The organism is Bradyrhizobium sp. CCBAU 21365 (assembly GCF_015291305.1).
GTDB classification, from domain to species: domain Bacteria; phylum Pseudomonadota; class Alphaproteobacteria; order Rhizobiales; family Xanthobacteraceae; genus Bradyrhizobium; species Bradyrhizobium elkanii.
This window is the reverse complement of sequence record NZ_CP030036.1, coordinates 3,306,938-3,537,623: the sequence shown is the minus strand read 5'-3', so window position 1 is coordinate 3,537,623 and position 230,686 is coordinate 3,306,938. Positions and strand designations below refer to the sequence as shown.

Here is a 230,686-nt window from a genome sequence, read left to right as displayed (position 1 = left end):
CCAAGCCCGAGGACATCATCCCCGCGATCAAGCGCGGCATCCAGAAGACCAGGGAAGGTGTGCCGGTGCTGCTGGAATTCATCACCAGCAAGGAGACCGAGGTCTCGCGGCCGGGGACGTGAGGACACCTCGCACGCCGATCTCCGTCATGGCCGGGCTTGTCCCGGCCATCCACGTCTGCTTCCTGCCCAAGCAAGGAAGACGTGGATGCCCGGCCCAAGGCCGGGCATGACGAACTCGCGGAAAGCGCGAGTTCATTGGGCCAGGCTCCGGCGCGCAGCGACACGGCCTTGGCTCCCCACTTGATTTGACATCGCCAGCGCAGGCAAGCTCCATCCAATGCAACTTCGGAGGGAGAGATGGCGCGCATCCTGGTGCTGGGGGCCGGCTTCGCCGGACTGTGGGCCGCGCTCGGCGCAGCCCGCAAGCGCGACGAGATCGGCGCGCGGGCGGCGGACACCGAAATCCTCGTCGTCGATCGCAACGCCTATCACAACATCCGGGTGCGCAATTACGAGGTCGATCTCGGCGACGTCGCGTTGCTGCTCAAGGACCTGCTCGATCCGGTCGGCGTCAGGCATCGGCTGGCCGAGGTCGCGGTAATCGATCCCGCGACGCGCGAAGTCACGGTCAAGACCAGCGCGGGTGCGGCGATTCTGAGCTACGATCGGCTGGTGCTGACGACCGGCAGCGAACTGGTCCGCCCCGCCATCTCAGGCTTGGCCGCCCACGGCTTCGATGTCGACACCTATGAAGCGGCGATGCGGCTCGACACGCATCTGGCGGCGCTCGGCAAAGAGCCGCCGTCAGAGGCACGCGCGACGGTCGCGGTCGTCGGCGCAGGGTTCACGGGGATCGAGGTCGCGGCCGAGATGCCGGCCAAGCTGGCGCACGCCGGCATCTCCGGCGATCATCGGGTTATCCTGATCGATCCCAATCCCGTGGTCGGCGCGACCTTCGGCGCGCATGGCCGCCCGGTCATCAACGAGGCGCTGGCCACGCTCGGCGTCGAGACGCGGCTGAATGTCCGGGTCAGTGCCGTCGGCGCCGACAGCATCACGCTCAACTCCGGCGAGATCATTCCGACCAAAACCGTGGTGTGGTGCGCCGGCATGCGCGCCAGCCCCCTCGCCGCCTCGCTGCCGGCCAGGCGCGACGCGCTCGGCCGCATCAAAGTCGACCACACCATGCGCGCCGAAGGCCTGCCAGATGTCTTCGCCGCCGGCGACGTCGCCGCCTGCCTGATCGACGGCGAGCACCCGACCGTGATGTCGTGCCAGTTCGCGCGGCCGATGGGCCGCTTCGCCGGCCACAATGTGGTCGCGGACCTGTTTGGTGAACCGCTGCTGCCGCTCAATATCGATTGGTATGTGACGGTGCTCGATCTCGGCGCCTGGGGCGCGCTCTACACCACCGGCTGGGACCGCGAGGTGCACACGTCAGGCGCCGCCGCCAAGCTCACCAAGCAGACCATCAACCGGCAGCGCATCTATCCGCCGCGCGATGGCGACCGCGCCGCGCTGCTCGCGGCGGCCGCGCCGACGATCCAGACGGCGCCGCCGACGCGGAAATAACAAAAGGGGCGGCCACCGCATGACCGCCCCTGATCGCCCTTAACGCCCGCGCCGCGATTACTGCGACAGCTTCACGAAGTTCGGAAACTTCATCTGGCCCTCGGCGATCGCCTTCGGCCAGACCGTGATCTGCTTGCCGCCCTGCCACTGGAACACGAGGCCGGTCACGGCGCCCGGACCGGACTTGATGCCGTGGGTGAACTCGTCGTTCTTGCCGTAGAACTGGATCTTGCCGATCGTGCCCTCGAAGTCGGTCTTCTCGAGCTCGGTCACCATCTTGTCCGGATCGGTCGAGCCGGCGCGCTGGATTGCCTCGGCGATGATGTAGACCTCGTCATAGGCGGTGTAGCCGGTATAGGCCGGCGGCGTGCCGAACTTGGCCTTGAACGCCGCCGCGAACGGCTTGGTCTTCGGCGTGACGGCAACATCGGGCGTCGCCACCGCGAGCGAGGGCACGCCCTCGGCCGCGCCGTTGGTGTCGCCCCAGAAGGTCGGGCTCAGCGCCTGCGCGCTGATGCCGAACATCGGGATCGGCACCTGCTGGTTCTTCCACTGCACGGTCGGCTGCACGCCGACATGGGAGATGCCGGTGACGATCACGTCTGGCTTGGCGGCTTCCATCTTGTTGAAGATCGGCGTGAAGTCGGTGGTGTCGGGTGAGAAGCGGATGTGCTCGACCACCTTCAGGCCAGCTTTCGGCAGGCAGGCCTCGTAGCCGACGTCGAGCGGCTTGGTCCAGGCCGCGTCCTCGCTCATGATCGCGACCGACTTGAACTTGAGCTGGTCGACCAGCAGCTCCTTGGCCGCATCGCAGACCAGCTGCGCCTGCGCGGCCGAGGTCAGGTAGCCGTGGAAGGTGTACTTGTTCTTCTCATAGTCGTTGTGAACCGCCTTGGTGATCTCGTTCGAGGCGGCGCCGGGCGTGATCAGCGGCATCTTCAGCCGCGAGGCCCACGGCTCGAGCGCCAGCACGACCTCGCTGATGTAGCTCGCGATCACCGCGGAGACCTTGTCCTCACTCACCGCGCGCTGGAAGGCGCGCACCGAGTCCGCCGACGAGCTCTTGTTGTCGTAGGTGACGATCTCGATCTTGCGGCCCATCACGCCACCCTTGGCGTTGATCTCGTCGGCTGCGATCTGCGCGCCGCCCGGCGTCGCCGCACCCGCGATCGACTGCACTTCGGCAATGATGCCGATCTTGATCGGGTCCTTGGACTGCGCATAGGCCGGCGCCGCGAGGCAGAGCGCGAGCGCCGAGGCCAACAGGCTCACGCGGGTCGCGGTTGAATATGCTGTCATCATGATCTCCCTTGTTTTGCTTTCTTCTTTTCAAACTTCGAACGTCACAGGAAGTCCTTGCCGGCCTCCGCGGCGAACCGGCCCGGATCGCCCTCCCAGACGATCCGCGCGTGCTCCAGCACATAGACGCGGTCGGCATGCGGAAGCGCGAACGTCACGTTCTGCTCGCCCAGCAGCACCGTGATCTTGGTGGTCTGACGCAGCTTCTCCAGCGCCTTCGACAGCAGCTCGAGGATAACAGGCGCAAGCCCCAGCGTCGGCTCGTCGAGGATCAGGATCTGCGGCTGCATCATCAGCGCGCGGCCGATCGCCAGCATCTGCTGCTCGCCACCGGACAGCGTCTGCGCCATCTGGCCCTGGCGCTCCTTCAGGATCGGGAAGAGCTCGAACAGCCATGCGAGCTGCCTGGCCCTCGCCGCGTCGTCGAGATGCTGGCCGCCGAGATCGAGATTTTCCCGCACCGTCATCTCGCCGAACAATTCGCGCGATTCCGGACATTGCACGAGGCCCGAGCGGGCGATCTTCGCAGGCCCCGTGCCGCGCAGTGGCTGTCCGCCGCGCAGGATCTCGCCGGTATAGGGCAGGAAACCCGAGATGGTGTTGAACAGCGTGGTCTTGCCGGCGCCGTTGAGGCCGACGACGGAGACGAACTCGCCCTCATGGACGTGGATCGAAACGTTCTCCAGCGCCTGCGCCTTGCCGTAGTGCACGCTGACATTCTCGACCTGCAGCAGCGGCACCTTGTCCTTGAACGAGGTCTCGGGCCGCGCATGGGTCTCGATCGCGCCGCCGAGATAAACCCGCCGCACGGTCTCGTTCTTCATCACGTCCTCGGCGCGGCCGGTCGTGATCTCCTCTCCGAGATACATCGCGAGCACGCGGTCGACCAGCGCCGCGACGCTCTTGACGTTGTGGTCGACCAGCATCACCGCACGGCCCTCGTCGCGGAAGCTGCGGATCAATGCGGAGAAGGTGCCGACCTCGGCGCTGGTGAGACCGGCGAAGGGCTCGTCGACCAGCACGACCTTGGGGTCGCGCGCGATCGCCTTGGCCAATTCCAGCCGGCGCAGGTCAGCGAACGGCAGCGTCGGCGGGCGGCGGTCCATCACCGCCCCCAGCCCGACGCGCTCGGCGATCCACTTGGCGCGCTCGGTCAACGCCTTGTCGGGAAACAGCATGAACAGGCTGTCGGGCAACAGTGCGACCATGATGTTTTCCAGCACGGTCTGCCGGTTCAGCGGCCGCGAGTGCTGAAACACCATGCCGAAGCCCTTGCGCGCGATCTTGTGCGCAGGCAGTCCGGCGACGTTCTCGCCCTCGAACAGCACCTCGCCCGCGGTCGGGCGCTCGATGCCCATCACGCTCTTCATCGCGGTCGACTTGCCCGAGCCGTTCGGCCCGATCAGGCCGAGGATCTCGCCGGGATGCAGGTCGAACGAGAGGTTCTTCACGGCGGTGAGGCCGCCGAATCGCTTGGTCAACCCGCGGACGGTGAGCGTTGCTGTGGTCACGGTCTGATCCATTTAAGAGCGCGCCTCGCGTGACAGGGCCGCTCCGAGGAAACCGCCGGGGAAGAACAGGACGACGAGCAGCGCCACCGCCGAGACGATGAAGGTCGCAAGCTCGCCGGTCGGGCGCAGGAATTCGCCGGCCACGATCAGGAAGATCGCGCCTAACGCGGCCCCCAGCACCGTGCGCCGGCCGCCGAGCACCGCGGAGACGATCACGTTCACGCCGACGGCGACGTCGACCACGGTGCCGACCGAGGCGGTGCCGAAGTAGAACACCAGCAGCGCGCCCGACAGTCCCGAGAAGAAGGCGCTGACGATGAAGGCCGCGAGCTTGTGCTTGACGATGTTGAAGCCGAGCGCGCCGGCCTGCACCGGGTCCTGCCCGCTCGCCTGCAGCACGAGGCCGACCGGCGATTGCGACAGGCCGTACAGGATGGCCGCGCTCACGGTCATGAAGCCGAGCGCGATCCAGTAATTGGCGCCGGCATTGATGGTGATGACGTCGGGAATGGTGAGCCCGATCTCGCCGCCGGTGAGATCGGCGAACACCACGACGAAGTTCTGCAGCATCAAGACCGCGACCAGCGTGGTCAGGCCGAAATACGGTCCCCTCACTCGCAGCGCCGGCAGCGCCAGCACGAAGCCCGCGACGACCGACGCCAGCGCGCCGAGCAGGATGCAGACATAGACCGACCAGCCGAACTGGTTGTTGAGGATCCCGGCGGTGTAGGCGCCGGTGCCGATGAGGAAGGTCGGCCCGAAATTCACCTCGCCGGCGAAGCCGAACAAGAGGTCCCAGGCCATCGCGAACACGCCGAAATAGAATGCGACGGTCAGCAGCCCGAGGATGTAGCCCGAGACGTAGAACGGCAGCGTCGCGGCGACCGCCACGCAGACCAGCGAAATGAAGAACAGGCGCGAGGAAAAGAAGCTGGCCATCTCAGCGCCTCCCGAGCAGGCCCTGAGGCCGGATATACATCACGAACACCAGAAGCAGCAGCGCCGGAATGGTGCGATAGGCCGGCGAGATCATGTAGGCCGTGATGGTCTCGAGATAGCCGACGACGAAGGCCGCGATCAGCGAGCCCGACACGCTGCCGAGGCCGCCGAGCACGACGATCGAGAACGCGCTCGCGGTCAGCGGCCCGACGCTGTAGGAGCTGACGCCGAGGAACATGCCGAGCAGGACGCCGGCGATGCCGGCGAGAATGCCGTAGATGCCCCACACCACGATGTAGATCTGGGTGAGCTCGAGCCCGAGCAGCGTGACGCCGCGCGGGTTCATCGAGGCCGCCAGAACCGCCTTGCCGGTCCTGGTGCGGTTCACCAGCAGCCACAGCAGACCGATCACGAGGCAGCAGACCAGCGCGGTGAAGATATTGTTGCGCGGCGTGCGGTTGCCGAAGATATCGACGACACCCTCGACGATCGGCAGCACCGTCTTGGCGTTGTTGGTGAAGAAATAGGCGATCAGCTCCTGGATCATGATGCCCCACAGCAGGGTGCCGGTGAGGACGAAGATTTCCTTCTCCTCGTTGGGGATCCGCCTCGAATTCTGGATCGGCTTGACGACCGCGAAATAGGTCGCGAACGACACGATCAGCGCGACGCCGACACCGAACAGCGCGCCGGTGTAGATGTCGAGGTGCAGCACGCTGGCCGCGGCCCAGGCCGCAACCGCTGCGGCCACCATGATGGCACCGTGGGAGAGGTTGAGAACGCCGGAGACACCGAAGATCAGGGTGAAGCCGGTCGCGCCGAGCGCATAGAGCGCACTGATGGCAAAGCCATCGATCAGGATTTGTAGGGCAAGCATCTCAGATTGGCCGGGGCAGCAGGGCTGCCTGTTGTGGAGGACACGGAACCGAACGGGGATGCTCCGGGGTGGGGCCCGGGAGCATGATCATCAGTCGTCAGTTCGTGGTGACCTTGATGAAGCTCGGGAACTTGAGGTCGCTCTTGGCGACCTCCTTCGGCCAGACCGCGACCTGCTTGCCGCCCTGCCACTGCAGCATCAGTCCGGTGATCAGGCCCTTGCCGTACTTGATCGAATGGGTGAACGGATCGTCCTTGCCGTAGAACTGGACGCGTCCGATGGTGCCTTCCCAGTCGGTCTTCTCCAGCGCATCGACCATCTTGTCGGCCTCGACCGAGCCGGCGCGCTTCACCGCATCGGCGATGTAGTAGACCTCGTCATAGGCGGTGTAGCCCGCGTAGGATGGATAGTTGCCGTAGCGCTTCTTGAAGCCCTCCGCGAACGGCACCGACTTCGGCGTCACCGCGACGTTCGGGCCGGACACGCCCTGATACAGCACGCCTTCCGCCGCGTCGTTGGTGTCCTTGCCGAAGGTCTCGTTGGTCGCCTGCGAGGAAATGCCGAACATCGGAATCGGCACCTGCTGGTTCTTCCACTGCACTGTCGGCTGCACGCCGACATGCGAGATGCCGGTGATGATCACGTCGGGCTTGGAGCCTTCGACCTTGTTGAAGATCGGCGTGAAGTCCGTGGTGTCGGGCGAGAAACGGATATGGTCGACGACCTTGAGCCCGATCTTGGGCAGGCACTCCTCGTAGCCGACGTCGAGCGGCTTGGTCCACGCCGCATCCTCGCTCATGATGACCGCGGTCTTCATGTGCTTCTGATCGACCAGGAGCTCCTTGGCGGCATCGCAGACCGACAGCGCCAGCGCGGCCGAGGTCAGGTAGCCGTGGAAGGTGTACTTGTTCTTCTCGTAATCGGCGTGGACGCTCTTGCTGATCTCATTGGAGGCGGCGCCGGGCGTGACGAACGGCGTCTTCAGGCGCGAAGCCCAGGGCTCGAGCGCCAGCACCACTTCGCTGATGTAGCTCGAAATGACGACGTTGACCTTGTCTTCGTTGACCGCGCGCTGGAACGCGCGCACCGAATCCGCCGAGGACGAGTGGTTGTCGTAGCTGACGATCTCGATCTTGCGGCCGTCGATGCCGCCCTTGGCGTTGATCTCGTCGGCGGCCAGCTGCGCCGCCTGCGGGATCGATGCACCGGCAATCGCCTGCGCTTCGGCGATCACGCCGATCTTGAGGGTGTCGGCAGCCAGCGCTCCGCTGGGCGCCGCAGCCAACAGGCCCAACACGGCCGCTCCTGCAAGTTTCGCATGCACGGGGAGTCGCGATGTTCTTGTCACCCTGTTTCTCTCCTCTTTTTCTTCGGCTGCTTCGAGCTCTTGGGGCGCGACTATAGCCGCGGCAAAATGCGCAGCAAGTGAAACTGCGCGCGGATCGCCATGCATGGACGGCGACTAAAGTAGTGGGTCGGCGCGGTGCGGCTGAATAAATTTGAGGCAGAGGGGGAATAAAAGGTCGTGGGGCGCCGATCTCTCGGATCGTCATTCCCCGCTGCGCAAATTACGCAGGGCGAGCGAAGCGGAGAGAGCGGAACGAAAAGCAACGCTCGGGCAATTCATGTCGCGAGTGGGTCCGCCGGGACGACAGCGGTGTACGAGGCCACCCCCCCCTACTCAGCCATCTCCGCCGGCGGGTGGGCGGCGGGACCGGCGAGCGGGCGCTCTTCCATCGTGATCATGCAGATCGAGGCGGTGGTCAGCAGCACGGCGGCGGCGCCGAACACGTAGCGGAACGCATGGATCATGTCGGCCATCGGGATCGCGCTGACGGTGCTGGCCGCGGCATGATGCTCGCCGGCGAGCGAGATGTCGGTCCCCAGCGTCATCAGCAGGATGGTGGTGAAGGCGGCGACCGTGAAGGAGGCCATCATCGCGCGGAAGAAGTTCATCGCGCCGGTCACGGTGCCGACCTGCGGCCGTGCCACCGCGTTTTGCAGCGACACCACGCTGATCGGGAAAGTGGTGCCGAGGCCGAGCGCGAACACGCTCATCAAAAGCAGCAATCCCCACAGCGGCAGCGTCGTCACCGCCATGCCGACAGCACAGATCGCGGCCACCGAGGTGCCGACGATCGCGACACGCTTGTAGTGCTTGGCCTTCGCCATGGTCCGGCCGGCGATCGCCGCACCGAAGGTCGAGATCGCCGCGAGCGGGATCAGCGCGAGGCCGGCCTCGCTGGCGGTGAGGTGATAGACCACCTCGTAATAGAGCGGCAGGTGCACAGTGAGGCCGACCATGGCGCCGAGCGCACAGCCGCCCGCCCCCATCGCGAACGGCACCACCGAGCCGCCGAGCAGCGACAGCGGCAGGAACGGCTCGTCGGCGCGGCGCGCGTGCCAGACAAAGGCGCCGGCGAGCGCGATCGACGCGCCCACCATCGCGGTGATGGTCGGCGACAGCCAGGACAGACGGGTGCCGCCCCAGGTCAGCACCAGCATCAGCACGACGGCCGAGGCCATCAGCAGGATGCCGCCGAGCCAGTCGACCTTGCGCTTGCGGTGGAACACCGGGATCTTGCCCATCTTCGGCAGCAGCAGCGCCAGCGCCGCCGCCGCGAGCGGCAGGTTGATCCAGAAGATCATCGACCAGTGCAGATGCTCGGCGAACACGCCGCCGACGACCGGGCCGAGGATGCCGCCGGCCATCCAGACGCTGGAGAAATAGGCCTGGTAGCGGCCGCGCTCGCGCGGGCTCACCACGTCGGAGATCACGGTCTGGACCACCGGCATGATGCCGCCGCCACCGAGCCCCTGCAGGCCGCGGGCAACGATCAGCATGGTCATGCTGGGCGCGATCGCGCACAGCACCGAGCCGACCACGAACAGGCTGAGCGAGGTGATGATCATGACGCGGCGGCCATAGATGTCGCTCAGCGTGCCGAACACCGGCGCCACCGCCGTCGAGGCCAGGAGATAGGCCGTGATCACCCAGGACAGATTGGTGACGTCGTGAAACTGGCGCCCGATCGTCGGCAGCGCGGTCGCGACGATGGTCTGGTCGAGCGCGGCCAGGAACATCGTCAGCATCAGGCTGATGACGATGGTGCGGACTTCGTCCGGATTGAGCGGTGCCGGCGGCGCCAGCGGCGGCGCGTCACTGAGTTCGATCACCTCGCTCGGGAGATGAGACAGCTCTTCGGCAATGTCGTCAGGCAATGTCTCTTGGTCGGCAGGAATCCGGCTCTGCCGTTCATACTTGTTCATTTGGGGCGTAATGCTGCTGCGCGGGCGCGTCCCGCGATGGAATCATTCTCTGCTTTGCAATTTATGCAGCAATTGAATGCTGAGGCAGGCACCCCAGCGCATGGGTGCATCCCGCCGCGATGTTCTCGCGGTGACGTGATCGCGGACGCGGCGACGGCGTCACGCTTTGGTCGTCTTGCCCAGCATTTTCGGCCGCTTCTTCAATTGTGCCCGTTTCGGCAGCAGCGCCGGCCATCGCACGATATGATCCTCGAGATCGGCGTCGTTGACGTCGAGTTCGGTGCCCTCCACCCGACCGCGCACCGAGACGCCGGCCTCATGGACGGTGTTGGGATCGCCCGAGATCAGGGGATGCCACCAATAGAGGTCCCGCCCCTCGGCCACCAGCCGGTAGCCGCAGCTCGGCGGCAGCCAGTTCAGCGTCCGGACGTTTTCGGGGGTCAGGCGGACGCAATCCGGAACCTGGTCGGAACGGTTCGGGTAGTCCTTGCAGGTGCAGAGGCCGGAATCGAGCAGCTTGCAGGAGATATGGGTGAAATAGATCTTGCCGGTGTCCTCGTCCTCGAGCTTCTCTAGGCAGCAGCGTGCGCAGCCGTCACACAGGCTCTCCCATTCGGCGTTGGACATTTCTTCCAACGTCTTGGTTTTCCAGAAGAATCCCTCCTGGTCCGACGGGCGCTTGGGCGGTGCGGTCATGATATCCTTGAAATGGCGGTGCAACTCTTCTTGGGATGCCGACGCTCCCTCCGCAAGGGGGTGGTTATTGCGGGGTCGAAAAAGCCGGTGGGCAGCGTTACGGCTTTCATTAAATTCACAAGCCGCACCATTGGTTTATGGCAGCCGCTCGGATAGAAGAATGAACGAGTCCCCAACGACGCAAAAGCGCCTTGGGATTGCCGCAACATCGAAGCAAGACGCTGGCCCGTGTCCGTTTTGGGCACCCGTAGCGCTGTCGAACTGATCAAGGGTCCGGTCCTTTCAGATCATGCCGTCGCATTGGAAACAGAAGGTCCGGAACTTCTTCCTGGACCTCGATGCGCGTATCGACTCGACGCTGTTCTCGTCGGGCAAGGGCCTGCGCGAGCTCTACGAGCGCTATTCCACCTTCATGGACCGCTTCTATGTCGGCCGCTGGAAGCGCTGGGTGTTCATCGAGCCGCTGTCGGAAGCCGCGACGCTCGGGCTCGGCGGCATGATCCTGATGCTGACGCTCGCGATCCCGGCCTTCCGCGAGACCGCCGACGAGGATTGGCTGAAGAAGTCCGACCTCGCGGTGACCTTCCTCGACCGCTACGGCAACCCGATCGGCAGCCGCGGCATCAAGCATAATGACTCGATCCCGCTGGAAGATTTTCCGGACAATCTGATCAAGGCAACGCTCGCGACCGAAGACCGCCGCTTCTACGACCATTTCGGCATCGACGTGCCGGGCCTCGCCCGCGCGCTCGTCACCAACGCGCAGGCCGGCGGCGTCCGCCAGGGCGGCTCGTCGATCACCCAGCAGCTCGCCAAGAACCTGTTCCTGAACAACGAGCGCACCATCGAGCGCAAGGTGAAGGAAGCCTTCCTCGCGATCTGGCTGGAGACGCGGCTCACCAAGAACGAGATCCTGAAGCTCTATCTCGACCGTGCCTATATGGGCGGCGGCACCTTCGGCGTCGACGGCGCGGCACATTTCTACTTCAACAAGTCGGTGCGCGACGTGAACCTCGCGGAGGCCGCGATGCTCGCCGGCCTGTTCAAAGCGCCGACCAAATACGCCCCGCACATCAACCTGCCCGCGGCGCGCGCCCGCGCCAATGTCGTGCTCGACAACCTGGTCGATGCCGGCTTCATGACCGAGGGCCAGGTGTTCGGCGCCCGCCGCAATCCCGCGGTCGCGGTCGACCGGCGCGACGAGAACTCGCCGAACTACTATCTCGACTACGCCTTCGACGAGATGCGCAGGCTGGTCGACACCTTCCCGAAATCCTACACCGAGCGCGTCTTCGTGGTCCGCACTGCGATCGACATGAACGTGCAGAAGGCGGCCGAGGAAGCGATCGAGAACCAGCTGCGCCAGTTCGGGCGCGACTATCACGCGACGCAGGCCGCGACCGTGGTGTCCGATCTCGACGGCGGCATCCGCGCCATGGTCGGCGGACGCGACTATGGTGCAAGCCAGTTCAACCGCGCCACCGACGCCTATCGCCAGCCCGGCTCGTCGTTCAAACCCTATGTCTACACCACGGCGCTGCTGAACGGCTTCACGCCGAATTCGAAGATCGTCGACGGCCCGGTCTGCATCGGCAACTGGTGCCCGCAGAACTATGGCCATTCCTATTCGGGTCAGGTCACGCTGACGCAAGCGATCACCCGCTCGATCAACGTGGTGCCGGTCAAGCTCTCGATCATGATGGGCGGCAAGGAAGGGCCGAAGGCGGGCCGCGCCAAGATCGTCGAGGTCGCGCGCCGCTTCGGCCTCAAGGCGCCGCTGCCCGATACGCCGTCGCTGCCGATCGGCTCCGACGAAGTCACGGTGCTGGAGCACGCGGTCGCCTATGCCACCTTCCCGAACCGCGGCAAGGCGGTGACGCCGCATTCCGTGCTCGAGGTGCGCACCGGCGCCGGCGACCTGGTCTGGCGCTGGGACCGCGACGGCCCGAAGCCGCGGCAGGCCATTCCGCCGAACATCGCCGCCGACATGGCCGGCATGATGAGCCACGTGGTCAGCGAAGGCACCGCGCGCCGCGCCGCGCTCGACGGCATTCCGACCGCGGGCAAGACCGGCACCACCAACGCCTATCGCGACGCCTGGTTCGTCGGCTACACCGGCAACTTCACCTGCGCAGTCTGGTACGGCAATGACGACTATTCGCCGACCAACCGCATGACCGGCGGTTCGCTGCCGGCGCAGACCTGGCACGACATCATGGTCGCCGCGCATCAGGGCGTGGAAGTGAAAGAACTGGTCGGCGTCGGCATGGGCCAGAAGCTGCCGCCGCAGCCGGCGCAGGCCAATGCCCAGACCAGCGCGGCGCCGCGCGTATTGGAAACCAAGCCCGGCCCGCCGCCGGTCTTGACCAAGCGCGGCGCGGATATCCTGGTGCGGGTCGAGAAGCTGCTCGACGACGCTGCCAGGACCGCCGGCAAGACCACGCTGAACGAGCCCTCGAAGACCGGCAAGGCCGAGTCCTCGAGCGCGCTGGCGTTCCCCGAAAACTACGTTGCCGCGGCCGGGCCGGACGGCGCGACACCGGCCGTGCCACGCAAGAACTGACGTGCGGCTCCTCCTCACCACCTTGCTGGCACTCGTGATCGCCACGGCCGTTGGCCTCGGCCTGACCTATGCGACGGCGACCCGCGGCACCGATCTCGGCACGCTGAAGATCGGCGCCTGGACCGCGCGTCCGAAGAGCGGCACCTCCGACGTCGATCCCTATTCGCGCGCCACCATCGCGCGCAGCGGCGAGCTGCCGATCGGCACCGGCGACGGCATCGCGTTCTCGGCGACCACAGACGACAAGAACAAGCCGCTCGACGGCCGCTGCGACATCGTGGTCAGCGGCGTGACGCCGGCTGCGCGGTTCTGGACGCTGACGCTGTTTGACCGCAAGGGGCACCTGGTCGCCAACACGCTGCAGCGCTACGGCTTCACCAGCCAGGAGATCATGCGCGCCTCCGACGGCACGTTCGAGATCCACATCGCCTCGCGCTCGCGCGCCGGCAACTGGCTGCCGACCGGCGGCATCGAGCGCTACGCGCTGATGCTGCGGCTCTACGACACGCCGGTCGGGGTCGCGACCCGCACGCAGCGCGACGCGCCGATGCCGTCGATCGCAACGACGGGTTGCCCATGATCCGCCTGCTGCTCACCATCCTCGCAGGCGTGCTGCTCGGCGGCGTGGTGCATCTCGTCAGCGTGCTGGCGCTGCCGCGCATCGCCTCGCAGGACGCCTATTCGCGGCTGACGCCGATGACCAAGCTCAACGAGGTGACCCAGCTGCCGCTCGCCGACCCGAGCCATTCGCCGATGCCGCTGATGGATCCGGCCTTCGCGGTGGCGATCTGCCGCTACGATCTCTCGACCGGACCGCTCAAGCTCACCGTGCCGGTCAGCCAGGCCTATACGTCGGTGTCGTTCTATACCCGCAACGAGGTCGCCTACTACGCGATCAACGACCGCTCCGCCGGCAAGAAGGTGATCGAGCTCGACCTGATGACGGAGGCGCAGCACAACGAGCTGCCGGAGGACGAGGAAATCACCGCCGCCGACCGGCTGATCATCGACTCGCCGACGTCAACCGGCCTGATCCTGCTGAAGGCGCTGGCGCCGGAGCCCGGCCTGATGCCGCAGGCGCAGGCCTCGCTCGCCGCCTCCTCGTGCAAGGTGCAGACCGAGCCGGTCGCGGCCAAGCAGGAGGCGCCGCCGCCGCTGCCCGCGCCGGCTCCGCCGCCTGCCGCTCGCAAGCGCTAGCTCACGGCGAGTGCGTGCCGGCCGCAGCGGCAGGTCTCGTAGTCGACGGGATCGTGGCTGTTGACGATCGTCACATCAGCGCCATGCGCCGCCTTCAATTGGCGCAGCCGCTCCTGGTTCTGGATGCGCGTCGCGCGATCCATGTCCGCGCGGCGCTGGAACATGCCGAGCACCAGCGGGATCCGCGGCCTGGCATCGAGCTGTGCGTGGTGGAAATAGGCGTCGCCGGCGTGCAGCAGCCATTTGTCGTTGTCGCGCACCGCGATCCCGCAATGGCCGAGCGTGTGGCCCGGCAACGGGATCATCAGGATGTCCGGCTCGCGGTCGCCGAGCGCACGCGCGCCCTTGAAGCCGAACCAGTCCTCGCCGCCGGCACCATAGAACGCCCAGTCCGGCCCATGCCGCCACTGCGCCGTGATATAGCGCCCCTGCGGCGGCGCGACCTGATGCGTCACCGCCATCTCGTACTCCTTGCGATGGACGTGCACCTTGGCCTTCGGAAAGTCCGGCACGCCGCCGGCGTGATCGCGATCGAGATGCGTCAGCAGCACATGGCGCACATCATCAGCTGAAAAGCCGAGCGCCTTGACCTGCCGCACCGCCGTCTCGGCCGGATCGAGCCGCGGCGTCGTCTGCCGCACCCATTTGCGTCCGAGCCGCGGCGGATCGCCGATGTCGTCGAGCCCGATCCCGGTGTCGACCAGCACAAGGCCGTCATTGCTCTCGACCAGCAGGCAATGACAGACCATCCGCGCCCGCTGGAAGATGCTGCCGCTGCCGTTCACGAGCCGCTTTCCGATCGGGCACATCGTGCCGGTGTTGAGATGGTGGATGCGCATGACAGGTCCTCCGCTGTAACAGCGCGCAGACTTGCCACCGGCGTTTCCATAGGTAAAATATTGTCTTTCTATCTATGTGATAGGATATGCCTATGGATATCCGCGAACTCCGCTACTTCGCCGCGGTCTACCGCGAGCGCAATCTGACCGCCGCGGCGAAACGCTGCTTCATCTCGCAGCCGTCGATCTCGGCGGCGATCACCAATCTCGAGGCCGAGCTCGGCACCACGCTGTTCATCCGGCACAAGAAGGGCATGGCCCCGACGGCCTCAGCCGTGCAGTTTCACGGCATCGCCCGCCGGATCATCGACGAGGCGGATGCGGCGCGAAATCTCTTCCGCAACCCCGCGACGCGGCAGGCGCTGACGCTCGGCCTGTTGCGGACGCTCGATCAGGCCCGGACTATCGCGCTGCTCAAGCCGCTGACCGGCAATACCGACCTTGCGCTCCGGCTGGTCGGCGCCAGCGAGAAGGCCGACGCGCGGATCGTCGCCAAGACCATGGTCGGCGCCGGCGAGCACTTCATCCCGCTGTGGAGCGAGCGCTATGTCGCGGCACTGCCGCCCTCGCATCCCCTGACGCTGAAGGAGACGCTCCGCACCACCGATTTCGCCGGCGTTCCGATGATCGATCGTTGCCATTGCGAGCAGCAGGAATTCTTCAAGCGTGCCTCACCGCCGCGCAAGCCGGTGGCGATCGCGGAATCCGAGGAGTGGGCGATGGCGCTGGTGGCGGCCGGGGTCGGCGTCGCGATCGTCCCCGAGGGCGTGGCGCGCGGCAATCCTGACGTCACGATGCGCGCGATCGATATCGACGTGACGCGCCAGGTCGGCCTCGCCTACCCCTCCGCCCAGCCGCCCTCCGACGCGCTGAAAGCATTCATTGCGAGCCTGCCACGGCAAGCCAACAGTCGCCGGATCAAATCGACAGCGAAGAAGCCGAAGCGCGCCTAGTGTGCTGAATGCGAAGTTCGTGCGATTTCGCGGCAGCCACTTTCACGAACTTCGCATTCATAAAGCACACTAGAATCATAAGTTTGCTAGTGTCCTTATCGAATCCGAAGTTCGCCCCGAAGGTGCGGCAAATGATGCGAACTTCGGATTCGGGACACTAGCCCTTGGTCACCACGGCCTGGCCCGTGACCGGCGCGGAGATGAGCGGTGCGTTGGCGGTAAGCCGGGCGAGTTCGTTGATCTGGCGTTCGGCGTCGGCCGCCATGCCGTCGGGCGCCTGGATCACCAGCCGCTCCAGCGCCCAGCGATAGGATGAGATCCGCCGCTCCAGGGCCTGCTGGACCCATTGCACGATCAGCGTGTTCTCTTCCATCCGCGCCACCGCGTCAGCCCGCTCGCGCGGCGACACATCGGCGATCATGTGGAGGCTGGCATTGCGCTTGCGATCGAGCTCGATCACCTGGATCGCGGTGGCGAAGAACGGCTCGAAGCGGGTGATGTCGTCGCGCACCTCATCGATCAGCAGCGAATAGCGTGAGGCGAACGAGCGATGCGGCTCGTCGATCAGATTGCGGCCATAAGCGGTGCGATCGAACACGACCCTCTGCCGCCACGGCGAAGGCAGCGGCTGGTAGTCGCCGAACACGCTCTTCCACGCCGGACGCGACAGCGGCGGCTCGATGAACTGATAGGCGAGGTCGCGCAGCTGACGTTCGTGTTCGGTGAGCTGGAATTGCGAGGCGTTCTTGCCGATGCTGCCGGTCGCCTCGGCGCCGATCCAGCGATGCATGTCGTCGTTGCGGAAATCGGCGCGGGTGCGGCCGAAATCGCCGCCGCTGCAGCCGGCGAGCGCCGAGCCCGCCAGCAGCAGGATCAGCGCCGGGAGTGACCGCCGCGCGACGGTCCACTGCACAAGCTGCGGCATCGCCCGATGTCCGCGATCAGGAGCGGCGTCGGCGACGGCGGCCCTGCGCAGTGCCCTGCTCCGGTCCGCGACCACCACCGGTCTCCTCTGTCGTTCGCTCGATCCGGACGACGGGAAGGATCAGTACGGTCCCCATGCCTTCGCCGGCAGCACCGGCCATGCCCGGCCGCCGTGCAGCCGCATCCGCCGGAAACTCAACGATGGTGCCCATGTTCCGTTCTCTCTGGCCCCGCACGGACATGATTTGCCCCGCGCACGCCGAGTTAAGAACGCGCATGGTTAATGACATCTTAAGCCGCCGGTACGGACGGTTACGGATATGGCGCTGTGCCTTAATAGACACGCGCAAATTCGACCATTCACCTTCACGGCTTGTTTTCCTTAACTGCCTCTTAAAACAGCCTGCGTAGGCTCGCTGCCACAAGGTTTTCAAACCGAAGTTTGGCAAGTCGCGTACGCCCGAGATGAGCGCAGCTCCGCTATTTCCTGGTTTCGATGGGCTGATGACGCTCTCCCGTCGCGAGGGCGTCGACATCCGCCCGACGCTGCTGCGCGTCCTGACCGACCTCTATGTGCAGGCGAGCGCACATTCCGCCGATGAAGAGCGCCAGTTCGTCGAACTGACGACGCGCCTGATCGACGAGGTCGACGACGCGACACGGGCCGCGGTCCGCGCGCGACTTGCGATCTATCCGGCGACGCCAGCCCGGATCATGGACAAGCTCGGGCTGCGCCGCGTCGGTCCCGACCAGCCGATGCCGGCGGCCGCGCCAATTCCAGCGCCCGCCCCCTCCGCGCTGCCGGCCAAGATCCCGACCGAAGCCGAGCTGCGGATGGCGGCGAGCCTCGCCATGCGGCCGAACGATGCCGCCGAAATCTCCGACATGTTCTTTGCCGCCAACACGACGGAGCGCGCGCAGATCCTGCACAATCTGCAGGAGACGCCGCTGAAGGCCGCGGCGCGGATCCCGGCCGCGCGTGCCGCGCGTGCGATCCATATCCTGGAGATGGCGGCGTTTGCCGAGGACCTCGATAACTTCACGCTCGAACTCGGCGAGGCGCTGATTTTGCCGTCGCGGATCGCCGCCGACGTGGTCAACGATCCCGGCGGCGAGCCGCTCGCCTGCGCGATGCGAGCGCTCGACGTGTCGAGCGCCGCGTTCCAGCGGATCCTGATGTTCCTCAATCCCGAAGCCGGCTCCTCGGTCAATTATGTCTATCGGCTGTCGCGGCTCTATGATCGCCTCAGCGAGCGCTCGGCGCTGGTGATGCTGGCGGCGTGGCGCGGCTCGACCATGGCGGTGGCCCGCGCCAGATATCGCTCGTCGCTCTATGACGATGAGCGCCATCGCGTGCGCGCGGCATCCTCGCAGACGCGGCCCGCGTTGCAGCCCGGCAGCGCACCCGCTGTCCGAAATCAGAAGTCTGGAGGTTAACCCTTCGCCAGATCGAGGAAGTGTCGCCCGGCGCGGTCCTCGGTCTCGACGATCCAGGCATCGGGATCGAAGCGGAGCTCCTTGGTCAAGCGCTCCTCGACAGACGGCTCGGACACCGGCTGTGGCGCGGTCGGCACGAACAGCCGCTCGACTGGACGGCTGTCGTCATAGACCGTCTGCGGCGCCGGCGCATACAGCATCGCGTTGCCGTCCATCAGCGCCACCTTGACGAACACGGCACCGGCTTCCTCAGCGCCCTTCTTGCGGACTGCACCGAACACGCCCTCGGTCTGGCAGCGGCGCAGATACGCCGCGACCCATATGCTGGTTTTCAATCGCATGCGCCGAGCTATAGGCCAGCGGCGCGGCCACGTCCAATTGTCACGGATGTCGTCACGCAGCGGCGGGTCACGCAGCGGCGGGTTGACCGAACCAACCGCCACCCATATCCTTGAGTCTGCGGTGCAAGCCGCACCCGGGTCCACGGGAAGGGTTGAACCCACTTGCACCAATTGAGCGGCCAACCAAGCCTTTGTGCAGCCGGTTTTCTGGACCATCGGCGATTGATGCACGGAGGTTTCCATGGACCGATCGCCCGCGCGATTGAATCTCGAACATCTGAAGAAGCAGGCCAAGGAGCTCATTCGCCTTTACCGGCGGCAGGCGCCGGAGGCTTACGCGCGTTTCCGGCATGCACTTCCGGCTGCGGCCGGGCGCAGCGATACTGAGATCGCCGCGCTTGATCTGCGGCTGCACGATGCGCAGTCCTGCGTGGCGCGCGATCTCGGCTTCGCCTCCTGGCCGGACCTGCGGCGCTATGTCGACGCACAATTGCCGCCCGGCAAGAGCAAGGCCGATCGCGTGCGGCGATGGCTGCAGCTGGTCTATGCCGCAGACGTCGCCGGCACCACCGACCGCGCCAACCCGCGCGTTGCGGCGCGGATGCTCACCGAGGATCCCGGCCTTGTCGCCGACGATCCCTATCTCGCCTGCGCCATCGGCGACGAGGAGACGGTGCAACGCACCGCCAACGGCGATCCAGCATGGCTCAACCGTCCCGGCGGTCCCTTGAAACTGCCGCCGCTGGTCGCGGTCACGCATTCCAGCCTGTTGCAGATTCCTGAATTTCAGGCACGGCTGCATCGCTGCGCACGCCTGCTGCTGCAAGCCGGCGCCGATCCCGACCAGCACATCAGCAGCCGCTGGCCGCCGGGGTCGCTCGACGCGCCCGATGACAGCAATCCGCTGTCAGCGCTGTACGGCGCCGCCGGCCGCAACCACGATCTCGAGCTGACAAAACTGTTGCTCGAAGCGGGCGCCAATCCGAACGACAATGAATCGCTGTACCACTCGCTCGAAGGCTCGGTGACGACGGGCCTGCTGCTCGAGCATGGCGCGCGGATCGCCGGCACCAACGCGATGTACAAGGTGCTCGACGACGAGAACGTGGCGGCGCTCGACTTGCTGCTGCGGCACGGCGGCAATCCGAACGAACCCGCCGGCAACGCGCCGCTGACCGATTGCGGCTCGCCGCTGCTGTGGGCGATTCGCCGGCGGCGGTCGCGGACCTGCATCGCGACACTGCTCGACGCCGGCGCGGATCCGCGCATCACGACACCAGGCGGGCTCAGCGCCTACAGATACGCGCTGCAATTCGGACTGACCGAGGTCGCCGAGTTGCTGCGCGAGCGCACGGGCGATGAGACGCTTGCCGATGACGAGCGGTTCGTCGCGGCATGCAGCAGCGGTGACGAGAGCGAGGCGCGGCGAATCCAGGCCGGCCGGCCCGATCTTCCAGGTTCACTTTCACCGCAGCAATTGCGGTTGCTTCCGGAGCTCGCCGCGGCAGGCGGCGACGATGCTGTGCGGCTGATGGTCGAGCTCGGCTGGCCGATCACGGTACGCGGCGGCGATTGGGATGCGTCGGCGCTCAATCACGCGGTTTTCCGCGGCAACGCTGCCCTGACGCGATTCCTGCTCGAGCACGGCGCGGAGTGGACCGAACAGCACGGCTTCGGCGACAACGCGTCCGGCTCCTTGTCGTGGGCCTCCTGCAACGAGCCGGTCAGCGGCGGCGACTGGGTGGGCTGCGCGCAGGCCCTGCTCGATCACGGGATGCCGCGCGCCATTCCGGATCGCGACGATCCGGAATGGGTGCTGGTGGCCGGCCGCAGGAAGCTGTTCTCCGACGACGTCAGGGACGTTCTGCTGGGCGAGACGCCCTAACGCGTCATGGCCGGGCTTGTCCCGGCCATCCACGTCTTAGCTTCCACAGGTGTCAAAGACGTGGATGCCCGGGACAAGCCCAGGCATGACGAATACGCATTCGATGCCTTCGCAGAGAGGCTACTCGATCGAATGCCCGATCATCGCGCTGAGCTCGCGCACCAGGCGATCGGACATCTGGCCGGTCACCGGCAGCTTGCGGGCGCGCTCGAACTTTGCGATGGCGTGCTGGGTATCCGCGCCGATCGTGCCGGTCGGCTTGAGCTGGCCGTAGCCATACTCCGTCAGCGTACGCTGGACCGCGGCGATGCGTTTTCCGGCCGGGCTCAGATGCTGTGTCGGGATCGACGCGGGTGGACGAATGACGCTGGACGGCGCGGCAGCCGGGGACGGTGCGGCGGCCGGCGGCGCGGCGGTCGATTTCAGCACCAGATTGGCCATCGGATCGACCGGCTTGGCCTCGGCTTTGGGTTCTGCCGGCTTGGCTTCGACGGACCTGGTCTCGGCCGGCTTGGTCTCCACCGGCTTCACGTCGACGGGCTCGGCCGATCGGGCAGCCGCCTCGGCCGGACGCGGGCGCGGTATCGGGCTGGCGGCCGCGGCAACCGGGGCCGGCGGCGGCAGCGTCACAACCGAACCGCCGAACATCGGCGACGGATGACGGCCGGCCTGCAGGAACAGCGCATTGATCAGGATCGCAACAATGGCAGACGTTGCCAGCACGCCGGCAACCAGATCCTTCGGACTGTGCAGCAGCAGGCGCAGGACGAGGCCACGTTCCTCCTCGGCCGCGATGGCCACCGCCTTGGCGCCGCGGCGACGGCGCGGCGTTTCATCGTCATCCAAAGTCTGTCTAGGCACTCTTCTTCACCTGATGGGTTTGCTCTTGTAGTCCGGAACGCAGCGCGGGCTTCAGGGTCGAGACGTTGCTGGACGGCTCGACGGCGGCGGGCGGGTTGAACGCCAGCGGCAGCGCGACCGACACCGTGGTGCCCTCGCCCACCTTGCTCTCCACATTGATTTCGCCGTGGTGCAGGCCGACCAGCCCCTTCACGATCGAAAGACCAAGACCGGTGCCTTCGTGGCGGCGCTGATAGGTCTTGCCGGCCTGGAAGAACGGATCGCCGATTCGCTTGAGATCATCGGCGGCGATGCCGACGCCGGTGTCCGAGACACGCAGCACCAGCCGCGATCCCTCGACGCCGGCCGACACCGTCACCTTGCCGCCGCGCTCGGTGAACTTGATGGCATTGGAGACCAAATTGAGCACGATCTGCTTGAACGCGCGCGGATCGCCGTTCACGATCGGCAGATCGTCCGGCACGCGGGTGACGAGGTCGACGCCGCTCTCGCGCGCCTTCAACGCCACCAGATTGCAGCAATTGAGCAGCGCCGGCCGCGGCGCAAACGGCTCCGGCGAAATCTCGAAATTGCCCGACTCCATCTTCGACATGTCAAGGATGCCGTTGACGACCGACAACAAGTGCTGGCCGGAATCGTTGATCAGCTGCGCGTATTCCTTGCGGCGGGCCACGTCGAGGCCGAGCACGTCTTCCTGCGCGATCATCTCGGAGAAGCCGATGATGGCGTTGAGCGGGGTGCGCAGTTCGTGGCTCATGGTGGCCAGGAAGCGCGTCTTCGACGCATCGGCTTGCTCGGCCACATTGCGCGCCTGTTCGAGCGCCTGCTCCTGCACCTTGCGATCGGTCACGTCGCGGATCACGGCGACGACTTCGGCATCGGCGGCGGCCTGATCGAGCGGGCGGCAGCGCATCTCGGCCCAGATGAATTCGGCGGCGACCTCGCCCCGCGCACCGTCACGGCGCACGCGGAACTCGACGCTGCGCGAGTCACCGCGCGCGGCGTCCGACAGCGCCGTGAGATAGGCCGGGCGATCGGCGACATGAACGCGGTCGAACAGGCCGTGGCCCAACAGCCGCGATGCCGGCACGCCGAGCATGTTCTCGGCCGCGGGCGAAATGAAGCGCACCGCGCCGTTGCGGCTGTGCCGCGACAGCACGTCGCTCATGTTATGGGCGAGCAGGCGGTAACGCTCTTCCTCGACATAGAGCAGCGCCACGCTGGTGCGCGCCAGCGACTCCGCACCGAAGGCGAGCCCGGCGGCGTAGAAGATCGCCGACACGACTCCGAAGCCGACCAGCGTGCTGTTCGACGCAACCGCGGGATCGACGACCGGCAGCACGTGATAATGGCCGAGCACGCTCAGCAGCGCCGCGCAGATCATCGCCAGCGCGAACGCAAACGCCACCACGCGCCGCGACGCCGACAGCGCCGCCTCGATCGGAATGACGACGAGCCACACGGCGGCGAACGAGGCGATGCCGCCGGTCGTCGCCGCGATCATCATCACGAGACCGGCGAGCGCCAGCGACGAGAGCACATGCGCGCCTTCATAGCGGCCGGTGCGCGACAGGAACCATGACAGCAGGATCGGCGCGATCAGCCAGGCGAATGCCGCGACTTCGATCGCCGTCGGCGCACCGCGCATCGCAAGAAAGGCAGGGAACGAGGCAAGCGCCGCCAGGCTGCCGAGCAGCCGCGGCGCCATGAAGGCACGATGGCGCGCACGCGTCAGCGCATCATATTGCGCCGACGGATGCAGCAGCGCATCCAGGCAATCGCGGATCAGACTCAAACTACTCACAGCACTCGCGCTTCGGCTCAATCGTCAACACAGACGCGCCGGAACGCCTCCTTCGTGATTGCAGGTCAACGTGTCAGAGCGAACTTAAGCGAACGCTAAGGCTGGGCGGCCTGCCGCCAAACACCGCGCATTGGAGTGGGTTTGACCCGCTATTCACCGGCCATTTGTCGGGGGATGGTGAACGGCTGGTTTCCGGATGCGACATTCTATGGTTTCGAAATGGTGGACACGGCGGATCCTGCGCAGCCGACGCGCGTCGGCCGCCATCAATCGAAAATTTACGGCGAATCAATTCAGGCGAATTTTCCGCGATTTTTCGGCGGATTTACTTCAATGCAGATACTTCCGATTTATCGACCGATGCTAACCCTCAAGGCCAATAGCGGCATCGACCGCGCAAGAAGCAAGACAAGACAGACGACCGGGATCGCGCCATGTTCTTCCTGCTGCGTTTGGCATTCTGGCTCGGGCTTGTGCTCGTGCTGCTGCCGAGAGACAAGACACCCGAAGCGGACAAGACGCCGCAGATCAGCGCGTCGGATGCGGTGTCGGCCGCGACCGCGACGATCAACGACATGGGTCAGTTCTGCAAGCGCCAGCCGTCCGCCTGCGAGGTCGGCGGCCAGGCCGCGACCGCGATCGGCCAGCGCGCGACCGACGGGGCGCGCAAGCTCTACCAGATCATCACCGACAAGAAGCCGCCCGACCACACCGGCTCGATCGGCCAGGACGATACCGATTCAGCCACCGCGTCCCGCGACACGCTGACCACGGACGATCAGTCCATCGAATTCCGCCTGCCGCCGACGCCGTAAGGGGAAACCAAAGTGCTGGCGCGCGAAGCGGATCCCGGTTCGCGTGAAGAAAACGCGTCAAAACAACCGGGAACCGGTTCCATTTTCATCGCTTTCGCGGCCCGTCTTCCTATATAAGCCGTCAAGGACAGGACGCGGGCCACGATGACGACGATCGACGAAATCAGGGACAATTTTGCGCTGCTGGACGAGTGGGACGACCGTTACCGCTATGTCATCGAGCTCGGCCGCACGCTCGAACCGTTGTCGGAGGCGGAGCACTCGGCCGAGAACAAGGTGCAGGGCTGCGTCAGCCAGGTCTGGCTGTCGAAGCGGGTCGAGCGCGATGCCAACGGCGAACCGCGCCTGATCTATATCGGCGACAGCGACGCCCACATCGTGCGCGGCCTGGTCGCGATCGTGCTGACGTTGTTTTCCGGGCAGACGCCCAAGGAAATCCTCGGCACCGACGCGCTTGCGCTGTTCGACGAATTCGGCTTCCGCGACCATCTGACGCCGCAACGCTCCAACGGCTTGCGCTCGATGGTCGACCGCATCCGCAACGATGCGCGCGAGGCGCTGGCGTCCGCCGCGTAGATCTTTACTTCCGCTTCCGCGCCTGCTGACCGAGGCCCATCTTCTTGGCGAGTTGGGAGCGCGCCACCGCATAGTTCGGCGCCACCATCGGATAGTCGGCCGGCAGGCCCCATTTGTCGCGATACTGCTCCGGGGTCATGTTGTACTGGGTGCGCAGATGGCGCTTCAGCGACTTGAAGCGCTTGCCGTCCTCGAGGCACACTAGATATTCCGGCGTGATCGACTTCTTCATCGACACCGCGGGCTTGGCCGGCTCGCTCGGCGTGTCGCTGCGTCCGCTCGACACCCGCAGCAAGGCGGAGTGGACCTGACTGATCAGGTTCGGAATGTCCGAGGCCGGCGTCGGATTGTTGCTGAGATAGGCCGAAACGATGTTGGCGGTCAGCTCGACCGGCGTTTTGCCTGACGTATCGGACATGGCTCAATCTTCCCCGTGCTATCGACAGCCCGGCGCGCACCGGACAGTATCCATGCGCAGCAATACATTAATGGAATCGCGTACTACTTTGCGAATATGCACAAATTACAGCAAATCTGACAACAACGGCCGCGTTTCCGGCTTCGGGCCGGCCGCGCGCAAGTATTGGCCCGGATCTTAAGGCCGCTGCTCCAGATGCGACCTGAGCTCGTCGATCGAGGCAAATCGCATCATGCCCTCGGGCATCTGCGCCTCGATCGATCCGTCCGAATAGAGCGAATAGGCCATGCCGTCGACGACGCCCGATTTGAGCACGGTCACCGGCGGCTGCTCCTGGGGCGGCGGCGGATGGCCCGATGACGGCGAGGCGGCGGCGGCCGACTGGGCCTCGCCGAAGGTCGATGGCGTCCGGGGGCCGCGCCGGGCGGCGACGTCGACCGACCGCGGTCGGTCGGCCTTCGGCCAGGCATCGTCGAAGGTTGCCGGCGCCGGTTCGGCCGAACCGCCCGGATTCGAGCGCAGTTCCGGCGACAACAGATCCGGCGTGAGCGGCTCGGCGGCACGCCCCTGGCTCCGTTCGCGGTCCTTGCGCGAGGAGGAGAACAGCAGATTGCGCCGCTTGGGCGGTGCAGAACCATCCGCGGGCGCGGGCGGCACCTCGCCTGATGCGCCGCGCGAGGCGATCTCGTCGTGCCAGGGCGGCGGCGCCGCCGGCGCGGATGGCGGGGACGCGGGAGCCAGCGGCGGAGGCGCCGAGACCTTCGGCTCAGGCGGCGGGAACACCGGATCGTCGGGAGTGCCGCGCGGGGAAGTTGCAGACGGCGACCCGGACCGCAGACCCACGGCAACGACGGCATCGAGCCGGTCGCCCATGGCCTGGAGTTCGCGAAGGATGGCGGCAAGGGCCACAACAATCACGCCGGTACATGCGCCGGTCACGCCTGTCGCGATCAACGTGCCGCCAACGCTGAATTCCTTGTTTGGAATTCCGAGGCCGACCGCCGCCAAGCCCGCCACGACCAGGCCCGCGCCGACGACCAACAGACCAACCTTCATCGAACTAACCCCCGGGAGACCCGACCGAAAATCGGCGCGGGCCACCAACGCCACGATACCGTCATATTGCCCACACCGCCAACCGCCAATTGTAGACAGAGTTCCCTAAAATCCCGCTTAACCAAGCCGCGATGCGTTGCTTCACCGCGGCCGCAGTGACTGTCGGGCAGCCAGCTCCCGTAGATTTACTGGCTACGAATTGCTGCCAATTTATTGCAACGCATCTGGGAAATTACGCCACAATTACCAATTACTCGGAAACGGAACTGCGCTATGGATGCCGGGGAATGAGGCCCTAAAGCGCCAATCTGGGCCACAGGCACGCCGGTATCACTAGCTATGTCATCGATTACGACGTCTGCCCTCGAGGCGCCTGCGCGGCGCTCGGTGGAGAAGACCTGCGACGATCTCGCTGTCCTCGTCCTCGGCGTGGTCGCCGTGGTCGCCGGCTTGACGTTCCGCGATTACGGTCTGGGCTGGGACGATTACACCCACGCTGAATATGCCGACCTCCTGCTGCGCATGTACGAGTCCGGGTTCAAGGACACCGGCGCACTGTCGTTTGCCAATCTGTATATGTACGGCGGCGGCTTCGACATGGCCGCGGCCCTGCTGCACAAGATCATTCCGCTCGAACTGTTCGAGACGCGCCGCCTGCTCGGTGCGATCGTCGGCGTTATCGGCCTTGCGGTGACTTGGCGCCTGGCGCGCCGCGTCGGCGGCCCGCTGGCGGGACTGGCGGCGCTGCTGCTGCTGGCGCTGTGCCCGACCTTCTACGGCCACATGTTCATGAATCCCAAGGATGCGCCGTTCGCCGTGGCGATGGTGGTCCTGATCATGGGCCTGGTGCGCCTGATCGAGGAATATCCGGCGCCCTCGCCGCGCACCATCCTGATCGTCGGCCTGGGGGCCGGCCTGTCGATCGGCTGCCGCGTGCTCGGCGGGCTCGCATTGATCTACGCCGTGGTCGGCTTCGTCCCGCTTCTGATCGAGGAGTTCCGCAAGCAGGGCCCGCGCGAGGCGACCCACCGCTTTGCCCATGTCGTCTATGTGCTGCTGCCGGGGCTTGTGCTGGGCTATCTCGTGATGGGCCTGATCTGGCCGTGGTCGATCATGGAGCCCGGACATCCGCTCGAAGCGGTGACCTATTTCTCGCACTTCTTCGAGAAACCGTGGAAGGAGATGTTCGACGGCGCGCTGGTGTCGGTGCCGGACATGCCGTGGTCCTATCTGCCCACCTTGTTCGCGCTGCAGCTTCCCGAAGTGCTGCTGGTGCTGCTGGCCGCCGCCGTCGTCATCACCTTGATGTCGCTGTCGCGCTACGACGTCACCGCAAAGCGCAAGTCGATCATGCTGATGCTGACGCTGGCGGCGACGCTGCCGCTGGTGATCGCGATGGTGAAGCGGCCGGCGCTCTATAACGGCATCCGCCACTTCATCTTCGTGATTCCGCCGATGACGGTGCTGGCCGGCGTCGCATTCGCGCGCGGCATGGACTGGCTCGGCGAGAACCGCCGCGCCTGGCAGCCCGCGGCGCTCGCCGTGTTCGCGTTCGGCCTCCTGTTGCCGCTCAGCGAAATGATCCGCCTGCATCCGTATCAGTACACGCACTTCAACCACATCGCCGGCACGGTGCGGACCGCGGACAACTTCTTCATGCTGGACTATTGGGGCCTGGCGCTGAAGCAGGCATCCGACGGGCTGCGCGAGCAACTGGCGGAGCGGCAGGAAGTGCCGCCGCAGAACCGCAAGTGGAAGGTCGCAGTGTGCGGACCGCAGCGCCCCGCGCAGGTCGCGCTCGGCCCCGATTTCACGATCGGCTGGGACAGCAACGCCGCCGATTTCGCGATGACGCTCGGCGAATTCTACTGCAAGGGCCTGGCCGCGCCGGTCATGGTCGAGATCAAGCGCGACGACGTCGTGTTCGCCCGCGTCTACGATATCCGCGGCCGCAGCATCTCGAGCCTGCTGGCGATCCCGGCGCCGTAACGCATCACGCTGCCCACTGACGATCGCCGTTCGGATCGTGGGCCGCATGCCGACATGACTGTCACGCCGTTACCCTGCCTTGCTGCGGTCCGCCGGCGGCGCTACGCTTGGATCAAGCAATAACGCCATCAATGGAGCAATCGGCCATGTCGCCAGCGGAAGCGCGCCTGAAGGAAGTGCCGTCGGATATGAGTGCGGCGGAATGGGAGCAGCGGATCAATCTCGCTGCCTGCTACCGGCTGGTCGCGCTCTATGGCTGGGACGATCTGGTCGATACCCACATCTCCGCGCGCGTGCCGGGGCCCGAGCACCACTTCCTGATCAACCCCTACGGGCTGATGTTCGACGAGATCACCGCCTCCAGCCTCGTCAAGGTCGACCTCGACGGCAACCAGCTCTCGAAGAGCGACTACAGCATCAACCCGGCTGGCTTCACCATCCATTCGGCGATCCACGAGGTGCGCGAGGACGCCGGCTGCGTGCTCCATCTGCACACCGTCGACGGCACCGCGGTGTCGAGCGGCCCCGAGGGCCTGCTGCCGCTGAACCAGACCGCGCAGCTCGTCACCCACGACCTCGCCTATCACGACTATGAAGGCATCGCGCTCGATCATGACGAGCGCCCGCGCCTGCAGCGCGATCTCGGCAGTAAGAACCACATGCTGCTGCGCAATCACGGCACCCTGACGGTCGGCCGCTCGGTCGCGTCCGCGTTCGAGCGGATGTACCATCTGGAGCGCGCCTGCTCGATGCAGGTGGCGACCCGCGCGCTCGGACCGATCGCCTATCCGGTCGACCAGCACGCGATCGACAAGAACACCGAGCTGCTGTCGAACCCCGATCGCGCCGAGCTGCGCTCGACCCAGCTGGTCTGGCCGCCGCTGCTGCGCAAGCTCGACCGGGTCAATCCCGGTTATCGTGATTGAAATTTCACAATCTTCGGGTAGGCTAAAGTCAACACCCTCTGCACTATTGGAATCAAAACGCCGCCCAATCCCGGGCGGCGTTTTTACGTGCAGTGCGCCTTGCGCTATTTGGCCTCGGCGAACGCCGCCAGGATCCGCGCCCAGGAGCGGATGCCCTTGTGGTAGCTCTTGAGGTCGTACTTCTCGTTCGGCGAATGGATGTTGTCGTCGTCGAGCCCGAAGCCGATCAGCACGCTGTCGAGGCCGAGCGTGTGCTTGAAATCGGCAACGATCGGGATCGAGGCGCCAGAGCCGATCAAGAGCGCCTCCTTGCCCCATTCGTCGGTCAGCGCGCGGCGCGCCGCTGCCAGCGGCTTCATGTTCCAGTCGAGCGCGATCGCCGGCGCGCTGGAATGGTCGGTGAACTCGGCCTTGCAGTCGGCCGGCAGGCGGGCCTTCACATAGTCGCGGAACGCCTTTCGGATCTTCTCGGGATCCTGCCCCTCGACCAGGCGGAACGAGACCTTCGCTGACGCCTCTGCCGCGATCACCGTCTTGGAGCCCTCGCCGGTATAGCCGCCGACGATACCGTTGATGTCGCAGGTCGGGCGCGAGGAGACCTGCTCGATCAAGAGCCGGTCCTTTTCGCCGGCGGGCACCGAGAGGCCGATCGGCTTGAGGAAGCTCTCCGGCGTCAGATTGAGCTGCTTCCACTGGGCCAGAATATCCGGCGGCAAATCCTTCACGCCGTCATAGAAGCCGGGGATGGTGATGTGGCCGTTCTCGTCATGCAGCCCGCCGAGGATCCGTGTCAGCACGCGGATCGGGTTCTGCGCGCCGCCGCCGAACACGCCGGAATGCAGGTCGCGATTGGCGGCCTTGATCTTGACCTCGTCATAGACCAGGCCGCGCAGCGAGGTGGTGATCGCCGGCGTATTCGGGTCCCACATGCCGGTGTCGCAGACCAGCGCGAAGTCGGCCTTGAGATCGTCCTTGTTCGCCTCCAGGAACGGCACGAAATTCTTCGAGCCGATCTCCTCTTCTCCCTCGATGACGATGGTGATGTCGACCGGCAGCGATCCCGTCACCGTCTTCCAGGCACGGCACGCCTCGACGAAGGTCATCAACTGTCCCTTGTCGTCCTCGGCGCCGCGCGCGACGATGATCTTGCGTCCGTCGGCGTGGTCGGTCACCACGGGCTCGAACGGCGGACGGTGCCAGAGATTCAAGGGATCGACCGGCTGCACGTCGTAGTGGCCGTAGAACAGCACATGCGGGCGTCCGTCGGTCGAGCCGTTCAGCTTGCCGACAACGGCCGGATGGCCGGCGGTCGGCCGCACTTCGGTCTTGAAGCCGAGGGTTGCGATATCCTTGGCGAGATGATCGGCAGCCGCCTTGCAGTCATCGGCGAAGGCCGGATCGGCCGAGATCGATTTGATCCGCAAGAGCGTGAACAGCCGCTCGAGACTGTTGTCGAAATCGGCGTCGATGCGGTCGAGGACGGGCTGCAGCTTGGCGTTGGACATCGCGGATATCCTTTTTGTTGGACGTTGCGCCAAGTTGTAGCGCGCCGGCCGCGCGAGGCAAAGCCGGTCTCCCGCTTCGGCCGGCCGGCGCGATGCTATCTGCGCAGCAATCCACCGAGGGCGCCGCGCACCAGCGCCCGGCCGATCGAGCCGCCAACCGAACCGCCGAGCGATTTGCCGAGATCGGCGGCCACGCCACCGATCACCTTGTCGGTCACCGAGCGCGTGACGCTGCGCGCGATCACCTGCCCGGTCGACATGCGGCCGCGCTTGACGTTGGTGCCAAAGATCGTGGACGCGATCGAACCGAGCTGGCCGAGGATGCCGCCACCTTCGCCGCCAGCGCTGCCGTCCGCCGGCGCCGCCGTCCCGGCGAGCCGCTTCTGGATGATCTCGTAGGCGGATTCGGCGTCGACCGCGGTGTCGTATTTGCCCTTCACCGGGCTCGCATCCATGATCGCCTTGCGCTCCTCCGGCGTGATCGGCCCGATCCGCGCCGACGGCGGGCGCACCATGACGCGCTCGACCATCGATGGCGTGCCGCCGCCCTCGAGGAACGACACCAGCGCCTCGCCCTTGCCGAGCTCCATGATCACCCGCGCGGTGTCGAGCTTCGGATTGGGCCGGAAGGTCTGCGCGGCCGCGGCAACCGCCTTCTGGTCGCGCGGTGTGAACGCGCGCAGCGCGTGCTGCACGCGGTTGCCGAGCTGCGCCAGCACCTTGTCCGGCACGTCGATCGGATTCTGCGTGACGAAATAGACACCGACGCCCTTGGAGCGGATCAGGCGCACCACCTGCTCGATCTTGTCCATCAGCGCCTTCGGCGCGTCGTTGAACAAGAGATGCGCCTCGTCGAAGAAGAACACCAGCTTCGGCTTCGGCAGGTCGCCGGCTTCCGGCAATTCCTCGAACAATTCCGAAAGCATCCAGAGCAGGAACGTGGCGTAAAGCCGCGGGCTCTGCATCAGCTTGTCGGCGACCAGGATATTGACCATGCCGCGGCCGTCGCGGTCGGTCCGCATGAAATCCTTCAGCGTCAGCGCCGGCTCGCCGAAGAACTTCGCGCCGCCCTGGTTCTCGAGCACCAGGAGCTGACGCTGGATCGTTCCGATCGTCGCCTTGGACACATTGCCGTAGCTCTGTGCCGCCTTGCGGATCGGTGTCAGCGGATCCTCCTCGTCGTCGGCAGCTTTCTTGCTACCGTCCGGGGCGATCGCATCCAGCAACGCCCGCAGGTCCTTCATGTCGATCAACGTGAGGCCGTTCTCGTCGGCGACGCGGAAGGCAACATTGAGCACACCCTCCTGCACGTCGTTCAGATCGAGCATCCGCGACAGCAACAGCGGTCCCATCTCGGTGACCGTGGCGCGCACCGGATGGCCCTGCTCGCCGAACACGTCCCAGAAGACGGTCGAGAACTGATCGGGCTGGAAGGTCAGGCCCATCTCCTTGGCGCGCTTCAGGATGAAGTCCTTGGCCTCGCCGACTTCGGAGATACCGGAAAGATCGCCCTTGATGTCGGCTGCGAAAACCGGAACGCCGGCGCGCGCAAATCCTTCGGCCATGACCTGTAGGGTGACGGTCTTGCCGGTTCCCGTCGCACCGGTCACAAGGCCGTGGCGGTTGGCCAGCGCAAGCGTCAGCCACGCTGCTTCCTCGCCCTTGCCGATAAAGATTTTCTCATCGGTGTCGGCCAACTTGGTGTCGGACGTCGCCATCGCTTCGCCTCTTAACGCGATTTTAAATCGGCTCGATCCATTCGAACCGATGACATCATATTGCATCTTGCAGGTCGATTGAAACCATCGGCGCGCACTGATGTATATTGTCGCTCTACCAGTTCCTCATACTTTATTCCCGGCCAAGTGACGAAAGGCATTGCGCATTGCGCCAAGATGGTGTGAATCCGCCGCTCACTCTTGCAGAGGTGCAACACTTCCGACGCGATCGAAAAAGAAAACGAACTGAAATGCGCGGATCGCTTGTATTTCGTGACACAGGCGCTCAAGATAAATCTTCAAGAATGATCCGGCAAAAACCGGTTGAGGCGGGGCAATATGGACGAATTGGTTGGGCAGCTGGCCGCGAAGGCCGGCATCGACGGTGCTGTCGCTGAAAAAACCATCGGCATCGTTCTGGGTTTCCTCCGTAACGAGGGACCTTCCGACAAGGTCCAGGCTCTGATCGACCAAATCCCCGGCGCCGAAGCGGCAATCGCCGCCTCCAACAACAGCGGTGGTCTATCGCGGTTGATGGGTGGCGGTCTGATGGCTGTCGGCACCCGGCTGATGGCGCTTGGATTGAGCATGAGTGAGATTCAGAACGTCGCGCGTGAACTTTTCAGGTTCGGCCGCGACAAAATCGGAGCGGATCAAATGGGCGAGATCATCTCGGGGACGCCGGGCCTCAGCCAGTTTGCCTGAAGCATTTTCCCAAACGCCTTTGCACGTGCGCTCCCTTCTACCTGCATACGAGTATCATGACATACCCCCTCTCCGAGATCGAAGGCCTGTCCGCCTATTGCGCCACCAAACTGAAATCGCAGGGTATCCGCACGACCGACGCACTGCTAGAAGCCGCCCGCACCGTCAAGGGACGCAAGGCGCTCGCCGCCAAGACCGGGATCAGCGAACAACAATTGCTCGAATGGGCCAACATCTCCGACTACATGCGGATTCCCGGCATGGGCAAGGCGAAGGTCGGCCTGGTCCGCGCCGCCGGCGTCACCACCGTGCGCGAGCTCGCACACCGCAACCCGTCGCGGCTCGCGCAGAGCATGAAGGACGCCAATGTGCGCCGTAAGCTCGTCCGCGTGATGCCGTCGGAGAAATCGGTCGAGCTGCTAATCGAAGAGGCACGCAAGCTGCCTCCCAAAATCACATATTAGCCTGTCTTACCGGCATCCGGCCGCCGGCCGCGTCACCCGTCATCGCCACACCTTGACTTGCCGCTGCGGTCAGCGCAAAGCCACCGCATGATGGCGAGCAAGCCCATAGCATCGGCGGTGACCGGCCCGGCCGTATCGGCGGTGCTGCCGGCGCTGTTGTCGCGGCCCTATCCGGCGGTGATGGGCATCCTGAACGTGACGCCGGACTCGTTCTCCGACGGCGGCCAGTTCGCCGCACCCGAAGAGGCGCTGGCACAGGCCCGCAAGCTGGTCGCCGAGGGCGCCGATATCATCGACATCGGCGCGGAATCCACCCGCCCCTATGGCTCGCAGCCGGTCACCGCCGAGGCCGAGATGGCGCGGCTGAAGCCGGTGCTGGCCGACGTGATCGCGCTTGGCGTGCCGGTCTCGATCGACAGCATGAAATCGGAGGTCGTGGCCTGGGCGCTCGACCAGGGCGCTGTCATCGCCAATGACGTCTGGGGCCTGCAGCGCGATGCCGGCATGGCGCCGCTCGTCGCCGCACGCGGCGTGCCCGTGATGATCATGCACAATCGCGAGCAGGCCGATCCGGCGATCGACATCATGCAGGACATCGCCGCCTTCTTCGAGCGCTCGCTCGCAATCGCCGCGCGCGCCGGCATTTCGCCCGACCGGATCGTGCTCGATCCCGGCATCGGCTTTGGCAAGACCCCGGAGCAGAGCATGATCGCGCTGGCGAGGCTCTCCGAGCTCGGCTCGTTCCGCCTGCCGCTGCTGGTCGGCGCCTCGCGCAAGCGCTTCATCAGCACGGTCGTACCGTCGGAACCGCAACAGCGGATCGGCGGCTCGATCGCGGCGCATCTGATCGCCGCGCAGAACGGCGCCCGCATCATCCGCGCGCATGACGTCGCCGAAACCGTTCAGGCGCTGCGCGTGGCCGCAGCAATCGAGGGACAGCAATGACCGATACGATCTTCATCACCGGGATCGTCATCCATGCCCGTCATGGCGTGATGGAGCATGAGACCGAAGTCGGGCAGCGCTTCGTCATCGATCTCGAGCTCTATACCGACCTCTCGGAATCCTCGCGCACCGACCGCCTCTCCGACACCGTCTCCTATTCCAACGTGGTGGCGACCGCGACATCGGCATTCAAGAACACCAACTACAAGCTGCTGGAGCGCGCCGCCGGCGCAGTGGCCGAGGACATCCTGGCGAGCTTCCCGCGCATCCGGGCGGTCAAGGTCACGGTGCACAAGCCGCATGCGCCGATCGCCGCGATCTTCGACGATGTCGGCGTGGTGCTGACCCGCTCGCGCCATCAACCGCCCCAGGGTTGAACGCAGATGGCCGACGTCCTGATCGCCCTCGGCGGCAATGTCGGCGATGTCCGCGCCACGTTTCGCAAGGCGATCGCCAATATCTGCGGCATGGCCCAGGCCGCACTTATCGCACGCTCGTCGGATTATTCGACGCCGCCCTGGGGCGAGCAGCAGCAGGACAGCTTCATCAACGCCTGCATCGAGATCGAGACCAGTCTCGATCCGCATGCGCTGCTGTTCACGCTGCACAAGATCGAAGCCAAGTTCGGCCGCGACCGCGCCCATGAGCAGCGCTGGGGACCGCGCACGCTCGACCTTGACCTGATCGCCTATGACGACGTCACGCTGAACAAGCCGGAACTGACGCTGCCGCACCCGCGTTTGTTCGAACGCGCCTTCGTGCTGGTGCCGCTCGCCGAGATCGTTCCCGACCGCGTCATCGCCGGGCGCCGCGTCGCCGATGCGCTGGCCGAGGTCTCCGCCGACGGTATTTTCCGTCTAGCGGACCTCGATTAAAGCCAAACCACCGCAAACAACCGTTTGGCTTGGCCGCCCGCCCGTGGCAATTTCCGGCCAAATCAAGGGGCTCCTCGCGGGGCCGGTGAAGGACGATTTGGGCGGATGACGACCTCGACTGACGATTTGGCTCTGGCTTCGGATTTTCGGCCTGCGACCTATGACGACTGGCGCAAGCTGGTCGACGGCGTGCTGAAGGGCGCTCCGTTCGAGAAGCTGGTCGGCAAGACCTATGACGGCCTGAAGATCGATCCGATCTACCGCCGCGCCACCAACGCAAGCCCGCTTGCCGGCCGCGCCGCCGCAGCGCCCTGGCAGATCCTGCAGCGGGTCGATCATCCCGATGCCGCACAGGCCAATGCACAAGCGCTGCAGGATCTCGAGAACGGCGCGACCGGCCTCGAATTCGAGTTCGCCGGCGGTCCCGGCGCGCGCGGCTTCGGCCTCGCCGATGCCAGCAAGAAGACGCTGGCGCGCGCCTGCGGCGGCATCCATCTCGATGCCGGCATCATGATCGCGCTCAACCCGGTGATCGGCCGCGAGAACGCCGGCGAGACCTTTGCCGACATGGTCGAGGCCCGCAAGCTCGACCCGGCCAAGCTCGACCTGCATTTCAATTACCAGGCGCTCAGCACCATGGCCGTGCGCGGAGCTGCGGCCATCGCCTGGCCCAACTACGAAAAGTCGTTCGGCCAGGTCGTCAATGGCCTGATCAAGCGCGGCTTCAAGGGGCCGTTCGTGCTGGCCGACGGCCGGCCGGTCCATGATGCCGGCGGCTCCGAGGTGCAGGAACTCGCTTTCACGCTCGCACTGGGCCTCGCCTATCTGCGCATGCTGGAAGGCGCCGGCATCGATCTGGATGCGGCGCGCCCGGGCATCTCGTTCCGCCTCAGCGCCGATGCCGACCAGTTCCTGACCATGGCGAAATTCCGCGCGCTGCGGCTGCTCTGGGCACGGGTCGAGCAGGCCTGCGGCCTCACGCCGAAGCCGATCTTCGTCAACGCGCAGACCGCCTGGCGCATGCTGACCCAGCGCGACCCCAATGTGAACATGCTGCGCGCGACGATCGCAACCTTTGCGGCCGGGCTCGGCGGCGCCAATGCGATCACGGTGCTGCCGCACACGCTGGCGCTCGGCCTGCCTGACGACTTCGCCCGGCGCATCGCGCGCAACACCCAACTCGTGCTGCTCGATGAGTCCAACCTCGCCAAGGTCTCCGATCCCGCGGCCGGCGCCGGCGGCATCGAGACGCTGACCTCGCAGCTCTGCGAGGCGGCGTGGACGCTGTTCCAGGAGATCGAGAAGGCCGGCGGCATCTTCGCCGCACTCGAGCAGGGGCTGCTGCAAAACAAGGTCGCGGCGACGCGATCGCTGCGCGAAACCAACGTGGCGAAGCGCCGCGACGTGCTGACCGGCGCCAGCGAATTCCCGGATCTGCGCGAGGCCGTCCCGGCGGTGCTGGATGTGAAACCATCGGCGCCGGCGTCGGTGGCCGATGCCAAGGTGAAGTTCGACGCCCTCGCACCGATACGGCTCGCCGAGCCGTTCGAGGCGCTGCGCGACAAGTCGGATGCCGCGCTCAAGGCGCATGGCGCACGGCCGAAGATCTTCCTGGCCAATCTCGGCACCGCCGCGGACTTCACGGCTCGCGCGACCTTTGCCAAAAGTTTCTTCGAAACCGGCGGGATCGAGGCCATCGACAGCGAGGGCTTTGCCGACGCGGCTGTGCTGGCGGCGGCCTTCAAGGCCTCGGGCGCCACGATGGCGTGCATTTGTTCCTCGGATAAGGTCTATGCCGTCAGCGCCGCCGAGGCTGCCAAGGCCCTTCACGGCGCCGGAGCAAGGCATATCTATCTGGCAGGGCGGCCCGGCGACCAGGAAGCGGCGCTGCGGGCGGCCGGCATCGGTGAGTTCGTCTTCGCCGGCGGTGATGCGCTGGCGACATTGCGCGAGGCCTATCGGCGGATGGAGCAGACATGAGCGCAGAGACACCAGCGACACCCGTTCTGACCGGCGGCTGCCAGTGCGGCGCCGTCCGATTTGCCGTCTCGGCGGCACCGACCCGGATCAGCATCTGCCACTGCCGGATGTGCCAGAAGGCGTCCGGCGCGCCATTTGCCTCCTTCGCCGACATCGATCGCAACGACTTCAAATGGACCCGCGGCAAGCCCGCCGCGTTCAGATCCTCCTCGATCGCCGAGCGCGACTTCTGCGCGGCCTGCGGAACACCGCTCAGCTTCCGCCGCATCGACGGGCCGCGGATCGAGATCATGACGGGCGCCTTCGACCGGCCCGACCGGGTGATACCGACGCAGCAATTCGGAACCGAGTCCCGCCACGGCTGGGTGGTCGGCATTGCCAACCTGCCGAGCCAGACCACGATGCAGAATTACGGACCGGAGAAGATGGCGACGATCGTCAGCCATCAGCATCCGGACCATGATTGAGTTAGAAGCTACAGCGATTGATCGAATGCAATCGCCAGTTTGAGGAAGCCCAGGAATGACCCGCATTCCCGATTTCGCCGATGTCGCCTTCCAGCCCGTTGCCACCACGGCCCCGGCTGCGAGCGCCGAGCCGTGGCTGACGCCCGAGGGCATCCCGGTCAAATCCGTCTACGGCGAGGCCGATCTCGAAGGCATCGACTTCCTCGAGACCTGGCCGGGCATCGCGCCCTATCTGCGCGGCCCCTACCCGACCATGTATGTCAACCAGCCCTGGACCATCCGGCAATATGCCGGCTTCTCCACGGCGGAGGATTCCAACGCGTTCTACCGCCGTAACCTCGCCGCGGGGCAGAAGGGCCTCTCGGTCGCGTTCGACCTCGCCACCCACCGCGGCTATGACTCGGATCATCCGCGCGTCTCCGGCGACGTCGGCATGGCCGGCGTCGCGATCGATTCCATCTACGACATGCGCACGCTGTTCGCCGGCATCCCGCTCGACCAGATGAGCGTGTCGATGACCATGAACGGCGCGGTGCTGCCGATCCTCGCGCTGTTCGTCGCCGCCGCCGAGGAACAGGGCGTGCCGCCGGAGAAACTGTCGGGCACCATTCAGAACGATATTCTGAAAGAGTTCATGGTGCGCAACACCTATATCTATCCGCCCGCGCCCTCGATGCGGATCATCTCCGACATCTTCGCCTACACCTCGCAGCGGATGCCGAAATACAACTCCATTTCCATTTCCGGCTACCACATGCAGGAGGCCGGCGCGACGCAGGACCTCGAGCTCGCCTATACGCTGGCCGACGGCGTCGAATATCTGCGCGCCGGGCTTGCCGCGGGCCTCGACGTCGATCGCTTTGCGCCGCGGCTGTCGTTCTTCTGGGCGATCGGCATGAACTTCTTCATGGAAGTCGCCAAGATGCGCGCCGCGCGGCTGCTCTGGGCCAAGCTGCTGAGGCAGTTCAACCCGAAGGACCCGCGCTCGCTGTCGCTGCGCACGCATTGCCAGACCTCGGGCTGGTCGCTGACCGCGCAGGATGTGTTCAACAACGTGATGCGCACCACGATCGAGGCGATGGCGGCAACGCAAGGCCACACCCAGTCGCTGCACACCAACGCGCTCGACGAGGCGCTGGCGCTGCCGACCGACTTCTCGGCGCGCATCGCCCGCAACACCCAATTGTTCCTGCAGCAGGAGAGCGGCACCAACCGCATCATCGATCCCTGGGGCGGCTCCTATTATGTCGAGCGGCTGACCCGCGATCTCGCGCAGAAGGCCTGGGGGCACATCCAGGAGGTCGAGGCGCTCGGCGGCATGGCCAAGGCGATCGAGGCTGGCGTGCCGAAGCTCAGGATCGAGGAAGCTTCCGCCAAGACCCAGGCGCGGATCGATGCCGGCCGGCAGGCGGTGATCGGCGTCAACAAGTTCAAGCCGGAGAACGAGAAGGCGATCGACGTGCTCAAGGTGGAGAACTCCACCGTGCGGCGGCTGCAAATCGACAAGCTGGCGCGGCTCAAGAAGGAGCGCAACCAGAAGGACGTCGATGCGGCGCTCGCCGCGCTCACGCGCTCGGCGGGCGAAGGCAACGGCAATCTGCTAGCGCTCGCCATCGACGCCGCGCGCGCCAAAGCCACCGTCGGCGAGATTTCGGACGCCATGGAAAAGGTGTTCGGCCGCCACCGCGCCGAGATCAAGTCCATCACCGGCGTCTACAAGCGAGAGGCAGCGGCGATGTCCAATAAGGTCGAAAAGGTGCAGGCGCTGATCGATGCATTCGAGGAGGCCGAAGGCCGCCGCCCGCGCATCCTGGTAGCAAAAATCGGCCAGGACGGCCATGACCGCGGCCAGAAGGTGATCGCATCGGCGTTCGCCGATGTCGGCTTCGACGTCGATATCGGACCGCTGTTCGCGACCGCCGACGAAGCCGCGCGGCAAGCGGTTGAGAACGACGTCCACATCCTCGGCGTCTCCTCGCTTGCCGCGGCGCATCTCACCGCGGTGCCGGAATTGAAGGCGGCGCTGAAGAAGCACGGCCGCGAGGACATCATGATCATCATCGGCGGCGTGGTGCCGCCGCAGGATTACGACGCGCTGTATGCCGCCGGTGCCGAGGCGATCTTCCCGCCGGGCACGGTGATCTCGGATGCCGCCGAGGAGCTGATCCACAAGCTCAACGCCCGGCTCGGCCATAGCGCAGCGGCGGAGTAGCACTGCCGCATCCCCTCTCCTTTCAGGAGCTTTCCATGCGCGCCGCTCGCTCGATGACGCCTGTCCGCATCATGGGTCTTGCCGGCGTGCTGGCCTTCCTCTGGCTTCCGGCACGCGCCGCCGATCCAAAGCCTGACGCCACGATCAAGAACGCGAGCATCGAGGCGAGTGTCTATCTCGACGACAAGATCAAGGCAGATAACGCGCTGGCGGCCGATTGCCTCGCCGAAGGCAGGAAGTGGATCGACAAGAATGCCGCCGAGGCTGCGGCCGATCGCAAGCAGGAGCCTGACCTCTTCAAGGATCGTGGCGTCTACTCTTTCGAACGCAAATACTCCGAGCGCTCCGTCGTCGACGGCCGCTATGTGAGCGTGCTGCGCGACGATTACATGGACACCCACGGCGCGCATCCGAACTCCGACGTCAACACCATCCTGTGGGACACGACGGCGAAGAAGCGCATCAGCATCCGTCCCTTCTTCACCGAGACAGCGGACAACGGCCCGACCCTGACAGCGATGCGCAAGGCCGTCATCGCCGCGCTGAACACCGAGAAGAAGCGGCGCGGCGCCGGCGAGACGGCGACCACCGAATGGTACAAGGAGTTGAAGCCGACCCTGCTCAAGATCGGCGCCGTGACGCTGGCGCCGTCGACCGTATCAGGCAAGAGTTCCGGCCTCACCTTCCACTACCCGCCCTATGCCGTCGGCCCCTACGCCGAAGGCCAGTATGTCGTCTTCGTGCCCTGGGAGACGCTGAAGCCGTATCTGACGGCGGAAGGCGCGAATATCTTCGGCGGCGCGCGGCCGAAGGCCGACACCGACGATCGGCAATAGTGCTTCATCAACAGGCCGCGCCGGCACTGATCCGCGTTCCTCTCGCCTGCCATGGCCCAGCCGTTGTAAACCAAGACCATGACCGCCTCGAAGCCCACCTCTCCCGACATAAGCGCCCTCGCCAAGGAGCTCCGCGCCGGCCACCGCGCCGCGCTGGCGCGGGCGATCACGCTGGTCGAGAGCCGGCGCGGCGATCACCAGGCGGCAGCGCGCGAGCTGGTGCAGACGCTATTGCCCGACACCGGCAAGGCGGTGCGGGTCGGCATCACCGGCTCGCCCGGCGTCGGCAAGTCGACCACGATCGATGCGCTCGGCATGTTCCTGATCGAGCGCGGCCACAAGGTCGCAGTGCTGGCGGTCGATCCGTCCTCGGCGCGCACCGGCGGCTCGATCCTCGGCGACAAGACCCGGATGGCGCGGCTCGCCGTCTCCGACCAGGCCTTCATCCGCCCCTCGCCCTCCTCGGGCACGCTCGGCGGCGTCGCGGCAAAGACCCGCGAGGCGATGCTGCTCTGCGAGGCCGCCGGCTTCGACGTCGTGCTGGTCGAGACCGTCGGCATCGGCCAATCCGAGACCGCGGTCTGCGATATGACGGACTTCTTCCTGGCGCTGATGCTGCCGGGTGCCGGCGACGAGCTGCAGGGCATCAAGAAGGGCCTCGTCGAGCTCGCCGACATGATCGCGATCAACAAGGCCGACGGCGACAACCTCAAGCGCGCCAACCTCGCCGCCGCCGACTATCGCAGCGCGCTGCACATCCTCGCGCCGCGCTCCGAGCACTGGCATCCGCCGGTGGAGACCTATTCGGCCCTGACCGGCGCGGGGCTCGACCGGCTCTGGCAGAAGATCCTCGACCACCGCACCGCGATGAATGCCTCGGGCGAGTTCGCCGGCCGCCGCAGGGAACAGCAGGTGAAGTGGATGTGGTCGATGCTGGAGAGCCGGATGATGGCGCGGCTGCGGTCGGATGCCGCGATCCGCGCCAGGGTGAAGAAGATGGAGGCCGAGGTCGCGGCCGGCCGCATCTCGCCCGCGGTCGCCGCCGAACAGATCGCGGAGATGCTGCATTGAGCGGCAGGCTGCGCATCCTCGTCACCGGCTTCGGGCCGTTTCCGGGTGCGCCGTTCAACCCGACCATGCCATTGGTGAAGCGGCTGACCGCCCTGCGCCGCCCGGCCTTCGATGACATCGCGCTGTCGAGCCACATCTTCGACGTCACCTACGCCGCCGTCGATCGGGAATTGCCGGAGCTGATCGCAAAACACCGCCCGCAGGCGCTCTTGATGTTCGGCCTCGCCGGCCGCACCGACTATCTGCGGATCGAAAGCCGCGCCCGCAATGCGGTGACCACGCGCTTCCCCGACGCCGGCCGCCAGCATGCCCGGAAAGGATCGATCGAGGGCGGCGCCGATGCGCAGGTGTTCGGGCCTCATACTGAAAAATTACTGCGCGCCGCACTGGCGACCGGGATCGACGCGCGAGCCTCGCGCGACGCCGGCAGCTATCTCTGCAACTATCTGAGCTGGCGGGCGATCGAGGCCGTGAACCGCGACAATGATCTGCGCCTCGCGCAGTTCATTCACGTTCCGCCGCTCGCCCATGACGGAACGGCCGCGCCTGGCAAATCATCGATCACGCTGGAAGCGCTCGTCGATGCCGGCGAGGCCATGCTGATGGAGCTGGTGAAACTGACCCGGCAGGCCGCGCGCGCGTGAGCCTGCGGATTGGGCGGTGCCAAGTACACGCCCCTAGTTGGCATCCTCCAACTCACGCGTCACCCGTAGACTCCAGCAAATGCTAAAATTGGATCGAATGACGAGGTCTGCAACGGCCATTTGGTGTCGTCCCGGCGAAGGCCGGGATCCATAACCACGAAAGATCATTGTTGCGCGCGTGATGACACCGAGGAACGACTGTTTGACAACGTGAATCGGTTGCACCCGCGATTAACCCTACCGCCAACAATCGCCCCGCTGCGTCGGCGTGTTCACCATGCCGCGCCGCATTTCGCGCTACCACTCGACCCGCGAACGTCACCGCTCGCGAATGTTGCGAGGGCCTTGCCCATGGACGTCAACCGCCGCCATCTGATCGGAGCAACCGCCGCCGGCGCAGCCGGCGCGCTTGCGATGTCGCCTGACGCTGCGCGTGCCGCCGCGCCATCGGCCGGCACGCTCGGCCGCGACGTCACGCAATATGGCGTGCGCCCCGGCAGCCCCGACGACCAGACCCGCAATCTGCAGCGCGCGATCGACGACGCCGCGCGGGCGCAGGTGCCGCTCGCCTTCCCGCCCGGCGTCTACCGCACCGGCCTGTTGCGGCTTGCCCCCGGCAGCCAGCTGATCGGCGTGCGCGGCGCCAGCCGTCTGGTGTTCAACGGCGGCGCTTCGCTGCTGGAAGGCGAAGGTGCCGGCGGCATCGTCCTGATGGGCCTCACCTTCGACGGCGGCAACATTCCGCTGCCGAACCGGCGCGGCCTCGTGCATTGCCTGTCCGGCCGCGACATCCGCATCACCGATTGCCGCTTCACCGGCAGCGGCGGCAACGGCATCTGGTTCGAGCAGATGTCGGGCGACGTCAGCAACAACGTGTTCACCGAGATCGCGACCACGGCGCTGGTGTCGTTCGACGCGCTCGGCCTGATGGTGTCGCGCAACACCATCAAGGGCACCAACGACAACGGCATCGAGATCCTGCGCACCGCGATCGGCGACGACGGCTCGATCGTCGCCGACAACCGCATCGAGGACATCAAGGCCGGCCCCGGCGGCTCCGGGCAGTACGGCAACGCCATCAACGCCTTCCGCGCCGGCAACGTGATTGTGCGCGGCAACCGCATCAAGAACTGCGACTTCTCGGCGGTGCGCGGCAACTCGGCCTCGAACATCCACATCACCGACAACAGCGTCAGCAATGTCCGCGAGGTGGCGCTGTATTCGGAGTTCTCGTTCGAGGCCGCGGTGATCGCCAACAACACGGTTGACGGCGCCGCGATCGGCGTCTCCGTGTGCAATTTCAACGAGGGCGGCCGCATCGCGGTGGTCCAGGGCAACATCATCCGCAACCTGTTGCCGAAGCGCCCTGCAGGCACCGATCCGAACGACGGCGCCGGCATTGGCATCTATGTCGAGGCCGACAGCACCGTGACCGGCAATGTGATCGAGAACGCGCCGACCTTCGGCATTGTCGCCGGCTGGGGCAAGTACCTGCGCGACGTCGCGATATCGGGCAACGTGGTCCGCAATGCCTTCGTCGGCATCGGCGTCTCGGTGGTGCCAGGCGCCGGCACCGCGCTGATCAACAACAACATGATCTCGGAAACCCCGCGCGGCGCGGTGGTCGGGCTCGACCACGCCCGCCCGGTCACGCCGGACCTGTCGGCCGGCGGCGCCCAGCAATATGCGCAGCTCGTGGTCGGCGCGAACGCGGTGCGGCGCTAGCGCATGATCCGGACAAGCGCGAAGCGGTTTTCCCTCGCGACCAACGCGGAACGCGTTTGCGCGGGGATCATGCTCAAAAAATAAGCGAGAGCGGTCGCCTACAGCGCGTTGCGCAGCAGCGGATAGCGCCGCTGGATGGTGTCGAGATCGAGCACCGGCGGCCGCACCGCCGGAGGGGGCATCTCCAGCGGCGGCGCGTCGGCCACGGTGAGCGGCTGCTCCAGCACTTCCGTCGCCGTCTCCAGCGCGGCCGCGACCGCGGTCATGGCGGCCTCCGCCAATGTCGCGGCCTCCGACCGCCGCTCCGGCACTGGCGAGATATCGCGCGGCGGCAGTTTCGACCTGCCGCGGCCGAGCCAGGACAGATCGATCGGCGAATTGTCGAGCGAGGCTTCGCGCGACAGCAATTCGCGCCAGATGTCGACCGCGGCGCGGGCTTCCCTGATGTTCTCGAGAAAAGCCTGCTCGCTGTGATAGCGGCGCCAGCGCCCGGTCTCGAACAGTTCGGTAAGGTGCTCCAGCCTTTGCTCGGCGAGGTTGCACCAGCGTGCAACGATCTCCTGGCCTCTGGCCACGTCGGTCCGATGTGTCATTCAAGTTGCCCGCAGGAAAAGAAACGGACGCAGACGCAACCGAACCGAATCAACTGGACGTGACGCCGATATTCTGTGGAAAAGGTAAATAAAGTCTAACTAAATTCTTAATCGCGAACGGGCGATCGAAGAAGTCCGCTCGACTACGGAGTTTCTCGCTCGAACTGCCGTCAAGTCATGGACTGCCATGGTGGCGATGCGCACCGCTCGCAGGCAACGCACAGCGGAATGATCCACAGCAAACCGTCGCAGCCTTCGCGCATATGTCCATCCCGCGCGATCGGTCGGCGCCATCGCGCCGCGCACGGTCAAGCCCGTCATGCAAGGGGGCCCCAAAAATGAAAGACCCGTCCGGGGGGACAACCGGACGGGTCAAAGCCATATGGGCGCTTGGGGTGGATGGGCGCTCGCGCCTGATATAGCCGGGGAGGGATAAACCGCTCCCACACACATAAGTCGTGAGAGGAAGGCGGACGTTCAAATCGCCGGCAATTTTTTTAACCTTCTCGCGCCGCGGTTCCATCGCACCGTTGCAGGCGTTCAGCGTCGAAAATCACTGCGCAGCACGGCGATTTGCAGCGGAATCCTCCGATGCGATCGATGGCGCGGGTTCATTCGACGTGCGGCTCACGGAAGTGTTATTGCCGTCGGCCTGCTGTGCAGGCTGCGACGGTTTGTCCGCGGCAGAGGCGACGGGAGCACCGGTCGCCGCCATCACCGCGGCAAGCGCATCCGCTGCCCCCGCACCGAACAGATCGTCACGTCCCGGCGTCCCGAGATCGCGCGCCGTGCTGGTCAGGATCCGTCGCACCTCGACGGGCTTCAATGCCGGATTGCGTTCCAGCACCAAGGCCGCGATGCCGCTGACGAACGCGGCCGAAAACGAGGTGCCCGACATCAGCTGGTACTTGCCGTCTGGCACCGGCACGAGGAGGTCGGCGCCCGGGGCCGCCAACGCGATATGGCTGCCGCGGTTCGAGGCCGCCATCAGCCGGTCGCCGGCATCGGTGCCGCTCACTGCGATCACAGCGGGATTGGCGGCCGGATACAGCGGCGGCGATGTCGCGCCGGCATTGCCGGCGGCGGCGACCAGCACGACGTCCCTCGCCGCGGCGGCGGCCACCGCGCGCCCGACCAGTGCGTCCCGCGGTCCGGCGAAGCTCATGTTCACGATCTGCGCGCCGTGCGCCACTGCGTAGTCGAGGCTTCTGAGGATCACATAGGAGGTGCTCCCGGCGCCGCCTGCGACCGCACCGAAGGCGCGGATCGCCAGGATCCGCACTTCCGGCGCGCTCCCCGTCAGCCTGACGCGCGCCGCAATCGCGCCGGCAATGGCGGTGCCGTGGGCTTGCGGGCCATCCTTGCTGCCAAGCGCATCGAACGTATCCGCGACCGTGTTCGCCAGCTCCGGATGAGCGGCATCGACACCGGAGTCGATCACGGCAAGGGTGACATTCATTCCGCGCGCCAGCTTGTGGGCCGCGGGCAGATGCAGCTGTGTCTGGGCATATTGCGCCGGATCGCTGCCGCCCGACGCCTTCTGGTCCTGCAGCGCGTAACGGTAGTTCGGCTGCACGGAGCGGACGCCGGCATCGCTTGCGAGCTCGCGGCTCACGACCTCGACCGAACGATTGCCCGAGATGCGGAACAGGCCGACCGTCGCACCCAGCAGCGCGACATTCTGCGAGGCGATCCGCCTCAGCCCATGACGGCGCGCGAGTGCATCGGCCTCCGCCTCCGTCAAGGCGCCATCGATTTCGGCCACGAGCTCATTCGGCACGTTTCGCACGCTCGACGCATCCTGCGCACGCAAACTGCCGCCACCGCCGGCCCTGCCCTTCCGCGCTGCGCCTTTGCCACCACCGTGGACGGCGACCGGCCGGTCGAAACATTGGCCGCGATCGCCGTCGTCGCAGCTGGCGGAGATACGGGGCGCAGGGCGCACAGGGGGCGGCGGCAGGCGCGATCGCGGCGCATCGCCGGTCCACGACGCGGCCGGGCCGCGGTCCGCCGACGGCGGCACGCGGCCAACCGTGCCGCCGAACTCGCCGACGGGATTGCCGCCAACACGGCCCATACCGGGATTGGCCCGCTGCCCAAGCGAGACCTGTGGCGCGCCACCGGTCGGCGATCGCATGAAATTCTGGGCGGAGGCGGAGCCGGCAACACAGACCAGCAACAAGGCTGCGGCCGCGGCGATCGCGTGGTTCGTCAATCTGGTCCGGCCGTTGGCGGCCATGGTGACCTCAATTCGGCGCAGAACCGTCAGCCGCCGATTACGGCGTTTCGACCGCGAGGCTGACGATCTTCTCCTTCTGCAAGCGCGCAATCAGCGCAGCGACGCTGCCCTTGTCCATTGCGCGGAACTGCAACCGGAACATCCCGCCCTTCCCGTCGAGGATCGAGGCCTGGTAATTGTCGAGCAGCGACGTGATGTCGGCGATCCTGGCATCGGGTGTGAAGCGCACCAGCAGCCGGGTCGGCGTCGCCGCCACGCTGGCGCCGAGGTCGCGGGTGATCGGCGCGCTGGGCGCGACCGGCGCACTGCGCTCGGCGACATCGAGCGAGGCGGTCTCGAACAAAGCCGGCTGGCTGCGCATCAGCACCGTGCCGATCACGCCTGCCTGCAACAACACCACGACCGCGCCGAGGCCGGACGACCAGGCCAGCGTCCGCGGCGACAATTTCGAAAAGAACTCCGAGACGGAGGCCGACATGCGCGCACCCATCGACGGCTTGTGCTCCGGCTCGGCATCGATCGCGGCGAACAGCTTCTGCATCGCGCGCGCCGAGGGCGCACCGAGGCTCTCGTTGAGGCCGATGGTCTCGGCATATTCCTCGCGAATGACGGCATATTGCCGGGCAAGCTCCGGATCGCGCGCAAGCGCGTCCTCGACGCGGCGCGTGTCACGCGCGTTCAACGTGCCGGCCGCGTGCCAGGGCAGCAACATCTCGATATCGTCGGGCTCTTGCACCTTTTTTCTCGCAGCCATCATGGCCAACCTCGCTCGACACCGGCTGCCTTCAGCAACTCGGCAAGTTTCTTGCGCGCATAGAACAGGCGCGTCTTCACGGTATTCTCCGGAATCCCCACGATCTCAGCGACATCTTCCACGGATTTCTCGTGATAGTAGACAAGATCGACAATTTCCCGATGTTCCGCCGATAGTCCCGTCAGGCACCTACGCAGCGTGTCACCGGTGTCCTTCTTCTGCACTACCGTTTCCGGATCGTCGGACGTGTCCTCGATCGCGTTAGCGGCCTCATCGTCCAATTCAGCGTCCTTCCTCCGCCGCAGCGAAGACAACGCCTTGAACCGGGTAATCGCCAGAAGCCAGGTCGAAACGGCGGATCGTCCCTCAAACTTGCCCGCCTGACGCCACACGTCCAGGAAGACCTCGCTGATAAGATCTTCCGCCACCTGTTCGTCCCGCACGAGCCGAAGCCCGAAGCGGTACACCCTGACATGGTGCCGCCCGTACAGCACCTGCATGGCAAGCCGGTCGCCTTGAGCGATCCGAGCGATCAGAACGTCGTCTGAAGCCGCCTGTGTCGCGCTCAATGGCCGTCTCGCAAAGTTGGTCTGAAGGGGGCGGTGCGTGGTTCGACGCGAGAGCCAAGATTCTTCACATTACGGCAATGTCCGCACTGCATGTGTGATCTATGCCACAGTCGGCGATTCAAATGAGGAAAAATCGGCCGAGACTCGATAACCGGTATCATAATAGTGAGAGCTCTCGCGGACAGGCGCCATCCGGCGCGACCATACCAAGGCTTTATCGGCACGCCAGCACCGTCACGAAGTCCGCCACGGCGCAGGCTTGCGGACCATCGCTCCCCGTCCCGCCTCGGCGAACGGATTCCCCTTACGAAACAAGGGCGATGACAGGGTTACACCGGGTAGATTCGGTTCCAAAAGATACCAAACCTAAAGGCTTTCCCACGTAGATTTTCGCCGGATTTCACCAATGGCGGGACCATGGGCAGCGCTGCGTCGTCACTTCCCGGCCCGATCGCGGGCGCATCGGAAAGCGGCCGTTCCAGGCTGACGGCCGAGCGTCTGGCGCGACGGGCCAAGCAGCGCCGCCAGATCCAGTCGATGATCGCGGCCTGCTTCGTGCTCGATGCCGTTGTGCTGCTGATCTACACGCATGCCGGCACTACGTCCGTCTGGGTGGCGGCGGGCTACGCGCTGACCGGCCTCTGTTTGGTCGCCGTCTATGTGGTGCTCTCCGAGCGCGGCTTTCACGAGCGCTTCCGCGACCACTATCTGGTCGCGCCGCAATCGGCGATCAACATGGTGAACCTGCTGGTGTTCACCTACATCGCGCCGGAAGTCGGCGTGCTGTTCCTCTGCAATCTGTTCGTGGTGTTCGGCTTCGGTGCGCTGCGCACCTCGGCGCGGCAGACCGCGATCGTCTGGACCGTCATGGTGCTGGGCCTCGCCGTGCTGTTCCTCGGCACCGACAAGGCGATCGGGATGCCGACCGCGACCCGGATCGATCGCCTCGCCACCATGCTGGTGTTCGCGCTGACGATCGGGCGCTGCATGTATCTCGGCATCTTCTCGAGCTCGATGCAGCAATCGCTGTATCAGAGCGGCGTGAAGCTGAAGGAGGCCTACCGGCGCATCGAGGAGCTCGCCGAGCTCGACGAGCTGACCGGCACCTCCAATCGCCGCAGCATCATGCGCACGCTCGAGGAGGAGATCGCGCGCTGCGCCCGCAACGGCAGCTCCTGCGCGGTCGCGCTGATCGACCTCGATCATTTCAAGCGCATCAACGACGTCTACGGCCATCCGATCGGCGACGAGGCGCTGCGCACCTTCGCGATCGGCATGTTCGCCAATCTCCGCAGCGTCGATCGGTTCGGCCGTTACGGCGGCGAGGAATTCCTGCTGGTGCTGCCCGACCTGTCGCAAGATCAGGCGATGCGCGCGCTCGAGCGGCTGCGCGCGATCATTGCCGGTCTCGACTGGAGCGCCTTCTCGCCCGGCATGCAGGTGACGATCTCCGCAGGCGTCACGACGCTCAAGCCGCACGAAAACTCCGACACGTTACTCGCCCGCGCCGACGGCGCGCTTTACGCAGCCAAGGCGAGAGGACGCAACCGCATCGCCAGCGCCTAACCCTTTCGCTTCCCTATCCGGCGCCGGAGAAGCCGTCGCCACCGCTCCAGGACAGAGTCATGAGTTCGAAGCCCGAGACCGCCCCCGAAAGTCTGCTCGACGAGTTGCAGACGACCCTCGCGCACGGCACCGTCGCGCGCCGTGTCGAGACGCTGCGCCGCGTGACCGACCTCTTCATCAACGGCTCGGTCAACTATTCGGACCAGCAGATCGTGCTGTTCGACGACGTTTTCCAATGCCTGCTCGAGCACATCGAGAGCTCGGCCAAGGCACTGCTCGCCAACCGCCTCGCCCCGATCGACACCGCGCCGCCGCAGACCATCCGCACCCTTGCCTTCGACGACCTGATCGAGGTCGCGGGCCCCGTGCTGACGCTGTCGCCGCGGCTCGACGACGATACCCTGATCGAAACGGCGCGCAGCAAGAGTCAGGCGCATCTGCTCGCGATCTCGAACCGCAAGACGCTGAGCGGCGCCGTCACCGACGTGCTGGTGCTGCGCGGCAATGACGAGGTGATCCAGAGCGCGGTCAACAATCCCGGCGCGGAGTTCACCGAGCGCGGCTTCACCCGCCTGGTCAGCCGCGCCGAGGGCGACGACAATCTGTCGACCTGCGTCGGCCTGCGCCCGAACATCCCGCGGCATCTCTATCTCAAGCTGGTCGCCAAGGCCTCGGACGCGGTCAGGCAGCGGCTCGAGGCTGCCAATCCGCAGCAGGCCAAGGAGATTCCGATCGCGGTGAAGGAAGCGACGCGACGCGCGCGCTCGGCGCCGGCCGCCGTGACGCCGGACACCACGATCGCGCATGCCCTCGTCAAGTCGCTCTATCAGGACGGCCGGCTCGACGAATTCCAGCTCGCAGCCTTCGCCGAGGCCGGCAAGTTCGACGAGACCAATGCCTCGCTGGCCGCGCTCGCCAACGTCTCGGTCAGCGTCGCCGAGAACATGATGATCGAAACCCGCGCCGAGGGCGTCATGATCCTCGCCAAGGTCTCGGGCCTGTCATGGTCGACGGTGCGGGCGATCATCAACCTGCGCGACGACATCTCGGGCGGCGAGCCGACCGATCTGCAGGCCTGCAAGGACACCTATGAACGGCTGCGGCCGTCGACCGCGCAGCAGGTGCTGCGCTTCCATCGCATGCAGCAGTCCGCGCCCGCGGCCTAATAGCGTAGCGCCCGGTTTCCCATCAGCGCGCCGACGCTCGCGACGATCGCGGTCGCCAGCGTGTACCAGGTGGCAACGAACAGCGGCGAGTCATCGGTGCAGTGCGACGCGTAGACGGTCGCAGCGAGCCCTGCCGAGAGCAAGCCGGCTATCGCGCCGGCGACCGCCGGCCGCGCCGGCGCGCCCTGCCGCAGCCCGTATAGCGCGCCGACCAGCAGCGGCAGCGACATCGCGGGGATTGCGGTCATGCAGGCCATCGAATTCTTGCCGATCAGCCGCGTCATCATCGGCGTACGCTGCGGCATCATCATCTCGCCACTGATGGCGGCGACGAGGATGCCGGCGGGAATCAGCAGCCACCAGCCGAAGCCGCGCAGCGAGGCCTCCGGGCGCGACAGATGCAGGCTGACCGCGATCGCCGAGGCGGCGAGCGCCAGCGTCACGGCGAATTTCAGGTCGAAGAACGGATTGCGCATCGCGCTCATCACGTCGGGCCGCACGCCGAGTTCGGCGAAGAAGATCAGGAGCGAGACTGGCGCCGCCGCCAGCAGTGCCAGCATCAGCGCAAGACCGACCGGACGCGCGCGATAGGCATTGTCGGCGGCCAGGGTTCGAATGAGTTGATCGGTGTCCATGCTCATTGATCCCGTAATTTCGCAGTAAGGCTGGCAAGCCCGCGATGGAGCGCGACCCGCACCGCGCCCTCGGTCATCGAGAATTTCGCCGCGGTGTCCTTGATCGAGGCGCTTTCGACCGCGATCGATTGCAGCACCTCGCGTTGCCGCGCGGGCAACGCCTGCAGCTGGGCGCTCACCTCGCTCGGCAAGGCCGTCGGTTCCGGTGTTTCCCCAGGCAGCGTCTCGGCGAAATCATCGATGTTGACGAAGATCCGCTTGCCGCGGCGGCGCAGCGCGTCGATCAGCTTGTTGCGTGCGATCGCGAACAGCCACGGCGCGAACGCCGCGCTCGTGTCCCAGGTCTGTCGCTTCAAATGCACCGCCAACAAGATGTCCTGCACGATGTCCTCGGACTGATCGACCGGCTGTCCCGCGCGCGCCAGGCCGCGGCGCGCCGCGGCACGGAGTACCGGCGTGATGGCCTTGAGCAGGCGATGATACGCCGCGTCATCGCCTGAAATGGCCGACCGCATCAGGCCGGTCCATTCATCCTCACGTTCGCGCACGCAGGCTCCTGAATTGCAATTCGGCCGATCTTTCAGTTCGTTACGCGGCACGCCAGACGATCACGAATTCGTGACATCTATTCTCCGGCATGACCGCGCCGAGGATCGGCCTCAAAGAATCGCTCCGGCGGGTTTCCAGACGTCACGGCTCATAACACCGATCGGTCCGACAAGCATCGGTGCTGCTGCTCGCCCGATCGACCACTAGGACGAAATTGCCCAGCTTTTGCCCCCGGATGCCCGAAGATTCCCTTTTTCTGCCCCGGTGTGGACACGCAGCGGGGTCTCTTTTCGCCCTTGGGCGGGCGACATGGGGAGATCATCAAAATGAAGATCAAAGCCAGCGGGCGCTTGGCATTGATGGTTGCGACAGGACTGACAGGGCTTTTCGTAGGTCTCGCCGGTCCGCTGCCGGCACATGCTGCCGGTTCGGACACATCAGCATCGAAATCCGACAGCGCAACGACCGACAAGTCCGCGCAACAGAGCCCCCGGCATGGCCGGCGCCATGCGCGTCGCCAGTCCTCCAAAACGGCCGATAAATCCGAGAGCAAGAAGGCCACCAGTAGCGACGCCGGCAGCGTCACCTCGGCAGGCATTCCCGCCACGGTCGCCAACGCCAATGCAGAGCTGACCTCCGGCGACGACAATGCGGCGGCGACGCCGGTGAAAGCCAATGCGTTGATCGCAGCGGCCGACAAGCCCGCGGATCAGTCCGACGGTAATGTGGTCGCATCCGACCAGCTCAACGACGTCGACCGCGCCCTGCAGCAGGAGCAGCCGGCGGAACAGCCGCAGCCGGCTCAGCCGCAGACCGCCCAGCAGGAGGCGCCGCCTGCGCAGCCGCCGGTCGCCGTGGCGGCACCCAAGCCCGCCCCGGTTCTGGCGAGCAGCGACAGCGCGAGCTGGGACCAGACCTCGCTGATCGGGAAGATCTTCATCGGCTTCGGCGCCCTGCTCACGGTGGCCTCCGCCGCGCGCATGTTCATGGCCTAGCGGAGGCGCTCGCGGTGCGGCGCGGGGGGCGCCGCACCGCGGCCCAAAGCTCGTTTCAGCCACTTGAAGCGCATCCCGTCAGCGGGCACATTGCCCGGCAAATCAGGCACGGGGTTTGCGTCCATGGCTACGTTCGAATTCATCATCGTCGAAAGCAAGGGACCGGTCGGCGTCATCACGCTGAACCGGCCGAAAATGCTGAATGCGCTCTCGTTCGGCGTGTTCCGCGAGATCGCCGCGGCGGTCGACGATCTCGAGGCCGACGACAAGATCGGCTGTATCCTGATCACCGGCAGCGAGAAGGCCTTCGCGGCCGGCGCAGACATCAAGGAGATGCAGCCGAAGGGCTTCATCGACATGTTCAACAGCGACTTCACCGCCATCGGCGGCGACCGCGTCGCCCGTTGCCGCAAGCCGACCATTGCCGCGGTCGCGGGCTATGCGCTCGGCGGCGGCTGCGAGCTCGCGATGATGTGCGACATCATCATCGCCGCCGACACCGCCAAGTTCGGCCAGCCGGAAATCACCCTCGGCACCATTCCCGGCATCGGCGGCACGCAGCGCCTGACCCGCGCGATCGGCAAGTCGAAGGCGATGGACCTCTGCCTGACCGGGCGGATGATGGATGCGGCGGAAGCCGAGCGCTCGGGCCTCGTGTCGCGGATCGTGCCGGCCGACAAGCTGCTCGAGGAGGCGCTCGCGGCGGCCGAGAAGATCGCCTCGATGTCGCGTCCGGCGGTGGCGATGGCCAAGGAAGCCGTCAACCGAGCGTTCGAAACGCCGCTCGCGGAAGGCATGAATGTCGAGCGCAACCTGTTCCACTCGACCTTCGCGCTCGAGGATCGCTCCGAGGGCATGGCGGCGTTCATCGAGAAGCGCAAGCCGGTCAACAAGAACCGCTAAAGCATGATCCGGAAAAGTGCGAAGCGGTTTTCCGGACAAGATCATGCGCAGACAACAGGCTAAAGCGTGATGATCTCATCGCGCTTTAGCCCTTCGGGCTCCGTTGCAAGGCCGCGGTGACGAGCGCGCGATAGGCGCGCTCGGCGAAATGCGTCGGCTTGTCGAGACCGAGCCGCGCCAGGCATTCGCGGTCGGCGGCATCGGGCGGATGCCGCATGCCTTGCCACAGCAGGCCGGCGAGTTGCAGCGGCGTATGCTGCGCCTGCTGCAACAGCTGCAGCGCCGGAATCAGCTGCTGCTCGACATCGGTGAAGTCGCTGCCGAACGGGAATGACGGCGGCAGCCCGGCGTCGCGCGCGGGCCTCAGCGCAGCGCCGATGCGCTCGGGATAATTTTCGCGATGCGCCGCGAGAATCTCGTGGCTGCGCGGCAGCTTGCCGGCGTCCTTGGCTTGCCGCATCAATTCGCTCTGGAAGCGGGAGTCCGAGACCTGCAGCATCGCGGCGATCACGTCGGCATCGGATTTCCCCCTGACGTCGGCGACGCCATATTCCGTGACAAAGACATCGCGCAGATGCCGCGGGATGGTCTCATGTCCATAGGACCAGCGGATGTTCGACTGCGCCTGCTTGCCGGACTGACGGGTCGCCTCCAACGCCAGCACAGAACGTGCGCCCTCGAGCGCGAATGCCTGCGCTACAAAATTATACTGGCCGCCGACCCCGCTCACGACCTGGCCATTCTCCAGACCATCCGAGATCGCAGCGCCGAGCAGCGTCGCCATCATCGCGTTGTTGACGAAGCGCGCATCGACCCGGGCGCGACGCTTGCCGTCCTCGTCGCCGAAGATCTCGTTGGTGAAGGAAACCGGCATCATCTGGATTCGCGCCAGCTGCTGCTGCATGATGCCGTGGAGTTGGACGTTGTCGCGATGGCGGACCACGAGCCCCTGCGCCAGCGCGTCGCCGACCTGCCCGATGCCGATCTGCAACGTGCCGCCGTCACGGACCAGACCAGCGGCGTGCAAGCCGATCGCATATTTGGTGTCGCTGATCGGCTCGGACGGCGGCGCGAACAGCGGGAAATCGGTCTCGGGACTGTCGAGCACCGCGGCGAATTCATCCGCCGGCAGGTCGCCGGCGCCGGGCATGAACGGCAGCTCGGAATTGACCTGGCCGATCAGCCTGAACGACGCCCGCCCCTGCGCACGAGCGCGCAGCACGTCGAGCGTGGTGTCGGTGTTGCAGCTCAGGCTGTAGCGCGGCGCGCCGTCTACCACGCGCTTGGCAACGAGCTGAGGCACGACATTCAGTCCGCGCGACAACAAGTATGACGCCGCACGGGTGTAGTTGGCGGAAATGTAGTACTGTTGCGCGAATGGCTGGTGCAGCCACTGCCCGGCGAGGAAGAAGAACTCGATCACCTTGATGTTGGGCGGGAACGCGCCGCGATGCAGTGCATCGGCATAGGCGAGATCCGGATAGCCGCCGAACAGGCGATCGATCATCGGTCCGATGAAGCGCCGTTCGAGCAGGCTCTTCGGCTTCGGCTTTTCCAGCGTCAGTGCGGAGAACAGCGTCAGATTGATGGAGCGGTCGGCCACTGCTCGCGCATACAGCGCGTTGACGATGTGGTTGGCCTTGCCGAGGCCGAGGGCAGCCCGACCACCAGTTCGGTTCCGACGTCACGAATGATGTGCTCCGCGATCGCCTCGGGGTCGGAGAAGATGGGCATCAGCAATGGACCCGGAGGAGACGGTGGATAACCGGCATCGTTGAATCGACGGCCGGCGGTTCAAACTTATACTTCATATGACCGGTACGTGCGCCTGTGACGAACCGGCAACAGACAAGAACTGAAATGATGTGCAGATGTCGCGCGGCGGTTTGTCTGTGGCGGCACCGCCCCGTAAACAGGTAGATGTGTCGGCGGCGGCGGGGGCGCACTGCCGGGGTTTTTGGTTTGCGGGATCACATGGTTGAGCGTGCCGCGAGGGTCGGCGATGTTACGAGGCGCGTGCTTTTGTCGGGCATCGGCCTTGGCGTGCTGGCATGCGCGCTGCTGACGGAGACTAAAGCCCGCGCCGAGAGCCTGCCGGAAGCCCTGGTCAAGGCGTATCAGACCAATCCGCAACTCAATGCCGAGCGGGCGCGCCAGCGGGCGACCGACGAGAACGTGCCGCAGGCGCTGGCCGGCTACCGTCCCCAGATCATCGCCGGCCTGTCGGTCGGCCTGCAGGCGGTGCGCGACCAGCTGCCCGGCAATGTGATCCAGACCGCAACGCTGAAGCCGTGGCAGATCGGCGTCACGGTGACGCAGACCCTGTTCAACGGCTTCAAGACCACCAACAGCGTCCGCGTCGCCGAGTTGCAGGTGCAGTCCGGCCGCGAGGCCCTGCGCAATGTCGGCCAGGGCGTGCTGCTCGACGCCGTCACCGCCTACACCAATGTGCTGGCCAACCAGACCCTGGTCGAGGCGCAGCGCGCCAACGTCGCCTTCCTGAAGGAGACCCGGGCAATCACCGAACGGCGCCTCAATGCCGGCGACGTGACGCCGACCGATACCGCCCAGGCCGAGGCGCGGCTCAACCGCGGCCTCGCCGACCTCAACGCCGCCGAGGTCAATTACGCGGTCAGCCAGGCTACCTATGCGCAGGTGGTCGGCACTGCGCCATCCCAGTTGCGTCCGGCCGAGACCATCGACCGGCTGTTGCCGCGCAGCCGCGAGGATGCGATCGCGCTCTCGCTCCGCGAGCATCCCGCCGTCACCGCGGCAGGCTTCGACGTCGACGTCGCCTCGACCTCGATCCGCGTCGCCGAGAGCAGCCTGATGCCGAATGTCTCGGTGCAGGGCAGCGTCAGCCGCAGCCGCGACACCGACACCACGCTCGGCAGCTTCGGCACCGATCAAGCCTCGGTGATCGGTCAGGTCACGCAGCCGATCTATGACGGCGGCACCGCCGCATCGCAGACCCGGCAGGCCAAGGAAGTCGCGGCGCAGAGCCGGCTGGTGCTGGATCGGGTCCGCAATCAGGCCAAGACCGCCGTGGTCAGCGCGTGGGTCGCCAATGAGGGCGCCAAGATCGCGGTGTCGGCCTCGGAGTCCGAGATGAAGGCCGCGGAGGTTGCGCTCGCCGGCGTGCAGAAGGAAGCCGCGGGCGGCCAGCGCACCACGGTCGACGTGCTCAACGCGCAGCAGGATCTGATCACCGCGCGGGCGCGGCTGATCGGTGCGCAGCGCGACCGCGTGATCGCCTCCTACACGCTGCTCAGCGCGACCGGGCGGCTCGACGTCAAGACGCTGAACCTGAAGACGCCGGACTATCTGCCCGAGGTGCACTACCATCAGGTGCGCGACGCCTGGCACGGCCTGCGCACGCCGTCGGGGCAATAGGTGTTGTGGAACCGTTCGCTCCGCGAACTGGCCCTTCCCGCCCGCTCCCACCGCCGATAACCTCCGCCTCCGCCGGCAAGCCATAATGCCGGCGCGCGTATGACGCGCATAACAGCCGAGCACGCAGGGAGACGTCCAATGCTGACGCGACGCGATATGATGCTGGCTTCCATCGCAGCCGGAGTGACCATGACCAGCAGCAACGCATTTTCCAAGGCAGCGCAACCATCGACCGCGGTGAACTTCGACGTGCCTGCCGGGGCGTGCGACTGCCACACCCACATCCATGGCGACCCCGAGAAATTCCCGTTCTTCGCCGGCCGCGTCTACACGCCGGAACCGGCCTCGCCGGAGGAGATGAGCGCGCTGCACAAGGCGCTCCATGTCGAACGCGTGGTGATCGTGACGCCGAGCGTCTACGGCCCCGACAATTCGTCGACCCTGTTCGGCATCACGGCCCGCGGGCCGACCGCGCGCGGCGTCGCCGTGATCGACGACAAGACCAGCGAGAGCGATCTCGATGCCATGAACAAGGCCGGCTTCCGCGGCATCCGCCTCAACCTCGCGACCGGCGGCGTCAACGATCCCAATGTCGGCCGGCAGCGCTTCTCGGCCGCGATCGAGCGGATGAAGGCGCGCGGCTGGCATGTGCAGCTGTTCACCAGCCTCGCCATGATCTCCGCGATCAAGGACCTCGTCGCCACAGCGCCGGTGCCGGTCGTGTTCGATCATTTCGGCGGCGCCGAGGCCGCGCTCGGCACCGGCCAGCCGGGATTTGCCGACCTGCTCGCGCTGGTCAAGTCCGGCAAGGCCTATGTCAAGATTTCCGGCGCCTACCGCGCCTCCAAGCTCGCGCCCGATTATGCCGACGCCACGCCGCTGGCGCAGGCGCTGATCGCGGCCAATGCCGAGCGCATCGTCTGGGGCACCGACTGGCCGCATCCGGATTCGGTGACGCCGCAAGGCAAGAAGGTCACCGACGTGACACCGTTGTTTCAGATCGACGACGGCCGCCTCCTCAACCAGCTTCCGGTCTGGGCGCCGGATGCCGCGATCCGCAAGGCGATCCTGGTCGACAACCCGGCACGGCTCTACGGCTTCACCTGATCCCTTCTGAGCTAGCTAGCGCTCGCGCGGCCGGCGCGAGAAATAGAAGATCAGCACCGGCAGCGTGATCAGGATCACCAGTGGCGCCAGCATCATGCCGGTGACGACGACGATGGCGAGCGGCTTCTGCACCTGCGAGCCGATGCCTTCCGAAATCGCCGCCGGCAACAGGCCGACGCCCGCCACCACGCAGGTCATCAGCACCGGACGCAACTGCAGCTCGCCGGTGCGGATCACCGCGCGCATCCGGTCATAGCCTTCATCGATCAACTGGTTGAACTGCGACAGGATGATGATGCCGTCCATCACGGCGATGCCGAACAGCGCGATGAAGCCGATCGCCGCCGAGACGCTGAACGGAATCCCCGAGATCAGAAGCCCGAGCACGCCGCCGAAGATCGCCATCGGGATCACGCTCATCGCGAGCATGGTGTCGACCATCGAGCCGAAATTGAAGAACAGCAGCACCGCGATCAGCGCGAGGCTGATCGGCACCACGATCGACAGCCGCCTGATCGCATCCTGCAGATTGCCGAATTCGCCGACCCACTCGACACGCGATCCCGGCGGCAGCTGGACCTGCTCGTCGATCTTCTGCTGCGCCTCCCGGATCGCGCTGCCGAGGTCGCGCTCGCGCACCGAGAACTTGATCGGCAGGTAACGTTCCTGCTGTTCGCGGTAGATATAGGCCGCGCCGGAGATCAGGTTGATCGAGGCTACTTCAGAGAGCGGGATCTGCGTGATGCCGCCATTGGCGTTGGCCACCCCGATCCGCAAGTTCTGGATCGCCTCCGCGCTCTTGCGGTATTCCGGCGCAAGGCGGACGATGATCGGGAAGTGCCGGTCGCTGCCGGGCTCATAAAGGTCGCCGGCGCTGTCGCCGCCGACCGCAACCCGGATCGTGGCGTTGATGTCGCCCGGCGACAGGCCATAGCGCGCGGCACGGGCGCGATCGACGTCGATCTGGATGGTCGGCTGGCCGAGCGAGGTGAACACCGCGAGGTCGGTGACACCCTGCACGGTCGACAACACCGACTTGATCTTGTTGGCGGTGTCGGTCAGCGCCTGCAGATCATTGCCGTAGAGCTTGATCGAGTTCTCGCCCTTCACGCCGGACACCGCTTCCGACACGTTGTCCTGCAGATATTGCGAGAAATTGAATTCGACGCCCGGGAATCTCTCCTGCAGCTGCGCCAGCAATTGCGCGGTAAGCACTTCCTTGTCGTGGGTGGTAGGCCATTCGCTGGCCGGCTTCAGCGGCGCGAAGAACTCGGCGTTGAACAGGCCTGCCGCGTCGGTGCCGTCGTCGGGACGGCCATGCTGCGACACCACCGACAGCACCTCGGGACGGCTGCGGATCAGCTTGCGCATCTCGTTGACATAGGCATTGCCTTCCTGCAGCGAGATCGTCGGCGGCAGCGTGGCGCGGATCCACAGATTGCCCTCTTCCAGCTTCGGCAGGAATTCGAGGCCGAGGAAGCGCGCGAAGATGATGGTCATGACCACGAGGCCGGCCGCACCGGTCATCACCATCTTGCGGTTGGCGATCGCCCAGTTCAGCACCGGCACGTAGATCCCGTCGAGCTTCTTGACGATCCAGGTCTCGGTCTCGTGGATGTGCGCCGGCAGGATGATCGCGCTCAGCGCCGGCGTCACCGTGAAGGTCGCAAGCAGGCCGCCGGCAAGCGCATAGGCATAGGTGCGCGCCATCGGGCCGAAGATGTTGCCCTCGACACCGGATAGCGTGAACAGCGGCAGGAACGCCGCGATGATGATCGCCGCGGCAAAGAAGATCGAACGCGACACATCGGCCCCCGCCGACAGGATCGCATGACTCTTCATCCCCATCACCGTGTCCTCGGAGATGTGGCTTCGCTCGTCTTCCGACAGCGCGGTGGTCTGCGACAGCCGGCGGAAGATCGCCTCCACCATGATCACGGTGGCATCGACGATCAGGCCGAAATCGATCGCGCCGACCGACAGCAGATTGGCGGATTCGCCCCGCAGCACCAGGATGATCACGGCGAAGAACAGCGCGAACGGGATCGTCGCGCCGACGATCAGCGCACTGCGGAGGTCGCCGAGGAAGATCCACTGCAACAGCACGATCAGGAGGATGCCGACCACCATGTTGTGCAGCACGGTGTGGGTGGTGAGCTCGATCAGGTCCTTGCGGTCGTAGATCCGCTCGATCTTCACGCCGGGCGGCAGGATCGAGGAATGGTTGATGTCGTGGACCAGCTGCTCGACGCGGGAGATCGTCGGCGAGCTCTGCTCGCCGCGGCGCATCAGCACGATGCCCTGCACGATGTCGTCGTCATTGTCGAGGCCGGCGATGCCGAGCCGCGGCTTCTCGCCGATCGTGACATGGGCAATGTCGCGCACCAGCACCGGATTGCCGCCGGACTGCGAGACCATGGTGTTGGCGAGGTCGTCGATCGAGCGGATCAGGCCGACGCCGCGCACCACGGCCGATTGCGAGCCGATGTTCACGGTGTTGCCGCCGACATTGATGTTGGCGTTGGAAACCGCCTGCAGCACCTGCGGCAGCGTCAGGCCGTTGGCGACCAGCTTGTTGAAGTCGACCTGGATCTCATAGGTCTTGGTCTTGCCGCCCCAGCCGGTCACGTCGATCACGCCGGGCACCGCGCGGAAGCGGCGCTGCAGCACCCAGTCCTGCAGCGTCTTGAGGTCGAGCACGCTGTAGTTCGGCGGTCCCTTCAGGCGGTAGCGGAAGATTTCGCCGATCGGGCTGAGCGGCGAGATGCCGGGCAGCACGTTGCCCGGAAGCGGCGCGAGCTGCGACAGGCGGTTGAGCACCTGTTGCAGCGCCTCGTCATAGGTGTAGTCGAAGGAGAACTGCAGCTTGACGTCGGAAAGGCCGTACAGCGAGATGGTACGGATGGTCTTGAGGTTCTTGATGCCGGCGACCTGGGTCTCGATCGGGATCGTGATGTAGCGCTCGATCTCCTCGGCCGAGAGACCCGGGCTCTGCGTCACGATGTCGACCATCGGCGGGGTCGGATCGGGATAGGCCTCGATGTTGAGCTGCTTGAACGCGAGCAGGCCGCCGATGAAGACGGCCACGAACATGGCCACCATCAAGTAGCGGCGATTGACGGCAAGGGCGACGAGGCGATCCATTCAGATCGGCGCTTTCAACTGGAAGGGACTTTTCTTATTGAGCGTGATCTCCGCGCAAACGCGTTGCGCGTTTGTCGCGAGGGAAAACCGCTTCCCACGTTTCCGGATCATGCGCTTAGGTGCCTGATGCGGCGCGGTCGATGAAGAGGCTTCCCTTCGTCACGATCTGCTCGCCCGGCTTGAGGTTGCCGGCGACCTCGACGAGGTCGCCATTGATGAGGCCGGGCTTGATCTGGCGCAGTTCGATGGTCTTGTCGTCGGGCCTCGCGACCCAGACCCGAACCTGATCACCCTCGTAGATCAGCGCCTGCTTCGGCACGCCGACCGCCGGATGATCGCCCTTCGAATACAGCGTCACATTGGCGAACATCTCGGGCTTCAGCCGCTTGTCGGCGTTGTCGATGGTGGCGCGGACCAGGAGGCGGCGCGAGGTCGCGTCGATCGCCGCGGCGACATAGTTGACCCGGGCGTTCAGCACCTTGCCCGGCAGCGCCATCACGCTGAAGGTGAGGTCCTGCCCGACCGCGACGCTGTCGGCGTCGGATTCGCGGACAAAGGCGATCAGCCAGACGGTCGACAGATCGCCGATCACGTAGACCGGGTCGCTGGCGCCGGTCGAGACATACTGGCCCGGACCGGCCTTGCGCTGAACCACGGTGCCGCCGATCGGCGCGAACACCGTCGTCTCCGGATTGAGGCGGCCCTTCTGCCGCAGCGTCGTGATGTCGTCGTCGCTGAAGCCGAGGATGCGCAGCTTGTTCTGCGCCGCTTCCAAAAGCGTCTGCGCCGAGCGCGCATCATTCTGCGCCTGCACCAGCGCCGCCTGCGCCTGCTGATAATCCTTCAGCGGGATCGCCTTGCCCTCGGACAGATCCTTGGCGCGCTTCTCCTGAATCTGCGCCAGGTCGAGCGCCGACTGCGCCTTGTTGAGGCCGGTCATCGCCGCGACGTAATCGTTCTGCGCCTGCACGGTGTCGGCCGCCTCGATCACGAACAGCGGCTGGCCCTTCACCACGGCATCGCCCGGCCGCACCATGAGGCGGGTGACGCGCCCGGTGTAGGGCGAGTAGACCGGGGTGGAGCGGTCCTCATCGATGCCGATCTTGCCCTCGGTCACCAGCTCGGAGCGGAAGGTGCGCTCGCTCACGGTCTGGAAGGTCAGGCTGGCCCACTCGGCCGCCGACGGCGCATAGCGCGCGCCGCCCTTGCGGGACTGGCTGGAGACTTCCGAAGATGTCTGCTTTTCCGTGCCGAAACGCGTGTAGCCATAGGCACCCGCGCAGGCAACCGCCAGCAGCGCCGCGGCCACGACCAAGCGCGGGCGGCTAAAGCTCTGCATTCTCTTGGTAAACTCTTTCACCATGCGGTCCGCGGGGTCGATCGTTGCAGCGTCCGGCGGGACAGCCCCAGCGGTGCGCTAATAGTGCTGAATTGGCGTATCAAACAACCTAAAAATCGCCCTTCGGCGATGCCAGTCGTTAAAGTTTGGATAGCCTGAACGGCAGCTGAATGTCTCATCCGGGAAACTCCGGGGGAGGAAACTCCGGAGGATGGCTGCCGAGCGGCATGGCCGGACGGGACCAATGGGCCGGGGTCCGCGACAGAACCGCCGCGTGGCGGACCGAGCTCAGCGCGCCGAAACCGGACGGCAGCCGTTCGATGAAGGGCTGCACCGCATCCGCCTTCAGGTCCTCGGTCGCAAGGCCTCCTTCGAGGCGGCCGAGATTCCACAGCCAGCGCCCGGTCTGCGCCAGCGATACCCGGACGTGCCAGCTGCCGCCTTCGCGGGCCTGGCGGGCCTTCGCCATCATAGCACCGAACGCCATGAAATATCCGGTGGCGTGGTCGAGCATCTGGGCCGGCAATTCCTTCGGCCCATCGGTGCCGGCCGCCCGTCCTTCGGCGTGATTGAAGCCGGTCGTGGTCTGCACCAGCGAGTCGAAGCCGCGGCGCTCGGCCCACGGTCCGGCATGACCATAGGCCGACAGCGTCACATAGACGATCCCGGGATTGATCCGCGCCGCTTCGTCCGGCGAGAAGCCGAGCCGCGCAATCGCCTGCGGACGATAGCCCTGCGAGAGAATATCGGCCTGCGCCACGAGACCGCGCATCACGCCCCGCCCCTGCTCGCTCCGCAGCTCGAGGAAGCTCGTGAGCTTGCCGCGGCCGGTGTCGATGGTGAGCCAGGGGATCGCCGGCAGATCGGGACCGGAGATCAGCAGCACGTCGGCACCATGCGCCGCGAGCGTGCGGCCGGCGACGGGACCGGCGATCACGCGCGACAGATCGAGCACACGGATGCCGGCCAGCGGCCGGTTGCCGGCGGGCCACGGCTTCGGCGCGGCCTCGCCGATCTTCTCGATCGAGACCAGCGGCAGCTTTGCCAGTTCTTTGGCATGCGGCGTCGCCGACCATTCGTCGTGCGAGCGCATCAAGGCGACGACGCCGCCGGCGGCGTAGGCCGCGGTCTCAAACGCCTCGCCGTCCCATCGCAGCAGCGCGGCCTGGACCTCGTCACGTTCGGCGTTGCAACCCAGCACCTTGCAGACAGCGTCGCGATGATGCGGGAAATTGGTGTGCAGGCGGACGAAGCGATTGTCTTTGGCACGATAGACGCCGGCGATCTTGTCCCAGGCCGGCGGCGGCGGCTTGTCGTCGACGCGCAAATAGCGCTCGCTGCGGCATTCGACGACGGCATGGCGGATGTCGACCGCGACCTCTTGCTGCTCGCCGCCGCGGGCCTTCCAGATCTCGGCCGCCGCGAGGCCGGCCGCTGCGATCGGCGCCTGCGCTGCGGCTGCGACCCGAAACGACGACGGCAGCTGCGGCTCGCTGCCGGTCAGCGCGACCGCATCGAGCGCGGCCGGCGCGCCGCCGGCGCCGGTCCAGACATCGGAAAGGATTTCACGAATGTCCTGCATGCGCATACCCGTTTGCGATTATTCTATGCCCGAGCATGATGACAAAAAGGCGGTGCCCGATCCCAACTGTCATTTCCAGCCCTGCCTATATCTAGCTCTGCCTGACCCACACAGGAGTTGCAATGGCTGCCATCGATCCCCTCACCGCCGGCGCTGTCTTCCTCGCGACCGCAGCGACCGACGCGGTCTATGTCATGTTCACCTCGGCGGTCGTGGCACGCAAGCGCGTGCCGGCGGCGACCTGGAGCAGCGTCTGGTATGTGCTCTCCTCCTATGCGGTGATCAGCTACACCGAAAACTGGCTCTACGTCGCCTTCGCCGCCCTCGGCTCGTGGGTCGGCGCTTACGCATCGATCACCTTCCTGCACCGCCCACCCGGCGGACCGCCGGTCGGCGCCGCGGTGGAGTAGCATGCAGCGGCTGAGGAAGTCATCCGTCGTCGATGCGACATGGGGCCCGTCCGATAGCGGCCAATTGTAAGCTGCGTGTCAGCATTCGCGTGTAGGCTGCACGTTCGCATTCGCGCGACATCAGTCGATGAACCGATTGGATGGACGATGGCGCGTTCGCGCCGCTGGACTCAGAGAACGCATACGCCGCGGCGAATGTTGTAGGCGGGACTCGCCGTTGCAAGAGTGCATAGCAATTTGCTTCGGTGGTTAAGTCCCAGGCGTCGTCCCGGCGAAGGCCGGGACCCATACGCCGCAGCGGATGTGGTGGATGGCACTCGTCGTTCCAGCATCGCGTAACCATTTGCAACGGTGGTTATGGGTCCCGGCCTTCGCCAGGACGACGATGAGTGTGTGGCGCGGTATGTGAGTCATGCTTCCGCGTTCTCGCGACATGTTTTGTCCGAGCTTTGCATCTCGTTCCGCCCTCTCTTGAACAGAGGGCGCAGGGAAAGCCGGGTGCCGATCGCACCCATGGGCCCCGAGCAATAGGTAGAAAGCTCGGGGGTAGGACCACAGGTGTAACCGGAGCAATCCGGCTCTCCCTGCGCGATGGCTTACGACTTATACGTGCTCTCCCCGGCGAGACTGGGCTTTGTTGTCACCGTCTTCGCAACGCGCGTCGCGCAATGCGAAAAGACACCTACCACTAGGGCGTCAGGCCTGCACGATTTCGCCGTCCACCTTGCGTGCTCTCGTCAGTACCACGCGCAGCGTCCACCGCATCTCGACCCACGTTCGTGACGACCGCGAAGCGCCCCTCGATCGGGTGAGACGGACGAACCATATACTAAGCTGCACTTCTGATAAAGCGAAAAATTTTCGCGCGCGAGGCTTGACAGGTTTTTGCCGAGTTGCCCGTCGGGTTGTTTTGTCGCAGTACGCCGGATCACCGCGATATCAATCTCGGAGATCACCCCACGCCCGCTCATTCCTGCTTCGCAAGCGCTGCGCGTATGAACAGCGGCTCGGAGATTTCCAGCGGCGTCAGTGGTGCCCCCGCCTTCGAGAACCGGCGCCAGTACGCGAGGCTTCCGGCGACATCGACATGCATGATCTCAAGCTTGAGATCATCCGGGTCGGAGAAGAAGAAAGCATAGTAGCCAGGCTCATAGTCATACTCGGCTGGCGGGTCGAGGATCTGCACGCCGCGCGCCAGCAGGAAGTCGTGGAAGCCATCGACCTCGGCGCGCGAACCGACGTTCCAGGCAAGATGGTGGAAGCCCGCCGAATAACGATCATGCGCCTTGTTCGGACTGTCCGGATTGGCGACGCTCATGATGAACCAGTGCAGCGTACCGTGCGGCGCCCAACTCGCCCAAGCGAGACGCGTCCGGCTCTCCTCCACGAGCAGATAGCCCAGCCGCTCCATGACCGGATGATAGAAGGCTTTCGCGCGCGCAATGTCAGACACGGTGAGCCGCAAATGATTGATGGTTCCTGTTCGCTCTGCATGTGGCGTTCCGGGGGCGACGTGCTTGGGATCGGTGCGCATGGACACACTCCTTGAGAGATGACCGATCCGCAAGATGCGGATCGCGTAACGAGATCGATGGGCGAGGTTAGTCGGCGACGCGGCAACCGGTGCGATCGCGGATGAACAGCAGACCAACCACGAAACTCACCACGGCGACGCCGACCGGATACCAGAGCCCGGCATAGGGATCGCCAGTGACCACCACGACGGCGAAGGCGACGAACGGCAGAAAGCCGCCGAACAAGCCGTTGCCGACATGGAACGGCAGCGACAGCGAGGTGTACCGGATGCGCGCCGGAAACAGCTCGACCAGAAACGCTGCCATCGGCCCATAGACCATGGTGGCCCACACCATCATCACAGTCAGCAGCAGCGTCGCAGGCACCCAGCGGATCTGCGAGGGATCGGTGGCCTTCGGATATCCGGCTGCGGCGAGCGCCGCGGCGTAGGCGGTGGCGTCGTAGCCCCTGATCTCGGCGACACCGATGCGCACCACCACGCCGGCCGGATCGGTGGTCGGGACGCTGGCATAGGTGACACCGGCCTTGGAGAGAAAATCCCTGGCGAGATCGCATGACGTTACCGGTTTGGCGAACACATTGACGTTGCAATCGTGCGCTGCGACGGTAACGGGGCTGTTGCGCTGAGCGGTATCGAGCGCCGGGTTCACCGCAGCGGTCAGCGCATGAAACAGCGGGAAATAGGTGAGCGCCGCGAGCAGGAAGCCGCCGACGATCAGCGGCTTGCGGCCGATGCGATCGGATAGCGCGCCAAACAAGATGTAGAGTGGCGTGCCGGCGACGAGTGCAAGCGCGATCAGCAGGTAGGCGTTGACATAATCGAGCTTCAACGTCGCGGTGAGGAAGTAGAGCGCATAGAACTGGCCGGTGTACCAGACCACCGCCTGCCCCGCGGTCGCACCGAACAACGCGACCAGAATGCGGCTCAGGTTGGTCCAGTTGCCGAAGCTGTCGCGGAACGGCGCGCGCGAGACTGCGCCGGTACGTTTCATCGCCGCAAAAACCGGCGATTCCTCCAGCCGCAGCCGGATGTAGACGGAGATGCCGAGCAGCGCAACCGAGAGGATAAATGGAATTCGCCAGCCCCAGGCCGCGAACGACGCCGCGTCCATTGTCTGGCGGCAGACCAGGATGACACCGAGCGACAGCAGAAGACCGACGGTGGACGTGGTTTGGATCCAACTGGTGTGACGGCCGCGCAAGTGATCCGGCGCATGCTCGGCGACGTAGATCGCCGCGCCACCGTACTCGCCACCGATCGCAAGCCCTTGCAACAAGCGCAGGCCGACCAGCAGCACCGGCGCCAGCAGGCCGACCGCGGCATAGGTCGGCAGGAGGCCCACCGCAGCGGTCGACAGGCCCATAATCAGGATAGTGACGAGGAAAGTGTATTTGCGCCCGACCATATCCCCGAGGCGGCCAAACACAAGCGCGCCCAGCGGGCGCACGGCGAAGCCCGCACCGAACGTGGCGAGGCTTGCGAGGAAGGCCGCCGTGTCGTTGCCGGGCGGAAAGAACAGCGCACCGAAAAACACCGCCAGCGCGCCGTATATGTAGAAATCGTACCATTCGAAGATGGTGCCGAGCGATGCGGCGGTGATAACCAGCCGCCGCGACGCTGCAGCCTCCGGCACGACATCGTTGTCCGTCATGGTGACCATGTTGTCCCTCCCCTATAATGCGAAGTCGTCGGCATAGGCGCCGAGCGCCTGCGCCCCGCCCGTGTGCAAGAACACGACGTGCTGACCGCGCCGAAACCGACCCGCGCGGATCAGCGCGATCAAACCCGCCATCGCCTTGCCGCTGTAGACGGGATCAAGCAGCAGTCCCTCGGTCTCGGCGGCAATGCGAATGGCAGCGATCGTCTCGGCCGCTGGCCGGCCATAGCCCGGACCGACAAAGCGGTCGTCCACCGCGACCGCGGCATCCACCGCGTGCAGGTCGCTGATGCCGATCCGCGCGGCTGCCGCGCGTAGCGCCTGCAGCACCCGCCCTCGTTGGCGCTCCACCGGCGCACCGACCGAGATGCCAAGCACATCGAGCGCAGCGCCAGCCATCCGCGTGGCGAGCAACAGCCCCGCCTGCGTGCCGCCACTGCCTGTGGCATGCACGACCGTGGTCGCGTTGACGCCGAGGGCGCCAAGCTGGGCCAGCAGCTCCAGGCCGCCGGCGACATAGCCAAGCGTGCCTACGGCGTTGGACCCGCCCACGGGTATGACACAAGGTCGCCGCCCTTGCGCGCGCTCTTCCTCGGCGATGCGAGCCAGCACTGGTGCGCTCTCGACATCGCCGGCGCGGCGGATCTCGGCGCGAAGCAGGCGATCGAGCAGCAGATTGCCGTTGTTCTGGTAAGCATCGCCGCGCCCTGTGACGGTCTCGGTGAGCAGCAGGATCGTGCGCAGACCGAAGCGCGCCGCGGCGGCCGTGACCTGCCGCGCATGATTGGACTGAACCGCGCCGGCTGTGATCACCGTATCGGCAGCATCCGCCAGCGCCTCACCAATGAGAAATTCGAGCTTGCGCGCCTTGTTGCCGCCGCCGGCCAGGCCGGTGCAGTCATCGCGCTTCACCCACACCGTGGGTCCGTCAAGGGCGTGGGAAAGCCGATCGAGCCGTTCCAGCGCTGTGGGCGCGTGAACGATGGCGACCCGCGGATGCGGAGCAAGCCAGCGTGCCGCCACTCCCCGATCATCCGCTTGCCGCGGCAGCTCACCCATCGTCCATCCCTATGTATTTGCTGCAAGCGATCGGCAGCCATTGTTTGGCGACGGAAGGGACGCTACATTTCGACCTTTGATTAGTGAAACGAGTTATTTCGATGGAAACCCATCGGAATTATAGATGGATCGGCCATGAACCTCGATCTCGAGCTGGTGCGCACCTTTCTCGCGGTGATTGAGCAGGGCGGCTTCACGCGCGCTGCCGGTCGGCTGCACAAGACGCAGTCCACGATCAGCCTGCACATCCGTCGCCTGGAGGAGATCGTCGGGCGGCCGTTGTTCGACCGTCAGGGCCGTGGCGTCGCCCTGACCGAACAGGGCGAGGTGCTGCGAACCTACGCGGAAGCGTTGCTCGAGTTGAACGACGAAGCACTGTTGAAGCTGCGGCGACCGCCGGTGACCGGCACGGTGCGGCTCGGACTGCCGGAGGATTTCGCCACGCGCCATTTGCCGCTGGTGCTGCGCCGTTTCACTGCCGCGCATCCCGCGATTCGCCTTGAGGTGCGCAGCGCGCTGACGGCAGAACTGATGCGGGATCTCGGCAACGGCGATCTCGATATCGTGCTGGCGCGCCGTGAATTCGAGGCGACTGACGGCGATGCGCTGTGGCGCGAGCCGCTCGTTTGGGTGGGTGCACGCGGCCGCGCTTTCGCGGCAGATCCGCTGCCGCTGGTGATGTTTCCGCATGGTTGCGTCTATCGTCCCGAGGTCCTGCGGCGGATGCGCGCCTGCGCGCGACCGTGGGAGATCGTCTACACCAGCACCAGCCTCGCGGGCGTGCAGGCTGCGGTCTCCGCCGGCATTGGCATCACCGCCTTGGCGGAAAGCACCGTGCTGCCTGAGTTCGAAATTCTAGGCGCGGCCGACGGGCTGCCCGCGCTGCCGGACACCGAGATCGCGCTCTATGCCGGGGCCACGCGCAGCGAAGCCGCGCGCTATCTCGGAACCTATCTTTCGGACTCGGTGCAGAACCTCGCGCCGCCAGCGCGAGGAGACAGCTTGCGCGATGCACCCGTGAGAATCGCGCGCTGATGCAGCGACGATAAACGGTGGTCGGCCGCATGCTCCGGCACACCGCACAATGCGCCCTACTCTTATTTGCGCGCCTCGAAGGATGCACGGCCCCGCTGGCAGTCGCGCGGAGAAAGCCGGGCCGTCGCCCTTCGAGACGGCCGCTCCGCGGCCTCCTCAGGGTAACGGTGAGAGAGCCGTCGCACGCGGTTCAATGGAAATCGCGGGACGGCGGCAGGATGCGGACGTTGCGCGGGTGGCGGATCTTTTGCGGCGAGTTGTCGCCGTGATCGCGCCTGTCGTCGTTGAGCGGCTCGATCAGCGCGGGGCCCGCCGGCACCGGATGCTTGCGGCTCAAGGATTCATTGGCGAGGCCGATCAGATCGTGGGAGCGATCGGTCATGCGCTGCGCCACCAGATGCGTCACGCCCTCCGGGCTGCTCTGGATATAGCCCTCGACCAGGATCAGGCGCGCGCCCATCACCTCCTTGCGGTACTGCTCCATCACCTTCGGCCATACCACGATGTTGGCGATGCCGGTCTCGTCCTCCAGCGTCATGAACACGACGCCCTTGGCGCTGCCCGGCCGCTGCCGCACCAGCACGACGCCGGCACAGCGGACGCGGCGGCGGTCGTTGCTCAGGTTGATGATGTGACAGGCGACGACGCGCTCTCTGGTGAACATCTCGCGCAAGAATTCCATCGGATGGCCCTTCAGCGACAGGCGGATGGTCTGATAGTCGGCGACCACCTGCTCCGGACGCGGCATCTCCGGCAGCGGCTTGGCGCCCTCATCCGGCTGCTCGCGCGCGGTGGCGGCCTCGAACAGCGGCAGCGGCACGTCGTCGAGCAGCCGCCGCACCGCCCACAGCGCCTCGCGGCGGTCGAGCCCGAGCGAGCGGAACGCATCGGCGTCGGCGAGCAGGATCAGCGCGCGCTTGGGCAGGCCGGTGTCGCGCGCGAAATCTTCCAGCGAGGTGAACGGCCGGCGGTTGCGCGCGGCAACGATGCGGTCGGCCCAGTCGAGTTCTCCGTCCAAGGCCGCTCGGGAGGTGGGAGGGTTCCCTCCCCCCTTGCGGGGTCCGAGGCGAGCGAAGCTCGCTCTCGAGGTTAGGGAGAGGGGTAAGCCGCACGGGCGGTGGTCGTGGCTTACCCCTCTCTCCAACTCTCCCCCGCAAGGGGGGAGAGAGCCCATCCGTTCGTGCCTCCCTGACTCATGTACATCTGCGCTTCGCACATCCCGGAATGACAACTGTAACTGCTTCAACCGCTCCTCGTCCTCATCCAGCCAGTGAAATCCGTCGATCTGGCGAAAGCCGAGCCGCACCGCGCAATGATCGCCGACCTTCTCCTCCAGCGTGTTCTGCGCAAAGCTATGGGAGACATCGACCTCGCGCACCGTGACGCCGTTCTTGCGGGCGTCGCCGACGATCTGGGCCGGGGCATAGAAGCCCATCGGCTGCGAGTTGAGCAGGCCGCAGCAGAACGCATCGGGATGATGGTGCTTCAGCCATGAGGAGATGTAAACGAGTTGGGCAAAGCTCGCGGCATGGCTTTCCGGGAAGCCGTAACTGCCAAAGCCCTTGATCTGGTCGAAGCAGCTGCGGGCGAAGTCCGGCGAATAGCCGCGCGCCACCATGTTGCCGACCAGCTTCTCCTCGTAGCTGCCGATGGTGCCGAGATTGCGGAAGGTCGCCATCGAGCGGCGCAGGCCATTGGCTTCCTCGGAGGTGAACTTTGCCGCCTCGATCGCGATCCGCATCGCCTGCTCCTGGAACAGCGGCACGCCGAGCGTCTTGTGCAGCACGTTGTAGAGTTCGTCTTTGTCACCCTGGTCGGGCGCCGGCGATGGATAAGTCACCTGCTCCTGCTTGTTACGCCGCCTGAGATAAGGATGCACCATGTCGCCCTGGATCGGCCCGGGGCGCACGATCGCGACCTCGATAACGAGATCGTAGAAGGTCTGCGGCCTCAGCCGCGGCAGCATGTTCATCTGGGCGCGGCTCTCGACCTGGAACACGCCGAGCGACTCGCCGCGGCACAACATGTCGTAGACCTCTTCTTCGTCCTGCGGGACGGTGGCGAGCTCCCGGCGCTCGCCCTTGTGGTCGGCGATCAGGTCGAAACATTTGCGGATGCAGGTCAGCATGCCCAGCGCCAGCACGTCGACCTTCATCATGTGAAGCGCGTCGACGTCGTCCTTGTCCCATTCGATGAAGGTGCGGTCGTCCATCGCGGCGTTGCCGATCGGCACATAGGTGTCGAGCCGGTCCTGGGTCAGCACATAGCCGCCGACATGCTGCGAGAGATGGCGCGGAAACTCGATCAGCTCGGTGGCAAGCTCGACCGCGAGGTTGATCATCGCATTTTTGGGATCCAGCCCGGCCTGGCGCACCTGCATGTCGTTGAGGCCCTTGCCCCAGCTGCCCCACACGGTGTCGGCGAGCGCCGCGGTGACGTCCTCGGTCAGCCCGAGCGCCTTGCCGACGTCACGGATCGCGCTGCGCGGGCGATAATGGATCACGGTGGCGATGATCGCGGCACGGTGGCGGCCGTAGCGGCGGTAGACATATTGCATCACCTCCTCGCGCCGCGAATGCTCGAAATCGACGTCGATGTCGGGCGGCTCCAGCCGCTCCTTGGAGATGAAGCGCTCGAACAACAGATCGACCTTGGTCGGATCGACCGAGGTGACGCCGAGCACGAAGCAGACCGCGGAATTCGCCGCCGAGCCGCGCCCCTGGCACAGGATGTTCTGGCTGCGCGCATAGTGCACGATGTCATGCACGGTGAGGAAGTAATGCGCGTATTTCAGCTCGGCGATCAGCGCGAGCTCCTTGTTCAGGGTGGTGCGAAGCTTTTCGTCGATCTCGCCGCCGAAATATTTGTCGACACCGGCCCAGGTCAAATCTTCCAGATGCTGCTGCGCGGTCTTGCCCGGCGGCACCGGCTCGTCGGGATACTGATATTTGAGCTGGTCGAGCGAGAAAGAGATGCGCGCAGCAAAGCGCATGGTTTCCGCGATCGCGTCAGGCAGATCGCGGAACAGCCTGATCATTTCATGCGCCGGCTTGAGATGCCGCTCGGCATTGGCCTCGAGCCTGCGGCCAACCGCCTCGATCGTGGTCTTTTCGCGGATGCAGGTCAGCACGTCCTGCAGCGGGCGCCGCGCCGGATGGTGATAGAGCACCTCATTGGTGGCGAGCAGCGGCACACCGGCGTCAGTGGCGAGGCCATGCAGCCGCGCGAGACGGCGCTTGTCGTCGCCGCGATAGAGCAGGCTTGCGGCAAGCCAGACGCCGTCGGCGGCGCTTGCCTTCAGTTGCGCAAGGATATCGAGCGCAACAGGCGCCTCGAAGCGGTGCGACAGCGCCAGCACCAAAAGCTGGCCTTCGGCGAAGTCGATGAGATCGGACAGGGTAAGCCGGCAGTCGCCCTTCTCGATGCGCTCGATGTCGTCGCCGCGCTTGCCGCGGGTCAAGAGCTGGCACAGCCGGCCATAGGCGGCGCGATCGCGCGGATAGACCAGGATGTCGGGCGTAGAGTCGATGAAGACGATGCGGGCGCCGATCAAAAGCTTTGGCGGATGGGCGACCTTCTCGCTGTCGAGCTCCTTCCAGGCGCGCACCACGCCGGCCAGCGTGTTGTGATCGGCGAGCCCGATCACGGGAATCCCGAGTTCGCTCGCCTGATGCACATAGGCGCGTGGATCGGAACCGCCGCGCAGGAAGGAGAAATTGCTGGTGATGCCGATCTCGGCATAGTCGGGTGGAGGTGCGCTCATGCGAACAGCCCGTGCACATACCAGTTGGCCGGAACCGGCCTGCCTTCCTCGTCGCGCAGCTCGCTCTCGTAGAGGCCGTCGCGAAAGATCCAGAAGCGCTGGCCCTCGGCGTCCTCGACGCGGAAATAATCGCGCGTCAGCGACGCGCCGTCCTGCTTCCACCATTCCATCGCGATGCGCTCGGGACCCTCGACCCGCACCACGTCGTGCTGCGCGCGCCGCCAAGTGAATTGATGCGGCGGACCGTCGGGCACGGTCGCGAACGGCACCTTGATCGGTTCGGGCCGCTCGAACAGCCTGAGCGGACGCAGCGGCGGTTCGCCCGCAACGCGCTCCGGCCAGGCGGCGGCGCCCGCCGCGGCCAGATGATGCTGCGCCGGCAGCGCCAGCGCCGATCGTTCGGGGATGTGGCTCTCCAGCGGCAGATGCACGACGACGCGTTTGCCGCCGATGCGCGCGGCGATGCGGTCGATCAGCGCCGAGAGCTCGTCATTGTCGTGTATGGTGGCGTCGAGATCGCGCTGCTGCTGCACCACGATCTCGGTACGCCCTGCGGCAAGGCGGATGAGATCGAAGCCGAAGCCGGGATCGAGCGGATCATTCAGCGCATCGAGCCGCTCGCGGAACAGGCGGTCGATCATCTCGGGCCGCGTCACCGGACGCCCGGTCTCGACCATGATCGCGCGCACCGCGCCGTCGGTGCGGAAGAAGCTCGCTTCCAGCTGCCGCGCGCCCTTGCCCTGCTTGTCCATCGCCGCAACCAGCATCTTGGCGAGGCTCGAGAGCGTCAGCGCGATCACGGTGTCGGTCGCGACCGGCTCGGGGAAACGCTTCTCGACGATGTAATCGGGCAGCGGCTTGCGCGGGCTGATCGGGGCATCGCCCTGCCCGAGCGCGTGGCCGAGCAAGGTGGTGAAGGCCGCACCGAACCGCGCCGAGATTTCATGCGGCGCGCGCGAGGCGACATCGGCGATGGTCTTCAAGCCGGCGCGGCGCAGGCCGGTGGTGACAGCGGCATCGGCACCGAGCGCCGACACCGGCAGCGGGCCGACCGCCGCCGCCTCCTCGCCATCGGCGGCAATCCTGCCCGAGGCGGTGCGCGTCAGCGTACGCGCCGCGATCGAGGTGCCGGCAATCGCCGCGCTGACGGCAAAGCCGCGTCGGCTCAGCGCCCCCGTCACGGTCTGCAGCAGCGCGCGCTCGCCGCCGAACAGATGCGCGCAGCCGGTGATGTCGAGAAACAGACCGTAGGGCAGATCGAGCGCCACCAGCGGCGTGAAGCGGTCGCACCAGTCGGCGATGTCGTTCAGCGTCTTCAGATCGGCGGCGGGATCGGCGTCATAGACCGTGAGCTCCGGACAGATCGCCCGCGCATTGGCGAGCGGCAGCCCGATCGACAGCCCGGCCCGCACCGCCGCCTCGTCGATCGCGTGCAGCAGGATCGCGTTGTGGTCTTTTGCAACGACGACGCTGGGGAGGCAGTTGCCTAACTCATTTGTAAGGGACGCTTTAGCGGATGGGTTCCCTCCCCCCTTGCGGGGTCCGAGGCGAGCGGAGCTCGCTCTCGAGGCTAGGGAGAGGGGTAAGCCGCATACGCCGGCGTCTGTGGTACCCTTCTCTCCAACTCTCCCCCGCAAGGGGGGAGAGGGCCCTGCCAATGTGCTCACCTCACATGAGGGGTCATCTGGCTCGCTTGCAACAAGCTCAGCTTGCGAGGCGATGTCCTGCGCGAGCTTGCGCTTGATGCGGTCGATGGGCAGGCGTGGCAGCCACAGGCTGAGGAAACGCCGACGGTTCACTGAATTGGCACTCATCACATTTCCATTCCATGATCCATCGCCCGACCGGGCCATGACGATTGCGCACGAGTTCGGCCTCGAAGCGCGGCGTGCCCCACACGCTCGCGGCATTGCCCGGCGGCGAATGCGCCGCGCGCACGATCCAGCGCGTCTCCGCGGTCGAGGGGATCGGAGTTGCCGCGATCCTCAGCACCAGCGCGGTGACGCCGGAGGCCTGCGCGGCCAGGGTCAGTTTGCGGCTGGCGACGAGATCGAGCTGGCGCGCCTGACCCCAGACCTCGAGCACGACCGCACCCAGCGCATCGCAGGCGAGCGCGTCGGCCGCGGTGCGCAGGCCGCTGTCGACATCGGCGGCGCGCACCGTGACCAAGAGGCGCGGATCGAGGCCGAGCTCGGCAAGCCCGCGCATCGACAGCGCGCCGTTTTCGCGATCGGAAAAATCCTGCCGCACCCAAACCAGCGGCTTGCGTGCCGACAGCCGTCCGGCGAGCCCTGCAATGAAGCCGGTCGCCGCGCCGCCTTGATGGCCGGCCGCGAACACCTCGTGCAATGCTGCCGGCGCAAGCCCGCCGCGCAACATCGCATCGGCGCCGGCATGGCCGAGCGCGATGCGGTTCGGCATCGCTGCATCCGATGGCGCCTCGATGCGCGCGATGCTGCCGCGCAGAGACGCAAGCATACCCATGCGTGCGCCGTTCATATGCGCCGCTCCTTCCAACCAAAATTTGAGGCCGTCACTGGTCTGAACAGAGAACCAGGGACTGGCTCATTTGTTCATGATATGTTCTAATATAAAGCTAACAGGACCCGCGGAGTCAATCGGATTGGTGAGCTCATCGATTCATGAGTGGAATCAATGGGATTCAGCAGCCGCCGAACCGGACGGGCCCTGGTCTTCCGCTGTGTCAGGCACGCAGGCCCCGAAATTGGCGGCGTGACGGAAACGGAGCAATCCATGCGCATCATCGTGCTCGACAACGACACCGATTTCGAGGGCTGGCGCAAGGCCGCGCGGCGATTGGCGCTGAACGATGTAAAGCCCGCGGAGATCATGTGGACCGTACGCAGCGACGACGAATTATCGTCGGCATCCTGCGTGAATGAATTGCCGGATACGCCGCAGGCGCGGTTCAATGTGTCGGCCAAATTCGTCGAGCTCGCCAAGGCCGCGATCCTGCATCGCAGTGACGAACGCTTCGCCCTGCTCTATCGCCTGCTGTGGCGGCTGCGCAGCCATCACGATCTGCTCAGTGCGACCGATGATCCCGATGTCGCCGAGGTCCACGCGATGGCGCGCGCGGTCTATGTCGATATCGACAGGATGCACGCGCATCTGCGCTTCCGCGAGATCGGCCGCGAGCGGACGGCGCATTACGTCGCCTGGTTCGAGCCGGAGCATCGCATCGTCGAGCTTGCCGCGCCGTTCTTCGCCGGCCGCTTCGCCGACATGCCGTGGTCGATCCTGACCCCCGACGTCTGCGCACATTGGGACGGGCACGCGATCTCGATCACGCCGGGCGTCGCCAAATCCGAAGTGCCGACCGAGGACCGGCTCGAAGAGGTCTGGCGACGTCACGACAACGGCCGCTTCAATCCCGCACGGCTGAAAGTGATGGAGATGCCGCAAGCCTATTGGAGGAACCTGCCCGAGGACTCGATCATTAAGCCTCTGATCGAAGACGCAATGCGCATGACCAGCGGCCCCTTCATCGCACGCAAGGCGGCCGAGCCGCAGAAGCGGCAGGATACGCCGATGCCCCGCAAGCAAGCTCAAGGCAAGCAAGTTCAAGACAGGCAAGCTCACGACACGATCGCGGCCTTGCGCGACGAGGCCGCCGATTGCCGCGCCTGCCCGCTGTGGAAAGACGCAACCCAGACCGTGTTCGGCGAGGGACCGCAGAGCGCAACGCTGATGCTGGTCGGCGAGCAGCCCGGTGACAAGGAAGATCTCGCAGGCCACCCCTTCGTCGGACCGGCCGGCCAGATGCTCGATCGCGCGCTGCAGGAAGCCGGCATCGATCGTCGCAAGGTCTATGTCACCAATGCAGTGAAGCACTTCAAATTCGTGCCGCGCGGCAAGATCCGGCTGCACCAGAAGCCGAGCACACCAGAGATCCGCGCCTGCCGCCAGTGGTACGAGCGCGAGCTCGCCACCATCAAGCCGGACCTCGTGATGGCACTCGGCGCCACCGCGGCGCAGAGCGTGCTCGGCAAGATCACGCCGATCAACAAGAACCGCGGCCATCTGATCGACCACGACGGAACCAAGGTGCTCGTCACCGTGCACCCGTCCTATCTGTTGCGGCTGCCGGATGAAAAAGCCAAGGCGCTGGAATATCAGCGCTTTGTCGACGACCTGAAAATCGCCGCACATCAATTGCGCAGATCAGCCGATGCGGCTTGAGTTCCGCAAAACCAGCGGAACCGGAGGAACCACATCGCAACGAGAAATTGTTCTAAACGCAGACAAATACCTACAACCTTTAATTGATCCGTGGTAGGGTAGCATGTTCCGCAGGTATCGGGCGTCATGTTCACGCCATGACGTACCCTGAGGCGGGCGCGCTGCGCGGTTTGCTAGCCCCGATCGTGCGGCGCGCCACCTCATCTCGCAATCCTCCCCCTCATTCGCGATCCTCCCACTCGCACGCGCGCCGAATTCTCCGGCTGCCGGCCCCGCCGGATGCCGGTGTGGTTATCCGCACATTGTCTCGTCCTGCGAAACGCAGGCTGCAGCATCCCGTCGTGATCGGCGATCCGTAGTTGCTGGAGGTTGCCACGAGGCCGCGAAGCCACGTGCGCGTTCAATGCGTTGCACGAAAATTCGGTTCGATGTCCACCGTCACCGCAAGCCGGCTCATCCCGCGGGGCCGGATTTCAATTGCTTGTCATATGCATCGATCAAAATCGGGAGCATTGGGACAGGAGTTTACCATGAGCGATATGGCGTTACCCGGCTCGATCGAGCCCGCCCTAAAGAAGGGTCCGGACCTCGACAAGGGCTTTCATCCTCTCACCGGGGTTATCTATTTGGGCGTGGTCGCGGCCGCGCTGCTGTTCGTTGCCTACAGCATCTATGCCGATGTCGACGCCACCGGCACGCGCATCACCTCGTTCCTGCCGTATATCCTGCTGTTCGTCGCGCTGCTGATCGCGCTCGGCTTCGAATTCGTCAACGGCTTCCATGACACCGCGAACGCGGTCGCCACCGTGATCTACACCCGCTCGCTGCCGGCGCATGTCGCCGTGGTGTGGTCGGGCATGTTCAACCTGATCGGCGTGCTGCTCTCCAGCGGCGCCGTCGCGTTCGGCATCGTCTCGCTGCTTCCGGTCGAGCTGATCCTGCAGGTCGGCAGCAGTGCCGGCTTTGCCATGGTGTTCGCGCTCTTGATCGCCGCCATCATCTGGAATCTCGGCACCTGGTGGCTCGGCCTGCCGGCCTCGAGCTCGCACACCCTGATCGGTTCGATCATGGGTGTCGGCATCACCAACGCGCTGCTGCGCGGCCGTGACGGCACCTCGGGCGTCGACTGGTCGCAGGCGACCAACATCGCGAAGGCGCTGCTGCTGTCGCCGCTGTTCGGCTTCGCGCTCGCCGCCGGCCTGCTCTACCTCCTCAAGATCGCGCTGCAGCGCGCGACCCCGGCGCTGTTCGGCGAACCGGTCGGCGACCAGCCGCCGCCGTGGTGGATCCGCGGCATCCTGATCCTGACCTGCACGCTGGTCAGCTTCTTCCACGGCTCCAACGACGGTCAGAAGGGCATGGGCCTGATCATGCTGATCCTGATCGGCACCGTGCCGACCGCCTATGCGCTGAACCGCGCAATGCCCTCGAGCCAGATCGAGCAGTTCACGGCGCACTCGACCGCGGCCAGCAAGGTCATCGAAGGCAAGGCCGCCGGTTACAACATGATCGGCAACCCGCGCCCGGCTGTGACCAACTATGTCGCGCAGCACCAGATCAACGAAGGCACCTTTCCGTCGCTTGCGGTGCTGGTGCGCGACATCGGCCAGCAGGTTGCCCAGTATGGATCGCTGGCCAAGTTCCCGGCTGACGCGGTCGGCAACACCCGTAACGACATGTACCTGGCATCCGAGGCGATCCGTTTCCTGATGAAGGACAAGGAAGCCGAGCTGACCGCTGCCGACATCGCCACGCTGAACCAGTACAAGGGCTCGCTCGATGCCGCGACGAAGTTCATCCCGAGCTGGGTGAAGTTCGCCGTCGCCATCGCGCTCGGCCTCGGCACCATGGTCGGCTGGAAGCGTATCGTCGTCACCGTCGGCGAGAAGATCGGCAAGACCCACCTGACCTACGCGCAGGGCGCCTGCGCCGAGATCACGGCGGCCGCGACGATCGCGGCGGCCGACGGCTACGGCCTGCCGGTCTCGACCACGCACGTGCTGTCGTCAGGCATCGCGGGCACCATGGCCGCCAACGGCTCCGGCCTGCAATGGGCCACGATCCGCAACATCGCGATGGCCTGGGTGCTGACGCTGCCGGCCGCGATGATCATCTCGGGCGTTCTCTACTACGTCTTCTACCACCTGTTCTGACGCCCCACGCTTTCGGCGCGGCAACGCGCCGGACAAAGGCCCGCACTCCAGTGCGGGCCTTTTGTTTTGGACCTGTAGCCCGGCTCCTCGCTCAGGCGGCGCAGGCTCTCGCAACCTCGGCCAGCAGGCCGCGCGCCCATTTGTGCAAGCCGGATTTGGCCGTCCTGGCGCTCCAGTACATGTCGATCGAGATCGGCACGCGAAACGGCAGCGCGGCGACATGGAGGCCGCCGCGCATCGCCCGCGCCAGATGATAGGGGATAGTCGCGACGAGCCTGGCGCCTGTGATGATGCGCTCCAGACTGTCGTGGTTCGGAAGGCTGACCACCGGCTCGATCTCGATTTCCCTCGCCTTCAGTGCCTCGAGATAAAGCGGCTGCCACTCGCCGCTATGGGTGATGAAGACATGCTTGGCCCTGGCATAGGCCGACAGCGCGATCCGGCCACGCGCCAGCGGATTGGCCGGATCCATCACGCAGACATAGTGATCGGTGAGGATGTGGCGCCGAAAGAAGCTCTCGCCGGCGATCCCGACCGGACCGAGCACGATGTCGCACTGGTTCTGCTTGAGATGGACGTCGCCGTGGCCGGCGGCATCCAGCAGGACGAGACGGACCTTTGGTGCGCCGGCACGCAGCCGCGTGCTGAACTGCGGGATCAGGGTCTGGCGTTCGTGATAGTTGCAGGAGATCGTCACGCTGCCCTGCGCCGTCGCCGGATCGAATTCCACCCGTGAGGCAAGCCCGTCGATCTCGACGATCATGTCCCGCGCCCAGGCAACCAGCGCCGCGCAGCGCTCGGTCGCCGTCACGCCGTTGCCGCTGCGGACGAACAGCGGGTCATGCAGCGCGCCGCGCAGCCGTTCGATCGCATAGCTGATGGTGGACTGGTTGACGTCGAGCCGCTTGGCGGCGGCGGAGAACGACTGCAGGTCATAGACCAGCACGAGGGTCCGCAGAGTCCCGATGTCGACCGGATCGATCGAGGAATTGGCCGCCATGCTGCACCTCCCTGCATTGCTGACGGCCCAGCCTAACACAAGGTCATGGAATATTTCGATGGATTGGATCAATCCCATCGAATTGAGCGATCGTGCACCCGGAGCTAGCCTTGGCGAAAAAGCGCTCCCGGGAGGACCAATGACCAGCGCCGTGCCTGTCGTCACCGATATCGCGTATCAGGATCTGCTCGACGACCCGTATCCGATCTTCCGCCGCCTGCGCGAGATCGCGCCGGCGGTCTTTGTCGCGCCCGCGAAGCTGACGCTGGTGACGCGCTTCGACGACATCATGCGGATCGAGCGCGATCCCGCGACCTACTCGGCCGACAATCCGGCTTCGCTGGTCAACAAGGTGATGGGGCCGACCTTCATGCGCAAGGACGGCGCCGAGCACGCGATCGGCCGCAAGGCGATCGAGCCCTCGTTCCGCCCGGCGACGATCAAGGAGCATTGGGCGCCGCAATTCACCGCGATCGCAGAAAGGCTGATCGACGACCTCTCGGCAAGCGATGAGGCCGATCTGTTCTCCGCCCTTGCCGCGCCGATGGCCTCGCTCAGCCTGATGGCGATGATCGGGTTTCGCAGGATGCCGTGGCAGACCCTCGCCGACTGGTCGCAGGCGCTGATCGACGGCGCGGGCAATTACGCCGCCGATGCCGAGGTCCAGCGCAAGGCGATGCAGGCGAGCGCCGATGTCGATGCCACGATCGACGCGGTGCTCGACGATCACCGCAGCCACCTCAATCCCTCGATCCTGTCCTCGATGGTCAATGCCGATCCGCCGATGCCGATCGAGGGCATCCGCGCCAACATCAAGGTGATCATCGGCGGCGGCCTCAACGAGCCGCGCGATGCGATCCTGACGCTTGTGCTCGGCCTGCTGGAAAACCCGGCGCAGAAGGACAGCGTGCTGGCGAAGCCCGAGCTGTGGCCGGCCGCGCTCGAGGAAGCGGTGCGCTGGATCTCGCCGATCGGCATGTATCCGCGCCGCGTCACCCGCGACGTCGATCTTTCCGGCATCACGCTGCCGCAAGACCTTCAGATCGGCCTCTGCGTCGGCGCCGCGAACCGCGACGGCAGCCGCTTCGCCGAGCCCGACCGCTTCGACGTGACGCGGCCCAAGCAATCGCATCTGGCATTCGGCGCCGGACCGCATTTCTGCGCCGGCACCTGGGTGTCACGGCTCACCGTCGGCAAGATCGTGGCGCCGATGCTGTTCGCGCGCTTGCGCAATCTGCGCCTCCGCGCGGAGGCGCCGCCGGTCGTGCGCGGCTGGGTGTTCCGCGGTCCGGTGACGCTGCCGGTGCGATGGGACGCTTAAGGACCCGGAGGGCAGCACTTTAACGTGGTCATGCCCGGGCTTGTCCCAGGCATGACGCTTTCGTCGAACGATGACGACCCGACAGAGTCATCACGCCGCCAGCGCGTTCTCGACGATCTTCACGAAATACGACGTGCCGAAGACGATCGCCTCGTCGTTGAAATTGTAGGCAGGATGATGCAGGCCGGCGCTGTCGCCGTTGCCGCAGAAGATGAAGGCGCCGGGCCGCGCCTCCAGCATGTAGGAGAAATCCTCGGCACCCATCAGCGGCGGCATCTCGTGCACGTTGGCTGCGCCCGCGACCTCGCGCGCGATGCGGCTCGCGAATTCGGTCTGCGCCTCATGGTTGACGGTGACGGGGTAGCCGCGCTCATAGATCAGATCGATCTTCGCGCCGGTCATCTTCGCAACGCCGTCGACCACCTCGCGTACGCGCTTCTCGATGAGGTCGCGCACTTCGCGGGTCAGCGTGCGCACGGTGCCGCGCAGCTCCGCGGTCTGCGGGATCACGTTGCGGGCGTTGCCGGCGTGGAATTCGCACATCGAGATCACGGCGGAGTCGAGCGGATCGACGGTGCGCGCGACGATCTGCTGCAAGGCGGTAACGAGTTGGGCGCCGACCAGCACGGAATCGATGCATTTATGCGGCCGCGCGGCATGGCCGCCAAGCCCTTCGATCTTGATGTCGATCGCATCGGTCGCGGCCATGATTGGCCCGGTGCGGATCGCGAACGAGCCGATCGGAATCCCCGGACCGTTGTGCATGCCGTAGACCTGCTCGATGCCGAAGCGGTCCATCAGGCCGTCCTTGATCATCGCGGCGGCACCCGCGCCGCCCTCCTCGGCCGGCTGGAAGATCACCACCGCGTCCCCGGCGAAATTGCGCGTCTCGGCGAGATAGCGCGCCGCCCCCAGCAGCATCGCGGTGTGGCCGTCATGGCCGCAGGCGTGCATCTTGCCCGGCGTCTTCGAGGCGTAGGGCAAATTGGTCTGTTCGTGAATCGGCAGCGCATCCATGTCGGCGCGCAGCCCGATCACCTTGACGTCGCCCTTGGCCGGCCCCTTCTTGCCCTTGATGACCCCGACCACGCCGGTCGTGCCGAGCCCGGTCGCGACCTCGTCGCAGCCGAACTCGCGCAACCGGTCGGCGACGAATGATGCAGTGCGGTGGACATCGTAGAGCAGCTCGGGGTTTTCATGGATGTCGCGGCGCCAGGCCTGGATATCGGGTTGCAGATCGGCGACGCGGTTCACGATGGGCATGAGAATTCTGGCCTCAGAGGTTGGACGTAAGTCATCTCTAGCATGCAAGAGCCGGTCCACCCAAACGGATGTGGCATGCTCGCGGCTGGGGCCTGCATTCGCAAACGGGAGGCGGGCCGTCCCTCGCTGGACTTTGCGCAGACCTCGGGCCTGATATCATCGCATCCGACCAAAGCCTAATAGTGCGGGACATATCCCGCACGGATACTACCCCAGGTTTTCCGCACCGAAATCCTCTCGCCTTCCAACAGGGAGCGGCTGCATGACGCCGGATCAGGCGGTGTTGTTTTCCACCATCATCCTGCTGGTGCCGATGGGATATTTCCTGCTGGCGGCGCCGGCGTTCCTGCTTGTGAAACTCGACGTCCCGCCGGTCACGCGGTTGCTGCGCGGTATGTTCAATGCCTACTTCCTCGTGCTCACTGTCTCGGGCGTGATCGGCACGCTCGCCTTTGCCACGGCCGGCCGGTTCGCCGTTGCGCTCGGCATCGCCTTGATCGCGGCGTTCGCGGTGCTGGCGCGGCAATGGTTTCTGCGGCGGCTCGATGCCGAGGCGGACGCGCGAGACGCCGGCGATCCCACCGCGGTGCGGCGGCTGCGCCAGTTGCATTGGGGCGGCATGCTGTGCAACGCGGTGCAGGTGTTCGTTCTGGTCGGCAGCATTCCCTACATGGCACCGCTGCCCTGAACGCAGTTTGCTCGCTCGTCCGGATGCGGTTCCCGGCTGTCCGCTATGCGTCACGTTTCCGATGCGGATCGTACTTCGAAAGGACATCCTTGAGGTAATCCCGGCTTTTCCATTCCGGAGCGGGCGGCTCATACCCGGGCCGAGGCACGTACAGATTCGCCGGTACGTCCGCTGAGGCGCCCATCAGGTCCGGAACGTAGCGCGGGCAATTTGGAAAGATCTCGCATTTGACGCGCACGACGACCTTCGCGCCATGATGCTCGGCAAGCGCCTCTGCGCTGTCGTGGATCGTCGCTTTGCCCCGGATGCGCGTGCGAAACGTCTTGCCGTCGAGCCGTACGAACAGTAGCCCGACGTTCGGATTGCGGTGAATGTTGCCGAGCGTGCGGTACATGTTGTTGCCGTCGTACTCAGGGAATTCAAGCGTATCAGGCCCGGTGATCTTCACGAAGCCGGGATCGCCGGAACGCATCGAGCAATCGACGTTGTCCTGATAGCTGGTCGCGATGAAAAAGAATCGTGTCTCCTCGATGAGCTTGCGATCCTGTTCCCAGAATTCGAAGTGGAGGCGATGCTTCTCGAGACCGTCGGCGACGCGACGACCGTCGAAGCGGTCCTGCAACTCACGCATTCCGTCGTGGTAGAAAGGGGCGCGGACTGGGTCGACCACAGGAATCCTCCGGCAAGTTGAGCAATCGATCTGCACTTTGACGTGGCCGCGATTTTCCTTGGCAGTTCACCCGGCCAGCAAGGCGAAAGACTATTCATTCGGCACGGGCGTGGAAAGCCACCCAGGTCCGAAGTGGGTGAAAAGGCGTCGATAACGGCCGCTCCCTACCCCGAGGTGAGCATCTGGCTGCGGATCTCCTGCGCGGTGCGGCGCAGCGGCAAGAGATACTTCTTGCGCGCGCCGGCTTCGCTCACCGTCCCCGAGATCGTGTTGACGCTGAGCGCGGCGACCACCGCGCCCGCGGGATCGCGCAACGGCACCGCGATGCCGCAGATTGCCGGATCGAGCTCGCCGTCGACCCAGGCATAGCCGTCGCTCTCGACCCGCGCGAGCAACTCGCCAAGACGCTCCGGATCGGTGACCGTGCGCGGCGTGACCTGCCTGAAGCCCCCGGTCGCGAGATAAGCCTCGCGGGTGCCAGGCGGCAGCGCGGCGAGCATGACCCGGCCGAGCGACACCAGATGCGCGGGCAGCCGGCTGCCGACGCCGAGATTGGCCGAGAGGATCCGCCGCGCCGGCAGGCGCAGCGCATAGACGATCTCGTCCTCGTCGAGCACCGCCATCGCGCAGGACTCGCCGATCTCGTTGCGCAGGTTTTCCAGCGCGCGCTGCGCATGACCCCAGTATGGCAGCGCGTTGAGATAGGACAGGCCGAGCCCGAGCGCGCGCGGCCGCAGGCTGAAATAGCGTCCATCGGAGGCGCAATATTTCAGCGCCACCAGGGTCGCGAGGATACGCCGCGCGGTGGCGCGGTTGAGGCCGGCAGTGTCCGCGGCCTCCGCCAGCGTGTGCCGCCCCGGCGGCTTGCCGAGTGCCTCGATGATCGAGAAGCCGCGCGCAATCGCGCGCACGAAGCCGTCACTCTCTTTGCTCATGGCGGGCGCCTGGCTGGTTCCGTCATCGCGCTCACGACATCGCAGCCCGCATGGCTGCCTGCACATGACGCGGCTCTGCGCGCTTGTCAGGGGCTCCCGACCGCGCTAGCGTGAATTCATAGAGCGAATGAATTGTTCGCCTGGCGAACTCAATAGCAGGAGGATGCACGATGGCGCAAGCGGAAAGTTCTGCGGCCACCCCGTTCGAAACCGATTTCTGGAAAGACGCGAAGCTGCGCAAGGTATGGGACGACATCGTCCCCGGCGAGCCGCGCAAGACGCTGCCCTACAAGCTCACCCAGGAAGCGATCGCGCTGTACTGCCGCGCAGTCGGCGAGACCAATCCGATCTATCTGGACGAAGCCGCCGCGAAGGACGGGCCCTATGGCGGGCTGATCGCGCCGCCCGCGATCCATATCCTCTTGATGTTCGCCTGCACGCCGGCCGACGACTGGATGCGCTCGCCGGGCACGGTCAATGCCGGGCAGTCGTGGAGCTACAACATCCCGGCCCGCCCCGGCGACACCATCACCCTGCAGGCCCGCGCGCTCGACAAATTCATCAAGCGCGAGCGGCTGTTCGTGGTGCACGACAACGTCTTCTTCAACCAGCATGGCGACGTGATCTGCTCGGGTCGCGGCCAGACCATCCGTCCGATGTAAGGAGGATCACCATGACCACGGCGAATTTCGAATCTCTCAAGGCCGGCGACACCATCGACGGGCCGGCATTCGCGGTTTCGCGCGAATCGATCCGCCTGTTCTGCGATGCGTCGCTCGACTACAACCCGCTGCATCTCGACGACAACTACATGAAGGGCGATTTCGGCAAGACCAATTTCGGCGGCATCATCATGCACGGCATGAACAATTTCGGCCTGATCTCGCGCATGCTGACCGACTGGGCGCTTCCCGCGGGCGCGATCCATCGCAGGCTCGAGACGCGCTGGCTGAAGCCGGTGAAGCCCGGCGACACCATCCGCCCGGCCGGTACCATCAAGGCCAAGCAAACGACCGCGAAGTCGCGCTGGGTGCTGGTCGACGTCGCCGTACAGAACCAGCGCGGCGAGACGGTCGCGGCCGGCGAAGCGATGCTGGAGTTTCCGCCGAACGCGAAGGCGGGCTAAGGCGGGCTGGCGGGACGCAACTCGGGGGCTCCCACTTCGCCTCTCCCCGCGTGCGGGGAGAGGCCGGAACGCATCGTCAAATGCGCTCCGGGTGAGGGGGAGTCTCCGCGGGCTCAGCTACCACCGCGTTGTGCGGAGATAGCCTCTCACCCCACCCCTCTAAGAGCGAGCTTCGCTCGTCTCGACCCCGTAAGAACGGGGCGAGGGAGCGTGGCTCTCGCGCGGCGCCATTCGACCTAACAATCAAAACAAAGTTACACTTGGAGGTTTCGATGCAGGATGCGGCTCATTCGCAGCTCTATGGACGGATCGCCTGGCGCCTGATCCCGTTCCTGCTGGCGTGCTACACGGTGGCGATCATCGATCGCTTTAACATCGGCTTTGCCAAGCTCCAGTTCCTGCACGACCTCAAGATCGACGACGCGGTGTTCGGGCTTGCCGCCGGCATCTTCTCGGTCGGCTATGTCGCGCTCGAAGTGCCGAGCAATCTCCTGCTGGTCAAGGTCGGTGTCCGCAAGACGCTGCTGCGGATCATGGTGCTGTGGGGCGTCGTCACCATGCTGCTCGCGCTGGTGCAGAACCAGTATCACCTTTATCTGCTGCGCTTCCTGCTCGGCGCCGCCGAGGGCGGCTTCTTCCCCGGCATCCTGTATTATCTGACGCTGTGGTTCCCTGACCGCGTGCGCGGCCGCATGACGAGCCTGTTCGTGATGGCGGTGCCGCTCGGCGGCGTCATTGCAGGACCGCTGTCGGGCCTGATCATGGATCACATGCAGGGCGTCCATGGCCTGCATGGCTGGCAGTGGCTGTTCATCCTCGAAGGCGGCCCGGCCGTGCTGCTCGGCATCGCCGCCTATTTCTACCTCGCCGACGGACCGCAGGTCGCGAGCTGGCTGAGCGCCGACGAGCGGCGGCAGGTCGCAAGCGACCTCGCCCGCGACCGCGCCGCCGTTCCCGGCACCACGCGGAGCTTCGCGGCGGCGCTGCGCGAGCCGCGCGTCTATCTGCTCTCCTTCATCTACTTCGCGTTCTTCTGCTCGCTCAACACCATCCTGCTGTGGACGCCGACGATGCTGAAACGCGTCGGCGTGGCGACGACCACCGAAATCGGCTGGCTGAGCGGCGCGATCTCGGTTGCGTCCGCCATCGGCATGGTGGCGATCGGCTACAGTTCCGACCGCACACGGGAACGGCGCTGGCACGTGGTCTGCTGCGGCCTCGTCGCAGCGGCGTGTTTCATCGCCTTGCAGGCCGCGCAAGGCAGCATCCTCCTGACCGTGACGCTGCTTGCCGTCGCCTCGATCGGCATCTTCGCGATCCTGTCGCTGTTCTGGACGATTCCGAACGCGATGCTGGAGGGCAGCGCCGCGGCCGGCGGCATTGCGCTGATCTCAGCGATCGGCTCGTTCGGCGGCGCGGTCTGCCCTGCCCTGATCGGCTGGATGAATGTCGCAACCGGGAGCATCTACGCACCGCTCGCCCTGGTCGGCGCCGTGCTCGGCATCGGCATGCTGACGCTGATCGTCTGCGTTCCCCGCGCGAGACATGAGGTCGCACTGGCCGAGCCGAGCCGCCCCTGAGCATCCAGCGCACGCCCGGCACGCGCCGCCGGGCTTGTGCCGGCCCGCTGCGTCTGGATAGAACCCGGTTCTGACTCTGTCAGAACCGGGTTCTATTTTCTTGTATTGACGCGTTTTCTTCACGCGAACCGGGCTCCACTTCGCTCGAAAACGCTATAGAAGGACGTCAACAAAAGACGCTTGCCGGGAACGAGGACATGCCGCGAAGGCTCGAGGGTGATTTCGACTACATTATCGTCGGCGCAGGCACGGCGGGCTGCATCATGGCCAACCGCCTGTCGGCCGATCCGAAGACGCGCGTGCTGCTGCTGGAAGCCGGCGGCAAGGACAACTGGATCTGGTTTCATATCCCGGTCGGCTACCTCTTCGCGATCGGCAATCCGCGCTCGGACTGGATGTTCAAGACCGAGGCCGAGCCGGGCCTCAACGGCCGATCACTCGCTTATCCGCGCGGCAAGGTGATCGGCGGCTCCTCCGCCATCAACGCCATGATCTCGATGCGCGGCCAGGCCGCGGACTACGACCACTGGCGGCAGTTCGGCCTCACCGGCTGGAGCTACAGCGACGTGCTGCCAGCGTTCAGGCGCCTGGAGGATCATTTCCTCGGTGAAAGCGAGCATCACGGCGTCGGCGGCGGCTGGCGCATCGAGGCGCCGCGGCTGTCGTGGCAGATCCTCGATGCGGTCGGCGATGCCGCCGAGGAGATGGGCATCAAGCGCATCCCGGATTTCAACACCGGCGACAATGAAGGCACCAGCTATTTCCACGTCAACCAGAAGCGCGGCCGGCGCTGGTCGTCGGCGCGCGGCTTCCTCAAGCCGGTGCTGAACCGCGGCAATCTGCGGCTCGAGACCGACGTGCTGGTCGACCGCCTGATCATCGAGAGCGGCCGCGCCGCCGGCGTGCTGTTCCGCCAGGGCGATGAGGTGGTCGAGGCCCGCGCCAGGGGCGAAGTGATCCTCTGCGCCGGCTCGATCGGAACCACGCAGGTGCTGCAGCGCTCCGGCATCGGTCCGTCCGAATGGCTGTCGCCGCTCGGTATCGACATCGTGCTCGACGTGCAGGGCATCGGCCATAATCTGCAGGACCATCTGCAGCAGCGCGCGATCTACAAGGTATCCGGCGTGCGCACGCTGAACGAGACCTATTACAACTTGATTCGCCGCGGCCTGATGGGCCTCGATTACGCGTTTCGCCGCCGCGGTCCCCTGACCATGGCGCCCTCGCAGCTCGGCATTTTCACGCGCTCGGACGCGACGCGCTCGCGCGCCAACATCCAGTTCCACGTGCAGCCGCTGTCGCTCGACAAGTTCGGCGATCCGCTGCACCGCTTCCCCGCGATCACGGTGAGCGCCTGCAATCTGCAGCCGAGTTCGCGCGGCACGGTGCGGATCCGCTCGACCGCGCCCGACGACAAGCCGTCGATCGCGCCGAATTATCTGTCGACCGACGACGACCGCCAGGTCGCGGCCGACGCCATCCGTACCACGCGCAGACTGATGAAGCAGAAGGCGCTGGAGAAATATCATCCCGAGGAATTCCTGCCCGGCCCCTCGGTCGGTGACGACGATGCCTCGCTCGCCAAGGCTGCCGGCGACATCGGCACCACGATCTTCCACCCCGTCGGCACCGCGAAGATGGGAACGGCCAACGATCCGATGGCCGTGGTCGACGAGCGGTTGCGCTTCTACGGCCTCAACGGCCTGCGCATCGCGGATGCCTCCGTGATGCCGACCATCACCTCAGGCAACACCAACACGCCGACGGCGATGATCGCCGAAAAGGCCGCGGCGATGATCCTGCAGGATGCGCGATAGAACGACGATGAACGCCCCGAAGCGGTTTCTGGTCGGCGATGCCGACGCTCAGGTTGCGGTGGCGCAATGGGGCGAGCCGGCCTCGGACAAGCCGCCGGCGCTGCTGCTGCACGGCACGGGCTTCGTCGCGGAGGTGTGGACCGAGGTCGCAGAGGCGCTGGCGGCCGATTACACGGTCTACGCGCTCGACCGCCGCGGGCATGGCCTGAGCCACAAGCCGCCGGCCGATCGCTATCACTTCCAGGATTTTGCCGAAGACGTCCGCATGGTGGTGGAGCGCCTCGACCTCCAAGACATCTACGGCATCGGCCACAGTGCCGGCGCAACCGACCTGCTGCTCGCGGCCAGACTGATGCCCGGTCGCTTCGCGCGCCTGCATGTCACGGAGCCGACCGCGATGGATCCGCGCGCGCCGCGCGCCGGCGGCCTCAGCGACATCGCGAACGCCTCGGTGCAAGGCGTGCTGCGCCGCCGGGCCGAGTTCGACAGCGCCGACGACCTGTTCCAGCGGCTGCGCGCCGCACCGGCCTTCGCGCCATGGACCGAACGGTCGCTGTGGGCCTATGTCCATCACGGCTTTGCCCGGCTCGACGACGGCCGCATGCGGCTGCTTTGCACGCCGGAAATCGAGTCGGCCCTGCTCGGGCCGATCTTCCAGGCCATGGAGCAGATCTACACCGGCGATGGCCGCGGCAATCCGTTCCCGTGGTTCTCCGACATCGCCTGCGCGGTCTGCATCGCGACCGCCGAGCAGTCATGGCCGATCTACAAGGAAATGGCAGGCCGCGCCGCGGCGCTGATCCCGCATGCAAGCGGCTGGACGTTCGACGGCGTCGGGCATTGCGTCGCGCAGGAAGCGCCGGAGCTGATGGTGGCAGCGATCACGACGTTTGCCGCGCGTGCGCGTTAAGGCGTGAATGTATCAATGCGTTGCGCCTAGCCGTAGTGATCGAGCTCGCTCAGGGCAATTCGGACCTCTCGCGCGAAATCGACCAACGACACGATGAAAGCCACAACGGAGACAATGAAGAGGATGGCGACGCCCCGCTCGTGTTGGATGTGAAAGAACGCACTCACAAAGCCGACGACGATGACAATGCTGATCGAGATGCTTCCTATGATGGACCAGAAGATCGCGCGATTGATCATGGTGGCGCGCCGAGCAAGACGCGGCAGGTCTGCCTTGAGCCGGCATCTCGCCTGATCCTGATCCGAAATTTGGTTCAGGTAAATCGATCTGTCGATGATCCGGTTCAGGCGGGAAATCAGCACCGCGATAAAGGCCGCCAATGCGCCAAGCAGAAATGCGGGCGCAGCCGCTTGAGAAATCACTTGAGAGAGCTGACTGACCGATGGCGTATCCGGCAACATCGACTCGACTTTCGGGTTAGCGCGGCCGAAACCAATCAGCCGGACATTGGCGACCTGGACCCAGCAGCCTGGCCATCACGCCTCCGAAGTATCGAACCGGCAGCGGCGACGATTGTCCAGCCGGCGTCCGAACGGTCGGCATCGACGGCCTCGCGCGAGTGCGGCGCATCGTGGCGTGATCTTGGCACAATTGAAGGCACGCACAACACTGCTATTTTGTCACGATCCGTCGGGTCGGCGTCACAGTGCTGGTCGGCGCCATCGGAGAGATCGAGAACGTCAACCAGGAATTCCAGCCGGCCGGGCGATTCTCTGCTGCAAATTCTCCATACCCCTTGAGATTCAGATAACCCTGCATCCCGCCCACGGGAAACAGGAAGCCGATCTGCGGACCAACGCCCACCACGCGGGACCGAAAGCCCCCAGGACAGGGTGCTGGCCGAAATCGTCGGTGACCTGCTGATAGGCATATCCAACCAGGCCAACGAAAACCTGCTTTGACAGAAACTGGGAGGCGCCCCAATCCAGATGGAAGTCGATCCCGTTCTGATACTGCGTATCCTGATTCTTGAAATTGTAGGTGAAGCCCCCGACGGCAGAAAATTCATGGCCCGCCTGCGGGTTGAAGTAGGTGTAGCCGCCGCCTGCATCGATCGCGGCGTGACCGATGCCGAGATTGGCGAGGCTGCTCGGACTGTATGCTCCGACCGGAACGTCTCCCGTTACATAGGTCATGAAATTGTGCACGCCGGCGCTCCACTTCAGCGTCGCCTGCGGGTAGAGGTCGCCTACCGATGTGATTGAATCGCCGAAGCTGCCGGTGCGCGTTGTCGCCAGCGGACCGACGGCCGCCGTCAGCGTCCTCGCAAGATCCGCGCTCGACCGCCCGAACAGCCCGGTCACGCCGATGGCAAGTTGGCCACCCAGCACCGGCGTTGCGAACGTATAAGTGGGATTGAGAAGGATGAGATCCGCCTGCGCGTTGAGATGCAGGTTTAGATTGACGTTTGCCGCGGCGGGGATTCTGCCGACCTGGATTTCCCTGGCGCCGCGGCATTGCCGAATGCACTTACGCTGGTGTGATAGTAGACCTCCGCCATCGACCAGCCGGGGACCTGCGGGGTCGCAGCGAGGCTGCCGAAGCGGCCGGGAAGCCAATATGAGACGCCGCCCTCGTCGGCCCGGGCGGCCTCAGACGAAACTGACGCCATGACCAGTATCATGGCGATGCCGACATCCCTGAGCGTCTTGCCTCGCCCGTTTGGTTGCCGCCTCATCGAAAGACCGCGAAGCCGCATGTCACACCCCCCTTTGGTGTGTGCGGAACGACCTGTACGGCTCGCTCGAGCGCACGATTCGCCCCCGCAAATTGAAGCACGTTGATTCTTGCCGGCCCGGTTGGAGCCGGCAAGAATCCAGTTTCTCAGGCCCCGATCTTCTTGGCGGCCGGAACCGTCCAGGTGCCGTTGATGATCGAAGGATCGGTTTCCTGCGGCCAATACATGCGCAGCATGAGTATGAAATCTCCCTCGGGCGCAGGAAGCCAGTTGGATTCCTTGTCTTTGCCGGGCGAGTCCTTCTGAATGTAGAGATCGGTCGAGCCGTCCGGATTTTCCTTCAGATTTTCCCGCGCACTGATCGAATATCGGTTGAGCGGATTGTTCACGAAGAAGTAGCCGCTGTCGTACATGGTGAGCGACCAGAATCCCTCGGCCGGAGGCAAGTGGCCTTTGGGAAACCGCATGACGTACTTGTTCGCACCATTGTACTTGCGGTCATCCGCATCCTTTTGCGAGGTCGGATAGACCGCATCCTGCGGGCGGTTGGCGCCGAGTCCGATCGCGGTTACCAGAGCCCGCATCAGATAGTCGGTCCCGTAGATGCCGGTTCTCGTCGTGAACGCAAAGCCGTTCTCGTCCTTGACGGCCTTGTTGACCTTGAACTGAAGCATGATCCTGTCGAACGACACCTCGGGGACACGCTTCAGGAAGTCCGCCTTCAGCTTGGTCTCGTCAAAGTCGCGTCCGGGTACGATGCCGATGCGGGCAAATTTGGCGAGCTGGGCCGCGTCTGCCGCGTATGGCGGGTTGGTTTTCATGAGCTCGCACAGCAGCTTGAAATACGACACCGCGTCCATGCGATTGACCTGTTCGCGGACAGCCGTCTTCATGTCGATCGACGGATCGACCTTTCCCGGAGGTGGTGTGTACGGCTTGCCGTAAGCACTGAGCGGAACGAGCTTGCACTCGTCCTGCAGCTTGTGGACGGCTGCATAGTCCTCCGGCGTTCCGGTGCAATAGATGCGGCCGAGCAGCCACACGATGTTGGTAGGCGATTTGTACTCCCTCACGCCATCCGGCAGCGTGCCCTTCCAGCCGGGCCCGGTGATCGCATAGGTTTGTGCTCCCGTGCCGGTGGTGCGCTTTCCCGGCACCTGGAACACCGTCGTCCAGCCATCAAGCATGGGCATCAGGAAATAGCGCCCCTTCATGTCCGGGATGCTGAGGACCCACGGTTCTTTCCCGACGTCGAAGAAGGACGTGGTGTAGAGCGTGTCCGCGTTGGGCGCAGTGACATCACGGAACGACGCGTCCGGATATTGCCGCAGCTTGATGATCTGTCCCATCGGCGCCTTCGTTCCCACGGGTTCGGCAACATTGGTGAGGACCCGGCGGGTCATCTCCATCGTCACCAACGGATAGCCGAATATGTAGGCGTCGCTCGCGAGCCAGAAGTCCTCCAAGCCCTGACCGACCCCCAGGAAGGCTCCCTCCTCGGCGACGGCTCGTCGACCTATCGCCGCTCCGGTGAGCAGACCCATTGCGCCAAGCGCAAGGTTGCGTCGCGTGATCTCCATTGTTCTCTCCCTTGTGTGCAAATCGAATGGTCCTCAAACAATCGCCTGGCTGCTTCGACTGTCGGCCGGCCGTGACAGGCGTCCGATCCCGTGGGTCAGGGCTGCATCCTGATCCCGAGCGCCGCTCTCATATCCTTGAAGACCACTGCGATGGCCTCGATGATGAGTTGATCAGGATGCGCCTTGCAATGTTGGATTACTTCATGCTCGGCCTCGCGGGACTTCTTGATGTCGAGGTAGTGCTTGCGCGCAAGCCCGTTGTACCATCCGCTGTACCAAGCAGTGAGAAGATCGGCGTCTCCCTGCCATGTTCCGGCGAGTTGCGCGCAGGTCAGCTTCTGAACGTCCAGATAGCCTTCGGCGTTGGCGTAGGCGCTCAGGTCTGTCTGCGCGTGTGCCGACTGAATGCCGGCGACGATCAGCGATGCTGCAATCATGGCGGTTCGTCTCATGATCCCCTCCTGTGAGCTCGTGTGCCCGGGTTAGATCGCGGCCAATCTTCCACCTGTCGGCCGAGCGGCTGTGACGCGACGGTCGCGTTGCTCAGTAACAAGGCGGATACGGATAGTATCCGCACCGCGGGGCGTAATAGGGATAAGCTGCCGCAGCTCCAAGGGCGGCCGCACCCGCGACTGCAGCGCCGCGGTAGTAAGCACCTCGCCAGGCGGTGCGGCGAGCAACGCCGGCAAAAGACAGCGGCGTGAATGGACGACCGATGATGTCGATAAAGATCGACGCCGGTCCATCAGCTCCGGCAAGGTCACCTTCGAGCATATCGACATCGAAAGTCAGCCCGTCGCCTTCGAGCTTGGGCGATTTCAGGACGACGACGGCGTCGGCTACCGATGATCCGTCTTTCCTGAACCCGGACACGGTGGCGTTTGGAGGATCCTTCGCGAAATTGTCACTGCCATTGCCCCAATCCTCGACAATTCGCGACGTGAGATCGTGACCAGCCGCCCTCACGGGCCGATCGGCGAACACGATCGCATTCGGTGAAACCCCCGTCAGCACAAGCTTCCCGTCCTTCAAGCTCGCACTGCGCGAGTTGAGGACGAAGAGCGATGGCACGACTTCCGGCTTTGCCTGACCTATCGACTTCTCAAGCGGTACGTGTGGTTTGCTCTCGGGTGCAGACTGGGAAAACACCTTATGGGGAGCGGCAATCAATCCGGCGACGCAAAATACCAACAGAGCTGAGCGAAGGGTCATGTTTGTTATTCCTTTGGGGGAGCGCAATCTGGCAATCAGCTTCGCTAAGCATTTCGCGCCAATTCAGATCGCGCGTCTTGCCATTTCGCGCCAATCATCCGGATTAGTTCAGCGGCCAATCACATGAGGCCGTCCGCGGGGACTTGCCGGATCGTGTTTGCGGGCACGTTGCTGCTTCCGGTAGACAACGGGTTGAATTTTCATCAAACGCGCGAAGGAACGGCTGAAGCTGCTTGCGTTGGTATAACCGAGGAATTTGGCGATGTCCGACAAGCGCTTGCTTGAATCGGCGAGCAGTCGGCACGCGACCTTCAAGCGAATCTCGGCAAGTATTTCGCTATGGCTTGTGCCCATGCGTCCCAAATGACGCTGCAACGTACGTCGGCTGATCTTGAGCGCACGAGCCGTGCCATCAAGGGTTACCGCGTCACCATGCCGCAGTGATGCGACAATGGCCTCACGGATCGCCTGGGATGAAGGCAATCGGACGGTTCTCATCGGCTGGCGTCAGGCGAGAAGCCCATGGTCCCTCAATAGAAAAACCGGTCTTCGAGGTTAAGGGCGCTTCGAAGGCACGTCTGGCCACCAGCCGCCAAAATTCTTGTCAAATGGAATCGGCCGATGCCCACCATCCCTTCTCAAGCATGGCGCGGGATAAAATTGAGCAACAGACGTGGCGGCCTGATAGTCTGGACTCCCGTTAAAATTGTTGGGCAGGCACGTAGTTGCATTATCGCCCATGCGGCTCTTTTTACTTAAGATCTTAAGTTCGTAGGAATTCAGGTCCGGCCGATGGCAAACATTCATTTGACGCGCTGCCAACACCTTAGTCCTTTCGCAGACATTCTGAATAATCTTGGAGCACCAACCGCTTCGCTCCTGGAAAAGTTTCGCCTACCCACCTCGTTGGAAGAAAAATCCAATCATTACGTCCCAATTTTGCCTGCGATCGACTTTGCGGAATTCGCGCGAAGATCGCAGGGCATCGATGATTTCGGATTTCATGCTGCTCAGCAGCTACATTTCGGCCACCTGAGCGAAAGAACCCGGAATCTCATTGGTCATTCTCCGACACTGCTTGTCGCGCTACAACAGACCTGCAAATGGGCATCGCTCGAAGACTCAAACTTGAGCAACTGGCTTGAGCGCTACGACGATCACGTGAGAATTTGCAGTAGGCTCGCCGGAACCAAAGGACTTCAGCATCTCGAGCATTCACAGTGGCTTCAGAACATTTTTCCGATCTACGTCGTCCGACAATTCGCCGGGCCGGACTGGGCTCCAGCAACTATCGCCTTTGAAGCTCGCTACACGCCGACTCCGACGTGCCAGTCATTCTGGCCAAATTCTCGATTCTTGTCCGGCCAAGAAGCATCATGGATCGACGTGCCTATTTCGTTCCTGGCCCTCCCCAATAGGGCGAACGAAAATCTTCCTTGTCCGAAGGACGAGAAGATCGAATTTGCCAATTATGACATCATCGAAACACTCAAGCTAATGCTGCCATCCTACCTGGACGAAGGACTTCCGACGCTCGCTGAGATCGCGGAAATGGCAGGCGTTAGTACACGTAGCCTTCAACGCAACCTGTCGCGCGCCGGCATTACATATTCGGGCCTGCTGGATACCGTTCGGTTTGAGAACGCTAGAAAGCTCTTGCGAAACACGGACTCCAAGATCATCGAGGTTGCGTTCGCTTCAGGCTACACGGATCCCGCCCATTTTACCCGCGCCTTCCGCAGGATCGCCGGTGTTACGCCGCGGCAGTTTCGCGAGCAAAGGAGAACGTGAGAACGTCATCGCTCCCTGGATGCTGTACGTTTCGAGCAACTTGTCCTTCCTGTGGGCCTGCCGCCCTGTCGCGAGCTTCGACAACGATCGAGGGGCCGACAAACCAACATCGATCGCCCCGCCTCACCATGATGATCATTTCTAGCGAAGGGGTTGGCCTTGGACGCGTGCCCGCGTAGCAGCGAAGGCTTTTCGGCTTTCAGATCAATCCTGATGGCAGGAGCGTGCGCGCTGTTGACCCTCCCTGCCGGGACAGCCCTTGGCGCAGACGACGACGCAATCAAACCGGCAGTGCCGACGATCTATCTCGACCTCAGGACGATCTACGCACAGGTACCGGCAGGATCGCTCGCGTTCGGCTTTGGACGTCCAACGCTGTTCAATACGCAGACGCTTGCGACATCGGGCGGTGTGGCATTTCCGGCAGGCCTGCCAGCAGCGAAGTCCCTCAACATGGATTTTCCGCTGACGGTCGATGTCACCGAAAGCGTCTCGCTCTATGCCGGCGTCTCCGGCAGTTCGACGAACTTCGGAAACGCCGGCTTTTCGTCCTTTCAAATCACGAGCTGGAACATCGGCTTCCAGGCCGACCTTTATGAGCAGAACGGCGGGACCTTTCCTACCGTGACGCTGCAATCGACCATCACACAGTCGATTCCCAATGGCCCGCTGGGGACAACCTCGTTCAACAACATTCTCGAATTTGGCTATGCGCTCGATTCCGATGAGACCAGAGGCTTCCTCAGCGGTTTCCAATACACGCGAACCGACGTCGACAGTGCGCTGGGAAGGATCAACCCGAACACGATTGCCTATGTCGGCGGCTACTATCAATGGCCGAACAATTGGAAATTTACCGGCCGCGTGGGCGTGCAATCGTTCGAAGGCGCGCAACTTCTTAACCTCGCATCGATCCAGCCCTTTGCACAACCGATCGTGCGGCTCGATCTCGACCGCATGGATGATAATGACAACCGACTGTTTGGCATCACAGCCGAAATCATGTGGGTGCCGAACCCCGCCTATCAACTGACGTTCAGAACGCCTCTGTATGCCGTCAAGAACTAGCCGGCGCACGAGCAAGCAAGCACCGAGACCATCCGACGCGGGTGCGAGCGACCCGCTCCCGGCTGCTCCGACGACGGATAGATCTACTCCGGGTCAGCTTGACTGTGTCCTCTGCGGCCATCACCGGGTCGGCCAACGGCCCGCCGGGATGCGGCGCCAATCGGTGCAGTGACACGGCCGGACAGGCATGGCGTCAGCCGTCACCTCGAAAACCGAAGCGCGCCGGTGGCAACCGATCGTCCGGCTATCGCTGATCTTCGAACGGCTTGACCGAGTGGGCCGGCGCGCGCGCCGGCTGGATCGTCAGCCGATAGGCGATCAGGTGGTGCCATCGAATGCCTCGAGCAAGTAGTCGCAAACGGGACAGTGATACTCACCTTTGGCGCCCGGTTCGGACCATAGCTCCAACCGCCGGAAACCTGCGCCACAGCACGCGCACGTGACATCCGCTTTCCGCACGTTGATCCTCTTGGCTGCGTTCTGCAGGACGTAAAAACACCAGGTGAACTCGGCAAAGCAACGATGGCTGTCGCCTGACCGAGGCGAAAGCAAATGTCATGGGGCTCACGTTCGCATTCCAGGCAAGATGCTTCGGCAGCAAAGTGCAGATTGTGCCTGGCGTGATTGATGACAGCTGCCTGACCTTTTCGAACGCGCGCCCCGCTGCATTCCGTTGATCTACGTCAAGCTCGCGCGCCGAAATTGTCGCAGCTTCGCAGCTCGCAAAATCGTCCGTGAGGGAGGACACGCCATGCTTCGTTGCATCCTCGCCGCTCTGGCGGCTCTGGTTCTCGTCGCTGTCTGCCTGATTCCTGATGACGCCTATGCCCGCCGTGGAGGAGGCGGCGGCTTCCGCGGCGGCGGAGGCGGTTTTCACGGCGGCGGAGTGCGTGGCGGTGGCATGCATGTAGGTGGAAGGGTACACGGTGGAGGATATCGCGTTGCCGGCCGTCCAGGTGGCCGACCGATTGCAGGGCGTCCGGGCTATCCCGGCTACGGCAGAGGCTACTATCGGCCAGGCTGGGGCTATGGTGCTGCTGCCGTCGGCGCAGCGGCCGCGGCCGGCGCGTATGGCGCCTATGGCTACTACGGCAACCAAGGCTGCTACTACAATGAATACGGGCAAATGGTCTGCCCGCAGTACCCGTATCGATATTGATCCGGCTGAGCAGCAGTCGATAAACATGCGATTGCACCGCACCGGCTCGCTGTCGAGCTTCGGTCAGGCACCGGCATGTCCATGTTGAATGGATCGACCGCAAAGGGACGCCACGATGGCCATCGTGGCGGTCCCTCGAATTTGCGTTCCCGAGGAGACGACTCGATGGAGTACGACGCCTTCACCGACGCGAGCCTTAAGATGATGTACGAGGCTGTTCGCGGCGCGCTCGAAGCCGACGACGAGTTCGAGGCGAACGGTGAAGAGCCAAAATTCCGGGTCCGGTCGACGGCCGAATGGAAGCGGCATGCCAGCAATCTTGAGGCCGAGATTCTGAAACGGGGGCTCCAGATCGACATCATCGACTGGACGCGCGGTCAGAGCGAGCTACCGCTGTAAAAGCCATCAGGGGTCCGCGTGAACGCGACGAGGAATAACGCGCCCTCGTCCGGATCGTTGCCGGCACGATCTCTTGGTCAAACCGGGCCGTGCGATCCCGGTGGCACCATGTACAGGGTCATGGCGAAAATCACATAGATGAGCACGAGCAAGGCACCGATAAACCATGCCGACCGTCCGCTGTTGGTGATGAAGCAGGACGTCACGGAGGCGATCATGACCATCGTCACGGCCCCCGGCCAGAACTGCAAATCCATCGGCTTCGGACCGACGACGTAGCTCAGAAGCACCAGCGCCGGCGCGACAAACAAGGCGATTTGAGACGCGCTGCCGAGCGCGATGCTGACGCTCATATCGAGACGGTTCTTGCGTGCCGCGGAAAACGCGACCGCCATTTCTGCCGCGGCGCCGACCAGCGCGACGATGATGAAACCGACGAACGCCGGACTCAATCCCAGCGTCTCGCCCGCTTTCTGCACCGAGCTCACGAATATTTCGCTGACCAGTGCAACCAGCACCGTGACCACGAGAAGAGCGCCCAACGCAAATCCGATCGGCCAGCCGTCGCCACCGGTTTCGCCATGCTCCTCGCTTGCGAACAGCTCCTTGTGTGTCTTGAGCGAGAACAGCAAGCCGAGCCCATAGGCACATATCAACAGCACAGCGAGGCCCGTACTGAGCGACAGCGCCATGGCTTCGCCGCGCGCCGGATCGAGGTCGGCAACAGCCGAGGGCGCAAGCAACGCAATCGTGGCCATCAGCAGCAGCGCTGCGTACATCCTCCCGCCGGCGCGATTATACTCCTGAACGTGATGGCGGAGCCCACCGAGCAGGAATGATGCGCCGAGCATGAAGAGTGAATTGGTGACGATGGCACCAGCGATCGATGCCTTGACCAGCATGTACTCTCCGGCATGCAGCGCAGCGATCGCGATGATCAGCTCGGTCAGATTGCCCAAAGTTGCGTTGAGCAGGCCTCCGACTGCGTCGCCGGTTTTCGCTGCGACGCTTTCCGTCGCGTGGCTGAGAAGGGCGGCCAACGGCACGATGGCAAGGACAGCGAGCACAAACAGGGCGGTGTGGGCGGACGGAGCTGCCGTCTCGACCGCCAGCACGATCGGCACGAAGACCAGCATCCAGAGCAGTGGATTATGTCGAATTTCCTTGAGCAAATGGTGCATGGTACCGCCCGGTCGCAACGAGGTCGACGGCAGTTTCTGAACACCGCGGTCCGCTGAACCTTGATCTATCTCAATCCGGCGCCACCGCCGCGCCAGTCACGACCTGAGCCGGACCGGCCGATCCGGAGCCTCACGGAATTTCCCGAACGGTCAGAAGCGCGTCCATATTTTCAGGCTCCCTCCCCCTTTTGACCTAGATCAACCCGTGGCCGACCAGATTGCGGTTGTTCTCGCGGACATCCTTGATGAGCAGCTCAGGAGCTTACAATGACGAGAAACGCAGCTGTCGCAGCGATTGCATTTTTAGTGACGACCTCGTCTCTCGCTTTCGCAGCAGAGACATCCACGACGGTCGGAGCTGCGCAACCCAGCGCCGCCGACCTGAAGAGCCTGACGGACATGCGTGTCGGCATCGTCAAGGCCGCCTTGCAGCTGACACCCGACCAGGAGAAATACTGGCCGGCCATCGAGGATGCCATCCGTGCGCGAGCGAAAAACCGGCAGGCTCGGTTGGAACGGATTGCCGAACTCCAGGAGAACGGACCGATGGAGGTCCTTGGTGGAAGCAATCCGGTCGAGATGATGCAACGCAGGGCAGATCGGCTGATTCAGCGCGGGACCGATCTCAAGAAGCTCTCCGATGCCTGGGAGCCGCTCTACAAGACATTGAGCGATGATCAGAAGAGAAGGATGGCATTCGTGTCGTTCGCTGTCATGCGCGGCGTGCGAAACGCGATCGAGCAGCGTGGCGGTCCGGACGACGAGGACGAATAAGGCCAACCGGACCGCAGGCGAACAGCCCCCTGCTGGTTAGTGCCTGAAATGACTGAACGCTCGAAAGGGCGGGCGTCACGCGTATCTGCCAAACGAAAACGCCCTACTGCAACCGTCCATCCATGTTGCGGGCGATTCCATGTTGCGGCGCGCATGGTCGCTTCGCCGCAAAGCACCGCGTTCATCAACCCGGTCATTCCGACGGCGGAAAGCGGTCGAAGGTCGGCAGCTCATGCGCATTCTCCATCCAGCGCAGCCGCTCCGCGACCTGGATATGCATCGTGGCCGGCACGCGATCGGGATCGTCATAGGTGCCGCTCTGGATGTCGATGAACCCGGGCAGCATGTTGCCATTGGTGTAGAAGAGTCCGCTGCCGCAGTTCGCGCAGAAGTGACGCCGGCCATGCTCGGAGGATCGGTAGATCCTAGGCTGCCCCTTGGTCACCTTGACCATGTCCTCGGCAACTGTCACCCAGCCAACCATCGGCGCGCCGGCGTGGCGCCGGCAATCGGTGCAGTGACACAGCGCATGGACGACCGGTTCGCCGGTCACCTCGTAACGGATCTCGCCGCAGTGACAGCCGCCGGTGACGTCAGCCATGTTTTCCTCCGCTCGATCAGTGGCTTGCCGGGTCAATAACGCTGCAAGCACCAACGCTTCAATTGCGCATCTTGCCCTTGCGTCGAGCTGTCGCGCGGTCCCCTGCGCCCCCGATCATGCGGGCCGCTGCGGCCCTCACGAAATCGTCATCCCTGCCCTCGGCCCCGCCAAAGCCCCGGGAATAAAGCCCCGGCCCCGCCGATCATCTCCCCGGAACCCAATCCCTGGGCCCACGGGAGACTTGCCATGAGCGGACACGATCACGACCATCGCGATGAGGAAAAAGGCGTCAGCCGACGCAAGGTGCTGGAATGCATGACCTGGGCCGGCACCGGCGTGCTGTGGACCGTCACCGGCGGCGTGCCGCATTCGCTCGGCATCGTCGGCTCGGCCGCGGCCGCCGAAGCGGCGCCCGGCATGACCTTCATGCAGATCAGCGACAGCCATGTCGGATTCGACAAGCCGGCCAACCCGAACACCATCGGCACGCTGGAAGAGGCCATCAACAAGGTCCGGGCGATGCAGGTCAAGCCGTCCTTCATGATCCACACCGGCGACATCACGCATCTGTCGAAGGCGTCCGAATTCGATGACGCCGATCGCATCATCTCGCAGGCCAAGCTCGACGTGCACTACGTGCCGGGCGAGCACGATTTCATCGACGAGGAGGTCAAGCTCTACAAGGAGCGCTACGGCCGCGGCACCAAGGGTCCGGGCTACTATTCCTTCGATGCCGGCGGCGTGCATTTCATCGGCCTCGTCAACGTCGTCGACCTCAAGGGCGGCGGCCTTGGCAATCTCGGCAATGAGCAGCTCGAATGGCTGGAGAACGACCTCAAGGGCCGCTCGAAGTCGACGCCGATCGTGCTGTTCGCCCACATCCCGCTGTGGACGGTCTATCCGCAATGGGGCTGGGGCACCGAGGACGGCGCCCGTGCGCTGGAATACGTCAAGGGCTTCGGCTCGGTCACCGTGCTCAACGGCCATATCCACCAGGTGATGCAGAAGGTCGAGGGCAACGTCACCTTCCACACCGCGCGTTCGACCGCCTTCCCGCAGCCGGCGCCGGGCTCCGCCCCCTCGCCCGGCCCGATGAAGGTCGAGGATGCCAAGCTGCGCAGCATGCTCGGCGTCGCCAGCATCAACTTCAAGCAGAACAGCCAGCCGCTGGCGATCATCGACACGCCGCTGCAAGGCTGAGGGACAAGACCGATGAGTTCGATCAATCGACGCGACTTCGGGATCGCTGTGGTCGCGACCATGCTGCTGCCGGTCACGGCGGCCCGCGCCGAGGACACCGCGATTCACATCGACAACTTCTCGTTCACCCCGCCCCAGCTGGACGTGAAGGTCGGCACGACCGTGACCTGGACCAACCGCGACGACATCCCGCACACCGTGGTGTGTGCGGGCAAATTCCGCTCCAAGACCATGGATACCGACGGCACCTTCTCGTTCACCTTCACGGAGCCCGGCGAGTACAAGTATTTCTGCTCGCTGCATCCGCACATGACAGGCAGTGTCAAGGTTGGGTAACGTGACAACCCATACAATCACAACCATGCCCGGCCGGTGGCCCTCCGCCCCCCGCCGGGCACGAGCCGTCTCTCGACATGCCGGGCAGGACACGATGGTTGTCAACGCGTCGCAAGACGATCCCGAAAAGGCGCGGCGCTTCCGCGAGGCCGCACTGCCGTATCTTGACGACGCCTATACGCTGGCCCGCTATCTGCTGCGCGATGCCGCCGACGCCGAGGATGCGGTGCAGGAATGCTATCTGCGCGCCTACAAGCATTTCGACAGCTACCGCGGACCTGCGATGAAGCCGTGGCTGTTCGCGATCCTGCGCAATGTCTGCCGCGCCGAATACGCAAGGCGCAAGACAGCTCCAACCGCGGTCGAGGAGTTGCCCGAAGGCGGCGAGCAGACCCCGCTGTGGAATGAAGCCCCGGAGACCCCGGAAAAGCAGCTGCTGCGCCGCTTCGACGGCGAGACCGTGCGCAAGCTGGTCGCGGCGCTTGCCGAGCCGTTCCGCGAGACCTTCGTGCTCAGGGAAATCCAGAATCTTTCATACCGCGAGATCGCCGATGTCGCCGCCGTGCCGGTCGGCACCGTGATGTCCCGCCTCGCGCGCGCCCGCGCCATGCTGCGATCGGCCTGGCTTGCGGAACAGGAGCAAGCGAAATGACCTGCGAGGAAGCAGAAGTGCTGATCCACGCGCTGATCGACGGCGAACTCGACGCCGGCCATGCGCGCGAAGTGGAAGCCCATGTCGAGGGGTGCGCGCATTGTGCCGCGCTCATGAAGGAGTATCAGGAGATCCGCCAGGCGATCGCCGAGAGCGATTTGCGCTACAAGGCGCCGCTCGAGCTGCGCCGCAAGATCGAGAAGTCACTGCCGCAACCACAAGCGCAGGCGGCGCCGACCCGGCGCTCGGTGCTGCGCGGCTTCGCGCTGGGCTCCGCGGTGTCGGCGATGGCGGCGACCGGCCTTGTCGCGATCGTGCTGCGCAACGATGACGAGCAGCGCATCGAGAACGAGGTCGTGTCGGCGCATCTGCGTTCGCTGCAGGCCGGCCACCTCACCGACGTGATCTCGACGGATCAGCACACGGTCAAGCCCTGGTTCAACGGCAAGCTCGACGTCTCGCCGCCGGTGATCGATCTCACCGCGCAGGGCTTCACGCTGATCGGCGGCCGGCTCGACTACGTCAACGCCCGCGAGATCGGCGCCGTGGTCTACAAGCGGCGCCAGCACGTCATCAACCTGTTCGTGGCGCAGACCGCGAACACCGAACGCAAGGCGGCGAAGATCTCGACGCTGCAGGGCTTCAACATCCGCCGCTGGAGCGACCGCGGCTTGAATTATTGGGCGGTCAGCGATCTCGGCGCCGACGAGCTTACGGAGTTCGGCGACAAGTTCGAGGGCGCGATGCGCGCGAACAAGGAGGGGTGAGTCTTGTAGCCCGGATGAAGCGCAGCGTAATCCGGGGACGGTCTTACCCGCTGTGAGAACCCCGGATTTCGCTTCGCTGCATCCGGGCTACAGGTTCGAAACTACGCCGACTTGCGTACCGCGTTGTCGACCAGCGTCTTGCCGAGCGACCAGATCGCGCCGGGCACCTTGTGGCTGCCGGCGATCACGTCGTCGAACGACTTCTCGATCCAGGTGCAGTCCTCTTCGGTGATCATGAGCGGCGGCAGCAGCTTGATGGTGTGGAGGCCGTGGCCGGCGACCTGGGTCAGGATCTTGTGATCCTTGAACAGCGGTACCGTGATCAGCTGGCAGAACAGGCCCTTGTTGGCGGTCTCCAGCAGATTCCACGACGCCTTGAGCCGCAGCGATTTCGGCGGACCGAACTCGACGCCGATCATCAGGCCCTTGCCGCGCACTTCCTTCATCAGTTCATAGCCGGGCACCATGCGCGTCAGCGCAAGACGGAGCTCGGCGCCGCGTTTGGCGGCGTTCTCGACGAGCTTCTCGGCCTTGATGACGTCGAGCGTGGCGATGCCGGCGGCCATCGCCAGATCGTTCTTGGCGAAGGTCGAGCCGTGCACGACCGCGCGATCCATCTGGTTGAAGATCTTGTCGAAGATGTTCTTGCGCGTCAGCAGCGCGCCAATCGGCACGTGACCGCCGGACAGCGCCTTCGCCAGCAGCACCATGTCGGGCTCGATGCCCCAATGCTCGATCGCGAGGAATTTTCCGGTGCGGCCGATGCCGGTCTGGATCTCGTCGGCGATGAACAGCGTGCCGTATTTGCGGCACAGCGCCAGCGCGCCGGGCAGGAACTCGTCGGTGGGCATGTTGACGCCCTTGCCCTGGATCGGCTCGACGATGAAGGCGCCGACCTGGCGCGACGAGAGCGCCTTCTCCAGCGCCTCGAGATCGTTGAAGGGAATCGGGGTGCAGCCGGGCAGCAGCGGCTCGAATCCGCCGCGGAAATTCGAATCATCCGTCAGCGACAGCGCGCCGTAGGACAGGCCGTGGAACGAATGCCCGCAATAGACGATACCGGGGCGGCCGGTCGCGCCACGCGCGAACTTGATCGCGGCTTCGACGGTTTCCGCGCCGGAATTTGCGAAAAACACCTTGTCCAGATATGGAACATGCTCCAGAAGCCGTTCCGCGAGCACGCCGGCGAGCGTCGAGACATCGAGTTGCACAAGATTGGGCAGATCGGCGTCAAGCACGCTCTTCAGCGCCTGGCGCAGGGCCGGATGATTGCGGCCAATCGCAAAAACGCCAAATCCGCTCAATAGATCAAGGTAACGAGCCCCCTGACGATCGAAGAGGTATTGGCCTTGCCCCTTTTGGAAGCCGACGTCGTAGCCGATGGTCTTGAGAACGCGAACGAGCTGCTCGTTGAGGTGACGCGTGTGCATGGCACCGCGCTGCCCCTCGCGCTCTACAAAAATCTCGGAAACGTCTAGATTGGAACTTACCATTCGTTACATACGTCGGTTGATGGCCATCTCGTCAACTTAAAACGCTCGCTAGCGGCGTTTTGACCCCCGCTCGGATCGTCCAGTTAAGCACAGGTTTGGACCATGTTGCACTGCCCAAGAACTTTCGCGCGTACAATAGCCTTTTCAGGTTTATTTTTGGCCACCGTATTATCACCGGCACTTGCAGCGGACCCGACCGGCGACTGGAAGGTCGCTGACGGTGTCGCCACCATCCGCGTCGCCCAGTGTAATGGCAACATGTGGGGTGCGGTGTCGTGGGAAAAAACCCCGGGCGGCAAGGATAAGAACAATCCTGATGCTGCGAAGCAGAGCAGGCCGACGCTCGGCATGCCGATCCTGATCGACATGAAGAAGAAGGCCGGCGCCGATGCGTGGGAAGGTCAGGTCTACAACGCCAAGGACGGCCAGCTTTACAGCTCGACCATCAAGCCCGTCGGCACCGATCAGCTCGAGATCCAGGGCTGCGTGCTTGGCTTCCTGTGCGGCGGCGAGACCTGGACCCGCGTCGGTCCGCCGATCCCCGTGAGCGCCGCCAGCAACCCGGCGGCGAAGGGCACCCAGCCCAAGTCAACAGCACCGCAGAAAACCACCGGCGCCGTGGCGCCGCCCACCAAGCCCGGTCAAAAGCAGGCCCCGGGCAACGCCAATGCACAGGCTGACGCCGTGGGCGATATCTGCCTGCTCCCGGACATCGCGCGACCGACGCATTAGCGGAAGCCTGCGGGGAACACCGTCCGCTGACATCGCGGCGGCTCGGCGGCGCCTGCCGCCAAGCCGGTTCGACAGCGAACCGCCAGCGCGTCAGGTGACGTCGTTGGCGATGTCCTCCTCCTTGACCTCGCGCGGCTTGCCCATCAGCGCCGGCTGGAACAGCAACACCGCCGCGAGCGTGGTGACGAGCGAGAGCGCCAGCAGCTTGCCCATGCTCGCGGTACCGGGATGGCTCGACAGCCACAGGCTGCCGAACGCGGTCGCCGTGGTCAGCGCGCTGAAAAAGATCGCGCGCGTCAGGCTCGACTGCAGCAGATTCGTCCTGCCCTGGCGCCACGCCGTGACATAGTAGATCTTGAACGCCACGCCGACGCCGAGCAGCAGCGGCAGCGCGACGATGTTGGCGAAGTTGAGCGGCAGCCCGATCAAGACGCAAATCTCCAGCGTGACGATGCCGGCGACTAGGAGCGGCACCAGCGTCATCAGCACGTCGACGACGCGGCGCAGCGTGAGCCACAGCAGCAGGCCGATCGTGACCAGCGCCAGGATGCCGGCGTGGATGAACGCCTTTACGATGACGTCGCCCGACTTCAGGATCGAGACCGGCCCGCCGATCGCGGTCGGCTCGGCGGCGAGCACGGCGTCGGCAAAGCGGCGCAGATTGTCGTTGTCGTTCGGATCGCCCTTCGGCTCCACCTCGACACGCATCAGGCCGTCCTTGGTCTTCCAGCTGTCGACGAGTTCCGGCGGCAGGTTCTGCAGCGTGACGGTCTGCGCCTGCAGCGTATTGCGGAGCTGATCGAACACGATCTTCATCGGCGCGACGAAGACGTCCTGCGCCTTGTCGCGGGTCGCCTGGTTCGAACCGGCGAGCTTCTGCAGGGCGTCGGCGAGCCGGCGCGCGGCCACCGCGCCCGGCCCCTTGCCGTCGCCCGCGGTCTTGCGCAGGCTGTCGACCGAGCTCTTCAGCGACTCGACATTCTCCTGATCCGACGGCGCCGGATCGACAGAATCCGGGTTGAGCGCGGGGCCAAGCGTCTTGGCCGCCTGCCCGATCAACTTCAGCTTGGCCGGCTGGTCGTCGGGCACGAAGCTGTCGAGCGACATCACGCGCGACACTTCCGGCAGCTTCTCGAGCTTGGCCTCGATCTTCTTGGCGTCGGCTTCCGAGCGCGTCATCACGTTGATAGCGTTGGCGCCGGTGTTCGGGTCCTTCCGCAGGTCGAGGAAGGTCGCGATCGATTCCACTTTGGAATTGCGCAGATTGATCGGGTTGAAGTCGAACTTCATGTAATGGAGCAGCGGCAGGCCCGCGAGCGTGACCAGCAGCGTGCCGACGATGATCGGAACGCGATGCTTCTCCAGGAACAGATCGAGCGGCGCCAGGAAGGCGTAGCCGACCGGCTCCTTTTCGCCGGGCGGATTGAGCAGATCGAGCAGCGCCGGCAGCACCGTGATGCTGGTGACGAACGCCACCAGCATGCCGGCGCCGGCGATCTTGCCGAGCTCCGAGATGCCCTTGTAGTCGGTCGGCAGGAAGCAGAGGAAACCGGCGGCGGTCGCCATCGCCGCGAGCGACAGCGGCACCGCGGAGCGGCGCGCCGCGTTTTCCAGCGCCAGTGTCAGATTGTCGTTCTTGAAGCGCTCGGAGCGGTAGCGAACGCTGAACTGGATGCCGAAGTCGACCCCGAGGCCGATGAACAGCACGGCGAAGGCGATCGAGAGCAGGTTCAGCGAGCCGACCATCATCAGGCCGACTGCCGTGGTGATGGCAAGCCCGATGAACAGGTTCACGAACACGGCGAAGATGATCTTGCCGGAATGCAGCGCCATCCAGAGGATGACCAGCACGATCACCACGGTGCCGATGCCGTTGGTGATCGCGCCGTCCTGCACGGTGGCGTATTCCTCGTTGGCGATCGGCACCGGTCCGGTCAGGCGAACGCGCGCGTGATATTCGGTCGGGAATTTCAGATCGGCCGCCGCCTGGCGGATTGCATCGGTTGCGGCCTTGCCCGGCTCCAGCGCCGAATAGTCGATGATCGGCTTGATCTCGATGAAGGCGCGCTTGTCCGAATCGGTCAGCGGCTTGTCGCTGGTGAGCTCACGCCAGGAGAAGGTCGCGTCGCCCTTGGCGAGGACGGTCTCGACCGTCTCGGAGATCAGGTTGAAGGGCGGCGCGGCATTGTCGAGCTTGACCTGCCCGCGCTTGACGCCGGCAAGACCGGTCTCGAGCGCGCCGGTCAATCCGCGAATCGAGGGATCGCCGGCCATGATCTCGATCAACGGCGCGGCCGATTCGAGCTGGCCCGCGACCTTGCCGACCTCTTCGGTCGGCAGGAACAAGAGGCCGTTCTTCTCGAAGAATTCGCCGGAGCCGAGCGCGGTGATCGCCTCGAAGTTCTTCTTGTCGGCCTGCAGCTTCGCGGTGAGCGCCTTCGCGGCCGAGCTGGTCAGCTCGGGCGTCGCTGCCTCGACCACCGCCAGGATCAGGCGCTCGCGATCAAACGCTTCCTCGAACTGGTTGTCGCGCTTGCGCCAATCCAGATCCGGCGAGATCAGCTTGTTGATGTCGGTGTTGATCGAGAAGTTGCGGGCCGTGTAGAAGCCGGCGCCGATCGACAACAGGACAGAGAAAATCACAACCGGAAGGGCAAAACGCGTACAGGTCCTAACAACGGAGACGACAATATTTGTCAGCACTTCGTTTCTTTCTAATCTCGGGGAAGCATGGCCGAAAACGCCCGCTCTGTAGCGGAGTTCCCGGGACCGATCTAATGTTGTTTTGGTTATCTTCCTCGACGGGACGGCGAGGAGGTTCCAAACCACAGGAACGGCCACGAATGGCCGGTATAAACCCCATGAGTGGGCGATAAAGTGACGAACAAGTGAGGGAGACGGACGGTCGCAGAGACCAAAATCCACACTATATTACCTCAAACACCCCTCCTTCGTGATCCTGTCCCCACTCGAAACGCTACCTTTTTGCCACAAATCGCTGTATTTCCATGCGCTTGGGGCACAGATCCCTTCCAGGAACTGTGATGGCGCGGACATTGCAACTGACGTTGCGACGTCCGACGTGTGGAGTGCGTTGCCGAAAAGGCCGCAGGGCATTGAACGAGATTGGTGCAATTTGCGTAACGGACGTCCGATGGAAGTGTTTCTTGCTCAGCCGCGCGGCTTTTGCGCGGGCGTCGTGCGTGCGATCGAGATCGTCGAACGCGCGCTCGAGAAGTATGGCCCGCCCGTCTATGTCCGCCACGAGATCGTGCATAACAAACACGTCGTCGAGAGCCTGAAGAAGAAGGGCGCGATCTTCGTCGAGGACCTCTCGGAAGTGCCGGCCAAGGCGGTGACCGTGTTCAGCGCCCATGGCGTTGCCAGGAGCGTCGAGGAAGAGGCGGAAGCCCGCGACCTGCCGGTGCTCAATGCCACCTGCCCGCTCGTCACCAAGGTCCACAACCAGGGCAAGCGCTATATCTCGAAGGGCCGCGCCCTGATCCTGATCGGGCACGCCGGCCATCCCGAGGTCGAGGGAACCATGGGACAGGTTCCGGGGCCGGTTCTGCTGGTCCAGAGCGTCCAGGATGTGGCGGAATTGAGGCTGCCGAGCGATGCGCCGGTCGCCTACATCACCCAGACCACCCTGTCCGTGGACGACACCAGGGACATTATCGCGGCCCTTCAGGCAAAATTTACAGATATTCAAGGCCCGGATATCAGGGATATCTGCTATGCGACACAGAACCGCCAATCTGCGGTAAGGGACCTCAGCAAACTGGTTGACGTCATTTTGGTGGTGGGGGCCGCCAACAGTTCCAACTCGAACAGGCTTCGTGAAATCGGCACCGAGGTCGGTGTCGCGAGTTATCTCATTGCCGATGGGAGCGAACTCAATCCGGATTGGCTCAAGGATGCGAAGGCCGTCGGCATTACCGCGGGCGCTTCTGCGCCCGAAGTTTTGGTCGACGATGTGATCGAGGCTCTGCGGCGGATCGGACCGGTGTCGGTCTCGGTCGTTCCGGGCCGAGAAGAGAATATCGAATTCCAGCTGCCAGCCGAACTGACTGCGGGCTGATCTGAACCCACATCCCCTTGATAAGTGCAGAAAGAAATCGTCTAATGGCTATACCGTTCTTCAAGGAAATGCGTATCGGCGGTTATCTGATCAAGCAGAAGCTGCTTGGCCGCAAACGCTATCCGCTCGTGCTGATGCTGGAACCCTTGTTCCGTTGCAACCTCGCCTGCGTCGGCTGCGGCAAGATCGACTATCCCGATGCGATCCTCAACCGCCGCATGACGGCGCAGGAATGCTGGGATGCGGCCGATGAGTGCGGCGCGCCGATGGTCGCGATCCCCGGCGGCGAGCCGCTGATCCACAAGGAGATCGGCGAGATCGTGCGCGGCCTCGTGGCGCGCAAGAAGTTCGTCTCGCTGTGCACCAATGCGCTGCTGCTCGAGAAGAAGCTCGATCTGTTCGAGCCGTCGCCCTATCTGTTCTTCTCGGTTCATCTCGACGGCCTGAAGGATCACCACGACAAGGCGGTGTCGCAGAAGGGCGTGTTCGACCGCGCCGTCTCGGCGATCAAGGCGGCGAAGGCGCGCGGCTTCACGGTCAACGTCAACGCCACCATCTTCGACGGCCATCCGGCCGAGGAGATCGCCAAGTTCCTCGACTTCACCACCGAGCTCGGCGTCGGCGTCTCGATGTCGCCGGGCTACGCCTATGAGCGTGCGCCCGATCAGGAGCACTTCCTCAACCGCACCAAGACCAAGAAGCTATTCCGCGACGTCTTTGCGCTCGGCAAGGGTAAGAAGTGGAATTTCATGCATTCCGGCCTGTTCCTCGACTTCCTCGCCGGCAACCAGGAATACGAGTGCACGCCCTGGGGCATGCCGGCGCGCAACATCTTCGGCTGGCAGAAGCCCTGCTATCTGCTCGGTGAAGGCTACGCCAAGACCTTCAAGGAGCTGATGGACACCACCGACTGGGACACCTACGGCACCGGCAAGTACGAGAAGTGCGCCGACTGTATGGCCCATTGCGGCTACGAGCCGACCGCGGCCACCGCGGCGATCAACAATCCGCTGAAGGCGATGTGGGTTGCGTTGCGCGGCATCAGGACATCAGGCCCGATGGCGCCCGAGATCGACATGTCGAAGCAGCGTCCGGCGCAGTACATCTTCGCCGAGCAGGTCCAGAAGAAGCTCTCGGAGATCCGCCGCGACGAGGCTGCGGCCGCCGCCGCCAAGCAGCAAGCGAAGACTTCCACCGCCGCCTGACGCGCGATATGAGCGAAAGCAGAACATGAAAGCCCCGGTTCAGCGAACCGGGGCTTTCTTCTTGGATCAGGATGCCGCCTGCTCTTCCAGTCTCGTGCGCAGAAGCAATTTCTCGATCTCCGCCGCGCGCGGCGCGCTGAGTGTGCCACGCTCGATCCCGAGTGGGACATTGCGCAAAGCGAGCTCGCGATACAGGGCGCCGGATGGAGGAAAGCGCTCGTCCAGCGCCCGGAGGTGCTTGAGGATCGTTCCGACGTCGCCGCGCGCCACGCACCCGCCCATGCCATTGGCCAGTCCGCCGTCGAGAACGGCCGCGACCGTCCCGCGCAGCAGCGGCATCATCGCGCGCAACGCGTCGGCCTCGCTGGCGCCAAAGCTCTTCCAGAGCTCGACGCCTTCCTTGAGCAGCGCGATCAGGAACGGGCCGACATAATATGCCGACGCATGATAGAGCGCCCGCGCACCGGCCGGCAGCGCCAGCGGTTCGCACCCGATCCGGGTCGCAAGCAATTCCAGGTCACGCCTGAAGTCGCCCTCTGCCTCGATGCCGACGGTGCATCCGCGCAATCCCTCGAGCGCGACGTCGGGATTGGCAAACATCTGCATCGGATGAAATCCGCCGGTCGCGGCGCCTGCGGATTTCGCATGATCAAGCGCGGCCAGTTCGGTCGCGCCGCTGCAATGAACCACGCGGTGCCGCGGCTCCCAGCGCAAATCGCGGCACACCGGCAGGATCGCGTCATCGCTCACGGTGAGGAAAACCATGTCGCAGCTGTCGACGACCTGCTGCGCGTCCGTCATCGGCCGCGCCGACGGGATGCGGGATCCGAGCCGCTGCGCGGCATCGGCACCGCGGTTGTGGAACGCCGCGACGTTCAGCCCCGCGCGGGCGAAGGCCGGCGCGAGCGTTTGCGCCACGCGGCCGGCGCCGATGAAGCCGATCCGCAACGCCGCCAGCGCCCTGTTCATTGCGCGTAGCTCCCATCGATGCGATCGAGCCTGCGCCGCAGCGCCGGCCATTCCAGCAGGCCGTAGCCGGCCTGCAGATTTTGCGCCGCTTCATTCAGCACCGGATTGGTGTCGTGCTCATTGTCCAGCGTGATCTCGGTGCCGGCAAAGCAGGTCACCGTGTTGCCGATCGCCATCTCGGTCGGCGCATGCAGCGGCCGGCCGCAGCCGAGCGCGTCGACCTGGATCCGGCAGGCCTGCTCCAGCCAGTAGATCGCATTGAACGCCTGCGGAATCGTGTTGCCGCAAACCAGGAGGCCATGATTGCGCAACACCAGCACATTGTTGCGGCCGAGATCGGCGACAACCCGGTCGCATTCGTCCCGATCGATCGCCGGCCCCTCAAAATCGTGATAGCCGATCCGTCCGTAAAATCGCATCGCGGTCTGCGACAGCGGCAGCAGCCCCTCGGCAAGCGTGCTGACCGCGGTGCCGGCCCTGGTGTGGGTATGGAGAACGCAGTTCACGTCGGGCCGCGCGCGATGGATCGGGGCGTGCAGATAGAAGCCGGCGACGTTGACGTTGTAGCCGTGGTCGGGCTGCAGCAGGGTGCGGCCCTCGATGTCGATCTTGACGAGGCTCGATGCGGTGATTTCCTCGTACAGCATGCCGTAGGGATTGATCAGATACTGATCGTGATGCCCCGGAACCTGTGCACTGATGTGGTTGTAGATCAGGTCGGTCATTCCGTAGAGCGCGACCAGGCGGTAGCACGCCGCAAGATCGACGCGGGTTGCCCACTCCTGTTCTCCCACGACGGCCCTGATATTGCTGACGGCACAAACTTGGGTCTGACGCATGTTACTGGGGCCCTTGGTGTCGGATGACGGAGGCGCGCGCGACGATACGGCTGAGGCCTTCCGACGGTGGAAGCCCGCCGAATACATGCATCCCGTCCGCGCCAAGCCTGGATTTCACGAACAGATCGGCAGCAGCGGCGTCGCCATGTCTCAGCATCTCGGCAGCCTGCAGCGCATGCGCCATGCGGGTGACGAGCGCTCTTGCGTGCCCGTCGTCCGGATATTTTGCACGCAATCGATCGGCGAGGTCATCCGTGCTTCGGTCATAGACCGGATTGAGGCCCCTGCTCGCACGCAACTCGTCGACGAACGCATCCCGGCAATTCGCATCGCGTTGCATGGCGCGCAGGACGTCCATGCACATCATGTTCGAGGTGCCTTCCCAGATCGAATTCAGCGGCGCCTCGCGATAGAGCCGGGCCATCGGATTCTCCATGATAAAGCCGTTGCCGCCATGCACCTGCAGGCATTCATAGGTGAAGGCCGGCGCCCGCTGGCAATTCCAGAACTTCATCACGGGTGTCGCGACCCGCGCCAGCAATCGCTCGTGTTCGCTTGTTTGCAGGCCGTCGGTCGCACGCGCGACCCGAAATGCGCCGAGCATCGCCGCCTCGCTCTCGAGCGCGAGGTCGGCGAGCACATTGCGCTGCATCGGGAGCTCGGACATCGGCTTGCCAAACGCGGTTCGCGTTTGCGCATGGTTGAGGGCGAGGCTCAGCGCCTGGCGCATCAGCCCGGCGGAGCCGACCGCGAAATCCAGCCGCGTCAGATGGGCATGCGAAAGGATTTCCGCGATGCCGCGCCCCTCTTCGCCAACCAGGATCGACCACGTATCGTGGTATTCGATCTCGCTCGACGCGTTCGAGCGGTTGCCGCATTTGTCCTTCAGACGCTGAATGTGGATGCGGTTGGCGCTGCCGTCGGGCAGCAGACGCGGCACGAACAGGCAACTGACGCCGGACTGGGTGCGCGCCAGCGTGTAGAATCCGTCGGCCACCGGCACCGAGAAGAACCATTTGTGGCCGGTGATCGCATAGATCTCGCCATGCGCACCCCGCTCGACGAAGCGCGCGGTGGTCTGGGTCTCGCGCAGATCGGAGCCGCCCTGCTTCTCGGTCATCGCATAGCCGATGACCGCCGCACGCTTGGCCTCGATCGGAAGCCGCCGCGGATCGTAGTCCGCCACCAGCGTTCGCTCCCGCCACAAATTGAATTGCGGCTTGCCTGAGAATCCGGCGATCGCGGCGTACGCCATCCCGGTGGGGCAGCCGACGCCGTTCTCGATCTGATTCCAGAGATAGCTCAGCGCCGCGCGCGCCAGATGGCCGTGTGGTTCGGGCGTCGACCAGGCGAGGCTATGCACCTCGCTCCGGAACGCCAGCGCCATCAATTCATGCCAGGCCGGGTGAAATTCGACCCAATCATTGCGGTTGCCATACCGGTCATGGGTCAAGAGCGTCGGTTCGTGCTCGTTGGCCAGCCGTGCCGCCTCCTGCACGGATTCGCTGCCTGCATGGGCGCCTAGCGCGGAAAGCTTGTCTGTCGCCCACGGCGCGATCGTTGCGATCAGGCCACTCAGCGCGCGGTCGTCATCGAACGCATTGAAGCCGAGCGCCGGCCGCGCCTGATTGCGCACTTCATGGGTCGCAAACGGAGCGGCTTGCGCTTCGGCGACGGCAACCGGCTGGACGCGCGCGTTCATGCGGAGACTCGCGATACAGGGGTGAGTTCAGGCGTGGCGTGGCGAAACAGCATGCGCGCGGAAAGCCCTGCGATCGACTGTGCGATCGCCTTCGCCGCATCGGAATCCGGGGCCGCTTCGGGTGCAAGGGGACCAACCAGCGCCTCCATGAAGGCGCCGGTCACGCAGGATGCCGCGACGTTCGCGTCGATCTCGACGAACTCACCGCCGGCGATGCCGCGCCGGACCAGCCTTGCGATCTGATCGGCCAGGGCCGCCCGGTATTTCAGGCGCGCCGCGTCGATCTCGGGTTCGCAGGGTTCGGCGATCAACGCGTAGGCCAGGCGGCGTCCGCGCATCGCCCGGACCGCGAAAGTGTAGATTGCGTCGACCAGGCACTGGGATGCAGATCCTTCCGCCTCGACGATCGCGGCGACCACGGCCACCTCGCGCTCGGACACCAGGGCGAGCACCTGCGCGTACAGGTCCGCCTTGGAGTCGAAGTAGCGATACACGCTGCCCGTGGCCACGCCCGCCCGCGAGGCGATCAGGGCGATCTGGGCGTCCTTCCAGCCACTCAGCGCCACGGCCTCCCTGGCGGCATCGAGAATGCGCGCTTTGGTTTCGACCAGTTGGTTGAGGCGAACGGCAGCGATTGCCATAGTGAACCGTAATTCATGAATTAAGGATCATAATTCATCCTCGGATGAATAGCCCTGCCTGTCAAGCATCGACCAAAGCGCCCTCCGGCCGCAGGGCCGTTCCGGGGGGGGGGGGCGCCGACACGCTGCCGGCGGCCGTCAGAGGCTGCGGCGCGACGCAGGGGCGCGAGGAACAGGGATACGCTGGGTCTTACCGCACAGCCGACGCGCACGTCCCACTGAGCGCGCGGGACCGGAACAGCGTGGCATCAGGCGAAACCTTCAGGCATCAAAACAAAAGGCCCGATCGCGATGCGACCGGGCCTTAGTGTTGAGCTTGATGCGGGGAGAAACCCGGTCCCGGACCGGCGCAGCGGATCAGGCCGCCTTCGCCGTGATCAGAACGTCTTCCACCGGCATCAACACCTCGTTGCCGAGCAGGAAGCCGCGGCAGCTGCGCAGCGAGCGCAGCGCGCGGTTAAAGTCAATTCCGGTCGACACCAGCGCGCGCAGCGTCCGCGGGTTGCGGGCGATGCCGCGCAGCACCTTGCGCAGGTCGATGTCGCCGTTCGGCTTCACCGCGGATTTCGCAAGTTCCGGTAGCGCCCGGTGCGCGGGATCGCTGATTACGCGCAACGCGGCGAACGGAATGCCGGCTTTGGCGGCATAGGCCGCCGCGATATGGCTCTCCATGTCGACCGCGGCTGCGCCGGTCATCGAGCGCAGAGCGGCCTTGCAGGCCTTCGCCGCGATCACCTCTTCCACGCCAGCGAGACCGCCGCGGACGATCCTGCGCCGCTTCAGTGCGGCACTGGCGATCATCTCTTCGTTCAGCGCGGATGCGGCCAGGAAACGGGTATCGCCCGACATCACCTCGGTCGCGACCACGACGTCGCCCGACTTGAGCGATGGGTCGAGCCCGCCGGCCACGCCGAACGAAATCACGCCACGGAAGGTGGTCGGATCCAGCGTCGCCAGCAACTCACGCAGCTGCTGCGGATCGCTCGAACTGCAGATTACGATCATGCCGGGGCCTGCCGCGATGCGGGCCTCCTGCACCAATCCAGTCACAATCAATACCGGCCGAGGATCAATTCTACTGCCCACGGTCTCGGCGGCCCCCGCCTCAACAATCACATCCCGACCCCTACCACCCTGCTATTGGTGCTTCTCAAATTTCGATACCGCGCCAGCGCCCAGAGCGGAAAGAACTTCGAGTAGCCATGATATCGCAAGTAAAATACCCGCGGAAACCCCGTAGCTGTGTATCGCTGCTCGTCCCACAGCCCTTTTTCCGTCTGTGTTGCCTTTAGGTACTCCACCCCCCGCGCAACAGCGGGATTTTCGACCTCTCCGGCCGCCATCAATCCAAGCAAAGCCCATGCCGTTTGCGAGGAGGTCGAAGGCGCAACTTCATAACCCTTGTAATCCAGCCGGTAACTGACGGCGTCCTCGCCCCAGCCGCCGTCCTGATTCTGGACTGACGCCAACCAGTCGACCGCTTTCCGAATCATCGGGTCGTTGCGATCGACCCCTGCGACATTTAGGGCCGACAGCACCGACCAGGTGCCGTAGATGTAGTTCAGACCCCAACGGCCGTACCAGGAGCCCTCGGCAAGCTGGGTGCGCCGCAGATAGGCGACGCCGTCAGCCATCGCCCTGTTGCTCTCGGCGGTCTCGCCGAGCTGGCCCAGCATCGAGATGCAGCGCGCGGTGACATCCTCGGTCGGCGGATCGAGCAATGCGCCGTGATCGGAGAACGGGATGTTGTTGAGGTAATATTCGAGGTTGTTGACGTCGAACGCGGCCCAGCCGCCGTCGCGGCTCTGCAGCCCCTCGATCCACTCGCGGCCGCGCGCGATGGCCTCGTCATATTCCCTGGTTCCGGTGTGGCGCCGCACGCGGTCCATCGCCATCACGACCACCGCGGTGTCGTCGAGATCGGGATAGTGGTCGTTGTTGTACTGGAACGCCCAGCCGCCCGGGCGGACGTCCGGCGCCTTGACCGCCCAATCGCCCTTCAGCTCCAGCACCTGGCGCGGCTTCAGCCAGTCGAGGCCCTGCTTGGCCTTGGCCAGGGTGTCGTCGCCGCCCGCTTCCTGCAGCGCATGACTGGCCAGCGCGGTGTCCCACACCGGCGAGACGCAGGGCTGGCAATAGGCCTCGTGTTCGCCGACCACGAGCAGCTTGTCGATGCCGCGGCGGGTGATGGCGCGCGGCGGGAAACTCTCGTCCTTGCCGAGGGCCTCGTACATCATGACGATGTTGGCCATCGGCGGATAAATCGCGCCCATGCCGTCTTCGCCGTTCAGCCGCTCTTCGGTGAAGGCGAGCGCGGCATCGATCGCGCGCTGGCGCAGGCGCTTCGGAAACATCGGCTCGATCACCCGCAGCACGGCGTCGAGCGAGCGGAACAGATAGAACCAGCTCGGGCTCTGATGCGGCGCCTTCGGCGCCATGCGGACCGATTTCGGATCCTCCAGGAAGAGCTCGTCGATGCCGACGCCTTTCGGATTCTTCGCACACGGCTTCAGCGCGGCAAGCACCATCAGCGGCACCATGGTGGTGCGCGCCCAGTAGGAGATCTTGTTGATGTGGAACGGCGACCACATCGGCAGCAGCATGATCTCGATCGGCAGCACCGGCGTCGCGCGCCAGGTCACGACGCCATAGAGCGCAAGCAGGAAGCGCGTGAACACGTTGCTGCCCGAAGCACCGCCGCGCGAACGGATCGCCTCGCGCGCCCGCACCATGTGCGGCGCGTCGACGGAATCGCCGATCATCTTCAGCGCGAAGTAGGACTTCACGCTGGCGCTCATGTCGAACGGGCCGTCATGCACCAGCGGCCAGCCGCCATGCGCGCCCTGGACGCGGCGCAGATAGTTGCCGATCTTGGCCTCCAGCCCGGCATCGATCGGCTCGGCCAGATAGTGACGCAGCAGGATGTACTCGGCCGGAATGGTGCTGTCGGCCTCGAGCTCGAACACCCAATGTCCGTCGGACTGGCGGTAGCCGAGCAGCGCTTCGGTTGCCTTGGAGATGCTCTTCTCCAGCGCGACCGGATCGACTGCAACGCTGTGATCTCTCGCAAGCATTTCGCTCGATATCCTCTTCATCGCGGGCCGGCTGATCGAAAGCCGCGGCCGCTCCAGAGCATGATCCGATTGCTTCGGATCATGCTCTCGTTTGCTTGGTCGCGTTTTCTTCACGCGAACCGGTAACCACTTCGCTCGAAAGCGCGCCAACAGGTCGAATCTAGCGTCTGGCCAGAACCAGATCGGCGGCGCGATCCCCCGATCGCACCGATCCCTCGATGGTTGCCGGCAACCCGGTAGCAGTCCAGTCGCCGGCAAGGAACAGGTTTTTTTGCGCCGTCGTGGGCCCCGGACGCAGGGCATTCTGCTCCGGCGTTGCCTCAAATGTGGCACGGCGCTCGCGCACGATCTGCCACGGCGGCAGGTCGCCGGAAACGCCCGACGCCTCGCAGATATCCTGCCAGATCGCCTGCGCGAGCTCCTCGCGCGGCATGTCGACCAGGCGGTCGCCATTGCTGATCGTCACTGACATCCGTTGCGGGAACGCGAACAGCCACTCCACGAGGCCGCCGACCACGCCGAGAATGGGCGCGGCGTCGCGCGGCGGATCGACGCGGAAATGCGCATTCACGATGGCGCGGAATTTGGTCGGGGTTTTCAGGCCGGGCAGCAGGGATGCCGCAGCGCGCGGCGGCACGGCGAGCACGACCGCATCGTCGGCTCCCAGCGCGATCTTGTCGCCATTGCCAAAATCAAGCTCACTGATGCGATCATTTGCCATGCCGAGCGCACGCAATTCGTGACTGAACTGAACGCTGTGGCCCCTCTCCTGCAGCAGCTTCACGGCCGGCTCGATCAGGACCGAACTTAGGCCGTCGCGCGCGATCAGCGGACGGCAGGCCTGCCCGCCCGCGAGCAGCGTCTCGCGCACGATGGCGCCGGCGAGCCCGGCCGAGCCCTCCGGCGGATCGACGTTCAGCGCGGCGAGCAGCAGCGGCTGCACCAGGCGGTCATACAGCGTGCCCTTGCAGGGAATGGTGTTGCCGACCAGCGCCCCGGTGCCGGCCCAGGCCAGCGGCGCCAAGGCGAGATAGTCGCGCAGGGTCGTATCGGGAACGCGGCGCGCCTCGTCGAACACCCACAGCGGCAGGCGGGAATCGCCGAGGTCGAGCTGCCAGCGCTGGCCGCTGGCAAGATCGACGAACGGAAATTGCGCGCGCGCTGGCCCGACGAGGCCGGCCTCGGTGCCGATCGCGCGCGCGTAGCTCAACGCATGGCGATTGCCCGACAGCAGCAGATGGTTGCCATTGTCGATGGTGAGATTGGTGGCGGCGTCGAAATAGGAGCGGCAGCGGCCGCCGGCCTGCTGGGTCGCCTCATGGACGAACACCTTGTAGCCGCCATTGGCGAGGCGCACGGCCGCGGAGAGGCCGGAAATGCCGGCACCGATGATATGAACGGTCTTTTGCATCAGATGATCGCGTAACGAAGAAGGATGCCGATCTTGGCGGCCTTGGACACACGTACCGGCGCACGCGGGGCGGTGAAGCCGCGCGCGATCAGGAGATCGAGAATCGCGCGGTAGTATTTCGACATGATCCGCGGCGCGCGCACGGCGCGGCGCGAATTGCGCTTCATGATCTCGTCGGATTTCTGGAAATGCATCCTGGCCCGCTCGGCCAGCGGCGCGCACACTTTAGGCAGCGCGCGGTCGGCGGTGACGCGGGCCGGATCGTTGTTGGTGATGCCGGCGTGCCAGAGCCATTCGCGCGGTAGATAGAGCCGGCCGAGACCGGCATCCTCGTCGATGTCGCGCAGGATATTGGTGAGCTGCAGCGCGCGGCCGAGGTGGTACGCGAGCTGGATGCCATCGTCCTCGGGCAGACCGAATACGCGCACCGACAATCGGCCGACCGCGCTCGCGACGCGATCGCAATACAAATCGAGCGTCGCAAGATCCGGCGCGCGGATATCCTGCGGCACGTCCATTTCCATGCCGTCGACGATCGCGACGAAATCCTCGCGCTTCAGGCCGAAGGTCTTCACCGATCCGACATAGTCCTTCAGGCGCTCCGGCGGACGTCCCTCATAGAGCGCGTCGATATCGTCGCGCCACTGCTGCAGCGCGGCCAGCCGCTCCGGCCTCGGGCCGTCGGAATCGGCGATGTCGTCGACCTGCCGGCAGAAGCTGTAGATCTGGAACATCGCCTCGCGCTGCGCGTGCGGCAGGATGCGCATCGCGGCATAGAACGAACTGCCCGACGCGGTGCTTCCGTAATTTGCGTTGGCAGCCGCCTCTGCGCTCATGCGCCCGCCGCCGTCTTGGAGACCGCGCGCCGTCCGGTCGCACGCCGCGCCGTCTCGCCGGCGACGCCGCCGAGGCTCTGCAGCAGCAATTCGACCGGGCTCAGATGCACGCGCTCGCTGAGCGGATCGCGCACCTTCAGCATGTTGACGATCTTGTCGGCGAACGCCTGGATCACGGAAATCTCGAGCCCCAGCCTGAAATCCTTCACCTCCGCGGCGAGCGACTTGCTCTGGTCGAGCAGCGCCTCGGTGCGCACCGCGAGCGCCTGCAGGCATTTGAGCAGGGCCGGCTGCGACTTCGCCTCGCCGAGCATCTCGACGGTCGCGCTCGCGGCGGCCAGGGCATCGCGCGGCAAATAGACACGGTTCAGGTTGCGGTAGTCCTTGCCGCAGTCCTGCAGATGGTTGTTGATCTGCAACCCGGCGCAGAGCGCGTCCGACGCCGCCCAGGTCGAGGTATCCTCGCCGTGCACGTCGAGCATGAACCGCCCGACCGGCATCGCCGAGTACCGGCAATAATCGATCACGTCGTCCCAGTTCTCGTAGCGCAGCTTGGTGACGTCGAGGCGGAACGCCACCAGCACGTCGAGCGCGTGCCGCGGCGGCATGCTGCGCTCGGCAAAGGCGCGGCGCAGATTGACCGCTTCCTTCTGGGTGTCGCCATTGCCAAGCAGCTCGGCCTCCATGAGGTCGAGGTAGCGCAGCTTCTCCTCGGAGGGCAGCGTGGCGTGATCGGCAATATCGTCGGCGGTGCGGACGAAATTATAGAAGGCCAGGATCAGGGCACGATGCCGCGGATGAATGATCCACGACGCGACCGGAAAATTCTCGTCGCGGTGGGTCTTTCCGGATCGCAGGTCGCTCGCGGTGGTCATGGGAAATTTGGGCTACACTGGTCATGGCACGACGCAGGCGCGAGAGGTCAGCGCATGCGGGGGGATTTGCGAGCCCCATATAGGGGAATACGCCACCAAAACCAATGCTGTCTGTGACCGCCAGCATACCAAGCCCGTGGCCGGCACAGATGCCGAGCACGGGCCTTGCAGCGGTCCATGGGACCTGAAGCGGCCTTACTGGCCGTGGGTCTTCAGCACCTGGTCGCAGGCGGCGCTGATCTTGGTGCGGTTCTGCTGCAGGCAGGCGAGAATGGTGAAATCGCCCTGATCGATCACGGCGCGGCAGTGACGCTGCACGTCGCGCGTGCAGGCCTTCTGCTCATCGGGTGTCCCGCGCGTCTGCTGCTGGGCGAAGGCGCCGGACGAGAGCGGGATCGACAACAGGGCAAGAGCCAAGAGAAATTTACGCATCGTATTCCTTCATTTCCGACAGCAGAAAATCTGTTCCCGAAAAGCGCTTCGGCACGGCCGGGACGGATTTTGGGGATTGCAGACGCCACGTATCGCGGCAACGGATTGACGACAAGCACCGTTAAATGCGGCTAAATTTGCGGCGCTGTAAACCCCTACATAAGTTATTGATTCGCAATGACGATTCGTGCCATCACTTTGTCGCGCTCGGCTATTGCGGACAGCAGTTGCGCAAAGCTAGATGCCGTCACGAAGCCGACGGTTTCTGATTCTGTTCGATGACAATATCGGCGCCGCGCGCCGTTTCTGTCGTTTGAACCTAACATTCTTCGGTGACACTAAACCTTCGATGCGGCGAGACGTTTTCTTGCGTAGGAAGCGTTGATTTTGATGGGAAAATTCACAATGAAACTGTTTGGTTCCAGCCTTTATGGTCAGGCTCTCAGGGCTGTGGGCGTCGGCGCCGCACTGATGCTCTCTGCCTCTGCCGTCCACGCCCAGGCCAGCGGGCCGTTTGCCGGTTTTGCCGGCTCGTGGACCGGAACGGGCACGGTGGCGCTGTCCAACGGCACGACTGAACGGATTCGTTGCAAGGCGGATTACAAGGTCGCGCCATCGGGCATGAGCCTTAAACAGTCCCTGCATTGCGCCAGCGACAGCTACAAGTTCGACCTCTCCAGCGACGTCACCAGCCAGGGCGACCGGATCTCCGGCAACTGGAGCGAGGCGAGCCGCAACATCTTCGGCAATCTGCAGGGCACCGCGGGCGGCGGGCGGATCGACGTGTTCGTCGAGGCGTCCGGCTTTGCCGCGAACCTGAACCTGCAGACCAACGGCTCCAAGCAGGTCGTACAGATCGACTCCAAGGGCGAGATTCGCGGCGTCTCGATCACGATGACGAAGAGCTGACGCTCCCGGCCGATTGCGCCCACAAGACACAACGGCCCGGTTCCGAACGCTTCGGAACCGGGCCTTTTTGCTGCGGCTCTTTGATTGCTCGTCGATCAGGCCTTTTCGATCGGCGCAGGCTGGCCGCCCCTGCCGCGGAGCTTTTGCGACAGATTGATCAGGAACATCGAGGTCGGCCGCAGGATGAAGAGGTCCGCGACCAAGGCTGCGACCATCGAGAATGCGCTGAGCCAGCCGAACAGGCGCAGCGACGGCAGGTCTGAGAACACGGTGACGACGAGGCCGCAGGCCAGCACCACCGTGGTCAGGATCAGCGCAGGGCCGACCAGGACGGTGGCGCGCTCCACCGCAAGTTCCGGCGTGACACCCGGCTTGGTCTCGAGCCGCAGGCGATTGAGGAAGTGGATGGTGGCGCTGAGGCCGAGGCCGAATGACACCGTCAAAGCCACAACGCTGGCGAATTGCAGCCCCTCCCCGAGCAGCCACAGCACGGTGCCCGACAGCACCACCGGGAAGATGCCCGGCAGGATGCAAGAGAACATCACCACGATCGAGCGGAACGCGAGCCCGATGAAGATCGCGACCAGCAGGAATTCGATGGTGAGGCCGTGGTTGAGCTTCTCGATCATGCTGGCGCTGTTGCGTGCGGCAATCACCGACAGACCCGTGACCGCGATCTCGTAGCCGGGATGCTCGGCGCGCACCTTGTCTAGCGAATGATCGAGTTTGTTCACCACCGGAAGCAACTGGCTCGAGTCCACATCCGGGACGCGGCCCGACACCACGACAGCATCCTGATTCTTGTCGATGAACCGGCGCACCAGGTGTTCAGGGATCAGGTCGACATATTCCTTCAGCGTCGCGACATCATTGCTGCCGGCCTTTTCGGCGAGCCAGCGCCGCAAGGTCTCCAGCGACCAGACGTTGCCGACGCCGGCAGAGTCCTCGACCATCGCATGGACATCGGCAATCGTCTTCAAGGTCTCCGGCGAGTATAGCGATTGTCCCTTGGGGAATTCGATCAGCACATCGACCGGATTGGCGCCGGTCAGCTTGGCGTCGAGCCGGCTCGACGCCGCCACCGCCTGCCGCTTGTCCGGCACCTGATCGGCGAGCCGGTAGCGCGGCTCGAGATTGGCGTAGATGATGCCGAGGCCGCCGACCACGATCAGCGCCAGCAGGCTGAACAGCCCGGGACGGCCGACCATGCGCACCGCGATCCAATAGCAGAAATTGCGCAGCGCCTGCACGCCGGCATCCGCGCTCTGGAACTTGACCGCAAAGATCTTCTCGTTGCGCACGAACAGGACGCCGAACACCGGCACCAGCGACAGCACCGCGATCAGTGCGATGATGGTCGCCGCAAGCCCGGCCTCGCCGAACTTGCGGATCAGGTCGGAATCCGAAAACTGCAGCGCGATGAAGGAAATTCCGGCCGTGCCGTGCGTCAGCACGCAGGCCGGTCCGACTACCAGCACCGCATTCTTGAACGCGGTGAACTTGTCCTGCCCCGCGATCAGCCGGTCGCGCGCCGCGAATGTCAGCTGCATCGAGTCGGAGAAGCTGATCACCATGATGAGCGGCGTCATCACGTTGAGGAACATGTTGAGATTGAAATTGGCCCAGCCGAGGCCGCCGAGCGCGAGCAGGATCGCGATCATCGGCGGGAACGCCGCCGCCACCATGAAGGATATCTTGCGGAAGAAGATGATGGCGATGATGCAGCCGGCGAGGATGCCGAGGATGTTGTAGGTCAGGCCGTCGCGCTCGACCGCGTTGCGGATCTCGAGCTGCATGACCGGCACGCCGGACAGCTGGGCATTGAGCCCGCTGCCGCCGAGATCGTCGGCCATGATCTTCCTGATGTCGCCGACCACCTTGCTGAGCTTGTTGCTGCCGACCACTTCGGGCTCGAGCGACAGCACGATCAGCGCGAGCGTGCCGTCCTCCGACAGCAGCTTGCCGCGGATGATCTCGTTGCTTTTGACGGTCTCGACGAACTTGTCGTAGGCCGCACCCTCGGGAAGTTCATTCGGGAACAGCGCCGCCGGCAGCTTGCCGGGCTCCGGCGCCTGGCGCGCGGAGAACAGCGACACCAGGCCGCGCACGCCCTCGACGAGCTGCAGGTCGGTGACCATGTCGCGCAGCTTTTCGAGATTGTCGCGGGCGAGCAGCGTCTTGCCTTCGACCACGACGAGGACGTCGAACTCGGTCGCCGGGAAGCGCTTGGTCACCGCCTCATATTGCTTGTAGTCCTTGGAGTCGGAGCGGAACAGCTGCGACAGCGAGTCGTCGATCTTGATCCGGTGCACGCCGAACACCGCGCCGATCAGCAACAGAACGAGGACGACGCAGGACAGGATCGGCGCCCGCATCGGGATCAGGCCGAGACGCTCGATCCCGAACGCGATGCTGAGGCCCGACCGCGGCTCTTCGATCTTCTCGACGTGGACCTGACTTTCGGAATTCTTTTCGAGCATGCCCTGTCCAGTTCTGAAAACGGCTCAATCTGTCTAGCTTGGGTCTAGGGGCGCGAATGAGGCGGGTGAGCGCAACTGATCGGCGCTAGTCCTTGAAAACACGCGAATATTGACCGGCGCCGGTTTTACCTGCCCACCCCGTTGCTCGCAAGCGCGAGGGGCGAGGCAAATCGACGGGGAACCGCCGATATCAGCCATTAAGTATCTGATTTGTCACACCCTGGTAGCGCATTCTTCGACGATCCACCGCCGCTTTCATCTTTCAACGCGACCCCTGTGATCTGGCGTGCCAGGCCCTCGCGCACAAGCCACGAAATCCTGAATGCGGCTTCCGCATAGCTCAGTCCGGCGTGGTGGATGTTGGAGATGCAGTTGCGGTCGGCGTCGGTGAGGCCGATTCGCGGCGCGAAGGTGAGATAGGCGCCCAGGCTGTCGGGTGCGGACAGCCCGGGCCGTTCGCCGATCAGCATCACCAGCATGCGCGCGCCGATGATGGCGCCGATCTCGTCCCCGAGCGCGACCCGCGCGCCGGACGCTGCGATCACCGCGCCGGCGTCGATGTTGTCGGCCGCAAGGCGCGGCACGAGATGCCGGATCAATTCGACGGCATGCACATTGACCGCCGTCGGCGACAGGCCGTCACCGATCACGATGGCGCAGGGGCATGCGGCGATGCCGCTGCTCTCGACCGAGCGCCGCGAATCGGAATCCAGCATGCGCCCGAGATCGGGCCGCCGCAGATAGTCGCGCCGGCTGTGCGCCTGGCTCGACACCTCAAGCGGGGTGATGCCGAGGCCGGCAAGACCGGCCGCAATCCCGCTGACGTCAAAGGCGGCGTGGACGGCGTCGCGGGCGCGGGCATGGTCGAGCGTGAACGACAGCAGCGCATCGGTCGGCAGGCTGGCCCCGGACCGGCCGAGACCGACGCGCGCCGGTGTGAGCTCGCGCAGATCGGCAAGCGAGGGGGACAAGGGCGCCGGCGGTGTCGTCATGCTGTTATTCGGCGGGGACGGAAGCCTCGCGCAGCCGGATCGAGTAGTTCGAGGCGTTCTGCCGGCCGCTGGAGGCTGCACGCGCAAAGGTGATCAAATGATGCGCAACCAGCGTCGCCGAGATCAACCCCTCGATGTCGCCGCGCTTGAGCCGGCCGAGCGCAAACCTCCAGAACACGCGCTTGTAGTCGCCGAGCACGCCGACCTTCCAGAAGATGTTGCGGAGCATGATCAGGCCGCGCCGGATGTTGGCCCAGCTCTTCATTTCCGGGCTGACCGGCACCTTGATGCGATTGGCATAGGTGTAGTTGCATTGATGCAAATAGCGCGCGAACAGCTTATTCGGCTCGTAGGCAACTTCCATGCATTTGCGCCAGGAGCTGACCACGTCCTCATAGGGCAGCAGGAACTCGACATTGGAGTCGCGGCCCTCGTCATCGATCAGACGCCCGGCTTTTTCGAGCCGATCCCACAATGGCGTCTTCGGCAGCGCCTGCAGCAGGTTGATGGTGAGCAGCGGAATCCGCGACTCCTCGACGAAGGAGAGCAACGCGTCGCCGGTCTGGGGCTTGTCGGTATCGAGCCCCATGATGATGCCGGAGACGACCTCCATGCCGAACGAATTGATGGTACGCACGCCCTCGAGGATCGGAACCATCATGTTCTGATCCTTGTGCATGGCCTTTAGCGCGTCGGGATCGGGCGTCTCGATGCCGACGAAGATGGTCACGAAGAAGGCTTCGCGCATCTTCTCCAGGATCTCGGGGCGCTTGGCGATGTTGAGCGTCGCCTCGCAAGCGAGGCGCGTGACATATCCGGTGCGCTTCTGCCACTCGATCAGGTGCGGCAGCAGTTCGCTCGCCGCCTTGCGGTTGCCGATGAAATTGTCGTCGACGAAATAGACGGTGTCGGTGGCACCGCACGCGCGCAGCTTGTCGAGCTCGGCGATGATCTGCTGCGGCGACTTCAGGCGCGGATTGCGGCCGTAGAGCCCGGGGATGTCGCAGAACTCGCACTGATAGGGGCAGCCCGAGGAGAACTGGATGCTGCCGAGGAAATACTTCTTGGTTTCGGCGAGCTCATAGGCCGGCAGCGGGAAATCCGTCATCGGCAGACGGTCGATGGTCTTAAGCACCACCTGCTCGTCGGGACGGCTGGTATCATCAGCCAGACGCTTGATCAGCTCATTGGTCGCATCGCCGAGCTCGCCGACGTGGAGGTAGTCGAATGAGGGATAGTAGTCCGGGCAAGCACTGACCGACGGGCCGCCGATCGCGACCACAAGGTCATGGTCATGCGCGCGACGGCAGATGTCGTTCATCTGCTGGCGCTGGATGTGCATACCGCTGACGAACACGGCATCCGCCCACTCGAAATCCTCCGCCGTCGCCGGACGCAGGTTCTCGTCGATGAAACGCACCGGCCAGTTCTCGGGAAGGTATGCGGCGATCAGCAGCAGGCCCTGCGGCGGCATGAACGCCTTGACGCCGTCAGTGAGGGGGTAGGCGTGCTCGAAGGTCCCAAAGGACGACGTATAGCGCGGAAAGACGCAGAGGATACGCCGAATTGTCTTTATGCCCTCAGCTCTCATCAATCGACCCCGAAGCACCCGCAAATCTAACCATGGCGTGGAACGCTGGGCCAGAAATTCTTCAACATTGTGGCACTTACTAACGTCACATCGGCGAGATAGTTGCTCTGCAGAATTTCGCTATCCCCCTCAGGTCAGCAGCGTGGCAGCGAGATCGGGCAGCCGCCCCGCGTCGGCAAGGAGGCGAAAGTCTTGCCCGGCAAGGCCGACGCGCGCGAGCCAGTCGTCGAATTCGGGAGCCCGCTTCAGGCCGAACAGGTCGCGGACATAGAGCGCATCGTGAAACGATGTCGACTGATAGTTCAGCATGACGTCATCCGCGCCCGGCACGCCCATGATGAAGTTCACGCCGGCGGCCGCAAGCAGTGTCAGGAGATTGTCCATATCGTCCTGATCGGCTTCCGCATGGTTGGTGTAGCAGACGTCGATCCCGAGCGGCAGGCCGAGCAGCTTGCCGCAGAAGTGGTCCTCGAGCCCGGCGCGGATGATTTCCTTGCCGTCATAGAGGTACTCAGGACCGATGAAGCCGACCACGCTGTTGACGAGCAGTGGATCGAACGCGCGTGCCACCGCATAGGCCCGCGCCTCGCACGTCTGCTGGTCAACCTGGTGATGGGCATTGGCCGACAGCGCCGAGCCCTGCCCGGTCTCGAAATACATCACATTGTCACCGACCGTGCCGCGGCGCAGCGACAGCCCGGCTTCCCGGGCCTCCCGCAGCAGCGAGAGGTCGACGCCGAAACTGCGATTGGCCGCCTCGGTGCCGGCGATCGACTGGAACACGAGATCGACCGGCACCCCCTGCCCGATCAGTCCGAGCGTGGTCGTGACATGGGTCAGCACGCAGCCCTGCGTCGGAAGCTCGAGCCGCGTGATGATGTCATCCAGGAGCCGCAGCAGCGTGCCGATCACGTTCGGATCGTCACTCGCCGGATTGATGCCGATGCAGGCATCGCCCGATCCGAGCAGCAGCCCGTCGAGAATCGAGGCGGTGATGCCCTTGGGATCGTCGAAAGGATGGTTCGGCTGCAGCCGCGTGCTCATTCGACCGCGCAAGCCGATGGTGTTGCGGAAGCGGGTCGTCACCTCGCATTTCTTCGCGACCAGGATCAGATCCTGGTTGCGCATCAGCTTCGACACCGCCGCAACCATCTCTGGCGTGATGCCGCGCGAGATCCTCTTGATCGCTTCCCCGCTGGCGGCATCCGACAGCAGCCAGTCGCGGAATCCGCCGACGGTGAGCGACGACACCGGCAGAAAGCCGACAACGTCGTGGCTGTCGAGGATCAGGCGGGTGACTTCGTCAGCCTCGTAGGGGATGACAGGCTCATCGAGGAATTGCTTGAGCGGAACATTGGCCAGCGCAAGCCGGGCTGCGATCATCTCCTCCGCGCTGTCGGCCGCGATGCCGGCCAGGCGGTCGCCTGAACGCGGCGGCGAGGCCTTGGCAAGCAGGATGCGCAGATCGTCGAATGCGTAATTGGTGGCGTCGATGGTGTGACGATAGAGCATGGGAGGTTCGTCGCGGGCTGGGACAGCGCAATCTAGCACCTCTTTGCGAAAGGCGTGCCATCGGCTTCGCCCCGCATGCTGGCGCCGTTGCCGGCGGCGCATCATCGGCTCGGCTGCAAGCCGCGAGCACCCGGCAGCCTCAAAGCGGCCCATAAGGCATTGGGATTATTTACAGATTTTAACGGCTGCGGCTGCACAAATCTCGCGCGTTAAGAAATTGTCCATGAAAATTTTGCATAAGCTTTAATCGGCCGAAGGTACTCCCCGGCCTCTTGGAGTGCCCGCAATGCCCGCCCCCGTCACATCTCCCATCTCCATGTCCCGGCCTCCAATGGCATCCCGATTCTCGCTTGCTGCCCGGCTGTACTCGACGTTTGCGCTGATTGCGGCGCTGACCGCGGCCATCACCTTCCTGTCCGAATACAATTCGCGGCGTAATGCCGAGCTGACCGAGGCCGTCGACCTTGCAAGCCGTGCCGCACTCAATGTCGAGCGGGTCAATTCACTGGTCTATGCCGTGGTGATGGAATCCCGCGGCATCTACATGTCGACCGATCCGGCAGCGGTGAAGAAATACGGCGACGGGCTGCTGGCGTTCAACGAACGCATTCTCGGCGTGGTCAAGAACTGGGAAATGCTGGTGCAGGCCGACGACGCCGCCCAGTTCGCGGTGTTCAAGAAGCGCATCGAGCAGTTCATCGATTTTCGCAAAGAGCTGGTACGCCGCGGCATCGAGATCGGCGCCGCAGCCGGGCGGGAGTGGGGCGACAACGACGCCAACCGCGATGTGCGCACCGCGCTGAACAAGGATCTCGAGGCGCTCTCCAAGGTCTATGCCGAGCGCAGCAAGAAGCTGGCGCGGGAGACCGACACCAACCGCACGATGGCGCTGGTGCTGACCGGCCTCGGCGCCGCGGCCCTGATCGTGGTGGTACTCGGCGTGCTGATCATCGCTCGCTCGGTGGCCCGGCCGCTGTCGCAGATCACCACGACGATCAAGCGCGTCGCCGAGGGCGCCGACCATGTCGAAGTACCCCATGTCGGGCGCAGCGACGAAATCGGCGCACTGGCACACGCCATCAAGGTCTTCCAGGACGCGATGGACCGCAATCGCAGCCTCAACGCGCAGGTCGTACAGGAGTCCGAGGCTCGCGACGCGCGCGGTCGGCATATCGAGACCTTCGTCGAAGCGTTCCGTGGCACGATCGGTGAGGTGCTCCGCGCGGTGCACGACAACGCAGCGACGATGCGTCAAACCGCGCAGACCATCGCAACCGTCGCGTCGGACGCCAGCGGCCGGGCGGTGGCGGCGGCAGGCGCCACCGAACAGGCCTCGAGCAACGTCTCCGCGGTGGCGGGCGCGGCCGAAGAACTCTCCGCCTCGGTCGAGGAGATCGGCCGCCAGGTCAAGCAGTCGTCTGGCGCCGTCGATCAGGCCGGTGCGCGCACCGACCGCTCGATCACCGAGATCGAGGGCCTTGCCGCCACCACCCAGCGCATCGACGGGGTGCTGAGCCTGATCCAGGCGATCGCCGAGCAGACCAACCTGCTCGCCCTCAACGCCACCATCGAAGCCGCCCGCGCCGGCGATGCCGGCCGTGGCTTCGCCGTCGTCGCGCACGAGGTCAAGGCGCTGGCCGGCCAGACCGCGAAGGCAACCGCCGAGATCAGCGAGAACGTGGGCCTGATCCAGGCATCGACCCGCAACTCGGTGGCCGCCGTGCGCGAGATCGGCCAGGCGGTGCGCGAGATCAGCAACGTCACCGCGAACATCGCGAGCGCGATCGGCCAGCAGGACGCGGCGACGCGCGAAATCTCCGCCAACGCCCAGATGGCCGCCCAGGGCAACGAGACCCTGGTTACCAATGTCGGCTCGCTCCGCGATGATATGGACCAGACCAGCAAGGCGGCGGAATCGGTGCTCGCGGCCTCGAACGATCTGACCGCAACCGCCGAGACGCTGTCGCGCGAGGTCGAGCAGTTCTTCCGCAACCTGCGCAGCGACGCGGCCGACGGCCTGCAGCGGACCGGAACCTGAGCGGATCGCGCGATGTTGCGAGGCCCCGCGACAGGGCTCCGGCAATCTGGATGGTTAAGACTCTCCCAACGCTCGGACGCAAATTGCGTCCGCTTCAGGTCGCATTTCTCAATTTGATGCCTCCATAGAAAGCGTCACTGCGCGGGAAAGTGGAAGAGAGCAATGAACGGGCTTTTGCCAAAGCCGAAGGCGGTGCCGACCAAACGGCTCCTTGCGCTCGGGATCGGCCTCGTTCTCTGCTTTTCGGCGATCTGCGCATCCATTCTCTGGGAAATGGCGAGCAAGGACTATCGGCATGCGAAGGAAGGTGCGACCAACCTCGTCGCCTCCATCGCCAGCGAGATCGACCGCAACATCGACCTCTACGACCTCTCGCTCCAGGCGGTCGCCGACGGCGTCAAGCTGCCGGAGCTCGGCAAGATCAGCCCGGAGCTTCGCCAGGTCGTGCTGTTCGACCGCGCCGCCACAGCCAAGGATCTCGGCTCGATCCTCGTGCTGAATGCGGCGGGGGACGTCACGCTCGATTCCAGGACCTTGACGCCGCGGACCGCAAATTTCGCCGATCGAGACTTCTTCCGGGCGCATCAGACGCGAGCGGACAGCGGACTGTTCATCAGTGCTCCGTGGATTACTTCGGATGGCGAATATCTGATCAGCCTCAGCCGCCGCATCAACAATGACGACGGCTCCTTTGCCGGCGTGGTCGCGGGCAGCATGCGGCTCAGCTATTTCCACAATCTGTTTCGCAAGCTGAACTTCGGCTTCGGCGACAGCATGGCGCTGTTCAACAGCGATGGCGTCATACTGATGCGCGCCCCGTTCGACATCAGCAAGATCGGGCAAAGCATCAAGGACTCTCTGGTCTTCAAGCAGTTTCCGGCACGACAATCCGGCTCCTACATCACGAAATCGATCGTCGACCATGTCAGCCGGCTCTATGTTTTCCAGGCGGTCGGCCACAATCGCCTGCTCATCGCCGAGGGTCTCGCGCTCGACGGCATCTATGCCGACTGGTGGCAACAGCTCTGGCTGATCGGCAGCGTGGTTGCAGCGCTCTGCGGCTTCTCGATCGTCCTGATGTTCTACCTGGTGGCCGCTCTCAAGCGGCGGGCCGCCGCGGAAGACCGGCTCGCGCACCTCGCGAGCACGGATGCACTGACAGGCCTCGCCAACCGCCGCCGCCTCGACGATACCCTTGACGTCGAATGGCGCCGTGGCATGCGCGCAAAGGCGCCGGTGTCGCTTCTGATGATCGACGTCGATCATTTCAAGATCTACAACGACACGTACGGGCATCAGGCCGGCGACGCCGTGCTCACCACCGTGGGACGGTGCATCGCAAGCAGCGCCAAGCGTGCAACCGATCTCGGTGCCCGCTATGGCGGCGAGGAATTTTCGGTGTTGCTGCCGGGCATCGGCAAGACGGGCGCCCTGGAAATTGCCGAACGGATTCGCGCGAAGCTGGCGGCTGCGCGGGAATCCGAGCCTGAGTTGCCGACCGTCAGCATCGGATTGTCCTGCCTCGTCCCGGACCACGAGCGCACGTCGCGCGATCTGCTCAAGGCCGCAGACCTCGCGCTCTATCAAGCCAAGCGTGAAGGCCGCGACCGCGTCATCGTCAGCCCGATCGGGTGGGACAAATCGGGCAAGCGGCACGTCGCCTGATCGCGGCCGCATTGGCGCGGTCGAGCGCGCCGCACGCCCATCCCGGCTCACTCCACCGGCAGCACGTCAACCGCAACGGCGAGCTTTTGCTTGCGCGCGCCGACGATGACCCCGTCGACCGGCGAGACGTCGGCAAAGTCGCGGCCGATGGCGAGAATGATGTGGTCGCTCCCGACCATCAGATCGTTGGTCGGGTCGAACCCGACCCAGCCGAGCGCGCTGCCGCACCAGACCGAGACCCAGGCATGGGTGGCGTCCGCGCCCTGCAGCCGCGGCTGGCCCGGCGGCGGAATGGTGCGCAGATAGCCGCTGACATAGGCTGCAGGCAGGCCGAGGCCGCGCAGCCCTGCGATCATCACATGGGCAAAGTCCTGGCACACGCCATGGCGCTTCTCGAACACGTCGCGAAGCGGTGTCGAGGTCACGGTTGCCTTGGGATCGTATTTGAAGTCGTCGCGGATGCGGCGCATCAGGTCGGCCGCCCCAGTAAGGATGCCGCCACCAGGCAAAAAGCTCGCAGAAGCGTAGGCCGTCACCGGCCTCAGCACCGGCACCAGCGCGCTGGCAAAGACGTAACCGACCGGCGAGGCCGCATCGAGGCTCAACGCCTCGAACGCATCGTCGCGCACGCTCTCCCAGGGCGGGCTGGCGGCGTCGCGCGCCGGCGGCTGCCGCGCCACCGAGACCCGCGAGCGGGCATCGATGCGCAGACTGCGATGCGCGGTCTCGATCAGGACGCTTTCGGTCAGCGTGCCGAAGAAGTCGCGCCGCGCGGTGCGCTCCGCCGGCCTCGGACGGATCTCGACCGAATGCGAGATCAGCTGCTGCCCGTCGCCGCTGATCGGCTCCAGCCGCAGCGAGCACCGCGCGAAGCTGACCTGGGTCTCGTAGCTATAGGTCGTGACGTGACGGATGTCGTAGATCACGCCAGCCCCGTGAGCTTCTCCGGCCGGCTGGCGTTCGGTCCGTGCGGGAAATAATGCAGCCCGATCGCGTCGGCGAGGTTGAGCAGATCCTGCTCCAGCGCGAACAGCGTCTTGACGTCGAGGCTCGAGGCTTCGGCCGTTGTGAGCATCGCCTCGACCGCGACGGCAAGCCGCTGCGGTCGCTCGATCAGGCCGTGCTCCTTCAGGCTCGGCAGCGCGGCGATATGCTCGTTCAGCGCCGCGACCTGGAATGCGACCGAGCGCGGATTGTAGGGGTCGAGCACCGCCAGATCGCGCACCGGTGCGAGCAGCGGCTGCACCAGATAGCGCGAGCGATAAGTGATCTGGCAGTCGACCAGCGTGAGCAGAACGTCGAGGTCCTCGTCACCGGCTTCGTCATAGGCGAACTGACGGGCAAAGCGCGTGGTGTTGACAGCGCGCTCGGCGCGGCGGCCCATCTCGAGGAAACGCCAGCCGGCGGCGCGGTTCATGTTTTCCTGCGCGAGGCCGGCGAAGCTTGCGAGCTCCTGCAGGGTCAGTTCGGCGGCGCTGACGACGCCGTCGTCGTCATGAACCTCGATGGCGAGCCGGTCGGCCATCTCGGTGATGACCTGCCAGGCGTCCGGCGACAGCCGCTCGCGGAGCGAAGTCGCCGTGCGCTGCGCGGATCGCACCAGCGATAGCGCCGAGCCGAATTTCTCCTCGCTCTGCAGCGCCTCGAGCGCGACCCTGGCGAGATTGGCGCGCGCTGTCTGCGAGGCGGCGCCCCAGGCAACCAGCATGCGCTGGATGCGCTCGGCCGAATGCATCGCCGGCGCCGAGCCGTTCGAATTCGCCCGCGCAGGATCGCGCAGCGGCGTGCACAGCGCGCGGATCAGCCGGATGGTGGCCTCGGCGCGCTCCAGATACCGGCCGAGCCAGAACAGATTGTCGGCGGCACGGCTCGGCAGCACGCCCGCGATGCGGCGGATGCGGACGGTGTCGCCCGCCGGCAGCAAGGTTGAAGTCGCAACGGCCCTGTCGGAGACCACCCAGACGTCGGCGGACACCGCGCCATCGCCCATCGACACCGCGCGCGCATCGGCCCGATCGGCAATCCGGCAGAAGCCGCCGGGCAGCACCGTCCAGCCGTTCGGCGTCGCCGCCGCGAACACCCGCAACACGAATGGACGCGGCGCGATGCGGCCGTTCTCCCAAACCGGCGTGGTCGACAGCCGCACCAGCTCCTGGCCGACATAATCGATGCCGCGATGGCTGATCGCATCCTTCAGGCGGTCGCGGTCGGCGGTCGACAATTCGCCCGGGAGCACCGGTCCGTTGCCGGGAAAATCCGCAACACCGCGGCCATAGGCGCCTTCGATCGCGAAGTCGTCGAGCCGCGACAGCACATGCTCGCGCGCGGATTTCTGGCCGCACCACCAGGTCGCGATGTGCGGCATCATCAGGTCTTCAGAGAGCAGGCGCCGGCAGAGATTGGGCAGGAAGCCGAGCAGTGCTCTCGCCTCCATCACGCCCGAACCCGGCATGTTGGCGACCACGACGCCGCCCTTGCGCAGCACCTCGACGAGCCCGGGCACGCCGAGATAGGAGGACGCGTCGAGCTCGAGCGGATCGAGCATGTTGGAATCGACCCGGCGCAGCAGCACGTCGAGCCGCTTCAATCCGGCAACGGTGCGGATGTGGACGCGGTCGCCGGAGACCGCGAGATCGTCACCCTCGACCAGGAGGAAACCGAGATAGCGCGCCAGCGTAGCGTGCTCGAAATAGGTCTCGCTGAACGCACCGGGCGTCAACAGGCCGATCCGCGGCTCGTCGCGGTCAGCGCTGGCGCGCAACGAATCGCGGAACGCCTCGAAGAACGGCGCGACGCGCTCGACATTCATCGACTTGTAGAGATTGGAAAAGGCGCGCGACAGCACCAAGCGGTTTTCCAGCGCATAGCCCGCGCCCGACGGCGCCTGCGTGCGATCGCCGAGCACCCACCAGCGGCCGTCGGGCCCGCGGCCGATGTCGGCGGCATAAAGATGCAGATAGCGGCCGCCCGGCGGCTTGATGCCGCTGACCCCGCGCAGATACTCGCTGCTGCCGGCGATCGCAGCGGCAGGGATCGCGCCGTCGGCAACGAGACGGCCCTCGCCGTACAGATCGGCCAGCACCATTTCCAGCAGCTGCGCACGTTGCGCGACACCAGCGGCAAGCTGCCGCCAGTCCGCCGCATCGATGATCAGCGGCAGATGGCTGAGCGGCCAGATCCGGTCCGACGTATCGCCGGGCGCACGATAGGTGACCCCGGCCTCATGCAGATGGCGGTCGGCGAAGGCGAAGCGGCGCTCGATATCGGCCGGCGACAGCGCGGCAAAGGCGTCGAAGAAGCGCGCCCAGGCCGGCCGCGGCGCGCCGTTCTCGGCGATATATTCGTCGGGAATGCCGGGCAGCCGGACATAGTCGCGGGTCCACTGCGCCATCCGGCGCTGACCGGGACGGGCCCTGCTCTCCTGACTGCTGCCTTGACTATTGCCTTGGCCACCCGATGCGGTCATTCCACTTCCCCTTGACACAATTAGTGCAGGAGCGGCGTCCGCAAGTCGAGGGTCAAGGGAAACTCAATTGTGCGTTCCTCGGGCGGCGTCTCGATCTTGCCAGGGGTGTGGCCATGCTCCTGGAAGCGCGCCAGCCGCCGCGCCTCGGCCTCGTAGGAATTGACCGGCTTGGTCTCGTAGTTGCGGCCGCCGGGATGGGCGACATGATAGACGCAGCCGCCGAGCGAGCGGCCGTTCCAGGTATCAATCAAGTCAAACGTCAGCGGCGCATGCACGGGAATGGTCGGATGCAGGCCGGAGGCCGGCTGCCAGGCCTTGAAGCGGACGCCGGCGACCGCCTCGCCGGCGCGGCCGGTCTCGGTCATCGGCATCCGCCTGCCGTTGCAGGTGATGACGTGGCGCCCCTCGACGAATCCCGTGGCCTTCACCTGCAAGCGCTCGACCGAGGAATCGACGTAGCGCACGGTGCCGCCCGAGGTGCCCTCCTCGCCGAGCACATGCCAGGGTTCGAGCGCCTGCCGCAGCTCGAGGCCGACGCCGCCATGATGGACGCGGCCGAAGGCGGGGAAACGGAATTCGAGCTGCGCCCGATACCATTCCGGCTCGACGTCGTAGCCGAACTGCTTGAGCTCGGCGAGCACGCCGAGGAAATCCTCCCAGAGGAAATGCGGCAGCATGAAACGGTCATGCAGTGCGGTGCCCCAGCGCACGAAGTTGCCTTGCTGCGGCTCGCGCCACAGCTTTGCGATCAGGGTACGGATCAAGAGCTGCTGCGCGAGCGACATCCGCGGATCGGGCGGCATTTCGAGCGCGCGGAATTCGACGAGGCCAAGCCGGCCGGTCGGACCGTCGGGCGAGTAGAGCTTGTCGATGCAAATTTCGGCACGATGGGTGTTGCCGGTGATGTCGACCAGGATGTGCCGGAACAGGCGATCGACCAGCCACAGCGGCGCCTCCATGCCCGGCGGCGGCACATGCGACAACGCGATCTCCAGCTCATAGAGCCCGTCATGCCGCGCCTCGTCGATGCGCGGCGCCTGGCTGGTCGGACCGATGAACATGCCGGAGAACAGATAGGACAGCGACGGATGCCGCTGCCAATACAGCACGAGGCTCTTCAGCAGATCCGGCCGGCGCAGGAACGGTGAGTCCTCCGGCTTGCTGCCGCCGACTACGATGTGGTTGCCGCCGCCGGTGCCGGTGTGGCGGCCGTCGATCAGGAAACGGTTGGCCCCTAACCGCGTCTTCGCGGAGTCCTCATAGAGGCCAAGCGTGATGTCGACGGCCTCGCGCCAGCTTTGGGCTGGCTGCACGTTGATCTCGATCACGCCCGGATCGGGCGTCACCTTGATCACCTCGATGCGCGGATCGAACGGGGGCGCGTAGCCCTCGACGTGCACCCGCAGCTGCAGCTCCTCGGCAGCGGCTTCGATCGCTGCGATCAGGTCGAGATAATCCTCGACCTTCTCGACCGGCGGCATGAAGGCGCACAGCACGCCGTCGCGCACCTCGATCGACATCGCGGTGCGCACCGGCAGCGGCTCGGGAATCTCCTTCAGCGCCTGCTGCAGCTCTTCGGACAGCGCGTCGCGCGGCGCCACCGGGTCGCGCTCGACGACGTAGGGATAATCGTCCGGCGGCACATATTCGAGCGAGGCAATCGGAAGCCGCAGGCCCAGCGGCGAGTCGCCGGGCGACAGGAACAGATGGCTGCGCCGGATCTTCCAGCGCTCGCTGCGCCACCGCGCCGGCACGCGATCGCCAAGCGGCGTCCAGCGCTGGATCGGCAGCACGTAGCCTTTCGGTGTGGTCAGGCCCTCGTCGAACACCCGCGCAAGGCGCGCGCGCTCTTCCGGATCGGTCAGTTTCGAATTCGCAGGGGTCACATTTGCCGGCAGGCCCGCTTCACGCTGCAGCCAGAATGCTGGGTCCTCGTAAGCAGGGATGACATAGTCAACGCCCAGGCCAAGCTTGCTTGCGGTCGCCTCGACGAAACGCTGGGCCTCCGCGATCTCGGCCTTGCGCGAATTCTCGATGCCGGCGATCAGCCCGGCATTCCTCCAGATCGGCTTGCCATCCTTGCGCCAGTAGAGGCCGAACGCCCAGCGCGGCAAGCTCTCGCCGGGGTACCATTTGCCCTGGCCGTAATGCAGCAACCCGCCCGGCGCGAACCGCGCCCGCAGCTTGCGGATCAATTCGTCGGCGAGCGCGCGCTTGGTCGGGCCGACCGCGGCGACGTTCCACTCCGGCGATTCCAGATCGTCGACCGAGACGAAGGTCGGCTCGCCGCCCATGGTCAGCCGCGCGTCGTACGCCGCAAGATCGGCATCGACGAGCTCGCCGAGCCGGTCGAGCCGCGCCCAGGATTCATCGGAGAATGGTTTGGTGATGCGCGGCGCCTCGCCGATGCGCTTGACGCTCATCTCGAAGCCGAACTCGACATTGGCAACACCTGCGGTGCCGGTCACCGGCGCGGCCGAGCGATAGTGCGGCGTGGCGCAGACCGGGATGTGTCCCTCGCCCGTCAGCATGCCGGAGGTGACGTCGAAACCGATCCAGCCCGCGCCCGGCAGATAGACCTCGGCCCAGGCGTGCAGGTCGGTGAAATCGCTCTCGACCTCGCGCGGCCCTTCGAGCGGATCGATGTCCGGCCGCAGCTGAATGAGATAGCCGGAGACGAAACGCGCGGCGAGCCCGAGATGGCGCAGCGTCTGGATCAAAAGCCATGCCGAGTCGCGGCAGGAGCCGGAGCCCGCGGCAAGCGTCTCCTCCGGCGTCTGGATGCCGGCCTCCATGCGGATGACGTACCCGATCTTCTTTTGCAGCTGCGCGTTCAGGTCGACCAGGAAGTTGACGGTGCTGTCGGCCTGGCACGGAATCTCCTTCAGGTAAGCCGCCAGCAATGGCCCGGGCTCATCGGTCTCGAAATAGGGCGCGAGCTCGGTCTTGAGATCGCCGGGATATTCGAACGGAAAGCTGTTGGCGTAGGGCTCGACGAAGAAGTCGAACGGATTCACCACCGTCATGTCAGCGGTGAAATCGACCTCGACCTTGAGCTCGGTGGTCTTCTCCGGAAAGACGTAGCGCGCCAGCCAGTTGCCCTGCGGGTCCTGCTGCCAGTTCACGAAGTGATTGGCGGGCGTGACCTTGAGCGAATAGCTTGTGATCGGCGTGCGCGTATGCGGCGCGGGCCGAAGCCGGATGGTCTGAGGCCCGAGATCGATCGGCCGGTCGTATGTGTAGTGCGTGACGTGATGCAGTGCGACTGATATCGACACGGGACCGAGGGCTCCAGCAGCTTTTTTGAGCAGAACACTGCTACCGGTCGACATCAAGCACTAACAACGGGCACGGGGTGCCCACCAGCTGGGCGACCAGCTCACGATCCGTAGCCCGGATGGAGCGCAGCGAAATCCGGGGTCTTCATCCGCAGCAAGAGTCCCGGATTTCGCGGAGCCTGTCATCGGGCGCGCATTTTCGCGCGACCCATTGGCTCCATCCGGGCTACGGGACTAGCGGCCGATCGCGCCGGATACCTGCGAGGCGAGTTGCTCGGCGAGCATGTGATAGCCCTCGGGGGTCAAATGCACACCGTCGGGCTGATGGGGGAGTCCACCCAGCATCCCATTCGGGAGCATGACTACCGCGATGCCACGGGTGCTGAGGCGACTTTGAATATCCGCTGTCCGGTCAGGGCTGCCCTTGCGTCGATCATTGCCGCCTGGCTGCAAAATAACCGCGCGGATCCCGTTCGGGACGGCGCGGTCCAGGCGTTGCAGCATCCCTTCCGTGGTGTCACCGTTGATGCCGGCGTTCACGACACGGACATTCAATCCCTTTGCCCGCAAGATCGCTTCGAGCTGCGCGGGATAGGCCTGGTTGCGCGCTACACCCTTGCCATAGGTATTGCTCGCGCCAAGCGCCACGATGGTTGCGGCGTCAGCCGAACCGGCGCCGAGGCTCAAGGCGGCGAGAAATACGAGGCATCCAACAATTCCCAACGGACGCGCGCGCATGCTTCCTCCGTCCAATCCATAGCTCGGATGGAACGTAGCGTAGTCCGAGAAGCTACATTCGCCAACGTACTTCCCTGTCGTCGCTGCGAAAAGCAGGGACGACGGCGGAGTGAAAGGCTAGATCGTGGCTCTAAACTACATCGTTGCGCCCAGCACCCACGGCGCGAATTCGGCGCCGCCGAAATCAAAGCTCTCGCTCTTGGTCGGCTGGCCCGAGGCGGTCTTGAGGATGCGGTCGAAGATGCGCTGACCGCATTCCTGCACGCTCTCCTCGCCGTCGAGGATGGTGCCACAATTGACGTCCATGTCGTCTTCCATCCGCTTGTACATCGGCGTGTTGGTGGCGAGCTTGATCGACGGCGCGGGCTTGCAGCCGAACACACTGCCGCGGCCGGTGGTGAAGCAGACGAGGTTGGCGCCGCCGGCGACCTGCCCGGTCGCGGCGACCGGGTCGTAGCCCGGCGTGTCCATGAACACAAAACCCTTCTTGGTGACGGGTTCGGCGTAGTTGAGGACGTCGACGAGATTAGTGCTGCCGGCCTTGGCCATCGCGCCGAGCGACTTCTCCAGGATGGTGGTGAGGCCGCCGGCCTTGTTGCCAGGGCTCGGATTGGCGTTCATCTCCGCACCCTCACGCTGGGTGTACTCCTCCCACCAGCGCATCAGGCCGACCAGCTTCTCGCCGACCTCGCGGCTGACGGCGCGGCGAGTCAGAAGATGCTCCGCGCCATAGGTCTCCGGTGTCTCCGAGAGGATCACGGTGCCGCCGTGACGGACCAAGAGATCGCTCGCCGCGCCGAGCGCCGGATTGGCGGATACGCCGGAGTAACCATCCGAGCCGCCGCATTGCAGCGCCACGGTGAGCTCGCTCGCCGGGACCGCTTCGCGCTTGACCTTGTTGGCGTCGGCGAGCGCTTCCTTCACGAAGGCAACGCCTGCTTCCACCGTCTTGCGGGTGCCACCGACCTCCTGGATGTCCATCGCGCGCAGCCGACCCGCAAGCTTCTGCTCCTGCATCAGACCGCCGATCTGGTTCACCTCGCAGCCGAGGCCGAGCACGATGACGTTGGAGAAATTCACATGACGCGCATAGCCGCCGAGCGTGCGGCGGAGCAGCGCCAAGGGTTCGTCCTGGGTCATGCCGCAGCCGGTCTTGTGAGTCAGCGCGACGACGCCGTTGACGTTGGGGAAATCGGCAAGCGGATTATCGCCGGTGAACGGGTTCTTCTTGAACATGTCGGCCACGATGCCGGCGACATGGGCGCTGCAATTCACCGAGGTGAGGATGCCGATATAGTTGCGGGTCGCGACGCGGCCGTCAGCGCGGCGGATGCCCTCGAAGGTCGCCGGCAGATCGAAGTTCGGCACCGGCTTGACGTCGACGCCATAGGCATAGTCCTTGGCGAAATCACCCATGCCGCAGTTCTGCGTGTGCACATGCTGGCCGGGCGCGATCGCCTGGGTTGCAAAGCCGATGATCTGGCCGTAACGCCTAATCGGCTCGCCCTGCGCGATCGGCCTGATCGCGACCTTGTGGCCCGCGGGGATCCGATCGACCGTGGTGACGCCCTCGGTCACCTCAAGCCCCGGCGGCAAGCTCGCGCGCGCGATCAGTACGCTGTCGTCGGCGTGCAGGCGGATCACTTGTGCCGAGGCCATGGGAGTTCTCCTTTGGAGTTTCTTCACCTCTCCCCGCTCTTTGCGGGGAGAGGTCGGATTGCGTCAGCAATCCGGGTGAGGGGCGATGCACATTGCCAATTACACTGACGGTATTCACCGGATGGGGGCCCCTCACCCCAACCCTCTCCCCGCGAAGAGCGGGAAGAGGGGGAGGATAGAGTTACGCCTTGCCGCCGGACTTCTCGCGGGTCGCGTTAACCTGCATCTTGGCGTAGACCTGCATCAGGCCGACTTCGTTCGACAGCGTCACGAGCTTGAAGCCCATGTTGATTGCGCGCACCGCGCCCTCGGCGCCGGAGCAGTGGATGCCCGGGTTGAGGCCGCGCTTGCCGCACTCCTTGATGATCTTCTCGTAGATCTTGAGGATCTCCGGCTCGTCGCGATCGAGCTTCGGCACCAGGCCGTAGGAGAAGCCGAGATCGGACGGGCCGATATAGACGCCATCGATGCCTTCAACATCGAGGATCGCTTCCATGTTCTCGACCGCGGTCTTGGTCTCCATCATCGGCAGCAGCACGATCTCGTCGTTGGCGGTCTGCTGATAGGTGCCGGCCGAGCCGTACATGCCGGCGCGGATCGGGCCGTTGGAGCGCACGCCCTTCGGCGGATACTTTGCGTAGGAGACGAGATTCTTGGCTTCCTGCGGCGTGTTCACCATCGGGCAGATCACGCCATAGGCGCCGCCGTCCAGCACCTTGCCGATGATGCCGGGCTCGTTCCAGGGCACGCGGACCATCGGAGTGACCGGATGGGCATGCATCGACTGGAAGCATTGCACCATCGACTGATAATCCTGCACACCATGCTGCATGTCGACGGTGACGCTGTCGAAGCCGCACTGCGCGATCACTTCGGCTGAAAACCCGGAGGGAATCGCGAGCCACGCGTTCACCACCGCCTTGCCGGATGCCCAAACTTGCTTGACCTTGTTTGCCATTGATCGCGTTTCCCTTTGCGGTTTATTGGGGGACGAGCCTTCAGCTGGTCGCCCGCTGGATAGAAACTTCGCTGACGCCGACTTCGCGCGCGGTATTCACTATCGCCGCCCAGGTGTCGTCAGGCAAGGGGATGCCGTTCCTGGTGCGATCGGCGCGGGTTTTCCGCTCCGGATCGCCCGGAACCAGCACGGAATCTGTTCCCGCGATCGGCTTGGTGGCGCGGATGAAATCGGTGTAGCGGGTGATTTCGCCGTCGAAGAAGTTGCTGGTGTCGATCACCTTTGGGTCGATGTAGAACGCCATCATGCCGTTGGCGAAGCGCCGGTCCGACGACGTCGCGCCGGTGCCGGTCAGCGCACCGCCGAGCAGCTCGCAGATGAAGGCGAGACCCGAGCCCTTGTGATCGCCGAAGGCGCGGATCGCGCCAGTTCCCTTGGTGTGGTCGCGCGGTCCGTCCGGCGTGTACGGACCATACAGCACGTGCGGATCCTCGCTCAGCGTGCCGTCGGCATCGACGAGCGCGCCGATCGGCAGCTTCTTGCCGCCGCGGCTTGCCACCAGGCATTTGCCCTCGGCGACAACCGAGGTCGCAAAATCGAGCACGATCGGATCCTGGCCCTGACGCGGAATGCCGACGCAATACGGCGCCGTGGACAGGCGCTTCTCGACGCCGCCGTAAGGCGCAACCAGCAGCGAGCCAGCCGCGGTCACGAAATGAATTGAAACAAGACCTTCGGCGGCGGCCATCTCGGCCCAGTCGCCGACGCGGCCGAGATGACCGGAGTTGCGCAGCGCGACCGCGGCGAGCCCCGCGTTCTTGCACTTCTCGATGCCGAGCTTGACCGCAACCGGCGTGACGGTCTGGCCATAGCCGAACTTGCCGTCGACCACCGCGAGCGACGGCGTGTCCACCACCACCTCAGGGGTCTGGTTCGGTACGATCGAGCCCATCTTCTTCCACCTGACATAAACAGGCACACGGATCACCCCGTGGCTGTCATGCCCTGTAAGATTCGCGGTCGTCAGGTAGGTCGCGATGCGCTTCGCCTCTTCCGGAGAGGACTCCGAATGGGAAAACACCTCGGACACGAAGTTGATGAGGTTATCGACCTTGATGGTGACCATGAAAAACCAGCTCGCTCAGTAAAGCACGGGACGTTGTCAGGCGTGGGTCTTGGCATGACCGCCGAGATAGGCCGCGGCGATGGCTTCATTGCCCCACAATTCGTCGGGCTTGCCGCCCAGCACGATCCGTCCCGTTTCCAGGACGAAGCCGTGATCAGCGACCGAGAGTCCCATGCGCGCATTTTGCTCGACGAGCAAGACCGTGGTGTCCTTCCTGATCTGCGAAATGATGCGGAACACCGCTTGCACGATCACAGGCGCCAGCCCGAGCGACGGTTCGTCGAGCAGCAGCAGCCGCGGCTTGGCCATCAAGCCGCGCGCCACCGCGACCATCTGCAGCTGGCCGCCCGACAGCGTCCAACCGAGCGCGTTGGAAAAAGCGCGGATGTCCGGAAACAGGTCGAACATCGCGTCGGCCTCGCGCGAGATCTGCGACGCCGACACCTTCCGGTTCGACGCGCCGAGCATGATGTTCTCTTTCACGGTGAGGCCCGGAAACACGCGGCGGCCTTCCGGCACATGCGAGATGCCAAGCCGGACGATCGCTTCCGGCCCGAGGCCCGCGATCGAATGGCCGTCGAACATAATGTCGCCGGAGGCGGGCTTGGCGAGGCCTGAGATCGCGCGCAACGTGGTCGACTTGCCGGCGCCGTTGGCGCCGAGCAGCGTGACCACCTGCCCCTGCTCCACGGCGATGGTGACGCCGCGCAGCGCCTCGATCTCGCCGTAGCGGACCACGAGATTACGGATTTCGAGCAGCGGCATCATTCGCTCCCGAGATAGGCGGAGACGACGTCGGGATGGCGCAGCACCGCCATGGACTCGCCGTCCGCGATGCGGCGTCCGAAGTTCAGCACGGTGATGTGCTGGGCGGCTTCCGAGACCAGCGTCATGTCGTGATCGATGATCAGGATGGTGAGGCCCTGGGCTGCGATGCGCTTCAGCAGCTCATGCAGATCGAGCTTCTCGGTCGAGTTGAGACCGGCCGCCGGCTCGTCGAGCAGCAGCAGTGTCGGGTTCGACGCCAGCGCCCGCGCGATCTCGATCAGGCGCTGATGGCCGTAGGAGAAGCTCGAGATCATTTCGTTGGCGCGGCTGCCGAGGCCGACGAAGGTCAGCGCCTCCATGGCGCGCTCGGTCAGCGCATCCTCGCCCTTCCCGATCATAGTGTTGCCGGGCCGCTCGGCGCCGATCTCGACATTCTCCAGCGCGGTCATCGAACGGAACAGGCGGATGTTCTGGAAGGTGCGTCCGAGGCCGGCGGCCGTGCGCTGATGCGGCGCCATGTTGGTGATGTCGGTGCCGTCGAGCACGATCTTGCCCGCGGTCGCCTTGTAGAGACCGGACAAGACGTTCAGGGTCGTGGTCTTGCCGGAGCCGTTGGGCCCGATCAGCGCATGCACGCTGCCGCGCTTCACCGCGATATCGACGCCGTCGACCGCCTTGAGGCCGCCGAAATGCTTCGAGAGCCCGGTCACTTCGAGCACGATATCGCCGCCTGACGTCGCCGGCTTGAGCTGCAAGGCCGCCGCGGCCGGCGGCGCCTTGGTGTGCGCACGCCAACGCGTGAATGCGTCCGACACAAAACCCCAGATACCGTCGGGCATGAAGCGGATGATCAAAATCACGAACAGGCCGTAGATCGCCAGATAAAGTCCCGGCACGCTCTTGAGGAAGCGCAGCCATTCCGGGATCAGGATCAGGAGGCCCGTGCCGATCACCGAGCCGATCGGCGAGGCCACGCCGCCGAGCAGCGACATGGTCAGGAACACGATCGATTCCGCGAACGAGAACTGGTCCGGGCTGACATAGGCGAAGCCGCCGGCGAACAGGCCACCGGCGAGACCGCCGAGCAACGCGCACAGCCCGAAAGCGTAGATCTTGGTGCGGAACACGTCGATGCCGTTGACGCCGGCCGCAAGCTCGTTGTCGCGCACCGCACGCATGGCGCGACCGAGCTTGGTGTCCGGCAAGTGCCAGACCAGGTAACCGACGATCGCGAGCATCGCGACGCAGAAGGCCAGATAGCTCTGCGAGGACTGGAACAGCTCCGGCCGGCGAATATTGGCGACGCCATCCGGCCCGTGGGTCACGCCGATGGCGTTGATCATCACCAGCGTCACGATCTGCTGGAACGAGATCGTCACCATCGCAAGGTAGTGTCCGCCCAGCCGCAGCGTCGACATGCCGAGAAACGCACCGGCGATCAGCGTGATCGCGCAAGCGCCGGCCAGGCAGAGCCAGAAGTTCAGATGCAGGTCGGCGGTGCCGAGCCCGACCGCATAGGCGCCGAAGCCGAAGAACGCGGCCTGCGCCAGGTTGATCTGGCCGCACAGGCCGAGCACGACCGACAGCCCGAACACCGCGATCGAAAAGGTCGTAGCCTGCAGCAGGATGTTGAGGATGTAACCGTCGAACCGCATGCCGGCGGCGAGCGCCACCAGCACCGCGGCGCCGATGAAATACGGCAGATGACGGATGATCAGCGGCTTCGAGCGCACGGCCGGCGCGGGGATCATGTTGTCGGTGGCGCTCATGCTTTCTCCGCGACACGTTCGCCGAAGATGCCCTGCGGCCGAAACACCAGGAAAGCGATCAGCACCAGGAAGGCAAAGCCGTCCTTGTACGGCACTGAAATATAGGCTGCGCCGAACGTCTCGATGACGCCGAGCGCGAGGCCGCCGACGATGGCGCCGGCGACGTCACCGAAGCCGCCGATGATGGTCGCGGCAAACGCCTTCAGCGCAATCGTCGAGCCCATCTGGATCGAGACGAACAGCACCGGCGCCACCAGGATGCCGGCAAGACCGCCGAGCACGGCCGAATAGATGAAGGTGATCATGATCATGGTGGAAACGGAAATGCCGAGCAGCGAGGCCATCTCCTTGTCCTGCGAGGTCGCCTGCAGCTTCTTGCCGAGCAGCGTCTTCTCGAAGAACCAGAAATTGAACAGCACCAAGAGGATCGTGACACCGATGATCAGAAGATACTGGCTGTCGAGATAGACCGGGCCGAGCTGGATGCCGGGCGTATCGAACCAGCCCTGCAGCACCTGCGGCTGCGGACCATAGATCGCAAGCACCGAGTTCGACAGCAGGATCGAGGCGCCGATGGTGGCGATGATCACGGGCAGATAGGTGCGATTGCGCAGCGGATAATAGACGCCGAGATTGAAGATGACGCCGAACAACGCCATGCCGGCGAGCGCGATCAGGAACGACAGCCAGTAAGGCCAGCCGAGATCGACCGAGAACACCACCATCAGATAGGCGGCGACCATCGAGAACTCGCCTTGCGCGAAGTTCACCACGTTGGTGGCGCGGAAGATCAACACGAAACCGAGCGCGACCAGCGCGTAGACCGCGCCGATGCCGATGCCGGTAAAGAGCAATTGGAGGACGAGATCCATGACGAGCGCTCGATCTGAGAATTGTGCCGCGGACGAAAGGCCTCTCCGAGATGCCCCGGAGAGGCCGAACCGCGATCAATCGTTGAAGTCGATGTGCTTGTCGTAGACGATCTTGCCCTTGTCGTTCTTCACGACGTTGTAGCCGTGCAGACCGTCGCCGTTCTTGTCGAAATTGTATTCACCCTCGGCGCCGGCGAATTTCTGCGTCGCCAGGATGGCGTCGCGGATCTTGTTCGGATCGGTCGAGCCTGCCTTGTTGATCGCCGCCGACAGGATGGTGATCGCATCGTACGGCCAGGCGCTCTGGTTGTCGGGCGCGGTCTTGTAGGCATCGCGATAGGCCTTGCCGAACGCCTTCGCGGCATCGCTTGAATCCTCGGCGAAGTCGGCGACGCCGTAGGTGTTGAACAGCGCGGGGCCGGCGAGCTTGGTCGAGGAGACCGCCACCACCGAGGGCGAGCCGACCCAGGGAATGTTGACGCCGAGCTGGCGCAGCTGCCGGGCAAAGATGCCGAGATCGTTCTCGAAGGTGAAGTAGGTGCCGAGCACGTCAGCGCCGGACTGCTTCACGGCCAGCACGACCGGGGTGAAGTCCTGGCTCTGGTTGGCATAGCCCTGGTCGAGCACCGGCGGCGCGCCGAGCTTGGTCAGCGCTTCGGTGAGCGCCTTGCCGCCTGCGGTGCCGAAGGCGTCGGTGGAATGCACAATCGCCCACTTCTTCTTGCCGAGCGTGTTGACGCCGAAGTCGGCGATCACGCGGCCGGAATAATTGTCGTTCGGACGAAAGCGGAACAGCCAGGGATTGCCGGAATGGGTGAGATCGGGATTGGTGCCGCCGATCATCACCGGCTTGCCGACCTTGATCACGTCGGGCGCCATCGCCTGCACCTGGGTCGAACGGATCGAGCCGAGGAAGGCGACGATGTCGGACTGCGCGGCGAGCTTGGAGAATGCCAGAACGATGCCGGGATTGGTGGTCTGGTCGTCCTCGATGACGAGCTCGACCTGCTTGCCGAGCACGCCGCCGGCCTTGTTGACCGCGGCGAGCGCCAGCTTGGCGCCGTTCTGGGCCCACAGCCCCTGCTCCGCCGCCGGCCCGGTCACCGGCACGCACATGCCGATCTTGATCGTCGCACCCTGCGCCCAAGCGCTGCGCATCAGCACCGGAGCAGCGAGACCTGCCGCCAAGCCGGCGGAAAACTCACGCCTCGTCAGTTTCATTCAATCCTCCCTGTGGTGCGCCGAACTTGCATGTCGGCTGCGTTGAAACGAGCTGACGCGCGTCGATCTGTTGCCCTATCCGCAGCTATCGAATGGCGCGGCGAACAAACGTGAGCACCGCTGCAGCGCACAAGACGTGCAACGGCGACCGTCGATCTGGCGTTTGACGTAGCTAACCATGATTGCACATTGCACGCAATAGCCAAAAGTTCGTTGGCAGCGGTGCGTAAATGCCTGCTACCAACGACCACGGCGCGATCACGTGTTAGTGTGACCGGCGGGCAGTCATCGATGTCGATTCCAAGAGCGAAATCGCAGACCAGACGGAAGCAGCCGGCCTACGCGCTGATTAAGAGCGCATTGGCAAAGCACATCCGCGCCGGTGACGTACCACCTGGCACGGTTCTTTCCGAATCGGCGATCGCGACCTTGTTCGGCTCCAGCCGCTCTCCGGTGCGGCAGGCTTTCGAACAGCTCGAGCATATCGGCCTGGTGCGCCGGTTCGACGGTCGCGGCGTCATCGCCGGCAAGCGCAAGGTCGACCCTCGGCGCGTTCCGATCACGCCGGAAATGTTTGGGCTGACCGACGGCCCCGTCGACGCCGTGCGCAGCGACGCCTGGGATACTCTCTACTACAAGCTCGAACGTGAGATCATTTACCGGTCGCTGTTCGGACGTTTCCGCGTCAGCGAGCTCGCATTGGCGCGGCATTTCCGGGTGGGGCGCACGGTGGCGCGCAACCTGCTGTTACGTGCGCAGGCGATCGGCATCCTCGAGAAGGGCGCCAAGGCGCACTGGTACGTGGTGCCGTTGGACGAGGACCGCCTCCGCGACATCTTCGAGGTGCGCGCAACGCTCGAGCCGCTGCTCCTTAAATCCGCGACGGCGACAATTCCTGCCGCCCTGCTCGACCGGATGGCGGAGCGGCTGCGCGAGGGGATCCGGCACCGCGACCGCGTCGGCGTCGGCGAACTCGATGAGATCGAAGGCGACCTCCATATCCGCTGCCTGGGTTACGGCGCCAATCGCGAGATGATCGAAGCCCTCAAGCGCACCCACTGCGCGTTCGTGATCGGCAAGCACATCCAGGTCGCCCTGACCGCGCCGCAGATCGATTCCTTCATGGACGAGCATCTGGTGATCATCGAGGCTTTGCGCACGCGGGACGGCGACGCCGCGGCGGCGACCTTGCTCCGCCACATCGAATGGTCCCACTCGAAGGTTGCGGGCTGGATCGCCGAATTCCGCGCCATCAACGTGATTTCGCGCGTACCCTACATGGCCTGAGCCGCGAATGCCGCGCATGATCGCAGCTACTCGTCAGCCTCGACCTCGGCGTCATCGGCCGAGCCCATTCCGGCCAGGCTGGCTTCCAGTGCGCCCAGCATCTCCTGCAATTCGGCAAGCTTGCGCGCCCCGAAGCGCCGGGTGATCTCGGCATAGATCGCCTCCGACGTCGGCGCCACCGCCTCGATCAGCTTCAACCCCTTGGCGGAGATCGACACCACCGCGCGCCGCGCGTCGTTCTCCGCCGCCTTGCGCTCGATCAACGCGCGGCCCTCGAGATCGCGAAGGATTCGCGACAGGCTCGGACCGAGCAGAAACGCCATGTGGGCGAGCTCGGTGACCTCGATCTCGTCGACCGCGGTGAGCGCGCGCAGGATCCGCCATTGCTGCTCGGTCAGCCCGTGATTGCGCAGCGACGGACGGAATTGCCGCATCACCGCCTCGCGCGCGCGGAGCAGCGACATCGGCAGCGAGCGCGAGAACTCGCGCATCGGGGTCCGTCGCGCCGCCGCGTCGTCGCCCTGCCCCGGCCGAATGTCGCTCGAATTTTTGCGCGCCATTACCTAATCCTGCGCAACGAAATTTTGCGTTGCAACATGCCTCGATTCAGTTTGCGGGAATTCACTTAACATGTTAATCATCTCCCGACATCCACTTTTGTGTAGCACGCATGGCCCTCTCCAAGGACGATATCCGCGCTGCCGCCGAACGGCTCGACGGCGCGGAAAAGACCCGCAAGCAAATCCGCCAGCTCTCGCTGGAATACCCCCGCATCACCCTCGAAGACGCCTACGCGATTCAGAAGGCCTGGGTCGAGATGAAGGTGGCGCAGGGCCGCGTCGTCAAGGGCCACAAGATCGGCCTGACCTCGAAGGCGATGCAGAGCGCGCTCAATATCGACGAGCCCGATTCCGGAATCCTGCTCGACGACATGTTCTTCGCCGACGGCGGCCCGGTGCCAAGCGACCGCTTCATCGCAACCCGCGTCGAGGCCGAGCTCGCCTTCGTGATGAAGCATCGCCTGGCCGGGCCGAACTGCACGCTGTTCGACGTCCTCAACGCCACCGACTTCGTGGTGCCGGCGCTGGAGATCCTGGATACCAGGGTCGAGCGCGTCGATCCCGAGACCAAGGCGACGCGCAAGATCTTCGACACCATCGCCGATAACGCCGCCAATGCCGGCATCGTGCTTGGCGGCCGGCCGATCCGTCCGCTGGATGCCGATCTGCGCTGGATCGGCGCGCTGTGCTTCCGCAATGGCCAACTCGAGGAAACCGGCCTGGCCGCTGGCGTGTTGAACCATCCGGCGACCGCGGTGGCGTGGCTGGCCAACAAGATCGCACCGAACGGACTGGCGCTGGAGGCCGGCCAGGTCGTGCTGGCGGGCTCCTTCATCCGTCCGATCGAGACCCGCAAGGGCGACACCATCCAGGCTGACTACGGACCGTACGGTTCCGTAAGCTGCCACTTCGCCTGACGCCTTCAGCAGGAGCGCTGCATGCCGCATTTCACGCTTGAATACTCCGCCAATCTCGACGATCTCGTCGACATGGGCGCGGCGGTCGAACTGGTCCGCAGGGCCGCGGTTGAGACCGGCATCTTCCCGCTCGGCGGCATCCGCGTCCGCGCCGTCAGATGCGAGCACTATGCGATCGCCGACGGCCGCGAGAATTACGGCTTCCTCGACATGGTGTTGCGGCTCGGCGAAGGCCGCGATCTCGCCACCCGCAAGAAGGCCGGCGAGCACATCTTCAAGGCGCTCTCGGCCCATCTCGATCCGGTCTTCGCCAACAGCAAATTCGCCCTGTCGTTCGACATGCAGATCAACGACAAGGAAACCAGCTGGAGGCGCAACAACATCCACGATGCACTGAAGGTGGAGACGGTCAATGGATAAAGCGACAGCGAAATCGTCAGCCGACGTGTTCCAGGCCAACCGCGATCGCGCCGGCCCGCTGCTCTCAAAGCTGAAGGCCGAAGGGATCGGCCATGTGATCGACGGCAAGATCGTGCCGGCGGCCTCCGGCCAGACTTTTGAGACGAAATCGCCGATCGACGGCACGGTGCTGGCGACGGTCGCACGCGGCAATGCCGAGGATATCGACCGTGCCGCGGCCGCTGCGTCCAAGGCCTTCAAGGCCTGGCGCGACATGCCGGCGGCGCAGCGCCGCAAGCTGCTGCATCGCGTCGCCGATGCGATCGAGGCGCGCGCTGACGACATCGCCGTGCTCGAATGCATCGACACCGGCCAGGCGCACCGCTTCATGGCCAAGGCCGCGATCCGCGCGGCGGAGAATTTCCGCTTCTTCGCCGACAAATGCGGCGAGGCCCGCGACGGCCTCAACATGCCTTCGGAAGAGCACTGGAACATCTCGACCCGCGTGCCGATCGGGCCGGTCGGCGTGATCACGCCGTGGAACACACCGTTCATGCTCTCCACCTGGAAGATCGCGCCGGCGCTCGCGGCCGGCTGCACGGTGGTGCACAAGCCGGCCGAATGGTCGCCCGTCACCGCCGATCTGCTGGTCAAACTCGCAAAACAGGCCGGCATCCCCGACGGCGTGCTCAACACCGTGCACGGCTTCGGCGAAGAGGCCGGCAAGGCGTTGACCGAACACCCCGCAATCAAGGCGATCGGCTTCGTCGGCGAGAGCGCGACTGGCTCGGCGATCATGGCGCAGGGCGCACCGACCTTAAAGCGGGTGCATTTCGAGCTCGGCGGCAAGAACCCGGTGATCGTGTTCGACGATGCCGATCTCGACCGCGCGCTCGACGCCGTCGTGTTCATGATCTACTCGCTCAATGGCGAGCGCTGCACGTCGTCGAGCCGGCTGCTGGTTCAGGAGAGCGTCGCCGGGAAGTTCATCGAGAAGCTGACCCAACGCGTGAAGGCGCTCAAGGTCGGTCACCCCCTCGATCCCGCCACCGAGATCGGGCCGTTGATCCATGAGCGGCATCTCGCCAAGGTCTGCAGCTATTTCGACGTCGCCAAGAACGACGGCGCCACGATCGCAGTCGGCGGCAAGCCGCATGACGGCCCCGGCGGCGGCCACTATGTGCAGCCGACGCTGGTGACCGGCGCAAACGCAAAAATGCGCGTCGCGCAGGAGGAGGTGTTCGGCCCGTTCCTGACCGTGATCCCGTTCAAGGACGAAGCTGACGCCATCGAGATCGCCAACGGCGTGCAATACGGCCTGACCGGCTATATCTGGACCGGCGACATGGGCCGCGCGCTGCGCGTGGCGGATGCGCTGGAAGCAGGTATGATCTGGCTCAACTCGGAAAACGTCCGCCATCTGCCGACCCCGTTCGGCGGCATGAAGTCGTCAGGCATCGGCCGCGACGGCGGCGACTATTCGTTCGACTTCTACATGGAAACCAAGCACGTCTCGCTCGCGCGCGGGACGCACAAGATTCAGAAACTGGGAATTTGATTGCGCGTCGTTCCGGGGCGGCGCGTAGCGGCGAACCCGGAACCTCGAGATTCCGGGTCCGGTCCTTCGGACCATCCCGGAATGACGGACACAAATTGAGGAAACACCGATGCCCGTTCCGACGCACGTTTTCGATCCGCCGTTCAACATCATCCGCTGCAGTCACGCCGTGCTCGACGTCACGGATCTCGACAAGAGCGCCGCCTTCTACGAGAAGACCATCGGCCTCCACATCGAGGACCGCGACGACAAGTCGGTGTATCTGCGCGCCAGCGAGGAGCACCAGCATCACTCGGTGGTGCTGCGCAAAGCACCGAAGGCGGCCTGCAACCGGCTCGGCTTCAAGGTCGGCAATGACGGCGACCTCGACAAGGCGGCTGCCTTCTTCTCCGAAAACGGCATCGCCTATGCCTTCGTCGACCAGCCGTTCCAGGGCCGCACCCTGCAATTCACCGATCCGTTCGGCTTTCAGATCGAGCTCTACGCCGCGATGGAGAAGCGCCCGCATCTGCTGCGGCGCTACGATCTCTACAAGGGCTGTCATCCGCAGCGACTCGACCATTTCAACGTGTTCGCCGCCGAGGTGCAGGACACCGTCGACTTCTACGCCCGGCTCGGCTTCCGTCTCACCGAATATGCCGAGGAGGACGGCGACAACGGCCGCATCGCAGCCGCCTGGATGCACCGCAAGGGCAACGTCCACGACTTCGCGATCACCAACGGCCGTGGCCCGCGCCTGCACCACATCGCCTATTGGGTGCCGACCGCGATGAACATCGTGCATCTCTGCGACGTGATGGCCTCCTCCGGCTTCCTCAAGAACATCGAGCGCGGCCCGGGCCGGCACGGCATCTCCAACGCCTTCTTCCTCTACATCCGCGATCCCGACGGTCATCGGATCGAGCTTTACACCAGCGACTATTTCACCGGCGATCACGACCATGAGCCGCTGCGCTGGTCGCTGCGCGATCCGCGCCGCCAGACGCTGTGGGGCGCGCCTGCGCCGCGCTCCTGGTTCGAGGAAGGCTCGACCTTCGCCGGCCAGGCGGTGCGCGAGCCGCGGTTCGTCGCCGACGTGCTGGTTGCGGATTGAAGACGAACGCAACGAACACCACGTCGTCCCGGCGAAGGCCGGGACCCACAACCACCGAATAGGGTTGCCGAAAGAATGTCTAGCCGCGTACCCATTCCGATGGCCGCGGCGTATGGGTCCCGGTCCCCGTGCGCAACTGCGCACTAGGCCGGGACGACACCAATGAATGGATTTCCGATGTCAGCCCCTCGCCTCGCCACCTATTCCGTCAACGGCGCCACCAGCTACGGCGCCGTCACCGACACCGGCATCGTCGACCTCTCGTCGCGCTTCGCCAAGGACTATCCGACGCTGCGCGAGGCGATCGCCGCCGGCGCGCTGAGCAGGCTCGTGGAAGACGCCGCCAGGCGCGCACCCGACCATGCGCTCGACGCAGTCGACTGGCAGCCGCCGATCCCGGCGCCGGAAAAAATCATCTGCATCGGCGTCAACTACCCGGACCGCAATGCCGAATACAAGGACGGCTCGGACGCGCCGAAATACCCCAGCATGTTCCTGCGGGTGCCGCGTTCCTTCGTCGGCCACAACACGCCGGTGGTGCGGCCGCGCATCTCGCCGCAGCTCGACTATGAGGGCGAGCTGGTGCTGGTGATCGGCAAGGCCGGCCGGCACATTGCGGAGAGCGCCGCGCTCGATCACATCGCCGCGATCACGCTCTGCAATGAAGGCACCATCCGCGACTGGGTGCGCCACGCCAAGTTCAACGTCACCCAGGGCAAGAACTTCGATTCCACCGGCAGCCTCGGTCCGTGGATCGTGCCCTACACCGGTGAAGCGCAGATCGCCGATATCCGCCTGACCACGCGGGTGAACGGCGAGACCCGCCAGGACGACCGCACCTCGCGCTTGATCTTCGGCTTCCGCTACCTCATCAACTACATCTCGACCTTCACGACGCTGGTTCCAGGCGACATCATCGTCACGGGGACGCCGACCGGTGCAGGTGCGCGATTCGATCCGCCGCGCTACCTGAAGCCCAGCGATGTCGTCGAGGTCGAGGCCGAAGGCGTCGGCATCCTGCGCAACAACGTCGTCGACGAAGCTACCTAACCTCGCAAGCAAAGTGGACAGTGCCATGACCTCAACATCCGGCGGCGAAGCGATCGTCAACGGCCTCGTCGCCCACGGCGTCGACACCGTGTTCGGCCTGCCCGGCGCGCAGATCTATGGCCTGTTCGATGCCTTCCACCAGGCCCAGCTCAAGGTGATCGGCGCCCGGCATGAGCAGGCCTGCGGCTACATGGCGTTCGGCTATGCGCGCTCCAGCGGCAAGCCCGGCGTGTTCAGCGTGGTGCCCGGCCCCGGCGTGCTCAACGCCTCGGCGGCGCTGCTCACCGCATTCGGCTGCAACGAGCCGGTGCTGTGCCTGACCGGCCAGGTGCCGACGCAATTCCTCGGCAAGGGCCGCGGCCATCTGCATGAGATGCCGGACCAGCTCGCGACGCTGCGCACCTTCGTGAAATGGGCCGACCGGATCGAATATCCTGACAACGCGCCCGCGCTGGTGTCGCGCGCGTTCCAGGAAATGCTGTCGGGCCGGCGCGGCCCGGCTTCGCTGGAGATGCCGTGGGATGTCTTCACCCAGCGCACTCAGGTCGCAGCCGTCAAGCCGTTCGATCCGTTGCCGGCGCCGCAGCCCGATCCGGACCGCATCAGGGCGGCCGCCGACCTGATCGCCGGCAGCAAGGCGCCGATGATCTTCGTCGGCAGCGGCGCCATCGAGGCGCGCGAGGAGATCCTTGAATTGGCAGAGATGATCGACGCACCGGTCGTCGCATTCCGCAGCGGCCGCGGCATCGTCTCCAACGCGCATGAACTCGGGCTCACCATGGCTTCGGCCTACAAGCTCTGGCCGAAGACCGATCTGATGATCGGCATTGGCACGCGCCTCGAGCTGCCGACCATGTCGCGCTGGCCCTACCAGCCGGCCGGACTGAAATGCGTGCGCATCGACATCGATCCGGTCGAGCTGCGGCGCTGGCCGGCTGATGCTGGTGTGATCGCGGACGCCAGGGCCGGCACCGCCGATCTCGTCGCCGCTGTGCGCAAGGTGGGCTACCGCAAGACCTCCGGCCGCCGCACCGCGATCCGCGAGGCAACGGCCGCGACCGAGCAGGAGATCCAGCGCATCCAGCCCCAGATGGCCTATCTGAAGATCCTGCGCGAGGTGCTGCCGGCCAACGCCATCGTCACCGACGAGCTGTCGCAGGTCGGTTTCGCCTCCTGGTATGGCTTTCCGATCTACGAGCCGCGAACCTTCGTCACCTCGGGCTATCAGGGCACGCTCGGCTCGGGCTTCCCGACCGCGCTCGGCGCCAAGGTCGCCAACCCGAACAAGCCGGTGGTCGCGATATCAGGCGACGGCGGCTTCATGTTCGGCGTGCAGGAACTCGCCACCGCCGTGCAGTTCAAGATCGGCGTGGTGACGCTCGTCTTCAACAACAACGCCTATGGCAATGTCCGCCGCGACCAGCGCGAGCGCTTCGATGGCCGCGTCGTCGCCTCCGACCTGGTGAATCCGGATTTCGTGAAGCTTGCAGAATCCTTCGGCGTCGGCGCCGCGTGCGTCACCTCGCCCGACCACTTCCGCCCCGTGCTGGAGAAGGCGCTGGCCGACGGCGGGCCTTACGTGATTTCGGTAGAAGTCCCGACGGATTCGGAAGTCAGCCCCTGGGCGTTCATCCACCCGGCGCGGAACAGCTAGGCGGCTTTCGCGCCGCGTTGCAGCCGTGACGCGGCGATCACGAGCAGGCCGGCGCCGGCGACCGACCAGCAGGCGACCGGCGCCCAGTGCACCAGCGGCGCATAGTCCGGCATCTTCTGCAGGCCGCCCGCGACCGCCGCCATCCGCGCAAAGGTCGCAAGCGCCAGCGCCGAGAAGACGAGGCCGGTGACCTTGCCTTCCGCGCCGGTCTCCCCGATCGCGAGCGCAGCAGACACCGCGCTCATCAGCATGCAGCCCCAGGCGGCCCCCGCCATGAATTGCGCCACGATCAGGACGCTGAGGCTGCCGGCGATCTCCGCGGCGACGATCGCGAACGCGCCAAGCAGTCCCGCCGCGCCCATCACGATCAGGCCGCCGCGATGCTTGACGACGATGCTTGCCGGAAACATCGCGATGTTGAAGCCGATCCAGAATACCGGCATCAACCATTGCAGCTCGTCCGCCTTGGCAAAGCGCAAATAGAACGGCGCGCTGTTGATGTTGAAGTGCAGCTGGTAGCCGAGCGACAGCAGCACCATCGATCCGATCAGGAACATCGGCACCGCCCCGAGCCGCTTGGCCGGGGGCACAAGCCGCGCCGGCTGCGCCTCCGCCGCGATGCGGCGCTCGATCCCCGAGAAGGCCAGCGCGGTCAGCAGCAGCACGGCGCCCGACAGCACGAACGGCAGCCGCGCATCCTGATTGCGCAGCACGACGCCAAGATAGGGCGAGACCGCGCCCGCGATGCCGTAACCGAGCATCGCCAGCGCCGCGAGGAACGGGACCGAGGGTTGCGCGCGATACTTGCCGAGCAGCGTGAGCGGCGGCGCACGCAGGGCCGACGACGTCACGGCCCAGATCACGATCAGCACGATCAGCCAGACCTTTGCTCCCGGCCCAGTGCCGGCCACGTAAGGCAGCGCGATGAAGGCGGCGCAGGAGATCGCGGCAAGGATACCGACGAACAAGCCAAGGCGGCCGACCAAGCTCGAAATCCTGTCGGCGGCCATGCCCATCGCGGTGTCGGTGACGGTGAAGATGCCCTGATCCATCATCAGGATCAGGATCACGGTCGCCGGCGCGATGCCGACATCGGCGCACAGCTTCGGCAGATAGATCAGGTAGGTGGTCCAGCCCAGCGTGAACACGAGCTGCAGCACGGCGAGATAGACGCCGGTGAGGTTGACGGCGCGGTCGGCCTTGGCGGTCATGAGCCAAGTCTAGACCACCCGCCCGATTTGCGGGAGGGGAGTCAGCGCACCTTGCGGAAGGTCAAATTGATGCGCTGGCGGCCGAGCACGCTGTGCTCGCCGTCGGCGAGCGGTGCCACGCCGTGATAAAATAACCGTGACGGTCCGCCCCACACCGCAACATCGCCATGCTCGAGCCGATAGCGGCGCGGCGTGTCGCTGCGCTTCAGGCCGCCGAACAGGAAGATCGCCGGCAACCCGAGCGAGATCGACACGATCGGTGCGCGGTAGTCGAGCTCGTCCTTGTCCTGATGCAGCGACAGTTTTGCGCCGGGGACGTAGCGGTTGATCAGGCAGGCCTCAGGCGCGAAGCCGTTGAAGCCGGCTTCTTCAGCGGCGCCGGCGGCAAGCCTGCGCAACACCTCCGGCATTTCAGGCCAGGGCTGCCCCGAGTCGGGATCGATCGGATCATAGCGATAGCCGCCGGGATCGGAGACCCAGCCGAGGCTGCCGCAATTGGTCATCGCGACCGACATGCGGTGGCCGCCCGGCGTGATCAGATGCCGGAACGGCGCCTGCTTGACGATGACGCGCAATGCTGGGATCAGCTCGGCCTCGAACGGCCGGACAAAGCCGCGCAGCAGCACCGCGCCATCCGCGATCGTCTCGCGCGACGGCCGTGCATCGCCAATTGTCTCGAACAGATCAGCGGCCACGCCTCTCTCGCACTCACTTCGCGTCGTGGAAGATCACACCAACGGTGTGGCGGTGGCCGGAGCGAATCCGGCTGACGCCGTGGCGCAGATTGACACGATACGGTCCGCGCGTCCCCTGCACCGGGCGATGATGCACGGCAAAGGCCACCGCATCGCCCTTGGTCAGCGGCACCACCTCGGGCCGCGACTGCATCCGCGGCCGCTGCTCGGTCAGCACGAATTCGCCGCCGGTGAAATCGCGCCCCGACTGCGACAGCAGGATCGCGACCTGGATCGGAAACACGTGCTCGCCGTAGAGATCCTGGTGCAGGCAGTTGTAGTCGCCTTCGCCATATTGCAGCAGCAGCGGCGTCGGCCGCGTCTGTCCGGCGTCGTGGCAGCGCTTCAGGAACACCGCATGCGACGTGGGATATCGGATCTCGATCCCCATCGTCTCGTTCCAGCGATTGGCTGTCGCGGTCAGCCGCGCATAGAGCGCGGGCCGAAGCTCCGCGATCAGGTCCGGCAGCGGATACGAGAAATATTTGTACTCGCCGCGGCCGAAGCCGTGACGGCCCATCACGATCCGGCTGCGGAACTGGCTGTCGTCGGGATAGAGCGCGGCGATGGCATCGCATTCCTCAGGTGTCAGCAAGCCGTTGAGGACGGCGCAGCCCTGCCCGTCGAGATCGGTCGTGATCCGGTCCCAGTCGAGCGCGTCGACGCGGGCGAGAATGCCGGGGGCTGGGCGGGTGATGGTTTTGGCTGTTGCTGTCATGGGACGGAATCTGGCCCCTGATTGTGGCCCGCGCCACCCGATTTCCGATCGAAATTGCGGTGTCGTCCCGGCGAATGCCGGGATCCATGACCACCGTCGTCAGCTGTTGAGATCGCTGGGGCCACAGCGTGCCAACCACAATGCCCTGTGGTTATGGGTCACGGCTTTCGCCGGGACGACACGTGGAGCGAGTGTTAGCCGACATTTTCTGGCACGACTTGCGCAGAGAGAAATCAGCCCCTGACCGGCAGCGTCACCACATCGTAGCCGTGGCTGATCTTCCGCTTCAGCACCGGGTCTTCCAGTTCGAACTCGAAGCGGCTGGCGGGGCGGATGCCGCCCTTGGCGGCGAAGGTGCCGCCGAACATGGCGCAGCCGTCGGGCAGCGCGCCCTGGTCGAAGCCGCGCGCGATCAGGTCCTTCACCGGCAGCATGTGATCGAGCGTGCCTTCCTGGTAGAGCACGCGCTGGCCGCCGATTGTGGCCCAGGAGCGCAGGACCAGCTGGTCCCAGTGATCAATCACATCCTCGAGTTCCCACAGCTCCGACGCCATCGGCTTGTCGCACATCTGCTTCGACACGGTGACGCTGTAGCTCTCGACCTTGCGGTCGGTGTGGTCGGAGCCGCAGCCGACGAAGATGCGGCCCTGCCAGCCGATCAGCACGAACTCGACCTCGCCGCTCGAGTCCTCGCCGCAGACCTCGATGATATCGGCGAAGGTGAGCCGGCGCGCCGAGCAGCGGTAGTAGATCGGCGTGGTCGCGGGTCGTGCGATGCCGAGCGCCTCGAGCTCGGCGATGTGCTTGTCGCGCGCCACCGGGTCGCGGCCCGTCCACCCGGCGATCACGGCCTGCCTGATTTCCAGTGCGAGCGGAGTGGCGACGCCCTTGTCGTCGACATTGAAGGTGAGATCAAACACGGATCACGGTCTCCATTCCCGCAGCGAGTTCGAAGATGCGCCGGTCCGAACCGCCGGCGGCGGCGAGCATCAGGCCGACCGGCGCCTCGCCCTCGCGATGCGCGGGCAGCGAGATCGCGCAGCCGTCGAGCACATTGATCAGCGTGCAATTGCGCAGCGCGCGCAAATTCTCGGTGGCGAACGCCTTGTCGTCGGCGAGGCTGGCGATCGTTGGCGGCAGGTTCGCCGTGGTCGGCAGCACCATCGCATCATAGGGCGCGATCCGCGTCTCGGTGCGGGCGATGAAGGAGCGGCGCGCGTTGAGCAGATCGATATAGTCGGCGGCCGGAAAGCCCTCGCCGCGCTGGATGCGCACGGCGACGCGCGGATCGTAGATATCGCCCTTGCTGGCCAGCAGGAAGCGATGCCAGGCATAGCTTTCGGCGGCGGCAAAGCCGCCCTTGGCGTTCATGACGCCGACATCGAGCAATTCGGGCACCTCGATCCGCTCGATCAAGGCGCCTGCGCGCGACAACGAAGCGAGCGCGCGCTCGAAGGTTTTCGCGACGGCATCATCGAGGTCGTCGAGCGCGACCGTGGTCGGCACCGCGAGCCGCATGCCTTTGACCGGACGCGGCGTGAGCGACGTTACCGGCTGGTCGGCGAGCACCGCGTCGAGCGCGGCGCAGCAGGCCACCGAATTGGCCAGCGGGCCGTAGCTGTCGAGCGTGAACGACAGCGGTACGCCGCCATCGAGCGGAATCCGGCGCTGCGTCGGCTTGTAGCCGACGATGCCGTTGAAGGCCGCCGGAATCCGGCAGGAGCCGCCGGTGTCGGTGCCGAGCGCGCCGAACGCCATGCCGTCGGCGATCGAGACCGCCGCCCCCGAGGACGAGCCGCCCGGTACGTGGCCGACGCTCCGGTTCCAGGCGCTCTTCGGCGTGCCGTAATGCGGATTGATGCCGATGCCGGAATAGGCGAACTCGGTCATGTTGGTGCGGCCGATCACGACGAAGCCGGCGCGCTTGAGCCGCGCCACCACCGGCGCATCGGCCTCCGCCGGCGCGGAATCCTCCAGCGCCCGCGAGCCCGCCCGCGTCACCTGCCCCTTGATGTCGAACAGGTCCTTGATCGAGACCGGAATGCCGGCAAAGGGCGACGGCGCCGCATTGGCCTTGCGCAGCCGGTCCATGGCGTCGGCGGCCTCGAGCGCGGCGTCGCGGTCGACATGGATGAAGGTGCGCTGGCCCTCGCCTGAGGGTTCAGCGATCCTGGCGATGCACTGCTCGACGAGCTTGCGGGCAGAGGTCGCGCCGCCGGCGAGATCGGCGGCAAGGGAGGCGAGTGTCGGATTCTTGGGCATGGCTTTCACTTCACGGCTTGCACTTCATGGCTTGCAATTCAAAGCTCTTGCAGCTGATTGTCACCCGAACCGGGGCCGATTTCCAGCCCACCGGCCCTCACCTCGCATCACTTGAGCCCGAAATAGGCGCGGTGCAGCGCTTCATTGCCGCTCATCTCAGCAACCGTGCCGGAGAAGCGGATCCGCCCGCCTTCCAGCACGAATACGCGGGTGGCAATCTCGAGAAAACCGATATTTTGCTCGGCGATCAAGAGTGCCAGTCCGCGGCCCTGCAGGCTCGACAGGGCGCGCAGGACCTCCTTGACGAACAGTGGCGACAGCCCGGCCGAGGGCTCGTCCATAACCAGCAGCTTCGGCTCGGCCGACAATGCCTTGGCGATGCCGAGCATCTTGCGCTGACCGCCGGACAGGCTCGACGCGGGATCGCGGCGCTTGTCGCGCAGCACCGGGAACAGGCCGTACAGTTCGTCGACTCGCGCGCCCGGATTGGCATGCCCCAGCGCCTGTGCGCCGACGCGGATATTTTCCTCGATCGACAGGTCGGGAAACACTGCAAGCTCCGACATGTAGGTCATGCCGCGCTTCATCCGGTCCGACGAGCGCATCCTGGTGATGTCCTCGCCGCCGAGCTTGATGTGGCCGCTGCGGGCTTCGATCAGGCCGACTAGCGACTTCAGGAACGTGGTCTTGCCCGCGCCGTTGGCGCCGAGCAGCAGCACGGTCTCGCCGGGGCGGACGTCGAGATCGACGCCCCACAACACCTGCATGGTGCCGTAGCCGGCATCGATGCCCCTCGTGTCCAGAAGCGGCACCGCATCAGTGGGCATGCTCGCCTCCCAAAAATACCTCGATCACCTGCGGCTCGCGCACCGCGGTCGCGAGCGTCCCCTCGAATATCTCCTTGCCCGCATTGAGCACGATGACGCGGTCGGTGATCTGCTCGATGAAGCCCATCAGGTGCTCGACCACGATGATCGCCATGCCGGTCGCGGCCAAGGCCTTGATGCGGCCGGCGATCCAGTCGAGCTCCGCCGGGTTGAGGCCGGCGGCGAGTTCGTCGAGCAGCAACAGCCGCGGCCGCGTGGCGAGCGCACGGGTCAGATCGAGCATCTTCTGCTGCGCGCTGTTGAGATCGGCGGCCGGACGGTCGGCAACCTCCTTCAGCCTGAAATCCTCGAGCAGTTCGGCGATCGACGGCGCACCGGTGGCGCTGCCATAGGCCAGCGCCACCTGGATGTTCTCGCGCACCGTGAGCGACAGGAACGGCTTCGGCACCTGGAAGGTACGGTTGATGCCGCGGTGAACGAGCTTGTGCGAGGCGACGCCGCCGGCGGACGCGCTGTCGAACACAACCTCGCCGCCATCGGGCGCATAGAGACCGGAGATCACATTGATCGCCGTGGTCTTGCCGGAGCCGTTCGGGCCGACCAGGCCGAGGATCTCGCCCGGTACGACGTGAAAGCTGAGGCCGTCGAGCGCATGGAAGCCGCCGAAGCGCTTGACCAGCTTGGAGACCTTGAGGATCGGGGTTTTCTCAGGGGACATGCCACCCCCTGCGGGTTGCCAGCGACACCAGCCCTGCGGGCAGGAACAGCACCAGGCCCATGATCAGGAGGCCATAGATCAGCTGGAAGTATTGCGGCGTGGTGAAGCCGATCAAATTGTAGATGCCGTAGAGGATCAGCACGCCGACGATCGGGCCGGTGATAGTGGCGACGCCGCCGAACAGCGCGAACACGATCGCGAAGATCGAGAACTCGCCGGAGAACACGTTGTCCGGATAGAACACCGAGACGTACCAGGCGTAGATACCGCCGGCGAGGCCGGCGACCAGCGCCGAGGCGAGCCAGGCGATCACCCGCATCTTCACGATATTGACGCCGGCCATCGAGGCCGACACCGCATCCTCGCGCACGGCCTGAAGCGCCAGCCCGAACGGCGAGTTCTTGAGATAGACCACCGCACCGACGGTCAGCGCCATCACGACGACGGCCGCATAGTAGGCGTGGGTCGGGTTGAAGGTGCCGGTGAGCGAGACGCCGTAGGGGCCCTTGGTGATGCCTTCCAGCGCCGGGTTGGCAACAAAGTGCAGCACCGCGAGCGAAGCCGCGAGGTTGGCGATCGCGAAATACGCGCCCGACAGCCGCAGCAGCGGTGTCAGCAACAGGCCGAGCGCGACCGCCACGACGCCGCCGACCAGCACGGAGAGCGGCGCGGGCGTCTGCAGATGCATCACCATGATGGCGAAGCCATAGGCGCCGGCGCCGAAGAAGCCGACATAACCGAACGGCAGATAGCCGGTGAAGCCATAGATGATGTTCACGCCCTGCGCGAGGATCAGGAAGATCACGAAGTTGAACAGCAGCAGATGGTTTTGATAGACGCCGGGCAGCAGCGCGAACACTACCACCAGCGGCGCCAGGATGAACAGCAGGTGCTTCGATGCGTTATGCAACGCGCACCCGCCTTCCGAGCAGACCGCTCGGGCGCAACAACAGGATCACGATCAACAACACATAGGGCAGCAGGTCGGCCCAGGAACTGAGATAGGTCTGCACCAGCATGTAGCACAGGCCGTAGACGACGCCGCCGAGCGCGGTGCCGAGCGGATTGCCGAGCGAACCCAGCACGACGATCGCAAACGACGTCACGGTCGCATCGGCGCCGAACGCCGGCGTCACCGAGCCGAACATGAAGGGCGCGAACACGCCGGCGACCGCCGCGATGCCGAGACCGATGCCGAACGCCGCCGCCGAGACGCGATCGACATCGATGCCGGTCGCCAGCGCCTCGTCACGGCGTGACATCACCGCGCGTGTCAGGGTGCCGAGCCGCGTGTGGTAGAGATAGAGGTAGATCAGCGCGATCGCGATCAGGCTGGTGATCGCCGCGATCACCCAGGGCGCGGGAAAGCCCTGGCCGAAGATCTGGATCGGCCCTGCCCCGCCCGCCTTGCCGCCGAACCACTTCACCTTGATGGTCGTGAACACGGTGCCGAGCAGCCGGCTCTGGATCGAGCGCTCGCTGGTGCCGGCGAAGATCGTGGTGACGGCTTCGATCACCTGCGACAAGCCGAAGAACAGGATGATCGACAGCATTTCCGGATTGGCCGAGCCCTGCAGCCGCGGCACCAGCACCCAGTACAGCAGCACGCCGACCAGCACGAACACCACGAAGGCGAGCGGCACCGCGAACAGCGGGTCGATGCCGGCGATGCCGACCACGCCGAGCGCGATGAAGGCGCCCAGCATCAGGATGTCGCCATGCGCAAGGTTGACGATGCGCATGACGCCGAACACGAGATTGAGACCGATGCCGACCAGGCTGAAATACAACCCGAACAGCACGCCGGCAACGAGCGCATAGGTCATGCTACCCGCTCACCGCCGAAGGTTACGCCTGCCGCACTCACCTGCATCACGGCGCCGGATAGATCGGCTTGCCGGTGGCGGTCTCGCGCGGATAGATCGAGACGAACTTGATGTGATCGTGCTCGTCGACCGTGAGCTGGCCGAGCGGCGTCAATTCGCCGATCTGGCCGCCGGTCTCATCCAGCGCGAAGGTGCCGTCCAGCGTCTTGAGCTGGCCGCTGAGCGAGAACACCGCGCGGCGCAGCTCCATCTGGTCGAGGCTGGTCGCAACCGACAGCGTCTTCTCGATCACCAGCGCGGTGGTGTAGCCGGCGACCGCGTTGAAGCCGAACTCCATCTTGCCGTCGTTGTACTTCTTGGTCCAGGCGGCGCGGAAATCCTTCATGTTCATCCCGAAATTGACGGGATAGTCCAATTCGGACGGCGGCACATAGGTCCAGATGTGCTCGAGGCCCTTGGCGCCGACATTCTTCTCGAGCAACTCGGTCTCGAGGCCGGCATAGATCGCGAACAGCATCTTGAACTTGGTGCCGACGTCCTGGACGTTGCGCAGGAAGGCGATGTCGTTCGGCGCATAGCCGAAATGGATCACCGCGTCAGGATTGGCGTTGCTGATGTTGTTGATGATGACGTTGTAGTTGGTGGTCTCGGTCGGAACGCCCTGGTCATAGACGATCTCGATCGGCGCGCCGGACTCCTTGACGAACTTGCGGAACGCGTTGGCCTGGGTACCGGTGAACTCGTTGGTCGAATAGAGGATGGCGACCTTCTTGATGCCGAGGCCCGGGCCGTCATGACTGATGAAGTCGGCGACCGGCTTCGGCCACACCGTCGACACGGGGTCGGCCATCAGCGCGATGTAGGGATTGTCCTTGGAGAAGAAGCTCGCGCCGGTGCCGGTCTGGTCGAACAGGAACATCTTGTGGTCGCGCGCGATCGCAACCGCGGGCGCCGTCAGCACCGATCCGGAATCGGCGACCAGGAGGTCGACCTTATCTTGGGTGACGAGCTGATTATAGAGCGTCGAGGCGGTCGCGGTGTTGCTCTGGTCGTCATAGGAGACGAGCTTGATCGGGATCTTCTTGTCGAACGCCTTCACGAACACGCCCCCCTCGGCGTTCTTCTGCTCGACCCACAATTTCAGCGAGCTGTAGACCGGCATCGAGATCGAGGCGTAGCGCCCCGACGACGCATAGAGCGTGCCGATCTTGATCTCCGACGGTGCGTCGGCGGCCATCGCCTGCGTGGCAAATGCGAGGCTGGCAGCGAGTGCCGCGCCGATGATCCTCAGCATGATATTGTTCCTCCCGGCTATCTTGAACGTGTCTTGGACGTGTCTTGAACCGCGGCCCTTCTACGCGCCGGATCGGAGCGGCACAAGCATCGCGGCCTTAGCAATTGTGCGAGGGGCGGAATATGCGGCATGCGCGGGACACAGGCCGCCGCGCGGAGCATGGATGGACCGTTGACGGGCCTTGGTTCAATGGCGCATCAAGGCTGTAACGATTTCGGGAGGAGACATCAGACATGGCCGAGCCCGCGCGCGCGAAACCAAAACCGACACCGGAGACCCAGCATTTCTGGGATGGCACCAAGGCCGGCGAGCTGCGCCTGCAGCGCTGCGATGCCTGCGCCAATGTCTACTTTCCGCCGCGGCCGTTCTGCCCCTCCTGCGCCTCGCGCAAGGTCTCGATCTTCAAGGCCAGCGGCAAGGGCAAGCTGTACAGCTACGTCATCAACCACCGTCCCGCCGCGCCCGGCTTCACGCCACCTTATGCGATCGCCGTGGTCGAGCTCGACGAAGGTCCGCGCATGATGAGCAACATCATCGATTGTCCGCAGACGCCGGAAGCGCTCGAGCTCGACATGCGGCTCGAGGTCGCCTTCGAGGCGCTCGACGACAAGATCGCCCTTCCCTTGTTCCGTCCGGCAAAGGGGTAACGCAATGCGCAGGAACCAGGTTGCCGTCGTCGGCGCGGCCGAAACCACCGAACTCGGCGTCATCCCGAACATGTCGCAGATCCAGCTGCACGCGGACGCGGCGCTGAATGCGATCGCGGACGCCGGCTTGAAGCTGTCCGACATCGACGGCTTCGCCACCGCGGTCGAGACCCCGCAGCAGATGGCACACTATCTCGGCATCACGCCGACCTGGGTCGACGGCACCTCGGTCGGCGGCTGCTCCTTCATGCTGCATGTCCGCCACGCCGCCGCCGCCATCGAGGCCGGCCTCTGCAAGACCGTACTGATCACCCACGCCGAGAGCGGCAAGTCGATGATCGGCAAGCAACCGCGCTTCACGCCGGCCGACAGCCTCAACGGCCAGTTCGAGGCGCCGTTCGGTGTCTACGGGCCGCCGAGCATGTTCCCGATTCCCGTGCTGCGCTTCATGAAGACGCACGGCATCACGCATGAGCAGCTTGCGATGGTCGCTGTCGTGCAGCGCGAATGGGCGGCGAAGAATCCGCGCGCGACCATGAAGGATCCGATCACGGTCGCCGACGTCCTGAACTCGCGGATGATCGCCTATCCGTTCCGGCTGCTGCAATGCTGCCTTGTCACCGACGGCGGCGGCGCGCTGATCCTCACCTCGGCCGACCGCGCCAAGGATTTCCCGAACAAGCCGGTCTACATCCTCGGCACCGGCGAGAGCGTGGAAACGCCGATGGTCAGCCAGATGAAGACGTTCGACTCGTCGCGCGCCTTCAAGGTGGCGGGCCCCCTGGCCTTCAAGGAGGCCGGCATCACCCACAAGGACGTCGATCATCTGATGATTTACGACGCCTTCGCACATCTGCCGCTCTACGGCCTCGGCGACCTCGGCTTCATGCCGTACGAGGAGACCGGGAGGTTCATCGCCGACGGCAACACCCGCCCCGGCGGCAAGCTGCCGCTCAACACCAATGGCGGCGGCCTCAGCTACATGCACTCCGGCATGTACGGCATGTACGCGCTGCAGGAGAGCGTGCGGCAGATGCGCGGCATCGCGCCGGCGCAAGTGCCGAACGCGAAGATCTCGGTCTGCCACGGCGTCGGCGGCATGTTCGCCGCAAGTGGCACGATCATCTTTACGAACGAGAAATGAACGAGCTGCTCGCTCCCCCTCTCCCCGTTCTTACGGGGAGAGGGCTGGGGTGAGGGGCTGCTTCCACACACCGGACTCGCGGAGAGTCCCCCTCATCCGGATCGCATCTGCGATGCGATCCGACCTCTCCCCGCAAGCGGGGCGAGGTCAGCAAGAACCAAGGAGAACCGACATGGCAAAATCACTGCAGGATAAAGTCATCATCGTCACTGGCGCGGGGCGCGGCATCGGCCGCGAGATCGCGCTGCTCTGTGCGGCGGAAGGCGCCAAGGTCGTGGTCAACGATCCCGGCGGCGCCGCCGATGGCGCCGGCACGAGCGCGGCGCCCGCCGAGGAGGTGGTCGAGGAAATCAAGAAGCGCGGCGGCACCGCGGTCGCCAATTTCGAGTCGGTGGCGGAAGCGATCCCCGCCAGCAAGATCGTGAAGACCGCGACCGACCATTTCGGCCGGCTCGACGGCGTCGTCAACAATGCCGGCATCCTGCGCGACATGATCTTCCACAAGATGAGCGTGGAGGCGTTCGAGGCCGTCATCAAGGTGCATCTGATGGGCTCGTTCTATGTGAGCCACGCCGCCGCGCGGATCTATCGCGAGCAGCAGTCGGGCTCGTTCGTGCACTTCACCTCGACCTCCGGCCTGATCGGCAATTACGGCCAGGCCAACTACGCCGCCGCCAAGCTCGGCATCGTCGGCCTGTCGAAATCGATCGCGCTGGACATGGGCCGCTTCAACGTGCGCTCGAACTGCGTGTCGCCGTTCGCCTGGACCCGCATGATCGGCACCATCCCGACCGAGACCGACGCCGAGAAGGCGCGCGTCGAGAAGATCAAGCAGATGGGCCCGGAGAAGATCGCGCCGGTCTGCGCCTATCTGCTCTCGGACGCGGCCAAGGACGTCACCGGACAGATCTTCGGCGTGCGCATGAACGAGATCTTCCTGTTCGGCCAGCATCGTCCGGTGCGCTCGGTGCATCGCGGCGAAGGCTGGACGCCCGAGACCATTGCCGAACACGGCATGCCGGCGCTGAAGGGATCGTTCGCCAAGCTCGACCGCTCGGCCGACGTCTTCACCTGGGATCCGATCTGAACTTGATCTGATCGTCCGATCTGATCTGACAGTTTTTTGAACTAGTTGCCTCCGCGAAACAGCGGGGGCGACACGCTCTTTGGTTGTTTCATCATGGCGTGCCCGCATTGTGCCAGAATTGCGGGGGTATGATCGTCCTCCCGATAACAAAAAAGCCTGGGAGGACTTTCGTGACAAATCCAAGCAACATTCAGAAACACGAGGGCGACGGTGCGAAGGCGTTCGACCGTCGGACAATCTTGCGCGGCGCAACCGCGCTTGCTGCAACCGCGATGGCCGCATCCGATGCCGCAGCGCGCGACTTCGGCCCCAACGCGGAGCCGCAGCGCTATCCCGATCCGGACATCGTCGTGATCGACGACAAGCGCTTCAAGGCCAAGGTCGGCAACACCGCGATCAAGCGGCTCTACACCGGCTGCCTGTGGGCGGAGGGCCCGGCCTGGAACGCGCAGGGCCAGTATCTGGTCTGGAGCGATATCCCGGCCAACCGGCAGCTGCGCTATCTCGACGACGACGGCCACATCTCCGAGCAATTCCACAAGCCGTCGAACGAGGCCAACGGCTCGACCTTCGATTTCGAGGGCCGCCAGATCACCGCCGAGCGTACGCGGCTGGTGCGCTACGAGCACGACGGAACCGTCACGCCCCTGGCGGAGCAAGCCAATGGCAAGCAGCTCAACGGGCCGAACGACATGGTCGTGCATCCCAACGACAAGTCGATCTGGTTCACCGATCCCGGCTATGGCGCTATCTCGATCTATGAGGGCCAACTGGCCAACACCGGATCGAAGCAGCCCTACCAGAAAGAAGCCGTCTATCGCATCGACGCTGCGACCGGCCAGATCACCAAGGTCGCCGACGAGCCGTTCAAGCCGAACGGCATCGCCTTCAGCCACGACTACAAGAAAGTCTATGTCTGCGACACCGGCACCACGCATTACCCGAACGCCAAGAACATCGTCTGGCAGTACGACCTCAATGGCGACAAGCTCTCCAACCCGCGCACGCTGATCGACATGACGCTGGACGGCAAGTCAGGCTTCCCGGACGGCATGCGTGTCGACGTCGACGGCAATATCTGGGTCGGCGCCGGCTGGGTCGGACCGGGCTATGACGGCGTGCAGGTGTTTGCGCCCGACGGCCAGCGCATCGGCCAGATCCTGCTACCCGAGACCTGCGCCAACCTCACCTTCGGCGGCAAGAAGCGCAACCGCCTGTTCATGACCGCAAGCCAGTCGCTCTACGCGGTCTATGTGGAGACGAAGGGCGCGCACAACTGTTGATCTAAGCGTCGTCCCGGCGAAGGCCGGGACCCATTACCACCGCTGTTGATAGCTGAAGAAAGCTGGGGCCCACATCGTTCACGACACTCCCGGTCGTGGTTATGGGTCCCGGCCCCCGTGCGCAATCGCGCACTAGGCCGGGACGACGCTGCGGCTATCCGCTGTTTCTCAACCCCGCCGAGATCCCGTTGATCGTGATCTGAATCCCGCGCAGCACCTGCTCGTCCGGGTTCTGCGCGCGATACTCCTTGAGCAGCTCGACCTGCACGTGATTGAGCGGATCCATGTAAGGGAAGCGGTTGCGGATGCCGCGCTCCAGCAGCGGATTGCCCTGCAGCAGCCGGTCATGCCCCATGATGTCGAGCAGCGTCTCGATCGACAGGTGCCATTCGCGGCGGATCTGGCCAAAAATCTTCTCGCGCAACGCGACGTCGGGCACCAGTTCGGCATAGCGCGAGGCGATCGCGATCGAGCTCTTCGCCAGCACCATGTCCATGTTGGAGAGCAGCGTGCGGAAGAACGGCCATTCCCGATAGAGCTCCTGCAGAAACGCCATGCCCTGCTCTGGATGCCCGGATATCCAGCTCTCGACCGCGCTGCCGAAGCCATACCAGCCCGGCAGCATCAGCCGGCATTGCGCCCAGGAGAACACCCACGGGATGGCGCGCAGGTCCTCGATCTCGCGGGTCTTCTTGCGCGAGGCCGGGCGGCTGCCGATGTTCAGCGTCGCGATCTCGTTGATGACGGTCGAACCCCAGAAATAATCGGCGAAGCCTTCGGTCTCATAGACGAGGCCGCGATAGGCCTTGAAGGCGAGCGCGGATATTTCCTCCATCGCCTTGAGATATTCGGGGCGCGGCGCGCTCTGCCGCGGCTGCAGCAGGCTGGTTTCCAGCGTCGCCGCGGCGAGGATTTCCAGATTGCTGCGGCCGACCTCGGCATTGGAATATTTCGAGGAGATGATCTCGCCCTGCTCGGTGATGCGGATCTGGCCGTTCACGGCGCCGCCAGGCTGCGCGATGATCGCGTCATAGCTCGGGCCGCCGCCGCGGCCAACCGAACCGCCGCGGCCGTGGAACAGGCGCAGCCGCACGCCGTGGCGCTCGAACACCTCGACGAGGCCGATCTCGGCCTTGTAGAGTTCCCAGCCCGAGGTGACGAAGCCGCCATCCTTGTTGCTGTCGGAATAGCCGAGCATCACCTCCTGCACGCTGCCGAGACTGTCGACCAGCTTGCGATAATCGTGCAGCACCAGCATGCGGTCCATGATGCCGCTGGAGGCCTGCAGATCCTCGATGGTCTCGAACAGCGGCACGATGTTGACGGCGCTGCGGCCGGACGGATTGACCAGCCCGACTTCCTTCAAGAGCACCGCGACCTCGAGCATGTCGGACATGCCCTGGCACATCGAGATGATGCACTGGGAGATCACCTCCGGCCCGAACCTGGCATGCGCCTCGGCCGCGGCCCGGAACACGGCGAGCTCGCTTTGGGTCTCCTCGGAATATTTCACGAAGGGCGAGGCCAGCGGCCGTGTATTGCGCAGCTCGCCGAGCAGCAGGCTGACGCGGGCGTCCTCGCCGAGCGCCAGATAGGACATCCCCGGATTGGCGGTGTCGAACAGTTCGGCGATGGTACGCTCGTGCACCGCCGAGTTCTGGCGGATGTCGAGCCGCGCCAGATGGAAGCCGAAGCAATCCACCGCCCGCCGCAACAGCCGCAGCCGGCCGCGCGCGATCACGCTGGAATTGTTCGCGATCAGCGAGCTGTTGAGCACGTCGAGGTCGGCCTGGAATTCCCTGGCGCTCGCATAGGGCTCGGCCTTGCCGACCGGCGGCCGCTTGGTCTCGACCTCGAGCCGAGAGGCCGTCGCCGCAAGCCTTGCATAGATACCCGATACGGCCAGACGATACGGCTCGCCGCTGCGATGCGGCGAGGTGTCGGGCGAGCGCTCGGCGAGGCTCCGCAGCTCGTCCGAGACGTCAGCGAGATGCGCCGCTAGCGACAATTCGGCGCCAAGCGCATGCAGCTCCTCCAGGTAGAAGTTGAGCGCCTGGCTCGACTGCAGGCGCAGCGTGCCGCGCATCACCTCCGCGGTGACGAAGGGATTGCCGTCGCGATCGCCGCCGATCCAGCTTCCCATCCTGAGGAAGGAAGCGAGTTCGCCCGCTTCGCCGCCCTCCTTGTTCAGGCGGTCCTCCAGCGCGCAATGCAGCCGCGGCACCTCCTGCAGGAAGGTGTAGTCGTAGAACGACAGGCCGTTGGCGACCTCGTCGAGCACGGTCAGCTTGGTCCGGCGCAGCAGGTTGGTTTGCCACAACGTCACGACCGCGCGGCGCAGTTGCTCGTCGCTGGCCTCGCTCTCCTCCGGCGTCATCTGCAACCGCTCGCGGCGGTCGAGCAGATGCGCGATCTCCATCTCGCGGTCCATCGTACTCTTGCGGCGGACCTCGGTCGGATGCGCGGTCAGCACCGGGCTGACCAGCGCGCTCCTGAAGAAGCTGCGCAGGTCGGCCGGGCTGATGCCGGCCTGGCGGGCATGCACCAGCGTCTGCTCCAGCGTGCTCGGGCGCGGCGCCCCGCTGGGGCCGCGGCTGCGCATCTGGCGGATGTTGTTCTGGTCCTCGGCAATGTTGGCGAGGTGGGAGAAATAGCTGAAGGCGCGGACGATCTGCAGCGTTTCGGCGATCGACATGCCGTCGAGGATGCCTTCCAGCTCCCGCCGCGCCAGCTTGTCCTCGTCGCGATGGAAGCGAACCGAGGTCTGGCGGATGCGCTCGACCAGGTCGAATACATCGGCCCCTTCCTGGTCGCGCACGGTGTCGCCGAGAACGCGCCCCAGCAGGCGGATGTCGTTCCGGAGCCGCGCATCCTCCTCCTGCGCCTGGACCTCCGCGGCACGCTTGGCGCGGATTTCCGTCTCGGACGGCATGGTCTGGGGAGGCATTACCTGGGGAGACATGGCTTGGCTACTCCGGAGGCTGCCCGGCTCCCCCCGAGTGTGCGCTTTTTTTGCCGCAGCGCAAGATGAACTTGGTGGCGGTGCACACTGACCAATGTCGTCCCGGCGAAGGCCGGGACCTATCGAACCTTGGCATTGGATGGGGCCGCAGCTCACGCAACGGAACATCCGTGGTTGTGGGTCCCGGGTCGCGCGGAGCCTGTCATCGGGCGGCGCTTCGCGCCGACCCGTTGGCTTTCCCGGGACGACGGTTGCTCGTTGGCCTAGATTCTCCGCCCCGCCCGTTCCCAGTATGGATCGCGCAGCCGGCGCTTGAAGATTTTCCCGGAATCCTCCCGCGGCAGGTTGTTCTCGATCTCGATGTGCTTGGGCACCTTATAATCGGCGAGCGCAGTCTTCAGCTGGGCGCGGACGGAGGCGATGTCGAGCACGACGCCGACCTGCGGCTCGACCACCGCCATCAGCGCCTCGCCGAACTCGGCATCGGGAATCCCGAACACCGCGCAGTCGTGCACGCCGGGGACTGCATGCAGCACCGCCTCGATTTCGGCCGGATAGATGTTGACGCCACCCGAGATCACCATGTCGCGCTTGCGATCGCAGATGAAGACGTAGCCGTCGGCATCGATATAGCCGACGTCGCCCGAGGTGATGAATCCCTGGCGGTCGATCTCGGCGCGCTTCTCCGACTTGTTGTGATAGGTGAAGTCGGGATTGCCCTTGATCCGCGAATAGATCTCGCCGATCTGGCCTTGCGGCACCTCCTTGCCGTCGTCGCCGACGAAGCGCAGCTCGGCACCGGGCGAGATCTTTCCGACCGTGCCGGGCTTCTTCAGCGCGTCCTCGGAATTGGCGAAGGTGACCGCGCCTGACTCGGTCGAGCCGTAGAACTCGTAGATCACCGGCCCCCACCATTCGATCATGGCGCGCTTGACATCGGGCGGACAGGGCGCGGCGGCATGGATGATATGGCGCAGCGACGACATGTCGTACTTCCGGCGCACCTCCTCGGGCAGCTTCATCAGGCGGATGAACATCGTCGGCACCATGAAGATGGTGTCGATCCGCTCGCGCGCGATCAGCTGCAGAAACTCCTCCGCGTCGAAGCGCGGCATCAGTACCAGCGCGCCGCCGAGCTTGCCCGAGCGCAAGCCGAAGGAATTCGGCGCAGAATGGTAGAGCGGTCCCGGCAGGATCGCGCGTGCGCCGGGCTTCAGGCCGTAGATCATCGCGCGCATTGCTTCCGCATTGGCGGTCTGCTCCGGCGTCGGCGCGAAGCGGCGCACGCCCTTCGGATGGCCTGTGGTGCCCGAGGTGTAGATCATGTTCTGCGGCTGCGGCACCACCGGGCCGTCGTAGCGCGGGAATTGCGCGAGCCAGGCTTCGAAATCGATCGCGAAATCCGGTGTCGCCAGATGATCGGGATTGATCTTGTAGTTGGCGAGGATTTCCGGCGGCGTCGGCACGCTGAGCACGATGACGTCGGGCGGGATCGCACCGCGCAGCGGATGCAGCATGTCGGCATGGCCGATCAGGACGCGCGTGCCGGAATCCGTCAGCACATAGTTGATCTCCTCCGGCTTGAAGTGCCAGTTGATCGGCACGCCATAGGCGCCGAGCCGCATCGCGGCATAGGCAGCCTCGATGAAGGCAATGTCGTTGCGCATCAGCATGCAGACGCTGTCGCCCGGCTTGACGCCGAGCTCGTTGAGGCCGCTGGCAATACGGTCGGCGCGCTCGGCCACCGCAGCGTGATCGCGCCGGCGACCGCCGCTGACGATGCCGAGGAAGGGTTGGGACGTTTCGCTCATTTCTGCGTTGTTCTTCGTTATTCGTCAGCGGCCTCGTTGCCTTCGTCATCACCGGGCTTGTCCCGGTGATCCACGTCTTTACCACCGCAACAAAGACGTGGATGGCCGGGACAAGCCCGGCCATGACGGCTACACATCGTCACGCATCCGCAAACCTTGGCGCCCGCTTCTCCAGATTGGCGCGCACGGATTCGGTCTGGTTCGGACTGCCGAGCAGCTTCTGCTGCTCGACCGACTCCGCGAGCAGCGCGGCCGCCGGATCGACCGACAGATTGTTCAGCATGCGCTTGGCGGCACGGATCGCATCCGGGCTCTTGCCGGCGATCTCGCGCGCGATCTCGAGCGCCGCGGCGCGCGGGTCGTCGCAGACGCGGGTGGCAAGGCCGTAACTTTGGGCCTCCTGCGCCGAGAAGATACGGCCGGTATAGGTGAGCTCGCGCAAGATGTCGTCGCGCACGAGGCTCGCGAGGATCGGCGTGCCCGCCATGTCGGGCACCAGGCCCCATTTGATTTCCATGATCGACATCCGCGCATCCTGCGAGAGGAAGCGCATGTCGGCGCCGAGCGCGAGCTGGAAGCCGCCGCCGAACGCGACGCCGTGGACCGCAGCAATTACCGGCACCGGAAGCTGGCGCCAGCCCCAGACCGCCTGCTGCGGGAAATTGGCCTTGCCGTGGGTGCGGATGGTGAGATCGCGCTTCTCGCCGCCCGGCACTCCGTTACCGCCGTCTTTCATGGCGGCGAACCGGCCCATGTCGAGCCCGGCGCAGAACGCCCGGCCCTCCCCGGACAGCACGACCACCCGAACGGCCTTTTCCCTGGAAAGCCGGTCGGTTGCGGCCACCAATGCCTCGAACATCGCGGCGTCGAGCGCGTTCATCTTGTCCGCCCGCACCAGGCGGACATCGGCGATACCGTCCGAAATCGATATCGAAACGCGATCTTCCATTGAAATCTCCTCCGCTGTTCCTTGTTGGCGCTTTACAGAAAGGCCGTTGTCCGCTTTTAGTCAATCGACCAATTAACTGACAACCCCCGTGGAGGAAACGATGTTCTCTGATCAGCTTCTTGCCGGGCGGCGCATACTGGTAACCGGTGGTGGCACCGGCCTCGGCAAGTCCATGGCCTCGCGGTTCCTGCAGCTCGGGGCCGAAGTGCATATCTGCGGCCGCCGCAAGAGCGTCTGCGACGAGACCGCCACCGAGCTGATGGCCGAGCATGGCGGGCGCGTGGTCAGCCACGGCGTCGATATCCGCAATGCGATGGCGGTCGACGAGATGATCGAGGCGATCTGGACCACCAGCGGCCCGCTCACCGATCTCATCAACAACGCCGCCGGCAATTTCATCTCGCGCTCGGAAGAATTGTCGCCGCGCGGCTTCGATGCGGTCGCCAACATCGTGATGCACGGCACCTTTTATGTGACGCACGCGGTGGGCCGGCGCTGGATCGCCGGCGGGCATCGCGGCAACGTGGTGTCGATCACCGTGACCTGGGTGCGCAACGGCTCGCCCTATGTGGTGCCATCGGCGATGAGCAAGTCGGCGATCCACGCCATGACCATGTCGCTTGCCATCGAATGGGGCCGTCACGGCATCCGCCTCAACACCATCGCGCCCGGCGAGATCCCCACCGAAGGCATGAGCAAGCGCATCAAGCCCGGCGATGAGGCCGGTGCGCGCACCAAGGCAATGAACCCGATGGGCCGCGTCGGCACCATGGAGGAATTGCAGAACCTCGCGGTGTTCCTGATCTCCGGCGGCTGCGACTGGATCAATGGCGAGACCATCGCCATGGACGGCGCGCAGGCGCTGGCGATGGGCGGCAATTTCTACCAGCTGCGCGACTGGAGCGATGACGACTGGACCAAGGCGCGCGAGTCGATCAAGGCCCAGAACGAGAAGGACCGCGCGGCGCGAGGTTGAGGCCCGCGCGCATGCCGCAATCACCGCTGTCGTCCTGGCGAAGGCCAGGATCCATAACCATCGCTGCTCGTTGTTGAGCTCGCTGCGGCCCCGGCGTCGCGCCACATTCAGATTCGTGGTTATGGATCCCGGCCTTCGCCGGGACGACGATGCTGAAACAGCGCGGCCGCTTGCTCCGTATTGTCTTTGCTGCCGGATGCCGCCACACTCCCCGCAACCAAAACAAGACGTCACGGGGGAAACATGTCCGACGCGCCGAAACTGACCAATCTTGCCGACATGGTGCGCGACCGCGCCAAAAGCCGCGGCAATGCGCTGGCCTATGAATTCGAGGGTCGGCAAACCAGCTTCGCCGAGTTCGACGTCAAGACCAACCGCGTCGCCAATGCGCTGATCGCGATGGGCGTCAAGAAGGGCCAGCGCATCGCCTATCTCGGCAAGAACAGCGATTTCTATTTCGAGCTGTTGATGGGCGCGATGAAAGCCGGCGTGGTGATGGCGCCGGTGAACTGGCGCCTTGCAGGCCCCGAGGTCGCCTTCATCGTCGACGACTGCAAGGCCCCCGTCCTGTTCGTCGGCCCCGAATTCATCACGCAGGCGCGCAACATCAGCGACAAGCTGCCCGGCGTTCGCACCATCATCACGACCGAGGGCGGCGCGCCGGAATGGCCCGACTTCGTCGCCTGGCGCGACGCACAAAGCGGCGACGACCCGCGGGTTGCGATCGAGCCAAAGGACATCGCGATCCAGCTCTACACCTCCGGCACGACGGGCAAGCCGAAGGGCGCGATGCTGTCGCACGCCAATTTCCTCAACCTCGTGCAGAGCGGCAACGAGGCCGAGAAGCCGGAATGGAACCGCTGGACCACCGACGACGTCTCGCTGGTCGCGATGCCGATCTTTCACATCGGTGGCTCCGGCTGGGGCGTGATGGGGCTCTATCACGGCGCCCGCGGCGTGATCGCGCGCGAGTTCGATCCGACCAAGGTGCTCGACTTCTTCGAGCAGTCCGGCATCACAAAGCTGTTCATGGTGCCGGCGGCGATGCAGTTCGTGGTGCGGCAGCCGCGCGCACGTCAGGTCGACTTCTCCCGCTTGAAATACATGCTCTATGGCGCCTCCCCGATTCCGGCGGCGCTGCTGAAGGAGTGCATCGAGGTCTTCAAATGCGGCTTCGTGCAGATGTACGGCATGACCGAGACCACCGGCACCATCGTCGCGCTGCCGCCGGAGGACCATATCGAAGGGCTCGACCGCATGCGCTCGGCCGGCAAGGCGTTGCCCGGCATCGAGCTTGCGATCCTCGACGCGGACGGCAAGCCGCTGCCGCCAGGCGAAGTCGGCGAGATCGCCACCCGCTCCGGCTCCAACATGGCCGGCTACTGGAATCTGCCCGAGGCCACCGCGCGCACGATCGACAGCGACGGCTGGCTGCGCACCGGCGATGCCGGCTACATGGACAGTGACGGCTACCTCTACATCCACGACCGCATCAAGGACATGATCATCTCCGGCGGCGAGAACATCTATCCGGCCGAGGTCGAGAGCGCGCTGTGCGACCACCCCGACGTGGCGGAAGCCGCTGTCATCGGCATTCCCGACGACAAATGGGGCGAGGCGGTGAAGGCGGTGGTGGTGATGAAGCCGGGAAAAACTGCGACCGCGACCGACATCATCAACTTCACGCGCGAGCGGATCGCCGGCTACAAGACGCCGAAATCGGTCGACTTCATCCCGGCGCTGCCGCGCAATCCGTCGGGCAAGATCCTGCGGCGGAGCCTGCGTGAACCGTACTGGGCGGGCAAGGATCGGCAGGTGAATTAGCCTCCTGTCGTCCCGGCGAAGGCCGGGACGACGATGGAGGGAGATACGCATCACGCCTTCATCTTCTCCCGCAAGACGTGCCAGCGCTCCTGCGCCTCTTTCGGCCAGACCTCTCGCCGATCATAATACTCGGCGAACACCTTGGCGCCCCGCGGGAACGTCACCCAAGGCTGCTTCGATGACGTGAAGATGTGGACATCAGGCGGGCACTGGCTCGGATCGTCCAGCGTGCCGACGCGGACGAAGCGCACCGCCGGTCCCGCGCCCGGATAATTGCTCCACACCGCCACCTTGCAGATGGGGCAGCGCGCGATTTTCTGCCCCTTGCCGCTCGCCGACGGTGTGTCCGACGATCTCGGGCTCGGCCGCGATGTGCTCGACCCGCTCGGCCTCGTACATCGCGTTGAGCGCGTGCGCGGTACCGGTCTCGCGCTGGCACCAGGTGCAGTGGCAGGCGTGCACGATCAGCGGCCTGCCGGTCAGACGGTAGCGGACATTCCTGCAGGTGCATCCACCTTCCATGTTCATGCCGCCTCCTCTGCGTTAGTGCTTGCCGGCTCCCATGTAGCCGAACAGGAAGCCCGCTACCTTGCGCTTCTGGATCTCCTCGCTGCCTTCGGTGATGCGGTAGCGGCGATGGTGGCGATAAATGTGCTCAAACGGCTTGTGGCGCGAATAGCCCATGCCGCCATGTACCTGCATCGCGCGGTCGGCGGCTTCGCAGCACAGACGGTTTGCCCAGAAATTGCACATCGAGACCCGATCCGACAGCGTGTGCTCGACCTGCGCCTGGGTCAGTTGATCCATCTCCCAGGCGGTCTTGCGGATCAACAGCCGCAGCATCTCGGCCTGGGTCGCGAGCTCGACCAGCGGCCACTGGATCGCCTGGTTCTCGGCCAGCGCCTTGCCGAACGGCTTGCGCTCGCGGGCATATTTCACGCTCTCATTGATGCAGTAGACCGCAGCGCCGAGCGAACTCGCCGCCTGGCGGATGCGGTTCTCGTGCACGAAGCATTGCGCCAGCGACAGGCCGCGGCCGACCTCGCCGAACTGCGCATCCTCTGGCACGAACACGTCGGTGAAGCTGACCCGCGGATGGTCGGTCGGCATGTTGAAGGTCCACATATACTCCTCGACCTTCACCCCCGCGGATTTCGCCGGCACAAGGAAACAGGTGATGCCGCGGGCGTCGCCGTCATTGCCGGAGGTGCGGGCAAACAGCGCGCAGTGCGTCGCGACATGCATGCCCGTGGTCCACATCTTCTCGCCGTTGATGATCCAGCCCTTGACGTTGTCACGCGTGGCCTGAACCGCTTTGGTTTCCATATGCGTGGCGTCGGAACCATGCTCGGGCTCGGTCAGACCAAACGTGATGCGGTACTTGCCGGTGATGGAGCCGTCGATCATCGCCTTCTGCTCGTCGGTTCCGTAGCGGTCGAGCATGGTGACGATCGGCAGATTGCCGACGATCGAGTGCTCGTTCTGCAGGTCGTTGTGCAAGCCGAGACCTTTCGAGGCAAAATGTTCGCGGATCACGGCCATCCAGAGATTGGAGCCGTCCTTGCCGCCGTAACGCTTCGGAATCGCGAAGCGCAGGTGGCCGGCCGCATCGGCCAGGTTCTTGGCCTTGCGCAGCAGCAGCTCCCAGTCATGGCGCGGCAAGCCACCCTTGTCGAAATCGGTGCGCGCCCATTCACGGCGATGGTCGAAGAAGCGGATGTTGTCATCAGCCTCTTCCAGAGGCTTGATCTCGCGTTCGATGAAGCGATCGAGCTCGGCGAGATAGGCCGTCAGGTCAGCCGGCAGGTTGAAATCCAAGGCGGTCTCTCCCGGAAATATTGTTGATTCTGATTTTGCGTCTAGACGCTGTCGCGCATCCACGTTCGGATCGATTAAGGTGAGAAGCCTGTCGCCAAGTCAAGCAGGCGAGCGAGGCTTGCACGCGCGGTCGCCTTGCGCAATTGGATGGCACGGAACGCCATGCAGGCGCTAGGATGTGAGCAATATTCTTCGCCGCAGAAAATCGACGGGAGCAAACATGGATCTGAAATTCTCCAAGGTGACGCGCAAGGGTCCCATCACCATCGTGACGCTGTCGCGGCCCGAAGTTTACAACGCGCTGCATATCGACGCGCATTTCGAGCTCAACAAGGTGTTCGACGACTTCTCCGCCGATCCCGAGCAGTGGGTCGCGATCGTGACCGGCGCCGGCGACAAGGCGTTCTGCGCCGGCAACGACCTGAAATGGCAGGCCGCCGGCGGCAAGCGCGGCTGGGACAAGGGCGGCTTTGCCGGCCTCACCACCCGCTTCGACTGCGACAAGCCGATCATCGCCGCCGTCAACGGCGTCGCGATGGGCGGCGGGTTCGAGGTCGCATTGGCCTGCGACCTGATCATTGCCGCGGAGAATGCGACCTTCGCCCTACCCGAGCCGCGCGTCGGCCTTGCCGCGCTTGCCGGCGGCCTGCAGCGGCTGCCGCGCCAGATCGGGCTGAAGCGCGCCATGGGCATGATCCTGACCGCGCGCCATGTCAGCGCCAAGGAAGGCCTCGAGCTTGGCTTCGTCAACGAGGTGGTGCCGCAGGGAGAGGCGCTGGCAGCCGCCGAGCGCTGGGCCGAGACCATCACCAAGAACTCGCCGATGTCGATCCGCGCCTCCAAGCAGGCGATCCAGAAGGGCCTCGAAGTCTCGCTCGAGCAGGCCATGACCGAGCAGCGCGACTATCCGGCGGTGAAGGCGATGGCTGCCTCGCAGGATTACATCGAGGGACCGAAGGCGTTTTCGGAGAAGCGGCCGCCGAAGTGGCTCGGGCGGTAAAGACTTCGTCCGCACCTCAATGGCGGGGGAGTGAGCGCATCGCTGTCTCCCCTCGTCGTCCCGGCGAAGGCCGGGACCCATTACCACCTATGTGAATTGTGGATGAAGGGCTGTGGCCCCAGCATCGCACCACAAGTGAGATTTGGGGTTATGGGTCCCGGCCCCCGTGCGCAATTGCGCACTAGGCCGGGACGACGGCAAGCTTGTTGGAGCGCAGCGAAGCCCATTGACGCGCGTCGCGATGGGTATCGCCTCGCTCCACCCGCCCTACTTTCCGAGTTCCCTCTTATAAGACGCGTAGTTCGGCTGATCGACGGCGAGCTTGTCCATCGTGGTCTGCCAGAGATGCTCCGATAGCCCCGGCGTGTTCAGATCGACCTCGCCACCTGCGATCTTCTCCGACAGCACGCGGTTCAGCTCCATCAGCGTCCCGTCGATGCCGAGCAATTGCTTCAGCCGCGCGGCCTCGGTCGCATCGCCGGCCTCGGCGAGCGCGAACTGCCGCGTCACCAGGTCGAGCGCGTTGATGCCGACGCGCAGCTTGAAGCCGTTGTGCCCCTTGATCGCGGGCGCGATCTCGCTGCGCAGGAAATCGGCGACGGCCTTGATCAGTTCCGTGGGTGTCGGTTCGTCCTGCATGTCAACGACCTCTCGGTGCGAGTAGCCTAAGCAGATCGATCTCGGTCTCGGACGCGCGCCGTCCGATCATCGCGCGTTCCATCGAATGATCCGGGCCACTTCGGAAGCGCTGCATCATGCCGCAGCACATCACGCCCCAGCGCAGCGTGCCCATCACTTCCCAGAACATCACGCGGTCGGGGTCGGCCTTGCGGCCGGCTTCTGCATAGCCCGCGAACAGATCTTCGCGTGTGCCGAAGCCGCCGACCGGCTTGTCGATCTCGCCGAAGCGCCACGAGTTGACGCAGATCCATCCGAGGTCCTCCATCGGATCGCCGGTATGCGCGAGCTCCCAGTCGAGCACCGCGCGCACCCCGTCGGGACCGATGATCAGATTGCCGTGGCGGAAATCGCCATGCACCAGCGTCGTCTCGGATGAGGGACCGGGATCGTGATCGCGCAGCCAGCGCAGCGCCAGCTCGAACACCGGCCGCGGCCAGTTGAAGCTGTGATACTCGCGGGAGAGATCCTCGATCTCCCTGGTCGCGGTCAGGCTGCGCAGCTTCGGCAGTTTGGCCTGCGGCAGACCATGGATGCCGGCGATGACGCGGCCGAGCTGGCGGGCGAGGATCGGCCGCGCGCCGGCAAATTCCTCGTCGCGCAAAATTTTTCGCGCGATGGTCTCGCCTTCGACCCGCGCCATGATGAAGCCGCGGCCAAGGCCGTCCTCCGGCCTCAAGACATGCATGACCTTCGGCGACGGCAGGCCCGCGTCATGCGCGAGCTGCATCAGCGTCGCCTCGGCATCGAGGCCGGCGGCGCGGCCCGGCGCGGCACCGTAACCCGGCGGCGCGCGGCGCAGGATCGCGCCGATAGTGCCGTTCGGGTGCACGATGTCGAACGTCCAGGTCTCCTGGCTGGCGCCGCCGGAGAGCTTTGCGGCACCGGTGACACCGGTAGCACCAGGATGAAACGAGGCGACGCAGCGGGTGAGCTCGGTCTCGATCATTTGCCTTTGAACTTCGCCGGCCGCTTCTCGAGGAACGCGGTGACACCTTCCTTGAAATCCTCGGCGCTGCCGGCAAGGCGTTGCGACTCGAATTCCAGATTGAGCTGATCCTCGAGGGTATTTTCCGGGCTGTCCCAATAGAGCTTGCGGATCAGCGACAACGCCACCGTCGGGCCGTTGGCGAGATCGTGCGCGAGCTTCATGGTTTCTTCCATCAGCGCGGCGTCGTCATAGACGCGGTTGACGAGGCCCCACTCCAGCGCCTTCTCGGCCGGCAGCCGCTCGCCGAGCAGCGACAGCTCGACCGAGCGCGCCTTGCCGATCAGCCGCGGCAACAGCCAGGTCGAGCCGCAATCCGGCACCAGGCCGATGCGGCGGAACGCCTGCAGGAAATAGGACGAGCGCGCGCACAGGATGAGGTCGCCCATCAGCGCGAAGCTCATGCCGGCGCCGGCGGCCGGACCGTTCACCGCCGTCACGATCGGACAGTGCAGCTTACGCAACCGGCGCAGGAACGGATGGAACGCGGTCTCCAGCGCCGCGCCGGCATTGCTCTTGCCGGGCTTCTGCTGGTTGCGGCCCTGCAGATTGGCGCCGGTGCAGAAGGCGCGGCCCGCGCCCGTGATCACCAGGCAGCGCACCTCGTCGCGCTTGTCGTCGATCGCATCGAGCGCCTCGGCAAGCCCGCCCAGCATGTCGATCGAGACCGCGTTCATGACTTCCTGGTGGTCGAGCCTGAGGATCGCGACCGATCCGTCGAAGTCGAGCGTGACATGTTTGAACTGCATGGTTTCCTCTTCACGTTGTTTCGGCGGTGGGTACCGCGGTAGGTCGACGCTTCGACCCATATTTGATTTTTGTGCCGGGCTTGTCCATGGTCGGCGGCAAGCCCATCCGTGAACGCGTGATTAGCGCGCACCAAACCAAATGGAAACCCCAATGAGTGGCATCTTCGATCTCACCGGCCGCGTCGCTGTCATCACCGGCGGCAATGGCGGCATCGGCCTCGGCATCGCGCAGGCGCTGAACGCCGCCGGCTGCAACGTCTCGATCTGGGGCCGCAACGCGGAAAAAAACGCCAACGCCGCGGCCTCGATGAAGGCCGGCCCCGGCAAGGTCGCGACGCAATTCTGCGACGTCAGCGATCCCGGCTCGGTCAAGACCGCGATGAAGGCAACCCTCGACACCTTCGGCCGCGTCGACGGCTGCTTCGCCAATGCCGGCATCGGCGGCGGCGGACGAAGAGCCTTCATCGACCGCACCGAGGAGGAATGGCGCAAGATGTTCGCGACCAATCTCGACGGCGTGTTTCACGTATTCCAGGCTGCGGCACGCCACATGACCGACCGCGCCGAGGCCGGCGACAAGTTCGGCCGGCTGGTTGCGACCTCGAGCCTCGCCTCGCTGTTCGGCACTGCGCGCAACGAGCACTATGCCGGCACCAAGGCGGCGCTGAACGCGCTGTGCCGCGCGCTCGGCGTCGAGCTCGCGCGCCATGGCGTCACCGCGAACGCGATCCTGCCCGGCTGGATCAAGAGCGACATGACCGCAGGCATCATGGCCAACGACAAGTTCGTCGCCAATGTGATGCCGCGCATCCCCCTGCGCCGCTTCGGCGAGCCGAGCGATTTCGGCGGCATCGCCGTCTACATCATGAGCAAGGCGTCGTCCTATCATACGGCGGATTGCTTTGTGATCGACGGCGGGTACACGGCGTTCTAGCCCGGCTGTTGCCGCATCAACGCCGTCGTCCCGGCGAAGGCCGGGACCCATACGCCGCGGCGGATGTTGTGAACGGGACTCGTCGTACCAGCATCGCATCACAAATGACATCGGTGGTTATCGGTCCCGGCCTTCGCCGGGACGACGCTGAATATGTGGCGCGAGGTTGAGTCATACATCCGCACCCTCGCGGCGCAGTTGCGTGGCGCGGAATGACGGCCGGAGAGTGACGGGTAGAACAACGCGCGACGCCGCGTCGCTTCCGTCGCGGCAAAACTGCTGCTAGCGTTTGAGCCGCAAGGGACGCAATGAGGCGGCTTTTAACAAGCAGGGAGGATATTTCAGATGTTTTCACACGTGATGGTTGGCACCAACGATCTGGACAAGGCCAAGACGTTCTATGATGCGCTGCTTGGCACGCTCGATGTCCGGCCGGCCCGGGTCGACGGTCACCGCATCATGTACCTCACCAAGGCCGGCATTTTCATGGTTTCCAAGCCGATCAACGGAGAACCGGCGACGCATGCCAATGGCGGTACGATCGGCTTTGCCTGTTCTTCGCCGGAACAGGTCGAAGCCTGGCACGCGGCCGGCGTCGCCAATGGCGGCAAGAGCTGCGAGGACCCGCCGGGCGTGCGGGAAGGAGGCGGCATCAAGCTCTACCTCGCCTATCTGCGCGACCTCGACGGCAACAAGATCTGCGCGATGCACCGGATGGTCTGACGATCCGGCCCCCGGCGTTTTCACTTCGTCATGCCCGGCCTTGTGCCGGGCATCCACGTCTCGATCTCTACACACAAGAAAGACGTGGATGGCCGGGACAAGCCCGGCCATGACGAGCGTGCGGAGAGAGGGCGTTCAAACAACGTTTGAAACGTCGTCGCGAAATTCCGCGATGCGGCAGAGGTGATCGGAAAAATCGGTGCTCGCGCTTGGCGTCGCACGCGTCTATTGTCCGGCGCGAAACGCGCCTTCGCGAGGGAGAAAAGACAGTGAAACATGCCTATGTGCCGCGCACCACGAACTACACGCTCAATCCGGGCGACGAGCTCAATGACCTGCGCATGTCGGACAAGGTCCGTCCGCTCTACGATCATGTGAAGCAGTTCATCCGCGACACGGTCGACCCGATGTCGGTCGAGTTCTATCGCGCCGGCGAGAAGAAGACCAACCGCTGGAGCTTCACGGACGAGCAGCTCGCGATCCTGCAGAAGGCCAAGGACAAGGCCAAGGAAGTCGGCCTCTGGAACTTCTTCCTGCCCGATGCCGAAACCGGCGAAGGCCTCAACAACCTCGACTACGCCTACATCGCCGCCGAGCTCGGCAAGAGCCCGCTGGCCTCCGAGACCATGAACTGCTCGGCGCCTGACACCGGCAACATGGAGGTGCTGGAGCGCGTCGGCACCAAGGCGCAGAAGGAGAAGTGGCTGAAGCCGCTGCTCAACGGCGAGATCCGCTCGGCCTATGCGATGACCGAGCCGAACGTCGCCTCCTCCGACGCCAAGAACATCTCGACCACCGCGAAGCTGGTCGGCGACGAGTGGGTGATCAACGGCGAGAAGTATTACATCTCCGGCGCCGGCGATCCGCGCTGCAAGATCATGATCGTGATGGTGAAGACCAATCCCGACGCCGCGCCGAGCAAACAGCAGTCGCAGATCCTGGTGCCGATCGACACCCCCGGCGTCGAGATCCTCGGGCCCATGCACGTGTTCGGCCACGACCATGCGCCGCGCGGCCACATGCATCTGCGCTTCAACAATTGCAAGGTGCCGAAGGAGAACATGCTGCTCGGCGAGGGCCGCGGCTTCGAGATCTCGCAGGTCCGCCTCGGCCCGGGCCGCATCCATCACTGCATGCGCACCATCGGCAAGGCCGAGAAGGCGCTCGACATGATGGTGCAGCGTGGCCTGACGCGCGAGGCGTTCGGCAAGAAGATCGCTCATCTCGGCGGCAACATGCAGATCATCGCCCAGGCGCGTTGCGAGATCGAGGCGATGCGGCTGATGGTGCTGAAGGCGGCCAAGGCGATGGACGTGCTCGGCAACAAGGAAGCCCGGGTCTGGGTCTCGATGGTCAAGGCCATGGTACCCGAGCGCGCCTGCAAGGTGATCGACCAGGCGATCCAGATGCACGGCGCCACCGGCATCTCGCAGTGGTCGCCGCTCGGCGAAATGTATCAGGACGTCCGCCATCTCCGCTTCGCCGACGGTCCGGACGAAGTGCACTGGATGGTGGTCGGCCGCCACGAGCTGAGCATGCCGTAGCCTATCTTCCCCTTCTCCCCGCGTGCGGGGAAAAGGTCGGAATGAGGGGCCGCCTCCGCAAGCACGGTGAGAGATCATCTCGCGGAGAATCCCCTCACCCGGATCGCATCTGACGATGCGATCCGACCTCTCCCCGCAGGCGCAGGGCCGTCCGGGGAATGATTCACTATGTCGCGGTGCATGCTCGGCAAGACCGAGGCAAATCGGCCTTTTCTGGTTGTCGAGACACAGAAGGCCGAGCATGCGATACCGCGATAGCATTTTTGGAAGGCTGCTTGAACCGATCAATCGGCGGCAGTTTCAGTCGACTGTGGATCGTTTGGCCGGAGATGCCTACGACAAGTCGTTCAAGAGCTGGGATCATCTGATCGCGCTGATCTATGCGCAGCTCAGCGGCAGTGACAGCCTGCGTGGGGTGGTAGCCGGCTTCAACGCCCATTCTCAACACCACTATCATTTGGGGGCCGGCCAGCTGTCCCGCTCGACGCTGTCCGATGCCAATGCCCGCCGTCCGGTCGGCGTCTTCGCGCAGACCTTTGCGACGCTGTCGGCGATGGCCAGTCGCCAGCTGCGGAGCGAGGGCACGGAGATGGTGCGCCTGATCGATGCCAGCCCGATCCCGCTCGGTAAGGTTTGCAGCTGGGCGAGGTGGAACGGCCGCATCCGCGGCATGAAGCTGCACGTCGTCTACGATCCAAAAAGCGATGTCCCGAACTGTGTCGAGGTGACACCGGCAACCGTGAACGACATCGAGATCGGTCGCCAGGTTCCGATCCAGGCCGACACCACTTACGTGTTCGACAAGGGATATTGCCGCTTCGACTGGTGGCAGAAGATCAGCGATAGCAAGGCATTCTTCATCACCCGGGCAAAGGAACGCATCCGGTTCCGGGCTTTCAAGCATCGTCCTCTCCGCAAGCGCGAGGGCGACGGCTTCAAAATCCTCGCCGACGACGAGGTGAAGCTTATCAGCAAGGGCGACTCACGACTGCCGATCCCGCTGCGTCGGATCAAGCTCAGGCGAGAGAACGGGGGCCTGATCACGCTGCTGACCAACGATCTCACCCGCACCGCCATCGAGATTGCTGCCCTTTACAAAACCCGCTGGCAGATCGAGCTGCTGTTCCGCTGGATCAAGCAGCATCTCGATATCCGCAAGTTTCTCGGCGCCAACGATAACGCGATCCGCCTGCAAGTGCTCGCGGCGATGATTGCCTACCTGCTGCTACGCATCGCTGCACGAGCCAACTGCATCAAAATGCTGCCTCTCAGGCTGGCCGAGCTTGTTGGTCAGCTTCTGTTCACCCGTCGAGCACTCGCCACCATCGACCAGCCTCCGCCCGTCAATCCCAGCCACCGCAAATGCAGAACATCCCCAAACCAGATGGAGTTCTGCTATGGATGACGTTCCCCGGACAGCCCTGCGCCTGCGGGGCGAGGTAAGGGAAGAGCGCTCCAAGGAACAAACAAGCAAGTCTGCAAGGCGGGTTCGCGCGAGCGTAACCCGCCTTTTGCTTTGCGGTCCGCTCGCGGCCGGTTACCCTTCGCTAACCTGCTCTACGAACTTCCGGACATCCCATGGAATATTCCCCAAGCGACCTCACCCAGCGCGAACGTTACAAGGTGCTGACCTCCTTCGTGCTGCCGCGGCCGATCGCCTGGGTGACGAGCCAGGGCGCGGACGGCGTGGTCAACGCGGCGCCGTTCTCGTTCTTCAACGTGTTCTGCGAGGATCCGCCGCTCTGCATGTTCGCGGTCAACCGCAGGCCGGACGGCCGCGAGAAGGACACCCTGGTCAACATCCAGCGCCTCGGCGAGTTCGTGGTCAACCTCACCGACGAGCCGCTGGCGCGCGCGATGCATGAGACGAGTGGCGACTTCCCGCCCGAGATCGGCGAGCCCGATTATCTCGGATTGAAGCTCGCGCCCTCAAGCAGGATCGCGGTCCCTCGCCTCGTCGAGGCGCCGTTCGCGATGGAGTGCAAGACCTGGAAGCTGATCGACGTCAATGGCGACCGCCAGCTCATCATGGGCGAAGGCATCCATTTCCACATCCGCGACGAGTTGTGGGACCGTGACGCGATGCGCGTCCATATGGAGCGCTACCACCCGATAGGCCGCATGTTCGCCGACCGCTACTGCCGCACCGACGACCGCGTGGTGTTTCCCGCGGCCGAGGGCGCAAAGACGAAATAACAAGGACAAGACAATGAGCGAAACATTCCGCGACAACGAAGCGCAGAGCCGGTTCGAGCTCGCCGTCGACGGCTCAACCGCTTTCGTGGTCTACCGCAAGACGCCGGACACGATCACGCTGGTTCACACCGAGGTGCCGGCGGAGCTCGGCGGCCGCGGCATCGGCTCCAAGCTCGCGCGCGCGACACTCGACGCCGTCCGCGCGCAGGGCATCAAGCTCGTGGTGAAATGCGAATTCATCCAGGGCTTCATGAAGAAGCATCCGGAGTATGACGATCTGTTGGGGTGACCGCAGGGCGAGTTGGCAAAGCGTGTCATTTCATCATGGCCGGGACAAGCCCGGCTATGATGCGTTTCGTTACGATACCGCCTGCTCGACCTTGTCCTGCGTCTTCGTTGCGAAATCGCTGGCGTCGTGGCGCTCGTGGAGCTGGCTCGACGGCTCGCCCCAGGTGCGGTTGACCATCCGGCCGCGCTTCACCGCTGGCCTTGCTGCGATCGCATCGGTCCAGCGCTGCACGTTCTTGTAGTCCTGCACCGAGAGGAATTCGCCGCCGCCATAGAGCAGGCCCTTGGCAAGGCTGCCGTACCAGGGCCACACCGCCATGTCGGCGATGGTGTAGACATCGCCCGCGAGATACTCATTGTTGGCGAGCCGGCGGTCGAGCACGTCGAGCTGGCGCTTCACCTCCATCGCAAAGCGGTCGATGGCGTATTCGATCTTGGTCGGCGCATAGGCATAGAAATGCCCGAAGCCGCCGCCGAGATAGGGCGCGGCGCCCATCTGCCAGAACAGCCAGGAGAAGGTTTCGGCACGGGTCTTGACGTCGGTCGGCAGGAAGGCGCCAAATTTTTCCGCGAGGTAAACCAGGATCGAGCCCGACTCGAACACCCTGATCGGCTCCTTTCCGCTGCGGTCCATCAGCGCCGGGATCTTCGAGTTCGGATTGACCGCGACAAAGCCGCTGCCGAATTGGTTGCCGTCGATCTTGATCAGCCAGGCGTCATACTCCGCGCCCTTGTGACCCGCCGCCAGCAGCTCTTCCAGCATCACGGTGACCTTGACACCGTTCGGCGTCGCCAGCGAGTAGAGTTGCAGCGGATGGCGGCCGACCGGCAGTTCCTTGTCGTGGGTGGGACCGGCGATCGGCCGGTTGATGCTGGCGAAGCGCCCGCCGCTTTCCTTGTTCCAGGTCCAGACCTTCGGCGGCTCGTAGGCAGGAATGTCATTCACGTCGTTGGCTCCCGATTCATGTTCTTGCCGGGTGGCGCGGCGGCCGCCGTGCCCATCCCATGTCCGCACTAGATGGTGCGCAGGCTGCGCTTTGCCCACCCCGCCCGATCGCATTTTCTATCCAGCGGAATGCGCTGCGAGCGATGCAGCCGAGCAGCGCCTGCACGCAAGATCGCCGTAGCCGAAACCCGTTGGCTTCGCCGACCGTGATGCGCTAGCGTTGCAGGGGCTGATGCCAACAAGCACAAGAAGCAGCAGCCGGGAGAAAACCAGTCCATGAAATCACCGATCTGCGACATGCTGGGAATAGAATTTCCTCTGCTCGCCTTCAGCCATTGCCGCGACGTGGTGGCTGCGGTCAGCCGCGCCGGCGGCTTCGGCGTGTTCGGCGCGACCCGGTATCTGCCGGAGACGCTGGAGCAGGAATTGAGATGGATCGACGATCACGTCGACGGTAAGCCCTACGGCATCGACGTGCTGATTCCCGAGAACATCTCGACCGCGGGTGAGAAGAACGTCACCTGGAAGAGCCTCGAGAAGCGCGTCTCGCAGGAGCATCGCGATTTCACCCGCAATCTGCTGAAGAAATACAACATCGAGCTCACGCCGCAGAGTGTCGCCGACAACCAGCCGCAGCCGTTCGACGCCGAGACCGCGCTGCAACTGCTCGAGGTTTCGTTCCGGCATCCGATCAGGCTGATCGCGAATGCGCTCGGCGTGCCGCCGAAGGCGATGATCGAGATGGGCCGCAAGCATGGTGTGCCGGTGGCGGCATTGGTCGGCTCCAAGGAGCACGCGCTGCGCCAGGTTGCGGCCGGTGTCGATATCCTGGTCGCACAGGGCACCGAGGCCGGCGGGCATTGCGGCGAGGTCTCGACCATGGTGCTGGTGCCCGAGGTGATCAAGGCGGTCAAGAGGATCCGCGACGTGCCGGTGCTCGCCGCCGGCGGCATCATGACCGGCAGCCAGATGGCGGCCTGCATGGCGATGGGCGCGGCCGGCGCGTGGACCGGCTCGGTGTGGCTGGCCACGGTGGAATCGGAGACCTCGGAGATCTTCCGCGAGAAGATGATCGCGGCCTCCTCGCGCGACGCGGTGCGCTCGAAGGGCCGCACCGGCAAGCCGGCGCGGCAGCTCCGCTCGGTCTGGACCGACGCGTGGGACCGCTCGCCGGAGAGCCCCGGCGCGCTGCCGATGCCGCTGCAAAGCATCATCAGCCGCGACGCCTTCAACGCCATCGACCGCTCGGCTGCGGCCGGCAACGAGAAGGCCCGCGACCTCGTCAGCTATTTCGTCGGCCAGGGCGTCGGCCTGGTCGACAGCGTCAAATCGGCCGGCGCCGTGGTGCAGGAGTTCAAGGAAGAGTTCATCGAGGCCGTCGAGCACATGAACGCGCTGGTGGCGGAGTGATCGAATACGTCTCATCCTTCGAGACGCGGCCAAGTGGCCGCTCCTCAGGATGACGGTGTGCCCGTAGCCGTCACCCTGAGGTGCGCGCCCTTGCGCGCCTCGAAGAGTGACGGCGTGGCGAAGACCTAGAAAGTGAAGCAAGAAGAAATGACCACATCTCACATCCCCGAAGACCGCATTCCCGTCATCGTCGGCGTCGGCGAGATCGTCGATCGCCCAAAGGACATCGCCGCCGGCCTCGAGCCGCTCACCTTGCTGGAGGAGGCGCTGAAGCGCGCCGAGGCGGATAGCGGCGCCAGGCTGCTGTCCGAGGTGCAGTCGCTCGACGTCGTCAACTTCCTGAGCTGGCGTTACCGCGATCCCGAGAAGCAGCTGGCGCAGCGGCTCGGCATTGCGCCCGCGCATCTCTATTACGGCCCGGTCGGCGGCGAGAGCCCGATCCGGTATCTGCACGAGGCCGCGCAACGTATCGCGCGCGGCGAATGCAGCGTTGCCGCGGTCTGCGGCGCGGAGGCGCAGTCGACCGCGACCAAGGCGCAGCGTGCCGGCGTCGAGCTGCCGTGGACGCCATTCGCTCATGACGTGGAAGAGCCGAAGCGCGGCGCCGCATTCCAGAAACCGATGGCCGTTGCGCTCGGCGTGTTCAGGCCGATCACGGTCTATCCGCTCTATGAGTCTGCAACATCGGCGCATTGGGGCCAGACGCCGCGCGAGGCGCTGAAGGAATCCGGCGAGTTGTGGTCGACCTATGCGCGCGTCGCCGCCGACAATCCGAACTCGTGGCTGAAGAAGACGTTCACCGGCGACGAGATCACCACGGCCACGCCCGACAACCGGATGATCGCCTGGCCGTATACAAAGCTGATGGTGGCGAACCCGACGGTGAACATGGGTGGTGCGCTGATCCTGACCAGCCTCGCGAAAGCGCGCGCGGCCGGCGTGCCGGAGGAAAAACTGATCTATCCGCTCGGCGGCGCCTCGGCGGAGGAGCCGCGCGACTACCTGATCCGCGACCAGTTCGTCGAAAGCCACGCGCAGACCGCGGTGCTGAAGGCGGTGATGGATCTCGTCGGCGGCGACGGCAGAAAGTTCGACGCGATCGAGCTCTACAGCTGCTTCCCCTGTGTGCCGAAGATGGCGCGCCGGACGCTCGGCCTTGGGCCCGACGTGCAGCCGACCGTGACGGGGGGGCTTACGTTCTTCGGCGCGCCGCTCAACACTTACATGACGCACTCGGCCTGCGCGATGGTGCGCAAGCTCCGCAGCGGCGGCACGCTCGGCCTGCTCTACGGCCAGGGCGGCTTCGTCACCAAGCATCATGGCCTCGTGTTGTCGCGCGCGGCGCCGAACGTCGCGCTCAAGCAGGACACCAGCGTGCAGGCGGAGGCCGACCGCAACAGGCGCAACGTGCCGGACTTCACCGCAGAGGCTGTGGGAAAAGGCCAGGTCGAGGCCTTCACCGTGATCTATCGCGCCAACGGCGAGGTCGAGCACGGCGTCACCATGCTGCTCACAGAGGACGGCCGCCGCACGCTCGGCCGCATCCCGGCGAGCGACACGGCGACGCTGGCCTATCTGCAGGACATGGATCGTACGCCGGTCGGCACTAGAGGCAACATCGTCACCGCCGGTGACGGCATGCTGGAATGGCGGGTGGGCTGACCCACCAACGCTGTCATGGCCGGGCTTGTCCCGGCTATCCACGTCTTTGCCTCATGAAGGAAAGTAAGACGTGGATGCCCGGGCCAAGCCCGGGCATGACGAAGTAAAGGGCGGCTTGTGCCCTACCCCTTCACGTCCTGCTTTTCGGACGCCGTGGTCGGCTTGCCCTTGGCGCCGGCACCGGTGACGCGCACATGGTCGCCGTCGGCGAGTCCGTCCGGCGGGGCGGTGATGATGCGGTCGTCGGGCGCAAGGCCGGTGGCGATCTCGATCTCCTTGCCGAGGTCGCGGCCGATCTTCACGGTCTTGAACAGCACCTTGTCGTCAGGACCGACGGTTGCGACCCGCAGGCCGCTGCTGTTGAAGATCAGCGCGCTGGCGGGAATGCTGAGCGGCGTGGATTCGCGCTGCAGGTTCAGCTTCACGCTGGCATAGCTGCCCGGCATCAATTCGCCGGAGGAGTTGTCGAGCCCGAGTTGCATCCGCGTCGTGCCGGAGGCGACATCGACCGCCTGCGAGGAGGCTTCCACCGTCGCCTGGAAGGTGCGGTTCGGGTAATCCGGCAGTACCAGCGTGGCCTTGGCACCGATCTTGATCGCCGGGACGTAATTCTGCGGCACGTTGACATAGACGCGCAGCTTGGTGATGTCCGAGATCGTGAACATCGCCGGGCCCGAGTTACCGCCGGCGTTGATCAGCGCGCCGACGTCGGTGTCGCGCGAGGTCACCACGCCGTCGAACGGCGCCGTGATCTTCTTGTAGCCGGCGAGCGCTTCCAGCCGCTCGACATTGGCCTGGCCGGCCTTGACCGCACCGTTCTTGTTGGAAAGGTCGGCAGTGCGCTCGTCGATCTCCTGGGCGGAGACGAAGTTCGAGGCCACCAGCGTCTTGCGCCGGTTCAGCGTGGCCTCGGAGAGCTTGGCGGACGCCTGGGCGCTGGCGAGATCGGCGCGCGCCTGCAGCAATTGCTGGTCGAGGTCGGGCGCCTCGATCTCGGCGATCACCTGGCCGGCCTTGACGCGGGCGCCGATGTCGGCGTCCCAGTTCTTGAGATAGCCGGACACCCGGGCATAGATCGGCGCGCGGGAATAGGCCTCGAGCCGGCCCGGCAGGTCGATCGTGGGGCTCAGCGCCTTGGCATTGGGCAGCGCCACCGCGACCGTCGGAACGGCCTGGTCGTCGGTCCATTCCTTCAGCCGTGTGTCCTGTTCCTCACGGGCGCGGATCCCGGTGCCGACGATCAGGCCCGCCCCGACCAGGGCCACCACGCCGAAGATGCCCAGCTTCCGGCGTGAGACCGGGGGGCGCTGTTCAGTGGGCGGCATGCGGAATCTCCGATGAGGCGGCGGCTTTGGCGCCTTGCTTCTTGTGTACCATACTGAATACCACGGGAACAAACATCAGGGTCGCGAAGGTGGCGAAGATCAGGCCGCCGATCACGGCCCGGCCCAAGGGCGCGTTCTGCTCGCCGCCCTCGCCGAGCCCCAGCGCCATCGGCGCCATGCCGATGATCATGGCGAGCGCGGTCATCAGCACCGGGCGGAACCGGACGAAGCCGGCTTCCAGGGCCGCCGCGACGGGATCGCCGAGTTCCTCATAGCGCTCGCGGGCGAAGCTGATCACGAGCACGCTGTTGGCGGTCGCCACGCCCATGCACATGATGGCGCCGGTGAGCGCCGGGACCGACAGCGTGGTCTCCGTCGTAAACAGCATCCAGACGATGCCGGCGAGCGCAGCGGGCAGCGCTGTGATGATCACGAACGGGTCCGACCAGGACTGGAAGTTCACAACGATCAGGAAGTAGATCAAGACGACGGCGCCGAGCAGGCCGAACAAGAGGCCGGTGAAGGCCGAGTTCATGGTCTGCACCTGGCCGAGCAGCACCACGGACGTGCCCTTCGGCACCTCCTTGGCGGTGTCGGCGATCAGCTTGCGCACGTCGGTCGCGACGCCGCCGAGATCGCGGCCTTGCGTCGTGGCGTAGATCTGCACCAGCGACTGGATGTCATATTGCGACACCACCGCGCTCGAGGTCGCGCGCTTGATGTCGGCGATGCCGCCGAGGATCGGCGCCTGGGTGTTGCCGGTCGCGGTGATCGGCAGGGTCTGCAGCGCGCTCAGCGAGTCGATCTGGTATTGCGGCGTCTGCATCACGATCGAATACGACACGCCGTTATCGGGATTGAGGTAATAGGTCGGCGCCACCTGCGAGGAGCCGGCGAGGTTGACCACCAGCGAGTTGGTGACGTCGCGCTCGGTCAGGCCGACATATTGCGCGCGGGTGCGATCGACATCGATGTTGAAGGTCGGGTTGTTCGGCGACTGCTGGATCCGCGCATCGGCGATGCCGGGAATCCGCTTGATCCCGGCCAGCAGCTTGTTGGCATAGGCGAAGTTGGCCTCGAGATTGGCGCCGCGGATCTGCAAATCGATCGGCGCCGGCGCGCCGAAGTTCAGGATCTGGCTGACGATGTCGGCCGGCAGGAACGCGAAGCTGGTGCCCGGGAACAGCCGCGGCAATTGCTCGCGCAGCGTGCGGACGTGTTCCTCGGTCGGCTTGTGGCCTTCCTTCAGGCGGATCTGGATATCGCCGTCCTGCGGACCGATCACGCCGGTGTTGTTGTAGGTCATGTTGATGCCGGAGATCGGCATGCCGATATTGTCGGTCATGGTCTCGATCTCGCCGGGCACCAGCTTGCGGATCGCCTTCTGGATGTCGGCGAGCTGGTTGGCGGTCTCCTCGACGCGGGTGCCGACCTGGGTGCGGACATGCATCAGGATGTTGCCGGCGTCGACCGACGGGAAGAAGTTGCGCCCGAGGAACGGCACCAAGAGGAACGACGCGGCGACGACCGCGAGGAAGCAGCTCACGAACACCGTGCGGTGACCAAGCGCCATCGCGAGCAGGCCGCGATAGCCGCTGCGGATGCGCTCGAACCGCGCCTCGAAGCCGCGCTGGAACCAGACCAGGGGATTGCGCGACTTCGGCGGCGCGCCCTCATGATGCACATGCGCCTGCAGCAAATAGTTCGCCATAGTCGGCACCAGCGTGCGCGACAGGATGAAGGACCAGATCATCGCGAACATCACCGCTTCGGCCATCGGCACGAACAGGAAGCGCGCCACGCCGGTGAGGAAGAACATCGGCACGAACACGATGCAGATACAGAGCAGCGAGACGAAGGCCGGAGTCACGATCTGGTTGGCGCCGTCGAGGATCGACTGCTCGACCGGCTTGCCCTGCTCGAGGTGATAATTGATGTTCTCGATCGTCACCGTGGCGTCGTCGACGAGGATGCCGACCGCGAGCGCGAGGCCGCCGAGCGTCATGATGTTCAGCGTCTCGCCGATCAGGGACAGCATGATGATAGCGCCGAGCACCGACAGCGGGATCGACACCGCGATGATGACGGTCGAGCGCCAGCTGCCGAGGAACAAGAGGATCATGATGCTGGTGAGCAGCGCGGCGATCACGCCCTCGAAGGCGACGCCGGTGATCGCGCCGCGGACGAACACCGACTGGTCGCCGATGAAGCCGATCTTGAGCGCATCCGGCATCTGATCCTTGACCTCGATCACCTTCTGCTTGATGCCGGAGATGATATCGAGCGTCGAGGTGGCGCCGGCCTTCAGCACCATCATCAAGACCGAGCGGTTGCCGTCGACATGGACGATGTTGGTCTGCGGCGGGTTGCCGTCGCGCACCGAGGCGACGTCCCGCACATAGACCATCGCGCCGTTGACCTGTTTGATCGGCAGGTCGCCGAGCTCCTCGAGCCGCAGCGGCGAGTTGTTGAGGTTGATGGTGTATTCGAAATTGCCGATCTTCTGCGTGCCGACCGGCGTGATCAGGTTCTGCGCGGCGAGCGCATTGGCAACGTCCTGGCCCGACAGGCCGCGCGCCTGCAGCGCGGTCGAATTGAGGTCGATCTGGACCTGACGCTGCTTGCCGCCGAACGGATACGGGATCGCAGCACCAGGCACGGTGACCAGCGGCGTGCGCAGCTGGTTGATGCCGATATCGGCGAGGTTCTGCTCGGTCAGTCCCTCGCCCGACAGCGCGACCTGGATGATCGGAACCGTCGAGGCGCTGTAGTTCAGGATCAGCGGCGGGGTCGCGCCCGGCGGCATCTGCTTGAGCAGGGTCTGCGAGATCGCGGTGACCTGCGCGTTGGCGGTGCGGATGTCGACGTTGGGCTGGAAGAAGATCTTGATGATGCCGACGCCGTTATAGGAATTGGCGACGATGTGCTCGATGTCGTTGACGGTCGTGGTCAGCGCGCGCTGGAACGGCGTGGTGATGCGGCCGGACATCTGGTCCGGCGGCAGGCCGGTGTACTGCCAGACCACGCCGATCACGGGGATGCGGATGTCCGGGAAGATGTCGGTCGGCGTGCGCAACGCCGCCAGCGGTCCGATAATCAGCAGCAGGATCGCGAGCACGACGAAAGTATATGGCCGGCTCAGCGCGATACGGACCAGTGCGATCATAAAAGAAGCGTTCCCGAAATGAAGCCCGCCCAGGCAGAGGAATCGACATTGCAAAAGCCGTTCCGCAGCGGCCGATTTACCCGATGGCGGGCAAAACGCCAACCCGCGGAGCCGCGGCGGCTTTCACTTCCTCGGCATAGTGCGTGAGGCTGCGCGCTCCGATCGACCCTGCCGGGCACGGTGCCGCCGATCGCGCGCGGATCGTCGTCAAAAAGAGACGGCTCTGCTGCGAATGCGAGCAGGCCGAGGATGCTATTTCGGCTGACGCGAGCTTAACGCATCGCTGCTCTGCGAAAATGTAAAACGTGGTGGGCCGGGTCAGCCCACCACGTCGGCATCGGTTAGGTGAAGGATGGCGGCCGCCCGAGCGGCGGCGCCGGATCAGGCGGCGCGGACCGCGTCGAGGAACTTGCCGACTTCGAGCTTGAGGCGGTTGCTGTCGCCCGACAGCGACTGCGCCGCCGACAGCACCTGGGACGAAGCCGAGCCGGTTTCGTTGGCGCCGTGCTGCACGTCGGTAATGTTGGCCGAGACCTGCTGGGTGCCCTGCGCCGCCTGCTGCACGTTGCGGGAGATTTCCTGCGTCGCCGCGCCCTGCTCTTCGACCGCGGCGGCAATGGTGGACGAGATCTCCGACAGCCGTTCGATGGTCGAGGAGATTTCCTTGATCGCGCCGACCGACTCCTGGGTCGCGGTCTGGATGCCGGCGATCTGCTGGCCGATCTCTCCGGTCGCCTTGGCGGTCTGCTCGGCGAGCGCCTTCACCTCGGACGCCACCACGGCGAAGCCGCGGCCGGCTTCGCCGGCGCGCGCCGCCTCGATAGTCGCGTTCAGCGCCAGCAGATTGGTCTGGCCGGCGATGGTGTTGATCAGCTCGACGACGTCGCCGATCCGCGCGGCCGCCTTCGACAACTCGCTGACGCGATCGTTGGTGGTGCGCGCCTGGACGACTGCATCGCCGGCCATCCGTGCCGACTCCTGCACCTGGCGGCTGATCTCGGTCACCGAAGACGACAGCTCCTCGGTCGCCGACGCCACCGACTGGACATTGGTCGAGGCCTCCTCGGACGCGGCGGCAACCGACGTGGTCAGCTCCTGCGAACGCCGGGCGGTCGATGACAGCGTGCCGGCGGAGGCTTCGAGCTGGGTCGAGGCCGACGACACGGTCTGCACGATTTCGCCGATCATCTGTTCGAAATTGCGGGTGATGGTATCGACCCGGCGGCCGCGCTCGATCTTGGCTTCGGCGTCGGCAGCGGCGGCTTCATCGGCCGCCTTCTTGGCGACCAGGGCTTCCTTGAACACCTGCAGCGTATCGGCCATCGCGCCGATCTCGGTCTTCTCGCCCTGATGCGGGACGTTTGCGGTCAGGTCGCCGCGACCCAGCGCCTGCATCGGCGCCACGATCGAAGCAATGCCCGACGAGACGTCGCGAATCATCAGGAAGCTGACGCCGACGCCGACCAGGATGGCAATGCCGAGCAGGATGGCGACCATCATCAGCGCCGAGCCGTAGTTGCTGGCGGCATCCTGCGCGGCCTTGTCCGCACCGGTGTTGTTGAACTCGATATCCTTGTTCAGGATCTCGTCCGCCTCGAGACCGATCTTGTTCACGACCTTGGAGTTGAGCTCATGCGCCTCATGCGGGAGCTTGCCGGCTTCCTTGCGCGACAGGGCCATCACCTCTTCGGTACCCTTGCGGTACCTGTCCCAGACGTCAGTCCATTGCCGGTAGAGCGCCCGCTCCTCGGGTGAGGTGATCATCGGCTCGTACTTGGCGCGGGCCTTGGTGTTCGCCTCGACGACGCTGGCGAGCGTCTTTTCGACGGCCAGCTTCTCCTCGAGCGTTTCCGAGAGCAGGTGTTCGCGGATCACGTTGCGATAGGTGATCACCCCGGCGCGCAGCTCGCCCAACACGCGCACGCTCGGCAACCAGTTGGTCGTGATGTCGACCGTGCTGGCGTTGATTGCGCGCATATTCCAGACGGCGAGCAAGCCCATGCCGGTCATCGCGACGAGCAGGAATGCAACCACGGCAATGATCTTGGCGCGGATCGAGAATTTGGCGAACATCGTGGGGTCTCTTGATATCGGGCTCGCGAAGCCCGATCGAATGGCTGAGGGCGCGGCGGGACGCCGCCGACATCAAAGCCAGCCCCCCTCCTTAAGTAGGGTTAATTTGGTTCCCCGTTGAACTACTGAGATATCGGTCATCGCCGTGACATGATGCGCAAGGGGCGCATCATGTCATCAGCGCCAGCGCGTCCGAGAAGAACTCCGGCCCGCCGAAATTGCCCGATTTCAAGGCAAGCACCATCTCGCCATTCTTGGCGCCGACCGCGCGCAGAACCGGCACGCCTGCCGCGATTTCCGCGCCGACCAGGAATCCCGGGATGCCCAGGCGATCGACCACGGCGCCTGAAGTTTCACCACCGGCGACCACCAGCCTGTGCACACCCGACTGCACCAGCCCCTCCGCGATGTCGGCCATCGCCTGTTCGATGGCATGCCCGGCTGCATCACGACCATGACGGGATTGCAGAGCTGCCACCTCATCCGGGGTCGAGCTGCTCGCGATCAGGATTGGTCCCGACCCGAGCCGATCCTTCGCCCAGGTGAGCGCGCGTCGCGCCTCGTCCCTGCCGGCGATCACCTGCTCGGGATCGAGGTGCAGAACCGGCATCACCTTCTCGGCGTTGGCGATCTGGCGCAAGGTCGCCTGCGAGCAACTGCCGGCAAGGCACGCTGCCGGGCCGCCGACCGGCGTCGCCAGCATCGCATCCGCCGTATCCGGTTTGGCCTTGCTCGCGGCGACCAGCGCCCGCGCCAGACCGAGCCCGATGCCGGAAGCGCCGACCGAAAGACGGTGATCCAGCGCCACCTGCCCGATGGTCTCGAGGTCCCGGTCGAACACCGCATCGACGATGGCGGCGCCGATGCCGCCTTGCGCGAGCTCGGCGAGCTTTGCCCGGACGGCGTCCGCGCCGCGGCTCAGCGTCGCCAGATCGACCAGACCGACCTTGGTCGTGCTTTGCCGCGCCAGCACGCGAACCAGATTGGAATCATGCATCGGGTTGAGCGGGTGGTCCTTCAGCGGGCTCTCGTTCAGCGGCACCGAGCCGACGAACAGATTGCCCTGGTAGACGGTGCGGCCGGTCTCGGGGAACGCCGGCGTCACCAGCACGATGGCATCCCCGGAATCGGCGCGCAGCGCGTCCATCACGGGGCCGATATTGCCGGCATCGGTTGAATCGAAGGTCGAGCAGATCTTACAGGATATGTTTGGCGCCGCGGCCGCGCAGCCAGGCCTCCGCCGCACGCGAACGCGTTACGGCGAGGCCGGGCTCGATCGAACGGCTCTTCAGCGACACCACGACAGCGTCGACCTCGGGCAGCGCGAGATCGTCCGCGGGCACGCCGATGGTCTGCACCGTGCGCAGGCCGGCGCGGGTCAGCGTGTTGGCGAGATCGGAGGCGCCGGTATAGTCATCGGCGATGCAACCGAGAGACAGCTTTCCGGCTGATGTCACGGCTTCACTCCGGCATAGGGCTTGAACCAGGCGAGACCCTCGGTGGTCTTGCCGCGCGGATTATATTCGCAGCCGACGAAGCCGCCATAGCCGAGCCGGTCGAGCTCGCCGAACAGAAACGGATAGTTTAGCTCCTCGCCATCGGGTTCGTTGCGCGAGGGGATCGACGCGATCTGGATGTGGCCAATGATCGGCATCATCTCGCGCAGCCGCATGGTGACGTCGCCATGAATGATCTGGCAGTGGTAGATGTCGAACTGCAGCTTGAGGTTCGGAATCTTCAGCTCGCTGATCAGGTCGTACGCGAAGTTGAAATCGTTGAGAAAGTAGCCGGGCACGTTGCGCGGATTGATCGGCTCGATCACGAGGTCGAGGCCGTGCGGCGCGAAGAACTCCGCGGCGTTCGCGACGGATTTGTAAAAGGCTTCCACTGCGCGTCGATCGCTGCGGTCGGCGATCCCGGCCATCAAATGCACCCGCTTGACGCCGGTCGCCTGCACATAGGGCAGCGCGGTCTTCAGGCTCTGCTGCAGATCGGCGAAGCGATCCGGCAGCGCGGCAAATCCCTTCTCGCCGGCGTTCCAGTCGCCCGGCGGCAGGTTGAACAGCGCCTGCGTCAGCCCATTGCCTTTCAGCCGCTTGCCGACCTCCTCGGCCGGATGGTCGTAAGGAAACAGGAACTCGACCGCGGTGAAGCCCGCTTTCGCCGCGGCCTCGAAGCGGTCGAGAAACGGGACCTCGTTGAACATCATGGTCAGGTTGGCGGCAAAACGGGGCATTGCAGGATCCTCTTATCTCTCGCCTGGAAGCTTGGTGCCGGTAACCTGCGCATACATCCGCGCCACCGACGCATCGTCGTCGCGGCCCATGCCGGCGGCCGCGGTCATCAGGAACATCTGCAAGGCCGCGGCCGAGACCGGCACCGGGAAGCGTGCATTGCGCGCCATGTCCTGGATGATGCCGAGGTCCTTGACGAAGATCTCCACCGCGCTGCGCGGCGCATAGTCGCCATCGAGCACATGCGGCATGCGGTTCTCGAACATCCAGGAATTTCCGGCGGAGGCGGTGATCACCTCATAGACCTTGCGGATATCGAGGCCCTGCTTGGCGGCAAAGGCGATCGCCTCCGAGGCGGCCGCGATATGCACGCCGGCGAGCAGCTGGTTGATCATCTTGAACGCAGCGCCCTGCCCCGCGGCATCGCCGAGCTCGTAGAGTTTTGCCGCCATCGCATCCAGCGCCGGCCGCGCCTTCGCAAACGCCGCCGCGCTGCCGGACGCGAGAATCGTCAATTCGCCCTGCGCCGCGCGCTGCGCGCCGCCGGAGATCGGGGCGTCGAGATAATGCCGGCCGGTCGCCTCGAGCTGTTTTGCGAGACGCCGCGCGATATCGGGATCCATGGTCGCCGAGGAGATGAAGACCGCGTCCTTCGCCAAGGTCTCGGCGACGCCGTCCTTGCCGAACAGGATCCCTTCCGTCTGCGCGGCATTGACGACGACGCTGACGACGATGTCGGCATCCCGGGCCGCCTCGGCCGGCGACCTGGCGCCCTTGCCGCCGTCGGCGACGAAGCGCGCCACCGCATCGGCCGACACGTCGCAGCCGGTCACCTCGAAACCGGCCCGCCTGAGCGAGGTCGCCATGCCGTATCCCATCGAGCCCAGCCCGATGACGGCGACACGTGATGTTGCGGAACTGGACATGTGGCGATCCCTGAACATTTTTAGTTGTTTGAGCATGATCTTTTCGGAAAACCGGCTGCCACTTTGCGCCAGCGCGGCCCGCCGGGTCCGGATCATGCTCGTTGCTGCTTGCCTATCACGGCTTGGCCGCGCTGCCAAAGCATGAGACAAAGCGGAAAACGGATAGCGCCAAGGATGACGCCACGAGCGAAACCGGATGAGCGAAACAAAGCTTCGTGAGGACATCTGCCGCTTCGGCCGCTCGCTGTTCGAGCGCGGCCTGACGCCGGGCTCGTCGGGCAATATCAGCGTCCGGCTCGCGGACGGCGGCTGGCTGGTGACGCCGACCAACGCCTCGCTCGGCTTCCTCGATCCGGCGAAAATGTCACGGCTCGACGGCAACGGCCGGCTCGTCTCCGGCGACGCCCCGACCAAGGAAGTGCCGCTGCACACCGCGCTCTACCAGACGCGCGGCTCCGCCGGCGCCGTGGTGCACCTGCACTCGACCCATTCGGTCGCGCTCTCGATGTTGCCCGAGATCGATCCGCGCGCCGCGCTGCCGCCGATGACTGCCTATTACGTCATGAAGTGCGGCCAGACCGCGCTGGTGCCCTATTATCGCCCCGGCGATCCCGCCGTTGCCGACGCGATCCGGGGGCTGGCCGGGAAATATTCATCGGTGCTGCTCGCCAATCATGGGCCCGTCGTGTCGGGCGATACGCTGGAAGCGGCGGTGTTCGCGACCGAGGAGCTCGAGGAAACCGCAAAGCTCTATCTGCTGCTGCGCGGGCTGAACCCGCGCTATTTGTCGCCCGACCAGGTGGCGGATTTGACCAGGACGTTCGGGCTCGTGCTGCCGGATCACCCTCACTAGATCAAGCGGAGGATCGATATGCGGAAGACAGTCATGATGAGGTTCACAGGCTTGGCGTTAGCGATTCCGTTCGCCGTTGGCCTTGCGGCGTCCGACGCACGGACCGAAGAGACCTTGCAAGGCATGCTGGCAACCCAGCTGCGCGCGCAGGGCTATCCTTGCGACAAGCCGCTCAAGGCCGAACGGGACGACAAGCTCTCGAAGCCCGACAACGAGGCCTGGACGCTGACATGCAGCAACGCGACCTACCGCGTCAGCCGCGTGCCGGACCTCGCCGCCAAGGTCGAAAAGATCGACGAGGGCAAGTAGGCTACGTGGGCTGGATCAGTAGCCCGCATGAGCGCAGCGATATGCGGGACGCCCCGGCGGTTGCGTGCGTGGAGATATTCCGTCGCTACAGCCCCAGATACGCTTTCCGCACATCCGGATTGCCGCTGATCTCGGCCGCGGTGCCCTGCATCAGCACGCGGCCGGTCTGCAGGATGTAGGCGCGGTCGGCGATCTCCAAGCACTCGGCCATGCGCTGCTCGACGATCAGGACCGTCATGCCGGCGTCGCGGATGCGCTTCACGGCCTGGAAGATCTCGTCGACCAGTTTCGGCATGATGCCCTGCGAGGGCTCGTCGAGCATCAGAAGCCGCGGCCGTGTCATCAGCGCGCGGCCGATCGCGAGCATCTGCTGCTCGCCGCCGGACAAGGTCTCGGCACGCTGGTCGAGCCGTTCGCCAAGTCGCGGGAACAGCTTGAAGACCAGATCGAGCGGCGCGTCGCGGTCGGATTGGCTGCGATAGAGATAGCTGCCGAGCCGCAGATTATCGCGCACCGAGAGCCGCGGAAACAGCCGACGGTTCTCCGGCACGTAAGCGATGCCGCTTGACGTGATGACGTGCTGCGGCTGGCCGTCGATGCGCTTGCCGTCGAAGGTGACGGTCCCTGCGCGCGGCCGCTCGGCGCCGGCGATCGATTTGAGCAGCGTCGACTTGCCCGCACCGTTGGCGCCGGCGACGCAGACGATCTCGCCCTTGGTGACGTCGATCGACACCGAGGAGATCGCGACGAGGCCCTGATAGGCGGTGGTGACTTCACGCACCGACAGCATGACGATCCCCGAGATAGGCAGAAATGACTTCCGGATTGCGGACGACCTCGGTCGGCTTGCCCTCGACCAGCACCTTGCCGAGATTGAGCACGATGGCGCGGTCGACCAGCGGCATCACGATCTCCATGACGTGCTCGACCATCAGCACGGTGATGCCGGCGGCGCGCACCTTGCGCACCAGCTCGACGCCGGTCTGTGCCTCGACCGGCGTCAGTCCGGTGAGGACTTCGTCGAGCAGCAGCAGCTTCGGCTCGGTGGCGAGCGCGCGGGCGACCTCGAGCCGGCGCTTCTCCGACGGCACCAGATCAGCGGCCAGCTTGTCGGCGCGCGCCGCAAGTCCGCAGAACTCCAGCACCTCATAGGCCTTCTGCCGCGCGATGCGCATCTTGGTGTTGCGGATCAGCGCGCCGACGATGACGTTGTCGATCACGGTCATGGTCTCGAAACTCTTGACGACCTGGAAGGTGCGCCCGACGCCGCGCTGGCAGCGTTCCGCCGCCGGCAGCTTGGTCACGTCCTCGCCGTCGAAGATGATCGAGCCCTGGGTCGGCGGCAGCACGCCCGCGATCAGGTTGAACAGCGTCGATTTGCCAGCGCCGTTCGGGCCGATCAGGCCGACGATCTCGCCGCGCCCGACCGAGATCGAGACGTCGCTGTTGGCGACGAGGCCGCCGAAGCGCTGCCAGACTCCGCGCGTTTCCAGCAGCGCCGTCATCGTGCGGCTCCCTTGCGCAGGGAGAACACGCTGACCAGGCCGCGCGGCAGCGCCAGCGAGATCACGACGATCAGCGTGCCGTAGACGATGAGGTCGACGCCGCGCCCGGAGCCGCCGATGAACGAGCGCGTCAGCTCGGTGAGCGGGATCAGGATGACCGCGCCCAGTACCGGGCCCCACAAGGTGCCGATGCCGCCAAGCACCGCGGGCAGCGCCATCAGCAGCGAGAACTGGAAGCCCATCACGCTCTCAGGATCGATGTAGGAGACGAACTGGGCGTAGAAGCTGCCGCCGACCGCAACCAGGAAGGCCGAGACCGCCGCCGCGCCCATCTTGGAATTGAACACGACCACGCCGAGGCTTTCGGCCGCGTCCGGATTGTCCTTCACCGCGCGCCACCAATAGCCCCATTTGGAATCCTCCAGCCACCAGGTGACGAACCAGGCGATGCAGGCCAGCGCCAGCGCGAAATAGAAATATGGCAGCTTCGAGCGCGTGAACTGGAATTTCAGCCAGCTGTCGCCGCGCACCGGGATGTCGATGCCGAGCGCCGCGCCGGCCCAATCCCAGTTCTGGATCAACAGCAACGCGATCTCGGCGATCACGATGGTCGCGATCACGAAATAGTGCCCGCGGAGGCGGAAGCAGGGATAGCCGAGCGCCATCGCGATCAAGGCGGAGATCGCCCCGCCCGCCAGCATGCCGAACCACGGCAGCACGCCGAACTTGGTGAACAGCAGCGCGGTGGTGTAGGCGCCGAGCCCGAAATACAGCGCGTGGCCGAGCGAGATCTGCCCGCAATAGCCGGACAGGATGTTCCAGCTCTGCGACAGCGCCGCATACATCAGCGTCAGCACCATGATGTTCTGGACGTAGACGTCCTTGACGAACAGCGGCACCAGCGCGGCGATCACCGCGAGGCAGGCCGCCACGATCAGGTCACGCCTGCGGCGTTGGGCGAACTGGGTGTCCATCACATCGATCCGAACAGGCCACGCGGCCGGATGAAGACGACCAGCAGGTAAACGGCATAGATGCCGACCGATTTCAGCGACGGCGGCAGGATCAGCGCGGTGGTCGCCTCCACCAGGCCGACGATGATGCCACCGGCAAAGGCGCCGAACACGCTGCCGAAGCCGCCGAGCGCCACGGTGACGTAGGCGATCAGGGCGAACGACGCGCCGACATCGGGATAGACGTAGAAGAAGATCGCCATGATGGCGCCGGCGAGGCCGACCAGCGCAGCACCAAGGCCCCAGCCGAGCGCGAACACCCGGTTTTTGTCGATGCCGACCAGCGCCACCGCGCCGGCATCCTCGCGCGTCGCCTCGAGCGCGCGGCCGAAATCGGTGCGATTGATGAAGAAGTAGAGCGCGACGAAGGCTGCGATCGACAGCATCGCGCCGATCAGCTGCGGCTCCGGCAGATAGATGCCGGCGATCGACACCGTCTTGCCGCCGACCCAGGAGTTGGTGACGCTGCGGTAGTCGGGCGTGAAGAAGAACTGGGCGAGGCCCCGCATCACGATCGCCAGCCCGAAGGTCGAGAAGATCTGCACCATGCCGGCATTGGCCTTGGCGCGCATCGCGAAGCGGACGATCAACAGATAGACCACCGCGCCGAACACGAACAGCGCCGCGGCGACCAGCGGCGCCGAGAGCAAGGGATCGATCGCGAAGAACGCGAACAGGAAGAAGGTCGCGTACATCGCGATCATCAGGAATTCGCCGTGCGCGAAATTCACGACGTCCATCAATCCGAAGATCAATGCGAGGCCTGCGGCGATCAGTCCGTAGAGCAGCCCCATCAACAGGCCGCTCGCCAAACTCTGGATAATGGTCTCGGCTGTCACCGCCGTCTGTCCCCTCTAGAGCGTTTTCGAGCGAAATAAATACCGGTTCGCGCTAGGAAAACGCGTCGCAACAAGAATCCGGGGCTCCGTTCCGGTACAATCGGAACGGAGCTCCGGCGCCCGACCGATCAGCTGTTCATCGGCCAGATCGCCTCGGAGACGGCGGCCTGTTCCGGGAAGATCGTCACGAAGTTCTTCGCGGAGTACTGCAACAGCACCGGATCTGCGAAGTTGTTCTGCCCCATCTCGTCGAACTTGACGCGCCGCCACGGCATGATGGTCTGATCGCCCGGCATGTCGGTGGCGACCAGCGCCTCGCGGATCTTCTCGCCGTCGGTCGACTTGGCGCGATTGATGGCGTCCGCCATCACGATCAGGCCCATGAATTGGCGCGACGAATAGTCGTTGAAGTCCTTGCCGGACTTGGCACGGTACATCTCGTTGATCAGACCGACCATCGGACGCTTCTGCGCCAGGTCGAGCGAGAAGCTGCCGCGCGAGATCACGCCCTCGAGCTTGTCGCCGACCGCGTCATAAGTCGCCTTCTCGGAGAAGCCGGCGTCCTGCGCCATGATGTTCTTCGGCTTGTAGCCGAGCTCGGCCATGGTCTTGACCAGGAGGATCGCGTCGGTGGTGTAGCTCGACGGCATCAGCACGTCGGCATTCGCCGCCTTGAGCTGCTGCACCTCGGCGGTCAGCGACGGCGAGTTGGCGCGGTACTTGATGTCGGCCACGATCTTGTAGCCGCGCTCGCCGGCGAGCTTGGTCTGCGCGTTCGCCGAATCGGTGCCGAAGATGGTGTCCTCGTGGAACAGCGCCAGCGTTTCGATCTTCTGGCCCTTCTTCTTCATCGCATCGAAGAAATCGAACATCGCGGTCGAGAACATCTCGTCATGCGGCGAGGCGCGGAAATAGTATTTCAGGCCGCGGCGATGCAGGCTCGGCGAGGAATTGTCGGCCGAGAGGAACGGAACACCGTAGCGCTCGCAGATCTGGCTGACGGTCACGGCGACCGCGCTCTGATAGGTGCCGATCACGGCGCAGACCTTCTCCTGCGTGATCAGGCGCTCGGCTTCGGCGCGGCCCTTCTGCGGATCGGCCTGGTGGTCGGCGAACACGAGCTTGACCTTGGCGCCGCCGAGGCCGGACAGGCCCTCGCCCTTGGCGAGCGGCAGCGCGAAATCATAGTTCTTGTTGATGATGTCTGCCGCGGTCTCGAACGCGCGCTGCGCGTCGACGCCGATCTGGGCGCTGGCGCCCGAGAGCGGATAGATCACGCCGATTGCCACTTCACTGGCCTGCGCGCGCGCGGCCATCGGACCGAGCGCCGCGGCGGCAGTGGCACCCAGCAACACGTTACGGCGAGAGATCGTCATCGAAATTTCCCCTTGGTCAGCTTGTTATTATCGATGTGACGCTTGTAGCGCGCAGTAAAGCCTCAATGAATTGCACGAATTGCCTATTCAGAGCACAGCGAGCTGCTTGTTCCTGAGATCTGTCACCAGCATCAGGCCCGGCGAATGCGTGATCGCGAACGGCAGCTTCGCGCTTGCGATCACCGATTGCGGCGTGACGCCACAGGCCCAGAACACCGGGATCTCGTCATCGGCGACCGGTACCGCATCGCCGTAATCCGGCTTGGCGATATCCTTGATGCCGATCGCATGCGGATGGCCGAGATGGACCGGCGCGCCATGCACGGACGGAAAGCGCGAGGTGATCTGCACCGCGCGGATCGCATCCGCCGGCTTGAACGGGCGCATCGACACCACCATGGGTCCCGCGAACGGCCCCGACGGGCTGCAGGCGATATTGGTCCGGTACATTGGCACACGCAGATTGCGTTCAATGTGACGGATCGGCAGGCCCTCATCCAGCAGCGCCTCTTCAAACGAGTAGGAGCAGCCGAGCACGAAGGTGACGAGATCGTCGCGCCAGTATTTGGTGATGTCGGTCGGCTCGTCCGCCACCTCGCCGTCGCGCCAGACCCGGTAGCGCGGCACGTCGGTGCGGATGTCGAGGTCGAGGCCGAGCGCCGGAATGCGGGGGTCGCCGACATCGGACATGCCGATGATCGGGCACGGCTTCGGATTGAGCTGGCAGAAGCGGTGGAAGGCACCGGCGAGCTTTTCCGGCAGGATCGCGAGATTGCCCTGGACGAAACCATTGGCGAGGCCGGCCGTGGTGGCCGATGCCAAGCCGTCACGGCAGGCGCGGCGCGCTTCGACGCTCGCCGGCACCGGCTCCCCCTGAGATCGCTGCACTGCCGCAAAAACAGTCATGGGATTCTCCTGCCCATAATCTCGACAAGGACAAACCAACACCAAGCGTGATATAATGTCTAATCGTCCTTTCTAATCAAAATCGATAAACCAAATTTATCGATCGGGAAAATACTTCCAATGACGGACTTCCGCTCGATCGAGACATTCCTTTGGGTCGTCAAGCTCGGCAGCTTCCGCGGCGCCGCCCAGCGGCTCAACACCACCCAGCCGGCGATCTCCCAGCGCATTGCCCAGCTCGAGCGCGAAATGGGCGTCAAGCTGCTCAACCGCGACCACCGGGTGGCCTCGCCGACCCCGAGCGGGCGGCTGATGATGATCTATGCCGAGAAGCTGATCGGCCTGCGTTCGGAGATGATGGCCGAGGTCGGCGACCGTTCCGCGATGCGCGGCGCGCTGCGGCTCGGTGTCGCGGAGACCATCGTGCACACCTGGCTGCCGCGCCTCGTCAAGAGCGTCAACGAGGTCTACCCGAACCTGTCGCTGGAGATCGAGGTCGACATCACGCCCAATCTGACGCAGCGGCTGCTGGCGCAGGAGATCGAGCTCGCCTTCGTGCTCGGACCGGTCTCGGCCTCCGGCGCGCACAACCATGTGCTGTGCGATTACCCGATCGGTTTCCTGGCGAGCCCGGCGCTCGGCCTCGGCGACGGCCCGGTGGCGCGGCAGGACCTGGCGCGCTTTCCGATCATCACCTTTCCGCGCAAGACCCAGCCCTACGAGACCGTACGCGCGCTGTTCAATGCCCCCGATCTGCCGCCGATCCGGCTGCACGCCTCGACCTCGCTCGCGACCGTGATCCACATGGCCAATGAAGGGCTTGGCATCGCGGTGATCCCGGCGGCGATCGTCGAGAACGAGCTTGCCGACGGGCGGCTGCAACTGCTCGACACCGACCTCAAGCTGCCGCCCCTCACCTTCACCGCGAGTTGGCTCGCCTCGCCCGATGCGGTCGCCATCGAGCGCGTCGCCAATCTCGCCCGGCAGATCGCGCAGGCGAGCGTGGCGGTTGACGGCGCGAGAGTGGCGCGTCATTGAACGATTGCCGGATAATCGAACGTCATTCCGGGATGGTCCGAAGGACCAGACCTCAGGTGCGCAACCGCGCACCGGGGAATCTCGAGATTCCATAATGCGCAATTGCGCATTAGGGTTCGATGCTGACGCATCGCCCCGGAATGACGAAAATAAAAATGGACTGACGACATGAGCCGAGCCGCCACCAACCTGCAGATCGATTCCGCCCGCCTCTGGGGCACCATCCACGAAACCGCGCAGTTCGGTGCAACGCCCAAGGGCGGCGTGCGGCGGCTGACCCTGAGCGCCGAAGACAAGCAGGTGCGCGACTGGTTCCGCAAGGCGTGCGAGGACGCGGGCCTCGAGGTGCAGGTCGACGCGCTGGGCTCGATGTTCGGATTGCGGAAAGGACGGGACATGTCGAAGCCGCCGATCGGCGTCGGCTCGCATCTCGACACCCAGCCGACCGGCGGCAAATATGACGGTGTGCTCGGCACGCTGGCGGCGCTCGAAATGGTGCGTACGCTGAACGATGCCGGCATCGAGACCGAGCTGCCGATCTGCATCTGCAACTGGACCAATGAGGAAGGCTCGCGCTTTGCGCCGGCGATGATGGCCTCCGCCGCCTATGTCGGCGACTTCACCACCGACGACATCCTGTCGCGCAAGGACGCCGAAGGCGTCACGGTGGCGCAGGCGCTGGACACGATCGGTTATCGCGGCGACGCCCCGGTCGGCCGCCAGAAGTTCACCAGCTTCGTCGAGCTGCATATCGAGCAGGGTCCGATCCTGGAGGCCGAGAACAAGACCATCGGCGTGGTCGATTCCGGCCAGGGCGTGTTGTGGTACGACGGCAAGATCACCGGCTTCGAGAGCCATGCGGGCTCGACCCCGATGCCGCTGCGCCGCGATGCGCTGGCGACGCTGTCCGAGATCGTGCTGGCGATGGAGAGCATCGCGAAGAAGCACGGCCCGAAGGCAGTCGGCACCATCGGCGAGGCCGTGATCGCCGCGCCCTCGCGCAACGTCATCCCCGGCGAGATCGCCTTCACGGTGGATTGCCGCAGTGCCGACGCCGCGATCATGGATGCGCTGGATCGCGACCTGCGTGCCGCCGTGAGCGAGATCGCAGCAAAGCGCAAGGTCGAGGTGCAGCTTGATCTCGTCTGGCGCAAGGCGCCGACGCATTTCGATCCCAAGCTGGTCGACGCGGTGGAGAATGCGGCGAAACAGCTCGGCTATTCGCACCGCCGCATCACCTCGGGCGCCGGCCACGATGCCTGCAACCTCAACACGGTGATGCCGGCAGCAATGGTGTTCGTGCCCTGCAAGGACGGCATCAGCCATAATGAGCTGGAAGATGCCAAGCAGACCGATTGCGCCGCCGGCGCCAACGTCCTGATGCACACGGTGCTGGCGCTCGCCGGCGTCGCGTCCTGATCATCATTTCTCCTCATCGGATGGAGGCTTTCGTGCGCGCAGTGTTTGTCGACGCCAATGAATCGCTCGCTGTCATCACCGAGCGCCTGGAAAAATCAGGCGATCCCAGGATGCGGATCAACCGCAACCCGGACATCAAGTCCGAGGACTATCCGGCGGTGCTCGACGGCGCCGAGATCGCGGTGGTCGACCACACCGCACTGCCGACCGAGATTGCGAAAAAGTGCGCCGGCCTGAAGCACGTCGTGTTCCTCGGCACCGGCGCGCGCAGCTACATGAACCCGGAAGAGCTCGCGGAGCTAGGCATTTCCGTGCACCTGATCAAGGGCTATGGCGACACCGCGGTCGCGGAATCGGCGATCGCGCTGATGTGGTCGTCGGCGCGCGTGATCGCGCAGATGGACCGCGAGATGCGCGCCGGCAACTGGCTGCGCGAGGACGGCATGCAGCTCACCGGCAAGACGCTCGGCCTCGTCGGCTTCGGCGGCATCGCTGCCGAGGTCGCCCGCATCGCGCTCGGCAGCGGCATGAAGGTGATCGCCTGGAACCGGTCGCCCAGGAGCCATCCCGGCGTCGAATTCGTCGAGCTCGACACCGTGCTGGCCAACAGCGACGTGGTCTCGATCCACCTGCTGCTGAACGACGAGACCCGCGGCCTGATCACGCGCGACAAGATCGCGAAGATGAAAAAGGGCGTGGTGCTGATCAACACCGCGCGCGGCGCGATCGTCGACGAGCAGGCGATGATCGATGCGCTCAATTCGGGCCACATCCGCCACGCCGGCCTCGATGTCTACAACATCGAGCCGCTGCCGAAGGATCACCCGCTGACCAAGATCCCGAACGTGACGCTGTCGGCGCACTCCGCCTTCCGCACGCCCGAGGCGAGCGAGAATTTGATCCACGCGGCGTGGGAGCATTGCCGAAGGATCGTGAAGGGGTAATCTCCACTGTCGTCCCGGCCAAGCGAAGCGCGAGCCGGGACCCATATGTGGACGGCCCCCGTGGCACAAGAGCTTTTTGGTGAGATCGGATCGCTTGCATCCATATGTCCGGCCTGTTGAGTGCGATCGGGTCGATCGCTGGCCAAGATGGGTTGCGCGATGCGAGTTCCAAACAACCAGGCGACCTGTTGACGGCCGATGGGTCCCACGGATTGTCTCGCATCGTTGCTCGATCGATCGCTCCATCTGCTCCTGCAGCTCCGGGTCGACCGGCGAGCGAGCCCGCCGGCCGGCCAATCGATTAGGCGGCGGCTGTCATGGGCTTGATCCGTGCCGCCTCGTAACTCTCGCCCGTCGCCATCAACTTCCAGGCGATACGGGCTACTTTGTTGGCAAGCGCCACGGCCGCAAGCTTCGGCGGCTTGCGCTGGATCAGGGCCAGCAGCCAGCGCGAGTGATGACCGCGTCCGCGCCTGGCCTGCTGGATCACCGCCGTGGCCCCGATGACCAGCAGACGGCGCAGGTCCTCATCGCCCGCCCGCGTGATCTTGCCAAGCCTGGTCCTGCCGGCGGTAGAGTGGTCCTTGGGTGTCAATCCCAGCCAGGCCGCAAAATGACGACCAGAACGGAACGCGTGCGGATCAGGTGTCTTCATCACCAGCGCGGTTGCAACGATCGGACCGACCGAGGGGATCTCAGCCAGGCGCCGGCCCGTGGCATCGCCGCGGTGCCAGGCCATCAGCTTGGCCTCAACCGCCTTCAACTCACCCTCGAGCCTGGCGCGCTCCCGGCCCAGCACCACAAACAGCTCGCGTGCCAGGGCGGGAAGCGTCTCGTCCTGCGCAATCCGCGCCAGCAGTGGCTCGATCGCGTCCAGTCCTTTGGGTGCGATCAGGCCATACTCCGCCGCATGGCCGCGGATCGTATTGGTCAGCTGGGTGCGCCGGACGATCAATCCGTCGCGGACGCCCATCAGCATCAGCGCAGCCTGCTGCTCGGCCGTCTTCACCGGCACGAAGCGCATGCTCCGCCGGCTCATCGCTTCACACAGACCTTCTGCATCCCGCCCGTCATTCTTGTTCCGCATCACGTAGGGTTTAACCAATTGCGGTGCCATCAGCTTCACTTCGTGACCGAGCTTGGAAAGCTCCCGCGCCCAATGTTGCGAAGCCCCGCAGGCCTCCATCCCGATCACGGTCGGCGGCAATTTGGCGAAGAACTCCAGCACCTGTTTGCGCGACAGCTTCTTGCGCAGCACCACCTGCTCCGCCGCATCAACCCCATGCAGCACAAAAATATACTTCGACGTATCAATCCCAATGCGGATAATCTGGTTCACGGACGGCTCCCATGTATGAGATCTAGACAACCTCATTCTGGCACACTGATGCCGTAGGGGGCCGTCCACACCATCAACCACCGAAGGTCATTGTTGCATAACGCTGGAGCCACAGCTCGCTTCGACAACGAACGTCTGTGGTTATGGGTCCCTGCTTTCGCAGGGACGACGATGTGGCTGACAGCGTAGCCTAATCCACCATCTCCGCGACCGCCTTGCCGCACGCCGTGGTGTCGGCATTGCCGCCGAGATCACGCGTGCGCAGCGTGCGTTCGCCGAGCGTGCGCTCGATCGCGCCGACGATGGCGCTAGCTGCCTGCTTCTCGCCGAGATGCTCCAGCATCATCGCGCCCGACCAGATCATGCCGATCGGGTTGGCAATGCCCTGCCCGGCGATGTCAGGCGCCGAGCCGTGCACCGGCTCGAACACAGAGGGGAAATCGCCTTCCGGATTGATGTTGCCCGACGGCGCGATGCCGATCGTGCCGGTGCAGGCCGGGCCGAGATCGGAAAGAATGTCCCCGAACAAATTGGAGCCGACCACGACGTCGAACCAGTCCGGATGCAGCACGAAATTCGCGGTCAGGATGTCGATGTGGTACTTGTCCCACTTCACGCCCGGATATTTCTTGGCCATCGCCTCCACGCGCTCGTCCCAGTAGGGCATGGTGATGGAGATGCCATTCGACTTGGTCGCCGAGGTCAAATGCTTCTTCGGCCGCGACTGCGCCAGATCGAACGCGAATTTCAGGATGCGGTCGACGCCGGTGCGGGTCATCACGGTCTGCTGGGTGACGAATTCGCGGTCGGTGTCCGGGAACATGCGGCCGCCGACGGAAGAATATTCGCCCTCGGTATTCTCGCGCACCACCCAGAAATCGATGTCGCCGGGCTTGCGGTTCGCCAGCGGCGACGGCACGCCGGGCATCAGCCGCACCGGGCGCAGGTTGACGTACTGGTCGAACTCGCGGCGGAACTTGATCAGCGAGCCCCACAGCGAGATGTGATCCGGGATCTTTGCCGGCCAGCCGACCGCGCCGAAATAGATCGCGTCATGCTTGCCGATCTTGTCCTTCCAGTCGGCCGGCATCATCTCGCCGTGCTTCTCGTAATAGTCGTAGGAGGCGAAGTCGAAATGGTCGAACTTCACGTCGACGCCGTGCTTCTTCGCCGCCGCCTCGATAACGCGCAGGCCCTCCGGCATCACTTCCTTGCCGATGCCGTCACCGGGAATGACCGCAATCCGATACTGCTTCTTTGCACTGCTCATCGAGAACACCCTTGTGATTTGCCCGGCCGGCAATGCCGCCTATTCTGATGGTCCTGCAATGGACCAAACTTCGCGCGAGCGCAACGCTGCAGTGCAGTGTTGACCGCGGCGCGACCCTGCCCCACCAAATTCGCCGACACCCCACTCCTCATACCAAGCGAGACATCCCATGGATCTGCATCTGCGCGGCAAGCGTGTCCTGATCACCGGCGCCTCCAAGGGCATTGGCGCGGCCGCCGCCGAAGCCTTTGCCGAGGAAGGCGCCAATCTGCTGCTCGCCGCCCGCAACGGCGAGCAATTGAAGGAACTGGCCGAGCGGCTCCGTTCGGCGCATCAGATCGACGCGGCGATCAGCGTGGTCGACCTGCGCAAATCCGAAGATCTGGCGCGATTGGCAAGAGAAGCCGCCGACATCGACATCCTCGTCAACAATGCCGGCGACATCCCGGGCGGCTCGATCGACAAGATCGACGAGGCGACATGGCGGCACGCCTGGGAGCTCAAGGTGTTCGGCTATGTCAACCTGACGCGCGCAGTCTATGCCCAGATGAAGGCACGCGGTGGCGGCGTGATCGTCAACGACATCGGCGCAGCCGGCGAGAAGTTCGACGCCAACTACATCTGCGGCAGCGCCGGCAATGCGGCGCTGATGGCGTTCACCCGCGCGCTCGGCGGCAAGAGCCTCGCCGACAATATCCGCGTCGTCGGCATCAATCCCGGCCCTGTCGGTACCGACCGCCACGTCACGCTGCTCAAGACCCGTGCCAAAAACCAGTTCGGTGACGAGAACCGCTACAAGGAGTTCCAGAAAGGTCTGCCGCTCGGCCGCCCCGCACATGCGCGCGAGATCGGCGACCTGATGGCGTTCCTGGCGTCCGACCGCGCCGGCTATACGTCCGGCGTGATCTACACCGTGGATGGCGGGCTGACGTCGGGGTGGGGATGACGTCACCGCTTGCCGCGACGTCATCCTGAGGAGCCGCGAAGCGGCGTCTCGAAGGATGGGCCACGGCCACGGGCTACGTCATCCTTCGAGGCTCGCCCAGCGGCGCAATTGCGCCGCAAGGCTCGCACCTCCAGCGACAAAGGCGAAGCCTTTGCGCGGGGATGACGTCAACCAACCGTCCGCTCGAACAGCTGCCGGATCAGCGTCGTGATGCGGCCCTGCGGCGCCAGCATCTGGTTCATGATGGAGAAATGATCGGCGCCGGCGATCTCCTCATAGGTCACCGGCAGGCCGTAGCGGGCGCGATGGCCGGCGAAATCGGCGGTCTGCTTGCGCAGCAGCGGCAATTCGGCGCTGCCGACCACCAGCGACAGCGGCTTCGCCGTACCGCCTTCCGCCATCATCGGCGAGTTGCGCCGCGACGCCGCTTCGTCGAGCTTGAGCTTTTCGTTGAGGTAGGAATGCCTGATCGGCTCGAGGTCGTAGATGCCCGAGATCGCCATGCCGGCCCGGACATGGGCGTTCGACAGCGCCATCGATGTCAGATGTCCGCCGGCCGACCAGCCCGACACCACGATGCCCTCGGCAGCGGCTTCGAGCGCGGGCAACTGCCCGGCCAGAAAGTCGATGCCGGCATGGATCTCGGCGACGATGTCATCGATCGTCGCATCGGGCGCCAGCGTATAGCCGATCAGCGCGACATTGATGCCATGGGCCATCGGCCCCTCGGCGAAGATCGTGAACACTTCCTTGGCACGGGTCTGCCAGTAGCCGCCGTGGATGAACAGCAGCGTCGGCGCGCCGTCGCGTGCCTTCAGGAAATCGATCCGGTTGCGCTCACGCGGGCCATATCGGAGGTCGAGATGTTGCGCGTGCTTCTGCCGCAATGCCGCCGAGCGCTGCTCCCATCCCGCAGCAATCTCGGCGCTGCCCTTGACGGCAACGCCGTTGTTCAGACCGAGATCGCGCTCCTCTTGGCTCATTGCGCGCCAGTCCAGCGCGGAAAACAACGCTGCCATCCCCACCCCCTCCGTTCACGTCGCATTGCCACGACGGCAGGAAATGTTCTACAGCACAAGCAAACAGAAGGCATAGGAGCAACGGCGCATGGCTGATCAGGGCTTGGTGAAGGAAACGGCGTGTGCCGTCGTCGAGAAGCTGAAGGCCGGTGACGTCACGCCGCTCGATCTGCTCGACGTGCTGGAGACGCGCATCGCCGAGGTGGACGGCAAGGTCAACGCACTGCCGACGCTCTGCTTCGACCGCGCCCGCACCCACGCCAAGGCCCTGATGCAGAAACCTGTCAGCGAGCGCGGCCTGCTCGCGGGCCTTCCCGTTCCAATCAAGGATCTCACTGCCGTCGCCGGCGTGCTGACCACGCAGGGCTCGCCGATCTTCAAGGACAACATCCCGGCGAAGTCGGACATCCTGGTCGAGCGCCTCGAACAGAATGGTGGCGTGATCTACGCCAAGTCGAACACGCCGGAATTCGGCGCCGGCGCCAACACCTTCAACGAGGTGTTCGGTCCGACCCGCAATCCCTGGGACACGTCGCGCTCGGCCGCCGGCTCCTCCGGCGGCGCCGCGGCGGCGCTGGCGAGCGGCACCGCGTGGCTCGCGCACGGCTCCGACATGGGCGGCAGCCTGCGCAACCCGGCGAGCTTCTGCGGCATCGTGGGCCTGCGGCCGTCGATCGGCCGCGTCGCGCACACGCCGAAATTCGGTGTCGACCGTACCCTCGGGGTGCAGGGACCGATGGCGCGCAATGTCGAGGACCTCGCGCTGCTGCTCGACGCGATGAGCGGCGAGCACGCCGCCGATCCGCTGTCGCTGCCCGCACTGCCGACGTCGTTCCTGTCCGCAGCCCGCTCCGGCAGCAAGCCGAAACGCATCGCCTATTCGCCCGATCTCGGCATCACGCCGGTCGATCCCGAAGTCAAGGCGGTGACCCGCAAGGCGGCGGAGCGGTTTGCGGAAGCCGGTGCGATCGTCGAGGAGGCGCATCCCGATCTGCGCGAAGCCCATGAATGCTTCCACGTGTTGCGCGCGTTCGATTTCGCGATCAGCAAGGCCGAATTGCTGCGAACCAAGCGCGATTTGCTGAAGCCCGAGGTGATCTGGAACATCGAGGAAGGGTTGAAGCTCACGGTCGAGAAGCTCGAACGCGCCGAGGCGCAGCGCGTCGCGATGACGGCGCGCGCGCTCGAATTCTTCGACAAGTACGACCTGCTGCTGGCGCCCGCGACCATCGTGGCGCCGTTCCCGGTCGAGAACCGCTATGTCGCCGAGTGCGACGGCAAGAAGTTCGACAATTACGTCGAATGGCTCGGCATCGTCTACGCGATCACGCTGGCCTGCTGTCCGGCGCTCTCGCTGCCCTGCGGCTTCACCGCCTCGGGCCTGCCGGTCGGCCTGCAGATGGTCGCCAAGCCGCGTGCCGAAGCGCAGCTGCTGGCCGGCGCGAAAGTGCTGGAGGACATTCTGGGCGTGCGCGGCACCACGCCGATCGATCCGCGTCCGCCGAGGTAGAGGGCCCCTCCCTCATGGTGAGGAGGCGCCAACGGGTCCGCGCGAAGCGCGGCCCGATGACAGGCTCCGCGCCGTCGCGAACCATGAGGCCCGGTCCGTGGACTCGTCCTTCGAGACGCTTGCTGCGCAAGCTCCTCAGGATGAGGTGATGAATCTGTTGATGCGGCCCCAAGACGCGAAGCCTACGCCCTATCCTCCGTCGCCTGCAGCGCCACCGTGAGTGCCGCCTTGGTCTGCTCGACGATTTCGTCCAGCAACTCCTCGCGGCTGATCTGCGCGGACTCGCCGGTGAGCAGGCCCTGCTCGGCGAGCATCACGATGCCGTGCAGCCCGGCCCAGATCTTCAGCGCCTGCCGCTCGCGCAGCAGCCCGACCGCGGGCGCCTCGAACGACTCGATCAGCAGCGCCAGCGTTTCCATCGCCGCGGTGTGCAGCTCGCTGCCCTTGGGCGCGCAGGCCATGGTGCGCGACGCGAACATCAGCCGGTAGATGCCGTGGCGCTCGAGCCCGAAGGCGAGCGCGGCCTGGGCAAAGCGCGACAGCTTCGAGCCTTTGCCTGACTGCTCGATCGCCTCGCGCATGATCACGTTGAACTGCCGGAACGCTTCCGCGGTCACCGCCTCCAGCAGCGCCTCGCGGTCGGCGAAATGCCGGTACGGCGCCGGCTGCGAGACGCCGAGCTGCTTGGCCAGCGCCTTGATGCTGATCGCCTCGGGACCACCGAGCTCGACCTCGCGTAACGCGGCCTGGATCAGGGCTTCGCGGAGGTCGCCATGGTGGTAAGTTTTGAACGGCTTACGAACGATTTGTCCCATTGCGGCAATGATCGCTGAATTTTCGCTTGACGCGCAAGCGCGACGATAATGTAATATACTATAACTTGGTGATCCGGTTAAGAGGCCGGCCGCCCAAGCAAGCCAAGAACTTGCCTAAACAAGAACTTGCCTAAGCAAGACTTGCATAAACTGGAATGAGGAACCGGGCGCAACCCACAATGCGCCAGAGCCGAGGGAGGGTGCTTGCATGTCCAAGCTCAGAATCCGCGTCGACCAGAACAAGTGCCAGGGTCACGCCCGCTGCAAATCACTCGCCCCCGAACTGTTCGAGCTCGACGAATACGGCAACGCCCATGAGGTCGGCGACGGCACCGTCCCGGCCGGGCTCGAGGACAAGGCCTGGCTCGCGCAGACCAATTGCCCGGAAATCGCGATCGAAGTCACCGAGGAATAACGGCCGGCCGGGAACGGCTGCGCGCCGCCCGTTGAGCCGACCAGCGTTTGATCGAACGAGAAGGAAACGAGCTGATGTCCGATTCCCCGTCCGCAAGCTATCTGCCCGAACATCCCCCGGTCTCCGACTGGGTACACGATTTCGACCATACCGATCCGGTCTGGACCGACGACCCGTTCCCGATCTGGGAGACGCTGCGCGCGGCTTCGCCCGTCGTACATACCGAGCGTTTCCTCGGCTGCTACATGCCGACCACCTATCAGGCGGTGAAGGAGATCGCCTACGACACCGAGCACTTCTCCTCGCGCCGCGTCATCGTGCGCGACGTCCGCCCCGAGATCACCGCCCGCGCACCGCCGATCACCTCCGATCCGCCGGAGCACAAGCCCGCCAAGCAAGTGCTGCTGCCGCCGTTCACGCCGGACGCGATGAAGCGGCTGGAGCCGCGGGTGCGCGCGATCTGCAACGAGCTGATCGACGACTTCATCGCCGATGGCCATTGCGACGCCGCTGCGCGCTACACCAAGCACATTCCGGTGCGCGCCATCGCCCATATGCTGGGGATTCCCGAGAAGGACGGCGATCTCTTCATCAAATGGATCCACCAGATCCTCGAGCTCGGCATCAAGAACGAAGACGAGCTGATGAACGGCGTCCGCGAGATGACCGGCTACTTCATGGCCCATCTCGAGCAGCGCAAGCTTGAGCCGGGCGACGATCTGATCTCGCAGCTGCTGCGGGCCAAGGGCCCCGGCGGCCAGCCGCTCACCGACGAGCACGTGCTCGGCTCGCTGCGACTGCTGCTGATCGCCGGCATCGACACCACCTGGAGCGCGATCGGCTCCTCGCTCTGGCACCTCGCCAAGACGCCGGCCGATCGCGAGCGCCTGATCGCGGAGCCGGCACTGATCCCGACCGCGATCGAGGAATTCCTGCGCGCCTATTCGCCGGTGACGATGGCGCGCGAGGTGATGAAGGAGACCACGATCTCCGGCTGCCCGGTGAAGGCGGGCAACATGGTGCTGTTGTCCTTCCCCGCCGCCAACCGCGATCCCGCCATGTTCCCCGATGCGGACAAGGTGGTGATCGACCGCAAGGAGAACCGCCACGCCGCCTTCGGTCTCGGCATCCACCGCTGCGTCGGTTCCAACCTCGCGCGGATGGAAATGCAGGTCGCGATCGAGGAGTGGCTGAAGCGGATCCCGGATTTCCGGCTCGATCCGGCCGGCAAGGTCACCTGGTCGGAAGGCACGGTGCGCGGCCCGCGTCAACTGCCTGTTCTGTTCGGCAACAACGCCTGAGGAACCGGACAGCGGTTACATCACGTCACCCAATGAGGTAGCTTGCCCCGGAATCGAACCGACGAGTCCGGGAGCAATGCCATGTCCGAACAAACCGCTCAGCCCGCGAGCGATCATCTCGACATCCACGACGTCGAGCGGCGGGTGAAGGCGATCTTCATCGGCTCGGTCGGCAATCTCGTCGAGTGGTACGATTTCTACGCCTACACGGCGTTTGCGCTGTATTTCGCGCCGGCGTTCTTCCCGCACAGCGATCCGGTGGTGCAGCAGCTCAATGCCGCCGTGCTGTTTGCCGCGACCTTCCTGATGCGCCCGCTCGGCGGCTGGCTGTTCGGCTTCATCGCCGACCGCTATGGCCGGCGGCTGTCGTTGACGCTCTCGGTGGTCTGCATGTGCTTCGGCTCGCTGATCATCGCGGTGACGCCGACCTATGCCACGATCGGCATCGCGGCCCCGGCGATCCTGGCGCTGGCCCGCGTCATCGAGGGCCTGAGCCTCGGCGGCGAATATGGCGCCAGCGCCACCTATCTCAGCGAGGTCGCCGATCCCAAGCACCGCGGCTTCTACTCCAGCTTCCAATACGTCACGCTGATCGGCGGCCAGCTCACCGCGATCATCGTGCTGCTGTTGCTGCAGAAGGTGTTTTTGACGCCGGACGAGCTGAAGGCCTGGGGCTGGCGGATTCCGTTCGTGATCGGCGCCATGCTCGCGATCGTCGCGGCGGTGATGCGGCGCGGCCTGCATGAGACCGAGGCCTTCGAGGAGGCCAAGAAGGTTTCCAAGCCGACCGGCTCGATCGTCGGCCTCCTGAACTATCCGCGCGAATTGCTGCTGGTGGTCGGCCTCACCGCCGGCGGCACCGCGGCGTTCTATACCTTCACCACCTACATGCAGACCTTCGTGAAGCTGTCGGTCGGCCTCACCGAGGACCAGACCACCTTCGTGATCTTCGGCTCGCTGATCTTCGCGACCATCCTGCAACCGATCTATGGCGGGCTCTCCGATAAAATCGGCCGCAAGCCGCTGCTGATCTTCTTCGGCATCGCCGGCACGCTCGGCACGATCCCGATCCTGACCGCGCTGAAGGACACCAAGTCGCCGTTCATGGCCTTCCTTCTGATCTGCGGCGCCTGGATCTTCGTCGCCGGTTACACCTCGATCAACGCGATCGTGAAGGCCGAGCTGTTTCCGACCAATGTCCGCGCGCTCGGCGTCGGCCTGCCCTACGCCATCACGGTGTCGATCTTCGGCGGCACCGCGCCCGCGGTTGCGCTCTATTTCAAGAGCATCGGGCATGAGGACTGGTTCTATTACTACCTCAGCGGCATGATTTTCCTGTCGCTGCTGATCTATTCGACGATGCGCGATACCAAGCGCGACTCCGCGATGCATCGCCACGAGTGACGGCGCAACGCCCATGACCGACGATAGCGAACCGCCCGAGAGCAAGCTGACGCGCAGCAAGCAGCGCTGGGCACGCGAAGGCAAATTCCTCACCGGCAAGGTCACCCGACCGCAGGAGCAGCGCCTGCCGCCGGGCCAGCACCTGACGGCGGACTGGCCGGTGCTCGATCTCGGGCTGATGCCGAACATCTCCCGGGAGCGCTGGCGGCTCGACGTCTACGGCGCGGTCGAGCAGACCATCTACTGGACCTGGCAGCAGTTCATGGCGCAGCCGCAGACGCAATTCGTCTCGGACATCCACTGCGTCACAACCTGGTCGCGCTACGACAATCAGTGGGAGGGGCTCGCCACCCGCGACCTGCTCGCCGCCTGCCAGCCGCGCGAGGGGGCGCGCTTCGTCGCGCTGCATTCGTATGACGGCTATACGACGAACCTGCCGATCGAGGACTTTGCCGCCGAGGACGCGCTGCTCGCCCATAGCTGGTCGGGCAAGCCGCTGGAGCAGGAGCATGGCGGCCCGGTGCGGCTCGTGGTGCCGCATCTGTATTTCTGGAAGAGCGCGAAGTGGCTGCAGCGCATCGAATTCCTCACCGAGGACGCGCCCGGCTTCTGGGAGGTGCGCGGCTATCACAATCGCGGTGATCCCTGGGCCGAACAGCGCTATTCTGGCGACTGACAAACCAACGAGATGATGGAGCCTGCCCGTGCCGCACGAACGCTTTCAATTCACCGGTGTGGGCGGCCATCAGCTGGCCGCCGCGCTTGACACGCCCGACGGGCCGATCAAGGCCTATGCGCTGTTCGCGCACTGCTTCACCTGCGGCAAGGACGTGCTGGCCGCAAAGCGCATCGCGGTCGCGCTCGCGGCCAAGGGCATCGCCACGCTGCGCTTCGATTTCACCGGCCTCGGCTCCAGCGAGGGCGAGTTCGCCAACTCGACCTTCTCGTCGAACGTCGCCGATCTCGTCCGCGCCGCCGACCATTTGCGCGAGACGCGCAAGGCACCCGCGATCCTGATCGGCCACAGCCTCGGCGGCGCCGCGATCCTGGCCGCCGCGGGTCAAATCCCCGAAGCCAAGGCGGTCGCCACCATCGCCGCGCCGTCCGATCCCGTCCATGTCACGCATTTCTTCAAGGACCGGATCGAGGACATCCGCACGCAGGGCGAAGGTGAAGTCTCGCTCGCCGGCCGCCCGTTCCGCATCAAGCGGGAATTCCTCGACGATGTCGCCGAGCAGAATCTGATGGCGCAGGTGAAGCAGCTGCACAAGGCGCTGCTGATCATGCATTCGCCGACCGACGACACCGTCGGCATCGACAACGCCACGCATATCTTCAGCGCCGCCAGGCACCCCAAGAGCTTCGTCTCGCTGGCCGGCGCCGATCATCTGTTGAGCGGCAAGCAGGATGCCGCCTATGTCGCCGACGTGATCGGCGCCTGGGCCGAACGCTACGTCGATATCGCGCCGCAGTCGGCGGCGGATACCGGCACTGCGCCGCGCAACGTCGTGGTGCAGGAGACCCGCGCCGGCAAGTTTCAGCAGATCGTCACGGCAGGCCCGCATCGCATGCTGGCCGACGAGCCGGTCGCGGTCGGCGGCCAGGACTCCGGCCCCGGCCCCTACGACTTCGTGCTGGCCGGGTTAGGCGCCTGCACCTCGATGACGATGCGGATGTATGCCGACCGCAAGTCGCTGCCGCTCGATCGCGTCACGGTGACGCTGACGCACAGCAAGATCTATGCGAAGGATTGCGAAGAGTGCGAGACCCGCGAGGGCATGCTCGACCAGATCGACCGCGTCATCAGGATCGAGGGCGAGCTCGACGCCGACCAGCGCAAGCGGCTGATGGAGATCGCCGACAAATGCCCGGTGCACAAGACGCTGACGTCGGAGATACGGATCGTCACCAAGGCGGCGGAGTGAGCGCGCGACGTAGCGGGGAAAGGCTGAGCCGTAGCAGCATCTGGGCAGTGCCCCCTCTCACCTGTGGGCCGTCGCTGGGGGCGCGCTGAAAAATATCGAAAACAACCCCATGCAAAGGAGCCGGCGGCCGGCATTCGACCAGGCAACTGCTCGACAAGGCAACTTGACACGTCGGGCAACTCAGGGATACTCTTCCATTATTCCGAAATCGTGCGAGCCCCCGTCTACCCACGCGCCGCGCGCTTGCCGGTCAGGCAGATCGCCATGATGCGGACCGCGGCGCCGATCTCGTTCTCGCGCCAGGCGGCGAAGCCCAGCAGCAGGCCATGGTCGCGCGGCCGCTCCAGCGCGAGACTCGACAGCGCGCGCACCTCGACCCCGGCGGCCACCAGCCGCGCCACGGCGTTCCGGTCCGTAGTGCCATCCTTGAAGCGGGCAATCAGCTGCATGCCGCCCGGCGGGACCTCGGCCGTGAGCACCTCGCCGAGCTGCCGCGCCAGCGCCGTAGCGAGGTGGTCGCGGCGCGCCCGATAGATGCGCCGCATCCGCCTGACATGGGCCAGGAAATGCCCGTCGGCCATGAAGCCGGCCAGCGCTTCCTGGACATGCACGGAGGCGATCAGCCCGAGATGGCGCTGCGCGATCTCCATCGTCCGTGCCAGCTGTGGCGGCACCACCAGATAGCCGATGCGGATATCGGCGGTCATCGCCTTGGCGAAGGTGCCGAGATAGAGCACGCGTCCCTCACGATCGAGCCCCTGCAGCGCCGGCATCGGGCGGCTGTCATAGTGAAACTCGCCGTCGTAATCGTCCTCGACGATCCAGGTCTTGCCGGGCTCGGCGGAAGCCAACAATTCGGTGCGGCGCGCCACCGGCATCACCCGACCGGTCGGGTGCTGATGCGACGGCGTCGCGAAGATGAGCTTCGGTGCGCGCGTCTCGCGCATCCGCATCATGCCCCATTGATCGAGCCTGATACCGACGACGTTTGCACCGGCCGCGCGAAACGCCGCCGCGGCGCCGGGATAGCCGGGATCCTCGGTCCACACCGCATCGCCGGCCACGATGGTGGTCGCGGCGATCAGCGTCAGCGCCGCCTGCGCCGTCGGCAGGATCAGGATCTGATCGGCCTCGGCGCGCACGCCTCTGTTGACTTCGAGGTAGTCGCACAACGCCTCGCGCAGGCTCGGCCGGTTGACCACGGTCTGGTCGTTGAAGCGGCGGCGCAGCGCGCTGCGACGCAGGCAGCGCGCCCAGATCTCGTGCGGAAACTCGCGCGCATCCGCAAGCCCGGGACGGAGCGGCCGGAAATCCGCCTGGTAGGACAGCGGCCAATCGCTATCGGAGAGCTGCAAGGCCCAAGGCGACAGCAACGGTTTGCGGGCGGCCTCGCGCTTTGGCGCCAGCGCAGGTTTGGCGAAGCGCGCCTCGATATCGTCGGTCACAACCGGCCGCCGCCGTGCCGCGACCCGCAGATATCCTTCGGCCGTCAGCTGCTCATAGGCATGCGTCACGGTGTTGCGCGCCACGTCGAGCTCGGCCGCAAGGCTGCGGCTCGACGGCAGCATGGCGCCGCTCCTGATCCGGCCGCTCGCCATCAGCGCGCGCAGCTGCTGGGTCAGCTGCGCGGCCAGCCCGGCATCGTCCGATCGCTTCAGCGCGAGCAATTCGGCCAGGATCAATCTGGCTCCCTCGTCCTGTAAAATCTGGCTCTTTCGATAGAGCCAGCATGATCCTATTC

197 protein-coding genes and 4 pseudogenes (2 of these 201 cut by a window edge) are annotated in these 230,686 nt (G+C 65.0%); 90 read left to right on the top strand and 111 right to left on the bottom strand.

The window, feature by feature from the left end:
- Window positions 1–122 carry the final stretch of a thiamine pyrophosphate-requiring protein gene (locus tag XI02_RS16095; protein ID WP_018270670.1) on the top strand. Its footprint begins 1,513 nt before the window's first position, so only the last 122 of its 1,635 coding nucleotides appear in the window; its start codon lies off the left edge, out of view; its stop codon occupies window positions 120–122.
- Between the two features lie 237 nt (window positions 123–359).
- The gene (locus XI02_RS16090; RefSeq protein ID WP_018270669.1) at window positions 360–1,574 is read left to right on the top strand and encodes an NAD(P)/FAD-dependent oxidoreductase; all 1,215 of its coding nucleotides are present in this window, start codon (window positions 360–362) and stop codon (window positions 1,572–1,574) included.
- Window positions 1,575–1,631: 57 nt separating this feature from the next.
- Here XI02_RS16090 and XI02_RS16085 read toward each other — a convergent pair whose 3' ends face one another.
- From XI02_RS16085 to XI02_RS16055, 7 genes are all read right to left on the bottom strand, one after another.
- On the bottom strand, window positions 1,632–2,876 hold the full coding sequence (locus tag XI02_RS16085; protein ID WP_016841804.1) for an ABC transporter substrate-binding protein: 1,245 nt from the start codon (window positions 2,874–2,876) through the stop codon (window positions 1,632–1,634).
- Window positions 2,877–2,917: 41 nt separating this feature from the next.
- Window positions 2,918–4,396 (bottom strand): ATP-binding cassette domain-containing protein, encoded by a 1,479-nt coding sequence (locus XI02_RS16080; RefSeq protein WP_018270668.1) that lies wholly within the window; start codon window positions 4,394–4,396, stop codon window positions 2,918–2,920.
- Window positions 4,397–5,323, bottom strand: a complete 927-nt coding sequence (locus XI02_RS16075) for a branched-chain amino acid ABC transporter permease (RefSeq protein WP_016841806.1) — start codon at window positions 5,321–5,323, stop codon at window positions 4,397–4,399.
- Window position 5,324: 1 nt separating this feature from the next.
- A complete protein-coding gene (locus XI02_RS16070) occupies window positions 5,325–6,200 on the bottom strand; it encodes a branched-chain amino acid ABC transporter permease (RefSeq protein ID WP_018270667.1) in 876 nt (291 codons plus the stop codon).
- 97 nt (window positions 6,201–6,297) lie between these two features.
- Complete coding sequence (locus XI02_RS16065) at window positions 6,298–7,494, bottom strand: ABC transporter substrate-binding protein (protein WP_018270666.1); 1,197 nt, start codon at window positions 7,492–7,494, stop codon at window positions 6,298–6,300.
- A 383-nt stretch (window positions 7,495–7,877) separates the two neighbouring features.
- Complete coding sequence (locus tag XI02_RS16060) at window positions 7,878–9,470, bottom strand: MDR family MFS transporter (RefSeq protein ID WP_018270665.1); 1,593 nt, start codon at window positions 9,468–9,470, stop codon at window positions 7,878–7,880.
- Window positions 9,471–9,629: 159 nt separating this feature from the next.
- The gene (locus tag XI02_RS16055) at window positions 9,630–10,166 is read right to left on the bottom strand and encodes a YcgN family cysteine cluster protein (RefSeq protein ID WP_016841827.1); all 537 of its coding nucleotides are present in this window, start codon (window positions 10,164–10,166) and stop codon (window positions 9,630–9,632) included.
- A gap of 289 nt (window positions 10,167–10,455) precedes the next feature.
- Between XI02_RS16055 and XI02_RS16050 the strand changes: the two genes are divergently transcribed.
- Genes XI02_RS16050 through XI02_RS16040 form a run of 3 tightly spaced genes read left to right on the top strand, consistent with a single transcriptional unit; the run spans window position 10,456 to window position 13,926 of the window.
- Entirely contained in the window at window positions 10,456–12,729 is a 2,274-nt protein-coding gene (locus tag XI02_RS16050) for a transglycosylase domain-containing protein (RefSeq protein ID WP_018270663.1), read from the top strand.
- 1 nt (window position 12,730) lies between these two features.
- Window positions 12,731–13,309, top strand: coding sequence for a DUF1214 domain-containing protein (locus XI02_RS16045; protein WP_016841830.1), 579 nt, complete (start codon window positions 12,731–12,733; stop codon window positions 13,307–13,309).
- Window positions 13,306–13,926 carry a DUF1254 domain-containing protein gene (locus XI02_RS16040; protein WP_018270662.1) on the top strand — a complete coding sequence of 207 codons (621 nt, stop codon included), beginning with the start codon at window positions 13,306–13,308 and terminating at the stop codon, window positions 13,924–13,926. The genes XI02_RS16045 and XI02_RS16040 overlap by 4 nt, the downstream gene beginning before the upstream one ends.
- On the opposite strand, the gene XI02_RS16035 is transcribed toward XI02_RS16040, so the two are convergent.
- Entirely contained in the window at window positions 13,923–14,765 is an 843-nt protein-coding gene (locus XI02_RS16035) for an MBL fold metallo-hydrolase (protein WP_016841832.1), read from the bottom strand. The two genes, XI02_RS16040 and XI02_RS16035, sit on opposite strands and share 4 nt — an antisense overlap.
- 92 nt (window positions 14,766–14,857) lie before the next feature.
- Between XI02_RS16035 and XI02_RS16030 the strand changes: the two genes are divergently transcribed.
- Window positions 14,858–15,718, top strand: a complete 861-nt coding sequence (locus XI02_RS16030; protein ID WP_016841833.1) for a LysR family transcriptional regulator — start codon at window positions 14,858–14,860, stop codon at window positions 15,716–15,718.
- Between the two features lie 157 nt (window positions 15,719–15,875).
- Here XI02_RS16030 and XI02_RS16025 read toward each other — a convergent pair whose 3' ends face one another.
- The gene (locus XI02_RS16025) at window positions 15,876–16,643 is read right to left on the bottom strand and encodes a hypothetical protein (RefSeq protein WP_018270661.1); all 768 of its coding nucleotides are present in this window, start codon (window positions 16,641–16,643) and stop codon (window positions 15,876–15,878) included.
- A gap of 16 nt (window positions 16,644–16,659) precedes the next feature.
- Window positions 16,660–16,854 (bottom strand): hypothetical protein, encoded by a 195-nt coding sequence (locus XI02_RS16020; protein ID WP_026192521.1) that lies wholly within the window; start codon window positions 16,852–16,854, stop codon window positions 16,660–16,662.
- Window positions 16,855–17,146: 292 nt separating this feature from the next.
- On the opposite strand from XI02_RS16020, the gene XI02_RS16015 reads away from it, so the two are divergent.
- On the top strand, window positions 17,147–18,079 hold the full coding sequence (locus XI02_RS16015; RefSeq protein WP_018270660.1) for a DUF2336 domain-containing protein: 933 nt from the start codon (window positions 17,147–17,149) through the stop codon (window positions 18,077–18,079).
- Here the strand turns inward: XI02_RS16015 and XI02_RS16010 are convergent.
- Window positions 18,076–18,420: a DUF1491 family protein gene (locus tag XI02_RS16010; RefSeq protein ID WP_016841837.1), complete on the bottom strand. Its 345-nt coding sequence runs from the start codon at window positions 18,418–18,420 to the stop codon at window positions 18,076–18,078. The genes XI02_RS16015 and XI02_RS16010 overlap by 4 nt on opposite strands.
- Before the next feature lie 241 nt (window positions 18,421–18,661).
- On the opposite strand from XI02_RS16010, the gene XI02_RS16005 reads away from it, so the two are divergent.
- Window positions 18,662–20,305, top strand: coding sequence for an ankyrin repeat domain-containing protein (locus XI02_RS16005; RefSeq protein WP_018270659.1), 1,644 nt, complete (start codon window positions 18,662–18,664; stop codon window positions 20,303–20,305).
- A 120-nt stretch (window positions 20,306–20,425) separates the two neighbouring features.
- Here XI02_RS16005 and XI02_RS16000 read toward each other — a convergent pair whose 3' ends face one another.
- Together XI02_RS16000 and XI02_RS15995 are read right to left on the bottom strand one after the other, a co-directional pair.
- Window positions 20,426–21,166 carry a peptidoglycan-binding domain-containing protein gene (locus tag XI02_RS16000; RefSeq protein ID WP_026192519.1) on the bottom strand — a complete coding sequence of 247 codons (741 nt, stop codon included), beginning with the start codon at window positions 21,164–21,166 and terminating at the stop codon, window positions 20,426–20,428.
- Window positions 21,159–22,970 (bottom strand): ATP-binding protein, encoded by a 1,812-nt coding sequence (locus XI02_RS15995; RefSeq protein WP_041482627.1) that lies wholly within the window; start codon window positions 22,968–22,970, stop codon window positions 21,159–21,161. The genes XI02_RS16000 and XI02_RS15995 overlap by 8 nt, the downstream gene beginning before the upstream one ends.
- Window positions 22,971–23,404: 434 nt before the next feature.
- Between XI02_RS15995 and XI02_RS15990 the strand changes: the two genes are divergently transcribed.
- Window positions 23,405–23,785 (top strand): DUF5330 domain-containing protein, encoded by a 381-nt coding sequence (locus XI02_RS15990; RefSeq protein WP_016841842.1) that lies wholly within the window; start codon window positions 23,405–23,407, stop codon window positions 23,783–23,785.
- A 144-nt stretch (window positions 23,786–23,929) separates the two neighbouring features.
- Entirely contained in the window at window positions 23,930–24,361 is a 432-nt protein-coding gene (locus XI02_RS15985; protein WP_018270657.1) for a SufE family protein, read from the top strand.
- A 4-nt stretch (window positions 24,362–24,365) separates the two neighbouring features.
- Here the strand turns inward: XI02_RS15985 and XI02_RS15980 are convergent, their stop codons facing one another.
- A complete protein-coding gene (locus tag XI02_RS15980) occupies window positions 24,366–24,779 on the bottom strand; it encodes a MucR family transcriptional regulator (protein ID WP_018270656.1) in 414 nt (137 codons plus the stop codon).
- Window positions 24,780–24,956: 177 nt separating this feature from the next.
- On the bottom strand, window positions 24,957–25,835 hold the full coding sequence (locus tag XI02_RS15975; RefSeq protein WP_018270655.1) for a hypothetical protein: 879 nt from the start codon (window positions 25,833–25,835) through the stop codon (window positions 24,957–24,959).
- A 339-nt stretch (window positions 25,836–26,174) separates the two neighbouring features.
- On the opposite strand from XI02_RS15975, the gene XI02_RS15970 reads away from it, so the two are divergent.
- Both XI02_RS15970 and XI02_RS15965 read left to right on the top strand, forming a co-directional pair.
- Window positions 26,175–27,824 (top strand): glycosyltransferase family 39 protein, encoded by a 1,650-nt coding sequence (locus XI02_RS15970; RefSeq protein ID WP_018270654.1) that lies wholly within the window; start codon window positions 26,175–26,177, stop codon window positions 27,822–27,824.
- A 146-nt stretch (window positions 27,825–27,970) separates the two neighbouring features.
- Window positions 27,971–28,750, top strand: a complete 780-nt coding sequence (locus XI02_RS15965; protein WP_026192517.1) for a class II aldolase/adducin family protein — start codon at window positions 27,971–27,973, stop codon at window positions 28,748–28,750.
- Between the two features lie 104 nt (window positions 28,751–28,854).
- Here the strand turns inward: XI02_RS15965 and XI02_RS15960 are convergent, their stop codons facing one another.
- Together XI02_RS15960 and XI02_RS15955 are read right to left on the bottom strand one after the other, a co-directional pair.
- A complete protein-coding gene (locus XI02_RS15960) occupies window positions 28,855–30,255 on the bottom strand; it encodes a M20/M25/M40 family metallo-hydrolase (protein ID WP_018270652.1) in 1,401 nt (466 codons plus the stop codon).
- Between the two features lie 95 nt (window positions 30,256–30,350).
- Complete coding sequence (locus XI02_RS15955) at window positions 30,351–31,973, bottom strand: helicase HerA-like domain-containing protein (RefSeq protein WP_172648154.1); 1,623 nt, start codon at window positions 31,971–31,973, stop codon at window positions 30,351–30,353.
- A gap of 339 nt (window positions 31,974–32,312) precedes the next feature.
- Here XI02_RS15955 and XI02_RS15950 point away from each other — a divergent pair, with 339 nt between their 5' ends.
- The 12 genes from XI02_RS15950 to XI02_RS15895 all read left to right on the top strand — a co-directional run bounded on the left by XI02_RS15950 (window position 32,313) and on the right by XI02_RS15895 (window position 43,897).
- Window positions 32,313–32,678 carry a hypothetical protein gene (locus tag XI02_RS15950; RefSeq protein ID WP_016841849.1) on the top strand — a complete coding sequence of 122 codons (366 nt, stop codon included), beginning with the start codon at window positions 32,313–32,315 and terminating at the stop codon, window positions 32,676–32,678.
- A gap of 56 nt (window positions 32,679–32,734) precedes the next feature.
- Entirely contained in the window at window positions 32,735–33,142 is a 408-nt protein-coding gene (locus tag XI02_RS15945; RefSeq protein ID WP_018270650.1) for a DUF4332 domain-containing protein, read from the top strand.
- An 87-nt stretch (window positions 33,143–33,229) separates the two neighbouring features.
- On the top strand, window positions 33,230–34,087 hold the full coding sequence (gene folP / locus XI02_RS15940) for a dihydropteroate synthase (RefSeq protein WP_075968941.1): 858 nt from the start codon (window positions 33,230–33,232) through the stop codon (window positions 34,085–34,087).
- The gene (gene folB / locus XI02_RS15935) at window positions 34,084–34,464 is read left to right on the top strand and encodes a dihydroneopterin aldolase (protein ID WP_016842351.1); all 381 of its coding nucleotides are present in this window, start codon (window positions 34,084–34,086) and stop codon (window positions 34,462–34,464) included. Before folP ends, folB begins: the two co-directional genes overlap by 4 nt.
- A gap of 6 nt (window positions 34,465–34,470) precedes the next feature.
- A complete protein-coding gene (gene folK / locus XI02_RS15930) occupies window positions 34,471–34,962 on the top strand; it encodes a 2-amino-4-hydroxy-6-hydroxymethyldihydropteridine diphosphokinase (RefSeq protein WP_018270648.1) in 492 nt (163 codons plus the stop codon).
- Between the two features lie 105 nt (window positions 34,963–35,067).
- The gene (locus XI02_RS15925; protein ID WP_018270647.1) at window positions 35,068–36,942 is read left to right on the top strand and encodes a methylmalonyl-CoA mutase family protein; all 1,875 of its coding nucleotides are present in this window, start codon (window positions 35,068–35,070) and stop codon (window positions 36,940–36,942) included.
- Complete coding sequence (locus XI02_RS15920; protein ID WP_026192515.1) at window positions 36,939–37,409, top strand: GFA family protein; 471 nt, start codon at window positions 36,939–36,941, stop codon at window positions 37,407–37,409. Before XI02_RS15925 ends, XI02_RS15920 begins: the two co-directional genes overlap by 4 nt.
- A gap of 55 nt (window positions 37,410–37,464) precedes the next feature.
- Window positions 37,465–39,621: a methylmalonyl-CoA mutase gene (gene scpA / locus XI02_RS15915; protein ID WP_172648155.1), complete on the top strand. Its 2,157-nt coding sequence runs from the start codon at window positions 37,465–37,467 to the stop codon at window positions 39,619–39,621.
- Window positions 39,622–39,674: 53 nt separating this feature from the next.
- Window positions 39,675–40,457 (top strand): RsiV family protein, encoded by a 783-nt coding sequence (locus XI02_RS15910; protein ID WP_172649194.1) that lies wholly within the window; start codon window positions 39,675–39,677, stop codon window positions 40,455–40,457.
- 78 nt (window positions 40,458–40,535) lie between these two features.
- Window positions 40,536–41,528: a methylmalonyl Co-A mutase-associated GTPase MeaB gene (gene meaB / locus XI02_RS15905; protein ID WP_172648156.1), complete on the top strand. Its 993-nt coding sequence runs from the start codon at window positions 40,536–40,538 to the stop codon at window positions 41,526–41,528.
- Window positions 41,525–42,172, top strand: a complete 648-nt coding sequence (locus tag XI02_RS15900) for a pyroglutamyl-peptidase I (protein WP_172648157.1) — start codon at window positions 41,525–41,527, stop codon at window positions 42,170–42,172. Before meaB ends, XI02_RS15900 begins: the two co-directional genes overlap by 4 nt.
- A gap of 351 nt (window positions 42,173–42,523) precedes the next feature.
- The gene (locus XI02_RS15895; RefSeq protein ID WP_172648158.1) at window positions 42,524–43,897 is read left to right on the top strand and encodes a TIGR03808 family TAT-translocated repetitive protein; all 1,374 of its coding nucleotides are present in this window, start codon (window positions 42,524–42,526) and stop codon (window positions 43,895–43,897) included.
- A 98-nt stretch (window positions 43,898–43,995) separates the two neighbouring features.
- Here the strand turns inward: XI02_RS15895 and XI02_RS15890 are convergent, their stop codons facing one another.
- The 4 genes from XI02_RS15890 to XI02_RS15875 all read right to left on the bottom strand — a co-directional run bounded on the left by XI02_RS15890 (window position 43,996) and on the right by XI02_RS15875 (window position 48,052).
- A complete protein-coding gene (locus tag XI02_RS15890) occupies window positions 43,996–44,490 on the bottom strand; it encodes a TIGR03809 family protein (RefSeq protein WP_016843224.1) in 495 nt (164 codons plus the stop codon).
- A gap of 553 nt (window positions 44,491–45,043) precedes the next feature.
- Complete coding sequence (locus tag XI02_RS15885) at window positions 45,044–46,729, bottom strand: S8 family serine peptidase (protein WP_172648159.1); 1,686 nt, start codon at window positions 46,727–46,729, stop codon at window positions 45,044–45,046.
- Window positions 46,730–46,766: 37 nt separating this feature from the next.
- Entirely contained in the window at window positions 46,767–47,486 is a 720-nt protein-coding gene (locus tag XI02_RS15880) for a hypothetical protein (protein ID WP_018270640.1), read from the bottom strand.
- Window positions 47,483–48,052, bottom strand: a complete 570-nt coding sequence (locus XI02_RS15875) for a sigma-70 family RNA polymerase sigma factor (protein ID WP_016843228.1) — start codon at window positions 48,050–48,052, stop codon at window positions 47,483–47,485. The genes XI02_RS15880 and XI02_RS15875 overlap by 4 nt, the downstream gene beginning before the upstream one ends.
- 417 nt (window positions 48,053–48,469) lie before the next feature.
- Between XI02_RS15875 and XI02_RS15870 the strand changes: the two genes are divergently transcribed.
- Window positions 48,470–49,618 (top strand): GGDEF domain-containing protein, encoded by a 1,149-nt coding sequence (locus XI02_RS15870; protein ID WP_172648160.1) that lies wholly within the window; start codon window positions 48,470–48,472, stop codon window positions 49,616–49,618.
- A gap of 59 nt (window positions 49,619–49,677) precedes the next feature.
- Window positions 49,678–50,784: a DUF2336 domain-containing protein gene (locus XI02_RS15865; protein WP_018270638.1), complete on the top strand. Its 1,107-nt coding sequence runs from the start codon at window positions 49,678–49,680 to the stop codon at window positions 50,782–50,784.
- Here the strand turns inward: XI02_RS15865 and XI02_RS15860 are convergent.
- Together XI02_RS15860 and XI02_RS15855 are read right to left on the bottom strand one after the other, a co-directional pair.
- Window positions 50,781–51,419 carry an NrsF family protein gene (locus tag XI02_RS15860; RefSeq protein ID WP_038379498.1) on the bottom strand — a complete coding sequence of 213 codons (639 nt, stop codon included), beginning with the start codon at window positions 51,417–51,419 and terminating at the stop codon, window positions 50,781–50,783. The genes XI02_RS15865 and XI02_RS15860 overlap by 4 nt on opposite strands.
- 2 nt (window positions 51,420–51,421) lie before the next feature.
- Window positions 51,422–51,967 carry a sigma-70 family RNA polymerase sigma factor gene (locus XI02_RS15855; protein ID WP_016843232.1) on the bottom strand — a complete coding sequence of 182 codons (546 nt, stop codon included), beginning with the start codon at window positions 51,965–51,967 and terminating at the stop codon, window positions 51,422–51,424.
- A gap of 327 nt (window positions 51,968–52,294) precedes the next feature.
- Between XI02_RS15855 and XI02_RS15850 the strand changes: the two genes are divergently transcribed.
- A complete protein-coding gene (locus XI02_RS15850; RefSeq protein WP_172648161.1) occupies window positions 52,295–52,963 on the top strand; it encodes a hypothetical protein in 669 nt (222 codons plus the stop codon).
- Window positions 52,964–53,086: 123 nt separating this feature from the next.
- Window positions 53,087–53,866 carry an enoyl-CoA hydratase gene (locus XI02_RS15845; protein WP_016843234.1) on the top strand — a complete coding sequence of 260 codons (780 nt, stop codon included), beginning with the start codon at window positions 53,087–53,089 and terminating at the stop codon, window positions 53,864–53,866.
- 85 nt (window positions 53,867–53,951) lie between these two features.
- On the opposite strand, the pseudogene XI02_RS15840 reads toward XI02_RS15845, so the two are convergent.
- Window positions 53,952–55,600, bottom strand: a pseudogene (locus XI02_RS15840) (acetyl-CoA hydrolase/transferase C-terminal domain-containing protein).
- A gap of 240 nt (window positions 55,601–55,840) precedes the next feature.
- Here XI02_RS15840 and XI02_RS15835 point away from each other — a divergent pair.
- Window positions 55,841–57,259: a TolC family outer membrane protein gene (locus XI02_RS15835; RefSeq protein ID WP_018270634.1), complete on the top strand. Its 1,419-nt coding sequence runs from the start codon at window positions 55,841–55,843 to the stop codon at window positions 57,257–57,259.
- Window positions 57,260–57,397: 138 nt separating this feature from the next.
- Window positions 57,398–58,366, top strand: coding sequence for an amidohydrolase family protein (locus XI02_RS15830; protein ID WP_172648162.1), 969 nt, complete (start codon window positions 57,398–57,400; stop codon window positions 58,364–58,366).
- Window positions 58,367–58,381: 15 nt separating this feature from the next.
- On the opposite strand, the gene XI02_RS15825 is transcribed toward XI02_RS15830, so the two are convergent.
- The 3 genes from XI02_RS15825 to XI02_RS15815 all read right to left on the bottom strand — a co-directional run bounded on the left by XI02_RS15825 (window position 58,382) and on the right by XI02_RS15815 (window position 64,431).
- Entirely contained in the window at window positions 58,382–61,510 is a 3,129-nt protein-coding gene (locus XI02_RS15825) for an efflux RND transporter permease subunit (RefSeq protein ID WP_172648163.1), read from the bottom strand.
- Window positions 61,511–61,625: 115 nt separating this feature from the next.
- Window positions 61,626–62,873 carry an efflux RND transporter periplasmic adaptor subunit gene (locus tag XI02_RS15820; protein ID WP_018270630.1) on the bottom strand — a complete coding sequence of 416 codons (1,248 nt, stop codon included), beginning with the start codon at window positions 62,871–62,873 and terminating at the stop codon, window positions 61,626–61,628.
- A 151-nt stretch (window positions 62,874–63,024) separates the two neighbouring features.
- The gene (locus XI02_RS15815; RefSeq protein ID WP_194483457.1) at window positions 63,025–64,431 is read right to left on the bottom strand and encodes a CoA transferase; all 1,407 of its coding nucleotides are present in this window, start codon (window positions 64,429–64,431) and stop codon (window positions 63,025–63,027) included.
- Between the two features lie 122 nt (window positions 64,432–64,553).
- Here XI02_RS15815 and XI02_RS15810 point away from each other — a divergent pair, with 122 nt between their 5' ends.
- Window positions 64,554–64,841 carry a hypothetical protein gene (locus tag XI02_RS15810; protein ID WP_018270628.1) on the top strand — a complete coding sequence of 96 codons (288 nt, stop codon included), beginning with the start codon at window positions 64,554–64,556 and terminating at the stop codon, window positions 64,839–64,841.
- Window positions 64,842–65,808: 967 nt separating this feature from the next.
- On the opposite strand, the gene XI02_RS15805 is transcribed toward XI02_RS15810, so the two are convergent.
- The 3 genes from XI02_RS15805 to XI02_RS15795 are packed head-to-tail and all read right to left on the bottom strand — an operon-like array spanning window position 65,809 to window position 69,094.
- Window positions 65,809–66,408 carry a VOC family protein gene (locus XI02_RS15805; protein ID WP_244980706.1) on the bottom strand — a complete coding sequence of 200 codons (600 nt, stop codon included), beginning with the start codon at window positions 66,406–66,408 and terminating at the stop codon, window positions 65,809–65,811.
- A 34-nt stretch (window positions 66,409–66,442) separates the two neighbouring features.
- Window positions 66,443–68,038 carry an MFS transporter gene (locus XI02_RS15800; RefSeq protein WP_172648165.1) on the bottom strand — a complete coding sequence of 532 codons (1,596 nt, stop codon included), beginning with the start codon at window positions 68,036–68,038 and terminating at the stop codon, window positions 66,443–66,445.
- Window positions 68,039–68,050: 12 nt separating this feature from the next.
- Complete coding sequence (locus tag XI02_RS15795) at window positions 68,051–69,094, bottom strand: D-cysteine desulfhydrase family protein (protein ID WP_244980707.1); 1,044 nt, start codon at window positions 69,092–69,094, stop codon at window positions 68,051–68,053.
- A gap of 135 nt (window positions 69,095–69,229) precedes the next feature.
- Here XI02_RS15795 and XI02_RS15790 point away from each other — a divergent pair, with 135 nt between their 5' ends.
- Entirely contained in the window at window positions 69,230–70,129 is a 900-nt protein-coding gene (locus XI02_RS15790) for a LysR substrate-binding domain-containing protein (RefSeq protein WP_038379491.1), read from the top strand.
- A 190-nt stretch (window positions 70,130–70,319) separates the two neighbouring features.
- Here XI02_RS15790 and XI02_RS15785 read toward each other — a convergent pair whose 3' ends face one another.
- The 3 genes and pseudogenes from XI02_RS15785 to XI02_RS15775 all read right to left on the bottom strand — a co-directional run bounded on the left by XI02_RS15785 (window position 70,320) and on the right by XI02_RS15775 (window position 76,391).
- Entirely contained in the window at window positions 70,320–73,892 is a 3,573-nt protein-coding gene (locus XI02_RS15785; RefSeq protein ID WP_172648166.1) for an error-prone DNA polymerase, read from the bottom strand.
- Window positions 73,889–75,367: pseudogene (locus XI02_RS15780) on the bottom strand (DNA polymerase Y family protein); the annotation flags it as partial. The pseudogene XI02_RS15780 and the gene XI02_RS15785, both read right to left, overlap by 4 nt.
- A gap of 229 nt (window positions 75,368–75,596) precedes the next feature.
- Entirely contained in the window at window positions 75,597–76,391 is a 795-nt protein-coding gene (locus XI02_RS15775; RefSeq protein ID WP_172648168.1) for an ImuA family protein, read from the bottom strand.
- Between the two features lie 255 nt (window positions 76,392–76,646).
- Between XI02_RS15775 and XI02_RS15770 the strand changes: the two genes are divergently transcribed.
- Window positions 76,647–78,095, top strand: coding sequence for a UdgX family uracil-DNA binding protein (locus XI02_RS15770; protein ID WP_172648169.1), 1,449 nt, complete (start codon window positions 76,647–76,649; stop codon window positions 78,093–78,095).
- Between the two features lie 530 nt (window positions 78,096–78,625).
- Window positions 78,626–80,248, top strand: a complete 1,623-nt coding sequence (locus tag XI02_RS15765) for an inorganic phosphate transporter (protein ID WP_069276237.1) — start codon at window positions 78,626–78,628, stop codon at window positions 80,246–80,248.
- Between the two features lie 91 nt (window positions 80,249–80,339).
- Here the strand turns inward: XI02_RS15765 and XI02_RS15760 are convergent, their stop codons facing one another.
- Window positions 80,340–81,248 carry a LysR family transcriptional regulator gene (locus tag XI02_RS15760; RefSeq protein WP_172648170.1) on the bottom strand — a complete coding sequence of 303 codons (909 nt, stop codon included), beginning with the start codon at window positions 81,246–81,248 and terminating at the stop codon, window positions 80,340–80,342.
- Window positions 81,249–81,387: 139 nt separating this feature from the next.
- Between XI02_RS15760 and XI02_RS15755 the strand changes: the two genes are divergently transcribed.
- The gene (locus tag XI02_RS15755) at window positions 81,388–82,569 is read left to right on the top strand and encodes a cytochrome P450 (RefSeq protein ID WP_069276235.1); all 1,182 of its coding nucleotides are present in this window, start codon (window positions 81,388–81,390) and stop codon (window positions 82,567–82,569) included.
- Between the two features lie 90 nt (window positions 82,570–82,659).
- Here XI02_RS15755 and XI02_RS15750 read toward each other — a convergent pair whose 3' ends face one another.
- Entirely contained in the window at window positions 82,660–83,832 is a 1,173-nt protein-coding gene (locus tag XI02_RS15750; protein ID WP_069276234.1) for a M20 aminoacylase family protein, read from the bottom strand.
- Between the two features lie 262 nt (window positions 83,833–84,094).
- Here XI02_RS15750 and XI02_RS15745 point away from each other — a divergent pair, with 262 nt between their 5' ends.
- A complete protein-coding gene (locus XI02_RS15745) occupies window positions 84,095–84,520 on the top strand; it encodes a hypothetical protein (RefSeq protein WP_172648171.1) in 426 nt (141 codons plus the stop codon).
- 43 nt (window positions 84,521–84,563) lie between these two features.
- On the opposite strand, the gene XI02_RS15740 is transcribed toward XI02_RS15745, so the two are convergent.
- Together XI02_RS15740 and XI02_RS15735 are read right to left on the bottom strand one after the other, a co-directional pair.
- Window positions 84,564–85,190: a pyridoxamine 5'-phosphate oxidase family protein gene (locus XI02_RS15740; RefSeq protein ID WP_172648172.1), complete on the bottom strand. Its 627-nt coding sequence runs from the start codon at window positions 85,188–85,190 to the stop codon at window positions 84,564–84,566.
- A gap of 164 nt (window positions 85,191–85,354) precedes the next feature.
- Window positions 85,355–86,125 carry an IclR family transcriptional regulator C-terminal domain-containing protein gene (locus XI02_RS15735; protein WP_075969037.1) on the bottom strand — a complete coding sequence of 257 codons (771 nt, stop codon included), beginning with the start codon at window positions 86,123–86,125 and terminating at the stop codon, window positions 85,355–85,357.
- A 170-nt stretch (window positions 86,126–86,295) separates the two neighbouring features.
- Between XI02_RS15735 and XI02_RS15730 the strand changes: the two genes are divergently transcribed.
- The 5 genes from XI02_RS15730 (at window position 86,296) to XI02_RS15710 (ending at window position 91,558) form a co-directional block, all read left to right on the top strand.
- Window positions 86,296–86,787: a MaoC family dehydratase gene (locus XI02_RS15730; RefSeq protein ID WP_018270613.1), complete on the top strand. Its 492-nt coding sequence runs from the start codon at window positions 86,296–86,298 to the stop codon at window positions 86,785–86,787.
- Between the two features lie 11 nt (window positions 86,788–86,798).
- On the top strand, window positions 86,799–87,251 hold the full coding sequence (locus tag XI02_RS15725; protein ID WP_016847524.1) for a MaoC family dehydratase: 453 nt from the start codon (window positions 86,799–86,801) through the stop codon (window positions 87,249–87,251).
- Between the two features lie 272 nt (window positions 87,252–87,523).
- Window positions 87,524–88,831, top strand: a complete 1,308-nt coding sequence (locus tag XI02_RS15720) for an MFS transporter (RefSeq protein WP_244980708.1) — start codon at window positions 87,524–87,526, stop codon at window positions 88,829–88,831.
- A 197-nt stretch (window positions 88,832–89,028) separates the two neighbouring features.
- Window positions 89,029–90,648, top strand: coding sequence for a GMC family oxidoreductase (locus XI02_RS15715; protein WP_172648174.1), 1,620 nt, complete (start codon window positions 89,029–89,031; stop codon window positions 90,646–90,648).
- Between the two features lie 7 nt (window positions 90,649–90,655).
- Entirely contained in the window at window positions 90,656–91,558 is a 903-nt protein-coding gene (locus XI02_RS15710; protein WP_172648175.1) for an alpha/beta fold hydrolase, read from the top strand.
- A gap of 26 nt (window positions 91,559–91,584) precedes the next feature.
- Here XI02_RS15710 and XI02_RS15705 read toward each other — a convergent pair whose 3' ends face one another.
- From XI02_RS15705 to XI02_RS15680, 6 genes and pseudogenes are all read right to left on the bottom strand, one after another.
- The gene (locus XI02_RS15705) at window positions 91,585–92,019 is read right to left on the bottom strand and encodes a DUF2721 domain-containing protein (protein WP_038376621.1); all 435 of its coding nucleotides are present in this window, start codon (window positions 92,017–92,019) and stop codon (window positions 91,585–91,587) included.
- Window positions 92,020–92,230: 211 nt separating this feature from the next.
- Window positions 92,231–93,242, bottom strand: a pseudogene (locus XI02_RS15700) (transporter).
- Window positions 93,243–93,442: 200 nt separating this feature from the next.
- Complete coding sequence (locus XI02_RS15695; RefSeq protein WP_172648176.1) at window positions 93,443–94,876, bottom strand: DUF1254 domain-containing protein; 1,434 nt, start codon at window positions 94,874–94,876, stop codon at window positions 93,443–93,445.
- Window positions 94,877–94,971: 95 nt separating this feature from the next.
- Window positions 94,972–95,313 (bottom strand): HdeA/HdeB family chaperone, encoded by a 342-nt coding sequence (locus XI02_RS15690; protein ID WP_018270606.1) that lies wholly within the window; start codon window positions 95,311–95,313, stop codon window positions 94,972–94,974.
- Between the two features lie 106 nt (window positions 95,314–95,419).
- Window positions 95,420–96,088, bottom strand: a complete 669-nt coding sequence (locus tag XI02_RS15685) for a hypothetical protein (RefSeq protein ID WP_244980709.1) — start codon at window positions 96,086–96,088, stop codon at window positions 95,420–95,422.
- Window positions 96,089–96,196: 108 nt separating this feature from the next.
- Entirely contained in the window at window positions 96,197–96,571 is a 375-nt protein-coding gene (locus XI02_RS15680; RefSeq protein ID WP_244980710.1) for an AraC family transcriptional regulator, read from the bottom strand.
- A gap of 309 nt (window positions 96,572–96,880) precedes the next feature.
- Between XI02_RS15680 and XI02_RS15675 the strand changes: the two genes are divergently transcribed.
- Both XI02_RS15675 and XI02_RS15670 read left to right on the top strand, forming a co-directional pair.
- Window positions 96,881–97,879 carry an AraC family transcriptional regulator gene (locus XI02_RS15675; protein WP_081334998.1) on the top strand — a complete coding sequence of 333 codons (999 nt, stop codon included), beginning with the start codon at window positions 96,881–96,883 and terminating at the stop codon, window positions 97,877–97,879.
- Between the two features lie 213 nt (window positions 97,880–98,092).
- Window positions 98,093–98,947, top strand: coding sequence for a hypothetical protein (locus XI02_RS15670; protein WP_141713292.1), 855 nt, complete (start codon window positions 98,093–98,095; stop codon window positions 98,945–98,947).
- Between the two features lie 373 nt (window positions 98,948–99,320).
- Here XI02_RS15670 and XI02_RS15665 read toward each other — a convergent pair whose 3' ends face one another.
- Entirely contained in the window at window positions 99,321–99,872 is a 552-nt protein-coding gene (locus XI02_RS15665) for a hypothetical protein (protein ID WP_172648177.1), read from the bottom strand.
- A 399-nt stretch (window positions 99,873–100,271) separates the two neighbouring features.
- Here XI02_RS15665 and XI02_RS15660 point away from each other — a divergent pair, with 399 nt between their 5' ends.
- The gene (locus XI02_RS15660; RefSeq protein ID WP_018270599.1) at window positions 100,272–100,505 is read left to right on the top strand and encodes a hypothetical protein; all 234 of its coding nucleotides are present in this window, start codon (window positions 100,272–100,274) and stop codon (window positions 100,503–100,505) included.
- Window positions 100,506–100,582: 77 nt separating this feature from the next.
- Here XI02_RS15660 and cax read toward each other — a convergent pair whose 3' ends face one another.
- A complete protein-coding gene (gene cax, locus XI02_RS15655) occupies window positions 100,583–101,686 on the bottom strand; it encodes a calcium/proton exchanger (protein ID WP_172648178.1) in 1,104 nt (367 codons plus the stop codon).
- 399 nt (window positions 101,687–102,085) lie between these two features.
- Between cax and XI02_RS15650 the strand changes: the two genes are divergently transcribed.
- Window positions 102,086–102,460 carry a Spy/CpxP family protein refolding chaperone gene (locus tag XI02_RS15650; protein ID WP_244980711.1) on the top strand — a complete coding sequence of 125 codons (375 nt, stop codon included), beginning with the start codon at window positions 102,086–102,088 and terminating at the stop codon, window positions 102,458–102,460.
- A gap of 193 nt (window positions 102,461–102,653) precedes the next feature.
- Here the strand turns inward: XI02_RS15650 and XI02_RS15645 are convergent, their stop codons facing one another.
- A complete protein-coding gene (locus XI02_RS15645) occupies window positions 102,654–103,061 on the bottom strand; it encodes a GFA family protein (RefSeq protein ID WP_172648179.1) in 408 nt (135 codons plus the stop codon).
- Between the two features lie 246 nt (window positions 103,062–103,307).
- Between XI02_RS15645 and XI02_RS15640 the strand changes: the two genes are divergently transcribed.
- The 4 genes from XI02_RS15640 to XI02_RS15625 all read left to right on the top strand — a co-directional run bounded on the left by XI02_RS15640 (window position 103,308) and on the right by XI02_RS15625 (window position 106,016).
- Window positions 103,308–104,261 carry a metallophosphoesterase gene (locus XI02_RS15640; RefSeq protein ID WP_038379476.1) on the top strand — a complete coding sequence of 318 codons (954 nt, stop codon included), beginning with the start codon at window positions 103,308–103,310 and terminating at the stop codon, window positions 104,259–104,261.
- A 12-nt stretch (window positions 104,262–104,273) separates the two neighbouring features.
- The gene (locus tag XI02_RS15635) at window positions 104,274–104,597 is read left to right on the top strand and encodes a cupredoxin family copper-binding protein (protein ID WP_018270595.1); all 324 of its coding nucleotides are present in this window, start codon (window positions 104,274–104,276) and stop codon (window positions 104,595–104,597) included.
- Window positions 104,598–104,691: 94 nt separating this feature from the next.
- Window positions 104,692–105,249 carry a sigma-70 family RNA polymerase sigma factor gene (locus XI02_RS15630; protein ID WP_018270594.1) on the top strand — a complete coding sequence of 186 codons (558 nt, stop codon included), beginning with the start codon at window positions 104,692–104,694 and terminating at the stop codon, window positions 105,247–105,249.
- The gene (locus XI02_RS15625; RefSeq protein ID WP_172648180.1) at window positions 105,246–106,016 is read left to right on the top strand and encodes an anti-sigma factor; all 771 of its coding nucleotides are present in this window, start codon (window positions 105,246–105,248) and stop codon (window positions 106,014–106,016) included. The genes XI02_RS15630 and XI02_RS15625 overlap by 4 nt, the downstream gene beginning before the upstream one ends.
- 101 nt (window positions 106,017–106,117) lie before the next feature.
- On the opposite strand, the gene hpnO is transcribed toward XI02_RS15625, so the two are convergent.
- Window positions 106,118–107,509 carry an aminobacteriohopanetriol synthase HpnO gene (gene hpnO, locus XI02_RS15620; RefSeq protein ID WP_057015689.1) on the bottom strand — a complete coding sequence of 464 codons (1,392 nt, stop codon included), beginning with the start codon at window positions 107,507–107,509 and terminating at the stop codon, window positions 106,118–106,120.
- Window positions 107,510–107,611: 102 nt separating this feature from the next.
- On the opposite strand from hpnO, the gene XI02_RS15615 reads away from it, so the two are divergent.
- Window positions 107,612–108,241 carry a DUF2147 domain-containing protein gene (locus tag XI02_RS15615; protein WP_172648181.1) on the top strand — a complete coding sequence of 210 codons (630 nt, stop codon included), beginning with the start codon at window positions 107,612–107,614 and terminating at the stop codon, window positions 108,239–108,241.
- 90 nt (window positions 108,242–108,331) lie between these two features.
- On the opposite strand, the gene XI02_RS15610 is transcribed toward XI02_RS15615, so the two are convergent.
- On the bottom strand, window positions 108,332–110,944 hold the full coding sequence (locus XI02_RS15610; protein ID WP_172648182.1) for an MMPL family transporter: 2,613 nt from the start codon (window positions 110,942–110,944) through the stop codon (window positions 108,332–108,334).
- Between the two features lie 451 nt (window positions 110,945–111,395).
- On the opposite strand from XI02_RS15610, the gene ispH reads away from it, so the two are divergent.
- Together ispH and hpnH are read left to right on the top strand one after the other, a co-directional pair.
- Window positions 111,396–112,322: a 4-hydroxy-3-methylbut-2-enyl diphosphate reductase gene (gene ispH, locus XI02_RS15605; protein WP_018270589.1), complete on the top strand. Its 927-nt coding sequence runs from the start codon at window positions 111,396–111,398 to the stop codon at window positions 112,320–112,322.
- A gap of 44 nt (window positions 112,323–112,366) precedes the next feature.
- Window positions 112,367–113,527, top strand: coding sequence for an adenosyl-hopene transferase HpnH (gene hpnH, locus XI02_RS15600; protein WP_038375997.1), 1,161 nt, complete (start codon window positions 112,367–112,369; stop codon window positions 113,525–113,527).
- Window positions 113,528–113,593: 66 nt separating this feature from the next.
- Here the strand turns inward: hpnH and XI02_RS15595 are convergent, their stop codons facing one another.
- The 10 genes from XI02_RS15595 to XI02_RS15550 form a co-directional block, all read right to left on the bottom strand.
- Window positions 113,594–114,496, bottom strand: coding sequence for a Rossmann-like and DUF2520 domain-containing protein (locus tag XI02_RS15595; protein ID WP_244980712.1), 903 nt, complete (start codon window positions 114,494–114,496; stop codon window positions 113,594–113,596).
- The gene (locus XI02_RS15590) at window positions 114,493–115,335 is read right to left on the bottom strand and encodes a class II aldolase/adducin family protein (protein WP_172648184.1); all 843 of its coding nucleotides are present in this window, start codon (window positions 115,333–115,335) and stop codon (window positions 114,493–114,495) included. Before XI02_RS15590 ends, XI02_RS15595 begins: the two co-directional genes overlap by 4 nt.
- Before the next feature lies 1 nt (window position 115,336).
- Complete coding sequence (locus XI02_RS15585; RefSeq protein ID WP_172648185.1) at window positions 115,337–117,037, bottom strand: acyl-CoA dehydrogenase family protein; 1,701 nt, start codon at window positions 117,035–117,037, stop codon at window positions 115,337–115,339.
- Entirely contained in the window at window positions 117,034–117,678 is a 645-nt protein-coding gene (locus XI02_RS15580; RefSeq protein ID WP_018270585.1) for a TetR/AcrR family transcriptional regulator, read from the bottom strand. The genes XI02_RS15585 and XI02_RS15580 overlap by 4 nt, the downstream gene beginning before the upstream one ends.
- A gap of 357 nt (window positions 117,679–118,035) precedes the next feature.
- Window positions 118,036–118,794: a phosphorylase gene (locus tag XI02_RS15575; RefSeq protein ID WP_038375998.1), complete on the bottom strand. Its 759-nt coding sequence runs from the start codon at window positions 118,792–118,794 to the stop codon at window positions 118,036–118,038.
- Window positions 118,791–120,752: a squalene--hopene cyclase gene (gene shc, locus XI02_RS15570; RefSeq protein ID WP_172648186.1), complete on the bottom strand. Its 1,962-nt coding sequence runs from the start codon at window positions 120,750–120,752 to the stop codon at window positions 118,791–118,793. The genes XI02_RS15575 and shc overlap by 4 nt, the downstream gene beginning before the upstream one ends.
- A gap of 160 nt (window positions 120,753–120,912) precedes the next feature.
- Complete coding sequence (gene hpnE / locus XI02_RS15565; protein WP_172648187.1) at window positions 120,913–122,163, bottom strand: hydroxysqualene dehydroxylase HpnE; 1,251 nt, start codon at window positions 122,161–122,163, stop codon at window positions 120,913–120,915.
- Window positions 122,163–122,999 carry a presqualene diphosphate synthase HpnD gene (gene hpnD, locus XI02_RS15560; RefSeq protein WP_172648188.1) on the bottom strand — a complete coding sequence of 279 codons (837 nt, stop codon included), beginning with the start codon at window positions 122,997–122,999 and terminating at the stop codon, window positions 122,163–122,165. The genes hpnE and hpnD overlap by 1 nt, the downstream gene beginning before the upstream one ends.
- The gene (gene hpnC, locus XI02_RS15555) at window positions 122,996–123,874 is read right to left on the bottom strand and encodes a squalene synthase HpnC (RefSeq protein WP_172648189.1); all 879 of its coding nucleotides are present in this window, start codon (window positions 123,872–123,874) and stop codon (window positions 122,996–122,998) included. Before hpnC ends, hpnD begins: the two co-directional genes overlap by 4 nt.
- A gap of 195 nt (window positions 123,875–124,069) precedes the next feature.
- Window positions 124,070–124,306 (bottom strand): hypothetical protein, encoded by a 237-nt coding sequence (locus tag XI02_RS15550; RefSeq protein ID WP_026192498.1) that lies wholly within the window; start codon window positions 124,304–124,306, stop codon window positions 124,070–124,072.
- Window positions 124,307–124,711: 405 nt separating this feature from the next.
- On the opposite strand from XI02_RS15550, the gene XI02_RS15545 reads away from it, so the two are divergent.
- Entirely contained in the window at window positions 124,712–125,215 is a 504-nt protein-coding gene (locus XI02_RS15545; RefSeq protein WP_026192497.1) for a hypothetical protein, read from the top strand.
- A gap of 95 nt (window positions 125,216–125,310) precedes the next feature.
- On the opposite strand, the gene XI02_RS15540 is transcribed toward XI02_RS15545, so the two are convergent.
- The 4 genes from XI02_RS15540 to XI02_RS15525 all read right to left on the bottom strand — a co-directional run bounded on the left by XI02_RS15540 (window position 125,311) and on the right by XI02_RS15525 (window position 131,790).
- Complete coding sequence (locus XI02_RS15540) at window positions 125,311–127,695, bottom strand: RND family transporter (protein WP_018270581.1); 2,385 nt, start codon at window positions 127,693–127,695, stop codon at window positions 125,311–125,313.
- Window positions 127,696–127,892: 197 nt separating this feature from the next.
- Window positions 127,893–128,687, bottom strand: coding sequence for an ethanolamine ammonia-lyase subunit EutC (eutC, locus tag XI02_RS15535; RefSeq protein ID WP_069276218.1), 795 nt, complete (start codon window positions 128,685–128,687; stop codon window positions 127,893–127,895).
- Window positions 128,688–128,691: 4 nt separating this feature from the next.
- Window positions 128,692–130,278: a B12-binding domain-containing radical SAM protein gene (locus XI02_RS15530; RefSeq protein WP_018270579.1), complete on the bottom strand. Its 1,587-nt coding sequence runs from the start codon at window positions 130,276–130,278 to the stop codon at window positions 128,692–128,694.
- Between the two features lie 129 nt (window positions 130,279–130,407).
- Complete coding sequence (locus XI02_RS15525; RefSeq protein ID WP_016845411.1) at window positions 130,408–131,790, bottom strand: ethanolamine ammonia-lyase subunit EutB; 1,383 nt, start codon at window positions 131,788–131,790, stop codon at window positions 130,408–130,410.
- A gap of 331 nt (window positions 131,791–132,121) precedes the next feature.
- Here XI02_RS15525 and XI02_RS15520 point away from each other — a divergent pair, with 331 nt between their 5' ends.
- Window positions 132,122–133,828 (top strand): methyl-accepting chemotaxis protein, encoded by a 1,707-nt coding sequence (locus tag XI02_RS15520; RefSeq protein ID WP_172648190.1) that lies wholly within the window; start codon window positions 132,122–132,124, stop codon window positions 133,826–133,828.
- 162 nt (window positions 133,829–133,990) lie between these two features.
- On the top strand, window positions 133,991–135,493 hold the full coding sequence (locus XI02_RS15515) for a sensor domain-containing diguanylate cyclase (RefSeq protein WP_016845422.1): 1,503 nt from the start codon (window positions 133,991–133,993) through the stop codon (window positions 135,491–135,493).
- A gap of 47 nt (window positions 135,494–135,540) precedes the next feature.
- Here XI02_RS15515 and XI02_RS15510 read toward each other — a convergent pair whose 3' ends face one another.
- The 11 genes from XI02_RS15510 to XI02_RS15460 form a co-directional block, all read right to left on the bottom strand.
- The gene (locus XI02_RS15510) at window positions 135,541–136,419 is read right to left on the bottom strand and encodes a transglutaminase family protein (RefSeq protein WP_172648191.1); all 879 of its coding nucleotides are present in this window, start codon (window positions 136,417–136,419) and stop codon (window positions 135,541–135,543) included.
- A complete protein-coding gene (locus tag XI02_RS15505; protein ID WP_194483456.1) occupies window positions 136,416–138,959 on the bottom strand; it encodes a circularly permuted type 2 ATP-grasp protein in 2,544 nt (847 codons plus the stop codon). The genes XI02_RS15510 and XI02_RS15505 overlap by 4 nt, the downstream gene beginning before the upstream one ends.
- A gap of 20 nt (window positions 138,960–138,979) precedes the next feature.
- On the bottom strand, window positions 138,980–142,237 hold the full coding sequence (locus XI02_RS15500) for a DUF2126 domain-containing protein (protein WP_172648193.1): 3,258 nt from the start codon (window positions 142,235–142,237) through the stop codon (window positions 138,980–138,982).
- A 234-nt stretch (window positions 142,238–142,471) separates the two neighbouring features.
- Window positions 142,472–142,975: a GDSL-type esterase/lipase family protein gene (locus XI02_RS15495; protein WP_172648194.1), complete on the bottom strand. Its 504-nt coding sequence runs from the start codon at window positions 142,973–142,975 to the stop codon at window positions 142,472–142,474.
- Between the two features lie 135 nt (window positions 142,976–143,110).
- Window positions 143,111–144,634 carry a UxaA family hydrolase gene (locus XI02_RS15490; protein WP_172648195.1) on the bottom strand — a complete coding sequence of 508 codons (1,524 nt, stop codon included), beginning with the start codon at window positions 144,632–144,634 and terminating at the stop codon, window positions 143,111–143,113.
- Window positions 144,635–144,815: 181 nt separating this feature from the next.
- Window positions 144,816–145,592, bottom strand: a complete 777-nt coding sequence (locus XI02_RS15485) for an HpcH/HpaI aldolase/citrate lyase family protein (RefSeq protein ID WP_018270573.1) — start codon at window positions 145,590–145,592, stop codon at window positions 144,816–144,818.
- A 40-nt stretch (window positions 145,593–145,632) separates the two neighbouring features.
- On the bottom strand, window positions 145,633–146,718 hold the full coding sequence (locus XI02_RS15480; RefSeq protein WP_018270572.1) for a malate/lactate/ureidoglycolate dehydrogenase: 1,086 nt from the start codon (window positions 146,716–146,718) through the stop codon (window positions 145,633–145,635).
- A gap of 36 nt (window positions 146,719–146,754) precedes the next feature.
- Window positions 146,755–147,483: an ABC transporter ATP-binding protein gene (locus XI02_RS15475; RefSeq protein ID WP_026192494.1), complete on the bottom strand. Its 729-nt coding sequence runs from the start codon at window positions 147,481–147,483 to the stop codon at window positions 146,755–146,757.
- Window positions 147,483–149,255 (bottom strand): ATP-binding cassette domain-containing protein, encoded by a 1,773-nt coding sequence (locus XI02_RS15470; RefSeq protein ID WP_018270570.1) that lies wholly within the window; start codon window positions 149,253–149,255, stop codon window positions 147,483–147,485. The genes XI02_RS15475 and XI02_RS15470 overlap by 1 nt, the downstream gene beginning before the upstream one ends.
- On the bottom strand, window positions 149,252–150,127 hold the full coding sequence (locus XI02_RS15465) for a branched-chain amino acid ABC transporter permease (protein ID WP_016841141.1): 876 nt from the start codon (window positions 150,125–150,127) through the stop codon (window positions 149,252–149,254). Before XI02_RS15465 ends, XI02_RS15470 begins: the two co-directional genes overlap by 4 nt.
- 75 nt (window positions 150,128–150,202) lie before the next feature.
- The gene (locus tag XI02_RS15460) at window positions 150,203–151,348 is read right to left on the bottom strand and encodes an ABC transporter substrate-binding protein (RefSeq protein ID WP_018270569.1); all 1,146 of its coding nucleotides are present in this window, start codon (window positions 151,346–151,348) and stop codon (window positions 150,203–150,205) included.
- 291 nt (window positions 151,349–151,639) lie between these two features.
- Between XI02_RS15460 and XI02_RS15455 the strand changes: the two genes are divergently transcribed.
- Window positions 151,640–152,635 carry a GntR family transcriptional regulator gene (locus tag XI02_RS15455; RefSeq protein WP_018270568.1) on the top strand — a complete coding sequence of 332 codons (996 nt, stop codon included), beginning with the start codon at window positions 151,640–151,642 and terminating at the stop codon, window positions 152,633–152,635.
- A gap of 26 nt (window positions 152,636–152,661) precedes the next feature.
- Here XI02_RS15455 and hpaR read toward each other — a convergent pair whose 3' ends face one another.
- Window positions 152,662–153,195 (bottom strand): homoprotocatechuate degradation operon regulator HpaR, encoded by a 534-nt coding sequence (hpaR, locus tag XI02_RS15450; RefSeq protein WP_016841144.1) that lies wholly within the window; start codon window positions 153,193–153,195, stop codon window positions 152,662–152,664.
- A 110-nt stretch (window positions 153,196–153,305) separates the two neighbouring features.
- On the opposite strand from hpaR, the gene hpaH reads away from it, so the two are divergent.
- The 6 genes from hpaH to XI02_RS15420 all read left to right on the top strand — a co-directional run bounded on the left by hpaH (window position 153,306) and on the right by XI02_RS15420 (window position 159,866).
- A complete protein-coding gene (hpaH, locus tag XI02_RS15445) occupies window positions 153,306–154,112 on the top strand; it encodes a 2-oxo-hept-4-ene-1,7-dioate hydratase (protein ID WP_018270567.1) in 807 nt (268 codons plus the stop codon).
- Between the two features lie 21 nt (window positions 154,113–154,133).
- Window positions 154,134–154,532, top strand: coding sequence for a 5-carboxymethyl-2-hydroxymuconate Delta-isomerase (locus XI02_RS15440; protein ID WP_172648196.1), 399 nt, complete (start codon window positions 154,134–154,136; stop codon window positions 154,530–154,532).
- A complete protein-coding gene (hpaE, locus tag XI02_RS15435) occupies window positions 154,525–156,069 on the top strand; it encodes a 5-carboxymethyl-2-hydroxymuconate semialdehyde dehydrogenase (RefSeq protein ID WP_172648197.1) in 1,545 nt (514 codons plus the stop codon). Before XI02_RS15440 ends, hpaE begins: the two co-directional genes overlap by 8 nt.
- Before the next feature lie 109 nt (window positions 156,070–156,178).
- Complete coding sequence (hpaD, locus tag XI02_RS15430) at window positions 156,179–157,162, top strand: 3,4-dihydroxyphenylacetate 2,3-dioxygenase (RefSeq protein ID WP_016841148.1); 984 nt, start codon at window positions 156,179–156,181, stop codon at window positions 157,160–157,162.
- Window positions 157,163–157,339: 177 nt separating this feature from the next.
- A complete protein-coding gene (locus tag XI02_RS15425) occupies window positions 157,340–158,212 on the top strand; it encodes a fumarylacetoacetate hydrolase family protein (RefSeq protein WP_018270565.1) in 873 nt (290 codons plus the stop codon).
- A 25-nt stretch (window positions 158,213–158,237) separates the two neighbouring features.
- Window positions 158,238–159,866, top strand: coding sequence for a thiamine pyrophosphate-dependent enzyme (locus tag XI02_RS15420; protein WP_069276210.1), 1,629 nt, complete (start codon window positions 158,238–158,240; stop codon window positions 159,864–159,866).
- Here the strand turns inward: XI02_RS15420 and XI02_RS15415 are convergent.
- The 10 genes from XI02_RS15415 to XI02_RS15370 form a co-directional block, all read right to left on the bottom strand.
- Window positions 159,863–161,077: an MFS transporter gene (locus XI02_RS15415; RefSeq protein WP_172648198.1), complete on the bottom strand. Its 1,215-nt coding sequence runs from the start codon at window positions 161,075–161,077 to the stop codon at window positions 159,863–159,865. The genes XI02_RS15420 and XI02_RS15415 overlap by 4 nt on opposite strands.
- Window positions 161,078–161,118: 41 nt before the next feature.
- Window positions 161,119–161,772 carry a DNA oxidative demethylase AlkB gene (gene alkB / locus XI02_RS15410; protein ID WP_016841152.1) on the bottom strand — a complete coding sequence of 218 codons (654 nt, stop codon included), beginning with the start codon at window positions 161,770–161,772 and terminating at the stop codon, window positions 161,119–161,121.
- A 13-nt stretch (window positions 161,773–161,785) separates the two neighbouring features.
- Entirely contained in the window at window positions 161,786–162,529 is a 744-nt protein-coding gene (locus tag XI02_RS15405) for a 2OG-Fe(II) oxygenase (protein WP_016841153.1), read from the bottom strand.
- A gap of 233 nt (window positions 162,530–162,762) precedes the next feature.
- Window positions 162,763–163,449 (bottom strand): DUF2848 domain-containing protein, encoded by a 687-nt coding sequence (locus tag XI02_RS15400; RefSeq protein WP_018270561.1) that lies wholly within the window; start codon window positions 163,447–163,449, stop codon window positions 162,763–162,765.
- Complete coding sequence (locus tag XI02_RS15395; protein WP_018270560.1) at window positions 163,442–164,791, bottom strand: amidase; 1,350 nt, start codon at window positions 164,789–164,791, stop codon at window positions 163,442–163,444. Before XI02_RS15395 ends, XI02_RS15400 begins: the two co-directional genes overlap by 8 nt.
- A 107-nt stretch (window positions 164,792–164,898) precedes the next feature.
- Entirely contained in the window at window positions 164,899–165,618 is a 720-nt protein-coding gene (locus XI02_RS15390; protein WP_018270559.1) for an ABC transporter ATP-binding protein, read from the bottom strand.
- Window positions 165,608–166,336, bottom strand: a complete 729-nt coding sequence (locus XI02_RS15385; RefSeq protein WP_018270558.1) for an ABC transporter ATP-binding protein — start codon at window positions 166,334–166,336, stop codon at window positions 165,608–165,610. The genes XI02_RS15390 and XI02_RS15385 overlap by 11 nt, the downstream gene beginning before the upstream one ends.
- Window positions 166,326–167,246: a branched-chain amino acid ABC transporter permease gene (locus XI02_RS15380; RefSeq protein WP_018270557.1), complete on the bottom strand. Its 921-nt coding sequence runs from the start codon at window positions 167,244–167,246 to the stop codon at window positions 166,326–166,328. Before XI02_RS15380 ends, XI02_RS15385 begins: the two co-directional genes overlap by 11 nt.
- A complete protein-coding gene (locus tag XI02_RS15375) occupies window positions 167,239–168,162 on the bottom strand; it encodes a branched-chain amino acid ABC transporter permease (protein WP_018270556.1) in 924 nt (307 codons plus the stop codon). The genes XI02_RS15380 and XI02_RS15375 overlap by 8 nt, the downstream gene beginning before the upstream one ends.
- 46 nt (window positions 168,163–168,208) lie before the next feature.
- Window positions 168,209–169,456 carry an amino acid ABC transporter substrate-binding protein gene (locus XI02_RS15370; RefSeq protein ID WP_018270555.1) on the bottom strand — a complete coding sequence of 416 codons (1,248 nt, stop codon included), beginning with the start codon at window positions 169,454–169,456 and terminating at the stop codon, window positions 168,209–168,211.
- A 233-nt stretch (window positions 169,457–169,689) separates the two neighbouring features.
- Between XI02_RS15370 and XI02_RS15365 the strand changes: the two genes are divergently transcribed.
- From XI02_RS15365 to XI02_RS15350, 4 genes are all read left to right on the top strand, one after another.
- Window positions 169,690–170,103 carry a Zn-ribbon domain-containing OB-fold protein gene (locus tag XI02_RS15365; RefSeq protein ID WP_172648199.1) on the top strand — a complete coding sequence of 138 codons (414 nt, stop codon included), beginning with the start codon at window positions 169,690–169,692 and terminating at the stop codon, window positions 170,101–170,103.
- A 4-nt stretch (window positions 170,104–170,107) separates the two neighbouring features.
- The gene (locus XI02_RS15360) at window positions 170,108–171,247 is read left to right on the top strand and encodes a thiolase (protein ID WP_016841162.1); all 1,140 of its coding nucleotides are present in this window, start codon (window positions 170,108–170,110) and stop codon (window positions 171,245–171,247) included.
- Window positions 171,248–171,419: 172 nt separating this feature from the next.
- Window positions 171,420–172,334, top strand: coding sequence for an SDR family oxidoreductase (locus XI02_RS15355; protein WP_172648200.1), 915 nt, complete (start codon window positions 171,420–171,422; stop codon window positions 172,332–172,334).
- A 170-nt stretch (window positions 172,335–172,504) separates the two neighbouring features.
- Window positions 172,505–173,617: an SMP-30/gluconolactonase/LRE family protein gene (locus tag XI02_RS15350; protein WP_141713286.1), complete on the top strand. Its 1,113-nt coding sequence runs from the start codon at window positions 172,505–172,507 to the stop codon at window positions 173,615–173,617.
- Window positions 173,618–173,771: 154 nt separating this feature from the next.
- Here the strand turns inward: XI02_RS15350 and ppc are convergent, their stop codons facing one another.
- From ppc to XI02_RS15335, 3 genes are all read right to left on the bottom strand, one after another.
- Window positions 173,772–176,564, bottom strand: coding sequence for a phosphoenolpyruvate carboxylase (gene ppc, locus XI02_RS15345; protein WP_172649199.1), 2,793 nt, complete (start codon window positions 176,562–176,564; stop codon window positions 173,772–173,774).
- A gap of 278 nt (window positions 176,565–176,842) precedes the next feature.
- A complete protein-coding gene (locus tag XI02_RS15340; RefSeq protein WP_172648201.1) occupies window positions 176,843–178,390 on the bottom strand; it encodes an acyl-CoA synthetase in 1,548 nt (515 codons plus the stop codon).
- Window positions 178,391–178,529: 139 nt separating this feature from the next.
- Window positions 178,530–179,339, bottom strand: coding sequence for a crotonase/enoyl-CoA hydratase family protein (locus XI02_RS15335; protein WP_172648202.1), 810 nt, complete (start codon window positions 179,337–179,339; stop codon window positions 178,530–178,532).
- Between the two features lie 100 nt (window positions 179,340–179,439).
- Here XI02_RS15335 and XI02_RS15330 point away from each other — a divergent pair, with 100 nt between their 5' ends.
- Both XI02_RS15330 and XI02_RS15325 read left to right on the top strand, forming a co-directional pair.
- Window positions 179,440–180,315: an SDR family oxidoreductase gene (locus XI02_RS15330; RefSeq protein WP_018270548.1), complete on the top strand. Its 876-nt coding sequence runs from the start codon at window positions 179,440–179,442 to the stop codon at window positions 180,313–180,315.
- A 243-nt stretch (window positions 180,316–180,558) separates the two neighbouring features.
- Window positions 180,559–182,139: a fatty acid--CoA ligase gene (locus XI02_RS15325; RefSeq protein WP_018270547.1), complete on the top strand. Its 1,581-nt coding sequence runs from the start codon at window positions 180,559–180,561 to the stop codon at window positions 182,137–182,139.
- A gap of 50 nt (window positions 182,140–182,189) precedes the next feature.
- Here the strand turns inward: XI02_RS15325 and XI02_RS46000 are convergent, their stop codons facing one another.
- Genes XI02_RS46000 through XI02_RS15315 form a run of 3 tightly spaced genes read right to left on the bottom strand, consistent with a single transcriptional unit; the run spans window position 182,190 to window position 183,957 of the window.
- Window positions 182,190–182,438 (bottom strand): GFA family protein, encoded by a 249-nt coding sequence (locus tag XI02_RS46000; RefSeq protein ID WP_244981151.1) that lies wholly within the window; start codon window positions 182,436–182,438, stop codon window positions 182,190–182,192.
- Window positions 182,338–182,667: a GFA family protein gene (locus XI02_RS45995; RefSeq protein WP_244980713.1), complete on the bottom strand. Its 330-nt coding sequence runs from the start codon at window positions 182,665–182,667 to the stop codon at window positions 182,338–182,340. The genes XI02_RS46000 and XI02_RS45995 overlap by 101 nt, the downstream gene beginning before the upstream one ends.
- 15 nt (window positions 182,668–182,682) lie before the next feature.
- The gene (locus XI02_RS15315) at window positions 182,683–183,957 is read right to left on the bottom strand and encodes an acyl-CoA dehydrogenase family protein (RefSeq protein WP_016845853.1); all 1,275 of its coding nucleotides are present in this window, start codon (window positions 183,955–183,957) and stop codon (window positions 182,683–182,685) included.
- 220 nt (window positions 183,958–184,177) lie between these two features.
- On the opposite strand from XI02_RS15315, the gene XI02_RS15310 reads away from it, so the two are divergent.
- Window positions 184,178–184,957: an enoyl-CoA hydratase-related protein gene (locus XI02_RS15310; RefSeq protein ID WP_018270544.1), complete on the top strand. Its 780-nt coding sequence runs from the start codon at window positions 184,178–184,180 to the stop codon at window positions 184,955–184,957.
- A 267-nt stretch (window positions 184,958–185,224) separates the two neighbouring features.
- Here the strand turns inward: XI02_RS15310 and XI02_RS15305 are convergent, their stop codons facing one another.
- The 3 genes from XI02_RS15305 to XI02_RS15295 are packed head-to-tail and all read right to left on the bottom strand — an operon-like array spanning window position 185,225 to window position 187,372.
- Window positions 185,225–185,596, bottom strand: a complete 372-nt coding sequence (locus XI02_RS15305) for a DUF6285 domain-containing protein (protein WP_172648203.1) — start codon at window positions 185,594–185,596, stop codon at window positions 185,225–185,227.
- Between the two features lies 1 nt (window position 185,597).
- The gene (locus XI02_RS15300; protein ID WP_172648204.1) at window positions 185,598–186,584 is read right to left on the bottom strand and encodes a phosphotransferase family protein; all 987 of its coding nucleotides are present in this window, start codon (window positions 186,582–186,584) and stop codon (window positions 185,598–185,600) included.
- Window positions 186,581–187,372 (bottom strand): enoyl-CoA hydratase/isomerase, encoded by a 792-nt coding sequence (locus XI02_RS15295; protein WP_018270541.1) that lies wholly within the window; start codon window positions 187,370–187,372, stop codon window positions 186,581–186,583. Before XI02_RS15295 ends, XI02_RS15300 begins: the two co-directional genes overlap by 4 nt.
- A gap of 151 nt (window positions 187,373–187,523) precedes the next feature.
- Here XI02_RS15295 and XI02_RS15290 point away from each other — a divergent pair, with 151 nt between their 5' ends.
- The 6 genes from XI02_RS15290 (at window position 187,524) to XI02_RS15265 (ending at window position 193,058) form a co-directional block, all read left to right on the top strand.
- Window positions 187,524–188,306 (top strand): SDR family NAD(P)-dependent oxidoreductase, encoded by a 783-nt coding sequence (locus XI02_RS15290; RefSeq protein ID WP_016845858.1) that lies wholly within the window; start codon window positions 187,524–187,526, stop codon window positions 188,304–188,306.
- Window positions 188,307–188,651: 345 nt separating this feature from the next.
- Window positions 188,652–189,029: a VOC family protein gene (locus XI02_RS15285; protein WP_137476541.1), complete on the top strand. Its 378-nt coding sequence runs from the start codon at window positions 188,652–188,654 to the stop codon at window positions 189,027–189,029.
- Between the two features lie 269 nt (window positions 189,030–189,298).
- A complete protein-coding gene (locus XI02_RS15280; protein WP_018270539.1) occupies window positions 189,299–190,573 on the top strand; it encodes an acyl-CoA dehydrogenase family protein in 1,275 nt (424 codons plus the stop codon).
- A gap of 241 nt (window positions 190,574–190,814) precedes the next feature.
- Window positions 190,815–191,978: an IS4 family transposase gene (locus XI02_RS15275; protein WP_069280603.1), complete on the top strand. Its 1,164-nt coding sequence runs from the start codon at window positions 190,815–190,817 to the stop codon at window positions 191,976–191,978.
- Between the two features lie 173 nt (window positions 191,979–192,151).
- Window positions 192,152–192,769, top strand: coding sequence for a flavin reductase family protein (locus XI02_RS15270; protein WP_172648205.1), 618 nt, complete (start codon window positions 192,152–192,154; stop codon window positions 192,767–192,769).
- Between the two features lie 13 nt (window positions 192,770–192,782).
- Window positions 192,783–193,058 carry a GNAT family N-acetyltransferase gene (locus tag XI02_RS15265; RefSeq protein WP_069276199.1) on the top strand — a complete coding sequence of 92 codons (276 nt, stop codon included), beginning with the start codon at window positions 192,783–192,785 and terminating at the stop codon, window positions 193,056–193,058.
- Window positions 193,059–193,127: 69 nt separating this feature from the next.
- On the opposite strand, the gene yghU is transcribed toward XI02_RS15265, so the two are convergent.
- Window positions 193,128–194,003 (bottom strand): glutathione-dependent disulfide-bond oxidoreductase, encoded by an 876-nt coding sequence (yghU, locus tag XI02_RS15260; protein ID WP_172648206.1) that lies wholly within the window; start codon window positions 194,001–194,003, stop codon window positions 193,128–193,130.
- A gap of 276 nt (window positions 194,004–194,279) precedes the next feature.
- On the opposite strand from yghU, the gene XI02_RS15255 reads away from it, so the two are divergent.
- Window positions 194,280–195,413, top strand: coding sequence for a nitronate monooxygenase (locus tag XI02_RS15255; RefSeq protein ID WP_172648207.1), 1,134 nt, complete (start codon window positions 194,280–194,282; stop codon window positions 195,411–195,413).
- Between the two features lie 147 nt (window positions 195,414–195,560).
- A complete protein-coding gene (locus tag XI02_RS15250) occupies window positions 195,561–197,075 on the top strand; it encodes an acetyl-CoA acetyltransferase (RefSeq protein ID WP_069276196.1) in 1,515 nt (504 codons plus the stop codon).
- A gap of 122 nt (window positions 197,076–197,197) precedes the next feature.
- Here XI02_RS15250 and XI02_RS15245 read toward each other — a convergent pair whose 3' ends face one another.
- From XI02_RS15245 to ltnD, 6 genes and pseudogenes are all read right to left on the bottom strand, one after another.
- Window positions 197,198–198,400: an efflux RND transporter periplasmic adaptor subunit gene (locus XI02_RS15245; RefSeq protein ID WP_172648208.1), complete on the bottom strand. Its 1,203-nt coding sequence runs from the start codon at window positions 198,398–198,400 to the stop codon at window positions 197,198–197,200.
- Complete coding sequence (locus XI02_RS15240) at window positions 198,387–201,566, bottom strand: efflux RND transporter permease subunit (protein ID WP_018270532.1); 3,180 nt, start codon at window positions 201,564–201,566, stop codon at window positions 198,387–198,389. Before XI02_RS15240 ends, XI02_RS15245 begins: the two co-directional genes overlap by 14 nt.
- A gap of 381 nt (window positions 201,567–201,947) precedes the next feature.
- A complete protein-coding gene (locus XI02_RS15235) occupies window positions 201,948–203,639 on the bottom strand; it encodes a methyl-accepting chemotaxis protein (protein WP_018270531.1) in 1,692 nt (563 codons plus the stop codon).
- A 169-nt stretch (window positions 203,640–203,808) separates the two neighbouring features.
- Window positions 203,809–205,096, bottom strand: a pseudogene (otnK, locus tag XI02_RS46375) (3-oxo-tetronate kinase).
- The gene (gene otnI, locus XI02_RS15225) at window positions 205,093–205,875 is read right to left on the bottom strand and encodes a 2-oxo-tetronate isomerase (protein ID WP_172648209.1); all 783 of its coding nucleotides are present in this window, start codon (window positions 205,873–205,875) and stop codon (window positions 205,093–205,095) included. Before otnI ends, otnK begins: the two are co-directional and overlap by 4 nt.
- Before the next feature lie 12 nt (window positions 205,876–205,887).
- The gene (gene ltnD, locus XI02_RS15220) at window positions 205,888–206,799 is read right to left on the bottom strand and encodes an L-threonate dehydrogenase (protein WP_172648210.1); all 912 of its coding nucleotides are present in this window, start codon (window positions 206,797–206,799) and stop codon (window positions 205,888–205,890) included.
- A 196-nt stretch (window positions 206,800–206,995) separates the two neighbouring features.
- Here ltnD and XI02_RS15215 point away from each other — a divergent pair, with 196 nt between their 5' ends.
- Window positions 206,996–207,652 carry an aldolase gene (locus XI02_RS15215; protein ID WP_016842859.1) on the top strand — a complete coding sequence of 219 codons (657 nt, stop codon included), beginning with the start codon at window positions 206,996–206,998 and terminating at the stop codon, window positions 207,650–207,652.
- 33 nt (window positions 207,653–207,685) lie between these two features.
- Window positions 207,686–207,961, top strand: coding sequence for a hypothetical protein (locus tag XI02_RS15210; protein ID WP_016842860.1), 276 nt, complete (start codon window positions 207,686–207,688; stop codon window positions 207,959–207,961).
- Window positions 207,962–208,046: 85 nt separating this feature from the next.
- On the opposite strand, the gene XI02_RS15205 is transcribed toward XI02_RS15210, so the two are convergent.
- The 6 genes from XI02_RS15205 to XI02_RS15180 form a co-directional block, all read right to left on the bottom strand.
- Complete coding sequence (locus tag XI02_RS15205) at window positions 208,047–208,751, bottom strand: ABC transporter ATP-binding protein (protein WP_018270525.1); 705 nt, start codon at window positions 208,749–208,751, stop codon at window positions 208,047–208,049.
- Window positions 208,735–209,466 (bottom strand): ABC transporter ATP-binding protein, encoded by a 732-nt coding sequence (locus XI02_RS15200; protein ID WP_016842862.1) that lies wholly within the window; start codon window positions 209,464–209,466, stop codon window positions 208,735–208,737. The genes XI02_RS15205 and XI02_RS15200 overlap by 17 nt, the downstream gene beginning before the upstream one ends.
- Window positions 209,463–210,440, bottom strand: a complete 978-nt coding sequence (locus XI02_RS15195; RefSeq protein ID WP_016842863.1) for a branched-chain amino acid ABC transporter permease — start codon at window positions 210,438–210,440, stop codon at window positions 209,463–209,465. The genes XI02_RS15200 and XI02_RS15195 overlap by 4 nt, the downstream gene beginning before the upstream one ends.
- Window positions 210,440–211,273: a branched-chain amino acid ABC transporter permease gene (locus XI02_RS15190; protein WP_016842864.1), complete on the bottom strand. Its 834-nt coding sequence runs from the start codon at window positions 211,271–211,273 to the stop codon at window positions 210,440–210,442. Before XI02_RS15190 ends, XI02_RS15195 begins: the two co-directional genes overlap by 1 nt.
- Window positions 211,274–211,446: 173 nt before the next feature.
- On the bottom strand, window positions 211,447–212,694 hold the full coding sequence (locus XI02_RS15185) for an ABC transporter substrate-binding protein (protein WP_026192486.1): 1,248 nt from the start codon (window positions 212,692–212,694) through the stop codon (window positions 211,447–211,449).
- Between the two features lie 87 nt (window positions 212,695–212,781).
- Window positions 212,782–213,600, bottom strand: a complete 819-nt coding sequence (locus XI02_RS15180; RefSeq protein ID WP_172648211.1) for a putative hydro-lyase — start codon at window positions 213,598–213,600, stop codon at window positions 212,782–212,784.
- Between the two features lie 120 nt (window positions 213,601–213,720).
- On the opposite strand from XI02_RS15180, the gene XI02_RS15175 reads away from it, so the two are divergent.
- From XI02_RS15175 to XI02_RS15165, 3 genes are all read left to right on the top strand, one after another.
- On the top strand, window positions 213,721–214,638 hold the full coding sequence (locus XI02_RS15175) for a LysR family transcriptional regulator (RefSeq protein WP_016842867.1): 918 nt from the start codon (window positions 213,721–213,723) through the stop codon (window positions 214,636–214,638).
- Window positions 214,639–214,806: 168 nt separating this feature from the next.
- Entirely contained in the window at window positions 214,807–216,057 is a 1,251-nt protein-coding gene (locus XI02_RS15170; RefSeq protein ID WP_018270522.1) for a Zn-dependent hydrolase, read from the top strand.
- 32 nt (window positions 216,058–216,089) lie between these two features.
- Window positions 216,090–217,001: an NAD(P)-dependent oxidoreductase gene (locus tag XI02_RS15165; RefSeq protein ID WP_026192484.1), complete on the top strand. Its 912-nt coding sequence runs from the start codon at window positions 216,090–216,092 to the stop codon at window positions 216,999–217,001.
- A gap of 301 nt (window positions 217,002–217,302) precedes the next feature.
- Here the strand turns inward: XI02_RS15165 and XI02_RS15160 are convergent, their stop codons facing one another.
- Together XI02_RS15160 and XI02_RS15155 are read right to left on the bottom strand one after the other, a co-directional pair.
- On the bottom strand, window positions 217,303–218,340 hold the full coding sequence (locus XI02_RS15160) for an IS110 family transposase (RefSeq protein WP_018269073.1): 1,038 nt from the start codon (window positions 218,338–218,340) through the stop codon (window positions 217,303–217,305).
- A 190-nt stretch (window positions 218,341–218,530) separates the two neighbouring features.
- Window positions 218,531–219,610: a tartrate dehydrogenase gene (locus XI02_RS15155; RefSeq protein ID WP_172648212.1), complete on the bottom strand. Its 1,080-nt coding sequence runs from the start codon at window positions 219,608–219,610 to the stop codon at window positions 218,531–218,533.
- Between the two features lie 169 nt (window positions 219,611–219,779).
- Between XI02_RS15155 and XI02_RS15150 the strand changes: the two genes are divergently transcribed.
- Entirely contained in the window at window positions 219,780–220,556 is a 777-nt protein-coding gene (locus XI02_RS15150; protein ID WP_172648213.1) for an SDR family oxidoreductase, read from the top strand.
- Between the two features lie 167 nt (window positions 220,557–220,723).
- Here the strand turns inward: XI02_RS15150 and XI02_RS15145 are convergent, their stop codons facing one another.
- Window positions 220,724–221,575 (bottom strand): alpha/beta hydrolase, encoded by an 852-nt coding sequence (locus XI02_RS15145; RefSeq protein ID WP_172648214.1) that lies wholly within the window; start codon window positions 221,573–221,575, stop codon window positions 220,724–220,726.
- Window positions 221,576–221,663: 88 nt separating this feature from the next.
- Here XI02_RS15145 and XI02_RS15140 point away from each other — a divergent pair, with 88 nt between their 5' ends.
- Window positions 221,664–223,085 carry an amidase gene (locus XI02_RS15140; RefSeq protein ID WP_018270518.1) on the top strand — a complete coding sequence of 474 codons (1,422 nt, stop codon included), beginning with the start codon at window positions 221,664–221,666 and terminating at the stop codon, window positions 223,083–223,085.
- A gap of 182 nt (window positions 223,086–223,267) precedes the next feature.
- Here the strand turns inward: XI02_RS15140 and XI02_RS15135 are convergent, their stop codons facing one another.
- Window positions 223,268–223,900 carry a TetR/AcrR family transcriptional regulator gene (locus tag XI02_RS15135; protein ID WP_018270517.1) on the bottom strand — a complete coding sequence of 211 codons (633 nt, stop codon included), beginning with the start codon at window positions 223,898–223,900 and terminating at the stop codon, window positions 223,268–223,270.
- A gap of 208 nt (window positions 223,901–224,108) precedes the next feature.
- Between XI02_RS15135 and XI02_RS15130 the strand changes: the two genes are divergently transcribed.
- The 5 genes from XI02_RS15130 to XI02_RS15110 all read left to right on the top strand — a co-directional run bounded on the left by XI02_RS15130 (window position 224,109) and on the right by XI02_RS15110 (window position 228,945).
- Window positions 224,109–224,315 (top strand): ferredoxin, encoded by a 207-nt coding sequence (locus XI02_RS15130; protein WP_018270516.1) that lies wholly within the window; start codon window positions 224,109–224,111, stop codon window positions 224,313–224,315.
- Window positions 224,316–224,389: 74 nt separating this feature from the next.
- A complete protein-coding gene (locus XI02_RS15125; RefSeq protein WP_038387981.1) occupies window positions 224,390–225,616 on the top strand; it encodes a cytochrome P450 in 1,227 nt (408 codons plus the stop codon).
- An 81-nt stretch (window positions 225,617–225,697) separates the two neighbouring features.
- A complete protein-coding gene (locus XI02_RS15120) occupies window positions 225,698–227,020 on the top strand; it encodes an MFS transporter (protein ID WP_016842877.1) in 1,323 nt (440 codons plus the stop codon).
- A gap of 13 nt (window positions 227,021–227,033) precedes the next feature.
- Window positions 227,034–227,696, top strand: coding sequence for a sulfite oxidase-like oxidoreductase (locus XI02_RS15115; RefSeq protein WP_016842878.1), 663 nt, complete (start codon window positions 227,034–227,036; stop codon window positions 227,694–227,696).
- Between the two features lie 28 nt (window positions 227,697–227,724).
- Entirely contained in the window at window positions 227,725–228,945 is a 1,221-nt protein-coding gene (locus tag XI02_RS15110) for a bifunctional alpha/beta hydrolase/OsmC family protein (protein WP_172648216.1), read from the top strand.
- Window positions 228,946–229,169: 224 nt separating this feature from the next.
- Here the strand turns inward: XI02_RS15110 and XI02_RS15105 are convergent, their stop codons facing one another.
- The gene (locus XI02_RS15105) at window positions 229,170–230,627 is read right to left on the bottom strand and encodes a PLP-dependent aminotransferase family protein (protein ID WP_172648217.1); all 1,458 of its coding nucleotides are present in this window, start codon (window positions 230,625–230,627) and stop codon (window positions 229,170–229,172) included.
- Between the two features lie 47 nt (window positions 230,628–230,674).
- On the opposite strand from XI02_RS15105, the gene XI02_RS15100 reads away from it, so the two are divergent.
- Window positions 230,675–230,686: the 5' end (the start) of a DMT family transporter gene (locus XI02_RS15100; protein WP_172648218.1), read on the top strand. It continues 930 nt past the right edge of the window; 12 of the gene's 942 nt are visible here — the first part of the coding sequence; it begins with the start codon at window positions 230,675–230,677; the stop codon falls past the right edge of the window.

Coding starts and splice junctions, on each gene's coding strand:
- XI02_RS16090 (WP_018270669.1), top strand. CDS start 360: ATGGCGCGCATCCTGGTGCTGGGGGCCGGCTTCGCCGGACTGTGGGCC.
- XI02_RS16085 (WP_016841804.1), bottom strand. CDS start 2,876: ATGATGACAGCATATTCAACCGCGACCCGCGTGAGCCTGTTGGCCTCG.
- XI02_RS16080 (WP_018270668.1), bottom strand. CDS start 4,396: ATGGATCAGACCGTGACCACAGCAACGCTCACCGTCCGCGGGTTGACC.
- XI02_RS16075 (WP_016841806.1), bottom strand. CDS start 5,323: ATGGCCAGCTTCTTTTCCTCGCGCCTGTTCTTCATTTCGCTGGTCTGC.
- XI02_RS16070 (WP_018270667.1), bottom strand. CDS start 6,200: ATGCTTGCCCTACAAATCCTGATCGATGGCTTTGCCATCAGTGCGCTC.
- XI02_RS16060 (WP_018270665.1), bottom strand. CDS start 9,470: ATGAACAAGTATGAACGGCAGAGCCGGATTCCTGCCGACCAAGAGACA.
- XI02_RS16055 (WP_016841827.1), bottom strand. CDS start 10,166: ATGACCGCACCGCCCAAGCGCCCGTCGGACCAGGAGGGATTCTTCTGG.
- XI02_RS16050 (WP_018270663.1), top strand. CDS start 10,456: ATGCCGTCGCATTGGAAACAGAAGGTCCGGAACTTCTTCCTGGACCTC.
- XI02_RS16040 (WP_018270662.1), top strand. CDS start 13,306: ATGATCCGCCTGCTGCTCACCATCCTCGCAGGCGTGCTGCTCGGCGGC.
- XI02_RS16035 (WP_016841832.1), bottom strand. CDS start 14,765: ATGCGCATCCACCATCTCAACACCGGCACGATGTGCCCGATCGGAAAG.
- XI02_RS16030 (WP_016841833.1), top strand. CDS start 14,858: ATGGATATCCGCGAACTCCGCTACTTCGCCGCGGTCTACCGCGAGCGC.
- XI02_RS16025 (WP_018270661.1), bottom strand. CDS start 16,643: ATGCCGCAGCTTGTGCAGTGGACCGTCGCGCGGCGGTCACTCCCGGCG.
- XI02_RS16020 (WP_026192521.1), bottom strand. CDS start 16,854: ATGGGCACCATCGTTGAGTTTCCGGCGGATGCGGCTGCACGGCGGCCG.
- XI02_RS16015 (WP_018270660.1), top strand. CDS start 17,147: ATGACGCTCTCCCGTCGCGAGGGCGTCGACATCCGCCCGACGCTGCTG.
- XI02_RS16010 (WP_016841837.1), bottom strand. CDS start 18,420: ATGCGATTGAAAACCAGCATATGGGTCGCGGCGTATCTGCGCCGCTGC.
- XI02_RS16005 (WP_018270659.1), top strand. CDS start 18,662: ATGGACCGATCGCCCGCGCGATTGAATCTCGAACATCTGAAGAAGCAG.
- XI02_RS15990 (WP_016841842.1), top strand. CDS start 23,405: ATGTTCTTCCTGCTGCGTTTGGCATTCTGGCTCGGGCTTGTGCTCGTG.
- XI02_RS15985 (WP_018270657.1), top strand. CDS start 23,930: ATGACGACGATCGACGAAATCAGGGACAATTTTGCGCTGCTGGACGAG.
- XI02_RS15980 (WP_018270656.1), bottom strand. CDS start 24,779: ATGTCCGATACGTCAGGCAAAACGCCGGTCGAGCTGACCGCCAACATC.
- XI02_RS15975 (WP_018270655.1), bottom strand. CDS start 25,835: ATGAAGGTTGGTCTGTTGGTCGTCGGCGCGGGCCTGGTCGTGGCGGGC.
- XI02_RS15970 (WP_018270654.1), top strand. CDS start 26,175: ATGTCATCGATTACGACGTCTGCCCTCGAGGCGCCTGCGCGGCGCTCG.
- XI02_RS15965 (WP_026192517.1), top strand. CDS start 27,971: ATGTCGCCAGCGGAAGCGCGCCTGAAGGAAGTGCCGTCGGATATGAGT.
- XI02_RS15960 (WP_018270652.1), bottom strand. CDS start 30,255: ATGTCCAACGCCAAGCTGCAGCCCGTCCTCGACCGCATCGACGCCGAT.
- XI02_RS15955 (WP_172648154.1), bottom strand. CDS start 31,973: ATGGCGACGTCCGACACCAAGTTGGCCGACACCGATGAGAAAATCTTT.
- XI02_RS15950 (WP_016841849.1), top strand. CDS start 32,313: ATGGACGAATTGGTTGGGCAGCTGGCCGCGAAGGCCGGCATCGACGGT.
- XI02_RS15945 (WP_018270650.1), top strand. CDS start 32,735: ATGACATACCCCCTCTCCGAGATCGAAGGCCTGTCCGCCTATTGCGCC.
- folP (WP_075968941.1), top strand. CDS start 33,230: ATGATGGCGAGCAAGCCCATAGCATCGGCGGTGACCGGCCCGGCCGTA.
- folB (WP_016842351.1), top strand. CDS start 34,084: ATGACCGATACGATCTTCATCACCGGGATCGTCATCCATGCCCGTCAT.
- folK (WP_018270648.1), top strand. CDS start 34,471: ATGGCCGACGTCCTGATCGCCCTCGGCGGCAATGTCGGCGATGTCCGC.
- XI02_RS15925 (WP_018270647.1), top strand. CDS start 35,068: ATGACGACCTCGACTGACGATTTGGCTCTGGCTTCGGATTTTCGGCCT.
- XI02_RS15920 (WP_026192515.1), top strand. CDS start 36,939: ATGAGCGCAGAGACACCAGCGACACCCGTTCTGACCGGCGGCTGCCAG.
- scpA (WP_172648155.1), top strand. CDS start 37,465: ATGACCCGCATTCCCGATTTCGCCGATGTCGCCTTCCAGCCCGTTGCC.
- XI02_RS15910 (WP_172649194.1), top strand. CDS start 39,675: ATGACGCCTGTCCGCATCATGGGTCTTGCCGGCGTGCTGGCCTTCCTC.
- meaB (WP_172648156.1), top strand. CDS start 40,536: ATGACCGCCTCGAAGCCCACCTCTCCCGACATAAGCGCCCTCGCCAAG.
- XI02_RS15895 (WP_172648158.1), top strand. CDS start 42,524: ATGGACGTCAACCGCCGCCATCTGATCGGAGCAACCGCCGCCGGCGCA.
- XI02_RS15890 (WP_016843224.1), bottom strand. CDS start 44,490: ATGACACATCGGACCGACGTGGCCAGAGGCCAGGAGATCGTTGCACGC.
- XI02_RS15885 (WP_172648159.1), bottom strand. CDS start 46,729: ATGGCCGCCAACGGCCGGACCAGATTGACGAACCACGCGATCGCCGCG.
- XI02_RS15880 (WP_018270640.1), bottom strand. CDS start 47,486: ATGATGGCTGCGAGAAAAAAGGTGCAAGAGCCCGACGATATCGAGATG.
- XI02_RS15870 (WP_172648160.1), top strand. CDS start 48,470: ATGGGCAGCGCTGCGTCGTCACTTCCCGGCCCGATCGCGGGCGCATCG.
- XI02_RS15865 (WP_018270638.1), top strand. CDS start 49,678: ATGAGTTCGAAGCCCGAGACCGCCCCCGAAAGTCTGCTCGACGAGTTG.
- XI02_RS15860 (WP_038379498.1), bottom strand. CDS start 51,419: ATGGACACCGATCAACTCATTCGAACCCTGGCCGCCGACAATGCCTAT.
- XI02_RS15850 (WP_172648161.1), top strand. CDS start 52,295: ATGAAGATCAAAGCCAGCGGGCGCTTGGCATTGATGGTTGCGACAGGA.
- XI02_RS15845 (WP_016843234.1), top strand. CDS start 53,087: ATGGCTACGTTCGAATTCATCATCGTCGAAAGCAAGGGACCGGTCGGC.
- XI02_RS15835 (WP_018270634.1), top strand. CDS start 55,841: ATGGTTGAGCGTGCCGCGAGGGTCGGCGATGTTACGAGGCGCGTGCTT.
- XI02_RS15830 (WP_172648162.1), top strand. CDS start 57,398: ATGCTGACGCGACGCGATATGATGCTGGCTTCCATCGCAGCCGGAGTG.
- XI02_RS15825 (WP_172648163.1), bottom strand. CDS start 61,510: ATGGATCGCCTCGTCGCCCTTGCCGTCAATCGCCGCTACTTGATGGTG.
- XI02_RS15820 (WP_018270630.1), bottom strand. CDS start 62,873: ATGGTGAAAGAGTTTACCAAGAGAATGCAGAGCTTTAGCCGCCCGCGC.
- XI02_RS15815 (WP_194483457.1), bottom strand. CDS start 64,431: ATGCAGGACATTCGTGAAATCCTTTCCGATGTCTGGACCGGCGCCGGC.
- XI02_RS15810 (WP_018270628.1), top strand. CDS start 64,554: ATGGCTGCCATCGATCCCCTCACCGCCGGCGCTGTCTTCCTCGCGACC.
- XI02_RS15800 (WP_172648165.1), bottom strand. CDS start 68,038: ATGGTCACCATGACGGACAACGATGTCGTGCCGGAGGCTGCAGCGTCG.
- XI02_RS15795 (WP_244980707.1), bottom strand. CDS start 69,094: ATGGGTGAGCTGCCGCGGCAAGCGGATGATCGGGGAGTGGCGGCACGC.
- XI02_RS15790 (WP_038379491.1), top strand. CDS start 69,230: ATGAACCTCGATCTCGAGCTGGTGCGCACCTTTCTCGCGGTGATTGAG.
- XI02_RS15785 (WP_172648166.1), bottom strand. CDS start 73,892: ATGAGCGCACCTCCACCCGACTATGCCGAGATCGGCATCACCAGCAAT.
- XI02_RS15775 (WP_172648168.1), bottom strand. CDS start 76,391: ATGAACGGCGCACGCATGGGTATGCTTGCGTCTCTGCGCGGCAGCATC.
- XI02_RS15770 (WP_172648169.1), top strand. CDS start 76,647: ATGCGCATCATCGTGCTCGACAACGACACCGATTTCGAGGGCTGGCGC.
- XI02_RS15765 (WP_069276237.1), top strand. CDS start 78,626: ATGAGCGATATGGCGTTACCCGGCTCGATCGAGCCCGCCCTAAAGAAG.
- XI02_RS15760 (WP_172648170.1), bottom strand. CDS start 81,248: ATGGCGGCCAATTCCTCGATCGATCCGGTCGACATCGGGACTCTGCGG.
- XI02_RS15755 (WP_069276235.1), top strand. CDS start 81,388: ATGACCAGCGCCGTGCCTGTCGTCACCGATATCGCGTATCAGGATCTG.
- XI02_RS15750 (WP_069276234.1), bottom strand. CDS start 83,832: ATGCCCATCGTGAACCGCGTCGCCGATCTGCAACCCGATATCCAGGCC.
- XI02_RS15745 (WP_172648171.1), top strand. CDS start 84,095: ATGACGCCGGATCAGGCGGTGTTGTTTTCCACCATCATCCTGCTGGTG.
- XI02_RS15735 (WP_075969037.1), bottom strand. CDS start 86,125: ATGAGCAAAGAGAGTGACGGCTTCGTGCGCGCGATTGCGCGCGGCTTC.
- XI02_RS15730 (WP_018270613.1), top strand. CDS start 86,296: ATGGCGCAAGCGGAAAGTTCTGCGGCCACCCCGTTCGAAACCGATTTC.
- XI02_RS15725 (WP_016847524.1), top strand. CDS start 86,799: ATGACCACGGCGAATTTCGAATCTCTCAAGGCCGGCGACACCATCGAC.
- XI02_RS15720 (WP_244980708.1), top strand. CDS start 87,524: ATGCAGGATGCGGCTCATTCGCAGCTCTATGGACGGATCGCCTGGCGC.
- XI02_RS15715 (WP_172648174.1), top strand. CDS start 89,029: ATGCCGCGAAGGCTCGAGGGTGATTTCGACTACATTATCGTCGGCGCA.
- XI02_RS15710 (WP_172648175.1), top strand. CDS start 90,656: ATGAACGCCCCGAAGCGGTTTCTGGTCGGCGATGCCGACGCTCAGGTT.
- XI02_RS15705 (WP_038376621.1), bottom strand. CDS start 92,019: ATGTTGCCGGATACGCCATCGGTCAGTCAGCTCTCTCAAGTGATTTCT.
- XI02_RS15695 (WP_172648176.1), bottom strand. CDS start 94,876: ATGGAGATCACGCGACGCAACCTTGCGCTTGGCGCAATGGGTCTGCTC.
- XI02_RS15690 (WP_018270606.1), bottom strand. CDS start 95,313: ATGATTGCAGCATCGCTGATCGTCGCCGGCATTCAGTCGGCACACGCG.
- XI02_RS15685 (WP_244980709.1), bottom strand. CDS start 96,088: ATGACCCTTCGCTCAGCTCTGTTGGTATTTTGCGTCGCCGGATTGATT.
- XI02_RS15675 (WP_081334998.1), top strand. CDS start 96,881: ATGGCAAACATTCATTTGACGCGCTGCCAACACCTTAGTCCTTTCGCA.
- XI02_RS15670 (WP_141713292.1), top strand. CDS start 98,093: ATGGCAGGAGCGTGCGCGCTGTTGACCCTCCCTGCCGGGACAGCCCTT.
- XI02_RS15660 (WP_018270599.1), top strand. CDS start 100,272: ATGGAGTACGACGCCTTCACCGACGCGAGCCTTAAGATGATGTACGAG.
- cax (WP_172648178.1), bottom strand. CDS start 101,686: ATGCACCATTTGCTCAAGGAAATTCGACATAATCCACTGCTCTGGATG.
- XI02_RS15650 (WP_244980711.1), top strand. CDS start 102,086: ATGCGTGTCGGCATCGTCAAGGCCGCCTTGCAGCTGACACCCGACCAG.
- XI02_RS15645 (WP_172648179.1), bottom strand. CDS start 103,061: ATGGCTGACGTCACCGGCGGCTGTCACTGCGGCGAGATCCGTTACGAG.
- XI02_RS15640 (WP_038379476.1), top strand. CDS start 103,308: ATGAGCGGACACGATCACGACCATCGCGATGAGGAAAAAGGCGTCAGC.
- XI02_RS15635 (WP_018270595.1), top strand. CDS start 104,274: ATGAGTTCGATCAATCGACGCGACTTCGGGATCGCTGTGGTCGCGACC.
- XI02_RS15630 (WP_018270594.1), top strand. CDS start 104,692: ATGGTTGTCAACGCGTCGCAAGACGATCCCGAAAAGGCGCGGCGCTTC.
- XI02_RS15625 (WP_172648180.1), top strand. CDS start 105,246: ATGACCTGCGAGGAAGCAGAAGTGCTGATCCACGCGCTGATCGACGGC.
- hpnO (WP_057015689.1), bottom strand. CDS start 107,509: ATGGTAAGTTCCAATCTAGACGTTTCCGAGATTTTTGTAGAGCGCGAG.
- XI02_RS15615 (WP_172648181.1), top strand. CDS start 107,612: ATGTTGCACTGCCCAAGAACTTTCGCGCGTACAATAGCCTTTTCAGGT.
- ispH (WP_018270589.1), top strand. CDS start 111,396: ATGGAAGTGTTTCTTGCTCAGCCGCGCGGCTTTTGCGCGGGCGTCGTG.
- hpnH (WP_038375997.1), top strand. CDS start 112,367: ATGGCTATACCGTTCTTCAAGGAAATGCGTATCGGCGGTTATCTGATC.
- XI02_RS15595 (WP_244980712.1), bottom strand. CDS start 114,496: ATGAACAGGGCGCTGGCGGCGTTGCGGATCGGCTTCATCGGCGCCGGC.
- XI02_RS15590 (WP_172648184.1), bottom strand. CDS start 115,335: ATGCGTCAGACCCAAGTTTGTGCCGTCAGCAATATCAGGGCCGTCGTG.
- XI02_RS15585 (WP_172648185.1), bottom strand. CDS start 117,037: ATGAACGCGCGCGTCCAGCCGGTTGCCGTCGCCGAAGCGCAAGCCGCT.
- XI02_RS15580 (WP_018270585.1), bottom strand. CDS start 117,678: ATGGCAATCGCTGCCGTTCGCCTCAACCAACTGGTCGAAACCAAAGCG.
- shc (WP_172648186.1), bottom strand. CDS start 120,752: ATGCTTGCGAGAGATCACAGCGTTGCAGTCGATCCGGTCGCGCTGGAG.
- hpnE (WP_172648187.1), bottom strand. CDS start 122,163: ATGCAAAAGACCGTTCATATCATCGGTGCCGGCATTTCCGGCCTCTCC.
- hpnD (WP_172648188.1), bottom strand. CDS start 122,999: ATGAGCGCAGAGGCGGCTGCCAACGCAAATTACGGAAGCACCGCGTCG.
- hpnC (WP_172648189.1), bottom strand. CDS start 123,874: ATGACCACCGCGAGCGACCTGCGATCCGGAAAGACCCACCGCGACGAG.
- XI02_RS15550 (WP_026192498.1), bottom strand. CDS start 124,306: ATGCGTAAATTTCTCTTGGCTCTTGCCCTGTTGTCGATCCCGCTCTCG.
- XI02_RS15545 (WP_026192497.1), top strand. CDS start 124,712: ATGAAACTGTTTGGTTCCAGCCTTTATGGTCAGGCTCTCAGGGCTGTG.
- XI02_RS15540 (WP_018270581.1), bottom strand. CDS start 127,695: ATGCTCGAAAAGAATTCCGAAAGTCAGGTCCACGTCGAGAAGATCGAA.
- eutC (WP_069276218.1), bottom strand. CDS start 128,687: ATGACGACACCGCCGGCGCCCTTGTCCCCCTCGCTTGCCGATCTGCGC.
- XI02_RS15530 (WP_018270579.1), bottom strand. CDS start 130,278: ATGAGAGCTGAGGGCATAAAGACAATTCGGCGTATCCTCTGCGTCTTT.
- XI02_RS15525 (WP_016845411.1), bottom strand. CDS start 131,790: ATGCTCTATCGTCACACCATCGACGCCACCAATTACGCATTCGACGAT.
- XI02_RS15520 (WP_172648190.1), top strand. CDS start 132,122: ATGGCATCCCGATTCTCGCTTGCTGCCCGGCTGTACTCGACGTTTGCG.
- XI02_RS15515 (WP_016845422.1), top strand. CDS start 133,991: ATGAACGGGCTTTTGCCAAAGCCGAAGGCGGTGCCGACCAAACGGCTC.
- XI02_RS15505 (WP_194483456.1), bottom strand. CDS start 138,959: ATGACCGCATCGGGTGGCCAAGGCAATAGTCAAGGCAGCAGTCAGGAG.
- XI02_RS15495 (WP_172648194.1), bottom strand. CDS start 142,975: ATGCGCGCGCGTCCGTTGGGAATTGTTGGATGCCTCGTATTTCTCGCC.
- XI02_RS15490 (WP_172648195.1), bottom strand. CDS start 144,634: ATGGCCTCGGCACAAGTGATCCGCCTGCACGCCGACGACAGCGTACTG.
- XI02_RS15485 (WP_018270573.1), bottom strand. CDS start 145,592: ATGGCAAACAAGGTCAAGCAAGTTTGGGCATCCGGCAAGGCGGTGGTG.
- XI02_RS15480 (WP_018270572.1), bottom strand. CDS start 146,718: ATGGTCACCATCAAGGTCGATAACCTCATCAACTTCGTGTCCGAGGTG.
- XI02_RS15475 (WP_026192494.1), bottom strand. CDS start 147,483: ATGCCGCTGCTCGAAATCCGTAATCTCGTGGTCCGCTACGGCGAGATC.
- XI02_RS15470 (WP_018270570.1), bottom strand. CDS start 149,255: ATGAGCGCCACCGACAACATGATCCCCGCGCCGGCCGTGCGCTCGAAG.
- XI02_RS15465 (WP_016841141.1), bottom strand. CDS start 150,127: ATGGATCTCGTCCTCCAATTGCTCTTTACCGGCATCGGCATCGGCGCG.
- XI02_RS15460 (WP_018270569.1), bottom strand. CDS start 151,348: ATGAAACTGACGAGGCGTGAGTTTTCCGCCGGCTTGGCGGCAGGTCTC.
- XI02_RS15455 (WP_018270568.1), top strand. CDS start 151,640: ATGTCGATTCCAAGAGCGAAATCGCAGACCAGACGGAAGCAGCCGGCC.
- hpaR (WP_016841144.1), bottom strand. CDS start 153,195: ATGGCGCGCAAAAATTCGAGCGACATTCGGCCGGGGCAGGGCGACGAC.
- hpaH (WP_018270567.1), top strand. CDS start 153,306: ATGGCCCTCTCCAAGGACGATATCCGCGCTGCCGCCGAACGGCTCGAC.
- XI02_RS15440 (WP_172648196.1), top strand. CDS start 154,134: ATGCCGCATTTCACGCTTGAATACTCCGCCAATCTCGACGATCTCGTC.
- hpaE (WP_172648197.1), top strand. CDS start 154,525: ATGGATAAAGCGACAGCGAAATCGTCAGCCGACGTGTTCCAGGCCAAC.
- hpaD (WP_016841148.1), top strand. CDS start 156,179: ATGCCCGTTCCGACGCACGTTTTCGATCCGCCGTTCAACATCATCCGC.
- XI02_RS15425 (WP_018270565.1), top strand. CDS start 157,340: ATGTCAGCCCCTCGCCTCGCCACCTATTCCGTCAACGGCGCCACCAGC.
- XI02_RS15420 (WP_069276210.1), top strand. CDS start 158,238: ATGACCTCAACATCCGGCGGCGAAGCGATCGTCAACGGCCTCGTCGCC.
- XI02_RS15415 (WP_172648198.1), bottom strand. CDS start 161,077: ATGACCGCCAAGGCCGACCGCGCCGTCAACCTCACCGGCGTCTATCTC.
- XI02_RS15405 (WP_016841153.1), bottom strand. CDS start 162,529: ATGACAGCAACAGCCAAAACCATCACCCGCCCAGCCCCCGGCATTCTC.
- XI02_RS15395 (WP_018270560.1), bottom strand. CDS start 164,791: ATGCCCAAGAATCCGACACTCGCCTCCCTTGCCGCCGATCTCGCCGGC.
- XI02_RS15390 (WP_018270559.1), bottom strand. CDS start 165,618: ATGCCCACTGATGCGGTGCCGCTTCTGGACACGAGGGGCATCGATGCC.
- XI02_RS15385 (WP_018270558.1), bottom strand. CDS start 166,336: ATGTCCCCTGAGAAAACCCCGATCCTCAAGGTCTCCAAGCTGGTCAAG.
- XI02_RS15375 (WP_018270556.1), bottom strand. CDS start 168,162: ATGACCTATGCGCTCGTTGCCGGCGTGCTGTTCGGGTTGTATTTCAGC.
- XI02_RS15370 (WP_018270555.1), bottom strand. CDS start 169,456: ATGCTGAGGATCATCGGCGCGGCACTCGCTGCCAGCCTCGCATTTGCC.
- XI02_RS15365 (WP_172648199.1), top strand. CDS start 169,690: ATGGCCGAGCCCGCGCGCGCGAAACCAAAACCGACACCGGAGACCCAG.
- XI02_RS15360 (WP_016841162.1), top strand. CDS start 170,108: ATGCGCAGGAACCAGGTTGCCGTCGTCGGCGCGGCCGAAACCACCGAA.
- XI02_RS15355 (WP_172648200.1), top strand. CDS start 171,420: ATGGCAAAATCACTGCAGGATAAAGTCATCATCGTCACTGGCGCGGGG.
- ppc (WP_172649199.1), bottom strand. CDS start 176,564: ATGCCTCCCCAGACCATGCCGTCCGAGACGGAAATCCGCGCCAAGCGT.
- XI02_RS15340 (WP_172648201.1), bottom strand. CDS start 178,390: ATGAGCGAAACGTCCCAACCCTTCCTCGGCATCGTCAGCGGCGGTCGC.
- XI02_RS15335 (WP_172648202.1), bottom strand. CDS start 179,339: ATGGAAGATCGCGTTTCGATATCGATTTCGGACGGTATCGCCGATGTC.
- XI02_RS15330 (WP_018270548.1), top strand. CDS start 179,440: ATGTTCTCTGATCAGCTTCTTGCCGGGCGGCGCATACTGGTAACCGGT.
- XI02_RS15325 (WP_018270547.1), top strand. CDS start 180,559: ATGTCCGACGCGCCGAAACTGACCAATCTTGCCGACATGGTGCGCGAC.
- XI02_RS45995 (WP_244980713.1), bottom strand. CDS start 182,667: ATGAACATGGAAGGTGGATGCACCTGCAGGAATGTCCGCTACCGTCTG.
- XI02_RS15310 (WP_018270544.1), top strand. CDS start 184,178: ATGGATCTGAAATTCTCCAAGGTGACGCGCAAGGGTCCCATCACCATC.
- XI02_RS15305 (WP_172648203.1), bottom strand. CDS start 185,596: ATGCAGGACGAACCGACACCCACGGAACTGATCAAGGCCGTCGCCGAT.
- XI02_RS15300 (WP_172648204.1), bottom strand. CDS start 186,584: ATGATCGAGACCGAGCTCACCCGCTGCGTCGCCTCGTTTCATCCTGGT.
- XI02_RS15295 (WP_018270541.1), bottom strand. CDS start 187,372: ATGCAGTTCAAACATGTCACGCTCGACTTCGACGGATCGGTCGCGATC.
- XI02_RS15290 (WP_016845858.1), top strand. CDS start 187,524: ATGAGTGGCATCTTCGATCTCACCGGCCGCGTCGCTGTCATCACCGGC.
- XI02_RS15285 (WP_137476541.1), top strand. CDS start 188,652: ATGTTTTCACACGTGATGGTTGGCACCAACGATCTGGACAAGGCCAAG.
- XI02_RS15275 (WP_069280603.1), top strand. CDS start 190,815: ATGCGATACCGCGATAGCATTTTTGGAAGGCTGCTTGAACCGATCAAT.
- XI02_RS15270 (WP_172648205.1), top strand. CDS start 192,152: ATGGAATATTCCCCAAGCGACCTCACCCAGCGCGAACGTTACAAGGTG.
- XI02_RS15265 (WP_069276199.1), top strand. CDS start 192,783: ATGAGCGAAACATTCCGCGACAACGAAGCGCAGAGCCGGTTCGAGCTC.
- XI02_RS15255 (WP_172648207.1), top strand. CDS start 194,280: ATGAAATCACCGATCTGCGACATGCTGGGAATAGAATTTCCTCTGCTC.
- XI02_RS15250 (WP_069276196.1), top strand. CDS start 195,561: ATGACCACATCTCACATCCCCGAAGACCGCATTCCCGTCATCGTCGGC.
- XI02_RS15245 (WP_172648208.1), bottom strand. CDS start 198,400: ATGCCGCCCACTGAACAGCGCCCCCCGGTCTCACGCCGGAAGCTGGGC.
- XI02_RS15240 (WP_018270532.1), bottom strand. CDS start 201,566: ATGATCGCACTGGTCCGTATCGCGCTGAGCCGGCCATATACTTTCGTC.
- XI02_RS15235 (WP_018270531.1), bottom strand. CDS start 203,639: ATGTTCGCCAAATTCTCGATCCGCGCCAAGATCATTGCCGTGGTTGCA.
- otnI (WP_172648209.1), bottom strand. CDS start 205,875: ATGCCCCGTTTTGCCGCCAACCTGACCATGATGTTCAACGAGGTCCCG.
- ltnD (WP_172648210.1), bottom strand. CDS start 206,799: ATGTCCAGTTCCGCAACATCACGTGTCGCCGTCATCGGGCTGGGCTCG.
- XI02_RS15215 (WP_016842859.1), top strand. CDS start 206,996: ATGAGCGAAACAAAGCTTCGTGAGGACATCTGCCGCTTCGGCCGCTCG.
- XI02_RS15210 (WP_016842860.1), top strand. CDS start 207,686: ATGATGAGGTTCACAGGCTTGGCGTTAGCGATTCCGTTCGCCGTTGGC.
- XI02_RS15205 (WP_018270525.1), bottom strand. CDS start 208,751: ATGCTGTCGGTGCGTGAAGTCACCACCGCCTATCAGGGCCTCGTCGCG.
- XI02_RS15200 (WP_016842862.1), bottom strand. CDS start 209,466: ATGACGGCGCTGCTGGAAACGCGCGGAGTCTGGCAGCGCTTCGGCGGC.
- XI02_RS15195 (WP_016842863.1), bottom strand. CDS start 210,440: ATGGACACCCAGTTCGCCCAACGCCGCAGGCGTGACCTGATCGTGGCG.
- XI02_RS15190 (WP_016842864.1), bottom strand. CDS start 211,273: ATGGGGCTGCTCTACGGACTGATCGCCGCAGGCCTCGCATTGATCTTC.
- XI02_RS15185 (WP_026192486.1), bottom strand. CDS start 212,694: ATGACGATCTCTCGCCGTAACGTGTTGCTGGGTGCCACTGCCGCCGCG.
- XI02_RS15180 (WP_172648211.1), bottom strand. CDS start 213,600: ATGACTGTTTTTGCGGCAGTGCAGCGATCTCAGGGGGAGCCGGTGCCG.
- XI02_RS15175 (WP_016842867.1), top strand. CDS start 213,721: ATGACGGACTTCCGCTCGATCGAGACATTCCTTTGGGTCGTCAAGCTC.
- XI02_RS15170 (WP_018270522.1), top strand. CDS start 214,807: ATGAGCCGAGCCGCCACCAACCTGCAGATCGATTCCGCCCGCCTCTGG.
- XI02_RS15155 (WP_172648212.1), bottom strand. CDS start 219,610: ATGAGCAGTGCAAAGAAGCAGTATCGGATTGCGGTCATTCCCGGTGAC.
- XI02_RS15150 (WP_172648213.1), top strand. CDS start 219,780: ATGGATCTGCATCTGCGCGGCAAGCGTGTCCTGATCACCGGCGCCTCC.
- XI02_RS15145 (WP_172648214.1), bottom strand. CDS start 221,575: ATGGCAGCGTTGTTTTCCGCGCTGGACTGGCGCGCAATGAGCCAAGAG.
- XI02_RS15140 (WP_018270518.1), top strand. CDS start 221,664: ATGGCTGATCAGGGCTTGGTGAAGGAAACGGCGTGTGCCGTCGTCGAG.
- XI02_RS15135 (WP_018270517.1), bottom strand. CDS start 223,900: ATGGGACAAATCGTTCGTAAGCCGTTCAAAACTTACCACCATGGCGAC.
- XI02_RS15130 (WP_018270516.1), top strand. CDS start 224,109: ATGTCCAAGCTCAGAATCCGCGTCGACCAGAACAAGTGCCAGGGTCAC.
- XI02_RS15125 (WP_038387981.1), top strand. CDS start 224,390: ATGTCCGATTCCCCGTCCGCAAGCTATCTGCCCGAACATCCCCCGGTC.
- XI02_RS15120 (WP_016842877.1), top strand. CDS start 225,698: ATGTCCGAACAAACCGCTCAGCCCGCGAGCGATCATCTCGACATCCAC.
- XI02_RS15115 (WP_016842878.1), top strand. CDS start 227,034: ATGACCGACGATAGCGAACCGCCCGAGAGCAAGCTGACGCGCAGCAAG.